General features: G+C 57.4%; 178 protein-coding genes (1 of these 178 running past the window's edge). 87 read left to right on the top strand and 91 right to left on the bottom strand.

The window, feature by feature from the left end:
• A protein-coding gene (locus tag FHL07_RS09470) for a thymidylate synthase (protein WP_095020616.1) crosses the window boundary here: on the top strand, nucleotides 1-413 show its end. The gene continues 559 nt to the left of window position 1, outside the view; 413 of the gene's 972 nt are visible here — the last part of the coding sequence; the start codon falls outside the window, past its left edge; the stop codon is at nucleotides 411-413.
• Nucleotides 414-464: 51 nt separating this feature from the next.
• Here the strand turns inward: FHL07_RS09470 and FHL07_RS09475 are convergent, their stop codons facing one another.
• Together FHL07_RS09475 and FHL07_RS09480 are read right to left on the bottom strand one after the other, a co-directional pair.
• Complete coding sequence (locus tag FHL07_RS09475) at nucleotides 465-1,130, bottom strand: fumarylacetoacetate hydrolase family protein (protein WP_138738409.1); 666 nt, start codon at nucleotides 1,128-1,130, stop codon at nucleotides 465-467.
• A gap of 31 nt (nucleotides 1,131-1,161) precedes the next feature.
• Entirely contained in the window at nucleotides 1,162-2,556 is a 1,395-nt protein-coding gene (locus FHL07_RS09480; protein ID WP_094999644.1) for an FAD-binding oxidoreductase, read from the bottom strand.
• A 206-nt stretch (nucleotides 2,557-2,762) separates the two neighbouring features.
• Here FHL07_RS09480 and serA point away from each other — a divergent pair, with 206 nt between their 5' ends.
• Complete coding sequence (gene serA, locus FHL07_RS09485; RefSeq protein WP_083369705.1) at nucleotides 2,763-3,992, top strand: phosphoglycerate dehydrogenase; 1,230 nt, start codon at nucleotides 2,763-2,765, stop codon at nucleotides 3,990-3,992.
• Between the two features lie 58 nt (nucleotides 3,993-4,050).
• Here the strand turns inward: serA and FHL07_RS09490 are convergent, their stop codons facing one another.
• Entirely contained in the window at nucleotides 4,051-4,488 is a 438-nt protein-coding gene (locus FHL07_RS09490) for a DUF4399 domain-containing protein (protein ID WP_094999643.1), read from the bottom strand.
• Nucleotides 4,489-4,627: 139 nt separating this feature from the next.
• Between FHL07_RS09490 and FHL07_RS09495 the strand changes: the two genes are divergently transcribed.
• The gene (locus FHL07_RS09495) at nucleotides 4,628-5,269 is read left to right on the top strand and encodes a transporter substrate-binding domain-containing protein (RefSeq protein WP_094999642.1); all 642 of its coding nucleotides are present in this window, start codon (nucleotides 4,628-4,630) and stop codon (nucleotides 5,267-5,269) included.
• A 107-nt stretch (nucleotides 5,270-5,376) separates the two neighbouring features.
• On the opposite strand, the gene FHL07_RS09500 is transcribed toward FHL07_RS09495, so the two are convergent.
• Genes FHL07_RS09500 through FHL07_RS09510 form a run of 3 tightly spaced genes read right to left on the bottom strand, consistent with a single transcriptional unit; the run spans nucleotide 5,377 to nucleotide 9,167 of the window.
• Nucleotides 5,377-6,627: a cytochrome c gene (locus FHL07_RS09500; protein ID WP_095026757.1), complete on the bottom strand. Its 1,251-nt coding sequence runs from the start codon at nucleotides 6,625-6,627 to the stop codon at nucleotides 5,377-5,379.
• A gap of 12 nt (nucleotides 6,628-6,639) precedes the next feature.
• Complete coding sequence (locus FHL07_RS09505; protein WP_094999640.1) at nucleotides 6,640-8,424, bottom strand: GMC family oxidoreductase; 1,785 nt, start codon at nucleotides 8,422-8,424, stop codon at nucleotides 6,640-6,642.
• A 2-nt stretch (nucleotides 8,425-8,426) separates the two neighbouring features.
• Nucleotides 8,427-9,167, bottom strand: coding sequence for a gluconate 2-dehydrogenase subunit 3 family protein (locus tag FHL07_RS09510; protein ID WP_094999975.1), 741 nt, complete (start codon nucleotides 9,165-9,167; stop codon nucleotides 8,427-8,429).
• Between the two features lie 300 nt (nucleotides 9,168-9,467).
• Here FHL07_RS09510 and FHL07_RS09515 point away from each other — a divergent pair, with 300 nt between their 5' ends.
• Entirely contained in the window at nucleotides 9,468-10,100 is a 633-nt protein-coding gene (locus FHL07_RS09515) for a dual specificity protein phosphatase family protein (RefSeq protein ID WP_095026758.1), read from the top strand.
• 6 nt (nucleotides 10,101-10,106) lie between these two features.
• Here FHL07_RS09515 and FHL07_RS09520 read toward each other — a convergent pair whose 3' ends face one another.
• Together FHL07_RS09520 and FHL07_RS09525 are read right to left on the bottom strand one after the other, a co-directional pair.
• Entirely contained in the window at nucleotides 10,107-12,113 is a 2,007-nt protein-coding gene (locus FHL07_RS09520; RefSeq protein WP_138738410.1) for a M3 family metallopeptidase, read from the bottom strand.
• A gap of 112 nt (nucleotides 12,114-12,225) precedes the next feature.
• Nucleotides 12,226-13,272 (bottom strand): aminopeptidase, encoded by a 1,047-nt coding sequence (locus FHL07_RS09525; protein WP_095026760.1) that lies wholly within the window; start codon nucleotides 13,270-13,272, stop codon nucleotides 12,226-12,228.
• A gap of 74 nt (nucleotides 13,273-13,346) precedes the next feature.
• On the opposite strand from FHL07_RS09525, the gene FHL07_RS09530 reads away from it, so the two are divergent.
• Nucleotides 13,347-13,763 carry a PA0061/PA0062 family lipoprotein gene (locus FHL07_RS09530; protein WP_095026761.1) on the top strand — a complete coding sequence of 139 codons (417 nt, stop codon included), beginning with the start codon at nucleotides 13,347-13,349 and terminating at the stop codon, nucleotides 13,761-13,763.
• On the opposite strand, the gene FHL07_RS09535 is transcribed toward FHL07_RS09530, so the two are convergent.
• Both FHL07_RS09535 and FHL07_RS09540 read right to left on the bottom strand, forming a co-directional pair.
• Nucleotides 13,755-14,000 (bottom strand): DUF1161 domain-containing protein, encoded by a 246-nt coding sequence (locus FHL07_RS09535; protein WP_094999635.1) that lies wholly within the window; start codon nucleotides 13,998-14,000, stop codon nucleotides 13,755-13,757. The two genes, FHL07_RS09530 and FHL07_RS09535, sit on opposite strands and share 9 nt — an antisense overlap.
• A gap of 147 nt (nucleotides 14,001-14,147) precedes the next feature.
• Complete coding sequence (locus tag FHL07_RS09540) at nucleotides 14,148-14,579, bottom strand: OsmC family protein (RefSeq protein WP_094999634.1); 432 nt, start codon at nucleotides 14,577-14,579, stop codon at nucleotides 14,148-14,150.
• A gap of 215 nt (nucleotides 14,580-14,794) precedes the next feature.
• Between FHL07_RS09540 and FHL07_RS09545 the strand changes: the two genes are divergently transcribed.
• The gene (locus FHL07_RS09545; protein WP_095020613.1) at nucleotides 14,795-15,799 is read left to right on the top strand and encodes an LLM class flavin-dependent oxidoreductase; all 1,005 of its coding nucleotides are present in this window, start codon (nucleotides 14,795-14,797) and stop codon (nucleotides 15,797-15,799) included.
• A gap of 120 nt (nucleotides 15,800-15,919) precedes the next feature.
• Here the strand turns inward: FHL07_RS09545 and FHL07_RS09555 are convergent, their stop codons facing one another.
• Nucleotides 15,920-16,144: a DUF1161 domain-containing protein gene (locus FHL07_RS09555; RefSeq protein WP_094999632.1), complete on the bottom strand. Its 225-nt coding sequence runs from the start codon at nucleotides 16,142-16,144 to the stop codon at nucleotides 15,920-15,922.
• A gap of 119 nt (nucleotides 16,145-16,263) precedes the next feature.
• Nucleotides 16,264-16,479: a dodecin gene (locus FHL07_RS09560; protein ID WP_094999631.1), complete on the bottom strand. Its 216-nt coding sequence runs from the start codon at nucleotides 16,477-16,479 to the stop codon at nucleotides 16,264-16,266.
• Nucleotides 16,480-16,633: 154 nt separating this feature from the next.
• Here FHL07_RS09560 and FHL07_RS09565 point away from each other — a divergent pair, with 154 nt between their 5' ends.
• The gene (locus tag FHL07_RS09565; RefSeq protein ID WP_016782799.1) at nucleotides 16,634-16,960 is read left to right on the top strand and encodes a DUF883 family protein; all 327 of its coding nucleotides are present in this window, start codon (nucleotides 16,634-16,636) and stop codon (nucleotides 16,958-16,960) included.
• Here FHL07_RS09565 and FHL07_RS09570 read toward each other — a convergent pair.
• Nucleotides 16,957-17,853: a LysR family transcriptional regulator gene (locus tag FHL07_RS09570; protein ID WP_095038472.1), complete on the bottom strand. Its 897-nt coding sequence runs from the start codon at nucleotides 17,851-17,853 to the stop codon at nucleotides 16,957-16,959. The genes FHL07_RS09565 and FHL07_RS09570 overlap by 4 nt on opposite strands.
• Before the next feature lie 113 nt (nucleotides 17,854-17,966).
• Between FHL07_RS09570 and trpB the strand changes: the two genes are divergently transcribed.
• Both trpB and trpA read left to right on the top strand, forming a co-directional pair.
• Nucleotides 17,967-19,187 (top strand): tryptophan synthase subunit beta, encoded by a 1,221-nt coding sequence (gene trpB, locus FHL07_RS09575; protein ID WP_094999629.1) that lies wholly within the window; start codon nucleotides 17,967-17,969, stop codon nucleotides 19,185-19,187.
• Entirely contained in the window at nucleotides 19,187-19,993 is an 807-nt protein-coding gene (trpA, locus tag FHL07_RS09580; protein WP_095020611.1) for a tryptophan synthase subunit alpha, read from the top strand. Before trpB ends, trpA begins: the two co-directional genes overlap by 1 nt.
• A gap of 113 nt (nucleotides 19,994-20,106) precedes the next feature.
• On the opposite strand, the gene epsC is transcribed toward trpA, so the two are convergent.
• From epsC to phoB, 7 genes are all read right to left on the bottom strand, one after another.
• Nucleotides 20,107-21,033, bottom strand: a complete 927-nt coding sequence (gene epsC, locus FHL07_RS09585) for a serine O-acetyltransferase EpsC (protein WP_094999627.1) — start codon at nucleotides 21,031-21,033, stop codon at nucleotides 20,107-20,109.
• Between the two features lie 95 nt (nucleotides 21,034-21,128).
• A complete protein-coding gene (locus FHL07_RS09590; RefSeq protein WP_138738411.1) occupies nucleotides 21,129-22,505 on the bottom strand; it encodes a M16 family metallopeptidase in 1,377 nt (458 codons plus the stop codon).
• Nucleotides 22,506-22,588: 83 nt separating this feature from the next.
• Nucleotides 22,589-24,247 (bottom strand): Na/Pi cotransporter family protein, encoded by a 1,659-nt coding sequence (locus tag FHL07_RS09595; protein ID WP_094999625.1) that lies wholly within the window; start codon nucleotides 24,245-24,247, stop codon nucleotides 22,589-22,591.
• 295 nt (nucleotides 24,248-24,542) lie between these two features.
• Nucleotides 24,543-25,850 (bottom strand): CitMHS family transporter, encoded by a 1,308-nt coding sequence (locus FHL07_RS09600; protein ID WP_138738412.1) that lies wholly within the window; start codon nucleotides 25,848-25,850, stop codon nucleotides 24,543-24,545.
• A gap of 207 nt (nucleotides 25,851-26,057) precedes the next feature.
• Nucleotides 26,058-27,398, bottom strand: coding sequence for a hemolysin family protein (locus FHL07_RS09605; RefSeq protein ID WP_094999623.1), 1,341 nt, complete (start codon nucleotides 27,396-27,398; stop codon nucleotides 26,058-26,060).
• 99 nt (nucleotides 27,399-27,497) lie between these two features.
• Nucleotides 27,498-28,820, bottom strand: a complete 1,323-nt coding sequence (gene phoR, locus FHL07_RS09610; RefSeq protein ID WP_138738413.1) for a phosphate regulon sensor histidine kinase PhoR — start codon at nucleotides 28,818-28,820, stop codon at nucleotides 27,498-27,500.
• A 44-nt stretch (nucleotides 28,821-28,864) separates the two neighbouring features.
• Nucleotides 28,865-29,557 (bottom strand): phosphate regulon transcriptional regulator PhoB, encoded by a 693-nt coding sequence (gene phoB / locus FHL07_RS09615; protein WP_138738414.1) that lies wholly within the window; start codon nucleotides 29,555-29,557, stop codon nucleotides 28,865-28,867.
• Nucleotides 29,558-29,708: 151 nt separating this feature from the next.
• On the opposite strand from phoB, the gene FHL07_RS09620 reads away from it, so the two are divergent.
• A complete protein-coding gene (locus tag FHL07_RS09620; protein ID WP_094999620.1) occupies nucleotides 29,709-30,089 on the top strand; it encodes a COG4315 family predicted lipoprotein in 381 nt (126 codons plus the stop codon).
• Between the two features lie 193 nt (nucleotides 30,090-30,282).
• On the opposite strand, the gene FHL07_RS09625 is transcribed toward FHL07_RS09620, so the two are convergent.
• The 8 genes from FHL07_RS09625 to FHL07_RS09660 all read right to left on the bottom strand — a co-directional run bounded on the left by FHL07_RS09625 (nucleotide 30,283) and on the right by FHL07_RS09660 (nucleotide 39,524).
• Nucleotides 30,283-31,173 carry an ABC transporter permease subunit gene (locus FHL07_RS09625; RefSeq protein ID WP_016782811.1) on the bottom strand — a complete coding sequence of 297 codons (891 nt, stop codon included), beginning with the start codon at nucleotides 31,171-31,173 and terminating at the stop codon, nucleotides 30,283-30,285.
• On the bottom strand, nucleotides 31,170-32,090 hold the full coding sequence (locus tag FHL07_RS09630; protein WP_029611643.1) for an ABC transporter permease subunit: 921 nt from the start codon (nucleotides 32,088-32,090) through the stop codon (nucleotides 31,170-31,172). The genes FHL07_RS09625 and FHL07_RS09630 overlap by 4 nt, the downstream gene beginning before the upstream one ends.
• Nucleotides 32,087-33,229, bottom strand: coding sequence for an ABC transporter ATP-binding protein (locus tag FHL07_RS09635; RefSeq protein WP_094999618.1), 1,143 nt, complete (start codon nucleotides 33,227-33,229; stop codon nucleotides 32,087-32,089). Before FHL07_RS09635 ends, FHL07_RS09630 begins: the two co-directional genes overlap by 4 nt.
• 69 nt (nucleotides 33,230-33,298) lie before the next feature.
• Complete coding sequence (locus FHL07_RS09640; protein WP_094999617.1) at nucleotides 33,299-34,393, bottom strand: polyamine ABC transporter substrate-binding protein; 1,095 nt, start codon at nucleotides 34,391-34,393, stop codon at nucleotides 33,299-33,301.
• A 236-nt stretch (nucleotides 34,394-34,629) separates the two neighbouring features.
• Nucleotides 34,630-35,742: a polyamine ABC transporter substrate-binding protein gene (locus FHL07_RS09645; RefSeq protein WP_095017910.1), complete on the bottom strand. Its 1,113-nt coding sequence runs from the start codon at nucleotides 35,740-35,742 to the stop codon at nucleotides 34,630-34,632.
• Between the two features lie 184 nt (nucleotides 35,743-35,926).
• Nucleotides 35,927-37,291 (bottom strand): aspartate aminotransferase family protein, encoded by a 1,365-nt coding sequence (locus FHL07_RS09650; protein ID WP_094999615.1) that lies wholly within the window; start codon nucleotides 37,289-37,291, stop codon nucleotides 35,927-35,929.
• Nucleotides 37,292-37,352: 61 nt separating this feature from the next.
• A complete protein-coding gene (locus FHL07_RS09655) occupies nucleotides 37,353-38,711 on the bottom strand; it encodes a glutamine synthetase family protein (RefSeq protein WP_094999614.1) in 1,359 nt (452 codons plus the stop codon).
• Between the two features lie 36 nt (nucleotides 38,712-38,747).
• Complete coding sequence (locus FHL07_RS09660) at nucleotides 38,748-39,524, bottom strand: gamma-glutamyl-gamma-aminobutyrate hydrolase family protein (RefSeq protein WP_095017911.1); 777 nt, start codon at nucleotides 39,522-39,524, stop codon at nucleotides 38,748-38,750.
• Between the two features lie 278 nt (nucleotides 39,525-39,802).
• Between FHL07_RS09660 and FHL07_RS09665 the strand changes: the two genes are divergently transcribed.
• Both FHL07_RS09665 and FHL07_RS09670 read left to right on the top strand, forming a co-directional pair.
• Entirely contained in the window at nucleotides 39,803-41,179 is a 1,377-nt protein-coding gene (locus FHL07_RS09665; RefSeq protein ID WP_094999612.1) for a glutamine synthetase family protein, read from the top strand.
• A gap of 98 nt (nucleotides 41,180-41,277) precedes the next feature.
• Nucleotides 41,278-41,925, top strand: coding sequence for a TetR/AcrR family transcriptional regulator (locus FHL07_RS09670; RefSeq protein ID WP_094999611.1), 648 nt, complete (start codon nucleotides 41,278-41,280; stop codon nucleotides 41,923-41,925).
• Nucleotides 41,926-42,059: 134 nt separating this feature from the next.
• Here the strand turns inward: FHL07_RS09670 and tauD are convergent, their stop codons facing one another.
• Genes tauD through tauA form a run of 4 tightly spaced genes read right to left on the bottom strand, consistent with a single transcriptional unit; the run spans nucleotide 42,060 to nucleotide 45,580 of the window.
• Nucleotides 42,060-42,893 (bottom strand): taurine dioxygenase, encoded by an 834-nt coding sequence (gene tauD / locus FHL07_RS09675; protein ID WP_138738415.1) that lies wholly within the window; start codon nucleotides 42,891-42,893, stop codon nucleotides 42,060-42,062.
• Nucleotides 42,894-42,942: 49 nt separating this feature from the next.
• On the bottom strand, nucleotides 42,943-43,779 hold the full coding sequence (gene tauC / locus FHL07_RS09680) for a taurine ABC transporter permease TauC (RefSeq protein ID WP_094999609.1): 837 nt from the start codon (nucleotides 43,777-43,779) through the stop codon (nucleotides 42,943-42,945).
• Nucleotides 43,776-44,570 (bottom strand): taurine ABC transporter ATP-binding subunit, encoded by a 795-nt coding sequence (gene tauB / locus FHL07_RS09685; RefSeq protein ID WP_094999608.1) that lies wholly within the window; start codon nucleotides 44,568-44,570, stop codon nucleotides 43,776-43,778. The genes tauC and tauB overlap by 4 nt, the downstream gene beginning before the upstream one ends.
• Nucleotides 44,571-44,596: 26 nt before the next feature.
• On the bottom strand, nucleotides 44,597-45,580 hold the full coding sequence (tauA, locus tag FHL07_RS09690) for a taurine ABC transporter substrate-binding protein (RefSeq protein ID WP_094999607.1): 984 nt from the start codon (nucleotides 45,578-45,580) through the stop codon (nucleotides 44,597-44,599).
• 499 nt (nucleotides 45,581-46,079) lie between these two features.
• On the opposite strand from tauA, the gene FHL07_RS09695 reads away from it, so the two are divergent.
• The 8 genes from FHL07_RS09695 (at nucleotide 46,080) to FHL07_RS09730 (ending at nucleotide 53,391) form a co-directional block, all read left to right on the top strand.
• On the top strand, nucleotides 46,080-47,441 hold the full coding sequence (locus tag FHL07_RS09695) for an OprD family porin (RefSeq protein WP_094999606.1): 1,362 nt from the start codon (nucleotides 46,080-46,082) through the stop codon (nucleotides 47,439-47,441).
• Nucleotides 47,442-47,734: 293 nt separating this feature from the next.
• A complete protein-coding gene (locus FHL07_RS09700) occupies nucleotides 47,735-48,373 on the top strand; it encodes a peroxiredoxin (RefSeq protein ID WP_083369699.1) in 639 nt (212 codons plus the stop codon).
• A 310-nt stretch (nucleotides 48,374-48,683) separates the two neighbouring features.
• Complete coding sequence (gene ssuE, locus FHL07_RS09705; RefSeq protein ID WP_094999605.1) at nucleotides 48,684-49,277, top strand: NADPH-dependent FMN reductase; 594 nt, start codon at nucleotides 48,684-48,686, stop codon at nucleotides 49,275-49,277.
• A 101-nt stretch (nucleotides 49,278-49,378) separates the two neighbouring features.
• Nucleotides 49,379-50,344, top strand: coding sequence for a sulfonate ABC transporter substrate-binding protein (locus FHL07_RS09710; RefSeq protein ID WP_095017915.1), 966 nt, complete (start codon nucleotides 49,379-49,381; stop codon nucleotides 50,342-50,344).
• A 31-nt stretch (nucleotides 50,345-50,375) separates the two neighbouring features.
• Nucleotides 50,376-51,524 (top strand): FMNH2-dependent alkanesulfonate monooxygenase, encoded by a 1,149-nt coding sequence (gene ssuD, locus FHL07_RS09715; protein WP_138738416.1) that lies wholly within the window; start codon nucleotides 50,376-50,378, stop codon nucleotides 51,522-51,524.
• A gap of 7 nt (nucleotides 51,525-51,531) precedes the next feature.
• A complete protein-coding gene (gene ssuC / locus FHL07_RS09720) occupies nucleotides 51,532-52,338 on the top strand; it encodes an aliphatic sulfonate ABC transporter permease SsuC (protein ID WP_016782831.1) in 807 nt (268 codons plus the stop codon).
• On the top strand, nucleotides 52,335-53,141 hold the full coding sequence (gene ssuB, locus FHL07_RS09725) for an aliphatic sulfonates ABC transporter ATP-binding protein (protein WP_095017916.1): 807 nt from the start codon (nucleotides 52,335-52,337) through the stop codon (nucleotides 53,139-53,141). The genes ssuC and ssuB overlap by 4 nt, the downstream gene beginning before the upstream one ends.
• Before the next feature lie 34 nt (nucleotides 53,142-53,175).
• Complete coding sequence (locus FHL07_RS09730; RefSeq protein WP_003444581.1) at nucleotides 53,176-53,391, top strand: TOBE domain-containing protein; 216 nt, start codon at nucleotides 53,176-53,178, stop codon at nucleotides 53,389-53,391.
• 722 nt (nucleotides 53,392-54,113) lie between these two features.
• Here the strand turns inward: FHL07_RS09730 and betT are convergent.
• The 6 genes from betT to hemF form a co-directional block, all read right to left on the bottom strand.
• Nucleotides 54,114-56,111 (bottom strand): choline transporter BetT, encoded by a 1,998-nt coding sequence (betT, locus tag FHL07_RS09740; RefSeq protein WP_094999601.1) that lies wholly within the window; start codon nucleotides 56,109-56,111, stop codon nucleotides 54,114-54,116.
• A gap of 382 nt (nucleotides 56,112-56,493) precedes the next feature.
• Nucleotides 56,494-57,333 (bottom strand): hypothetical protein, encoded by an 840-nt coding sequence (locus FHL07_RS09745; RefSeq protein WP_130872217.1) that lies wholly within the window; start codon nucleotides 57,331-57,333, stop codon nucleotides 56,494-56,496.
• Between the two features lie 60 nt (nucleotides 57,334-57,393).
• Nucleotides 57,394-58,131: a hypothetical protein gene (locus FHL07_RS09750; protein WP_138738417.1), complete on the bottom strand. Its 738-nt coding sequence runs from the start codon at nucleotides 58,129-58,131 to the stop codon at nucleotides 57,394-57,396.
• Nucleotides 58,132-58,323: 192 nt separating this feature from the next.
• Complete coding sequence (locus tag FHL07_RS09755; RefSeq protein ID WP_138738418.1) at nucleotides 58,324-58,650, bottom strand: DOPA 4,5-dioxygenase family protein; 327 nt, start codon at nucleotides 58,648-58,650, stop codon at nucleotides 58,324-58,326.
• Nucleotides 58,651-58,700: 50 nt separating this feature from the next.
• Entirely contained in the window at nucleotides 58,701-59,522 is an 822-nt protein-coding gene (gene aroE, locus FHL07_RS09760; RefSeq protein ID WP_138738419.1) for a shikimate dehydrogenase, read from the bottom strand.
• Between the two features lie 22 nt (nucleotides 59,523-59,544).
• On the bottom strand, nucleotides 59,545-60,459 hold the full coding sequence (gene hemF, locus FHL07_RS09765; protein WP_094999596.1) for an oxygen-dependent coproporphyrinogen oxidase: 915 nt from the start codon (nucleotides 60,457-60,459) through the stop codon (nucleotides 59,545-59,547).
• A 152-nt stretch (nucleotides 60,460-60,611) separates the two neighbouring features.
• On the opposite strand from hemF, the gene FHL07_RS09770 reads away from it, so the two are divergent.
• Nucleotides 60,612-61,589 carry a quinone oxidoreductase family protein gene (locus FHL07_RS09770; RefSeq protein ID WP_095038500.1) on the top strand — a complete coding sequence of 326 codons (978 nt, stop codon included), beginning with the start codon at nucleotides 60,612-60,614 and terminating at the stop codon, nucleotides 61,587-61,589.
• A gap of 177 nt (nucleotides 61,590-61,766) precedes the next feature.
• On the opposite strand, the gene FHL07_RS09775 is transcribed toward FHL07_RS09770, so the two are convergent.
• Together FHL07_RS09775 and dprA are read right to left on the bottom strand one after the other, a co-directional pair.
• Complete coding sequence (locus FHL07_RS09775; protein ID WP_094999595.1) at nucleotides 61,767-62,324, bottom strand: L-threonylcarbamoyladenylate synthase; 558 nt, start codon at nucleotides 62,322-62,324, stop codon at nucleotides 61,767-61,769.
• 35 nt (nucleotides 62,325-62,359) lie between these two features.
• A complete protein-coding gene (gene dprA / locus FHL07_RS09780) occupies nucleotides 62,360-63,457 on the bottom strand; it encodes a DNA-processing protein DprA (RefSeq protein WP_138738420.1) in 1,098 nt (365 codons plus the stop codon).
• A 381-nt stretch (nucleotides 63,458-63,838) separates the two neighbouring features.
• Between dprA and def the strand changes: the two genes are divergently transcribed.
• The 5 genes from def to FHL07_RS09805 all read left to right on the top strand — a co-directional run bounded on the left by def (nucleotide 63,839) and on the right by FHL07_RS09805 (nucleotide 68,529).
• A complete protein-coding gene (gene def / locus FHL07_RS09785; protein WP_016782844.1) occupies nucleotides 63,839-64,345 on the top strand; it encodes a peptide deformylase in 507 nt (168 codons plus the stop codon).
• Nucleotides 64,346-64,552: 207 nt separating this feature from the next.
• Nucleotides 64,553-65,503, top strand: coding sequence for a methionyl-tRNA formyltransferase (gene fmt, locus FHL07_RS09790; protein WP_095031562.1), 951 nt, complete (start codon nucleotides 64,553-64,555; stop codon nucleotides 65,501-65,503).
• Entirely contained in the window at nucleotides 65,500-66,810 is a 1,311-nt protein-coding gene (gene rsmB / locus FHL07_RS09795) for a 16S rRNA (cytosine(967)-C(5))-methyltransferase RsmB (RefSeq protein ID WP_095017920.1), read from the top strand. Before fmt ends, rsmB begins: the two co-directional genes overlap by 4 nt.
• A gap of 20 nt (nucleotides 66,811-66,830) precedes the next feature.
• The gene (gene trkA, locus FHL07_RS09800) at nucleotides 66,831-68,207 is read left to right on the top strand and encodes a Trk system potassium transporter TrkA (RefSeq protein ID WP_094999591.1); all 1,377 of its coding nucleotides are present in this window, start codon (nucleotides 66,831-66,833) and stop codon (nucleotides 68,205-68,207) included.
• A gap of 10 nt (nucleotides 68,208-68,217) precedes the next feature.
• Complete coding sequence (locus FHL07_RS09805) at nucleotides 68,218-68,529, top strand: tetratricopeptide repeat protein (protein WP_094999590.1); 312 nt, start codon at nucleotides 68,218-68,220, stop codon at nucleotides 68,527-68,529.
• A 122-nt stretch (nucleotides 68,530-68,651) separates the two neighbouring features.
• On the opposite strand, the gene FHL07_RS09810 is transcribed toward FHL07_RS09805, so the two are convergent.
• Entirely contained in the window at nucleotides 68,652-69,539 is an 888-nt protein-coding gene (locus FHL07_RS09810) for a lysophospholipid acyltransferase (protein WP_094999589.1), read from the bottom strand.
• 183 nt (nucleotides 69,540-69,722) lie between these two features.
• Nucleotides 69,723-70,280, bottom strand: a complete 558-nt coding sequence (locus FHL07_RS09815) for a DNA-3-methyladenine glycosylase I (protein WP_095020604.1) — start codon at nucleotides 70,278-70,280, stop codon at nucleotides 69,723-69,725.
• Between the two features lie 81 nt (nucleotides 70,281-70,361).
• Here FHL07_RS09815 and glyQ point away from each other — a divergent pair, with 81 nt between their 5' ends.
• The 4 genes from glyQ (at nucleotide 70,362) to FHL07_RS09835 (ending at nucleotide 74,758) form a co-directional block, all read left to right on the top strand.
• Nucleotides 70,362-71,315 carry a glycine--tRNA ligase subunit alpha gene (glyQ, locus tag FHL07_RS09820; protein ID WP_003437964.1) on the top strand — a complete coding sequence of 318 codons (954 nt, stop codon included), beginning with the start codon at nucleotides 70,362-70,364 and terminating at the stop codon, nucleotides 71,313-71,315.
• On the top strand, nucleotides 71,312-73,366 hold the full coding sequence (glyS, locus tag FHL07_RS09825) for a glycine--tRNA ligase subunit beta (RefSeq protein WP_094999587.1): 2,055 nt from the start codon (nucleotides 71,312-71,314) through the stop codon (nucleotides 73,364-73,366). The genes glyQ and glyS overlap by 4 nt, the downstream gene beginning before the upstream one ends.
• 4 nt (nucleotides 73,367-73,370) lie before the next feature.
• Nucleotides 73,371-73,910: a D-glycero-beta-D-manno-heptose 1,7-bisphosphate 7-phosphatase gene (gmhB, locus tag FHL07_RS09830; protein WP_165446529.1), complete on the top strand. Its 540-nt coding sequence runs from the start codon at nucleotides 73,371-73,373 to the stop codon at nucleotides 73,908-73,910.
• A 77-nt stretch (nucleotides 73,911-73,987) separates the two neighbouring features.
• The gene (locus tag FHL07_RS09835; protein ID WP_094999585.1) at nucleotides 73,988-74,758 is read left to right on the top strand and encodes a lysophospholipid acyltransferase family protein; all 771 of its coding nucleotides are present in this window, start codon (nucleotides 73,988-73,990) and stop codon (nucleotides 74,756-74,758) included.
• Between the two features lie 241 nt (nucleotides 74,759-74,999).
• Here FHL07_RS09835 and FHL07_RS09840 read toward each other — a convergent pair whose 3' ends face one another.
• The 3 genes from FHL07_RS09840 to FHL07_RS09850 form a co-directional block, all read right to left on the bottom strand.
• Entirely contained in the window at nucleotides 75,000-76,217 is a 1,218-nt protein-coding gene (locus FHL07_RS09840) for a class I SAM-dependent methyltransferase (RefSeq protein WP_095017923.1), read from the bottom strand.
• 232 nt (nucleotides 76,218-76,449) lie between these two features.
• Nucleotides 76,450-78,072: an MFS transporter gene (locus FHL07_RS09845; RefSeq protein ID WP_094999584.1), complete on the bottom strand. Its 1,623-nt coding sequence runs from the start codon at nucleotides 78,070-78,072 to the stop codon at nucleotides 76,450-76,452.
• Between the two features lie 90 nt (nucleotides 78,073-78,162).
• Entirely contained in the window at nucleotides 78,163-79,824 is a 1,662-nt protein-coding gene (locus FHL07_RS09850) for a GMC family oxidoreductase (protein ID WP_138738421.1), read from the bottom strand.
• Between the two features lie 152 nt (nucleotides 79,825-79,976).
• Here FHL07_RS09850 and FHL07_RS09855 point away from each other — a divergent pair, with 152 nt between their 5' ends.
• A complete protein-coding gene (locus tag FHL07_RS09855; RefSeq protein ID WP_094999582.1) occupies nucleotides 79,977-80,864 on the top strand; it encodes a LysR family transcriptional regulator in 888 nt (295 codons plus the stop codon).
• 71 nt (nucleotides 80,865-80,935) lie between these two features.
• Here FHL07_RS09855 and gyrB read toward each other — a convergent pair whose 3' ends face one another.
• From gyrB to dnaA, 4 genes are read right to left on the bottom strand one after another with little or no spacing between them, the layout of a single operon-like run.
• The gene (gene gyrB, locus FHL07_RS09860; protein WP_016782862.1) at nucleotides 80,936-83,353 is read right to left on the bottom strand and encodes a DNA topoisomerase (ATP-hydrolyzing) subunit B; all 2,418 of its coding nucleotides are present in this window, start codon (nucleotides 83,351-83,353) and stop codon (nucleotides 80,936-80,938) included.
• 5 nt (nucleotides 83,354-83,358) lie between these two features.
• Nucleotides 83,359-84,462, bottom strand: a complete 1,104-nt coding sequence (gene recF, locus FHL07_RS09865) for a DNA replication/repair protein RecF (RefSeq protein ID WP_094999581.1) — start codon at nucleotides 84,460-84,462, stop codon at nucleotides 83,359-83,361.
• Nucleotides 84,463-84,483: 21 nt separating this feature from the next.
• Entirely contained in the window at nucleotides 84,484-85,587 is a 1,104-nt protein-coding gene (dnaN, locus tag FHL07_RS09870; RefSeq protein ID WP_016782864.1) for a DNA polymerase III subunit beta, read from the bottom strand.
• A 38-nt stretch (nucleotides 85,588-85,625) separates the two neighbouring features.
• Nucleotides 85,626-87,125, bottom strand: a complete 1,500-nt coding sequence (gene dnaA / locus FHL07_RS09875) for a chromosomal replication initiator protein DnaA (RefSeq protein WP_094999580.1) — start codon at nucleotides 87,123-87,125, stop codon at nucleotides 85,626-85,628.
• A gap of 563 nt (nucleotides 87,126-87,688) precedes the next feature.
• Between dnaA and rpmH the strand changes: the two genes are divergently transcribed.
• The 22 genes from rpmH to glmS all read left to right on the top strand — a co-directional run bounded on the left by rpmH (nucleotide 87,689) and on the right by glmS (nucleotide 109,851).
• Nucleotides 87,689-87,823, top strand: a complete 135-nt coding sequence (rpmH, locus tag FHL07_RS09880) for a 50S ribosomal protein L34 (protein ID WP_003213577.1) — start codon at nucleotides 87,689-87,691, stop codon at nucleotides 87,821-87,823.
• 16 nt (nucleotides 87,824-87,839) lie between these two features.
• A complete protein-coding gene (gene rnpA / locus FHL07_RS09885) occupies nucleotides 87,840-88,241 on the top strand; it encodes a ribonuclease P protein component (RefSeq protein WP_019828646.1) in 402 nt (133 codons plus the stop codon).
• Complete coding sequence (gene yidD, locus FHL07_RS09890; RefSeq protein ID WP_019828647.1) at nucleotides 88,234-88,467, top strand: membrane protein insertion efficiency factor YidD; 234 nt, start codon at nucleotides 88,234-88,236, stop codon at nucleotides 88,465-88,467. Before rnpA ends, yidD begins: the two co-directional genes overlap by 8 nt.
• A 13-nt stretch (nucleotides 88,468-88,480) precedes the next feature.
• Nucleotides 88,481-90,163, top strand: coding sequence for a membrane protein insertase YidC (gene yidC, locus FHL07_RS09895; RefSeq protein WP_094999579.1), 1,683 nt, complete (start codon nucleotides 88,481-88,483; stop codon nucleotides 90,161-90,163).
• An 80-nt stretch (nucleotides 90,164-90,243) separates the two neighbouring features.
• Entirely contained in the window at nucleotides 90,244-91,611 is a 1,368-nt protein-coding gene (gene mnmE / locus FHL07_RS09900; RefSeq protein WP_094999578.1) for a tRNA uridine-5-carboxymethylaminomethyl(34) synthesis GTPase MnmE, read from the top strand.
• A gap of 269 nt (nucleotides 91,612-91,880) precedes the next feature.
• Complete coding sequence (locus FHL07_RS09905; protein WP_138738422.1) at nucleotides 91,881-93,497, top strand: ABC-F family ATP-binding cassette domain-containing protein; 1,617 nt, start codon at nucleotides 91,881-91,883, stop codon at nucleotides 93,495-93,497.
• Between the two features lie 504 nt (nucleotides 93,498-94,001).
• Nucleotides 94,002-95,894 carry a tRNA uridine-5-carboxymethylaminomethyl(34) synthesis enzyme MnmG gene (gene mnmG / locus FHL07_RS09910; RefSeq protein WP_016782869.1) on the top strand — a complete coding sequence of 631 codons (1,893 nt, stop codon included), beginning with the start codon at nucleotides 94,002-94,004 and terminating at the stop codon, nucleotides 95,892-95,894.
• Entirely contained in the window at nucleotides 95,891-96,535 is a 645-nt protein-coding gene (rsmG, locus tag FHL07_RS09915) for a 16S rRNA (guanine(527)-N(7))-methyltransferase RsmG (protein WP_094999576.1), read from the top strand. The genes mnmG and rsmG overlap by 4 nt, the downstream gene beginning before the upstream one ends.
• An 18-nt stretch (nucleotides 96,536-96,553) precedes the next feature.
• The gene (locus tag FHL07_RS09920; protein WP_094999575.1) at nucleotides 96,554-97,345 is read left to right on the top strand and encodes a ParA family protein; all 792 of its coding nucleotides are present in this window, start codon (nucleotides 96,554-96,556) and stop codon (nucleotides 97,343-97,345) included.
• Between the two features lie 9 nt (nucleotides 97,346-97,354).
• Nucleotides 97,355-98,227 (top strand): ParB/RepB/Spo0J family partition protein, encoded by an 873-nt coding sequence (locus tag FHL07_RS09925; RefSeq protein WP_094999574.1) that lies wholly within the window; start codon nucleotides 97,355-97,357, stop codon nucleotides 98,225-98,227.
• A 148-nt stretch (nucleotides 98,228-98,375) separates the two neighbouring features.
• Nucleotides 98,376-98,783, top strand: coding sequence for a F0F1 ATP synthase subunit I (locus FHL07_RS09930; RefSeq protein ID WP_003437994.1), 408 nt, complete (start codon nucleotides 98,376-98,378; stop codon nucleotides 98,781-98,783).
• A 16-nt stretch (nucleotides 98,784-98,799) separates the two neighbouring features.
• The gene (gene atpB / locus FHL07_RS09935; RefSeq protein ID WP_086799500.1) at nucleotides 98,800-99,669 is read left to right on the top strand and encodes a F0F1 ATP synthase subunit A; all 870 of its coding nucleotides are present in this window, start codon (nucleotides 98,800-98,802) and stop codon (nucleotides 99,667-99,669) included.
• 122 nt (nucleotides 99,670-99,791) lie between these two features.
• Nucleotides 99,792-100,049 carry a F0F1 ATP synthase subunit C gene (gene atpE / locus FHL07_RS09940; protein ID WP_002555987.1) on the top strand — a complete coding sequence of 86 codons (258 nt, stop codon included), beginning with the start codon at nucleotides 99,792-99,794 and terminating at the stop codon, nucleotides 100,047-100,049.
• A 57-nt stretch (nucleotides 100,050-100,106) separates the two neighbouring features.
• On the top strand, nucleotides 100,107-100,577 hold the full coding sequence (locus tag FHL07_RS09945) for a F0F1 ATP synthase subunit B (RefSeq protein WP_094999573.1): 471 nt from the start codon (nucleotides 100,107-100,109) through the stop codon (nucleotides 100,575-100,577).
• 12 nt (nucleotides 100,578-100,589) lie between these two features.
• The gene (locus FHL07_RS09950; RefSeq protein ID WP_016782875.1) at nucleotides 100,590-101,126 is read left to right on the top strand and encodes a F0F1 ATP synthase subunit delta; all 537 of its coding nucleotides are present in this window, start codon (nucleotides 100,590-100,592) and stop codon (nucleotides 101,124-101,126) included.
• Nucleotides 101,127-101,147: 21 nt separating this feature from the next.
• A complete protein-coding gene (atpA, locus tag FHL07_RS09955; RefSeq protein WP_086799496.1) occupies nucleotides 101,148-102,692 on the top strand; it encodes a F0F1 ATP synthase subunit alpha in 1,545 nt (514 codons plus the stop codon).
• A gap of 50 nt (nucleotides 102,693-102,742) precedes the next feature.
• Entirely contained in the window at nucleotides 102,743-103,603 is an 861-nt protein-coding gene (gene atpG / locus FHL07_RS09960) for a F0F1 ATP synthase subunit gamma (RefSeq protein ID WP_003438003.1), read from the top strand.
• 27 nt (nucleotides 103,604-103,630) lie between these two features.
• Nucleotides 103,631-105,010: a F0F1 ATP synthase subunit beta gene (gene atpD / locus FHL07_RS09965; RefSeq protein WP_016782877.1), complete on the top strand. Its 1,380-nt coding sequence runs from the start codon at nucleotides 103,631-103,633 to the stop codon at nucleotides 105,008-105,010.
• 56 nt (nucleotides 105,011-105,066) lie between these two features.
• Nucleotides 105,067-105,486 (top strand): F0F1 ATP synthase subunit epsilon, encoded by a 420-nt coding sequence (locus FHL07_RS09970; protein WP_029611653.1) that lies wholly within the window; start codon nucleotides 105,067-105,069, stop codon nucleotides 105,484-105,486.
• A 115-nt stretch (nucleotides 105,487-105,601) separates the two neighbouring features.
• A complete protein-coding gene (gene glmU / locus FHL07_RS09975; RefSeq protein WP_138738423.1) occupies nucleotides 105,602-106,969 on the top strand; it encodes a bifunctional UDP-N-acetylglucosamine diphosphorylase/glucosamine-1-phosphate N-acetyltransferase GlmU in 1,368 nt (455 codons plus the stop codon).
• A gap of 269 nt (nucleotides 106,970-107,238) precedes the next feature.
• Nucleotides 107,239-108,006, top strand: a complete 768-nt coding sequence (locus FHL07_RS09980; protein ID WP_088378585.1) for a DeoR/GlpR family DNA-binding transcription regulator — start codon at nucleotides 107,239-107,241, stop codon at nucleotides 108,004-108,006.
• 9 nt (nucleotides 108,007-108,015) lie between these two features.
• Nucleotides 108,016-109,851 carry a glutamine--fructose-6-phosphate transaminase (isomerizing) gene (gene glmS / locus FHL07_RS09985; protein ID WP_094999571.1) on the top strand — a complete coding sequence of 612 codons (1,836 nt, stop codon included), beginning with the start codon at nucleotides 108,016-108,018 and terminating at the stop codon, nucleotides 109,849-109,851.
• A 134-nt stretch (nucleotides 109,852-109,985) separates the two neighbouring features.
• Here the strand turns inward: glmS and FHL07_RS09990 are convergent, their stop codons facing one another.
• The gene (locus FHL07_RS09990; RefSeq protein WP_094999570.1) at nucleotides 109,986-110,948 is read right to left on the bottom strand and encodes a bifunctional GNAT family N-acetyltransferase/nucleoside diphosphate kinase regulator; all 963 of its coding nucleotides are present in this window, start codon (nucleotides 110,946-110,948) and stop codon (nucleotides 109,986-109,988) included.
• 186 nt (nucleotides 110,949-111,134) lie between these two features.
• On the opposite strand from FHL07_RS09990, the gene FHL07_RS09995 reads away from it, so the two are divergent.
• From FHL07_RS09995 to cfaB, 7 genes are all read left to right on the top strand, one after another.
• A complete protein-coding gene (locus FHL07_RS09995) occupies nucleotides 111,135-112,127 on the top strand; it encodes a LysR family transcriptional regulator (RefSeq protein WP_238705529.1) in 993 nt (330 codons plus the stop codon).
• An 18-nt stretch (nucleotides 112,128-112,145) separates the two neighbouring features.
• Nucleotides 112,146-113,480, top strand: coding sequence for a serine hydrolase domain-containing protein (locus FHL07_RS10000; RefSeq protein ID WP_095020597.1), 1,335 nt, complete (start codon nucleotides 112,146-112,148; stop codon nucleotides 113,478-113,480).
• 150 nt (nucleotides 113,481-113,630) lie between these two features.
• Nucleotides 113,631-115,565 carry a protease modulator HflK gene (gene hflK, locus FHL07_RS10005; protein WP_138738424.1) on the top strand — a complete coding sequence of 645 codons (1,935 nt, stop codon included), beginning with the start codon at nucleotides 113,631-113,633 and terminating at the stop codon, nucleotides 115,563-115,565.
• A gap of 11 nt (nucleotides 115,566-115,576) precedes the next feature.
• The gene (gene hflC / locus FHL07_RS10010; protein WP_094999566.1) at nucleotides 115,577-116,590 is read left to right on the top strand and encodes a protease modulator HflC; all 1,014 of its coding nucleotides are present in this window, start codon (nucleotides 115,577-115,579) and stop codon (nucleotides 116,588-116,590) included.
• Nucleotides 116,587-117,645: a protease modulator HflK gene (gene hflK, locus FHL07_RS10015; RefSeq protein WP_095017932.1), complete on the top strand. Its 1,059-nt coding sequence runs from the start codon at nucleotides 116,587-116,589 to the stop codon at nucleotides 117,643-117,645. Before hflC ends, hflK (FHL07_RS10015) begins: the two co-directional genes overlap by 4 nt.
• Nucleotides 117,642-119,552 (top strand): cation-translocating P-type ATPase, encoded by a 1,911-nt coding sequence (locus FHL07_RS10020; protein ID WP_094999564.1) that lies wholly within the window; start codon nucleotides 117,642-117,644, stop codon nucleotides 119,550-119,552. Before hflK (FHL07_RS10015) ends, FHL07_RS10020 begins: the two co-directional genes overlap by 4 nt.
• A gap of 119 nt (nucleotides 119,553-119,671) precedes the next feature.
• The gene (gene cfaB / locus FHL07_RS10025) at nucleotides 119,672-120,856 is read left to right on the top strand and encodes a C17 cyclopropane fatty acid synthase CfaB (protein WP_088378578.1); all 1,185 of its coding nucleotides are present in this window, start codon (nucleotides 119,672-119,674) and stop codon (nucleotides 120,854-120,856) included.
• Here the strand turns inward: cfaB and FHL07_RS10030 are convergent.
• Both FHL07_RS10030 and cls read right to left on the bottom strand, forming a co-directional pair.
• A complete protein-coding gene (locus tag FHL07_RS10030) occupies nucleotides 120,847-121,332 on the bottom strand; it encodes a hypothetical protein (RefSeq protein ID WP_095017933.1) in 486 nt (161 codons plus the stop codon). The genes cfaB and FHL07_RS10030 overlap by 10 nt on opposite strands.
• Before the next feature lie 110 nt (nucleotides 121,333-121,442).
• Nucleotides 121,443-122,882 carry a cardiolipin synthase gene (gene cls / locus FHL07_RS10035; protein WP_095023139.1) on the bottom strand — a complete coding sequence of 480 codons (1,440 nt, stop codon included), beginning with the start codon at nucleotides 122,880-122,882 and terminating at the stop codon, nucleotides 121,443-121,445.
• Nucleotides 122,883-123,016: 134 nt separating this feature from the next.
• Between cls and FHL07_RS10040 the strand changes: the two genes are divergently transcribed.
• Nucleotides 123,017-123,535 (top strand): DUF3617 domain-containing protein, encoded by a 519-nt coding sequence (locus tag FHL07_RS10040; RefSeq protein WP_138738425.1) that lies wholly within the window; start codon nucleotides 123,017-123,019, stop codon nucleotides 123,533-123,535.
• On the opposite strand, the gene FHL07_RS10045 is transcribed toward FHL07_RS10040, so the two are convergent.
• From FHL07_RS10045 to folE2, 5 genes are read right to left on the bottom strand one after another with little or no spacing between them, the layout of a single operon-like run.
• Nucleotides 123,536-124,096, bottom strand: coding sequence for a gamma carbonic anhydrase family protein (locus tag FHL07_RS10045; RefSeq protein WP_095020592.1), 561 nt, complete (start codon nucleotides 124,094-124,096; stop codon nucleotides 123,536-123,538).
• A complete protein-coding gene (locus FHL07_RS10050; protein ID WP_095026784.1) occupies nucleotides 124,093-124,983 on the bottom strand; it encodes a metal ABC transporter substrate-binding protein in 891 nt (296 codons plus the stop codon). The genes FHL07_RS10045 and FHL07_RS10050 overlap by 4 nt, the downstream gene beginning before the upstream one ends.
• Nucleotides 124,984-124,994: 11 nt before the next feature.
• Nucleotides 124,995-125,861: a metal ABC transporter permease gene (locus FHL07_RS10055; RefSeq protein WP_095026785.1), complete on the bottom strand. Its 867-nt coding sequence runs from the start codon at nucleotides 125,859-125,861 to the stop codon at nucleotides 124,995-124,997.
• A complete protein-coding gene (locus FHL07_RS10060) occupies nucleotides 125,861-126,520 on the bottom strand; it encodes a metal ABC transporter ATP-binding protein (RefSeq protein ID WP_138738426.1) in 660 nt (219 codons plus the stop codon). The genes FHL07_RS10055 and FHL07_RS10060 overlap by 1 nt, the downstream gene beginning before the upstream one ends.
• Complete coding sequence (folE2, locus tag FHL07_RS10065) at nucleotides 126,520-127,413, bottom strand: GTP cyclohydrolase FolE2 (protein ID WP_095024797.1); 894 nt, start codon at nucleotides 127,411-127,413, stop codon at nucleotides 126,520-126,522. The genes FHL07_RS10060 and folE2 overlap by 1 nt, the downstream gene beginning before the upstream one ends.
• A 127-nt stretch (nucleotides 127,414-127,540) precedes the next feature.
• Between folE2 and FHL07_RS10070 the strand changes: the two genes are divergently transcribed.
• The 4 genes from FHL07_RS10070 (at nucleotide 127,541) to FHL07_RS10085 (ending at nucleotide 131,718) form a co-directional block, all read left to right on the top strand.
• Nucleotides 127,541-128,752 (top strand): N-acetylmuramoyl-L-alanine amidase, encoded by a 1,212-nt coding sequence (locus tag FHL07_RS10070; protein WP_094999556.1) that lies wholly within the window; start codon nucleotides 127,541-127,543, stop codon nucleotides 128,750-128,752.
• Nucleotides 128,753-128,845: 93 nt separating this feature from the next.
• Nucleotides 128,846-130,054, top strand: coding sequence for a zinc metallochaperone GTPase ZigA (gene zigA, locus FHL07_RS10075; protein ID WP_138738427.1), 1,209 nt, complete (start codon nucleotides 128,846-128,848; stop codon nucleotides 130,052-130,054).
• A complete protein-coding gene (locus FHL07_RS10080; protein ID WP_095017938.1) occupies nucleotides 130,051-130,704 on the top strand; it encodes a DUF1826 domain-containing protein in 654 nt (217 codons plus the stop codon). Before zigA ends, FHL07_RS10080 begins: the two co-directional genes overlap by 4 nt.
• A 39-nt stretch (nucleotides 130,705-130,743) precedes the next feature.
• The gene (locus FHL07_RS10085) at nucleotides 130,744-131,718 is read left to right on the top strand and encodes a CobW family GTP-binding protein (protein ID WP_138738428.1); all 975 of its coding nucleotides are present in this window, start codon (nucleotides 130,744-130,746) and stop codon (nucleotides 131,716-131,718) included.
• A gap of 199 nt (nucleotides 131,719-131,917) precedes the next feature.
• Here the strand turns inward: FHL07_RS10085 and FHL07_RS10090 are convergent, their stop codons facing one another.
• Nucleotides 131,918-132,319, bottom strand: a complete 402-nt coding sequence (locus tag FHL07_RS10090; protein ID WP_138738429.1) for a DUF3301 domain-containing protein — start codon at nucleotides 132,317-132,319, stop codon at nucleotides 131,918-131,920.
• A gap of 113 nt (nucleotides 132,320-132,432) precedes the next feature.
• Here FHL07_RS10090 and pdxY point away from each other — a divergent pair, with 113 nt between their 5' ends.
• On the top strand, nucleotides 132,433-133,305 hold the full coding sequence (gene pdxY / locus FHL07_RS10095; protein ID WP_095020586.1) for a pyridoxal kinase PdxY: 873 nt from the start codon (nucleotides 132,433-132,435) through the stop codon (nucleotides 133,303-133,305).
• A gap of 30 nt (nucleotides 133,306-133,335) precedes the next feature.
• Here pdxY and FHL07_RS10100 read toward each other — a convergent pair whose 3' ends face one another.
• Nucleotides 133,336-133,821, bottom strand: coding sequence for an acyl-CoA thioesterase (locus tag FHL07_RS10100; RefSeq protein ID WP_094999550.1), 486 nt, complete (start codon nucleotides 133,819-133,821; stop codon nucleotides 133,336-133,338).
• A gap of 287 nt (nucleotides 133,822-134,108) precedes the next feature.
• On the opposite strand from FHL07_RS10100, the gene FHL07_RS10105 reads away from it, so the two are divergent.
• The gene (locus tag FHL07_RS10105) at nucleotides 134,109-135,869 is read left to right on the top strand and encodes a cation:proton antiporter (protein ID WP_094999549.1); all 1,761 of its coding nucleotides are present in this window, start codon (nucleotides 134,109-134,111) and stop codon (nucleotides 135,867-135,869) included.
• 95 nt (nucleotides 135,870-135,964) lie between these two features.
• On the opposite strand, the gene FHL07_RS10110 is transcribed toward FHL07_RS10105, so the two are convergent.
• The 3 genes from FHL07_RS10110 to uvrD all read right to left on the bottom strand — a co-directional run bounded on the left by FHL07_RS10110 (nucleotide 135,965) and on the right by uvrD (nucleotide 139,798).
• Nucleotides 135,965-136,372, bottom strand: a complete 408-nt coding sequence (locus FHL07_RS10110; RefSeq protein ID WP_016782918.1) for an SMI1/KNR4 family protein — start codon at nucleotides 136,370-136,372, stop codon at nucleotides 135,965-135,967.
• A 133-nt stretch (nucleotides 136,373-136,505) separates the two neighbouring features.
• The gene (locus FHL07_RS10115) at nucleotides 136,506-137,351 is read right to left on the bottom strand and encodes a Tim44 domain-containing protein (RefSeq protein WP_094999548.1); all 846 of its coding nucleotides are present in this window, start codon (nucleotides 137,349-137,351) and stop codon (nucleotides 136,506-136,508) included.
• 263 nt (nucleotides 137,352-137,614) lie between these two features.
• The gene (gene uvrD, locus FHL07_RS10120) at nucleotides 137,615-139,798 is read right to left on the bottom strand and encodes a DNA helicase II (protein WP_094999547.1); all 2,184 of its coding nucleotides are present in this window, start codon (nucleotides 139,796-139,798) and stop codon (nucleotides 137,615-137,617) included.
• A gap of 193 nt (nucleotides 139,799-139,991) precedes the next feature.
• Between uvrD and FHL07_RS10125 the strand changes: the two genes are divergently transcribed.
• From FHL07_RS10125 to FHL07_RS10135, 3 genes are all read left to right on the top strand, one after another.
• Complete coding sequence (locus FHL07_RS10125; RefSeq protein WP_095024793.1) at nucleotides 139,992-141,527, top strand: putative bifunctional diguanylate cyclase/phosphodiesterase; 1,536 nt, start codon at nucleotides 139,992-139,994, stop codon at nucleotides 141,525-141,527.
• Nucleotides 141,528-141,684: 157 nt separating this feature from the next.
• Nucleotides 141,685-142,551, top strand: coding sequence for a transcriptional regulator HexR (gene hexR / locus FHL07_RS10130; protein ID WP_094999545.1), 867 nt, complete (start codon nucleotides 141,685-141,687; stop codon nucleotides 142,549-142,551).
• Nucleotides 142,552-142,760: 209 nt separating this feature from the next.
• Nucleotides 142,761-142,973: a PA3496 family putative envelope integrity protein gene (locus FHL07_RS10135; RefSeq protein ID WP_094999544.1), complete on the top strand. Its 213-nt coding sequence runs from the start codon at nucleotides 142,761-142,763 to the stop codon at nucleotides 142,971-142,973.
• Here FHL07_RS10135 and FHL07_RS10140 read toward each other — a convergent pair.
• Nucleotides 142,915-143,877, bottom strand: a complete 963-nt coding sequence (locus tag FHL07_RS10140) for a LysR family transcriptional regulator (RefSeq protein WP_094999543.1) — start codon at nucleotides 143,875-143,877, stop codon at nucleotides 142,915-142,917. The two genes, FHL07_RS10135 and FHL07_RS10140, sit on opposite strands and share 59 nt — an antisense overlap.
• Nucleotides 143,878-144,067: 190 nt before the next feature.
• On the opposite strand from FHL07_RS10140, the gene FHL07_RS10145 reads away from it, so the two are divergent.
• On the top strand, nucleotides 144,068-145,483 hold the full coding sequence (locus tag FHL07_RS10145; protein WP_016782925.1) for an acetyl-CoA carboxylase biotin carboxylase subunit: 1,416 nt from the start codon (nucleotides 144,068-144,070) through the stop codon (nucleotides 145,481-145,483).
• An 11-nt stretch (nucleotides 145,484-145,494) separates the two neighbouring features.
• The gene (oadA, locus tag FHL07_RS10150) at nucleotides 145,495-147,303 is read left to right on the top strand and encodes a sodium-extruding oxaloacetate decarboxylase subunit alpha (protein ID WP_094999542.1); all 1,809 of its coding nucleotides are present in this window, start codon (nucleotides 145,495-145,497) and stop codon (nucleotides 147,301-147,303) included.
• Between the two features lie 342 nt (nucleotides 147,304-147,645).
• Here the strand turns inward: oadA and FHL07_RS10155 are convergent, their stop codons facing one another.
• From FHL07_RS10155 to FHL07_RS10165, 3 genes are read right to left on the bottom strand one after another with little or no spacing between them, the layout of a single operon-like run.
• Entirely contained in the window at nucleotides 147,646-148,326 is a 681-nt protein-coding gene (locus tag FHL07_RS10155; protein WP_095020584.1) for a GNAT family N-acetyltransferase, read from the bottom strand.
• 14 nt (nucleotides 148,327-148,340) lie between these two features.
• Nucleotides 148,341-148,790 carry a GNAT family N-acetyltransferase gene (locus FHL07_RS10160; RefSeq protein WP_094999540.1) on the bottom strand — a complete coding sequence of 150 codons (450 nt, stop codon included), beginning with the start codon at nucleotides 148,788-148,790 and terminating at the stop codon, nucleotides 148,341-148,343.
• Nucleotides 148,791-148,796: 6 nt separating this feature from the next.
• Complete coding sequence (locus tag FHL07_RS10165; protein ID WP_138738430.1) at nucleotides 148,797-149,426, bottom strand: FMN-binding negative transcriptional regulator; 630 nt, start codon at nucleotides 149,424-149,426, stop codon at nucleotides 148,797-148,799.
• An 89-nt stretch (nucleotides 149,427-149,515) separates the two neighbouring features.
• Here FHL07_RS10165 and pdxR point away from each other — a divergent pair, with 89 nt between their 5' ends.
• Entirely contained in the window at nucleotides 149,516-151,072 is a 1,557-nt protein-coding gene (pdxR, locus tag FHL07_RS10170; RefSeq protein WP_138738431.1) for a MocR-like pyridoxine biosynthesis transcription factor PdxR, read from the top strand.
• A gap of 102 nt (nucleotides 151,073-151,174) precedes the next feature.
• Here pdxR and FHL07_RS10175 read toward each other — a convergent pair whose 3' ends face one another.
• The 5 genes from FHL07_RS10175 to aspA all read right to left on the bottom strand — a co-directional run bounded on the left by FHL07_RS10175 (nucleotide 151,175) and on the right by aspA (nucleotide 157,923).
• A complete protein-coding gene (locus FHL07_RS10175) occupies nucleotides 151,175-152,206 on the bottom strand; it encodes a histone deacetylase family protein (protein ID WP_095020581.1) in 1,032 nt (343 codons plus the stop codon).
• Between the two features lie 140 nt (nucleotides 152,207-152,346).
• On the bottom strand, nucleotides 152,347-153,339 hold the full coding sequence (locus tag FHL07_RS10180) for an AraC family transcriptional regulator (protein WP_094999536.1): 993 nt from the start codon (nucleotides 153,337-153,339) through the stop codon (nucleotides 152,347-152,349).
• 180 nt (nucleotides 153,340-153,519) lie between these two features.
• On the bottom strand, nucleotides 153,520-154,524 hold the full coding sequence (locus FHL07_RS10185; RefSeq protein ID WP_094999535.1) for an asparaginase: 1,005 nt from the start codon (nucleotides 154,522-154,524) through the stop codon (nucleotides 153,520-153,522).
• A gap of 56 nt (nucleotides 154,525-154,580) precedes the next feature.
• A complete protein-coding gene (locus FHL07_RS10190) occupies nucleotides 154,581-156,002 on the bottom strand; it encodes an alanine/glycine:cation symporter family protein (protein WP_094999534.1) in 1,422 nt (473 codons plus the stop codon).
• A gap of 496 nt (nucleotides 156,003-156,498) precedes the next feature.
• Entirely contained in the window at nucleotides 156,499-157,923 is a 1,425-nt protein-coding gene (gene aspA / locus FHL07_RS10195; RefSeq protein ID WP_094999533.1) for an aspartate ammonia-lyase, read from the bottom strand.
• 180 nt (nucleotides 157,924-158,103) lie between these two features.
• Here aspA and FHL07_RS10200 point away from each other — a divergent pair, with 180 nt between their 5' ends.
• Nucleotides 158,104-159,009 carry a LysR substrate-binding domain-containing protein gene (locus FHL07_RS10200; RefSeq protein ID WP_095017945.1) on the top strand — a complete coding sequence of 302 codons (906 nt, stop codon included), beginning with the start codon at nucleotides 158,104-158,106 and terminating at the stop codon, nucleotides 159,007-159,009.
• A gap of 30 nt (nucleotides 159,010-159,039) precedes the next feature.
• Here FHL07_RS10200 and FHL07_RS10205 read toward each other — a convergent pair whose 3' ends face one another.
• A complete protein-coding gene (locus FHL07_RS10205; RefSeq protein ID WP_095017946.1) occupies nucleotides 159,040-159,636 on the bottom strand; it encodes a hypothetical protein in 597 nt (198 codons plus the stop codon).
• 51 nt (nucleotides 159,637-159,687) lie between these two features.
• Nucleotides 159,688-160,242 (bottom strand): reprolysin-like metallopeptidase, encoded by a 555-nt coding sequence (locus tag FHL07_RS10210; RefSeq protein WP_095017947.1) that lies wholly within the window; start codon nucleotides 160,240-160,242, stop codon nucleotides 159,688-159,690.
• A 415-nt stretch (nucleotides 160,243-160,657) separates the two neighbouring features.
• Between FHL07_RS10210 and purE the strand changes: the two genes are divergently transcribed.
• The 4 genes from purE to FHL07_RS10230 all read left to right on the top strand — a co-directional run bounded on the left by purE (nucleotide 160,658) and on the right by FHL07_RS10230 (nucleotide 163,219).
• Nucleotides 160,658-161,149: a 5-(carboxyamino)imidazole ribonucleotide mutase gene (gene purE, locus FHL07_RS10215; protein WP_016782937.1), complete on the top strand. Its 492-nt coding sequence runs from the start codon at nucleotides 160,658-160,660 to the stop codon at nucleotides 161,147-161,149.
• Between the two features lie 11 nt (nucleotides 161,150-161,160).
• Nucleotides 161,161-162,246: a 5-(carboxyamino)imidazole ribonucleotide synthase gene (locus FHL07_RS10220; protein WP_094999530.1), complete on the top strand. Its 1,086-nt coding sequence runs from the start codon at nucleotides 161,161-161,163 to the stop codon at nucleotides 162,244-162,246.
• Nucleotides 162,247-162,352: 106 nt separating this feature from the next.
• Nucleotides 162,353-162,601: a GlsB/YeaQ/YmgE family stress response membrane protein gene (locus FHL07_RS10225; RefSeq protein WP_016782939.1), complete on the top strand. Its 249-nt coding sequence runs from the start codon at nucleotides 162,353-162,355 to the stop codon at nucleotides 162,599-162,601.
• 81 nt (nucleotides 162,602-162,682) lie between these two features.
• The gene (locus FHL07_RS10230) at nucleotides 162,683-163,219 is read left to right on the top strand and encodes a DUF3299 domain-containing protein (RefSeq protein WP_138738432.1); all 537 of its coding nucleotides are present in this window, start codon (nucleotides 162,683-162,685) and stop codon (nucleotides 163,217-163,219) included.
• Nucleotides 163,220-163,300: 81 nt separating this feature from the next.
• On the opposite strand, the gene FHL07_RS10235 is transcribed toward FHL07_RS10230, so the two are convergent.
• Both FHL07_RS10235 and FHL07_RS10240 read right to left on the bottom strand, forming a co-directional pair.
• Nucleotides 163,301-164,200, bottom strand: a complete 900-nt coding sequence (locus FHL07_RS10235; RefSeq protein ID WP_095017948.1) for a D-hexose-6-phosphate mutarotase — start codon at nucleotides 164,198-164,200, stop codon at nucleotides 163,301-163,303.
• Between the two features lie 22 nt (nucleotides 164,201-164,222).
• Nucleotides 164,223-164,624, bottom strand: coding sequence for an acyl-CoA thioesterase (locus FHL07_RS10240; RefSeq protein ID WP_003438129.1), 402 nt, complete (start codon nucleotides 164,622-164,624; stop codon nucleotides 164,223-164,225).
• A gap of 373 nt (nucleotides 164,625-164,997) precedes the next feature.
• Between FHL07_RS10240 and FHL07_RS10245 the strand changes: the two genes are divergently transcribed.
• From FHL07_RS10245 to FHL07_RS10275, 7 genes are all read left to right on the top strand, one after another.
• Nucleotides 164,998-166,287 (top strand): MFS transporter, encoded by a 1,290-nt coding sequence (locus tag FHL07_RS10245; RefSeq protein WP_094999527.1) that lies wholly within the window; start codon nucleotides 164,998-165,000, stop codon nucleotides 166,285-166,287.
• 166 nt (nucleotides 166,288-166,453) lie between these two features.
• Nucleotides 166,454-167,440: a phosphate ABC transporter substrate-binding protein PstS gene (locus FHL07_RS10250; RefSeq protein ID WP_094999526.1), complete on the top strand. Its 987-nt coding sequence runs from the start codon at nucleotides 166,454-166,456 to the stop codon at nucleotides 167,438-167,440.
• Nucleotides 167,441-167,657: 217 nt separating this feature from the next.
• Entirely contained in the window at nucleotides 167,658-169,943 is a 2,286-nt protein-coding gene (locus tag FHL07_RS10255; RefSeq protein ID WP_138738433.1) for an ABC transporter permease subunit, read from the top strand.
• Between the two features lie 15 nt (nucleotides 169,944-169,958).
• Nucleotides 169,959-171,629, top strand: coding sequence for a phosphate ABC transporter permease PstA (pstA, locus tag FHL07_RS10260; protein ID WP_095017950.1), 1,671 nt, complete (start codon nucleotides 169,959-169,961; stop codon nucleotides 171,627-171,629).
• 155 nt (nucleotides 171,630-171,784) lie between these two features.
• Entirely contained in the window at nucleotides 171,785-172,618 is an 834-nt protein-coding gene (gene pstB / locus FHL07_RS10265) for a phosphate ABC transporter ATP-binding protein PstB (protein ID WP_094999523.1), read from the top strand.
• Between the two features lie 85 nt (nucleotides 172,619-172,703).
• Entirely contained in the window at nucleotides 172,704-173,465 is a 762-nt protein-coding gene (gene phoU, locus FHL07_RS10270) for a phosphate signaling complex protein PhoU (protein WP_094999522.1), read from the top strand.
• 77 nt (nucleotides 173,466-173,542) lie between these two features.
• The gene (locus tag FHL07_RS10275; RefSeq protein ID WP_094999521.1) at nucleotides 173,543-174,433 is read left to right on the top strand and encodes a response regulator; all 891 of its coding nucleotides are present in this window, start codon (nucleotides 173,543-173,545) and stop codon (nucleotides 174,431-174,433) included.
• Between the two features lie 69 nt (nucleotides 174,434-174,502).
• On the opposite strand, the gene FHL07_RS10280 is transcribed toward FHL07_RS10275, so the two are convergent.
• From FHL07_RS10280 to FHL07_RS10355, 16 genes are all read right to left on the bottom strand, one after another.
• Nucleotides 174,503-175,219: a hypothetical protein gene (locus FHL07_RS10280; protein ID WP_095017952.1), complete on the bottom strand. Its 717-nt coding sequence runs from the start codon at nucleotides 175,217-175,219 to the stop codon at nucleotides 174,503-174,505.
• Between the two features lie 43 nt (nucleotides 175,220-175,262).
• Nucleotides 175,263-175,838: a hypothetical protein gene (locus tag FHL07_RS23635; RefSeq protein ID WP_178084386.1), complete on the bottom strand. Its 576-nt coding sequence runs from the start codon at nucleotides 175,836-175,838 to the stop codon at nucleotides 175,263-175,265.
• A gap of 347 nt (nucleotides 175,839-176,185) precedes the next feature.
• Nucleotides 176,186-179,830 (bottom strand): tubulin-like doman-containing protein, encoded by a 3,645-nt coding sequence (locus FHL07_RS10290; RefSeq protein ID WP_094999518.1) that lies wholly within the window; start codon nucleotides 179,828-179,830, stop codon nucleotides 176,186-176,188.
• A gap of 104 nt (nucleotides 179,831-179,934) precedes the next feature.
• A complete protein-coding gene (locus FHL07_RS10295; RefSeq protein WP_095017955.1) occupies nucleotides 179,935-180,357 on the bottom strand; it encodes a hypothetical protein in 423 nt (140 codons plus the stop codon).
• A 30-nt stretch (nucleotides 180,358-180,387) separates the two neighbouring features.
• Complete coding sequence (locus tag FHL07_RS10300) at nucleotides 180,388-181,863, bottom strand: hypothetical protein (RefSeq protein WP_095017956.1); 1,476 nt, start codon at nucleotides 181,861-181,863, stop codon at nucleotides 180,388-180,390.
• On the bottom strand, nucleotides 181,851-183,317 hold the full coding sequence (locus FHL07_RS10305) for a hypothetical protein (RefSeq protein ID WP_130872239.1): 1,467 nt from the start codon (nucleotides 183,315-183,317) through the stop codon (nucleotides 181,851-181,853). The genes FHL07_RS10300 and FHL07_RS10305 overlap by 13 nt, the downstream gene beginning before the upstream one ends.
• A gap of 197 nt (nucleotides 183,318-183,514) precedes the next feature.
• Nucleotides 183,515-185,476, bottom strand: coding sequence for a DUF7844 domain-containing protein (locus tag FHL07_RS10310; RefSeq protein WP_095021415.1), 1,962 nt, complete (start codon nucleotides 185,474-185,476; stop codon nucleotides 183,515-183,517).
• A complete protein-coding gene (locus FHL07_RS10315) occupies nucleotides 185,473-185,793 on the bottom strand; it encodes a DUF2388 domain-containing protein (RefSeq protein ID WP_019826982.1) in 321 nt (106 codons plus the stop codon). Before FHL07_RS10315 ends, FHL07_RS10310 begins: the two co-directional genes overlap by 4 nt.
• A 26-nt stretch (nucleotides 185,794-185,819) precedes the next feature.
• A complete protein-coding gene (locus FHL07_RS10320) occupies nucleotides 185,820-186,113 on the bottom strand; it encodes a DUF2388 domain-containing protein (protein WP_094999513.1) in 294 nt (97 codons plus the stop codon).
• A 204-nt stretch (nucleotides 186,114-186,317) separates the two neighbouring features.
• A complete protein-coding gene (locus FHL07_RS10325) occupies nucleotides 186,318-186,635 on the bottom strand; it encodes a DUF2388 domain-containing protein (protein WP_094999512.1) in 318 nt (105 codons plus the stop codon).
• Nucleotides 186,636-186,935: 300 nt separating this feature from the next.
• Nucleotides 186,936-187,151: a DUF1127 domain-containing protein gene (locus FHL07_RS10330; RefSeq protein WP_095031303.1), complete on the bottom strand. Its 216-nt coding sequence runs from the start codon at nucleotides 187,149-187,151 to the stop codon at nucleotides 186,936-186,938.
• 318 nt (nucleotides 187,152-187,469) lie between these two features.
• On the bottom strand, nucleotides 187,470-188,960 hold the full coding sequence (locus FHL07_RS10335) for an acetyl-CoA hydrolase/transferase family protein (protein WP_094999510.1): 1,491 nt from the start codon (nucleotides 188,958-188,960) through the stop codon (nucleotides 187,470-187,472).
• 181 nt (nucleotides 188,961-189,141) lie between these two features.
• Nucleotides 189,142-190,578, bottom strand: a complete 1,437-nt coding sequence (locus tag FHL07_RS10340) for an NAD(P)(+) transhydrogenase (Re/Si-specific) subunit beta (protein WP_094999509.1) — start codon at nucleotides 190,576-190,578, stop codon at nucleotides 189,142-189,144.
• Entirely contained in the window at nucleotides 190,575-190,898 is a 324-nt protein-coding gene (locus FHL07_RS10345) for an NAD(P) transhydrogenase subunit alpha (protein ID WP_003438157.1), read from the bottom strand. The genes FHL07_RS10340 and FHL07_RS10345 overlap by 4 nt, the downstream gene beginning before the upstream one ends.
• Nucleotides 190,899-190,909: 11 nt before the next feature.
• Entirely contained in the window at nucleotides 190,910-192,031 is a 1,122-nt protein-coding gene (locus tag FHL07_RS10350; RefSeq protein WP_094999508.1) for a Re/Si-specific NAD(P)(+) transhydrogenase subunit alpha, read from the bottom strand.
• Nucleotides 192,032-192,468: 437 nt separating this feature from the next.
• On the bottom strand, nucleotides 192,469-193,365 hold the full coding sequence (locus FHL07_RS10355) for a LysR family transcriptional regulator (RefSeq protein ID WP_095017960.1): 897 nt from the start codon (nucleotides 193,363-193,365) through the stop codon (nucleotides 192,469-192,471).
• A 158-nt stretch (nucleotides 193,366-193,523) separates the two neighbouring features.
• On the opposite strand from FHL07_RS10355, the gene FHL07_RS10360 reads away from it, so the two are divergent.
• Entirely contained in the window at nucleotides 193,524-194,705 is a 1,182-nt protein-coding gene (locus tag FHL07_RS10360; RefSeq protein ID WP_094999506.1) for an acyl-CoA dehydrogenase, read from the top strand.
• Between the two features lie 14 nt (nucleotides 194,706-194,719).
• Complete coding sequence (locus tag FHL07_RS10365; RefSeq protein WP_095021413.1) at nucleotides 194,720-195,940, top strand: CaiB/BaiF CoA transferase family protein; 1,221 nt, start codon at nucleotides 194,720-194,722, stop codon at nucleotides 195,938-195,940.
• Nucleotides 195,941-196,191: the final 251 nt, after the last annotated feature.

Raw genomic sequence — 196,191 nt, forward strand, 5'->3', positions numbered from 1 at the left:
TGGCCCTGCCACCGTGCCACCTGCTGTACCAGTTCCACCCGAATGTCGAGACCAGGGAGATTTCCCTGACCCTCTACATCCGCTCCAACGACCTGGGCCTGGGGACACCGTTCAACCTGACCGAAGGCGCTGCGCTGCTGAGCCTGATCGGCCGCCTGACCGGCTATACACCACGCTGGTTCACCTACTTTATCGGCGATGCCCACGTGTACGAAAACCACCTGGACATGCTTAACGAGCAGCTCACCCGCGAGCCGTTCCCGATGCCCAAACTAGTAATCTCGGACCGCGTACCGGAATTCGCCAAGACCGGCGTGTACCAGCCAGAGTGGCTGGGGATGATCGAGCCGGGCGACTTCAGCCTCGAAGGCTACCAGCACCACGCGCCAATGACCGCGCCAATGGCGGTGTAATGCCAAAGCCTGTGGACGTTGCCACAGGCTGTTTCAATTGCCAGGCCCGGACTAACGAACGCGGCTCTCGAAGCGGCTAACGCCCGTCAGCTCCAGCACCAGCTCATCGCCCACATTCAGTGGGCCGACGCCCACCGGTGTGCCAGTCATGATCACATCACCGGCTTGTAGCGAGAAGCACGCAGCCATGTACTGGATCATCGGTACGATCGGGTTGAGCATCAGGGCGCTATTACCGTCCTGACGCACTTCGCCATTGATGGTCAAACGAATGCCGATATCGGCCAGGTCAGCAAAAGTGCTGCTCTGTACGAAAGGAGCCAGCACACAGGCGCCATCGAACGACTTGGCAATTTCCCACGGCAGGCCTTTGCCTTTGAGCTCGGCCTGTTTGTCGCGCAGGGTCAGGTCCAGGCCAGGGGCAAAACCGGAGATCGCATCCAGCACTTCTTCGGCGCTCGGGTTGTTCGACAGGGGCTTGCCGATCAGTACCGAAATTTCGGCTTCGTAATGCACCGAACCGCGCTCGGTGGGGATCGCAAAGCCGCCTTCCAGTGGCACGACACAACTGCCCGGTTTGATGAAGAGCAGGGGCTCGGTCGGGATCGGGTTGTCCAGCTCTTTGGCGTGCTCGGCATAGTTGCGGCCGATGCACACCACTTTACCGATCGGAAAGTGGATCCGGGTACCGTCGACATACTGGTGCTGATAGCTCATGGACAGACTCCGCTATTGAATACCGTTAACTTTAAACCGCAAAAATCTTGCCGGGGTTCATGATGCCTTTAGGGTCGAAAACGGCCTTGAGCGCTTTCATGTACTCGATCTCAACCGGCGAACGGCTGTAGGTCAGGTAGTCACGCTTGGTCATGCCCACGCCATGCTCGGCAGAGATCGAGCCGTTGTATTTCTCAACGGTTTCAAACACCCACTTGTTCACCGTCGCGCACTTGGCGAAGAACTCATCCTTGCTCAGGTTTTCGGGCTTGAGGATGTTTAGATGCAGGTTGCCGTCGCCAATGTGGCCGAACCAGACAATTTCGAAATCCGGGTAGTGTTCGCCGACGATCGCGTCAATTTCTTTCAAAAATGCCGGGACTTTCGACACGGTGACCGAAATGTCGTTTTTGTATGGCGTCCAGTGGGAAATGGTCTCCGAGATGTACTCGCGCAGTTTCCACAGGTTCTGCAGTTGGGTTTCGCTCTGGCTCATCACGCCATCAAGTACCCAGCCTTCTTCCATGCAGTGCTCGAAGGTTTCCAGTGCCGCATTGGCAACCTCTTCAGTGGTCGCCTCGAATTCCAGCAGCGCATAGAACGGACAGTCGGTTTCAAACGGGGAAGGCACGTCGCCACGACCCATGACCTTGGCCAGCGCCTTGTCGGAGAAGAACTCGAAAGCCGTCAGATCGAGCTTGTTCTGGAAGGCGTGCAGTACCGGCATGATCGAATCGAAATCTGCCGTGCCCAACACCATCGCCGTCAGATTTTTCGGCGCACGGTCCAGGCGCATGGTGGCTTCCACCACAAAGCCCAGGGTGCCTTCGGCACCGATAAACAGCTGGCGCATGTCATAGCCGGTGGCGTTCTTGATCAGGTCCTTGTTGAGCTCCAGCACATCGCCCTTGCCGGTGACCACTTTCATGCCGGCCACCCAGTTACGGGTCATGCCGTAGCGAATCACCTTGATGCCGCCGGCATTGGTGCCGATATTGCCGCCAATCTGGCTGGAGCCAGCCGAAGCGAAGTCCACCGGGTAGTACAGGCCGTTTTCTTCGGCCAGGTTCTGCAGATGCTCGGTGACCACCCCAGGCTGGCAGACCACGGTGCGGTCGGTCAGGTTGATGTCCAGCACCTGATTCATGTAGTCGAACGACACTACTACTTCGCCATTGGCGGCCACGGCAGCAGCGGACAGGCCGGTACGGCCACCCGACGGTACCAGTGCCACATCATGGGCGTTGGCCCACAGCACGATGGCCTGCACCTGCTCGGTGGTTTTCGGAAACACAATGGCCAACGGGGCGGGAGCGAAATGCTTGGTCCAGTCCTTGCCGTAAGCATTAAGGGAGTCGGCGTCGGTCAAAACCTTGCCAGGCTCTACCAGGGTCTTCAGCTCATCAATCAAGGCAGGATGGGTCATCAACAGAACTCTCGAACAATTCATGGTCATCCTGAGAACGCTTCACGTCGCAGGAATGGGTGTTTAGCGGGGCGCTTATGCTAGCATACGACCCCCCCGCAGAATCGAGCCACAGGACGATTCTCGGGGCCGGTTTTCACGCCGGCCAGGTCAGCTCGCGCTGTCCATTCCCTGCCATTTTTTCTCTGGGACACAGGTTTACGCAGATGAGCAAGACTTCTCTCGATAAGAGCAAGATCAAGTTCCTTCTTTTGGAAGGCGTCCACCAATCCGCTGTTGAAGTGCTCAAATCCGCCGGGTACACCAGCATTGAGTACATCACCAGTTCCTTGCCTGAAGCCCAGCTGAAGGAAAAGATCGCTGATGCCCACTTTATCGGCATCCGTTCTCGTACCCAGCTGACCGAAGAAGTGTTCGATTGCGCCAAGAAACTGGTCGCTGTTGGTTGTTTCTGCATCGGCACCAACCAGGTCGACCTCAACGCTGCTCGCGAACGCGGTATCGCTGTTTTCAACGCCCCTTACTCCAACACCCGTTCGGTGGCCGAGTTGGTGCTGGCTGAAGCGATCCTGTTGTTGCGTGGCATCCCTGAGAAAAACGCTTCCTGCCACCGTGGCGGCTGGATCAAAAGCGCAGCCAACTCCTTCGAAATCCGCGGCAAAAAGCTGGGTATCGTGGGTTACGGCTCGATCGGTACCCAGCTGTCGGTTCTGGCTGAAGGTCTGGGCATGCAGGTGTTCTTCTACGACACCGTGACCAAGCTGCCATTGGGCAACGCCACCCAGGTCGGCAATCTGCACGAACTGTTGGGCATGTCCGACATCGTCACCTTGCACGTACCGGAAACCGCAGCCACCCAGTGGATGATCGGCGAGAAAGAAATCCGTGCCATTAAAAAGGGCGGCATTCTGATCAACGCCGCTCGCGGCACCGTGGTTGAGCTGGACGCCCTGGCTGACGCAATCAAGGACAAGCACCTGATCGGCGCCGCCATCGACGTGTTCCCGGTTGAGCCGCGCTCCAACGACGACGTGTTCGAAAGCCCGCTGCGTGGCCTGGACAACGTGATCCTGACCCCGCACATCGGCGGTTCTACCGCTGAAGCGCAAGCCAACATTGGTCTGGAAGTGGCAGAAAAACTGGTCAAGTACAGCGACAACGGTACCTCGGTATCGTCCGTGAACTTCCCGGAAGTGGCCCTGCCGGCCCACCCTGGCAAGCACCGCCTGCTGCACATCCACCAGAACATCCCGGGCGTGATGAGCGAGATCAACAAGATCTTCGCCGAAAACGGGATCAACATCTCCGGCCAATTCCTGCAAACCAACGAGAAAGTTGGCTATGTAGTGATCGACGTCGACGCCGAGTCTTCGGACCTGGCGCAAGAGAAGCTGCAGACCATCAACGGCACTATTCGCTGCCGCGTGTTGTTCTAAACGCCTCTCACTAAAAAGGGAGACCCTCGGGTCTCCCTTTTTTATGCGTCGAAAAAGCTTATTTCACATTAACCGTGATTTTTTCCGACACGATGCTTGGCTTGAACGGCACATGAACCTGGTTACCCAGCACCAGTTGCAGGGTGTGCTTGCCAGGTGGCAGGGTGACCTGGGTTTCGGTCTGGGCCTTGCCGAAATGGATATGGTTGGCATCGGCCGGGATCGGTGCGTTCTCGGCCGGCAACTGGTCGACATCGATCAGCAGGTGGTGATGGCCCGCATGCGGCGTGGCCTCGGTGATAGGCGCCAGAGGCATGCCTTCAATACCGAATTTAACGGTGAAAGTTTGATCAACCGTGGCACCGTCTTTAGGTTCGACGATAAACACTTTGGCGCCTTTTGGTGCAGGCTCCGATTCCAGGCCAGCCGCTGTGGCCATGACCGAAGCGCCCATCAATACAGAAGCCAGCGCAACACGAGACAGTAGAGCTTTCATTTTTTTCTCCGGTTTTTTGCAAAATTCTTCGGTGCCTGACAACTTAGAGCCAAACCGTTGTCCAACCCCGCAAGTGACCAACATAAAGCAAAGCGAACGTTAAATGCGATTCGCTTGCATCCCAACCAAAGGAGTGACCATGCGTTTATTGCCGGGCCTGATGCTTTTACTGCCACTGGCGAGCCCTTTTGCTCAGGCCGAACTGATCGACGACATCAATGACCGTGGTGAACTGCGCATAGCCCTGGAAGCCGACATGGCACCGTTCAGCTTCAAGCAGGACGGGCGTCTGACCGGCTTTGACGTTGAACTGGCCGAGTTGCTGGCTCAGGAACTGGAAGTACATTCCTCCATTCTGGTCACCGATAACGCTGACTTGCTGTCAGGGGTTGAGAGCGGTAAATACGATGTCGCGATCAATCATGTGGCTTTGACCCAGGAACTCCAGGATCGGTTCGATTTCAGCGAACCTTACAGCCATCTGCCAGCGCAGACGATTGCCCGGCAAGAGCAGCCGCGCTCACTCAACAGCCTTGCAATGTTTCAAGGCCAGACTTTAGGCGTAGCTCAGGGCAATGGGTTTGTCGAACGTGGGCCATTGGTCACGGTGGCGCAGAAAACGCCGGTCACAGATGAGGAGGTTGCCCTGGTGATCCCCTTCCAGAAAGGCAACCCGGCGTTCCAGGCCAGCCTGGACAAGGCCTTGCAGCGGATCAAGGCAGACGGGAGGCTGGAGGCGTTGTCGCAGAAGTGGTTCGGGATGTCTGCAAGACAGCCCTGAATACCCAATGTGGGAGCAGGCTTGCCCGCGATGGGAGCGACTCGGTAAGTCAGGCATACCGAGTTGTCTGCATCGCGAGCAAGCCCGCTCCCACCGAATACTCAGGGTTAACGAATCGCCTTCACATCCCCGGCCTTCACCTCAGCCGCCTGGTTGCCCCAACTGGTGCGGATGAAATTGACCACATCGGCCACTTCCTGATCCGACAAACGCCAGTCGAAAGCGGGCATGGTGAACGTCGATGGCGCTGTATGCGTTGCAGGCAACGTCCCCCCCTTAAGCACGATATGTATCAACGACGTCGGGTCGGCCGACTGCAATACCGGATTGCCCGCCAGGGCAGGGAACACACGGGTATAGCCGTGACCGTCGGTACGATGGCAAGCCGCACAGTTGTCGATGTACACCGCAGCGCCACGCTTGCTGTCATCACCGTTCCACAGGGCATCCGCCACTGCCGGGTTGTACTGATGCGGTTTGTCAGCCGGATTCACCGCTGGCAACGACTTCAGGTAACGGGCAATGGCCGTCAGATCAGCGTCGGACATGTACTGCATGCTGTGTACGATCACATCGCTCATGCCGCCAAATACCGCACTGCGATCACTGCGACCGGTCTTGAGGAACTGCACCAGCTGGTCTTCGCTCCAGCTGCCCAGACCGTCCTTGTGATCACCGCGCAGGTTCTTCGCGATCCAGCCTTCCAGCGGTGCACTGCCTGACAGAAATGCCGGGCTATCACTGGCGCTCAAGGCTTTTTCCTGCATGGTCAGGGCCCGTGGCGTATGGCATGCACCGCAGTGGCCCAAGCCTTCCACCAGATACGCCCCACGACTAACTACCGCGTCCTGCCCGGCTTGCGGCTTGAAATCTTCAACCGCAGGGGCAAACAGCCAGCGCCAGATCGCCAGCGGCCAGCGCATGCTCAACGGCCACGGGATATCGGCTTCCTGGTTCGCTTGCTCGACAGGTTTAACGCCCTTCATGAAGTAGGCATACAACGCCCGCATATCGGCCTCGTTGACCCGTGCATAGGACGGATACGGCATGGCCGGATACAAGGTGCTGCCGTTCTGCGCAACACCGTGACGCACGGCTTTGTCGAAATCTTCAAAGCTGTAAGTGCCAATGCCGTTTTTGTCTGGCGTGATGTTAGTCGAATAAATGGTGCCGATCGGCGTCTCCATCGCCAGGCCACCGGCGAACGGCTTGCCGCCCTTGGCCGTATGGCACGCCACGCAGTCACCGGCACGGGCGAGATATTCACCTTGTTTGATCAACGCCTGCGGGTCGCTTTCAGCGGCCACCGCCGAAAAGCTGGCGAGCAGGCTCAGGGTTGCGATAACAAGTGCTTTCATGGTCATCGCTCCTTATGCCTGAACCAGTGGGCCGGGGTTCTTCAGATACTGCTCACGGATTGCCCGCGCCGACCAATAGGTCAATGCAGCCACCAGCCCCGTAGGGTTGTAGCCCAAACCTTGTGGGAAAGCCGATGCACCCGGCACAAACACGTTGTGCACGTCCCAGCTTTGCAGGTAACGGTTCAGTGCACTGGTTTTCGGGTTGGTCCCCATGATCGCTCCACCATTAAGGTGGGTGGTCTGGTACGACGACGTATTGAAGTGGTCACCCACTTGTTTGCCGATACGCGCAATGGCCTTGGGGTTCATCGCTTCGGCGATCTTGCCCATTTTTTCCATCATGAAACGGTTCATCTTGATGTCGTTTTCTTGCCAGTCGAACGTCATGCGTAGCAACGGCTGGCCGTAGGCATCGCGATACACCGGGTCCAGATCGAGGTAGTTGCCACGGTAGGACTGATGCGCACCGTGGGCGTCCATCGACACTTGGTGAGTGTAGTAATCGGCGGTTGCACGCTTCCACGCGCTGCCCCAGGCCGGCGTACCCGGCGGGTTGGACGTGCCTGCAATCGGCCGGCTACCGGCCTGGTTGACCCACATCGGCGAGCCGCCGACAAAACCGTGCGGCCCGTGGTCGAAGTTGTCGGCGTTGAAATCATCAATTGCCACGCCATTGCCGCCTGCACCGATAAAGTTATTGGTGTGCACGTCTTTGTCGAAGTAGGCCTTGATGGTGCCCATGTTCTGGTAAGCAAAGTTTTTACCGACAACACCTTCGCCGGTTTTCGGGTCATACGGCTTGCCAATGCCCGACAACAACATCAGACGCACATTGTGGAACTGGAACGCGCCCAGGATCACCAGATCGGCCTGCTGCTCGATTTCTCGGCCCAGGGCATCGATATAGGTCACGCCGGTAGCCTTGGTTTTGCTGCTGTCCAGGTTGACCCGGATCACATGGGCATTCGGGCGCAGCTCGAAGTTCGGCAACGGCTTCAGGGCAGGAAGAATGTTTACGTTGGGCGATGCCTTGGAATACATGTAGCAGACATAACCGCTGCAAAAACCGCAGAAGTTGCACGGACCCATCTGCGCGCCATAGGGGTTGGTGTATGGCCCGGAGGTGTTTGCCGACGGCAGGTTATAAGGCTTGTAGCCAACCTCATTGGCCGCTTTCTGAAACAGCTGTGCGGAGTAGGTGTTCTTCTGCGACACCAACGGAAAGTGGTCCGAACGGTCCGGCGCATAAGGGTTGCCGCCCTTGCCTTCACCGACCCGTTGGCCATTGACGGTCCAGGCCTGACCCGACGTACCAAAAACCTTTTCGGCATAGTCGAAGAACGGCTCCAGCTCTTCGTAGCTGACGCCGAAGTCCTGGATGGTCATGTCCTTGGGGATAAAGTTCTTGCCGTAACGCTCTTCGTAATGGCTGCGCATGCGCAGTTCGATCGGGTCGACCCGAAAGTGCACACCCGACCAGTGCAAGCCTGCACCGCCCACACCGTTACCCGGCAGGAAAGCGCCCAACTGGCGGTTGGGCAGGGCCACGTCATTGACGCTATGGCGAATGGTGACGGTTTCTTTGGAGACGTCCTGGAACAGCTTTTTGCGCACGCTGTAGGTAAGTTCGTCGATGACCTGTGGATAGTTGCCGTCTGGATAGGTGTCCTGCATCGGACCGCGCTCCAGGGCCACAACATTCAGGCCGGCTTCGGTCAGCTCTTTGGCCATGATCGCGCCGGTCCAACCGAAACCAACGATTACTGCATCAACTTTTTTCATAACGGTCGACATGCTCAAGCCCTCTCGCCGCGAATGGAAACTGCCGGGAAGGGGTATTGCTCGTTGCGTTCTACCCAGTCCATGAAATCAGCGCGCGCGCCGGGGAAGCCGATCATGGTCCAGCCGATCATGCCTTTGTTGCCACCGTGAATAGGGTCGCAAAAGAAGCCTTCCTTGGTGTTTTGCAGCAAAAAGCTGAAAAACATCTTGGCCGGGACGCTATCGAATTTAGGCGTGCCGGCTTCCAGCTGTTTGAGCACTTCGTCTCGGGTAGCGCTGTCTAGCCCAGCAAATGTTGAGTTATAGGCTTTTTTGCAGAGCTCCTCCGTGGCAGCAATGCCCAGGCGATAGATCTGTTTTGGCACCAGTTTGCTTTGCCAGCCCATTTCCGGCGCAGCGTCGGCATTGAACGGCCCCTGCATAAACCACAGCGCGCCGCTGGCGTAAGGCGTGTTCATCTGACGGTCGATATATTCCGGAACGCCAGCTTCGAGCGCCCCCGGGCCTTGCTCGTCAGCCGGGATCAGACGCGCGACGGCGGCGTTAACGAACGCCCACTCTTCAGCCGTGAAGTACGTTGGTTCATAGGCCGGGCCTGATGCGGCAACGGGCGGCGCAGCGACCGGTGCGGCTTGAGCGTCTGGCGTAGCCATCAGAACGGAACCACCCAGGCCCGTGCTCGCAACAGTGACCACTGGAATCAGGGTCAGGGTTTTGCGCAAAAACTCACGCCGGGGGTTGTCTTGCTCAGACATGCGGGGCACCTCATCAGGCATTCACGGATTACAGCCGCTCATGGGCAGCTTTTCGTTTTGGCAGCGATACGGGTCGAAATCGACCTGAGAAAAAAGACGCAGGCAAAGTTTGGTTACAAATACTAACAGGCCAGGCGACCAGATGAATCGTTTCATGCGTAAATTTGCCGCACCAATAGCATCAGGCCATCACTGGCTGCGCCCTCACGCTTTTTTGACAAATGCCTGACACAGTTTTGATAAGTCATCCCTCAATCTAGCGTTTCAACTTCCAAATTCTTTGTTAATGGTCGAACTGATATGCCCAAAGCCCGGTTTTTTCCTGCTCTGTGCCTGACCTTGCTGGCAGCGTTTTCTGTGCCTCAGGCCCTGGCCGACGAAACAGCCCAGGCCCGGCCTGTACAGTGGGCACAGCCCATTGCCACGCAATACAACCTCTATCAAATGTCCCCGACCCTGTACCGCAGCGCACTGCCTGACAGTGCCGCGCAGCCGCTGCTGGAAAAATTACAGATAACCACCGTCATCAACTTCTTGCCTGATGCCGACAGTTCCTGGCTCAAGACTCCAGGCGTCGCTAAAGTCCAACTGCCTTATCGCACCAACCATGTAGATGACACCGATGTGCTGGCCGCGCTGCGTGCCATCCAGACGGCACAAGCACAGGGCCCTGTATTGATGCACTGCAAGCACGGTTCGGACCGTACCGGGCTGATGGCGGCGATGTATCGCGTGGTCGTGCAGGACTGGAGCAAGGAAGACGCCCTGAAAGAAATGACCCAGGGCGGCTTTGGCGAAAACTCGCACCACAAAGATGGCGAGAGCTACATGATGAAGGCGGATATCCCACAGTTGCGCGCAGCCCTGAGCAGCGGCGCATGCAGTACCAGCCCTTTTGCTTCATGCGTGGTGAAGAACTGGCTCAAGTCCTGAAGATACCTATACGCTCGCGGGCGGCTGGCCCATAAACACCTCGAAAGACTCATGCAGCGGGCGTTCGATGCCCGGTGCATGGAAGGCTTCGCGATAGGCCAAGCCCGTTTGCGGGTCAAACACACCTTGCTGTTCAAACCTTGCAAAAACCTGCTCAGCCATCGCTTCGGCCCATTCATTGACGAAATAAGCGCCATCATGGCCCGAGACGATCGCATCGAAAGTGTTGGCAGATCGGTCGTTCTGCGCCAACGGTAACGGCTGGAGTTCATTGTGTGCACTGCGCCAGATCTCTTCCACGCTGCGGCCATCGCCCCAGGTGCGGTGCAGTTCAAAATCAAACAGCGCAAGCCCAAGCTCGCGGGCCATTTCAAGCCAACGCTCGACACTGCGCGCTTCAAGTACTTGGTCTATCTGCTCATAGGTCAGCTCACTGTCATGCTGGGCATGCCTGGCCAACCAGCGCAGACCGTCCCGTGACCAGCACCACTTTTCAGCGCATTTGCCTGAAAACCCGGACGCCTCAGCATTCAGTACATCCACGCGGGAAAATGCACCGTAGGGACTGCGGGTCAGCAGTTGCTTCATGCAACAACCCAACTCATGGAAAAGCAGGGTTAACTGCTGCGGCGTCAGCAGTGATGGGGAGCCAGGGGATTCGGGTGAGAAGTTGCCATAGAGAATGGCCACCGGGGTGGTCAGGTCCCCTTGCTGATTGATTCTGCGGTTACGTGCCGACTGCATCCAGCACATATTCGGCTTGGATTCACGAAGGTAAGGGTCGAGATAAAGATGCCCCACCCGAACACCTGACTCGATCACCTCAAACAAACGAACGTCCGGGTGCCAGGTATCAAACGATACTTGTTCGACCAGATCGACCGCGAAGAGGCGCTTGACGAGTAACACGATGCCTTCAAATACACGTGTGAACGCAAAATATGATTTCAATTGATCGCCCGCCAGCGGGCTTAGTTGCAGAGCGCGTTTTTGCGCCAGAAACAACAGATCCCATGGTTTGAGTCCGTCGTATTGCATAGCCGACGCCAGGGCATGCAGCTCTGCGGTTTGAGTTGAAAAAAATGCCGACTTGCGTTCAATTCGAGTGCGCAGAAAACTCAGCACCTCATCAACCGAGGTTGCCGTCTTGCCCTGCAGGCTCAGCTCGGCATGGCTGTCATACCCCAGCAGGCGCGCCTTCTGCTGACGCAGCCTGAGCAGATCATGGAGCACCGGGCCATTGCCATATTGCCCGCCTGCGGGGCCCTGCTCGGAAGCCCGCGTGTTGTAGGCCGTGAACAACTCCTCGCGCAGCGCCCTGTTTTCGCATGAGCGCATGATCGCGGTGTAGGTAGCGCGCTCCTGAAGAGTTATCAGCCAGCCTTGCAGGTCGGCGTCCGTGGCAATGTCTGCCAACTGCCCCTTGAGTTCACTCGCAAGCCCCGCAAGCAAGGACTCATCGGTAACCAGCTTGCTCCAGGATTTTCTGGATTGTCGTGCGTTTTCGTAAAAAACCCATTCCTGTCGGGATATCTCGTGGTTGAGCTCGATGAGTTCGCCTCTGCCAGAGGCTGACAGCTCACTCCCAGCCAACCGGTAGTCGCGCAGTATCTTGCCCAATAGGGCCTGCTGCGAGCGATCAAATTGCATGGCTTCAGGGCTTTCTGCCAAAGCCTTGCAGGCCAGATAAAGCTCGCGGTTTTGCAAGACTTGCGCCTTGTAATTGTAGGCAGCCAGAAAGCATTGGCCGATATCTGTTTCCCATGACACTTCTCTTGGTACCTGCCCCAGTGTCGTGATGACGGCAATGGCTTCATCCAGCCGCGCCGTCAGGGCTTCCATCGGCAACACCAGGCCCGACCATGTGGGTTGGGACTGGGCACTGACGATTCGGCTGATTGACTGCAGGTTGTCGGCAACAATGTGTTCGATTGCCGGCTTGAGATGTTCTAGACGTACCTTGCTGTAAAGGGGCAGAAGGGGCGCGCTCAACAGCGGGTTGGTTGGCTCCATGGCAGCATTCCTTGAAAGTTCTGCTTCATTTCGGGCTGAGTATCGGTGGGTTCTCAGCCTATTGAGACAGGGATTTCAGGGGGGCTATCTATGTAGTGCAGCCTCAAAAAGCTCAGCGTTCAGCCCATTTATACAAGGCAGCCTTACGCTGTTCGGGGGGCAATTTACCCAGCTGTTCAACTTCGGCATAAAAACTCGGCCAGTCGCCGCCCACGTGCTTGAACAGGGCTGCGAAGGCAGGCACCCATTGATCGTAAAGACCGAAGGGCAACAATTTGGCGTTATTGAGAGGGCCATTGACCCACGCGTCATAGCGCGGATTTCCCGCCCATTGCTCATCCCGTAACTGACGATAATCACGGCGCATTCGTTCGAATGCAGCGGTTTTACGCTGCTGCATTTCGGCTGCCGGCAACGGCTGTGCATAAAGGGTCTTCAAGCGCTGGCGAGTGTCGAGCACCAGGGTGATAAATTGTTCACGTTGCTGCACATGGCTGCCGTCGGAGGGTGGCAAGCCTTGTTCGACGCGCCATTGGCGGGTGCCTGCCTGTTCCACGAAACTGGCAAAAGACTCATTGAATTCAGTGTCGTCCTTCACATAAAACTGCTGATGGGCCAGCTCGTGAAAGATCAGTGTGGCCAAACGCTCATCACCCCAATTGAGCATGCCATTGAGGATCGGGTCATCAAACCATCCCAGGGTGGAATAGGCTTCAACGCCGCTGACAAACACGTCCATGCCCTGCTGGCGTTGCAGGGCCGCCTCACCTCGCGCCGCTCCCTGGCTGTAATAACCCCGGTAGGCCACGCACCCGGCTATGGGAAAGCAATGGGTGACGGGGTCGAGGGAATACGCCGGGGTGGCAAAGACATTCCACACCACGTACTGCCGTTTCAGGTCGGCATACAGACGATAGCTCTGGTTGTCCGGCAGGTGTAAATGCTCGCTGGCGAAGGAGCGCGCAGCCTGGGCTTTTGCCAATTGCTCACGCAACACTGTCGGGCGCCGGGGATCAACAATCACCTTGCTCACGGGTTCACGGGCCTGCAATAAATTCCATTGGCCGGTGGCCAATTGCGAGTAGTAGCCCGCACTGGAGCAACCGCTGAGCAGAAGCGGCAAGGCAAGGACCAACAAGCCGCGAACACGCGAGGTCATAAAGCGATCCAGTAGGCGAGTGATGTGACCATAATGCACGCTATGCTTGCGTAACACTTTTTTTGGACATCATCATGCGCACGCTTTTGTGGTTGCTGGCTGCTTGTCTGCTCAGCGCCTGTACCAGCACGCCAATCCCCCCGGCTGATCCCGCCATGGCCTGGGTCGAGCTTGAAACCCAAACCGGCAAGCTGGTAATGGCCGAGCGTCTGGATAACAAGCGACAGGCCGATGGCCGCTATTTTCAAGTAACGCCAGGTAGCCACGAGTTGATGGTGCGCTTCGATTTCGAGGTGTTTGTCGGCGGCATGGGTATGTTCAGTGACCCACAGGAGCGCCTGTGTTACGTCACCGTCGATTACGACAACTTCCAGCCCGGCCAGCGTTACCGGCTACAGGCCCGCTCACTGGGCTTCAACGCCTACGCCCGGCTGTACGACGCAACGGGCAAGGTGGTCGCCGAGGAGCGGCTGGTCAACTGCTTACCTTGAAGGCTGACGGTCGTTGTTCTGGTAGATGATTTTCTTGGTGCCGCTTTCACACGAACCAACCACCATGTTCTCGTCATGAACTTCTTCATTGCTCACGATTTCGAGGGTGTAGGACGACACATTGTTCGCCTGGATCTTGGCTTCGATTTCGGCTTTCAGTTCTTCGCACGGCTTGGGCGCCGCCAGAGCCGAGGTGGCCAAGGCGCAGCAAACTACAGCTAGAGCAAAACGTTTCATGGTGAGACTCCCTTGAGGCAGAACGCAAAGTCATGATCTGACGCGAGTAACGACCATTCGATCACATATCGCACAGCGCAGGACTGATCTGTCGCAGCCGGGTATCGATTGTGCCCCGCTAGCGGTTAGCGGGGCACACAGGTGGTGTCAGCTCACCAGCGTCGCGTCGAGGGTGATTTTGGCGTTCAGTACCTTGGACACCGGGCAGCCCTCTTTGGCTTTGGTGGTCAGTTCGTCGAATTGCGCCTGGGTGGCGCCGGGCACCTTGGCCTTGAGCACCAGATGCACGGCCGTAATTGCAAAACCGCCGTCCACTTGATCCAGGGTTACTTCAGCAGTGGTATCGATACTGTCGGCCTTGAGGCCGGCATCACCGAGAATCATCGACAAGGCCATCGAGAAACAGCCTGCATGGGCTGCGCCGATCAGCTCTTCGGGGTTGGTGCCCTTACCGCCTTCGAACCTCGCCTTGAAGCCATAAGGCGCTTCGCGCAGCACTCCGGTTTCTGTGGAGATGGAGCCAATGCCGGTTTTAAGGTCGCCTGCCCAATGAGCCGATGCTTTCTTTTTAATACTCATGCGTGCCTCCTGAAGAACGGCGCGAAGGTTTCACGCCTTGAATGAACTAGTGAGGGTAGTTCGCCCCACAAAGTTCACCCTGTCGGACCAATCTTCATTTTTAGTAGCTCAATTCCCAGTCGACCATTGAAACTCGGGTATATGCCCATATTGCTGTAAGTACTGGCAGGTTATGCGAGCACCCTGACCTGCATCCCACCTGGAGTAGCCGGCTGATGAAACGACTGTCTGACATCAAATTCTCGACCCTCGACCTGGTCCCTGTCCGCGAAAACGGCAGTGCAGCCCAATCGTTGCGTAATTCGCTGGATCTGGCACAGCATGTGGAAAAATTCGGCTACAACCGTTTCTGGGTAGCGGAACACCACAACATGGATGGGATTGCCAGTTCGGCGACCTCGGTGTTGATCGGTTATCTCGCCGGCGGTACGTCAACCATCCGTGTCGGCTCGGGCGGCGTGATGCTGCCCAACCATGCGCCGCTGGTTATCGCCGAGCAATTCGGCACCCTCGAAAGCCTGTACCCGGGACGCATTGACCTGGGCCTTGGCCGCGCGCCCGGCTCGGATCAGATGACCGCCCGCGCCCTGCGTCGTGAGCGTTCGGGCAGTGCCGATGATTTCCCGCAGGATGTGGCCGAGCTGATGCGCTATCTGGGCCCACGTACTCCCGACCAACGGATCATTGCCATGCCGGGCACTGGCACCAATGTGCCGGTCTGGCTGCTGGGCTCCAGTCTGTTCAGTGCACAATTGGCCGGTGAACTGGGTTTGCCTTACGCCTTTGCATCACATTTCGCACCACGGTTGATGCATGAAGCGATTCGCGTTTATCGCAACCACTTCAAGCCTTCTGCCGTGCTGGACAAGCCCTACGTGATGTTGGGCGTGCCGCTGGTGGCTGCTGATACCGACGAGCAGGCCGAGTACCTGGCCACCTCGGTGTACCAGCGAATCCTGGCGCTGATGCGCGGGCAGAGTCTGGTGCAGCGCGCGCCGGTGGCGACGATGGACGGTTTGTGGCTGCCCCACGAAAAAGAGGCGGTGATGAGTTTCCTGGGCCTGGCGATGGTCGGCAGCCCGCAGAAGATCAAGGCCAAGCTGGACGTGCTGGTCGAGCAGACCCAGGCCGATGAGTTGATTTTTACCTGTGATCTGTACGAACACGCAGACCGCATTCACTCGTATGAATTGCTGTCGCAGGTGATGAAAGGGGCCTGACACAAAGGGAAGTGTGGGAGCGGGCTTGCTCGCGATGGTATCGACGCGATTGATCTGAAACACCGCAGCGTGCGCATCGCGAGCAAGCCCGCTCCCACAAGATCTACTACTGCGCTGGACTTACCCGCGCTTGTAGACAATTTCTTTGGTGCCGGCTTCGCAAGAGCCCACTACCTTGCCGTCAGCGGCAGCACCTTTTTCCACAACCGTCAGCGAATAATGTCTGGCGCCGTTAGCTTCAATCTTCGCCGCGATTTCGCTTTTCAGTTCTTCGCACGGCTTGCCCGCCGCGAACGCCGTTCCTGCCAGACTCAGCAAACCTACAGCCAATAAAAGCTTTTTCATCGGTCACATTCCCCGGTCAAAACAAAAAGGGTGCAATGCGAACATGCCGCATTGCACCCAGACTGTGTAGCGGACTTTATGGCAAACGGCCAGTCCGCGGGGCAAAACCTTGCCTCAAATCAACTGCTGGCAATCCTGAAGCCGATTTTGAGCGTTACCTGATAGTGCGCCACCTTGCCGTCCTTGATATGGCCGCGGGTGTCGATCACCTCGAACCATTCCAGGTGCTTGATGCTTTTGTTGGCTTCGGCCAGTGCATTACCGATGGCGTCTTCTATGCTGGTCGGGGACGAGCCTACCAATTCGACTTTCTTGTAGGTGTGATGGTCAGACATAACGTTCTCCTTTGTCGTAAATCAAAGCCTAGCAGCGAATGTGCTAAATACTTTGTAGGCAATCTAAAAGGAAAAGTTCAGGTTAACTGCACTTTCTCACGCCCCTGTAGTCCGACTTAACAAGCACCTCACTCATCAATGCAGGAGAGCCCTAATGGCTAGCAACTCTTTACGTAAAGCCTCATTGCAAAGCATGGAAGCAGAGATCGAGAGCCTGCTCAAGTCTCTTGAAAGCCTCAAGCACGACGCTTCGGACGAGTCCAAAAAGACCCTTGGCATCCTCAAGAACAACGCCGAGAACGCGCTGAAGCATTCACGTCATCTGCTCAGCGATGCGCTGGAAGAAGTGAAGGACAAAACCCGCGAAACCGCGATCGCTACCCGTGAATACGCCCAAGAGCATCCGTATGCCACCGCTGGGGTTGCCATCGGCGCACTGGGTCTGCTGGCAGCCTTCCTGTTGTGCAAGCGCGGCAATTAATCTGCGCTGCGCGCAAGCTCTGCCTTGAGCCATTGCGCAAGTTGCCTGGCGCGTCCGTCTGCGGCGCGCTTGGGCAACCATAACGTCAGTTGCCCCGGGGTTTCATTGAAGCCCCAGGGCGCAGCCAGCCGTCCTGCTTGCAGGTCCTGGGCCACCAGCGGCTCGGGAGCAATCGCTACACCCAGCCCCGCAACGGCGGCTTCCAGCAAGTAATACAAGTGTTCAAACCCCTGCCCGTATTTTAAATCCTTCGTCTCAATTGCGTTTTTTTGCGCCCAGCTCGGCCATGCCTGCGGCCGCGAAGTGGTGTGCAGCAACGGTTCGTCGAGCAAGGCGCTGGCCGGGGCATGGCGCAGTTGTTCGTACCGCGCATAACGGGGACTGACCACCGGGCCAATGCGCTCGCTGGCTAATTCGTAAACCTGCATGTCTGCTGGCCAGGGTGGCTCGGCAAACACCAGCAAAGCATCCAGCCCGGGGCGACGCGGATCCAGATCGCCTTCACCGGCCGACAGGTGCAGGCGCAAGTCAGGCAAGTCGGCATTCAATCGGCCCAGGCGCGGAATAAACCAGCGCGCCAGCAAACTGCCTGAACAGCCGAGCACGAACGGAGCGTCAACCTGGCTTTGCGTGAGTTCAGCGCATACATTTCTCAAGCGCTCAAAGGCTTCGCTACTGGCATCCCGCAAGCGGATACCGGCTTCGGTCAGCTTTAGCCCGCGCCCTTCCTTGACGAACAGGCTCACCCCCAGGTGCTCTTCCAGCACTTTCAATTGCCGACTGACGGCACCGTGGGTGACGTGTAGCTGCTCAGCCGCCTGGCTGACGCTGCTCAGGCGGGCGGTGGCTTCAAAGGCACGCAGGGCATTAAGAGGGGGGAGATCGCGGCTCATGGTATCTGTGAGTTTTCCTGACAGGTTACGGCGATCTTATCGGTTTTCATCCCGGGCTGTCACGGGTACAGTCAGGCCCATAGACCTTCGCCATTTTTTATCTGGAGCGTCACATGACTCAATCCACTTTGCGTACCGGCCCTGATGCCAATGGCCTGTTTGGCTCATTTGGCGGCCGTTATGTGGCTGAAACCCTGATGCCGCTGATCCTTGACCTGGATCGCGAGTACGAGCTGGCGAAAAAAGACCCTGAGTTCATCAAGGAGCTGGCCTACTTCCAACGCGACTACGTGGGCCGCCCAAGCCCGCTGTACTTCGCCGAGCGGCTGACCGAGTTCTGTGGCGGCGCCAAGATCTACCTCAAGCGCGAAGAGCTGAACCACACCGGCGCCCACAAGATCAACAACTGCATCGGCCAGATCCTGCTGGCACGGCGCATGGGCAAAAAACGCATCATCGCCGAGACCGGCGCCGGCATGCACGGCGTGGCCACTGCCACCGTGGCTGCGCGCTTTGGCCTGCAGTGCGTGATCTACATGGGCACCACCGACATCGAGCGCCAGCAGGCCAACGTGTTCCGCATGAAGCTGCTGGGCGCCGAAGTGATCCCGGTGGTGGCCGGCACTGGCACCCTCAAAGATGCAATGAACGAAGCCTTGCGTGACTGGGTGACCAACGTTGACAGCACCTTTTACCTGATCGGCACCGTGGCTGGCCCGCATCCTTACCCGGCGATGGTGCGCGACTTCCAGGCCGTGATCGGCAAGGAAACCCGCGACCAGATGCAAGCCCAGGAAGGCCGCCTGCCGGACAGCCTGGTGGCATGCATCGGCGGTGGCTCCAACGCCATGGGCCTGTTCCACCCGTTCCTGGATGACACCGGCGTTGAAATCATCGGCGTAGAAGCCGCCGGCTACGGTATCGAAACCGGCAAGCATGCAGCCAGCCTCAATGGCGGCGAACCGGGCGTGTTGCACGGCAACCGCACCTTCCTGTTGCAGGACGACGATGGTCAGATCATCGACGCCCATTCGATTTCCGCAGGCCTGGACTACCCGGGCATCGGCCCTGAACACGCCTGGTTGCACGATATCGGTCGTGTCCAGTACACCTCGGTGACCGACGCTGAGGCGCTGGATGCCTTCCACAAATGCTGCCGCCTTGAAGGCATCATCCCGGCCCTGGAAAGCGCCCACGCGCTGGCCGAAGTGTTCAAGCGCGCACCGACGCTGCCGGCCGATCACCTGATGGTGGTCAACCTTTCGGGTCGCGGCGACAAAGACATGCAAACCGTGATGCACCACATGGAACAGTCTCAACAGGAGCAACACTGATGAGCCGCCTGCAAACGCGCTTTACCGCTCTCAAGGAACAAAACCGCGCGGCGCTGGTGACCTTTGTCACCGCCGGTGACCCGGATTACGACACCTCGCTGGCCATCCTCAAAGGCTTGCCGGCAGCAGGCGCCGATGTGATCGAACTGGGCATGCCCTTCACCGATCCGATGGCCGACGGCCCGGCGATTCAACTGGCCAACATCCGTGCGTTGGGTGCCAAGCAGAACCTGGCAAAAACCCTGCAGATGGTTCGTGAATTTCGTACCGGTAACAACGACACTCCGCTGGTGCTGATGGGCTATTTCAACCCGATCCACCACTATGGCGTGGCGCGTTTTATCGCCGAAGCCAAAGAGGCGGGCGTAGACGGCCTGATCGTGGTCGACATGCCACCCGAGCACAACAGCGAGCTGTGCGACCCGGCACAGGCTGCTGGCCTGGACTTTATCCGCCTGACCACGCCAACCACGGACGACGTACGCCTGCCGACCGTATTGGCCGGCAGCTCGGGCTTTGTGTACTACGTTTCGGTGGCGGGCGTGACCGGTGCCGGTTCGGCCACCACGGAACAGGTGAGCGCGGCTATCGAGCGTCTGCGTCGGCATACTGATTTGCCGATCAGCGTGGGCTTTGGTATCCGTACCCCTGAACAGGCTGCGGCAATTGCCCGCCTGGCCGATGGCGTGGTGGTGGGCTCGGCCCTGATCGACAAGATCGAGAATGCAGCGACGCCTGAACAGGCGGTGGATGGTGTGCTGAGTTTGTGTGCTGCGCTGGCTGAAGGTGTACGTAGCGCCCGCTAGATCAAGAGCCCCTCTCCCGGAGGGAGAGGGGACTGATTGGGGGATGTCACCACACATCGGCTCCCTCTCCCCCCGGGAGAGGGCTGGGGTGAGGGCAAGAGGCTTACACAGTATTACTTCTGCGTCCCGTCATCATGCAGCAGGTTAGCCTGGGTCAGGTTGCTGCCTGCCGGTACGCTGCGGGTCAACCATACGTTGCCACCAATGGTCGAACCCTGACCAATGGTGATACGCCCCAAAATCGTCGCCCCCGCATAAATCACCACATCATCCTCAACGATCGGATGGCGTGGATGGCCTTTTTGCAGCTGTCCCGACTCATCCGCCGGGAACCGCTTGGCACCCAACGTCACCGCCTGATAAATCCGCACACGCTCGCCAATAATCGCAGTTTCACCAATCACCACGCCCGTGCCGTGATCGATAAAGAAACTGCGGCCAATCTGCGCGCCGGGGTGAATGTCGATCCCCGTGGCCGAATGGGCGATTTCTGCGCTGATCCGCGCCAGCAACGGTAGCCCGGCACGGTACAGGTGGTGCGCCAACCGGTGATGAATCACCGCCAGAATTCCCGGGTAGCACAGCAGCACTTCATCGACGCTGCGCGCCGCCGGGTCACCGTGGTAAGCGGCCAGCACGTCAGTATCGAGAATGCTGCGCAAACCCGGCAAAGCCAGGGCAAAGTCCTGAATCAGCAAGGTCGCCGTCGCATCCACTCCCTCATCCGGCAACCCGCCCTGACGCGCGACATAACGCAACTCCAGCCGGGCCTGGGTCAGCAACGCATTGAGGGCTACGTCCAGGGTGTGGCCCACGTAGAAATCTTCGCTCTCTTCACGCAGGTCCACCGGGCCCAAACGCATCGGAAACAAAGCACCGCAAAGAGCTTCAAGAATATCGGCCATTGCAGCACGCGACGGCAGCTCGCGACCGCCCTGTTCGCCACTGACGCGGCCGTTTTGCGTACGCCACTGGTTTCGCGCCGCGCGCAGTTGGCAGACGATGGCCTGCAATTGCCAAGGATTGGAACGATCACTCACGATGAATACTCCGCACGCTGGCGGCTGGATCAACCAGCCGCGAATAGGCAATGATTTTACGGTATCAAAACGTTTGCGACTCCGGCAATCAAGCCTTAACGCCGGCGCCAGAGGCGCCAACCCACCGCGGCGCTGATCAACAGTAGCAACCCGCCCAAAATGGCAATGCTCAAGCCGTGATAGCTGAATAGCGGCTTTTCGATGCGAATGTACCCGGGCTCGGCAAATAACTCGCGCAGTGCGGCATTTGCCTGCTCCAGGTTAATGGCCTGCAACTGCCGGGCAGGGTCGGCAAAACGGCCTTCATCGTAGTCTCCCAGCGAGACCCAGTAGTAATCAGCCAGCGCACTGCTGCCTTGCACCGTCCACGCCTGACGGGAAATGGCCGTTTGCTTGAGTCGGGCAAACACCTGCGGATCCAGCCCGTCCTTGAGCAGCCGCGACGTGAGTTGCTGCATCACCTCACGGGCCCTGGGCACGTTCTCGCGTTCAAGATCCGCGTTCAGACTCAGAAAACTCACGCCGCCAAACACCTCGCGCTCAGCCCAGGGGCCGTAAGACAAGCCGTGCTTGAGCCGCAGTTCGCTGTACAGCGCCCACTCCAGATAATCGCGCAGCAGGGTCCAGGTTTCATCGGATTGCCCTTCGATAACCGGTTCGGGCAGCAACCAGTGCAGGGTTGCCGTGTCGCCCACCACACCGCGCACCAGCTCGCGCTCTGCGTCGGCCTTGGCATCGATGGCGGCGAGGGGACGGTGCTCGCTGGGGTCAACCGGCTCGAGGGCACCGTAGGCTCGCTCAAGATAAGCTGGCAAGAAACGGTCAAGGTCGCCGACGATAATCAGCGTCATGTTGTTGGGCGCGTACCACTTCTGGCGTACAGCCTCTAGCTGCTGGCGGGTAAGGTCATGCACTTCGGCCCGCTCGGCGCACTTCAGGCCCAATTCGACAGCCAGCTGGTTGCTGGCGCTGTGGCCCAGATCCTGACGGTCCAGCCAGCGCTGCAAGTGCGAATAATGGCCGCCGTCTTCGCGCTCGACCACCTGTTTGGCGTCGCTGATACGTTGTTCGGTCAGCTGGGTGCGGGTCAGCAACCCCAGCAGCAGGTCGAGAATCTTGCGCTGATTTTTTGCCGGGGCCTCGATCACAAAGGTGGTATCGGCGCTGCTGGTAAAAGCGTTCCATTCGCCCCCCAACGCTTGCATGCGCTCCTCCAGCCCCCCTTCACCGGTGTCGTCGATGCCGCTGAAGAGCAAATGTTCCAGCAGATGGGGCAATTGCTGATCGGCGCAGGAAAAGTCATCCATACCCACCCCCACCACCAGCCGAATAGCCACATGATCGCGATCGTTGTTGGGTTTGAGGATCAGTTGCAGACCATTGGGCAGTTGATAGCCCTCAACGCTGTAGCGATCCAGGGCAAAGCCTTGGGCAGCGCCAAGCAGCAAGCAGATAAACAGCAGGCAACGCATAAAAAATCCCTGAATTCTCGAATCCTTGAGCCCGTGCAGCTTAGTCGCTGCATAACGGCTGACAACAGCCCGACGTACAACGTTCAAGGCGAATGTTGCGTGTCGGCTGCGTCATCCAGCTCCAGGGCCCCGGTTTCAGAGGTCTCCAGCACCACGTAGGCGCTGCCGCAAAACAACGAGTTAAGGCGTTTCATGTCCGCGATCAGCTCCAGATGCATAGAACTGGTCTCGATACTTTGTGTGACTTTACGCTGCAAGCGACTTACGTGAGCGTGGGCCAAACGCCGCTCCTGGGCGCGAAAGCGGCGTTTTTCACGCAGCAATTGGCGGGCGTTCTGCGGGTCGGAATTGAGAAACACCGTCAGCCCAAGACGCAAATTATCGATCAACTGGGTTTGCAGGCCCACCAGCTCCTCCAGCCCTGTTTCTGAAAATGACCGGCGCTGGGAGGTTTTCTGCTGCTGGACTTTGCGCAGCATGCGTTCGATTACATCACTGGCAAGTTTGAGGTTGATCGCCAGTTCGATGATTTCAGCCCAGCGCCGACTGTCCTGCTCGCTTAAATCCTCCCGAGGCATTTGTGCCAGATAGAGTTTTACCGCGCTGTAGAGCACTTCGACTTCATCGCTCAACGTGCGCATTTCCGCGGTGATAGCCGTTTGCTTGCCGCGTAGAACGTCGAGCATATTGACCAACATGGTGTCGATCAGGTCGCCAATACGCAGGGTTTCGCGCACCGCATTGGCTAGCGCCAGGCTCGGTGTATCGAGGGCGGCGGGGTCCAGGTGGCGCGGTTTGGCGACACCGTTGGTTTGCTCGCGCTCAGGCAGCAGCCAGGCGCAAATGCGCGCCATCAGGCCTACTGTCGGCAACATCAAGAAACAGCGGGCGGTGTTGTAGAGCAGATGGAAGCCGATCACCAACTCCTGGGCGCTATAGCTCAGGCTGTCCATCCAGGCCACCAGCGGGTCGAGCACGGGCATGATCAACAACAGGCCGATCAGCTTGTACAGCAGGCTGCCCAATGCCACCTGCCGGCCCGCTGCGTTCTGCATATTGGTACTGAGAAACGCCAGTATGCCGCTGCCGATATTGGCGCCAATCACCAGGCCGATGGCCACATGCAGGCTGATAACCCCCGCGCCCGCCAATGTGGCGGTCAGCAGCACGGCTGCCAGGCTTGAGTAAGACACCATGGCGAACAGGGCGCCAACCAGGGCATCGAGCAGAATATCGCCGGTCAACGAAGCAAAAATCACCTTCACGCCCTGAGCATGGGTGATGGGTGTGGCGGCTTCGACAATCAATTGCAACGCCAGGATGATCAAGCCCAGGCCAATGCCCACCCGCCCCAGTTGCCCGGCACGGGTTTGCTTGCGGGTCAAAAAGAAAATCACACCCAGAAAAATCAACAGCGGCGACAGCCACGACAGGTCGAAGGTCAGCACCCGCGCCATCAAGGCCGTACCGACATCGGCACCGAGCATGGTGGCCAGCGCGGGAGTGAGCGCCATCAGCCCCTGGCCGACAAAGGAAGTGACCAGCATGGCCGTGGCGTTGCTGCTCTGCACCATGGCGGTAACCACGATCCCCGCGACAAAGGCAAACATGCGCCTGGAGACGTTTTGCCCGATGACATGGCGCAGGTTGGTACCGTAGACCCGCAAGATGCCGGTACGGACGATATGCGTGCCCCAGATGAGCAAGGCCACGGCGGAAAGCAGATTGAGCAGGGTCAGCATGCTGGCTCCCTGTGGTAGATGTGTCTAAGGATCAGATAGCTGCGGGCCGTTCCTACAGATGTTTCTTAAGATGTAGTCGGCAATTGAGCAGAGCGCCAGCATCGCATAGCAGGGGCAGGGTTGAAAGATTAATACCTCGTAGCAGCTGCCGAGGAACGAAGGCTGCGTCCGGCTGCGCAGCAGTCGTAAAATCGGCGTTTGCGGTGTGTCAGGCACACCATAGGCTCAGACTTTACGACCGCTTCGCGCTCGAACGCAGCCTTCGTTCCTCGGCAGCTGCTACGCGATTGCTGTGTTACAGCGTACTGAACAGCGGGAATGTGCCCAGCAGCAGCGCGGCGACCATGATGCACAGGCACACCAGAATCGCCCACTTGAGGGTGAAACGCTGGTGATCGCCAAACTCGATACCGGCCAGGGCTACCAGCAGGTAGGTCGAGGGCACCAGCGGACTGAGCAAATGCACTGGCTGGCCGACAATTGAGGCACGGGCCATTTCGGCGGCAGTGATGCCGTAGTGGCTGGCCGCTTCGGCCAATACAGGCAGTACCCCGTAGTAGAACGCATCGTTGGACATGAAGAAGGTGAAGGGCATGCTCACCAGCGCGGTGATCACCGCCAGATACGGCCCGAGCGCAGGCGGAATCACGGCCAACAGGCTTTTGGACATGGCATCGACCATCCCGGTGCCCGACAGGATGCCAGTGAAGATACCCGCGGCAAAAATCAGCCCAACCACTGCCAGGACACTGCCAGCATGGGCCGCTACACGGTCTTTTTGCTGTTGCAGGCAAGGATAGTTGACGATCATCGCGATACTGAACGCGACCATAAACAACACGGGCAGAGGCAGCAGGCCGGCAATCAGCGCGATCATCAGCGCCAGGGTCAATGCACCGTTGAACCAGATCAGTTTAGGTCGACGTGCATCTGGATACTGCGACACGCTGATTTCGCTGTGGTCGACTTCATCGCCGTGCAGGTGCAATTCGCCCAGACGCGCACGCTCGCGCTTGCCGTAGAACCAGGCGATGACCAGGATCGCTGCGCAGCCGGCGAGCATTGCCGGGATCATCGGTACAAAAATATCCGAAGGATCGACGTGCAGCGCACTGGCCGCCCGTGCTGTCGGGCCGCCCCAGGGCGTCATGTTCATCACGCCGCCGGCCAGGATGATCAGGCCGGCCATGATCCGCGGGCTCATCCCGATACGGCTGTAGAGCGGCAGCATGGCCGCCACGCAAATCATGTAGGTGGTCGCGCCGTCGCCATCCAGGGACACCACCAGCGCCAGCACCGCCGTGCCCACCGAGATTTTCAGCGGATCACCCTTGACCAGCTTGAGGATCTTGCGCACTGCCGGGTCAAACAGACCGGAGTCGATCATCAGGGCAAAGTAGAGGATGGCGAACATCAGCATCACCCCGGTAGGGGCCAGCTTGGTGATGCCTTCGAGCATCATCGGGCCGATTTTCGGGGCAAAACCGCCGAAAATGGCAAACAGGATGGGCACCAGAATCAGGGCGATCAGGGCGGAAAGACGCTTGGTCATGATCAGGTACATGAATGTAATGACCATGGCAAAGCCAAGGAAGGTCAGCATGAAAGTCACCCTTATTGTTGTAGTAAGGCGCTGACCGCGGGTTGTACGCGTGGCAGGCCAACCGGTCTGTTGCCGGTAATGACTCGATGCTAGAGAGGGAAGCTTTCAGCCAGCTTTCGCTGGCAAAAGTTCTTACAGAAGGGAGAGTTGCATAAATCCTTGCAGCAGCTGCCGAAGGTACGAGGCAGCTGCTACAAAGAGCGGGCTTTAATCCAGCTTGAGGACTTTGGCCAGGACGATTTTCGGACCTTTCATCTTTTTGATGATGATGCGCAGGCCTTCGACTTCCAGTTGTTCTTCTTCGGCCGGAACCCGCTTGAGGGTGTCGTAGATCAGGCCCGCGACGGTTTCGGCTTCAACGTGGTCAAGGTCCACACCCAGCAAGCGTTCAATCTTGAACAACGGCGTGTCGCCGCGCACCAGCAGCTTGCCAGGCTGATACGACAGAATGCCGCGCTCGGCCTTGCGGTGTTCGTCCTGGATATCACCTACCAGCACTTCCAGCACGTCCTCCATGGTCAGGTAGCCCACCACCTTGCCGTCAGCTTCTTCAACCAGGGCAAAGTGCGCGCCGCCCTTGCGGAACTGCTCAAGCAACTGACTCAGCGGCATATGCCGCGACACCCGCTCCAGCGGTCGGGTCAGTTCTTCAAGGTTGAAGGTTTCGGGCAAGTGGTCCAGGTCGGCCAGTTCCAGCAGCAGATCCTTGATGTGCAGCAAACCGACGAAGGTGTTGGTGTCGGCATCATAGACCGGGTAGCGGCTGAATTTGTGGCGACGGAACAGCGCCAGGATGTCCTTGAGCGGCGCCTTGGAATCCAGGGTCACCAGGTCTTCGCGGGAGTTGGCCCAGTCGACCACTTCCAGCTCGCCCATTTCCACGGCAGAAGCCAGCACGCGCATGCCCTGGTCGCTCGGATCCTGGCCACGGCTGGAGTGCAGGATCAGCTTGAGTTCTTCACGGCTGTAAGCGTGATCGTGATGGGCACCGGGCTCACCCTGGCCGGCAATACGCAAAATCGCGTTGGCACTGGCGTTGAGCAGGTAAATCGCCGGGTACATGGCCCAGTAGAACAGGTACAGCGGCACGGCGGTCCACAGCGACAGGGTCTCTGGCTTGCGGATGGCCCAGGACTTGGGCGCCAGCTCACCGACCACGATGTGCAGGTAGGAAATGATAAAGAAGGCGGTAAAGAACGATACGCCCTTGATCACTTCAGGCGACGAGACGCCGATGGCGCCCAGCAGCGGCTCCAGGATATGGGCGAACGCCGGCTCGCCGACCCAGCCCAGGCCCAGCGAGGCCAAGGTGATACCCAGCTGGCAGGCAGACAGGTAGGCGTCGAGCTGGTTATGCACGGTGCGCAGGATCTGCCCGCGCCAGCCGTTGTCTTCGGCTATCGCCTCAACCCGGGTGGAGCGCAATTTGACCATGGCAAATTCGGCCGCAACGAAAAAACCGTTGAGCAAAACCAGGATCAAAGCAAAAAGAATCATGCCGAAGTCGGCGAAGAGTGTCGCGAGGGTCAAGCCAGGGGAAGGGTCCATGATGGAGTTTTACGGGTTCCGTCGTTACAGATAGGGAGGTATGGCCAAACAATGTAACGGCTGATGTAGCCCTTGCCTAGTGGGAAAGGGCTACAGGGCCTAGTCAATAAGTGTCTTTGGCTGGGGTTTTGTCACCTGGCCCGGTGCGAAATGGCAGGTGAAGGTGCTGCCGTGTCCCAATACGCTGCTGATCTCCAGGCGCGCGCGGTGGCGCAGCAACACATGCTTGACGATCGCCAGGCCCAGCCCGGTGCCGCCGGTGCTGGCGTTGCGGCTGGAGTCGACACGGTAGAAGCGTTCCGTCAGGCGCGGCAAATGCTTGTTGTCGATACCCACGCCCGAGTCCTGCACGCTCAAGTGGGCGCCCGCGCTGTCTGCCCACCAGCGAATGCGTACGCTGCCGCCATCGGGGGTGTATTTGACGGCGTTGAACACCAGGTTGGAGAACGCGCTGCGCAATTCGGCTTCGCTGCCCTTGAGCGCGCAATCGGCTTCCACGTCCAGGGTGATCGTCTGGTTGCGCTGACCGGACAACGCCTGGGCGTCGCTCTTGATCGAACGCAGCAAGCTGTCGATGGCCACCGGCTGGTTATCCGAGGGGTAGTCCGTGGCCTCCAGCTTAGCCAGCAACAGCAGGTCGTTGAGCAGGGTCTGCATGCGTTCACCCTGTTGCTGCATTTGCGACAGGGGGCGCTTCCAGCGCGGGTTTACGTCGTCGACGTTATCGAGCAGGGTTTCAAGATAGCCACAGATCACCGTTAACGGCGTACGCAGTTCATGGGACACGTTGGCGATAAAGTCTTTGCGCATCTGCTCCAGTTGATGAATGCGCGTCACATCGCGCACCAGCATCAGGTGTTCGTTGTTGCCGTAGCGGGTGATATAGAGCTGGATGCGCAAGTGATCGTTGACCGGCGAGGGGATATCCAGCGGTTCGCCATAATTACCTTGCTCGAAGTATTCCTTGAAGCGCGGGTGGCGTACCAGGTTGGTCACTGGCTGGCCGCTGTCCTGTGGCGTCTTGAGACCCAGCAGGGTCTCTGCGGCGAGGTTCCACCACTCCAGGTTGCCGTCACTGTCGAGCATGATCACCGCGTCCTTGAGCGCCGCCGTGGACTCTTGCACGCGATCGATCACCGCTTGCAGTCGCCCGCGTACGCGCTGGTCACGGCGCTGCAGGTGGTAGATGCTGTCGAACACCTCGCCCCACAAACCGTAGCCATCGGGCGGTGCTTCGTCGGGTTTGTGCTGGCGCAGCCACTCGTGCAGGCGCAGCAACTGCTTGAGGGTCCAGCCCAGATAGAACGCCAGGCCAATGGCCAGGCTCCAGCCGTAAAAGCCACTGATCAGCCCGACCAGCAGGCAGCCAGTGACCAAAAGCAACAAATGACGGATCAGAGTGCCATGCCAGTTTTGATTCACGTCGCGCGAGTCCTTGCTTGCCGCTGGATCAGTGAGAGCCGGTATCAGGCCTTGGTGGAAAACCGGTAACCGGTACCACGCACGGTTTGTACCAGATTTTCGTAAGCCTCACCGAGGGCTTTGCGCAAGCGGCGGATATGCACGTCCACAGTGCGCTCCTCCACGTACACGTTGCCGCCCCAGACCTGGTCCAGCAACTGGCCCCGGGTGTAGGCGCGCTCCTGGTGGGTCATGAAAAATTGCAGCAGGCGGTATTCAGTGGGGCCCATTTCGGCAGGGGTGCCGTCGATGGTCACGCGGTGGCTGATGGGGTCGAGCAGCAGACCGCCAATCTCGATGGGCGATTCGGCATCGGCCGGGCCGGCGCGGCGCAGCACAGCCTTGAGGCGGGCGACCAGCTCACGGGGGGAGAATGGTTTGGTGATGTAGTCATCCGCGCCCACTTCCAGGCCCTGGATCTTGTTGTCCTCTTCACCCTTGGCCGTGAGCATGATGATGGGAATACCGCTGGTCAGCTCTTCGCGCTTGAGGCGTCGGGCCAGCTCAATGCCCGACGTGCCGCCGGGCAGCATCCAGTCGAGCAGGATCAGGTCCGGTTTACGGTCCACGATAATGGCATGGGCATCCTGGGCATTATCGGCTTCAAGGCAATCGTAGCCCGCCATTTCCAGGGCCACGGCGATCATCTCGCGGATCGGCGCCTCGTCATCAACGATCAAAATGCTCCTGCCAACCATGCCGTAATCCTCTCGTCATTAAACTGTCTTGTGGCGCATTAGATAACGCAATTATTGCAGTCGTGTGACAGCTTTGGGGATGGGCGCGCGCTAACGGTTAGTGAACTACGCTTTAGTCTCAAATCGTACAACCACAAAAAGGACGATTCCAATGACATCTAGCTCGTTTTCCCTAAAAACATTGCTGCTGGCCGTAGCCTTCACCTTGCCCGGGTTGGCGTATGCGGCTGAACCGGCGATGACCAAGGACGGCATGCTGGTTGACCACAAAGGCATGACCCTCTACACCTTCGCCAAGGATGCGGGCGGCAAATCGATGTGCAATGACAAGTGCGCCGCCAACTGGCCGCCGCTGGCAGCCGAGAGCACAGCCATGGACATGGGCAAATGGACGGCCATCAAACGCGATGACGGCCACATGCAATGGGCCTATGACGGCAAACCGCTGTACACCTTCGTGATGGACAAGAAAGCCGGTGACATGACCGGTGACGGTAAAATGGACGGGGCGTGGAAGGTGGCCAAGCCATAGGAAGATCAAAAAAACCCTCACCCTGACTCTCTCCCAATGGGAGAGGGGACTAAAAGCAAAAGCAGATGTACGCCTCACTGAAGATCGGCTCCCTCTCCCTCCGGGAGAGGGCTGGGGTGAGGGGCTCTTGATCTCAGGCAAAAAAAAACCTCGCCTCCCTGTCACAGGGGGCGAGGTTTTTTATGACGCTGTCTTAAACCGCGCTGGTCGACTGCGGACGACGCACGTCCGGCTGCTTCCACGATTCCGCCGCAGACTCATCGATAGCCTGCTGAATCGCCTTTTTGCGGTGCTCTTCAGCGCGGCGGCTGAAGAACCACACCATAAAGGTCACCAGTGACACTGCCAGCAAAATCAGGCTGGCCACGGCGTTGATCTCAGGTTTGACCCCCAGGCGCACCGCCGAAAACACTTCCATCGGCAAGGTCGTCGACCCCGGCCCCGACACAAAGCTGGCCAGTACCAGGTCGTCCAGCGACAGGGCAAAGGACATCATTGCGCCGGCCGCCAGGGAGGGCGCAATCATGGGAATGGTGATCAAAAAGAATACCTTCCACGGCTTGGCACCCAGGTCCATGGCCGCTTCTTCGATCGACAGATCCAGCTCACGCAAGCGCGACGACACCACCACCGCCACATAGGCCGAGCAGAACGTCGTGTGCGCGATCCAGATGGTCACCAGGCCACGTTCTTGCGGCCAGCCAATCATCTGCGCCATGGCCACGAACAGCAGCAACAGCGACAGACCGGTAATCACCTCTGGCATGACCAGCGGCGCCGTCACCAGGCCGCCAAACAGCGTGCGACCCTTGAAGCGGCTGATACGCGTCAGCACAAATGCCGCCAACGTACCCAGTGCCACCGCTGCAATCGCCGTGTACAGGGCGATTTCCAGCGAGCGCATCACCGAACCCATCAGTTGCGTGTTGTCCAGCAGGCCCACGTACCACTTCAACGACCAGCCGCCCCACACCGTCACCAGCTTGGAGGCGTTGAACGAGTAGATCACCAGAATCAGCATCGGCAGGTAGATGAACAACAACCCCGCGACCAACATAAAGCTAGAAAAACGGAAGCGATTCATATCTTGCCCTCCAGCTCTTTAGCCTGGCTGCGGTTGAAGAGAATGATGGGCACGATCAGGATCGCCAGCATGACCACGGCAAGCGCAGACGCCACCGGCCAGTCACGGTTGTTGAAGAACTCTTGCCACAGCACTTTACCGATCATCAGGGTTTCCGGGCCGCCCAGCAGTTCCGGGATCACGAACTCGCCCACCACCGGGATAAACACCAGCATGCAGCCGGCGATAATGCCGTTTTTGGACAGCGGCACGGTGATCTTCCAGAAGCTGTTGAAGGTGCTCGACCCCAGGTCTGACGCGGCTTCCAGCAAGCTGGTGTCGTGTTTCACCAGGTTGGCATACAGCGGCAGGATCATGAATGGCAGGTACGAATACACAATGCCGATATACACCGCGATATTGGTGTTGAGGATCTGCAGGGGTTCACTGATCCAGCCCATCGACATCAAGAAGCCATTGAGCAGGCCGTTGTTGCTGAGAATGCCCATCCACGCGTAGACGCGGATCAGGATCGCGGTCCAGGTCGGCATCATGATCAGCAGTACCAGCACGGTCTGCATCTCTTTACGGGCATTGGCGATGGCATAGGCCATCGGATAACCGATCAGCAGGCACAGCAGGGTGCTGAAGAAGGCCATCTTCAGGGAGCCCAGATACGCGGCGATATACAGTTCATCGTCGCCGAGCATGGCGTAGTTGCCCAGGTTCAGCAGTACCTGGATTTTCTGGTCAACGTAGCTATAGATCTCGGTATACGGCGGAATCGCGACGTCCGCTTCCGCGAAGCTGATCTTCAGGACGATAAAGAACGGCAGCATGAAGAACAAAAACAGCCACAGGAATGGAATCCCGATGACCATATGGCGGCCACCGGGGGTTATTCGTTGCAGTCGGCGTTTGAGTTTTCGCATGTTCATGAGCGCAATACCACGCCGCTGTCGTCTTCCCACCACACGTAGACTTCGTCGTCCCAGGTCGGGCGGGCGCCACGGCGTTCGGCGTTGGCCACAAACGACTGCACCAGCTTGCCGCTCGGCAGCTCGACGTAGAACACCGAGTGCCCGCCCAGGTAAGCGATGTCATGCACCTTACCGCGCGACCAGTTGTATTCGCAGGTCGGCTTTTCGGTGGTGACGAGCATTTTTTCCGGGCGAATCGCGTAGGTGGTGTGTTTGTCTTCCACCGAGGTGCTCACGCCGTGACCGACGTAAATGTCGTTCTCCAGCTCCGGGCACTTGATCCGCGCATAGCCTTCAGCGTCATCGACCACTTCACCGTCGAACAGGTTGACGTTGCCGATAAATTCGCACACCAGGCGGCTGACCGGGGTTTCGTAAATGTCGATAGGGCTGCCGATCTGGGCAATCCAGCCCAAATGCATGATCGCAATACGCTGGGCCATGGTCATGGCCTCTTCCTGGTCGTGGGTCACCATCACGCAGGTCACGCCCACGCGCTCGATGATCTCAACCAGTTCCAGCTGCATCTGCGAACGCAGTTTTTTGTCCAATGCGCCCATTGGCTCATCCAGCAGCAGCAACTTCGGGCGCTTGGCCAGCGAACGGGCCAGGGCAACACGCTGGCGCTGGCCACCGGACAACTGATGGGGCTTGCGCTTGGCGTACTGGCTCATGTGGACCAGCTTGAGCATCTCGCCCACGCGGGCATCGATCTCGGCGGTCGACATCTTGTCCTGCTTGAGGCCGAAGGCGATGTTCTGCGCCACGGTCATATGCGGGAACAGGGCATAGGACTGGAACATCATATTGATCGGCCGCTCATAGGGCGGCAGGTCGGTGATATCAACACCGTCAAGGAAGATACGACCCTCTGTTGGGCGCTCGAAACCGGCGAGCATGCGCAGCAAAGTGGATTTGCCCGATCCCGATCCGCCGAGCAGGGCGAAGATTTCGCCCTTGTTGATTTCCAGGGACACATCGTCCACGGCAATCGTCTCGTCGAATTTCTTCGTGACCCGGTCGATTTTGACCAGCACCTGCTTAGGTGTCTGGTCGCCCTCGAGGGCTTTCTTATAGGCGCCGGAGGCAACAGCCATTACGTAACTCCCAACAAATTTAGCAGCCCGGCCTTGATGGCCGGGCCTTGGATAGGTGGTCTGGCGAGATTACTTGCCCGTCTTGACCTTGGTCCACGTACGCGTCATCAGACGCTGTATTTTCGGGGGCAGCTCGGTTGAGACGTATGTCTTGTCCAGCACCGCCTGGGTTGGGTAAACCGCTTCGTCGGTACGAATGGACTCATCCATCACCTTGTCGGCCGCCGGGTTAGGGTTGGCATAACCGACATAGTCACTGACCTGAGCGATCACTTCAGGCTTGAGCAGGTAGTTGATGAATGTGTGGGCCTCCTTGACGTTGCTGGAATCCTTGGGGATGGCCAGCATGTCAAACCACAGGGCGCCGCCTTCCTTGGGCACGATATAGGCGATGTTCACGCCTTTTTTTGCATCCTCGGCACGCGCCTTGGCCTGGAATACATCACCGGAAAAACCAATCGCAACGCAGATGTTGCCGTTGGCCAGGTCGGAGATGTATTTGGAAGAGTGGAAGTAGGTGACGTATGGACGCACCGACATCAGGACTTCTTCAGCTTTCTTGTAGTCCTTGGGGTTGGTGCTGTTGGCATCCAGGCCCAGGTAGTTGAGTACGGTAGGCAGCATTTCATCCGCCGAATCCAGGAAAGCCACGCCGCACTTGGTGAGCTTCTTCATGTTCTCGGGTTTGAACACCGCATCCCAGGAGTCGATACTGTCGACGCCCAGCACTTCTTTGACTTTATCGACGTTGTAGCCAATGCCGTTGGTGCCCCACAGGTAAGGCACGGCATATTGATTGCCCGGGTCATTGGCCTGCAGGCGCTTGAGCAGGGCCGGGTCGAGGTTGGAATAATTCGGCAACTGCGCAAGGTCGAGCTTCTGGAACGCACCCGCCTTGATCTGCTTGCCCAGGAAGTGGTTAGACGGAACGACCACGTCATAACCGGTACGCCCGGCCAGCAGTTTGCCTTCCAGGGTTTCGTTGGAATCAAAGACATCATAAATCGGCTTGATGCCGGTCGCGGCTTCAAAATCAGCCAGCGTGTTCGGCGCGATATAGTCCGACCAGTTGTAAATGTGCACCGTGGGTGCCGCTTGTACGCTGACGGCAAGCGTCAAACCAGCTCCGACCAGCAAGGTCTTGCGAAACAGAGATATAGACACGTGATGGTCCTCTAAATAGTTGGGCCTGAGTTGCCCGCGTCATACGGCAGTCGAACCGCCAAAGACAAAACCGGCGCGCAACTTACCCTCGATAAACCTGCACAGCAAAGTTTTCCGCGAATAATTGCCCTAACACCTTGTTTTTCCGACCATTGCGCCGGTTTTTGTGAAACCGGAAGGCATCAGCCCTCCGGTCTCAATCGCAGCCTTCGGCAGCGGCTACAAGGGGCGAGGCGTTATTTACCGGACTTGATTTTGGTCCAGCTGCGCGTCAGCAACCGCAGGGTGGTCGGTGGCAAATCGCTGATGGCGTAGAGCTTGGCCTTCACTTCATCGGACGGGTAAATGCTCGGGTCGCCCGAGATATCTTTATTCACCAGCGGCGTTGCAGCCTTGTTACCGTTGGGGAAACGCACGCTGTTGGTGATTTCGGCCATCACTTCAGGCTGCATCAGATAATTCATCCAGGCATAGGCGGCGTCGACGTTCTCGGCATCCTTGGGAATGGCGACCATGTCATAGAAGCTGCCGGCACCTTCTTTAGGGATCGCGTACTTGAGCTTGACCTTGTCACCGGCCTCTTTGGCGCGGGAAATGGACTGCTCAAGGTCACCCGAGTAACCCACGGCCACGCAGATGTTGCCGTTGGCCAGGTCGGAGATGTACTTGGAGGAATGGAAGTAGCCGACCGAAGGGCGAATCTTCAGGAACAGCGCTTCGGCTTCAGCCAGTTGTTTCTTGTCTTGCGAATCGGTCGGGTAGCCCAGGTAGTGCAGGGCGGCCGGGATCATTTCGGTCGGCGAGTCGAGGAAGCTTATGCCGCAGCTTTTAAGCTTGGCAGCGTTCTCCGGCTTGAACAGCACGTCCCAGGAATCGATGGTGTCCACGCCCAGCGCGGCCTTGACCTTCTCCGGGTTGTAGCCGATGCCGATGGTGCCCCACATGTACGGGAACGCATGTTTGTTGTCTTTGTCGCTGGCATCGCCAACGGCCTTGAGCAACGCCGGGTCGAGGTTTTTCCAGTTGGGCAGCTTGGACTTGTCCAGCTCCTGGTAAACCCCGGCCTTGATCTGCTTGGCCAGGAAATTGTTGGAAGGCACGACGATGTCGTAGCCGGACTTGCCCGCCAGCAGCTTGGCCTCAAGGGTCTCGTTGCTGTCGAACACGTCGTAGACCACCTTGATACCGGTCTGATCTTCGAATTTTTTAACCGTATCCGGTGCGATGTAATCGGACCAGTTGTAGATGTGCAGAACCTTGTCTGCTGCTTGAGCTGCCCCGGCCATCACACCCATCAAGGAGAGGGCGAGAAGGGTCTTGCCAGCTTTTTTAAAACCTGATGCCTTCATCTGTAATGCTCCAATTGTTCTTTTAAACCACCGATTCAGCGACCTGATCTCAAGGTGACTAAAGCCGGCGGCTAGTCTGGCAAGATCCGGGGCAGGCTTTCAAGGGAAGAGCCTTGATTCTTAAGGCTCTGAGCGCAATTGCCTGCTTTAAAACAGCAGTTCTCCTGCGCTCAAAGCCTAGCAGTTAACCTTGCAAAGTTTCCAAGGTCAGATCCAGGCACTTACGCGCCTTGGTCACCAGCTCGTCGATCTCGTCCTTGCTGATCACCAATGGCGGCGAGATGATCATGGTGTCACCCACGGCACGCATGATCAGACCGTTATCAAAACAGAACTGCCGGCAGATCATGCCGACACCACGGCCTTCGTAACGCTTGCGTGTGGCTTTGTCCTGTACCAGCTCAATGGCACCCAGCATGCCCACACCACGCACTTCGCCCACCAACGGGTGATCGTTCAGTTCACGCAGACGCTTTTGCAAATACGGTGCCGTTTCGGCATGCACCTTCTCGACAATTTTTTCTTCGCGCAGGATGCGGATGTTTTCCAGTGCCACGGCAGCGGCTACCGGGTGACCCGAGTAGGTGAAGCCGTGGTTGAAATCGCCGCCCTCATTCAGCACCGCCACCACTTCGTCGCGCACGATCAGGCCGCCCATCGGGATGTAGCCCGAGGTCAGGCCCTTGGCGATGGTCATCATGTCCGGCTTGAGGTCGTAGAAATCACTGCCGAACCACTCGCCGGTGCGACCAAAACCACAAATCACTTCATCGGCCACGAACAGGATGTCGTACTTGGCCAGGATTTCCTTGATGCGTGGCCAGTAGGTGGCTGGCGGCACGATCACACCGCCCGCGCCCTGGATCGGCTCGGCAATAAAGGCACCGACAGTGTCGACGCCCAGTTCGAGGATTTTTTCTTCAAGCTGATTGGCCGCCCAGATACCGAACTCTTCCGGGGACATATCGCCACCTTCACCGAACCAGTACGGCTGCGGGATGTGGGTAATGCCCGGAATCGGCAAATCGCCCTGTTCGTGCATGTAGGTCATGCCGCCCAGGCTGGCACCGGCCACGGTAGAACCGTGGTAGCCGTTTTTGCGGCTGATGATGGTCTTTTTATTCGGCTGGCCCTTGATCGCCCAGTAATGGCGAACCATGCGCAGCATGGTGTCGTTGCCCTCAGAGCCTGAGCCGGTGAAGAACACATGGTTCATGCCTTCAGGTGCGATCTCGGCGATGGCTTTGGACAGTTCAAGGACCGGCGGGTGGGCGGTCATGAAAAACAGGTTGTAGTACGGCAGTTCACGCATTTGCTTGCTGGCCGCTTCAGCCAGCTCGTCACGGCCATAGCCGATGGCAACACACCACAGGCCGGCCATGCCGTCGAGAATCTTGTGGCCTTCGCTGTCCCACAGGTACACGCCCTTGGCGTGAGTGATGATGCGTGGGCCGACTTCTTTCAACTGTTTGAAGTCACTGAACGGTGCCAGGTGGTGATCGTTGCTCAGTTGTTGCCATTCGAGGGTTTGCGGGTTCTTGTTGGTCATACGGCTCTCCTTTAGTCAGTAGAGGAGGGGCGGCGCCTTCCTGGCTCGCCCCTCCAGCGTGTCAGACGGCGAACAGCAGGAATTCCCGCTCCCACGAACTGATGACGCGCTTGAAGTTTTCATGTTCGGCACGTTTGACTGCCACGTAGCCGGTGATGAACTTGGTGCCCAGATACTTCTCGACCGTCTTGCTGTTTTCCATACGCTCCAGGGCGTCTTCAATGGTCAACGGCAAGCGCAGGTTGCGGCGCTCGTACCCACGGCCCACTACCGGCGCACTCGGGTTGATGCCTTCGACCATGCCGATGTAGCCACACAGCAGGCTGGCGGCAATAGCCAGGTACGGGTTGGCATCGGCGCCCGGCAGGCGGTTTTCGACACGACGGTTCTGCGGCCCGGCATCCGGTACGCGCAAACCCACGGTACGGTTCTCCTCGCCCCACTCCACGTTTACCGGTGCCGAGGTATCAGGCAAGAAACGGCGGAACGAGTTCACATTCGGAGCAAACAGCGGCAACAGTTCTGGAATGAACTTCTGCAGCCCGCCGATGTGGTTCAGGAACAGGTCGCTCATGGTTCCATCTTCATTGGAGAAGATGTTTTTGCCGGTGTTGATATCGATGATGCTCTGGTGCAAATGCATGGCACTGCCAGGCTCGCCGGTCATGGGTTTGGCCATGAACGTGGCGGCGACATCGTGCTTGAGCGCGGCTTCGCGCATGGTGCGCTTGAACACCAGAATCTGGTCGGCCAGGGACAGTGCGTCGCCGTGACGGAAGTTGATTTCCATCTGCGCCGTGCCGTCTTCGTGGATCAACGTGTCCAGATCCAGCTTTTGCAGTTCGCACCAGTCGTATACGTCTTCGAACAACGGGTCGAATTCGTTGGCCGCTTCAATGGAGAAGGACTGACGACCGGTTTCCGGGCGGCCGGAGCGGCCCACAGGCGGCTGCAACGGGTAATCCGGGTCGTCACTGCGCTTGGTCAGGTAAAACTCCATCTCCGGCGCCACAATCGGCTGCCAGCCGTGGTCGGCGTAGAGCTTGAGCACCTTTTTAAGCACGTTGCGCGGCGACAGCTCGATCGGGTTGCCCTGCTTGTCGTAGGTATCGTGAATCACCTGAGCAGTTGGCTCAATTGCCCACGGCACCACAAAGACTGCGTTCTGATCGGGACGGCAGACCATGTCGATGTCGGCCGGATCGAGGAGTTCGTAATAGATGTCGTCTTCGACATAGTCGCCCGTTACGGTTTGCAGCAATACGCTCTCGGGCAGGCGCATGCCCTTTTCGGCAATGAACTTGTTGGTCGGCGAGATCTTGCCGCGAGTAATCCCGGTAAGGTCGGCGATCATGCATTCGACTTCTGTGATCTTGTGGTCTTTCAACCAATCGGTGAGCTGGTCGAGGTTGTTACTCATAAATGCCTCTGGGCTGAGTGTCCTGACTTGAATAAGTCAGGCGTTTACTGACGCATCTGCGTCGCGTTGTGTTGCGCGCCGTCTGCAGGCATCTCCAAATGCCTGGAAGATGGCGAGGTAAATCGGGTTGGAGCTTACCTGCCATTCGGGGTGCCACTGAACCGCCAAAGCAAAAGCCTTGCCGTCTTTGACCGACACGGCTTCGACCAGACCGTCCGGTGCAAGGGCTTCTGCGCGTAAACCGGGGGCCAGGCGATCGATACCCTGGGTATGAATCGAGTTGACCTCGAACTCCGTGGGCAAGCCCAAAGCTGCCAACACTCCGCCGGGCTGGACGTGCATGGCGTGGCTCGGTGCATATTGCACCTCAACAGGGGCACTGGGGTCTTCGCGATGTTCGATAAAACCTTCGACTTCATGCAATTTCTGGTGAAGTGAGCCACCCAGAGCTACATTCAACTCCTGAAAGCCGCGGCAAATGCCGAGCACCGGAACGCCCGCTGCCAATGCAGCACGAATCAGGGGAAGGGTGGTGCGATCACGCTCGGGATCATGCAGCGTGTCTGGTGCGCTGGCGGGGCCGTGATACAAGTGGGGTTCAATATTGGAAGGCGACCCGGTAAAGAGCAGGCCGTCCAGACCGTCAATAATATCGGTCGGATCAATCAGTTCCGCCAGTGACGGAATGATCAGGGGCAAGCCTTTGGCGGCCACTGCAACTGCTCGCACGTACTTATCGCCAGTGATGTGATAAGGATGCAAACCGATCTGCTTGGTGCAGGCGGTGACGCCGATTAACGGCAGGCGTGACATGTAACACCCCGGTATTATTGCTGTTATGGGTTTGAATCGAGCTTAGCCTTGTTCATTTTTTTACACAACACCCCCGTAAAAAATACAACACGGCCCGCTCAAGCCTGCGGGCGCCACCCGTCAAAACAGAACAAATACGCCCCAAAAAGCGTCAAAAATGGCCTTCCGGCGCTTTTTAAGGGCAAAAAAGAGGCTGCTTGACTTCGGTATGCCGTTCGGGTTGACTGAATCCCGTAGCGCTCAATGATTGATATTTTTAACAACAAAGGTGTTGCATCATGTCGGTACCCCCGCGTGCCGTTCAGCTTAACGAAGCGAACGCGTTCCTTAAGGATCATCCTGAGGTTCTGTACGTAGACCTTCTCATTGCGGATATGAATGGTGTGGTGCGCGGCAAGCGCATCGAACGCACCAGCCTGCACAAGGTTTACGAGAAAGGCATCAACCTGCCTGCCTCTCTGTTTGCACTGGATATCAATGGCTCAACGGTGGAAAGCACCGGCCTGGGTCTGGATATCGGTGACGCAGACAGAATCTGTTATCCCATCCCCGACACCCTGTGCAACGAACCCTGGCAAAAGCGCCCTACCGCGCAATTGCTGATGACGATGCACGAACTTGAAGGTGAACCTTTCTTCGCCGACCCTCGCGAAGTACTGCGTCAAGTTGTTACCAAATTTGACGAACTGGGCCTGACCATTTGCGCCGCTTTCGAGCTGGAGTTCTACCTGATCGACCAGGAGAACGTTAACGGTCGCCCGCAGCCACCCCGTTCGCCGATCTCCGGCAAACGCCCGCATTCGACTCAGGTTTACCTGATCGACGACCTCGATGAATACGTCGACTGCCTCCAGGACATTCTGGAAGGTGCCAAAGAGCAAGGCATCCCGGCTGACGCCATCGTTAAAGAAAGTGCCCCGGCGCAGTTCGAAGTGAACCTGCACCACGTTGCCGACCCCATCAAGGCCTGCGACTACGCGGTACTGCTCAAGCGTCTGATCAAAAACATCGCCTACGACCATGAGATGGACACCACATTCATGGCCAAGCCTTATCCGGGCCAGGCGGGCAACGGGCTACACGTTCATATTTCGATTCTGGACAAAGACGGCAAAAATATTTTTGCCAGCGAGGATCCCGAGCAGAACGCCGCATTGCGTCACGCGATCGGCGGTGTGCTCGAGACCCTACCGGCACAGATGGCGTTCCTTTGCCCCAACGTGAACTCCTACCGTCGTTTCGGCGCACAGTTCTATGTGCCCAACTCGCCGTGCTGGGGCCTGGACAACCGTACCGTGGCCATTCGCGTTCCGACCGGCTCGGCCGACTCGGTACGGATCGAACACCGGGTTGCCGGTGCCGATGCCAACCCGTATCTGTTGATGGCCTCTGTGCTGGCCGGTGTTCACCACGGTCTGACCAACAAGATCGAACCGGGCGCACCCGTCGAAGGCAACAGCTACGAGCAAAACGAGCAAAGCCTGCCGAACAACCTGCGCGATGCATTGCGTGAGCTGGATGACAGCGAAGTGATGGCCAAATATATCGACCCGAAATACATCGATATTTTTGTCGCCTGTAAAGAGAGCGAGCTGGAAGAGTTTGAACACTCCATCTCCGATCTCGAATACAACTGGTACTTGCATACCGTGTAAGCGATTGCAGTCCACGAAAAACGCCGCCGGCCTTACAGCCCGCGGCGTTTTTTCATGCTCACAGGTCTACAATGCCGGCTGCCCTTGAGGAGACGCTGATGTCCAGCCGCGCCACACCCCGAAAGCCACGCGCTCGCAGCCAGGGCCGCATCGACACGATACTTGACGCTGCCCGCACGCTGCTGACGGCGCAGGGCGTATCCAGCCTGTCGATTTACAACGTGGCAGAGCACGCACAAATCCCGCCATCGTCGGTCTATCACTTTTTCGCGGGCGTACCCGCGCTCCTTGAGGCGCTGACCGGTGATATTCACGCAGCCTTCCGCGCCTGTCTGCAGGCGCCGATCGAGCATGATGCGTTGAAAGACTGGCGTGATCTTTCGCACATTGTTGAACACCGAATGCTGACGATCTACAACGAAGATGCAGCCGCCCGGCAGTTAATTCTCGCCCAGCATGGCCTTACCGAAGTCACACAAGCCGACCGCCAGCACGACCTTGAGCTGGGGCAATTGATGCACGCGCTGTTTATGCGCCACTTTGAATTGCCAGCACTGCCACAGGACGTGGACGTGTTTGCCCTGGCGATGGAGCTGGGCGACCGCGTGTATGCACGCTCCATCCAGCTGCACGACAGCATCACCCCGCGTATGGCCGAAGAAGGCATGCGCGTGGTGGATGCTTATCTGGGGTTGTATTTGCCGCCGTTTTTGCCGAAACGCAAGAGCCCGACGGTAAACCTGTAGATACTCTGTTGCAGGTCAAGCCCTATTGTGGGAGCGAGCCTGCTCGCGAACGACCTTCGCGAGCAGGCTCGCTCCCACAGTTGCAGTGTTCATGCCGCTGCGCTCGTCAGCGGCTACACGTCATCCCGCGCCCATCAGAACGGAGCATCACCCAAAATCGTTGCACGGTGCATCACACGGCGGTTCGGACGGTAATCGTCCACGGCGTAATGCTGGGTTACGCGGTTATCCCAAAACGCCACATCGTTCTCCTGCCAGCGCCAGCGAATGGTGTATTCCGGGCGGGTGGCATGGGCAAACAGCAACTTCAGGATCGCTTCGCTCTCTGCTTCAGACAGTTCATTGATGCGCGTGGTGAAACCTTCGTTGACGAACAACGACTTGCGCCCGCTTACCGGGTGGGTGCGGATAACCGGGTGCGACAGCGGCGGGTTATTTTTTCGGGTCTGTTCCCAGCGTGCCAAATCTTCCGGGGTCGAACCAAAGCGCTCCAGCGGGAATGACTTGGTGAAATCGTGGGTTGCGGTCAGCCCATCGAGCAGCACCTGCAACGGTTTCGACAACCCTTCAAAAGCGGCAATACCGCCTGCCCACAAAGTGTCACCACCAAAAGCCGGCAGTTGCTTGGCACTCAATACCGCGCCCATGGCCGGGGTTGGCAAAAAGGTCACGTCGGTGTGCCATACCGCGTTGTCACGCACGTCGGTCACGGCGGTGTCCAGCACCAGCACTTCCGGCTGGCCAGGCACGTTGGGGTAGATCGGGTGAATATGCAGGTCGCCAAAATTGGCGGCAAAACGGGCCTGCTGCTGCGGTGTAATCGACTGGTTCTTGAAAAACACCACATGATGCTCAAGCAATGCTTGCTCGATGGCATCACGGTGCTCAAGGCTCAGCGGTTGAGTCAGGTCGACACCCTCAATCTGGGCGCCCAGGGCAGAGCTAATCGGGGTAATGGTCAGGCTCATGATCTCTCTCTTAATCAGCGCGCCGATTAATCAGCGTCGAGTTCTGTTGTTAGTGAGCCTGGCCGTGCCACGGCACCAGCTTGCGTTGCAGGGCGCGCAGGCCCATTTCCATGGCAAAGGCGATGATGGCTATCACCAGAATCCCCAGTACCACCACATCGGTCACCAGGAACTGCGCGGCGGACTGCACCATAAAACCCAGGCCACTGGTGGCGGCGATCAGTTCGGCGGCCACCAGCGTCGACCAGCCCACGCCCAGACCGATACGCACACCGGTCAAGATATCCGGCAAGGCGCTCGGCAAAATCACATGGCGAATCAACTGCCAGCGCGTCGCACCCAACGACTGCGCAGCACGGACCTTGGCCGGGTCAACGGTACGCACGCCGGTGGCGGTGGCAATCGCGATCGGGGCGAAAATCGCCAGGTAAATCAGCAGCACTTTCGACAGCTCGCCAATACCGCACCAGATCACGATCAGTGGCAAATAGGCCAATGGCGGGATTGGGCGATAGAACTCGATCAGCGGATCGAAAATCCCCCGCGCAATGCGGTTGTGGCCAATGGCGATGCCCACCGGCACTGCTGTCAGAATCGCAAAGCCCAGACCCAGGCCGATACGGCTCAAGCTCGCGCCCAGGTGCTGCCACAGGGTGGAATCCATATAGCCCGTGGTCGCCAGCAGCCAGCCTTTTTGCAACACGGCAGAGGGCGGCGGCAGAAACAGGGGTTCAATCAGCCCGGCAGCGGTAACGGCCCACCATACGGCGATCAGGGTGACGAGGGTCAGCACGCTGATCCAGCGTGTGCTCAGGCTGCGCTTGACCGGGCGTGGGGTGTGGGGCGCGGCAACCGGGTTGGCGGCGACTGCTTCATAACTGCTCATGCGCGCTCCTGCCGCTGGGCGGCACCGCGTTGTGAAAACACGCGATCAAGCACGTGCTCACGGGTTTCAATAAAGCGAGGGTCGGACTTGATCGAACGTGCCGATTCGCCAGCGTTGTAGCGCTGGCCAAAATCCAGGCTCAGACGCTCAACAATGCGGCCGGGGTTGGGCGCCAGCAAAATCAGGTCAGTGGCCAGAAACACCGCTTCTTCAATGTCGTGGGTAATCAGAAATACCGGCTTGTCGGTACGTCGGCACACTTGCAGCAACAGTTCCTGCATCTGCTCACGGGTGAACGCATCGAGGGCACCGAAGGGCTCATCCATCAGCAATACGCGAGGGTCGGCAGCCAGCGCGCGGGCCAGGCCCACCCGCTGTTTTTGACCGCCAGACAGCTCCCATACGCGGCGCTTTTCAAAGCCGGACAAATCCACCAGCGAAAGCATTTCACGGGCACGGGCTTCGCGCTTGTCCCGTGGCACACCGGCCAGCTCAAGGCCGAAAGCCACGTTGGCCAGTACGTCTTGCCAGGGCAGCAACACATCGTCCTGAAACACCACACCGCGCTCGGCACTCGGGCCGTGGACGGGTACGTTGTCGAGGGTAATTCGACCAGCGCTGGGCTCGACGAAGCCAGCGATCAGGTTCAACAAGGAGGTCTTGCCGCTGCCCGACGGGCCAAGTGCGACCAGCAGTTGCTGTGGCCCGAGGCTGACGGAAATATCCGACAGCACCGGCTCAGCGGCGCCCGGGTACTGTGCGCTGATGCGCTCCAGTGTTAACAAGGCCATGACGGTCGACTCCTCAGCGGCGTTGATTATTGAGTAACAAAAGTGGCGTTGACCGACGGCGCGTAGTCCGGCAGTACAGCGTCGACTTTTTTCTGCTCTTTCAGGAAGGCAGCAGTGTCGGCCAGGGCTTTGGTAGTCGGTGCGCCCAGCAATACCACCTGATCAGCCGCCAACGGGTAGACGTTGCCTTGCAGCAGCAGCGGGATATCGGCGGCCTTGGCGCCCGAGAGCTTCACAACCTTGTCGATATTGCCCTGATTGGCCAGCCAGGCTTTTGGGTCCTTGTGGTAGTCGGCGTAGGCATCCAGAGTCACTTTGGCGAACTGCTTAACGACTTCCGGGTGCTTGGCGGCGTAGTCCTTGCGCACGATCCAGGCATCAAAAGTCGGCGCACCGAGCTTGCCCAGCTCACCGGAAGTGATCAGCACTTTGCCGTTCTCTTTGGCAGTGCCCAAAGCCGGGTCCCATACGTAGGTGGCGTCAATATCGCCACGCTTCCAGGCCGCGACAATGGCAGGCGGTGCGAGATTCAGAATCTGTACTTTCGAAGGGTCGATGTTCCAGTGCTTCAATGCAGCCAACAGGCTGTAGTGACCGGTGGACACAAACGGCACGGCTACTTTTTTGCCGACCAGGTCCTGCGGGCCGTTGATACCGGAGCCGTTACGGGCGACCAGGGCTTCCGAACCGCCCAACTGAGTGGCGATCAAAAAGGTTTCGACCGGTACGTTACGGGTCACGGCGGCGGTGAGCGGGCTCGAACCCAGGTAGGCAATCTGCACATCACCCGAGGCAATGGCCGCAATGATGTCTGCGCCGTTATCGAATTTGCGCCAGTTGATCTTGGCGTCGGTGGCTTTTTCGTAAGCACCGTCGGCCTGGGCGACTTTGGCCGGGTCAACGGTGGTTTGGTAAGCCACGGTGACATCCGAGCTGGCAGCCTGCGCGAAGAAGCTGGCACCCGCCAGAGACAAAGCAGCCAAAAGGCGTAGGGGAGAGTGCAGTTTCATCAGGTAGCTCCTCGGCAGGTGGCCGGATATCGGCTGGATGCGAGGTTAAATGATCTAAGAATCAGTAAATAAATAACTTTTAAGCATTAGCTTATGTAGTTACGCAACATACAGGCGCGCACCCGCGCCCTAACTGCCAGGGCGTTTTAGCCAGCGGGTGATTAGGTCGAATGTTTAAGAACAAAAGGCTATTAAAAGATTCATGAAATTATGTTTAGAAATTAGACAAAAGACCGATAGCATTCCCACGCGCGCGTGTAGGAGAAACCCTGCTATATGCCTATTTGATCTGAAAAGATCAGAAACAATTCTTTTTAGGTTTATTAAATAGTCATTAATCTGCGCACAAACGACGAATGATTAGACAAAGGTCGTAGCCATGATGGGTTGCGATTGACTTGCCGGTCACCGTCTGGCGCTAATCGCGCATCTGCAGCACCCAGGCATCAGATCCGGGGCTGAGGAACTACAAAAATTAGAAACGCAAAGGAGCAACACAATGCACAAGTCCACCTTGGCCATCGCTGTGGCCGTAGGATTGTTGGCACAACAAGCCAGCGCTGCCGGCTTTATCGAAGACAGCAAGGCCACGCTGAAGCTGCGTAACTTCTATATCAATAACGATAACCGTGACTCGGGCACCAAAGCTGCCGGTGCGCAAAGCAAGACTGAAGAATGGGGCCAGGGCTTCCAGCTGGACTTCACTTCGGGCTTCACCCAGGGCACAGTCGGTTTCGGTATTGATGCCATTGGCCTGTTGGGCGTCAAGCTCGACTCCAGCGCTGGCAAACACGGCAACCCTACCGGCGCAAACTATGGCGGTTCGGTGTTCCCAAGCGATGGCAACCACGCTGTAGACGATTTCTCCAGCCTGGGCCTGACCGCAAAAGCCAAAGTGTCCCAGACCGAACTGCGCATCGGTACCCTGCAGCCTAAACTGCCGGTTATCGTTAGCAACGATGGTCGCATGCTGCCGCAAACCTTCCAGGGTGGCCAGATCACTTCCAGCGAGTTCAAGGACCTGACCTTCACCGGCGGCCAGATCGAGCACGCCAAGGGCCGTAACTCGAGCAACAACGAAGGCCTGTCGATTGCCGGCGCGAACAATTCCATTACGGGCAAGTTCGTTAACAAGTTCTACTACGGCGGTGTGGACTACAAGGTCAACAAAGACCTGTTGCTGCAGTACTACTACGGCAACCTGGAAGATTTCTACAAACAAAACTTCCTGGGCCTGGTTCACAACTGGTCCATCGGTCCGGGCGTGTTGAAATCTGACCTGCGCTACTTCAACAGCACCGACGACGGCAAGAACGGCCACGACTCTGCGTATTACACCACCGGTGATTACGCCAACAGCTCTGCAGGTAGCGGCAAGGGCAAGGTCGACAACAACCTGATCAGCGGCCTGTTCCTGTACACCGTTGAAGGTCACACCTTTGGTGGCGGTTATCAGGTGAGTAACGGCAGCAGCGACTTCCCGTTCCTGAACCAGGGCGACGGTGCATCGGCGTACATCCCTACCGATATGCAGATCTCGAAGTTCGCCCGTGCTGGCGAGCGTACCTGGCAGGCGCGTTACTCGTATGACTTCGCCAAAGTCGGCGTACCTGGCCTGACGGCGGGCGCGGTTTACCTGCGTGGCGACAATATCGACACCTACAACAGCAAAAATGTGCAAACCAGCAATGGCTCTTCCGAGTGGGAACGCGATATCACCGTGGCTTACGTGATCCAGGAAGGCACGCTGAAAAATCTGGGCTTCATGTGGAAAAACGCCATGTGGCGCAACGATATTGCTGGCCAGCGCGACCAGGACGAAAACCGTCTGATCGTGAGCTACTCGATCCCGTTGCTGTAAGCGTGATTTAGTACAAAGTAAGAAAAATCCTGCCCGGCGCAATGCCGGGCAGGGTGTTTACCGCAGACCTCAACGGTCAATTCGCAACACATTAATAGTCGCAGCTCCCTGCCGCTCCCCTTGCCTAAACCAGAACCCACAGTGGCCCCACGCCTGGGCTGCGTCCAATGAAACAGTTTTTAATATCTCTTTTGGTTCTAATCAAATCGATATTTATTCTTTTTAATTATCTCCTGATGCATGCAGAGTGACTCCATCACGCCCCGCCATTGCCAATAAAAAGGAGCTGCACCATGAGCCTCAGACTCGGCGACATCGCCCCCGATTTCGAACAGGATTCCAGCGCCGGCAAGATCCGTTTCCATGAATGGCTGGGCGACAGCTGGGGCGTGTTGTTTTCGCACCCGGCGGACTTCACCCCGGTGTGCACCACCGAACTGGGTTTTACCGCCAAGCTCAAGGACGAGTTTGCCAAGCGCGGCGTCAAAGCCATCGCACTGTCGGTAGACCCGGTGGACTCACACCACAAGTGGATCGAGGACATCAACGAAACCCAGAATACCGTGGTCAACTTCCCGATCCTGGCCGATGCCGATCGCAAGGTGTCTGACCTCTACGACCTGATTCACCCCAATGCCAGCGACACCCTGACCGTGCGCTCGTTGTTCGTGATTGATCCGAACAAAAAAATCCGCCTGACCATTACCTACCCGGCCAGCACCGGGCGCAACTTCAACGAAATTTTGCGGGTGATCGACTCGTTGCAACTGACCGACAGCCACAAAGTGGCCACCCCGGCCAACTGGCAGGACGGTGACGAGGTCGTGATCGTGCCGTCGCTCAAGGACGAAGACGAAATCAAGCGTCGCTTCCCCAAGGGCTACCGCGCCGTTAAGCCCTACCTGCGCCTGACGCCCCAGCCGAACAAGTAAAACCAACCTCATACCCTGTGGGAGCGGGCTTGCTCGCGATGATGGCGTCGCGGTTTTTTCTGATACACCGCGCCGATCCCATCGCGAGCAAGCCCGCTCCCACAAACATGCAACCGTGTCTTCAACAGGGTTTTTGGCCGTTTCGACGGCCTTTTTTTTGCTTTCGATTTAACAAAAAGGCATATGCATTTTAAGAATAAACAAATGAATAAATATGATTTATAGATATATAAATCACCTGTTATGGTCTGTTCACTCAAGCGAAAACGCTGACAGCGAATTGCACATATTCATTCAAGGAAACGTCTAGATGCTGGTCGTGACACTCGGAGGAAGCCCAAGCCAACGTTCCCGCTCAGGAGTGTTGCTGGACCACGCCAAACGCTGGCTCAACCAGCAAGGCGTTGAAGTGGTGAGCTATCAGGTACGCGACTTTCCGGCCGAGGACTTGCTGCACGCACGCTTCGACAGCCCGAAAATCATCGACCTGCTGCAACAGATCGAAAACGCCGATGGCCTGGTGATTGCCACCCCGGTGTACAAAGCCTCGTTCAGCGGCGCCCTGAAAACCGTGCTCGACCTGCTGCCCGAACGCGCCCTGAGCCACAAAGTGGTACTGCCTATCGCCACCGGTGGCAGCATCGCCCACATGCTGGCCGTGGACTACGCCCTCAAGCCAGTACTGTCGGCACTCAAGGCCCAGGAAATGCTTCAGGGCATTTTTGCCGAAGACAGCCAGATTGCTTACGGCGAAGGCGGCGCACAAGCGCAACTGGTGCCGATTCTGGAACAGCGCCTGCAAGAGTCACTCGAACAGTTCTACAGCGCCCTGGCGCGACGCCCCAAGCCTCTGGACCCGAGCATCCTCAACGAGCGCCTGGTGACGGCTCGCTGGAGTATCTGAAACAGCATTTTTCCCACCGATAAAAGCTCCACCACCTTACTGATCCGCTAACGGCCCAGCAGGTGCTACCCGAATCCCGAACAACAAAAAAGGAGAGCGCCATGCGCCCTGTCATTTTGCGTCGTGGTCTGGTCGCACTCTTAGCTGCGGCTGTGTCCTTCGGTGCTGTTACCCAGGCCCAAGCCGATACCCTGCGCATCGGTTATCAGAAATACGGCACGCTGATGCTGCTCAAGGCCAAAGGCACGCTGGACAAGCGCCTGGCCGAGCAGGGCGTTGACGTGCAATGGACCGAATTCCCCGGTGGCCCGCAATTGCTTGAAGGCCTGAACGTGGGCTCCATCGACTTCGGCGTGACCGGCGAAACCCCGCCCGTGTTCGCCCAGGCCGCCGGCGCCGACTTGCTCTACGTCGCCTACGAGCCACCAGCCCCCACCAGCGAAGCGATTCTGGTGCCCAAGGATTCGACCATCACCTCGGTCAAAGACCTCAAAGGCAAAAAAGTCGTCCTCAACAAAGGCTCCAACGTGCACTACCTGCTGGTGCGCGCCCTTGAAGACGCCGGCCTTAAATACACCGATATCCAGACCGTGTTCCTGCCCCCCGCCGATGCCCGTGCTGCCTTTGAACGCGGCAGTGTCGATGCCTGGGTAATCTGGGACCCGTACCAGGCAGCAGCCGAACAACAGCTGCAAGCGCGCACACTGCGTGACGCCAGTGGCATCGCTGACAACCATCAGTTCTATCTGGCTACCAAGCCTTATGCCGAACAGCACCCCAAGGTGATCGAAACCCTGGTCGATGAAGTACGCACTATTGGCGAATGGGCCAAGGCCCACCCCGAGGACGTGACAAAACAAGTCGCACCACTGCTGGGCCTGTCTCCTGAGATCACCCTCACGGCGGTCAAACGCCAGGGCTACGGCGCACAGTTTCTGACCCCGGAAGTGGTCAACGCGCAGCAAAAAATCGCCGACAGTTTTTACCAGCTCAAGCTGATCCCCAAGCCGCTGGTTGTGAAAGACGTGATCTGGACGCCCCCGGCCAATCTGGCCAAAGCCAACTAACGCTTGCTGCCCCTAATTAGGAGACCACTCCATGAGCCTCAATATTTTCTGGTTCCTGCCTACCCACGGTGATGGCCATTACCTTGGCACCTCCGAAGGCGCCCGCGCCGTTGACTACGGTTACCTGCAACAAGTCGCGCAGGCTGCTGACCGCCTGGGCTTTGGCGGTGTACTGATTCCTACAGGTCGTTCGTGCGAAGACTCATGGCTGGTGGCGGCCTCGCTGATTCCGGTAACCCAGCGCCTGAAATTTCTCGTAGCCCTGCGCCCGGGCATTGTGTCGCCCACCGTTGCAGCGCGTCAGGCCGCGACCCTGGACCGTTTGTCCGGTGGCCGCGCCCTGTTCAACCTGGTCACCGGCGGCGACCCGGAAGAGCTGGCCGGTGATGGTTTGTTCCTCAGCCACGAAGAGCGTTATCAGGCCTCGGTAGAGTTCACCCGCATCTGGCGCCGTGTGCTTGAAGGCGAAACCGTGGACTACGATGGTGAACACATCACCGTCAAAGGCGCCAAGCTGCTTTACCCGCCGATTCAGCAACCGCGGCCACCGCTGTATTTCGGCGGGTCTTCGGAAGCCGCACAGGATCTGGCCGCCGAACAAGTGGAAATGGTTCTGACCTGGGGCGAGCCACCGGCTGCCGTTGCAGAAAAAATCGAACAGGTGCGCGCCAAGGCCGCCAAATTGGGCCGCACCGTACGTTTCGGCATTCGTTTGCACGTAATTGTGCGTGAAACCAACGAGGAGGCTTGGAAGGCCGCCGACAAACTGATCTCGCATCTGGACGACGACACCATCGCCCGTGCCCAGGCCTCGCTGTCGCGCTTTGACTCGGTGGGCCAGCAGCGTATGGCCGCCCTGCACGGCGGCAGCCGCGACAACCTCGAAGTCAGCCCTAACCTGTGGGCAGGCGTGGGCCTGGTACGGGGCGGCGCTGGTACGGCGCTGGTCGGGGATGGCCCGACCGTGGCCGCACGGGTTCAGGAATACGCCGACCTGGGCATCGACACCTTTATTTTCTCCGGTTACCCGCACCTGGAAGAGTCCTACCGTGTGGCCGAGTTGTTGTTCCCGCACCTGGATATCGAACGCCCGGAACTGCCAAAAAGTGCAGTCTACGTGAGCCCGTTTGGCGAAATGGTCGCCAATGACATCCTCCCTAAAGCCGCGTCGCAGAGCTGAGGTCGCCATGAGTTCAGGCAAGGCCTCGGGCCTCAAAAACATCGGTCACACCCTGGCGCCCTGGGCCTTGCCGGTCTTGCTGCTGGCAGTGTGGCAGCTGTCCGTGTCAGCGGGCTGGCTGTCGACACGCATCCTGCCCGCCCCCAGTGCCGTGATCACGGCCGGCGTCGAGCTGGTGCGCAGTGGCGAAATCTGGAAACACCTGGCCATCAGCGGCTGGCGCGCCGGGCTCGGCTTTGTGATCGGTGGCAGCATCGGTCTGGCGCTGGGCTTTATCACCGGCCTGTCGAAATGGGGTGAACGCCTGCTCGACAGCTCGGTGCAAATGATCCGCAACGTGCCGCATCTGGCGCTGATTCCGCTGGTCATCCTGTGGTTCGGCATCGACGAGTCAGCGAAGATTTTTCTGGTGGCGCTGGGGACTTTATTCCCGATCTACCTCAACACTTACCACGGCATCCGCAACGTTGACCCGGCGCTGGTGGAAATGGCGCGCAACTATGGCCTGTCCGGTTTCAGCCTGTTCTGGCAGGTGATCTTGCCGGGCGCGCTGCCGTCGATCCTGGTGGGTGTGCGCTTTGCCCTGGGCTTTATGTGGCTGACCTTGATCGTGGCCGAAACCATCTCCGCCAGCTCCGGCATTGGCTACCTGGCGATGAACGCCCGGGAGTTCCTGCAAACCGACGTGGTGGTGCTGGCGATTGTTTTGTACGCAGTGCTCGGCAAACTGGCCGACACCGCAGCCCGGGGGCTGGAGCGCATCTGGTTGCGCTGGCACCCGGCGTATCAAGTGGTTAAAGGCGGTGCAGCATGACAGCTCAACAACCTCCACGTTTGCGCCAGGGCATACCGCTGGCCATCAACGGCTTGCAGAAGGCCTTCGGTGAGCGCCTGGTGCTACGTGATATCAACCTGCATATCCCGGCAGGGCAGTTTGTCGCCATCGTAGGCCGCAGCGGGTGCGGCAAAAGCACCCTGATGCGTTTGCTGGCCGGCCTGGATCAGCCCACTGCAGGCCAGTTGCTGGCCGGTAGTGCGCCCCTGCAAGAGGCCCGTGAAGATACGCGCCTGATGTTTCAGGAAGCGCGTTTACTGCCCTGGAAAAAAGTCATCGACAACGTGGGCCTGGGCCTTAAAGGCGACTGGCGGCCAAAGGCGCTCAAGGCACTGGAAGAAGTCGGCCTGGCCGAGCGCGCCAATGAATGGCCGGCAGCACTCTCGGGCGGTCAGAAGCAGCGCGTGGCCCTGGCCCGCGCCCTGATCCACCAACCGCGCCTGCTGCTGCTTGACGAGCCGCTGGGCGCGCTGGATGCCCTGACCCGCATCGAAATGCAGCAACTGATTGAACGCCTGTGGCGCCAGCATGGTTTTACCGTATTGCTGGTGACCCATGACGTGAGTGAAGCCGTCGCGATTGCCGACCGTGTCATTTTGATTGAAGAAGGCCAGGTAGGGCTGGACCTCACGGTCGACCTGCAACGCCCACGGCTACGCGGCTCGCATCGCCTGGCGGCACTGGAAACCGAAGTACTGAACCGTGTTCTTGCACTGCCTGGCTCGCCACCTGAGCCGGAACCCGTTGCACCGCTGCCTACGCAACTGCGCTGGGCGCAATAAACCCACTTTCTATCCCAAGACAGGAATCGACACCATGACCATTAAAGCCATCAACGTTCGCAACCAGTTCAAAGGCCACATCAAGGAAATCGTACTGGGCGACGTGCTGTCGGAAATCGACGTACAAACGGCGTCGGGCATCGTGACTTCGGTGATCACCACCCGCTCGGTCAAGGAGCTGGAGCTGGTGGTCGGTAGCGAAGTGATCGCGTTCGTAAAATCCACTGAAGTGTCCATCGCCAAGTTGTAAATCATGGGTGATTCACAGCCCCGAACGGTGTAAGCCCTTCGGGGTTTTTTGTGCCTGAAAATCGCCCTCAAATCCTGGGGGTCATGACTGTGGCCGCTCATCAGCGATAAACAGCGCAACAAATTCTTGGCCGCCTGAATGCGCTGCTCGGCACAGGCCAGCAGGGCAGATACAGAGGCGCGGGGATCGATCAATAAAACGTGGGAACCGACGGGATTGTCGGTTTGGGGAACGTACTGGGACATGCTTTAACTCCTAAGAAAAGGAGCCACCTCAATCAGCTTGCACGCAGAAAGAGGGTAGCAATTGTGCGCGGGTGTGCAAGACCGGTCCCAGATAACCCGGCAGACCCGAAGATCTCCCGCGCACAACCGCCATAACGCCGATTGCAGGCGCAGAGCCTACCAAGCGAAATGAAAAGTTGGAAATCTGAGAGTCAGGCTTGCACGCCTGATCGCTGATGTTCAGCGATGGAGCGGACTATAGGCAGCCCGCCTGGGCATCACAATGGGGTAACGCGGGTGAAAGCCCGATCCCACATAAGTGCGCGCAAGGTCTGTAGAAATCGCAGCGCCTGCATCGCGAGCAAGCCCGCTCCCACAGGTTTGACGAGCATCCACACATGGTGAGAACACCCAAAACCTGTGGGAGCGGGCTTGCTCGCGATGGCATCAGCCCGGTGACTCAGGCCGTCACAGCAGCCTGAATCACCACCAAACCAATCAGCGCACCAAATGCAAAAACTGCAGATGGCGTTCGTACTGGTCGAGGATGTCGTTGATGATCTGCTCTTTGGTGTAGCCCGTCAGGTCGTAGTCCTGGCTGCCTTCGGCCAGATGCACTTCAGCACGGTAGTAACGGCGATTACGCAGTTGCTCCTTTTTGCCGAAGCCACCCCGGGCGAAGGACGGCGTGAAGTAGCCACGCATCTGCACCTGGTAGATAAACGGATGTTCATCCCCATGACCGATTTCCAGGCTCACGTTGTCGTTGGCCGGGTCTGGCTGGGTGACAACGTTAAGGCCTTTCTCCCGGAACACAGCGCTCACTTCTTCAATCGCCGGGCGCACGGTGGTGTCCATAAAGCGGTACACCTCGTCCCGCGACGGGAAGTGCACGGCCTGGCTCAAACGCTGGCGCCAGCCACCACGACGCGAGTGAGAAACCGGCGCCAGGGAGTGGGTCTGCGCAATCTTCTTCTGCGACTCAAGGTAGAACGCCTTGTGCAGGCCCCACATCATCAGCAGCAAAATCAGCGAGAACGGCAACGAGGTCAGCACTACCGCTGACTTGAGCGCATCGATACTGCCCGAGAACAGCAGCGCACTGGTGACCAGCGCAGTCATCGCGCCCCAGAACACCCGCAGCCATTTCGGGCCGTCTTCGTCCGCGTTATTGCCACGGGCCGAGAGGGTGGACAGCACCACAGTACCGGAGTCAGCCGAGGTCACGAAGAACACGAAGCTGATAAACACCGTCACCGCGATAACGGTCTTGCTCCACGGGTAGGTCTCAAGCAGCAGGTACAGCGTACGCGACGGGTCATCGATAGCCGACTGGCCAAGGGCTACCATGCCGTGGTTGAGCACCTGGTCGATGGCGCTGTTGCCGAAAATAGACATCCACGCCAGGGTAAAGCCCAGCGGAATCAGCAGCACGCCGAACACGAACTCGCGGATGGTCCGGCCACGGGAAATACGCGCAATAAACAGGCCTACAAAGGGCGACCATGCGATCCACCAGGCCCAATAGAACACGGTCCAGCCGCCCAGCCAGTCACTTGGCTTGTCGTAGGCATACACATCGAAACTCTTGGTGGGCAGTGCACCCAGGTAGTCACCGATGTTCTGCACCAGAGTGTTGAGCAAGTGCTGGGTGGGGCCGGCGAACAACACAAACAGCAGCAGGGCACAGGCCAGCAGCATGTTGATGTCGGACATCACCCGCACGCCCTTGTCGACACCGGCAATGGCCACCAGAATCGCGGCGCCCATCATCAACGTGATCAGGCCCACTTGCACCCATTGGGTATGGGGCATGCCGAACAGGTAGTCGAGGCCGGAATTGAGATGCAGCACCCCAAAGCCCATGTCGGCGCCCAGACCGAATACCGTGGCAATGATACCGAAACCATCCACCGCATAACCGATGGGGCCGTTGATGCGCTTGCCGATCAGCGGGTAGAGCGCCGAGCGCAGCGCCAGCGGCAGGTTATGCCGGTAGGCGAAGTAGGCCAGTGCCATGCCGACGAACGCGAACACACCCCAGCCGTGCAGGCCCCAGTGCAGGAACAGCAGCTGCATGCCCTGGCGCGCAGCCTCGGCATTGCCGGCCGGGCCCTGCGGCGGGTTGAGCATATGGGTGAGGGGTTCGGACACACAGAAGAAAAATAGCGTGATGCTGATCCCGGCGGCGAACAACATGCCCGCCCAGGACAGGTAACTGAACTCGGGTTCGTCGTGGTCGGCACCGAGCTTGATCTTGCCGTAGCCGGACAAGGCGGTGACGACCACGAAGATCAGATACAGGGTCATCGCTAACATGTAGTACCAGCCGACCGTGTTGGCCGCCCAGTTTTGTGCGGCCAGCAGCCATTCGCCGGCAGCGGCAGGCATGGCGATGACCACCACACCGAAGATCAGGATAAACGCGGCGGCAAAGTAGAACACCGGCGGGTTCATGCGGATCGAGGACGTCTCGGACGTGATCGGTACACTCATTGGATGTGCACCTTATAGAGGTAAAACGGGATCAAAAAGAGCGGATTCGGCAAGGGTTAGCCTCCTGTTGTGAGCGGGCAGCGGACCACCGGTTTAACTTGAACAAGCATTCAAGTTAAACATGGATGGCCTTTCAGCACTAATCGCTGCCCGCAGCTGCACGCCTGATACGTTAGCTCATGGCAAGGTATGACACATGGCCATGATCATCGTTCAGCCGTTATAGCGTGGGGCTATCAGGGGAGGCGGGGGTGGTTGAAGGAGAAAGATTTTATGGCCGTGAAAAAAATTTCAAATCCAGGCAAATGCCGGATGACATCAAGCAAAACATCAGCAAAACCGCCGCCCCAACTCACGCATGCTCATTTCATATTTTCAGGGCTCAAGGATCAATCCTCAGTCGCCCCCCACCGCCACTGTAATGTCCGCCATTGTCGTACCCGGCGGCTGTAGTTGGTGGCCGTCCGCCACCTCCGCGGCGTCTTCGACGGCGGGCAGGTGGTTGTGTTGGCATCTGGACAGGAGGTAATGGCATTACAATCTTTGGAGGAGGAGAGGTGGGGGCAGGTGCGGGGTAATAGGGAACCACTGGCTTGCCAAAAATATACGCCTTAACTTGTGTTATCGAGCCGCCAAAAATCTTAACCAGTTTGGCTGATCCTAACTTAACGATGGCGCCAGAGTTTTCAATAGACTCAATGCGTCTGATCCAACGAGCAGCCATTTGTCGGCCCTCACTGGAAGCTGAAATAGACGCAATATGCATAAAAATATAAGTCTCTGCCGCAAGCTCCAACTCGGCCTGAGTATTACCGGCCGAGTCCAGCACCCGCTGCCAATATTCTTCGCGTTTACCCTCCGGTAAAATAGTAAATACGGAGTTAAGCGTCCATGCATCTGCTGTGTAGCCAGCAGAGATAAATACATCACTATGAAACTTCCAAACTTCTTGATAATTAATATCTCGAACTACTTCCAGCTGTTCGTCTTCAATTTGACTTTTCAACACCTTCAAATACTCACTCGCCATTTCGCGGAGTATTTCTTGAGTTTTACTTTCATCAACAGGCATACCTTGAGCGGCAGCAACCTCCTTCATATAGTTCATCGCCACTATCCCGGCAACTGTGTTTTGCTCTGCAACACCTAACGCCAAAGTCGCATAGGTATATCCTTTCCCACTCAGATAGTGATACAGAAAACCTGGATTTGTTTCACGCAAATAACCTTCAGCGAACTTTAAATTTCCTGAGTCTAGTTTCCCAACATAAATCAACCTTCATTATTTTTTGTGAACATCAATAAATTGATCAACATCTCTTTTTATAATTTTCCAATTTGAGACCATGTAAGCTTGATAATAAATACTCACCGTCGAGCCGATACCATCGTTAATCCACTTTTGATCACAGGTATAGGGTTCATCTTCACGCATGAACTTGCACTCTATAATGACCTGCTCCGCAGCCTTGGCATCAGTCCAATAGAGCGAGACTCTGCCTTGGCCTATATAGCCTGAGTCGGTTGCATTTAATTCATAAAACAACCCTAACGCTTCATCAAAGTTGTCTCGCTGATCATCGGAAACTTTACGCTGCCTAATTATGAAATCGATCATAGAGGCTGCATTGACCTCACGAGTTGGACCTGGGTACAGAGACACACTGATAAATCCAGGGCGGATCTCCATACTGTAAGCAGGCTCCATGCTAGGCCATAACAACTCGAACCCCAAACTAACTAAATTTGCATCACACCCCTTTTTATTATTTATAAACCCCTTTTCCCAGGAGCTTTTCCCTTCATATTCTGGCCAAAAAAACATATAAGCTCTGGAAATTTCAAATACTGTTCCTGATAATTTTCCACACGCCAGGGCATAGGTTCGTTCATGAGGTTGCTTACCGTCTATAATCCAGAACCAGTGAAAACTGGAAGCAATAACTACCAGCGACGACTTAACCAGTGCCGACCATACATAGAGATAAATAAGTGCTAAAAACGGCATAACAATAAACATGGCTTAATCTTCTCGCACCGCCAGCCCCGAACATGCGATATTAAAAACCTTATATATCGTGCATATTCAAACGTTAGACCCGGTATCAAAATATAACCACAGCGAAGCCGCCGTACTTAATGTCGGATATTTCCGTAACTAATAATTTTATGTAGGAGAGGGTTAAACCGGGCGTGAACTGCGCGCCCCCGTTTAAAAAACAGACAAGTCCAGCGGCCGAATCGCGCCCATCCAGATTGCATGGTCGGTGTGGTCCAGCAGGTCATTGCCGGTATCGGGATGCATAAACACCACCAAACCGTGCCGGTAGAGCGCCAGCCACGGCAGGACGACTCCGATCAGTTCAGGGCCGAAAGCCAGTTGGCAGCTCCAGTCCGGGTGCGGGCCCACCGGGCGCTCGTGGACGCGGCCCATGGTGACGCCAAACAGTTGCCTGGCCTCTTCGCACAAGGCGCGCGCCTGATCGATGGTCGAAGCGTCGAAGTAGACATGGGCGTGGTAGCCCTTGATTCGCTGCATAAGTACCTCTTGCCCTCACCCCGCCCTCTCCCGGAGGGAGAGGGGCTGCTTTAAAGCGCCAGCAACCGGCGCAATTCAGCCAGCGCCGGTGCAGTATCCGGACGCACCCCGCGCCACAGATAAAACGCCTCGGCGGCCTGTTCGGCCAGCATGCCCAAACCATCCATCACCTGACCCGCGCCATGCCCGCTGGCCCACACGCAAAACGGCGTCGGCTCCTTGCTATACATCATGTCGTAGCACAGGGTTTTACCCGGCTCGATCAGGCTGCTGGCAATGGGGGGCAGTTCGCCGCTCAGGCTGGCCGAGGTGGCATTGATAATCAGGTCGACCGGCTCGTGCAGCCAGTCAAAACCGCTTGCAGCCACCGGGCCCAGGTCGCTGAACAACTCGGCCAGCAACTCGGCTTTTTCAACGGTGCGGTTAGCGATGGTGACCGAGGCCGGCCCTTCAGCCAGCAGCGGCTCCAGCGCACCCCGCACCGCACCGCCCGCGCCCAGGATCAGGATGCGCTTACCCTTGAGGCTGAAACCGGCATTGACCGTCAGGTCGCGCACCAGCCCTGCACCATCGGTGTTGTCCCCCAGCAAAACGCCATCGGCCAATTTGCTCAGGGTGTTGACCGCTCCTGCTCGCTGGGCCCGAGCTGTCAGTTGATCCGCCAGGCGGTAGGCGTCTTCTTTGAAAGGCACTGTCACATTGGCGCCACGCCCCTGCAGGAAAAACTCCGTTGCGCAGCCAGCAAAATCATCCAGTGGTGCCAGCAAGGTGTCGTACTGCATGGCCTGGCCAGTTTGCTCGGCAAACAGGCGATGCAGCACCGGGGATTTGCTGTGGGCAATCGGGTTACCAAAAACAACGTAACGGTCCATCAGGCAAGCTCCTCGGGCAGTGTCAGGCGTTGGCCAACCAGTCGCGGTCTTGCAGGAAGTAATCCGTCAGGCGCGCTTCCGGGCTTTCCGGTTCCGCTTTCCAGTCATAAGCCCAGCGCACTTGCGGTGGCAGGGACATCAGGATCGACTCGGTGCGACCGCCCGATTGCAGGCCAAACAGGGTGCCACGGTCATAGACCAGGTTGAATTCCACATAGCGTCCACGGCGGAATTCCTGGAATTCACGCTGCTGGGCAGTGTATTCGTCGTTTTTGCGGCGCTGAACGATCGGCAGGTAGGCGTCGATATAGGCATCACCAATGGCGCGAATAAAAGCGAAACAGGTGTCGAAATCCCACTCGTTCAGGTCATCAAAAAACAGGCCGCCAATACCACGGGGCTCATTGCGATGCTTGATATGGAAGTAGGTGTCGCACCACGCCTTGTAGCGCGGGTACACATCGGCACCAAATGGCGCACAGGCCTGCTCGGCCACGCGGTGCCAGTGCACGCAGTCTTCTTCAACGCCATAGTAAGGGGTGAGGTCAAAGCCGCCACCGAACCACCAGACCGGTTCTTCGCCTTCTTTCTCTGCGATGAAAAAACGTACGTTGGCGTGGGAAGTTGGCACATGCGGGTTGTGCGGGTGGATCACCAGCGACACACCGAGGGCTTCAAAGCCACGGCCCGCAAGTTCAGGGCGATGAGCACTGGCCGACGGTGGCAGGCCGCTGCCAAAGACATGGGAAAAGTTGACCCCGCCTTTCTCGATGACGTGGCCGTTTTCGATTACACGGGTACGACCGCCACCACCCGCCGGGCGCTCCCAGGCGTCTTCAACGAACTGGGTGCCGCCGTCTTCCGTTTGCAATGCGTTGCAAATGCGGTCTTGAAGGTCGAGCAGGTAGGCTTTTACAGCCTCGGTGCGAGTAGTCATGACATCACCTTAAATCGGGCAAAGCGACGCGGCGTGCGGGGCCGGCGGCAAAGGGGGGCTAGCATAACACCGCACTCCGGCTCACCGCAGTTGACGAAGATCACGCTTCAGCGTTGGATGGTGGCTTCGTGAAATGAGCGAGGACAGTGCAGATGGCAAAGCGTATCCAGTTTCGGGCCCACGGCGGCCCTGAAGTGCTTGAGTATGTCGATTACCAACCCGCCGAGCCGGGCCCGCAGCAAGTTCGGGTGCGCAATCAGGCCATCGGTCTGAATTTCATCGATACCTATTACCGGGGTGGCTTGTACCCGCTGGCTGAACTACCGTCCGGGCTGGGCAATGAAGGGGCGGGGATCGTTGATGCGGTGGGCAGTGACGTGCGCAACGTGAACGTCGGCGATCGCGTCGCTTACGGCACCGGGCCGCTGGGGGCATACAGTGAACTGCACGTTTTGCCTGCAGCCAATGTGGTGAAACTGCCCGAGGATATTTCCTTTGAACAAGCCGCCGCCGTGATGCTCAAGGGCCTGACAACCCAGTACCTGCTGCGTCAGACCTACGAACTCAAAGGGGGTGAAACCATCCTGTTCCACGCTGCTGCAGGCGGGGTAGGTTCGATTGCCTGCCAATGGGCGAAAGCCTTGGGCGTGAAATTGATCGGCACGGTCAGCTCAGCCGAAAAAGCCGCCCACGCCAAAGCTCTGGGCGCGTGGGAAACCATCGACTACAGCCACGAGGATGTTGCCAAGCGTGTACTGGAATTGACCGACGGCAAGAAGTGCCCGGTGGTTTACGACGGTGTAGGCAAGGACACCTGGCTAACGTCACTGGACTGTGTAGCACCACGTGGGCTGATGGTCAGCTTTGGTAATGCTTCAGGCGCGGTAACGGGGGTCAACCTGGGGATCTTGTCGCAGAAGGGCTCGCTGTATGTCACTCGACCGACGTTGGCGACCTACGCCAATAGCGCCGAAAACCTGCAAGCGATGGCCGATGAGCTGTTTGCGATGATCCGCAGCGGTGCAATCAAGGTTGATATCAGCCAGCGCTTTGCGTTGGCTGATGCGGCCAAGGCGCAGACGGAACTGTCGGCGCGCCGAACCACGGGATCGACGATTTTGTTGCCTTAAAACAAATTCGTAGCAGCTGCCGTAGGAACGAGGCTGCGTTCGGCGGCGCAGCCGTCGTAAAACCAGACACTGTGGTCGTTCAGAAAAATCTCGGACTCAGGTTTTACGATTGCTTCGCAACCGGACGCAGCCTCGTTCCTTCGGCAGCTGCTACAAGATCGGTTGGGCTGCAACTCATTACGCCGGGCGTACGATCTTGCCGCTAGCCAGGTCGCGGATCAGGCTCGGGTTTTTACGTCCACCCAAGTTGCCACCCAACACATGGTCGATTTGCCCACGGAAATACTGCTCCACTTTCAAGCGAGTACGCGCTGCCGGCAAACCTGCCGGGTTGGCTGAGGTCGAGACAATCGGCCCCACCAGCGCGCACAGTTCGCGCACCAGCGGGTGATCGCTCACGCGCAGCGCCACCGTATCGTGTACCCCGGTGATCCACTCGGGCAGCAAGCCCTGATGCGGCACCAGCCAGGTGTTCGGCCCTGGCCAGGTACTGGCCATGCGGTCGATCCACTCCTGGGGGAAGTCTTCAAACAGGAAGTCGAACTGGTGAATGTTGTCTGCCACCACAATCAGACCTTTATCCACAGGCCGCGATTTGATCGCCAGCAGCCGCTCGACCGCGTCTTCATCCCATGGATCGCAGCCCAGGCCCCAGACCGCCTCGGTCGGATAGGCAATCACCGCGCCTGCGCGAATGGCTCTTGCAGCTTGTTGGACGCGCCAGGTGCTGATCATTGAATGTCTCCAGATATGTGCTGCGCGCAGTGTACTTAGCTGGCGCGAGCAAACCAACGCCCACCCTCGAGTACAACATGCCCCGCCAGTTCAAGCTCGGTCAGAGTAGCCAGCAATCGGGGCAAATCCCAACCGCTGATATTGGCCAATGCTTCGCTGGTATAGGGCGCTGCCTGCAACAATTGCACTAATGGATTACAGCTTTGAGTAAACATTTCTGTTGTGGGCAACGGCATCGAGCGCCAGCCACGCAGGCCTTCGAGAATGTGCTCAACGGTCTCGACAAGCGTAGCGCCATCACGGATCAACTGATGGCAGCCACGCGCCCCAGGGTGGTGGATGGAACCGGGCATGGCGTACACCTCGCGCCCCTGCTCTGCGGCGAGACGGGCAGTAATCAGCGAGCCGCTGGACACGCTGGCCTCGACCACCAGCACGCCAAGGGACAAACCGCTGATAATGCGGTTACGCCGCGGGAAGTTGGCGGCTTGGGGCCCGGCGTCCAGAGGAAACTCCGATACCACGGCGCTACCGTTGCAAATCATTGCGTCTGCCAATGCCCGATGGCGCTGTGGATAAAGTTTTTCCAGGCCCGTCCCCAAAACCCCCACTGTCTGCCCGCCAACGTCCAGAGCAGCCTGATGCGCTGCGCCATCAATCCCCAGCGCCAGCCCGCTGGTAATCACAAAACCGGCGCCAGCCAGGCTGCGGGAAAAGGCGGTCGCGGTGTCCAGCCCAGGCCTCGAAGCGCGTCGGCTACCGACCATCGCCAACTGCGGTTTTTCCAGAGTTGACGGCTCTCCCGCCACGAATAACAGCGGCGGGGCATCGCTCAATTCGCTTAACAGCGCCGGGTAATCGGCCTGATCATGCAGCAGCACATGGTGTCTGGAGCGCTCAAGCCAGCGCAATGCAGCGCTGGCACCCTCACGGACTTCAGGGCTGCGCCGCGCCTGGGCACACCCCTCGGGCAGCCCCAGGGCACGCCAGGCGCTGGCAGGTGCGCTGAGCGCTGAACTGGCCGAACCAAAGGCTCTGAACAGGCTGTAATAACGCCGAGGCCCAACGTCGGGCAAACGGTGCAAACGCAAGCGGGCCTCCAACTCTGCTGGGGATATTTCTGAGGGTGGCATAGGATCATCCTTGATCGGTTATTCCATCTGGCTGTAAGGAACAAGCTGTGGATAACTCTGTTGACAAGTTGTTTGGCTAACGATGAAAAGTACCGGGTTGAGCCCCTTGGCAGAACTTGAAACGCCAATGGGAAACCCAACATTAGTTGAACGTCGCCTGGAGGCCGGGCAGGTTGGTTTCAAATTGAGACATGCACACGTGCAGCCCGGCAGCTAGTCGTTTCATCCGTGGGTGAATCCCTTTATTATGTGCTCTCGCGTGAAACGCCTGAGCCCGAGCGGGCTCTCTCTGAAGGAGACGTTTTGCACAGGTTGCTCGAGTCCCCAGGACCCACCTGACAACCGTTTTTGAATCTTTCACACAGTGCACCAATCAAACTTATGGCTATTTTGAACATCCTCGAATTCCCAGACTCGCGTCTGCGTACCATCGCCAAACCCGTGGCGGTTGTGGACGACGAAGTCCGTCAGTTGATCGATGACATGTTTGAAACCATGTACGAGGCGCCAGGTATCGGCCTGGCCGCGACCCAGGTCAACGTGCACAAACGCATCGTGGTCATGGATCTGAGCGAAGACCGCAGCGAACCGATGGTGTTTATCAACCCCGAGTTCGAGATCCTGTCCGACGAGATGGGCCAATACCAGGAAGGCTGCCTGTCGGTACCGGGTTACTACGAGAACGTTGATCGCCCGCAGCGCGTCAAGATCAAGGCGCTGGACCGTGACGGCAAACCTTTCGAAATGATCGCCGAAGGCCTGTTGGCGGTGTGCATTCAGCATGAGTGCGACCACCTCAACGGCAAGCTCTTCGTCGATTACCTGTCTACGCTCAAGCGCGACCGGATCAAGAAGAAACTGGAAAAACTGCACCGCCAGAACGCTTGATCGGCATAAAACGCACAACACTCCCGAACTGGCAGGGACCCGATGTGGGAGCGGGCTTGCTCGCGATCGGGCCAACACGGTTCTGCTGTTACACCGGGTAGCCCTCATCGCGAGCAAGCCCGCTCCCACATGAAAATGAGCCAGCCGGTCCGTTCGCTGGCTCATTGCCGTCAGTTCCCGCGCCCCCCTATTCCAAGTGAGTATTCCATGACTGAGCCACTGCGCATCGTCTTTGCCGGCACCCCAGAATTCGCCGCCGAACACCTCAAGGCACTGCTAGACACGCCTTACGAGATCGTCGCGGTCTACACCCAGCCGGACCGTCCGGCAGGGCGCGGGCAAAAGCTGATGCCAAGCCCGGTCAAACAGCTGGCGCTGGAGCACAACATCACAGTGATGCAGCCACCCACCCTGCGTGCCCCTGAGGCCCAGGCCGAACTGGCTGCACTCAAGCCGGACCTGCTGGTGGTGGTGGCCTACGGCCTGATCCTGCCGCAAGTGGTGCTGGATATTCCGCGCCTGGGCTGCATCAACAGCCACGCCTCCTTGCTGCCACGCTGGCGCGGAGCAGCGCCGATCCAGCGCGCCATCGAAGCCGGCGACAGTGAAAGCGGAGTGACCGTAATGCGTATGGAGGCGGGTCTGGACACCGGCCCCATGCTGCTCAAGTCCGTGACCGCAATCACCGCCGATGACACCGGCGGCAGCCTGCACGACCGCCTGGCCGAACTGGGCCCACCGGCCGTGATCCAGGCCATTGCCGGTCTGGCGGCGGGGACGCTGCAAGGTGAAGTCCAGGCTGACAGCCTGGCGACCTACGCCCACAAGTTGAACAAGGACGAAGCGCGCATCGACTGGAGCCGCCCGGCCGTTGAGCTGGAGCGCCTGATCCGCGCCTTCAACCCGTGGCCGATCTGCCACAGCACGCTCAATGGCGAAGCCCTCAAAGTACTGGCCGCAAACCTGGCTGACGCTCAAGGTGCACCGGGACAGATTCTCGCCGCCAGCAAGGACGGCCTGATCGTGGGTTGCGGTGAAGGCGCCTTGTGCCTCACACGCCTGCAATTGCCTGGTGGCAAAGCGCTGAACTTCAGTGATTTTTTCAACAGCCGCCGTGAGAAATTCGCCGTCGGTACAGTTTTGGGTGCCGCACAATGAATCCTCGTCTGGCCGCCGCCAAAGCCCTGACTGCCGTGCTCAACGGCAAGGCATCGCTCAACAGTTCGTTGCCGCTGCAACTGGACAAGGTTGAGGTACGTGACCGCGGTCTGACCCAGGATCTGGCCTTCGGCACCGCGCGCTGGCAGCCACGCCTGTCGGCGCTGGCCAACAAGCTGCTGCAAAAACCGTTCAAGGCCGCCGACGCTGACGTCGAGGCATTGCTGCTGGTCGGTTTGTATCAACTGCTCTACACCCGCATTCCGGCCCACGCCGCCATCGGCGAAACCGTAGGTTGCGCCGACAAACTGAAAAAGCCGTGGGCCAAAGCCCTGCTTAACGCCGTACTGCGCAACGCACAGCGAGAAAGCGAAGCCTTACTGGCTGAGCTGGAACGTGACCCGGTGGTGCGTACTGCGCACCCACGCTGGCTGCAAAAATCCCTGAAGGCTTTTTGGCCTGAGCAATGGGAAGCCATCTGTGCAGCCAACAATGCGCACCCGCCGATGATCTTGCGGGTCAACCGTCGCCATCACAGTCGTGATGCGTATCTGCAGTTGCTGGTCGAGGCAGGGATCGAAGCTCAACCTTGCACCTTTAGCCAGGACGGCATCGTGCTGGCTGCGGCCTGCGATGTACGCAATCTGCCAGGCTTTGCCGAAGGCTGGATCAGTGTGCAGGACGAAGCCGCCCAGCTGGCTGCCGATTTGCTCGATCTGGCCCCGGGCCAGCGTGTACTCGACGCCTGCTGCGCCCCCGGCGGCAAGACCTGCCACATCCTGGAAGTCGAGCCCAAGCTCGCCGGCGTGGTAGCCGTGGACCTGGAAGCCAAGCGCCTGGTGCGCGTTCGCGAGAACCTTGAACGTCTGGGCCTGAGTGCCGAGTTGATTGCGGCTGACGGCCGCGATACCGCAACCTGGTGGGACGGCAAACCATTCCAGCGCATTTTGCTGGATGCGCCTTGCTCAGCAACGGGTGTTATCCGCCGTCATCCAGACATCAAGCTGACCCGCCAACCGGACGACATCGCCGCACTCGCCACCCTGCAAGGCGAACTGCTGGACGCGATGTGGCCAACCCTGGAAGTCGGTGGCATCTTGCTTTACGCCACCTGTTCGACGCTGCCGACCGAAAACACCGAGGTGATCGAAGCGTTTCTGGCCCGGACACCGGGTGCCCGCGAGCTGGATATCGCCGGTCAGTTCGGTATCAAACAACCCCACGGCCGCCAGTTGCTGGCGCAAGAAGGTGGGCATGACGGTTTCTATTACGCCAAACTGATCAAGATCGCTGCCGCACGCAGCTAACGGTTCCAGGAAATGACGGCATGAAAATCATCATCCTCGGCGCAGGCCAGGTCGGCGGTACGCTGGCAGAACATCTGGCCAGCGAAGCCAACGACATCACCGTGGTCGACACCGATGGCGAACGCCTGCGCGACCTGGGTGACCGCCTCGACATCCGCACCGTGCAGGGCCGCGCCTCGCTGCCCAATGTGCTGCGCCAGGCGGGTGCAGATGACGCCGACATGCTGGTGGCCGTGACCAACAGCGACGAGACCAATATGGTCGCGTGCCAGGTGGCCTACACGCTGTTTCACACCCCGACCAAAATCGCCCGTGTACGAGAAGCGGCTTATCTGACACGCGGCGAGGAGTTGTTTGATAACGACGCCATCCCGGTCGACGTGCTGATCAGCCCCGAGCAGGTGGTCACCAACTACATCAAGCGCCTGATCGAACACCCCGGTGCTTTGCAGGTGATCGACTTTGCCGAGGGCAAGGCGCAGTTGGTCGCGGTCAAGGCGTATTACGGTGGCCCGCTGATTGGCCAGCAATTGCGCCAGCTACGCGAGCACATGCCGAATGTGGATACACGAGTCGCGGCGATTTTCCGACGCGATCGGCCAATTACACCCCGTGGCGATACCATCATCGAGGCTGACGACGAAGTATTTTTCATCGCCGCCAGAGCCAATATTCGCGCAGTAATGAGCGAAATGCGCCGCCTTGACGAAAGCTACAAGCGTATTGTCATTGCTGGCGGCGGACAGATCGGCGAGCGCCTGGCCGAGGCCATTGAAAGCCGTTACCAGGTCAAAATCATAGAGATGAATCCTGCACGTTGCCGCTATTTGTCCGACACGCTCGACAGTACAGTTGTGCTGCAAGGTAGCGCCTCGGACCGCGACTTGATGCTCGAAGAGAACATCGCCGATGCCGACGTGTTCCTGGCCCTGACCAACGATGACGAGGCCAATATCATGTCCTCGCTGCTGGCCAAGCGCCTGGGCGCGAAGAAGGTGATGACCATCATCAACAACCCGGCCTATGTGGACCTGATCCAGGGTGGCGAAATCGATATCGCCATCAGTCCGCAGCTGGCCACCATCGGCACCTTGCTGGCCCACGTACGCCGTGGCGATATCGTCAGTGTGCACTCACTGCGCCGCGGTGCGGCGGAGGCCATCGAAGCCATCGCCCACGGTGACTCCAAGTCGAGCAAGGTGATTGGCCGCAGCATCGGTGAAATCAACTTGCCACCGGGGACCACGATTGGCGCGATCATTCGCGACGAAGAAGTGCTGATCGCCCACGACTCTACCGTCATCAATGCCGGCGACCATGTCATCCTGTTCCTTGTGGATAAAAAGCATATTCGCGACGTAGAGAAGCTGTTTCATGTGGGCTTGAGTTTTTTCTAAGGAGTCAGGGATGCTGGAATCACTGGAAAAGATGCTCGCCAAGGGTGTGGATAACTCATTGCTGCGCTTTGGCCTGGGCAAGGGCTATCTGGACCTTGGGGATAACTTGAAAGCGGCGGAGCATCTGCAGCGTTGCGTCGGCTTTGACCCCAAGTATTCGGCGGCCTGGAAGCTGCTGGGCAAGGCGCAGCTGGCGGCGGGGGATCGTGCGGCAGCGCGGGCGGCATGGGAGCAGGGGATTGCAGCGGCTCAGGCCCATGGCGACAAGCAGGCCGAGAAAGAAATGACGGTGTTTTTGAAGAAGCTGGATAAGTCGCAGTAATTCATCCAGCTTCATATTGGGAACTTGATGTGGGAGCGAGCCTGCTCGCGAAGATCGTTAGATAATCGCGGCGCTTGTGAAACCTTCGCGAGCAGGCTCGCTCCCACGGGATGCATGTCTGGTCAGTACCAGCGCGCCTCACCCGGCGGACGCTTCTTGAAGCGCTTCATGCTCCACATGTACTGGCTCGGGTACGCCCGCACATACTTCTCGACCACCTTGCTCATGGCCGCGCACGAGGTCGCCGTATCGGTGCTGTACATCTCTTCGGGCGCCGCTTCCAGAATCACTTTGAAACCCGAACCGTCGGGCAAGCGCAATGCGTGGAGGAACACGCCCACCGCTTTGCCGCCCGCCAGCATATTGGGCACAAACTTGCTGGTCAGGGCCATCGTGCCGAGGAACGGCACAAAAATTCCGGCTGACTCAGCGGGCTCCGGATCTGCCGGAATGCCCACCTGACCACCTTTGCGCACCTCCTTGATCACGCTCAGGATGCCTTCTTTGGTCGATGCCGCCACGCGGTTGCCCAGCTGAACGCGTTGCTTTTGCAGCAATTCATCCACAGCCTTGAGCTTGGGCGGGCGGTAAAAAATGATCGGCTTGCACTGGCTGCAATAGAAGTGGTTGAGCACTTCCCAGTTGCCCAGATGGCTGGTGATGCCTACCACGCCCTTGCCTGAGGCCAGGGCGTCCTTGAGCACGTCCAGACCTTCGACTTCACGCACCAGGTCAATCGAACGCTGGGCCGGCCAGATCCAGGCGCACGCGCTCTCGGTCAGGCTTTTACCGATGTCCTTGAGGCTCTGGCCCACGAGTTGCTCACGGGCGACCGGGTCCATTTCGGGGAAGCATTTGGCCAGGTTGATCCGCACCACATCGCGCGAACGATTAGGCAGTTTCCACATCAACCAGCCAATGGCCGAGCCCACGCGTTGCACCGCGCTCCACGGGAGCATGGCAAACAATCGCAAAGCCCCGACCAGCAAGGCGCCTTTAAACTTTTCCACAGAATAATCTCTCGAAAGCACTCGTAGCAGCTGCCGAAGGCTGCGTCCGATTGCGAAGCAATCGTAAATGCTGAGTGCTTGATTTTACTGACACATCGCAGGGCCTGACTTCACGACGGCTGCGCCGCCGGACGCAGCCTTCGGCAGCTGCTACGGGTTATGCGTGTGGCGAAAAAAGACATTCTAACCGCCGTTGGCCAGTTCCGCGTAACGGTCGCAATACGTGGCATGGTCCATAACCATGCCGCTGGCCTGCATAAAGGCGTAGCAAATGGTCGGGCCGACGAACGTAAAACCGGCTTTTTTCAGGCCTTTGCTCATGGCTTCGGCCTCTGGCGTCACCGCAGGGAATTCATGGCGTTCAGTAAAGTGGTTGATCTTCGGTTTACCACCCACAAACGACCATAAAAACTCCACCGGGTTGTCCAGAGCCAGCCAGGCCCGGGCATTGCGTCGTGCTCCGGCCACCTTGAGACGGTTGCGGATAATCCCCGGATCCTGCAACAAAACCTCGATTTCAGTGTCCGTCATAACTGCCAAACGCTGCACATCAAAGCCAAACATGACCTTGCGATAGTGCTCGCGCTTCTTCAAAACCGTGATCCATGACAAACCTGCCTGGAACCCTTCGAGCAATAACAACTCGAACAGCCCATGCGCATCGCGCAACGGCACGCCCCACTCTTGATCGTGATAAGCGGCATACAGCGGATCTTCTGAACACCAGAAGCAACGTGGCATATAGGCTCCAGGGGGTGGAGGGGCGACCGAATCGGGTATACTCCCGCTCTTTAAATCGCAGCCCAAGAAACAGGTGAATTTGTGAGCCAGCCTACGCCAGCAGTGCGTACCTTCCAAGACTTGATCCTCGCCCTCCAGCAATACTGGGCCGAGCAAGGTTGTGTGGTGCTTCAGCCCTACGATATGGAAGTGGGCGCCGGCACATTCCATACCGCCACGTTTTTGCGCTCTCTGGGCCCGGAAACCTGGAACGCCGCTTATGTGCAGCCCAGTCGTCGTCCGACTGACGGCCGCTACGGCGAAAACCCGAACCGTTTGCAGCACTACTACCAGTTCCAGGTGGTTTTGAAGCCAAACCCGCCAAACTTCCAGGAGCTGTACCTGGGTTCGCTGAAACATATCGGCCTGGACCCACTGGTCCACGATATCCGTTTCGTAGAAGACAACTGGGAATCGCCAACACTGGGCGCCTGGGGTCTGGGCTGGGAAATCTGGCTCAACGGTATGGAAGTCACCCAGTTCACCTACTTCCAGCAAGTAGGCGGCATTGAGTGCTACCCGGTTACCGGCGAAATCACCTACGGCCTTGAGCGTTTGGCTATGTACCTGCAGGGCGTGGATTCTGTCTACGACCTGGTATGGACTGACGGCCCGTTCGGCAAAGTGACCTACGGCGACGTGTTCCATCAGAACGAAGTCGAGCAGTCGACTTACAACTTCGAACACGCCAACGTCGACAAACTGTTCGAACTGTTCGATTTCTATGAAAGCGAAGCCAAGCGCCTGATCGAACTCGACCAGCCGCTGCCGTTGCCAAGCTACGAAATGGTGCTCAAGGCATCCCACACGTTCAACCTGCTGGATGCCCGCCGCGCCATTTCCGTGACCGCGCGTCAGCAATACATCCTGCGTGTGCGTACCCTGGCGCGTTCGGTGGCTCAGGCCTACCTTGAAGCTCGCGCCAAGCTGGGCTTCCCGATGGCTCCGCCGGATTTACGTGATGAAGTGTTGGCTAAGTTGGAGGCAGCACAATGAGTGCTCAAGATTTTCTGGTTGAACTGGGCACTGAAGAACTGCCACCAAAAGCCCTCAATACCCTGGCTGATGCATTTCTCGCCGGGATTGAAAAAGGCCTGCAAACAGCCGGTCTGAAATTCAGCGCGAAAAAAGTCTACGCCGCACCGCGCCGCCTGGCCGTTCTGCTGACCCAGCTGGAAACCCAGCAGCCTGACCGCAGCATCAATATCGACGGCCCGCCACGTCAAGCTGCTTTCGATGCCGAAGGCAACCCGACCCAGGCAGCCCTTGGCTTTGCCAAAAAATGCGGTGTTGAGCTGAGCGAAATCGACCAGAGCGGCCCGAAACTGCGTTTCAGCCAGGTGATCGTCGGCAAGCCGACCGCCAGCCTGCTGCCGACCATCGTTGAAGACTCGCTCAATGACCTGCCGATCCCCAAGCGTATGCGCTGGGGCGCGCGCAAGGTCGAGTTCGTACGTCCAACCCAGTGGCTGGTCATGCTGCTGGGCGACGAGGTCATCGATTGCACGATCCTTGCGCAAAAAGCCGGTCGTGAGTCCCGTGGCCACCGCTTCCATCACCCGGAAAACGTGCGCATCAGCGCCCCGGCCAACTACGCCGAAGACCTGCGCAAAGCCTACGTGCTGGCCGATTTCTTTGAGCGTCGCGAGCTGATTTCCAAGCGTGTGGCCGAGCTGGCGACGATGCAGGAAGGCAGCGCTATCGTGCCGCCGGCCCTGCTCGACGAAGTGACCGCGCTGGTTGAATGGCCGGTGCCGCTGGTGTGCTCGTTTGAAGAGCGCTTCCTGGACGTCCCGCAAGAAGCCCTGATCACCACCATGCAGGACAACCAGAAGTACTTCTGCCTGCTGGACGTCGATGGCAAATTGCTCCCGCGCTTTATTACCGTGGCCAACATCGAGAGCAAAGACCCGCAGCAGATCATCTCGGGTAACGAGAAAGTGGTTCGCCCGCGCCTGACCGATGCCGAGTTCTTCTTCAAGCAAGACAAGAAGCAAAAACTCGAGAGCTTCAACCTGCGTCTGCAAAACGTGGTATTCCAGGCCCAACTGGGCAGTGTTTACGACAAGGCTGAGCGTGTTTCGAAACTGGCGGCATTCATTGCCCCGCGCATTGGCGGTGACGCACCGCGTGCCGCCCGTGCCGGTTTGCTGTCCAAGTGCGACCTGGCCACGGAAATGGTCGGCGAGTTCCCGGAGATGCAAGGCATTGCCGGTTACTACTACGCGCTGAATGACGGCGAGCCTGAAGACGTCGCCCTGGCGTTGAACGAGCAGTACATGCCGCGTGGCGCGGGCGCGGAGTTGCCGAGCACCCTGACCGGTGCTGCAGTGGCCATCGCCGACAAGCTCGACACCCTGGTGGGTATTTTCGGCATTGGCATGTTGCCTACAGGCAGCAAAGACCCGTACGCACTGCGTCGTGCAGCGCTGGGTATCCTGCGCATCCTGATCGACAAGAAACTCGACCTCGACCTGACTGAAGCAGTGAAATTCGCTGTCAGCGCTTTCGGGGCCAAGATCAAGTCGGCCGGTCTGGCAGATCAGGTTCTGGAATTCATCTTCGACCGCCTGCGTGCGCGTTACGAAGACGAAGGCGTGGACGTGGCCACTTACCTGTCGGTACGTGCCCTCAACCCAACGTCGGCGCTGGACTTCGATCAGCGCGTGCAAGCCGTACAAGCGTTCCGCCAGTTGCCGGAAGCCGCTGCACTGGCCGCCGTGAACAAACGCGTTTCGAACCTGCTGAGCAAGGTTGAAGGCACGGTTTCGACCCACGTTGAAGCCCGCTATTTCGACAATGCTTGTGAGTTCTCGCTGTTCTCGGCCATCCAGAAGGCCGACGAGGCCGTACAGCCAATGGCTGCTGCCCGTCAGTACAACGAAGCCCTGACCCGTCTGGCCTCGTTGCGCGAGCCGGTGGATGCGTTCTTCGAAGCGGTGATGATCAACGCAGAAGACCCGAGCGTGCGGGCTAACCGCTACGCCTTGCTGGCCCGTCTGCGTGGCCTGTTCCTGGGTGTTGCCGATATTTCACTGCTGGGCTGAGGGGTTGCCGTTGAAACTGCTGATTCTCGATCGGGACGGAGTAATCAATTACGACTCCGACGCTTACATCAAGTCAGTCGAGGAGTGGCAACCACTGCCCGGCGCGATCGAGGCCATTGCGCAGTTGAGCAAGGCCGGCTGGACAGTCGCCATCGCGACCAACCAGTCCGGCATTGCCCGCGGCTACTATGATGTTGCCACGCTGGACGCCATGCACGCCCGCTTGCGGGCGCTGGTGGCAGAGCAGGGTGGCGAGGTCGGATTGATTGTCTATTGCCCACACGGACCTGACGCGGGTTGCGCTTGCCGTAAGCCCAAACCTGGCATGTTGCAAACGATTGCCAACCATTACGGCGTTGATTTGGCCCAATGTTGGTTCGTCGGTGACAGTTTGGGTGACTTGCAGGCTGCGCAAGCCGTCGATTCTCAGCCAGTTTTGGTAAAAACCGGAAAGGGCCTACAGACATTGGCCAAAGAGTTACCGGTTAATACTCTAGTATTTGACGATCTGGCGGCAGTCGCCGCAGAACTTATCCACAAATAAAGCATGTTCGAACACTGGCCTGCACGTTATGCACTGGCCTGTTCCCTTATGCTTTATCCGCAACGGTAAAAGCCGCTATGTCGATACTGCAGGCCATCAGAACCTTCTTCTTTTACCTGCTGCTGGGCACCAGCTCTCTGCTGTGGTGCTCGCTGAGCTTTTTTGTCGCTCCGTTTTTGCCATTCCGTGCGCGCTATCGGTTTATCAATGTTTACTGGTGCCGCTGCGCGCTGTGGCTGACACGGGTGTTCTTGAAAATTGACGTTCGGGTTACGGGCGCAGAAAACATCCCGCAACGACCGTGCGTGATTCTGGCCAACCACCAAAGTACCTGGGAGACGTTTTTTCTCTCGGCCTACTTTCAGCCGTTGAGCCAGGTACTCAAACGCGAATTGCTGTATGTGCCGTTTTTTGGCTGGGCGATGGCGATGCTGCGCCCGATTGCCATCGACCGTGACAACCCCAAGGCTGCGCTCAAGCACATTGCAAAAAAGGGTGATGAGCTGCTCAAGGACAACATTTGGGTGCTGATCTTCCCGGAAGGCACCCGCGTGCCGTTTGGCCAGGTGGGAAAATTTTCCCGGGGAGGCACGGCTCTGGCGGTCAACGCCGAACTACCGGTACTGCCAATTGCCCACAACGCGGGCAAGTTCTGGCCCAAGACGGGCTGGGCGAAAAAGGCTGGCACCATCGAACTTGTCATCGGTGAACCGATGTACGCCAACGGCAGCGGTCCACGGGCCATTGCCGAGCTGAACGACCGGGTACAGGCCTGGAACGAGCAGGCTCAGCGCGACATGGGTTCGTTGCCTCCTATAGCTAAACCTTCTGAAACGATTGTGAACTAAGCAAATTGTGGATAACTTGTGCACAAGTTTTCTTTTTTTGTTAAAAAACAGACGTAAGCCTATGATTTTAATGCTTATTTCAGACTGTAAGTTTTCACCTGAATACGTGCATAAGTTTTTCTAAGCACAAAAAAACCGGCTTATATCAGCCGGTTTTTTTGTGCCTGTCGATTCATTGCTTCTACCGCGCGGCCATCCTGCACCATGATAAATTCAAGATATCTGGGTTCATCCATCGCTGTCAGGAAAAGCTATTGCTGCGTGTCAGATGCGGGATGAACGTGGTCTGGTACTTCAACTGATCGGCCTTGAGGGTTGACGCCGGATACACCAGATTTTCCAGCTGTCTGGTTTTTTCGATCATCTTTTGATCACCTTTGACGAAGTTTATCGAATACGCATTGTCTGGGCCCGGACTCGTAGGGGTGACCGTCACCGGGGTAAATCCAGCATTGGTGGCCATGGCGATCAGTCTTTCTTGGGACATATAATTGGCAGGTGTTTCAGCTTCCATATATTGATTGTAGGTTCGCTCCAGTTGTGCGGGCGATATATCCGGGTTTTCATGGAGCTTCTTATACAACTCAATGACCACATGCATCAGGTCGATATCATCTCCGCTCAGGCGACTGGAGTGCTCGGTGATGCTCAGTACGCCCCCCTCCTTGAGCAGATCGGCGGCTTGTTTGATACTGTATTGTTGCACCCCGTCAGAGGGGAAGTGATGCAGTGAATGCTGATACATGACGCAATCAAACTTTCCACCTTCCACTAATGGGTTTGCACAATCGCTCCCTGCCACTTTGCCGCTGCTCATGCTAGTGCCGTCATAAATGATCTTTTTAACGGATGCACAATTCTTGCGACTCTCGAGTTGCACCGTTTTGCTGTTTTCGTCCCATCCTGTTTCAGTATCGACTTCCAGGACATAGGGCTCGACATATATGCCGCTGGCCTCGGCCAGACTGGCGGATACATAGGACGTCAGCTTGCCGTCATTTCCGCCGATATCCAAAACCTTGAGCTTGTTCGAACCGCGGCCCAAATCTGGATTCACCTCCATGATCATAGTGGCGATGTCATTACCCTTTCTGCTGAGGTGAGCAGTGACATCAGTCGCAACGGATTGTTTATTGATCGTTGTCGCGTTTCTATACCAATCGCACAGTTTTTCTATAAAAACGGCGTTGGGAAGCTTTCGTGAAACGTCCTTGGCGAGGCCCACCATATCGGCAATCAAGCGTTCCTTGTACTCATTGCTGATTGAAAAAGAATCCGAGTCGCAGTGATAGGTCAGTACTTTGGAAAGATCAGCATGTCGGCCAATATTCTCGCCGTGCAACTTTAAATAGTCATGGATAAAGTAATTACTCTTTGAGTCCAGTCGATGTTGGACAGGTTCGAAGCTTTCCAATGGACCGTCGAATGCCCTAGGAGAGAGTGAGATAAGTTGCAACATACAGAGTTCCTTATTCGCTGATGATCGTTCTAGGCTATAAGTAGGATTATCAGCAAAGCGGGTTCCAGAGACTTTGTATGAGCCCTTGTCCAAAGCTTTGGACGACCCGACCACAACAACAGAGGGGCAGGTAATTGAGTGGGTGGGGTTTTATTGCCACGTTCAAGTTCGGGAATGTGAAAGGCGGTGGTGCTCTTCGCAACACCGCTCGCTCAAAGGGAAGGCGGATTACTTAGACCTTGTCGATATTCACATTCCTTGTTTCCTTGAGGCACAGCATGCCCACCACCAGACTGACCCCGGTGATCACCACCGGGTACCACAGGCCATAGAAGATATCCCCGGTGTAGACCACCAGTGCAAACGACACGGTGGGCAGAAAACCACCGAACCAGCCGTTGCCGATATGGTAGGGCAGGGACATTGAGGTGTAGCGGATGCGAGTCGGGAACAGCTCTACCATCACGGCTGCCAGTGGGCCGTAGGTCATGGTGGCAATGAGTGTCAGTAGTACCATCACCAGTACAACCATTGGCTGGTTGACCGCGCCTGGATCAGCCTTGGCCGGGTAACCCGCTTCGGTTATCGCTGCGCGCATGGCCGCTTCGTCAAAACCGCTGATTTTCTGTTCACCTACCGACACTTGAACTTCAGCGCCCGGTGCAGCCGACTGTGAGGTATACGGCAAGCCCTGCTTCACCAGGAAGGTTTTAACCTTGTCGCACGGGCTGTCAAAACGTGCCTTGCCTACCGGGTCAAACTGGAAGGTGCAGGTGCCCGGGTCGGCCATGACCACAATCGGTGATTGACGGCTGGCGGTATCAATCTGCGGGTTGGCGTAATGGCTCAATGCTTTGAACAGCGGAAAGTACAGGACTGTGGCCAATAACAGGCCAAGCATCAGGATCGGCTTGCGCCCCACACGGTCAGACAGCCAGCCGAAGAATATAAAGAACGGTGCCCCGATTACTACGCTGATAATCAGTAAGAGATTGGCCTGGGCCGGGTCCATCTTGAGCATCTGTGTCAGGAAAAACAGCACATAGAACTGCGCGGTATAGAAGGTTACCGCCTGGCCAGCGTTGATACCGAACAGGGCAATCAGCACGATCTTGAGGTTTTCCCATTTACCGAACGATTCGCGGATCGGCGACTTGCTGGTTTTACCTTCGGCTTTCATTTTCACGAACGCTGGCGACTCGTGCATGCTCATGCGAATCCAGGTCGAGATGCCCAGCAGCACGATGGACAGCAGAAACGGCAGGCGCCAGCCCCAGACTTCAAACTGGTCACCGGTCAGGTACCGGCAACTCAGCACCACCAGCAGCGACAACAACAAACCCAAGGTGGCAGTCGATTGAATCCAGCTGGTGTTGAAGCCACGCTTGCCCGGTGCGGCGTGTTCAGCCACGTAAGTGGCTGCACCGCCGTATTCACCGCCCAGCGCCAGCCCCTGGAGCATGCGCAATACCACGAGCATGATCGGGGCAGCGATACCGATGCTGGCGTAGGTCGGCAACAGGCCGACAGCGAAGGTCGATAAACCCATCAAGATGATGGTCATGAGGAAGGTGTATTTACGCCCGATCATGTCACCCAATCGACCGAACACCAGTGCCCCGAAGGGCCTCACCAAAAAGCCTGCGGCAAAGGCCATCAAGGCAAAAATAAACGCCGTGGTGTCGTTGACCCCAGCAAAGAACTGCTTGCTGAGCACGGTGGCCAAAGCGCCATACAAGAAAAAGTCATACCACTCGAAAACGGTCCCGAGGGATGACGCAAAAATGATCTTGCGCTCTTCGCGCCCGGTCGTTCCTTTGACGGTAGCCGCCTGTTGTGCAAGTGCGTCTGACATGTGCAAAGTCCTCGGCCCTATGGGCCACAGTGATTATTGTTGTTGTCCACTGCCGGTTCCGGATGACTGCGCCCGAAACCACGATCGCATTCAGGCGACCGGTATAGCTGCCGTGCGGTTAACGCATGCTGTGTACTGCGGTGTTTCAAGCGAAGCCTGCAAAATCAGCTGCGCGGCTTTTTCACCAATCATCAGGGTCGGAGAACAGGTATTACCCGACACGATGCTGGGCATGATCGAAGCGTCTGCCACCCTCAAACCCGGTACCCCATGAACGCGCAATTGGGCATCGACCACTGCCTCGGCGTCCTGGCCCATGCGGCAAGTGCCCACGGGGTGAAATATCGTCGTACCAATACGGGCAGCTGCGTCGTACAGCTCTTGTTCGGTCTGCAAGTCCTTGCCTGGCAGATACTCCTCAGGTGTAAAGGCCTGCAGAGCTGCGCTGGCCACGATACGCCGAGTCAGGCGTATGGCATCGGCTGCTACCTTCAGATCATCAGGGTGGCTCAGGTAATTGGGGTCGATCAGCGGTGCGTCATCCGGGTTTGCCGAACGGATATCCACGCGCCCCCGGCTTTTTGGTCGCAAGTTGCACACCGAGGCGGTAAAGGCCGGGAAGGTGTGCAGCGGCTCGCCAAAACGCTCAAGGGACAGCGGCTGGACGTGGTATTGCAAGTTGGCAGATAACTGATCAGGGTCGGATTTGACGAACGCCCCCAGCTGACTGGGGGCCATCGCCAAAGGACCACTGCGGTCGTAGGCATATCGCAGGCCCATGCCGACTTTACCCCACACGCTATTGGCGACCTGGTTGAGGGTTCGGGCCTTGGTCAGTTTGAAGATCAAGCGTAACTGCAAGTGGTCCTGCAAATTCCCCCCCACCCCGGGCAGCTCATGCAGCACAGTTATCCCCAGGCTTTCGAGCAAAGGCCGCGGGCCAATACCCGAGCGCTGCAAAATGCCAGGAGAGCCAATCGAACCGGCGCAAAGGATAATCTCGCAACCGGCCGTGAAGGTATGCTGTGCGCCTTGCCAGCGCGCACTGACCTGGGTGGCCCGGCCGTTTTCAAGCTGCACTTTGTCGACTTGCACGTCGGTCAAAACCGTCAGGTTGGGGCGCTTGAGTATTGGCCGCAGAAAAGCCTTTGAGGCATTCCAGCGCACACCGGAGCGCTGGTTGACTTGAAAGTATCCACAGCCCTGGTTATCGCCACCGTTGAAATCGCTGACGCTGGCAATTCCGCTTTGCGCGGCGGCGTCACGAAACGCGTCGAGAATCGGCCATGAATAGCGCTGCTGCTCAACCCGCCACTCACCTTCACTGCCATGCAGCTCAGAATTGCCGGCAAAGTGCTTTTCGCTGCGTTTGAACAATGGCAATACGTCATCCCAGCCCCAGCCCGAATTGCCCAACTCGGCCCAGCGGTTGTAATCACCCGCCTGGCCGCGCATATAAATCATGCCGTTGATGGACGAGCTGCCGCCCAAGACCTTACCCCGTGGGTAGCTCAGGCTGCGACCTTGCAAACCGGCCTGGGTTTCGGTCTTGAAACACCAGTCGGTGCGCGGGTTACCGATGCAATACAGGTAACCCACAGGAATATGGATCCACGGGTAGTTATCTTGCCCGCCCGCTTCGAGCAGCAACACGTTGTGGCGAGGATCGGCAGACAGCCGATTGGCCAGCACTGAACCTGCAGGCCCGGCACCCACGATGATGTAGTCGTACACCTTGTTGGCTGATGGCATGTATCACCTCGCGCCTTTTATTTATTGTTCTTGTCCTACACCATCCTATTGATTATTTTCGTGTTGCAAACGCGAGATTTCACCCATGGCTTGTGCGTTTTTGCACAGTCATCCGTAAGCCACATCTGATGTAGCGCTCTGGGGGGTTGATCATGTTCGACTGGAATGACATGCGGTACTTCCTGGAGTTGCAGCGCAGCGGACGTTTACTCACCGCCGCCAAGCGCCTGAACACCACCCATAGCACCGTTGCACGGCATATTGAGAGCATCGAGCAACACTTGGGCGCGGCTTTATTTGTGCAATATGCCCAGGGGTACGAACTGACCCCGGCCGGGCAAGCCTTGCTCAAACATGCCGAAGCGATGGAAAACGTCGCACTGCTGGCCCAGGAAGAAATCAACCAGTCCCTCACCCCCTTGGGCAAAATCCGTCTGGGTGTCACCGAGGGCATTGGCATCATGTTTATCACCTCGCGACTGCGGGGTTTGTTTGAGCGTTATCCAGGTCTGGAGGTGGAACTGGTCGCAGTACCGCGCTTCGTCAGCATCCTCAACCGCGAAGCAGAAATCAGTATTCATCTGGACCGTCCCAACGCCGACCTGTTGATAACTCGCAAACTCACTGACTACCGGCTCGCGCTCTATGCCAGCCGCCTTTATCTGGACAAGGCGCCGCCTCTGAACAGCCGCGACGATCTGGCCAACCACTACTGGATCGGCTACGTCGACGACCTGTTGTTCAGTCAGGAGCTGCTGTTCCTCAATACTTTCTGCCGCACCCCGACCGTGACCTTTCGCAGCACCAGCGTCATTGCCCAGCAACAAGCCGCTCGCGCCGGGCTGGGTATCGCCGTATTGCCCAACTACATGGCCGCTGACGACCCCGACCTGGTGCGTGTATTGCCGGGCGAGTCTGTGCAACGCAGTTACTGGATCAGCACCCGCCGTGAACTGCACAAATCCGTAAGGTTGAGGGTGGTGTGGGATTTTTTACTGGAGTTGTGCCGCGAGGAGAGGGCGGTGCTGTTGGCGCCATAGTCATTTTTTAGCCATTAAAAAAGGCCAACGCTGAGCGTTGGCCTTTTTGGGTACTGCGGGTCAAAACAGGATCAGAAATCCAGGTTGGACACTGCCAGTGCGTTGCTCTCGATGAATTCACGACGTGGTTCTACAGCATCGCCCATCAAGGTGTTGAAGATCTGATCGGCGCCGATCGCGTCTTCGATGGTGACTTTCAGCATGCGACGCACGCTTGGGTCCATCGTGGTTTCCCAGAGCTGATCCGGGTTCATTTCACCCAGACCTTTGTAGCGCTGGATGGTGTGACGCTTGGTGCTTTCAGCCATCAACCAGTCCAGTGCTTCCTTGAACTCGGTCACTTGCTTGCGACGTTCGCCACGCTGGATATAGGCGCCTTCATCCAGCAGGGTGCTCAGTTGAGCGCCCAGGGTCACAACGGTTTTGTAATCGTTGCTGCCGAAGAAGTCGCGGTTGAAGGTGATGAACGTCGAGTGGCCGTGGGAGATCAGTTCGACCTCTGGCAACCAGACATTACGCTCACGGTCTTCACGCAGGCTGGCTTTGTAGACCAGGCCCGATTTCTCAACCAGACGCAGACGCTCTTCAAACTTGGCCATCCAGTCCTGCATGGCAGCGTGGTCACCCAACTGCTCAAGGCTTACAGCCGGCAGGTAGATGAAGTGCTCGGTCAGCTCCTGAGGGTACAGGCGCGACAAACGCTTGAGGGTCTTCATCACCATGCGGAAGTCGTACACCAGACGCTCCAGTGCCTCACCGGAGATGCCAGGGGCATCTTCGTTCAAGTGCAGGCTGGCATCTTCAAGAGCCGACTGGGTCATGTACTCTTCCATGGCCTCGTCGTCTTTAATGTACTGCTCTTGCTTGCCCTTTTTCACTTTGTACAACGGTGGCTGGGCGATGTAGATGTAGCCACGCTCGATCAGCTCCGGCAACTGACGGAAGAAGAAGGTCAGCAGCAGGGTACGGATGTGCGAACCGTCAACGTCAGCATCGGTCATGATGATGATGTTGTGATAGCGCAGTTTGTCGATGTTGTACTCTTCGCGGCCGATGCCACAGCCCAGCGCAGTGATCAAGGTGCCGACTTCTTGCGAAGAGATCATCTTGTCAAAACGGGCTTTCTCGACGTTGAGGATTTTACCTTTCAACGGCAGGATGGCTTGGGTACGACGGTTGCGACCCTGCTTGGCGGAGCCGCCAGCAGAGTCACCTTCCACCAGGTACAGTTCGGACAGAGCAGGGTCTTTTTCCTGGCAGTCAGCCAGCTTGCCCGGCAGGCCCGCGATGTCCAACGCGCCTTTACGACGGGTCATCTCACGGGCTTTACGTGCAGCTTCACGAGCACGGGCTGCGTCGATCATCTTGCCGACAATCAACTTGGCTTCGTTCGGGTGTTCCAGCAGGAAGTCGGAGAAGAACTTGCCCATTTCCTGTTCAACAGCGGTCTTCACTTCGGAAGACACCAGCTTGTCTTTAGTCTGCGAGCTGAACTTTGGATCCGGCACTTTCACCGAGATGATCGCGGTCAAGCCTTCACGGGCGTCATCACCGGTGGTGGCGACCTTGTGCTTCTTGGCCAGGCCTTCAGCTTCGATGTACGTGTTGAGGTTACGCGTCAGGGCAGAGCGGAAGCCCACCAAGTGCGTGCCACCATCGCGCTGTGGAATGTTGTTGGTGAAGCACAACAGGTTCTCGTTGAAGCTGTCGTTCCACTGCAGGGCGATTTCTACGCCGATGCCGTCTTCACGCTGAACATTGAAGTGGAACACCTGGTTCACAGGGTTCTTGTTGGTGTTCAGGTAATCAACGAATGCACGCAGGCCACCTTCGTACTTGAACAGCTCCTCCTTGCCGCTGCGCTCGTCCTTGAGGACGATACCCACACCGGAGTTCAGGAAGGACAGTTCACGAATCCGCTTGGCCAGGATGTCCCAGCTAAAGTGGATATTCTTGAAGGTTTCAGCCGAAGGCTTGAAGTGGATCTGCGTACCCGTGGTTTCGCTTTCACCCACAATAGCCATAGGCGCCTGAGGAACACCGTGGACGTAGGTCTGTTCCCAGATCTTGCCACTGCGGCGTACAGTCAGGACCAGCAGTTCGGACAGGGCGTTTACCACCGAAACACCTACACCGTGCAAGCCGCCGGATACTTTGTAGGAGTTGTCATCGAACTTACCGCCGGCGTGCAGCACGGTCATGATGACCTCGGCTGCAGATACGCCTTCTTCTTTATGCACGTCAACCGGAATACCGCGGCCGTTATCGCGCACGGTGATGGACTCGTCCGGGTGGATCGTGATGGTGATGTCGTCGCAATGGCCAGCCAGCGCTTCGTCGATGGAGTTGTCGACTACTTCGAACACCATGTGGTGCAGACCGCTGCCATCGTCAGTATCACCAATGTACATACCGGGACGTTTGCGTACGGCATCAAGGCCTTTCAGCACTTTAATGCTCGTTGAGTCGTACGTGTTTTCTTCGCTCAATGCCTTCACTCCCGATGGTCGTGGGTCTGGGTGATACAGCCCTGTTCCACGTGGAACAGGGCAACTGGCGTTTCCGTCTGCCAGCCTTCCCTCAATAATTCGTGGTCTACACAGGTAATGAATACCTGGCAGCGTAAGTCTTCCAACAAGCGACACAGTGCGTTGCGATGCTGCTCGTCCAGTTCGGACGGCAAGTCATCCACCAGATAAATACATTGGCCTCGCCGGGCCTGGCTGACCAAGTGCCCCTGAGCGATGCGCAGCGCGCAGACCACCAACTTCTGCTGCCCCCGCGACAAAATATCTGCGGCGTTATTTGCACCCAGCTTAAGGCGCAAATCAGCACGTTGTGGCCCCGCCTGGGTATGCCCCATTTGCTGGTCCCGGTGGACAGACGCGGCGAGTACAGCACTCAGCTCACGGTCTTTATCCCAACCACGGTAATAGCTCAGCGTTAACCCCTGGAGATCCAGCAGCTCGCTCAGGGTCTGCTCAAAGACTGGTTTCAAGGCTTTGATGTAGGCGCGGCGGTATTCATCAATTTCAGCACTGGCCAGGCACAGTTCCCGGTCCCAGGCCGCTTGTGAAACGGCGTCGAGTGTACCATGCCGCAGCCATGAGTTCCGCTGCCGCAGGGCCTTCTGTAGCCGCTGCCAGGTCGACATGAACCGCGGTTCAACATGGAACACGCCCCAGTCGAGAAATTGCCTGCGGATCTTTGGGGCCCCTTCAAGAAGTCGGAAGCTGTCCGGGTTGATCAATTGCAGCGGAAGTATCTCGGCCAATTGCGCAGCACTGCGCGCATTCTGGCCGTCGATACGAATCTGGAACTCCCCCTGACGATCCCGCGAGACACCCAGTGCACTGTGTCCGCCTTCTGCCAGTTCTACCTGACCAAAAACTGTACAGCTCTGCTGCTCATGCTGGATAACGGGGTTCAGCCGCACACTGCGAAACGACCGCGCCAACCCTAGCAGGTGGATAGCTTCCAGCACGCTGGTTTTGCCGCTGCCGTTGGCGCCGTACAGAATATTGATGCGGGGGGAGGGGGAGAAGGTCACCGGGTGCAGGTTACGCACCGCGGTGACTGTGACACGACTGAGGGACATCTAGCGTGGGCTGTGCATAAGTTACAGGCGCATCGGCATGACAACGTAGGCCGAGTCGTCGTTGTCCGACTCCTGGACCAGGGCGCTGCTGTTGGAGTCCGACAGGATCAGACGCACTTGTTCAGTGGTCATGACGCCCAGTACGTCCAGCAGGTAGCTCACATTGAAGCCGATCTCCAGGGAGCCGCCGTTGTAATCAACGCCAACTTCTTCTTCCGCTTCTTCCTGCTCCGGGTTATTGGCCTGGATTTTCAGCTGGCCATTGGCCAGTTGAAGGCGAATACCGCGGTACTTTTCGTTGGACAGGATCGCGGTACGGCTGAACGCTTCACGCAGTGCCTGACGGTCACCGATCACCACCTTGTCACCGCCTTTAGGCAGAACGCGCTCGTAGTCCGGGAACTTGCCGTCTACCAGCTTGGAGGTAAAGGTGAACTCGCCGGTGGTCGCTCGGATATGGTGTGCACCCAGAACGATGCTCACTTCGCCGTCTGGCTCGGTCAGCAGGCGCGCCAGCTCGAGGATACCCTTGCGCGGTACGATCACCTGGTGACGGTCTGGTTGGCCGATATCGGCTTTCATCGAGCACATGGCCAAACGGTGACCGTCGGTAGCTACGGCACGGATGATCCCGGCCGACACTTCCAACAGCATACCGTTGAGGTAGTAACGAACGTCCTGCTGGGCCATGGCAAAGCTGGTGCGCTCGATCAGACGACGCAACTTGCTCTGCTGCAGGCTGCAGGTCAGCGAACCCGGACCTTCTTCAACCGTCGGGAAATCGTTGGCCGGCAACGTCGACAGGGTAAAGCGGCTACGGCCTGCCTTGACCACCAGTTTGTTGTCATCAAGTTTGATGTCGATCAGTGCATCGTTGGGCAGGCTTTTGCAGATATCCATCAGCTTGCGCGCAGGCACGGTGATTTCGCCTGGCTCGGCCGGCTCTTCAAGTTGCACCCGACCGACCAGCTCGACTTCAAGGTCAGTACCGGTCAGCGACAGTTGCTGGCCTTCGACAACCAACAGCACGTTGGACAATACCGGCAAGGTCTGGCGGCGTTCTACTACGCCGGCGACCAGTTGCAGGGGTTTCAACAGGGCTTCGCGTTGAATGGTGAAATGCATGGTCTAGTCCCTTGCCTTAATAAGCTGCGCTGGTGTCATCAGGTTGTCAGAGTTCGCAGCAGGTTCTTGTAGTCCTCGCGGATGTCCGCGTCGGATTCCTTGAGTTCGTTGATCTTGCGGCATGCGTGCAAAACCGTGGTGTGATCGCGACCGCCAAACACATCGCCGATTTCCGGCAGGCTGTGGTTGGTCAGTTCCTTGGACAGTGCCATGGCGACCTGGCGTGGTCGCGCTACCGAGCGCGAACGGCGCTTGGACAATAAGTCCGAGATCTTGATCTTGTAGTACTCGGCCACGGTGCGCTGGATGTTATCCACAGAGACGAGTTTGTCTTGCAGCGCCAGCAAGTCTTTTAGGGACTCGCGAATCAGCTCGATGGTGATGTCGCGGCCCATAAAGTGCGAGTGAGCGATAACGCGCTTGAGCGCGCCTTCGAGCTCACGCACGTTGGAGCGAATGCGCTGGGCAATAAAGAAGGCTGCATCATGGGGCAGATCAACCTTGGCCTGATCGGCCTTCTTCATCAGGATCGCTACGCGGGTCTCTAGCTCCGGCGGCTCGACGGCAACCGTCAGTCCCCAGCCAAAGCGCGACTTCAGACGCTCTTCGAGGCCTTCGATTTCTTTCGGGTAACGGTCACTGGTCAGAATCACTTGCTGACCGCCTTCAAGCAGGGCGTTGAAGGTGTGGAAGAACTCTTCCTGGGACCGTTCCTTGCGCGCAAAGAATTGAATGTCATCGATAAGCAAAGCATCGACCGAACGGTAGAAGCGCTTGAACTCGTTGATGGCATTGAGCTGCAGGGCTTTAACCATATCAGCTACAAAACGCTCGGAATGCAGGTATACGACCTTGGCATTCGGGTTCTTCTTTAACAGGTGGTTACCCACCGCGTGCATCAAGTGAGTTTTACCCAGACCTACGCCGCCATAAAGGAAGAGCGGGTTGTATCCATGCTTGGGGTTATCCGCCACTTGCCACGCCGCAGCGCGGGCCAGTTGGTTGGACTTGCCCTCGACGAAGTTTTCAAAGGTAAAGGTGCGGTTCAGGTAGCTGGTGTGCTTCAGGGCACCTTCAACCTGAACGGTGCGCTGCTCGGCGCGTACGGGTGCTTGCTGCGAGCTGGCGCCAGCCATCGGGTCGAAGCTGGCACGCGAAGGCTCTTCGCTGGCGGGCTCGGACTGCTTGGGCGCGGGTGCAGAGACTGCAGGCGCAGGCGCGCTCGGCGCCGGGGCTTGTTGAGAAGCCGATGCAGCCAAGGGCGCATTGGGGGCAGCACGAGGCGCCGAGCTGCGTTTGCTGCCTATTAACAAGGACAACGCTGGCGCCATGCCATTGCTGTGCTCATTCAACAGTTCAAGCAAACGGCTCAGGTATTTTTCGTTAACCCAGTCGAGAACGAATCGGTTGGGTGCATACACACGCAACTCGTCGCCTTCGGCTTCGACCTGTAGTGGACGGATCCAGGTGTTGAATTGCTGGGCAGGCAGCTCATCGCGCAAAAGCTCCACGCACTGCTGCCAAAGTTCCACTGACACGGATATCCCCTAAGTTGAAAGCCGGTGAGGCAAAAACAGGCGCCATTGTAGCGACCGCCGCCCCACTTATCCACATGTAGCTGACCTGCATATAAGGCGTTGACAGGCTTTTTACTGTGAACAAAGCGACAAATGGTATGTGCATAAGGTCTGTGGATAAGCGGGCCTGAGCTCGTTGCACAAGTGGGGGTAAAACTCTGTGCATAACACGGCTGTGGATAAGTAGCCCTTTCATGCACAGCTTTTCCGAGGGTGCAGCACAGGCAAAGCACCGCTTGTGGACAACCTTTCTGTTCTCTGAAAACCTTGCTCTACAAGGGCTGCATAGAGTTATCCACAGCAGAACGGCTCTATAAGAGTAGTAAGTTCTTTAAAAGAGCTTTAAATACTTCGTTTTTTTATTTCTATAGTTGGCAGGCACAAGACTGGTGCAAAACGGCAAACATCTATTTAGCAGTAAACGTTGGTTGGAAATTGACCTATCGGCTTGCATTCTCTAGAATCGCCGGTCTCTTAAAACGGGGGCCATTCCGGCCCGTTGTGGACGAACCAGGTAGCACGACATGAAACGTACTTTCCAACCAAGCACTATCAAACGCGCCCGCACTCACGGTTTCCGTGCTCGCATGGCTACTAAAAACGGCCGTGCAGTCCTGTCGCGTCGCCGCGCCAAAGGCCGTGCACGTCTGGCAGTTTGATAATCAGACAATGGTGGTGAGTCAGGACTTCAGTCGGGAAAAGCGGTTACTCACTCCCCGACATTTCAAGGCAGTCTTTGACTCCCCCACCGGCAAGGTTCCGGGGAAAAATCTCCTGCTCCTTGCGCGTAGCAACGATCTTGATCACCCCCGCCTGGGGTTAGTGATCGGGAAAAAGAGCGTAAAGCTCTCCGTTGAGCGCAATCGCCTTAAGCGTTTGATGCGTGAATCGTTTCGTCTCCACCAGGATTTACTGGTTGGTTGGGATATCGTTATCGTCGCGCGCAAAGGTTTGGGTGACGTAGAGAACCCCGAATTGATTCAGCATTTCGGCAAACTCTGGAAGCGTCTGGCCCGTAACACGCCAGTTCCAGCGGTTAAAACCGAAACTGTAGGGGTAGGCAGTCCTGATGCGTAAACTGGCACTCGTTCCGATCCAGTTTTATCGTTATGCCATTAGTCCTTTGATGGCCAGCCACTGCCGTTTCTACCCCAGTTGTTCCTGCTACGCGTTGGAAGCCATCGAAAATCATGGCCTTCTGCGCGGCGGCTGGCTGACCTTTCGTCGTTTAGGTCGCTGTCACCCGTGGAATCCCGGTGGTTACGACCCGGTTCCACCTATCCCTACCTCCCGTTCTTCTTGATGGCCGAGTAATCATGGATATTAAACGCACGATCCTGATCGTCGCTCTCGCAGTCGTGTCCTACGTTATGGTTCTGAAATGGAACCAGGACTACGGCCAAGCTGCCCTGCCGACTCAGAATGTTGCCGCCAGCACCACCGCACCGGCTTTGCCCGATACGGTTTCAGGTAACAACGTTGCAAACAGTGCCGATGTACCCAGCGCCAATACCGATACCAGCACACCGACTGAAACCCCGGTGGCTGCAAGCAAAGACCTCATCCACGTAAAAACGGATGTTCTGGATATCGCGATTGATCCACAGGGTGGTGATATTGCCCAGCTGCGTCTGCCGCTTTATCCACGTCGCCAGGATCACCCGGATGTTCCTTTCCAGTTGTTCGATAACGGCAACGAACGCACCTATCTGGCCCAAAGTGGCCTGACAGGCGTTGATGGCCCGGACGCCCGTCCGTCAGGTCGTCCTGTTTTCAGCACCGAGAAAAAGACCTACGAACTGGCCCCAGGTCAGGATCAACTGGTTGTTGATCTGAAATTCAGCGAAAACGGCATCAACTACATCAAACGTTTCACGCTCAAGCGTGGTTTGTACGATGTACAAGTTAGCTATCTGATTGATAACGAGAGCGGCAAGCCGTGGAACGGCAACCTGTTCGCGCAATTGAAGCGTGATGCCAGCTCCGATCCTTCTTCCAGCACCGCCACCGGTACTGCGACTTACCTGGGCGCTGCCCTGTGGACAAGTGCAGAGCCGTACAAAAAAGTGTCGATGAAAGATATCGACAAGGCTCAGCTGAAAGAAACCGTACAAGGCGGCTGGGTTGCCTGGTTGCAGCACTACTTTGTGACCGCGTGGATCCCTCAGAAAGGCGATAACAACGTCGTTCAGACCCGCAAAGACAACCAAGGCAACTACATCATCGGTTTCACTGGCCCAACATTGACTGTTGAGCCGGGCAAAACCGCTGAAACCAGCGCTACGTTGTATGCCGGTCCGAAAAGCCAGGGTGTACTCAAAGAGTTGTCCCCAGGCCTGGAACTGACGGTTGACTACGGCATCCTGTGGTTCATTGCCCAGCCTATCTTCTGGCTGCTGCAACATATCCACAGCCTGGTCGGTAACTGGGGCTGGTCGATCATCTTCCTGACCATGCTGATCAAAGGGATCTTCTTCCCTCTGTCGGCCGCCAGCTACAAGTCGATGGCCCGCATGCGCGCTGTGGCACCAAAACTGGCCGCTCTGAAAGAGCAGTTCGGTGATGACCGCCAGAAAATGTCGCAAGCGATGATGGAGCTGTACAAGAAAGAGAAGATCAATCCACTGGGCGGCTGCTTGCCGATTCTGGTGCAGATGCCGGTCTTCCTGTCCTTGTACTGGGTACTTCTGGAAAGTGTTGAAATGCGCCAGGCGCCGTTCATGCTCTGGATTACCGACCTGTCGATCAAAGACCCGTTCTTCATTCTGCCGATCATCATGGGCGCAACCATGTTCATCCAGCAGCGTCTGAACCCGACTCCGCCGGATCCGATGCAGGCCAAGGTGATGAAGCTGATGCCAATCATCTTCACCTTCTTCTTCCTGTGGTTCCCGGCTGGTCTGGTGCTGTACTGGGTTGTGAACAACTGCCTGTCCATCGCTCAACAGTGGTACATCACGCGTAAAGTCGAAGCGGCTACCAAAAAAGTCGCTGAGTAACTTACTCTGATACGCACCACTCAAAACGCCCCCTAGTGGGGCGTTTTGCTATCCGTCACTTTTGTTTTGAGGCCTGTTTTATGAGTGTTCCGGCAGAGACTATTGCTGCAGTAGCGACCGCCCAAGGCCGAGGTGGTGTGGGGATCGTACGTATTTCCGGCCCACTCGCCCGTGTTGCGGCCAAAGCGTTCAGCGAACGCGAACTAAAACCGCGCTATGCCCATTACGGCCCTTTTTACGGCGACAACCGCGAAGTGCTGGATGAAGGCATAGCACTCTACTTCCCCGGGCCCAACTCCTTTACCGGCGAAGACGTCCTTGAACTGCAGGGCCACGGCGGTCCGATTGTTCTGGATATGCTGCTGCAGCGCTGCATCCAGTTGGGCTGCCGTTTGGCCCGTCCGGGGGAGTTCAGCGAGCGGGCCTTTTTGAATGACAAGCTCGACCTGGCCCAGGCCGAGGCGATTGCCGACCTGATCGAGGCAAGTTCTGCACAGGCTGCGCGTAACGCATTACGTTCCTTGCAGGGTGCTTTCTCTCAACGTGTGCATAACTTGACCGAGCAATTGATCGGTTTGCGTATCTATGTCGAAGCAGCGATTGATTTCCCGGAAGAAGAAATCGACTTCCTCGCCGATGGCCATGTGCTCGGTATGCTCGACAAGGTTCGTGAAGAGTTATCCACCGTACAGCGCGAAGCCGGCCAGGGTGCTTTGCTGCGCGACGGCATGACCGTGGTGATTGCCGGGCGGCCCAATGCTGGAAAATCGAGCCTGCTCAATGCCCTGGCCGGGCGTGAAGCGGCGATCGTGACCGAAATCGCGGGTACTACCCGTGATGTGTTACGCGAACACATCCACATCGATGGCATGCCATTGCACGTTGTCGACACCGCAGGTCTGCGCGACACCGATGACCAGGTTGAGAAAATTGGCGTGCAGCGCGCACTCAAGGCCATTGGTGAAGCTGATAGGGTATTGCTGGTGGTTGATGCCACGGCACCGGAAGCTGATGACCCGTTTGCCCTGTGGCCAGAGTTTCTTGAACAACGCCCGGATCCGGCGAAGGTGACCTTGATCCGCAACAAGGCGGATCTAAGCGGGGAGAATGTAGCCCTTGAAGTCAGTGAAGATGGCCATGTCACCATCAGCCTGAGCGCCAGATCTACAGAAGGCCTGGACCTGCTGCGGGAACACCTCAAGGCCTGCATGGGCTATGAGCAGACCTCGGAGAGCAGCTTCAGCGCACGCCGCCGCCATCTGGAGGCATTGCAGCACGCCAGCAAGGCACTTGAGCATGGCAGGGCACAACTGACTCTGGCGGGCGCCGGGGAGCTATTGGCCGAGGATTTGCGCCAGGCACAGCATTCCCTTGGCGAAATTACCGGGGCATTCAGTTCGGATGACCTGCTGGGACGGATCTTCTCCAGCTTCTGTATCGGTAAATGACCCTCGTAGCAGCTGCCGTAGGAACGAGGCTGCGTTCGGCGGCACAGCCGTCGTAAAATCAGACACTGTGGTGTGCCAGTTAAAACCGGAGTTCAGGATTTACGACGACTACGTCGCCGAACGCAGCCTCGTTCCTACGGCAGCTGCTACAGTTATCCACATTCACACGAGGTATTAGTCCGATGCGCCATTGATGCCGCCGCGATGCTTGCGGCCAGTTCTTGATTCCCCTGCAACAGGGGGTAGATCTGTGCATCTCTGGAGTGCGTATGGCTCACGTTACCTCTGTAACGCTGCAAGGCGTTTCTTATCATCTGCCCGATGGCAGTTCCCTGTTTTCAGATATTGATCTGCATCTCGACCAGCGCCGCACCGGCCTGGTAGGGCGCAATGGTGTGGGCAAGAGCATATTGGCGCGCATCATGGCAGGGGATCTCTTGCCCTCAACCGGCTACTGCATCCGTAATGGCACGGTGTATTACCTGACGCAGCAAGTCAGCCATGACCCCAATCACACCCTTGCCGAGCTTGCTGGCGTGCAACCAGTCATTAGCGCCCTTGAGCGAATAGAGCGGGGCAGCAGCGCCCAAGCGGACTTTGACTGTGTGGGCGAACGCTGGAATATCCGCCAGCAACTGCTCGATCAGCTAAGCCGCAACAAGCTTGCACACCTGACCCTTTCGACTCCTGCATCAGCACTCAGCGGTGGTGAAGCCATGCGCGTGGCTCTGCTGGGCGCCTTTTTGTCGAAAGCCGACCTGTTGATCCTGGATGAGCCCACCAATCATTTGGATTACCAGCATCGACTTGCCCTGCATGAACAGTTGCAGCAGTGGCCAGAAGGATTACTTGTTATCAGCCATGATCGCGCCTTGCTGGAAAATATGGAGCGCATCGTTGAGCTGTCACCACAGGGCCTCACCAGTTACGGCGGCGGTTACTCGTTTTATGCACAGGCCAAAGCCGGGCAACTGCAAGCGGCGCAACAACAGCTGGCGGCATACCGGCTGGAGCGCAAGCGTCAGGAACAGACCCTGCGTGAGCAAAGAGAAAGTCTTGAGCGCAAACAATCCCGTGGCCGGAAACAGGCCGCTGACGCCAATCAGGCGAAGATTTTGCTGGGCCGGCAAAAGGAGCGCAGCCAGGCCAGCAGCGGTAAGTTGCGGGTACAGCAGGATGCGGCTCGCGAGCAATTATCTGTGCAGGTCCGTCAGGCTGCGAATCAGGTAGAAGAGCAGCAGGCCATCTTTATCTCTGCGCCGCAGCCTTGCTCTGGCTCGCCGGCTCAAATTGCCGAGTTGATAGAGGCCCGCCTGCCTTATGGGGCGCAACAACTGCGCAGGATCAATCTTGCCGTTACGCGAGGCCAGCGCATTGCCTTGACCGGCCCGAACGGCTGCGGCAAGTCGACCTTGCTCAAGGTATTGGCCGGGCAACTAACGGTTGTTTCCGGTCAGGCCAGGACCCTGGTCACCAGCACTTACCTCGACCAGCACCTGGGCGTTTTGGAACCGGCTCGGTCAGTTCTTGAGCAGTTGCAGTCACTTAACCGGCAACTGAGTGAAGGAGAATTACGTACCCGGCTGGCGCAATTGGGCCTCAATGCCGATCGTATCAACCTGCCATCCCATCGGCTCAGTGGCGGTGAACGCTTGAAAGCGGCGATGGCCTGCGTGTTTTATACACAATCCCCACCACAGCTGTTACTGCTCGATGAACCGGCCAATCACCTGGATCTGCCTTCCGTTCAAGCCCTGGAGAGCATGCTCAAGCATTACCCGGGCACTCTGATCGTTACCTCACACGATGATGTGTTTCTGGCCGCAATCGGAATTACCCACAGGCTCATGGCCTCACCCACAGGCTGGCTGCTTTGCGCCGTCTAACGGGGCTGTTGGCTACCGTTTATCACATTAATCATTGACCGAACGTCCGACCGCTTGCCGGATTGCACCTTCAAGCGTTTTTCGGCTGCCTGTTTATTGGCTCGAAAGCACCCAAACACGGGAATAAGCCCTGTGCATAACTGGCCCTCAGGTCAGTGGGTAAGTAGGTCTGAAAACTGAAGATAACCACCCCTGTGGATAAGCACCTGTTTTACCCACAGGCTTAAAGCACTTATCCCAACCCCTCATTAGTGCATAACCACAGACTTTTGATCCTCTGTACAGTACGTAAAATATAGCCTGTAGCAATCTATCCACAGAAAGGTGCCTCAGTAGAAATAAACATAAAAACAAAGCTTTATAAATTTCTTCTCTATTTACTTATCTATCTTGCCCTTATCCACAGCTGGTTAAATTTTGTGCAAAGGGTTCTTTAAGAAGGGCGAAGTCCCTATACTTCGCGGTCTATCCAAAAAACCCCTAGTAACAGGCACGAGGTGCGTGGTGAATTTCCCTTCCCGTTTTGCAGTGATCGTCATCGGCGGCGGTCACGCCGGAACCGAGGCTGCACTTGCTTCAGCACGTATGGGTGTGAAAACCCTGCTGTTGACCCACAACGTGGAAACCCTCGGGCAAATGAGCTGCAATCCTGCAATTGGCGGGATTGGTAAAAGCCATCTGGTTAAAGAAATCGATGCCCTTGGCGGCGCGATGGCGATAGCCACCGATAAAGGCGGTATTCAGTTCCGCGTACTCAACGGACGCAAAGGCCCGGCAGTACGGGCCACCCGTGCACAGGCCGACCGCATCCTGTACAAGGCCGCCGTACGCGAAATCCTGGAAAACCAGCCCAACCTGTGGATATTTCAACAGGCCGCTGATGACCTGATCGTTGAACAGGATCAAGTCCGTGGCGTAGTGACCCAGATGGGCCTGCGTTTTATGGCTGATGCCGTGGTTCTGACCACAGGCACTTTCCTCGGTGGACTTATCCACATCGGCATGCAGAATTACTCGGGCGGTCGGGCCGGTGATCCACCTTCGATTGCCCTGGCACACCGTCTGCGTGAACTGCCCCTGCGAGTCGGTCGCCTGAAAACCGGGACGCCACCGCGTATCGATGGCCGTTCTGTGGATTTCTCGGTAATGACCGAGCAACCGGGTGATACACCGATTCCTGTCATGTCGTTCATGGGCAACAAGGAACAGCACCCGGCCCAGGTCAGCTGCTGGATTACCCATACCAACGCCCGCACTCACGAAATCATTGCCTCCAACCTTGATCGTTCGCCGATGTATTCAGGCGTGATCGAAGGTATTGGCCCGCGTTACTGCCCGTCGATCGAAGACAAGATCCATCGCTTTGCCGACAAGGAAAGCCACCAGGTCTTTATCGAGCCGGAAGGTTTGACCACCCACGAGCTGTACCCGAACGGGATTTCCACCTCCTTGCCGTTCGACGTGCAAATCCAGATCGTGCAATCGATTCGCGGTATGGAAAACGCCCATATCGTGCGCCCGGGCTATGCCATCGAGTACGATTACTTCGATCCACGCGACCTGAAGTACAGCCTCGAAACCAAGGTGATTGGCGGCTTGTTCTTTGCCGGGCAAATCAACGGCACCACCGGTTACGAAGAAGCCGGCGCCCAGGGTTTGCTGGCTGGCGCCAACGCGGCATTGCTCGCACAGGGCAAGGAAAGCTGGTGCCCGCGCCGGGATGAGGCGTACATCGGCGTATTGGTCGACGACCTGATTACCCTGGGTACTCAAGAACCGTACCGGATGTTCACTTCCCGCGCCGAATACCGCCTGATCCTGCGCGAAGACAACGCCGACATGCGCTTGACTGAAAAAGGCCGCGAACTGGGCCTGGTCGACGACGCTCGTTGGGCGGCTTTCTGCACCAAGCGCGAAAGCATCGCGCAGGAAGAACAACGCCTCAAAAGTACCTGGGTTCGTCCGGGTACCGAGCAGGGTGATGCCATTGCTGCCAAGTTCGGCACACCGCTGACCCATGAATACAATTTGCTCAACCTGCTGACCCGCCCCGAAATTGATTACGCCGGCCTGGTTGAAGTGACCGGGCAGGGGGCAGAAGACCCGCTGGTTGCCGAGCAGGTTGAGATCAAAACCAAGTACGCCGGTTATATCGATCGTCAACAAGACGAAATTGCCCGTCTGCGTGCCAGTGAAAATACCAAGCTGCCTGTGGATATCGATTACACGACCATCTCCGGTCTGTCGAAAGAGATTCAGAGCAAGTTGGGCGCAACACGTCCCGAGACCCTGGGCCAGGCTTCGCGTATCCCGGGTGTGACCCCTGCGGCAATTTCCCTGTTGATGATTCACCTGAAAAAGCGCGGCGCTGGCCGCACGTTGGAGCAAAACGCTTGAGTTCGCTGGTAACCGCACAACACGCCGAAGAGTTATCCACAGGTGCACGCCAGCTGGGCGTCGCACTGACCGAGCATCAGCATCAGCAATTGCTGGGTTATCTGGCCCTGTTGATCAAATGGAACAAGGCCTACAACCTCACGGCTGTGCGTAACCCGGACGAGATGGTGTCGCGTCATTTGCTCGACAGTCTAAGCGTGATGCCCTTCATCGAAAATGGCCGTTGGCTGGATGTGGGCAGTGGCGGCGGCATGCCGGGTATTCCCCTGGCGATCCTGTTTCCCGAGTCGCAAGTGACCTGCCTGGACAGCAACGGCAAGAAAACCCGTTTCCTGACCCAGGTAAAACTCGAGCTGAAGCTGGATAACCTGCAAGTTATCCACAGTCGCGTCGAAGAATTCCAGCCTGAGCAGCCTTTCAACGGAATTGTTTCCAGGGCTTTCAGCAGCATGGAGAACTTCAGCAACTGGACGCGCCACCTTGGCAACAGCGAAACCCGCTGGTTGGCAATGAAGGGCGTTCATCCGGCCGATGAGCTGGTAGCATTGCCGTCTGATTTTCGTCTCGATGGCGAACACGCCTTGACCGTTCCGGGTTGCCAAGGCCAACGCCATCTGCTGATACTGCGCCGCACGGCATGATTGGGAACGCAAGCAAGAATGGCTAAGGTATTCGCAATAGCGAACCAAAAAGGTGGTGTGGGTAAAACCACCACCTGTATCAACCTCGCAGCATCGCTGGTCGCGACCAAGCGCCGCGTGCTGCTCATTGACCTTGATCCACAGGGCAACGCCACCATGGGTAGCGGTGTGGATAAACACGGTCTTGAGAATTCGGTCTACGACCTGTTGATCGGTGAATGCGACCTGGCTCAGGCCATGCACATCTCCGAGCACGGTGGTTACCAGTTGCTTCCCGCCAACCGCGATTTGACCGCGGCTGAAGTCGTGCTGCTCGAAATGCAGATGAAGGAAAGCCGTCTGCGTACAGCGCTGGCCCCGGTTCGCGAAAGCTACGATTACATCCTGATCGATTGCCCGCCGTCGTTGTCGATGCTGACCTTGAATGCCCTGGTGGCGGCCGATGGGGTGATTATCCCCATGCAGTGCGAGTACTTTGCACTCGAAGGCCTGAGCGACCTTGTGGATAACATCAAGCGCATCGCCGAGCTGCTCAATCCGAACCTGAAGATCGAAGGCCTGCTGCGCACCATGTACGACCCGCGCCTGAGCCTGATGAACGATGTTTCGGCGCAGCTCAAGGAACACTTCGGCGAGCAGCTCTACGACACCGTGATTCCGCGCAACATCCGCCTGGCCGAAGCGCCAAGCTATGGCATGCCAGCGCTGGCGTATGACAAAAATTCCCGTGGCGCGATTGCTTACCTTGCCCTGGCGGGCGAGCTGGTTCGTCGTCAACGTCGTTCTACCCGCACGCCTCAGCCAACTTAAGGAATTTCCATGGCCGTCAAGAAACGAGGTCTCGGACGCGGACTGGATGCACTCCTGAGTGGTCCTACGGTCAGCTCGCTGGAAGAGCAAGCGGTCAAGGTTGATCAAAGCGAACTGCAGCACCTGCCCCTGGACCTGATCCAGCGCGGCAAGTACCAGCCTCGTCGCGACATGGATCCGCAGGCGCTTGAAGAACTGGCCAGCTCGATCCGCACCCAGGGCGTGATGCAACCGATCGTGGTGCGCCCGATCGAAGGTAACCGCTTTGAGATCATCGCCGGTGAACGTCGCTGGCGCGCCAGCCAACAGGCCGGCAAGGACACAATCCCGGCGATGGTCAAAGACGTGCCGGACGAAACCGCCATTGCGATGGCGTTGATCGAGAACATTCAGCGTGAAGACCTCAATCCGATCGAGGAAGCTGTCGCCTTGCAGCGTTTGCAGCAAGAGTTCCAGCTGACTCAACAGCAAGTCGCCGACGCTGTGGGTAAGTCCCGGGTGTCTGTGGCTAACTTGTTGCGATTGATTTCGTTGCCGGAAGTGATCAAGACCATGCTGTCCCACGGTGACCTGGAAATGGGTCATGCGCGGGCATTGCTCGGTTTGCCTGATGCTCAGCAGGTTGAAGGGGCGCGACACGTTGTCGCACGAGGCCTGACGGTACGTCAGACTGAAGCCCTGGTTCGCCAGTGGTTGAGTGGCAAACAGGAACCCGCGGAACCGGTTAAAACCGATCCGGACATTGCCAGACTCGAACAGCGTCTGGCTGAGCGGCTGGGCTCTGCGGTGCAGATCCGCCACGGAAAGAAGGGAAAAGGCCAGTTAGTGATTGGTTACAATTCCCTGGATGAGCTGCAAGGAGTGCTTGCTCACATCCGCTGAAACAATTCCTCATGTAGCGCGCAGTCGGAAATCACTACCTGACAGTTGAATAGGGGCTTCGTCGCCCCTATACTCTGCGCGCATTTTGTCGGCACAAATTATGCCAAGTTTTCTGTTTTTGGTAGCCGACCTTTGAGGAGCAGTTGTGATGGAAACCCGCACGCCAAACCGCTTGCCGTTCCATCGCTTGGCGGTTTTTCCGGTTTTGCTGGCTCAATTTGTCGTTTTATTGCTGGCTGCTCTGGGGCTCTGGCAATGGCATGGAGTCGTCGCCGGATATTCAGGACTCTGCGGAGGCCTGATAGCTTTGCTACCCAATGTGTATTTTGCTCACAGGGCTTTTCGGTTTTCCGGCGCCCGAGCAGCGCAAGCCATCGTCCGGTCGTTTTACGCCGGTGAGGCAGGCAAGTTAATTTTGACGGCAGTGCTGTTCGCGCTGACGTTTGCAGGTGTGAAGCCATTGGCGCCGTTAGCAGTATTCGGTGTCTTCGTGCTGACCCAACTGGTCAGTTGGTTCGCTCCCCTGCTAATGAGAACAACACTTTCGAGACCTTAGGGCGTTTGAGGCAACCATGGCAGAAACAACCGCTTCGGGCTATATCCAGCACCACTTACAGAACCTGACCTTTGGGCAGCTACCTGATGGCGGCTGGGGCTTTGCCCACACCGTTGCAGAAGCTAAAGCAATGGGCTTTTGGGCGTTCCACGTCGATACCCTCGGCTGGTCGCTGTTTGTTGGTCTGATTTTCATCCTCGTATTCCGCATGGCGGCCAAGAAGGCAACTTCCGGTCAGCCAGGCGCACTGCAGAACTTCGTTGAAGTACTGGTGGAATTCGTTGATGGCAGCGTAAAAGACAGTTTCCACGGTCGCAGTGCAGTAATCGCACCGCTGGCGCTGACCATTTTCGTGTGGGTGTTCCTGATGAACGCCATCGACTTGATCCCGGTTGACTGGATTCCTCAGTTGGCCATCTTGATCACTGGCGATGAACACTTCCCGTTCCGTGCCGTACCGACGACTGATCCAAACGCGACCATGGGCATGGCCCTGTCGGTGTTTGCACTGATCATCTTCTACAGCATCAAGATCAAGGGCATCGGTGGCTTTATCGGTGAACTGACCCTGCACCCATTCGGCAGCAAGAACATTTTTGTTCAGGCGCTGCTGATTCCGGTGAACTTCCTGCTCGAATTCGTGACGTTGATTGCCAAGCCTATTTCGTTGGCTCTGCGTCTGTTCGGCAACATGTACGCTGGCGAGCTGGTGTTTATCCTGATCGCCGTGATGTTCGGCAGCGGCCTGCTTTGGCTTAGCGGTCTGGGCGTGGTGCTGCAATGGGCGTGGGCTGTATTCCACATCCTGATCATCACCTTGCAAGCGTTCATCTTCATGATGTTGACCATCGTCTACCTGTCGATGGCACACGAAGATAATCACTAAGATCCGCTTCGGCGAATCTGGTGCTCCTCTCACCTTCGGGTGAGAGGGCGTCGCAAAATGATTTTGTTTTACCGCTTTAATCTAAAAACCTAAACCATACGACGTAAAAGTCGGGAGGAAAGATGGAAACTGTAGTTGGTCTAACCGCTATCGCTGTTGCACTGTTGATCGGCCTGGGCGCACTGGGTACCGCAATTGGTTTCGGCCTGTTGGGTGGCAAGTTCCTGGAAGGCGCAGCGCGTCAACCAGAAATGGTTCCAATGCTGCAAGTTAAAATGTTCATCGTTGCCGGTCTGCTCGACGCCGTAACCATGATCGGTGTTGGTATCGCACTGTTCTTCACCTTCGCTAATCCTTTCGTTGGTCAACTCGCTGGCTAATCACTCGAATTTTCGAGTTGATTAGAGTGATGGACAACGAACGAGCGAGGTGTTGGCGTGAACATTAATGCAACCCTGATTGGCCAGTCCGTTGCGTTCTTCATTTTTGTACTGTTTTGCATGAAGTTCGTGTGGCCTCCGGTCATCGCGGCATTGCAAGAACGTCAGAAGAAGATTGCGGCTGGACTGGACGCTGCTAACCGAGCAGCTCGCGACCTGGAGTTGGCCCAAGATAAAGCGGGTCAACAACTGCGCGAAGCTAAGGCTCAAGCAGCTGAAATCATTGAGCAAGCCAAGAAACGCGGTACTCAGATCGTAGACGAAGCCCGTGAACAGGCTCGCGTTGAAGCTGACCGTGTGAAGGCTCAGGCTCAGGCCGAGATCGAACAGGAACTGAACAGCGTCAAAGACGCCCTGCGTGCCCAACTGGGTACCCTGGCTGTTGAAGGCGCAGAGAAGATCCTGGGTGCCACAATCGATCAAAACGCGCACGCGGAGCTGGTTACTAAACTGGCTGCTGAAATTTAAGCGAGGGCGATCATGGCAGAATTGACCACGTTGGCCCGACCTTACGCTAAGGCAGCCTTCGAGCACGCCCAGGCCCACCAGCAACTGGCCTCTTGGTCAGCCATGCTCGGCCTGGCTGCAGCAGTGTCGCAAGACGACACTATGCAGCGCGTGCTCAAGGCCCCGCGACTGACGAGCGCAGAAAAGGCCGCCACGTTTATTGACGTGTGCGGCGACAAGTTCACTGTAGAAGCACAGAACTTCATCAACGTCGTTGCCGAAAACGACCGTCTCCCGCTGTTGCCGGAGATCGCCGCTCTGTTTGACCTGTACAAGGCCGAACAAGAGAAGTCGGTAGACGTTGAAGTCACCAGTGCTTTTGCATTGAACCAAGAACAGCAAGACAAACTCGCCAAGGTTCTCAGTGCACGACTCGACCGGGAAGTGCGCCTGCAAGTTGCGGAGGATGCCAGCCTTATAGGTGGTGTCATCATCCGCGCCGGCGACCTGGTTATCGATGGCTCGGTTCGCGGGAAACTCGCAAGCCTTGCCGAAGCATTGAAATCTTGAGTTTGAAGGGGCAGCAGAGCAATGCAGCAACTCAATCCTTCCGAAATAAGTGAAATTATCAAGGGCCGCATCGAAAAACTCGATGTGACCTCCCAAGCCCGTAACGAAGGCACTGTCGTCAGCGTATCTGACGGTATTGTGCGGATTCACGGTCTGGCCGACGTAATGTACGGCGAGATGATCGAGTTTCCGGGCAGCGTCTTCGGTATGGCTCTCAACCTCGAGCAAGACTCTGTAGGTGCCGTAGTACTGGGCGCATACACGACTCTGGCTGAAGGCATGAGCGCCAAGTGCACTGGCCGTATCCTGGAAGTTCCGGTTGGTAAGGAACTGCTGGGTCGCGTTGTCGACGCACTGGGTAACCCAGTTGATGGCAAAGGTCCACTGGGCAACACCGAGACTGATGCAGTCGAGAAAGTTGCTCCAGGCGTGATCTGGCGTAAGTCGGTAGACCAGCCTGTACAGACTGGCTACAAGGCTGTCGATGCCATGATCCCTGTCGGCCGTGGCCAGCGTGAGCTGATCATCGGTGACCGTCAGATCGGTAAAACCGCTCTGGCGATCGACGCGATCATCAACCAGAAGAACAGCGGCATTTTCTGTGTATACGTAGCGATCGGTCAGAAGCAATCGACCATCGCCAACGTGGTTCGCAAGCTGGAAGAAAACGGCGCGCTGGCTAACACCATCGTCGTTGCTGCCAGTGCTTCCGAATCCGCAGCGCTGCAGTTCCTGGCACCGTACTCCGGTTGCACCATGGGCGAATACTTCCGCGACCGCGGTGAAGACGCGCTGATCGTTTATGACGATCTGTCCAAGCAAGCAGTGGCTTACCGCCAGATTTCCCTGCTGCTGCGCCGTCCACCAGGCCGTGAAGCTTACCCAGGCGACGTGTTCTATCTCCACTCCCGTCTTCTGGAGCGCGCATCCCGCGTATCCGAAGAATACGTAGAGAAGTTCACCAACGGCGCAGTGACCGGCAAAACCGGTTCCCTGACCGCACTGCCGATCATCGAAACCCAGGCTGGCGACGTTTCCGCGTTCGTTCCGACCAACGTGATTTCCATCACCGACGGTCAGATCTTCCTGGAATCGGCCATGTTCAACTCCGGGATCCGTCCTGCAGTGAACGCCGGTGTTTCGGTATCCCGTGTGGGTGGTGCCGCTCAGACCAAGATCATCAAGAAGCTGTCCGGTGGTATCCGTACCGCTCTGGCTCAGTACCGTGAACTGGCAGCATTTGCCCAGTTCGCTTCTGACCTGGACGAAGCGACCCGTAAGCAACTTGAGCATGGTCAGCGCGTTACCGAGCTGATGAAGCAGAAGCAATACGCACCAATGTCGATCGCTGACATGGCGCTGTCGCTGTATGCCGCTGAGCGTGGGTTCCTGACTGACGTCGAAATCACCAAGGTCGGTAGCTTTGAACAAGCGCTGATTGCTTACTTCAACCGCGATCACGCCGAGCTAATGGCGAAGATCAACGTTAAAGGTGACTTCAATGACGAAATCGACGCTGGCATCAAAGCCGGTATCGAGAAGTTCAAGGCCACCCAAACCTGGTAAGCCGCAGCGGGAGCCGCAAGGCTCCCGCTTGCTAACCTGATAGGTGTTACATGGCAGGCGCAAAAGAGATTCGCAGTAAGATTGCGAGCATCAAAAGCACGCAAAAGATTACCAGCGCCATGGAAAAAGTGGCGGTCAGCAAAATGCGCAAGGCACAAATGCGCATGGCTGCTAGCCGTCCTTATGCGGAGCGTATCCGCCAGGTTATTGGGCATTTGGCCAACGCCAACCCGGAATACCGCCACCCGTTCATGATCGACCGCGAAGTTAAGCGTGTGGGTTATGTGGTTGTGAGCAGTGACCGTGGTTTGTGCGGTGGTTTGAATACCAACCTGTTCAAGGCTTTGGTCAAGGACATGGCGGTAAACCGTGAAAACGGCGTCGAGATTGATCTGTGCGTGGTCGGCAGCAAAGGTGCGGCATTTTTCCGTAACTTCGGCGGTAACGTCGTCGCTGCTATCAGCCATCTGGGTGAAGAACCGTCGATCAATGATTTGATCGGCAGCGTTAAGGTGATGCTGGATGCTTACCTGGAAGGCCGTATTGACCGCCTGTCCGTGGTATCCAACAAGTTCATCAACACCATGACGCAACAGCCTACTGTGGAGCAATTGATTCCACTGGTGGCGACCCCGGATCAAGAACTCAAGCACCACTGGGACTATCTCTACGAACCGGATGCCAAAGAGCTGCTAGACGGCTTGATGGTGCGTTACGTGGAGTCGCAGGTGTACCAGGCGGTGGTCGAGAACAGTGCAGCTGAACAAGCTGCGCGGATGATCGCAATGAAGAACGCCACTGATAACGCCGGTGACTTGATCAGCGATTTGCAGCTGATCTACAACAAGGCGCGTCAGGCTGCGATCACCCAAGAGATCTCGGAAATCGTCGGCGGCGCTGCCGCGGTTTAACGGTTCAAATATTCAGAGGATCCAGCTATGAGTAGCGGACGTATCGTTCAAATCATCGGCGCCGTGATCGACGTGGAATTTCCACGCGAAAACGTACCGAGCATCTACAACGCGCTGAAAGTACAAAGCGCGGCCGGAACCACTCTGGAAGTTCAGCAACAGCTGGGCGACGGCGTGGTTCGTACCATTGCGATGGGTTCCACCGAGGGCTTGAAGCGCGGTCTGGAAGTCACCGACTCTGGCGCAGCCATCTCCGTTCCAGTAGGTAAAGCTACCCTGGGCCGGATCATGGACGTTCTGGGCAACCCGATCGACGAAGCTGGCCCGATTGACACCGAAGAGCGTTGGGGCATTCACCGCCCAGCACCGTCCTTCGCTGAGCAAGCTGGCGGCAACGACCTGCTGGAAACCGGTATCAAGGTTATCGACCTGATCTGCCCGTTTGCAAAAGGCGGTAAGGTTGGTCTGTTCGGTGGTGCCGGTGTAGGCAAAACCGTAAACATGATGGAACTGATCCGTAACATCGCCATGGAACACAGCGGTTACTCTGTGTTTGCTGGTGTGGGCGAGCGTACCCGTGAGGGTAACGACTTCTACCACGAGATGAAGGATTCCAGCGTACTGGACAAAGTGGCACTGGTTTACGGTCAGATGAACGAGCCGCCGGGTAACCGTCTGCGCGTAGCACTGACCGGCCTGACCATGGCCGAGAAGTTCCGTGACGAAGGTAACGACGTACTGTTGTTCGTTGACAACATCTATCGTTACACCTTGGCCGGTACTGAAGTATCCGCACTGCTGGGCCGTATGCCTTCGGCAGTAGGTTACCAGCCGACTCTGGCTGAAGAGATGGGTACTCTGCAAGAGCGCATCACTTCGACCAAAAACGGTTCGATCACTTCGATCCAAGCGGTATACGTACCTGCGGATGACTTGACTGACCCGTCGCCTGCGACCACGTTTGCCCACTTGGACGCTACCGTCGTTCTGTCCCGTGACATCGCTTCCCTGGGTATCTACCCAGCAGTAGATCCACTGGATTCGACTTCGCGCCAGCTGGACCCGAACGTAATCGGCCAGGAACACTACGACACCGCTCGCGGCGTTCAGTACGTGTTGCAGCGTTACAAAGAACTGAAGGACATCATTGCGATCCTGGGTATGGACGAGCTGTCGGAAACCGACAAGCAGTTGGTATCCCGCGCTCGTAAGATCCAGCGTTTCTTGTCTCAGCCGTTCTTCGTGGCTGAAGTCTTCACTGGCGCTTCGGGTAAATACGTTTCCCTGAAAGACACCATTGCTGGCTTCAAAGGCATCCTCAACGGTGACTACGACCACCTGCCAGAACAAGCGTTCTACATGGTCGGCGGCATCGAAGAAGCGATCGAGAAAGCCAAGAAACTGTAATTCCAGCGCCCGGCAACGGGCGCTAATCAGGTTGAGGCAATCAGATGGCTAATATGATGACAGTCCATTGCGATATCGTCAGTGCGGAAGGAGAAATCTTTTCCGGTCAGGTCGAGATGGTGATTGCGCACGGCAGCCTGGGTGATCTTGGTATCGCTCTGGGTCACGCTCCGCTGATCACTGAACTCAAGCCAGGTCCGATCCGCCTGATCAAGCTGGGCGGGGAATCGGAGGTGTTTTACATCTCCGGTGGTTACCTCGAGGTTCAGCCGAACATGGTCAAGGTTCTTGCCGACACCGTGCAACGTGCTGCCGACCTGGATGAAGCCTCCGCTCAGGAAGCCGTAAAGGCTGCCGAGAAGGCACTGAACGAAAAAGGCGCAGATTTCGATTACGGATCTGCTGCTGCACGTCTGGCCGAAGCCGCAGCTCAGCTGCGCACCGTCCAGCAAATCCGCAAGAAGTTTGGCGGCTAAGCCTCCTGTCTTATTGTGTGATTGATTAAAAAGGGTAGCCTCGGCTACCCTTTTTCTTTTTCCGCGAAATACTTTTTGGTCGCAACCGCTGACCACCCAGGATTGGTAGCCAGTCATGTCTCTCGATATCGTTATTCTCGCCGCAGGTCAGGGCACCCGCATGCGTTCTGCCCTGCCCAAGGTTCTGCACCCCGTGGCAGGCAACTCCATGCTTGGCCATGTTATCCACAGCGCTCGTCAGCTTGAACCGACCCGCATCCACGTCGTCATTGGTCACGGAGCCGAACTGGTACGTGAACGCCTGGCTGCTGATGACCTGAACTTTGTGCTGCAAGACAAGCAACTGGGTACCGGCCATGCCGTGGCTCAGGCGCTACCATTTCTGACCGCAGAAAACGTGTTGATCCTGTACGGCGATGTACCGCTGATCGAGGTCGAGACCCTGCAACGTCTGCTCAAGCAAGTTGGCCCCGAGCAACTGGGCCTGCTGACTGTCAACCTGGCCGACCCGACTGGTTATGGTCGTATCGTGCGTGATGCGGATGGCAAGGTGTGTGCGATTGTTGAGCACAAGGACGCAACCGAAGCCGAACGTACAATTACCGAAGGCAACACCGGGATCCTCGCCTTGCCGACCCGTCGCCTGGCTGACTGGATGAGCCGTCTGTCGAACAACAACGCACAGGGCGAATACTATCTGACCGACGTTATCGCCATGGCGGTTAGCGATGGTTTGGTCGTGGCCACCGAGCATGCCCTTGACCCGATGGAAGTGCAGGGCGCCAACGATCGTAAACAACTCAGTGAGCTGGAACGTCATTACCAGTTGCGCGAAGCCCGTCGCCTGATGGCCTTGGGTGTGACCTTGCGTGACCCGGCGCGTTTCGATGTGCGCGGTGAAGTCACCGTGGGTCGTGATGTGCTGATCGATATCAACGTGATTCTTGAAGGTCGCGTGGTTATTGAGGACGACGTGGTCATCGGCCCGAATTGCGTAATCAAGGACAGCACCTTGCGCAAAGGTGTTGTGGTCAAGGCCAATAGCCATCTCGACGGTGCCGTGATGGGCGAGAACAGTGATGCCGGTCCGTTCGCTCGTCTGCGCCCGGGCAGTGTGCTGGATGCCCGTGCCCATGTGGGTAACTTTGTCGAATTGAAAAACGCCCACTTGGGTGAAGACGCCAAATGCGGTCACCTGACTTATCTGGGCGATGCCGAGGTCGGACCGCGCACCAATATCGGTGCTGGCACCATCACCTGCAACTACGATGGCGCCAACAAGTGGAAGACCGTGTTGGGCGCTGATGTATTTATTGGTTCGAACAACTCGTTGGTTGCACCTGTGGATATCTCCACCGGTGCTACCACTGCTGCAGGCTCGACCATCAATCAGGATGTTGCCGCGGAGCAACTGGCCGTTGGTCGTGCGCGCCAGCGCAACATTGATGGCTGGAAGCGTCCGGTCAAACAGCCAAAGCCTTGATTTAAAGTTATCCACAGAAAGGCGATGATGATTTAAGGTTATTAACAAGTCATCCTATAACTGTTTTAAATCAATGAGTTACCTAAAGCCTTATTCACGCCCTGTGGATAAGGCTTTGTTTTTTGCGGGCCTAAATAAGCGTTTTGGCCAATGAATACAGGCCCATATCGACTTATTCACAGAAAATAGCCCACAACATTTTCTTGACGAAGGTTTCGAGATACGGTTTCATTGCTTTCGTTATCTTTCGAAACGAAACTTAAGCCGTTATGTCCAAACGTAATACGCCACAACGCAGACACAACATCCTGGCCATGCTTGCCGAGCAGGGCGAAGTCAGTGTGGATGAACTGGCCAAGCGCTTCGAAACCTCTGAGGTTACGATTCGCAAGGATCTGGCTGCACTCGAAAGTAACGGGCTTTTATTGCGTCGTTATGGCGGCGCGATCACCATGCCGCAAGAACTGGTCAGTGATGTCCCTCAGCCAGTTTCTCTTTATAAGCAAGCCATTGCCCGTGCAGCGGTTGGTCTGATTAAAGAGCATGCGCGCATCATCATCGACAGCGGCAGCACCACGGCCTCGATGATTCCACAACTGGGCCTGCAACCTGGCCTGGTAGTGATGACCAACTCCCTGCACGTCGCCAATGCACTCAGTGAACTGGAACATGAGCCTGTATTGCTGATGACCGGGGGCACCTGGGATCCGCACTCCGAGTCCTTTCAGGGACAGGTTGCCGAACAGGTGTTGCGCTCATACGACTTCGATCAACTGTTCATCGGTGCTGACGGCATAGACCTGCAGCGCGGCACGACAACTTTTAACGAGTTGTTGGGTCTGAGCCGGGTCATGGCTGACGTCGCGCGTGAAGTGATCGTGATGGTCGAGTCGGACAAGATTGGTCGAAAAATACCCAACCTGGAACTGCCCTGGAGCAGCGTCCATACCCTTATTACCGATGATCGCCTGCCCCTTGAGGCACGCGAACAGATTCAGGCCCGGGGCATAACATTGTTATGCGCGGCCCTAAGCTAGGAGAACTTTATGTGTGGAATCGTTGGCGCAGTCGCTGAACGTAATATCACGGCCATTCTGCTGGAAGGCCTGAAACGTCTTGAATACCGTGGTTACGACAGCGCAGGTGTGGCTGTTTTCACCAACAACGGCACCCTGGAACGCATGCGCCGCAACGGCAAAGTGGCCGAGCTGGAACAAGCTCTGGCCGGTGAGCCATTGGCCGGTCGTCTGGGCATTGCCCATACCCGTTGGGCCACCCACGGTGCGCCGTGCGAGCGTAACGCTCACCCGCATTTCTCCGGTTCCGATCTGGCTGTAGTACATAACGGCATCATCGAAAACCATGAAGCCCTGCGTGAGCAGCTCAAAGGCTTGGGCTATGTGTTTACCTCGGACACTGACACCGAAGTCATTGCCCACCTGCTAAACCACAAACTCAAAGATCACAGCGACCTGACCGAGGCCCTCAAGGCCACCGTTAAAGAGTTGCACGGTGCCTACGGCCTGGCTGTGATCAGCGCCAAACAGCCGGATCGTCTGGTTGCTGCACGTAGCGGTAGCCCGCTGGTGATTGGCCTGGGCCTGGGTGAAAACTTCCTGGCCTCTGACCAATTGGCACTGCGTCAGGTCACTGACCGTTTCATGTACCTGGAAGAAGGCGATATCGCTGAAATTCGTCGTGACAGCGTGCAGATCTGGGACGTAAACGGTCAGAGCGTTCAACGCGAAGCCGTGCAATACAGCGATGGCGCCGAAGCGGCCGACAAGGGCGAGTATCGCCACTACATGCTCAAGGAAATCCACGAGCAACCAGCTGTAGTTCAACGCACCCTGGAAAACCGCCTGGGTGCTGACCATGTACTGGTTCAAGCTTTCGGTCCACAAGCGAAGGAATTGTTCGCCAAGGTTCGCAATGTTCAGATCGTCGCCTGTGGTACCAGCTACCACGCTGGCATGGTTGCCCGTTACTGGCTCGAAAGCCTGGCAGGCATTCCGTGCCAGGTTGAAGTGGCCAGCGAGTTCCGCTACCGCAAAGTTGTGGTGCAACCGGACACCCTGTTTGTTTCGATCTCGCAATCGGGCGAAACCGCTGACACCCTGGCAGCACTGCGCAATGCAAAAGAATTGGGCTTCCTCGGTAGCCTGGCGATTTGCAACGTAGGTATCAGCTCGCTGGTTCGTGAGTCGGATCTGACGCTGCTAACCCAAGCCGGTCGCGAAATCGGTGTGGCTTCCACCAAGGCATTTACCACCCAGCTTGTAGGCCTGTTGCTGCTGACCCTGTCTCTGGGCCAGGTGCGCGGCACCCTGGAAGAGGGCGTTGAAGCACAGCTGGTAGAAGAACTGCGTCGTTTGCCAGCGCGTCTGGGCGAAGCCCTGGCGATGGATTCGGTGGTTGAAAAAGTGGCTGAATTGTTTGCCGATAAACATCACACCCTGTTCCTGGGCCGTGGCGCTCAGTTCCCGGTGGCAATGGAAGGTGCACTCAAGCTCAAAGAAATTTCGTACATCCACGCTGAAGCGTACCCGGCGGGCGAGTTGAAGCACGGCCCTCTGGCACTTGTGGATAACGACATGCCGGTAGTGACCGTTGCTCCGAACAATGAGCTGTTGGAGAAACTTAAATCCAACCTGCAAGAAGTTCGTGCCCGCGGTGGCGAGCTGATTGTGTTTGCTGATGAACAAGCCGGTATGAGCAACGGCGAAGGCACCCATGTGATCAACATGCCGCATATCCACGATGTGCTGGCGCCGATCCTCTACACCATCCCGCTGCAATTGCTGTCGTACTACGTGGCCGTGCTTAAAGGCACTGACGTGGACCAGCCGCGTAACCTGGCTAAATCCGTGACTGTGGAATAAATCACAGCCGGGACTCTACTCAGTGGTTTAGAGAGTTAAAACTGTCGCGAATGAAGGGAGCCACTTACGGGCTCCCTTCTTCGACAGATCCCCTTCTTCCAGGTTGCTTGACCAACACTGAGGGAAAGAATCAATTACAGGTGGAAATGGCCCGCAGCCTCTGGCTGGTAAAGCACTTTCCTGATCTCAATTCGGCGGGTCCGATCAGAAATTCGCCAGTCTATGGCGTCCCCCTCCTGATAGCCCAGGATGGCAGCACCAATGTCGGAATACACAGAGTGCTTCCCGGCGTTACTGTCCGCGTCTTCCGGGTAGACCAAGGCCACTTCGATCTCTTCGTCGTCCAGTTGCACTAAAGCCCTGGAGTTCATCGTGACGACATTGCCCGCCACCTGCTGCGGCTTGACGACAATGGCTCGTTCAAGCTCATGTTCGAGCTCAACAACCGTCGGACCTTGCTCCAGAGCGATTAGACTCTCGAGCCTGGCCTTGTCGATTTCAGTGATGTAGATCCTGGTGGAGTCGCCAACGGTACCTTCGCGCAAGAGCTGGAGATAGCGCCCCGCTGCCATGGAAAATGACTTCAATGTGGGCGTTTCGCTTTCAAGCACAAAGCCGCTGCGCAGAAAGGCTTTTACCGAGCGCGTGTTGTCCGGGTGGATCTTGGCGATGAGCTTCTTGGCCCGCATGTCGAGGAAGGCCAGTTTCATGCCTTCGCGGATCGTGCGGGCGCCAAGGTTTCGGCCCCATTTGTCGCTGTCTCCGATGACCAGGACTATCTCGCAATTTGAGCCGGTCTTGATCAGACGGACAAAGCCTACCGGGGCGTCATGCCGGTCATAAGCCATGAAGAATCGGCCGCCCTGGTTGAACAGATGGGTCAGGATTGGCAATTGGGTTCTATCAATGGCTTGCTCGATGGAGCGGGAGACATGACGTGAATCGCTCAGATAACAGGTGACGCGCTCATCTTCCAACCAATCCATCAACGTCAACGCATGCGCCCGAGTAACTTCCGGGCACAGCGAAATGAAAGGCTTGTTCATCTTCACCACACTTATTTTCAAGGGATGAAAGCCCTTCATGGCTACGGCCATGACGGTTCTTTCGGCAACCGGCTATTTTAAGACATAACGCAAGTAATGCCGAATGGTCGGGAGAGTTCGGGGATATCTTCGTTTACCCTTTGGTCCGACCCAGAGCCTCGCCGCAAGCAGCGCCAGCAAATGTACGTGGATGTCTTGTGGCTTCTGGGTTGTGGATAACTTCAGCAAGGAGCTGGCATGCTTTACACCAATGCGCTGAAACAATTGGATATGCAGGATATTTCGATTGTCTTGCTGTTGATCGAAAATCGCAGCGCCAAGCGTGTGGCAGAAATGTTGAATCTCAGCCAATCAAGCATCAGTTACAGCCTGAAAAAACTCCGCCACTGTTTCGACGACAAACTCTTCGAGAACACCGACGGCGCCATGCAACCCACGGCACGGGTGCTGGCGATCAAGCCCTATCTGCAAAACATCCTGCAGTGCATCAATCAGTGCGCCAAGGAAGGAGCAGGGCAGGGCACCGCGCTGCGTCAGTGGAATATCACTGCCCCGGAATATTTTGAAATTCTCATGTTGCCTGCATTGTTGCAGCAGGTGCGTTCAACCGGGCGCAACTGGGCGTTGAGTGTGAGCCGCCTGGGCCAGGATTTGCCCATCAGTGAGTTATTGGCTTCTGACACCGACGTTTGCTTTGGCTTCGGCCCGGGCTATCACCAACGGCATCCGTTGCTGGGCTATCGCAGCCTTACTGAAGATTCTTTTGTGTGCCTGTCCAGCGTGGCAAAACATCAGGCTAAATCTTTTTTGGATATTGATGAATTTTGTGACACGCCGCACATATTTCCAACGCCGTGGCAGTCGGAAAAAAACATGGTGGATGGCTGGCTGGAAAAACAGTCGCGGCGTAGAAGTATTTTTACCCGGGCCAACTCCTATCACGCCGGGGTCAATGTTTTATTGGCGGTGCCGGCACTGATCGTGATCCCGAAAAAAATAGTGGCGACGTTGAATGTGCCGCCAAACATTAAAGTTCTCCAACCGCCGCCCGGTTTTCCGACTTTCACTCTGGACATGATCTGGAGCCGTGAACGAACCATCCACAGCGACTTTCATGAGCTGGAAGGGTTGATCGAAAAAATAAATTTCAGGTGCGCAAAATCGCCTGCGGGTGCTGGTGTGCGCTATACATTCCCACTGCTTATCCCGCAGGGTAGGGCACGGCCATGAACTGAAAAGGAATTTTCGATGATCAAGCAATTTATCAAACCCGCCCGCACCGGTGCGGTTTTTCTAGTGACTTGCCTGGCGGCTTCCATCGCCTGTGCCAGCGATAAAACCAGTTACCCGGACGCCGCTGCCAGCGACCCGGCGAAGCTGGGCTGGATGGTCGGTGCACCGCCCCCGCCGGATCGCATCGTGCGCTTTGCCGACGGCAGTTATTTCCAGTTTCCCGCCATGCGCTGGAGTGTTTCCAACTTCCGTCAATTGATGCCTACCACCAATGTCTCCCGTGGCCTGGGTGCGCCCGTGCCGCTGGCCAGAGCCTTGCGCACGGATATCGACGCCTTGACCTTCGTGCCACTGGGCAGCAAGGAGCCGATGACCTGGGAACAGTCGCTGGCGGCGAACTACACCGACGGCATTGTGGTGCTGCACCGCGGCAAAATTGTTTATGAGCGTTACTTTGGTGTGCTGACCCCCGAAGGCCAGCACGGCGCCATGTCGATGACCAAGTCCGTGGTGGGTACTATGGGCGCGATGCTGGTGGCTGATGGCACGTTGGATGCCAATAAAAAAATTGCTGAGTATGTCCCCGAGCTGGCCAAGTCGGCCTTTGGCAACGCCACCCTGCGCCAGGTGCTGGACATGACCACGGGGCTTAAATACAGCGAAGATTATGCCGACCCCAATGCTGAAGTCTGGAAGCATGCACAGGCCGGTAACCCGCTACCCAAACCCAAGGACTACACCGGCCCGCAAAGCTATATGGAATATTTGCAGACGGTCGAGCCGGAGGGGGAGCACGGCGAGGCCTTCGCTTATAAAACCGTGAACACCGATGTGCTGGGCTGGGTCATTGCACGAGTGACAGGGCGTAACGTTGCGCAATTGCTCTCGGAAAAAATCTGGCAGCGCATTGGCGCTGAACAATCGGCCTATTTCACCGTGGATTCAATCGGTACCCCGTTTGCGGGGGGTGGTTTGAATACAGGGCTACGGGACATGGCCCGCTTTGGAGAAATGATCCGTAACAATGGTCAGTATCTCGGCAAGCAAATCGTACCCAAGGCGGTTGTCGATGACATTCGTGGTGGCGGCGATAAAGCGGCCTTTGCCAAAGCCGGTTATGACTTGCTCAAGGGCGCCAGCTATCGCGACATGTGGTGGGTGACGCACAACGCGGATGGTGCCTTTATGGCACGCGGTGTTTACGGTCAGCGCACCTACATTGACCCGAAAGCCGAAATGGTTATTGTGCGTTATGCCTCCAACCCGGTTGCCAGCAACTCGGCTAACGATCCGGTGACTATTCCTGCATTTGAAGCCCTGGCCAAACAGTTGATGACTCACCCGGACTGATAGCGCCAAAAAACGCTGGGAGTCGTGCTTGACCGGCTCCCATAGCGGCGTTTCGCCGTTTTTAAACCAAGATGAAGAATCCGTAAGCTCGACAAAAGTTTCATCATTTCTGCGATATCGTAACTAGATATTTCATAAGTGAGTGTTTCCATGCGTGTCGATTTAGAGGCAGAGGAGGGCCGGCTCGAGTCTTTGCCTCGTTTCCAAAGCGCCAGCGCACAGGCTCGTCAGCTCTATCTACTGGGGGTAGTGCTGGCAGTCCTGGCGTTGCTGGCGTGGGTGCTGGCATTTTTTATAGGTCTGTTTTCATCGGAATCGCTGTGGCCGGTGCTGCTGGGCAATAACGCAGCAGCCATGCTGGTGCTGGCCGCAGGCGTTCAATCGGCTTACTGGGTGGCGGATTGGCGCAATGACGCACTCAACCCCGCACCACAGGTGGCTGAGGTCGCGCCCGACGAACAGTTGCGTGGCATTGAACGTTTTAACCAGCGGATTGATGCCGGGGCAAAACAGGTGCTGGCCACCATCGGCGCGCCCGTTTTGTGGCTGGCAGGCGTGAGCGGTGTCGCCTGGTGGAGCGTCCAGCACACCTGGAACCTGGCTTTACCCGGTTTGACTCTGGGAACCTGGGGCAGTGTCGCGGCTGGCATTGCGGTGCTGTGCGCGTTTGCACTGTTAGTGTTCGAACGTTTCCTGGCGCAGCAACACCCTGGCCAATGGCCGGAGGCGCGTTTGCTGGCACCGTTGGTTCGCGTGCCCATCCTCACTTTGCTCCTGAGCGCCGTGTGCCTGATTTTCAGCAGCGACGATGCGGTGTGGCCTGCCCGCCTCGCGGTGCTGACCGGGTTGCTACCTGCTGCCGTGGCTATTGAGCTGATTCTGAGGGCGCTGGCTGCACTGTTCATCCCGCGCCGCGACAAACTAGAACCGCGCATGATCGGGCAAAGCTTTGTCGCTGGTATGTTGCGTTGGCCGCCTCAGCCATTGCTGACGCTGCAGAGCGAATTGCATAACCGGTTCGGCATCGACCTGCGCCAAATCTGGGCTTTTACCTTTATGCGCAAAGCGTTTTTCCCGGTGCTGGCGGTGGTTGCTGCTGTCGGCTGGGTGCTGAGCGGTGTGAGTGAAATCCCGCTGCAAGGTCGAGGGATTTATGAGCGCTTTGGTGAGCCGGTTGAAGTGTTGGGCCCGGGTTTGCACGTGGGCCTGCCATGGCCTTTTGGGCGAGTCCTGGCGGTGGAAAACGGTGTGGTACATGAGTTGGCCACTAGCACAGAATCGACTGTCGATCCGCTACTCACGCCTGCCGATGGTTTACCACCGCTTACCGCCAATCGCCTGTGGGATGCCACCCATGTGAATGACAAGTCCCAGGTGATTGCCAGCGACAGTGGCGACAAACAGGGCTTTCAGATCGTCAATATGGACGTGCGTTTTGTCTATCGCATTGGCCTGAGCGACCACGCCGCCATTGCCGCCACTTATCACAGTGCTGATGTACCGACGCTGATTCGCACTACCGCCAGCCGCATTCTGGTACACGACTTTGCCTCTCGGACGCTTGATGGTGTGCTCGGTGAGCAGCGCAGTGCGCTGGCCGATGATATAGGCCACGCCGTGCAGGCTGATCTGGATGGCCTGGACAGCGGGGTGGAAATTCTTGCCACCGTGGTTGAAGCCATCCACCCACCTGCCGGGGCCGCCAATGCCTATCACGGTGTGCAGGCAGCACAGATCAGCGCGCAGGCCCTGATTGCCCGCGAACGGGGCGCGGCCAGTGAACAAGCCAATGTGGCGCAATTGCAGGCCAGCGTCGCCCTGGATCAAGCCCATGCGCTGGCGCGTGAAATAAATGCCACCGCACTGACAGCTGATCTGCGCTTTGGCGCCGAGCAAAAAGCCTACGCCAGTGCCGGTCATGCGTTCCTTTTGGAACAGTACCTGAGCCAGTTAAGCCAGGGGCTGAACAATGCCCGATTGCTGATCCTCGACCATCGCCTTGGGGGCAGCAGTGCGCCGACCCTCGACCTGCGTTCTTTCACGCTGCCGGCCGATCCTGTCGCGCCGCGTAAAGCTGCTCAGTAAGGAGTCTTCTCTTGTCTCAATCCCACGATCACAGCAGCCATCATCATGGCTGTTCCCACCACGGCCATCACCATCATGACGATACCCTTGAGCCAAGCCCCTTCCCGTGGCGACGCATGGGCTGGGCGGCATTGCTGGTGCTGTTTGCCATCGCCGCGGCGAGCCTGGTGCAAGTACGTTCCGGCGAAGCCACGGTAATTACCCGCTTTGGCAACCCGGCCCGGGTGCTGCTGGAGCCCGGTCTGGGCTGGCGCTGGCCGGCGCCATTTGAAGTCAGCGTGCCGGTGGATCTGCGTTTGCGCACCACCTCCAGCGGCCTGCAGGACGTGGGCACTCGCGATGGTCTGCGGATTATTGTGCAGGCCTATGTGGCCTGGCAGGTGCAGCCCGATGCCGAGAATGTGCAGCGCTTTATGCGCGCCGTACAAAATCAGCCTGACGAAGCGGCGCGGCAGATCCGTACATTTGTGGGGTCGGCACTGGAAACGACGGCTGCCAGTTTTGATCTTTCAAGCCTGGTGAACACCGATGCCAGCCAGGTCAAAATTGCCGACTTTGAAGCGCAATTGCGTCAGCAGATCGAACAGCAATTGCTCAACACCTATGGTGTGCGTGTGCTGCAAGTGGGCGTGGAGCGCCTGACTTTGCCATCGGTCACGCTCACGGCGACGGTTGACCGCATGCGTGCCGAGCGCGAAACCATCGCCACGGAGCGCACCGCCGCAGGCAAGCGCGAAGCGGCGCAAATCCGCTCCGCTGCCGAACGCGATGCGCGCATCCTGCAGGCCGATGCGAGCATCAAGGCCGCGGATATCGAAGCGCAGTCGCGGGTAGAAGCCGCGCAGATTTATGGTCGTGCCTATGCCAGTTCGCCCGCGCTGTACAACGAACTGCGCGCGCTCGATACGCTGGGAACAATGGTTAATCCCGGCACAAAAATTATTTTGCGCACCGATGCCGCACCCTTCCGGGTACTGGTCGATGGCCCGCCGAAGCTGGATGCCAAGGCTGGATCGCAGCCATGAGCCAGGCACCTGATGAAATCAAAGGTGTCAGCAGCCCATGGCAACAGGCGGGGCGACTGGCATTTTTGGGCCTGTACGCGGTGACTGTATTCGCGGCGGTTGCCTGGGGGTTTTCCAATGTGCGTCAGATCGATCCGCAAAATCGTGCCGTGGTATTGCGCATGGGCGCGTTGGACCGTATCCAGAATGCCGGCTTGTTGTGGGCGTGGCCAAAGCCTTTCGAGCAAGTGGTGATCGTCCCCGCAGCAGACCGCGTGAGTGAACGCCGGATTGAAAATCTGCTGCGCTCGGATGTGGCGTTGCAGGCCGATCGAAAAGCTTCGTTCGCCACGCCGGTCAGCGATGCGCTGGCCGGTTCCGGGTATTTGCTGACCGGTGATGCTGGCGTGGTGCAACTGGATGTACGGGTGTTTTACAACGTCACCGAGCCCTATGCGTTTGTGCTGCAAGGTGAGCATGTACTGCCTGCGCTGGACCGGTTGGTGACACGTAGCGCCGTTGCGCTGAGCGCCGCCCGCGATCTGGACACGATTCTGGTGGCGCGCCCGGAACTGATCGGCAGCGACAGCCAGGCAGCTGAACGCCGTGAGCGCCTGCGCGGTGATCTGGTGCAAGGCATCAACCAACAACTCGCATCCCTGAGTGCCACCGGGCAGGGTATTGGTTTGCAAGTGGTACGGGTGGATGTGCAATCGAGTTTGCCGGGCCCTGCGGTGAATGCCTTCAATGCGGTACTGACGGCCAGCCAGCATGCGGAGCAAGCGGTGGCTGCAGCGCGCAATGAAGCGGCCAAAGTCACCCAATCGGCCACCCAGCAGGCTGATCGCAGTGTCGAGCAGGCCCAGGCCCAGGCCAGCGAGCGTCTGGCCAAGGCTCAGGCAGATACGTCTACCATCATCAACCTGGCCAAGGTACAGCAGGCCGGCAATGATTCTGGCTTGATGTTGCGCCTGTACCGCGAACGCATGCCCAGGATTCTGGGGCAGGCCGGTTCTGTCACCAGCGTCGATCCCAACGATGATTCCCGCCTGATTATTCAGGGAGCCGAACAATGAATGCGTCTGCCACTCAACCCGCCGTGAGCCTGTTGACCGGTCCCGAACAACGTCGCGCAGCGCGCCAACTGACACTGGCCATGCTGGCGCTGGGGTTGTTGGGTTTGGGGCTGGTATGGCGCTGGCTGATGCCCGCGCAAATCGGCGTCAGTCAGTTGCTGCTGGGTTTTGCTTCAATATTGGTGGCCGTGCCGGTCATGCGTTCGGCCTGGTACAGCCTGCGCTACCCGAGCCTGCACGGGATTACCGACCAGTTAATTGCCTTGGCCATGCTCGGCGCCTGGGCCACCGGCGATTTGCTGACGGCGGCTTTGCTGCCGATCATCATGATTTTTGGCCATGTGCTGGAAGAGCGCAGTGTGATTGGCTCCCAGGAAGCGATCCATGCCCTGGGCAAACTGACCCGCAGCCAGGCGCGTTTATTTCAGGCTGACGGCAGTTTGCTGGAAGTCGACAACGCCACCCTTAAAAGCGGCGATCAGGTAGAGGTGCGCGCTGGAGATCGGGTGCCCGCCGATGGTCTGGTACTGGCAGGGCAGGCCAGCCTGGATACGGCCTCTATTACCGGTGAGTCAGTGCCGCTGGAAGTCGGTAGCGGCATGCCGGTCTTTGGTGGGGCCATCAACCTCGATGGTTTACTGCGGGTACAGGTTACCCGCACCGGTGAAGAATCGACATTAGGTAAAGTCATCGCCCTGATGCAAAGCGCCGAGCGCGCCAAGCCGCCGATCACCCGTTTGCTTGAACGCTATGCTGGCAGTTATATGGTGTTGGTGTTGATGATTGCAGCAGTGACCTGGTTTATCACCAACGATGCCCAGGCCATGCTGGCAGTGCTCGTGGCTGCGTGTCCTTGTGCGCTGGTGTTGTCGGCACCGGCGACGGCGATTGCCGGGATTGCCGTGGCGGCGCGCCACGGGATCTTGATCCGTAGTTCGGCGTTTCTGGAAGAGCTGGCAGACCTCAGCTCATTGGTTGTGGATAAAACCGGCACCCTGACCTACGGCACTTTGCGCCTGCAAGCGATCGAAACCGATGTGCTGCACGAGCAACCGCTGCTGCAACTGGCCGCCAGTTTGGGCGCCGCCAGCAGCCACCCGGTGAGCCGGGCGCTGGCCGGGTTGGTGAGCCACGAGCAGATGCTCACCCTCAATGATGTGCGCGAGCGACAAGGGTTGGGCATTGTGGCCAGCACCGGGCAGGGTGAAGCAGCGTTGGGCCGTCCTGAATTGTTCAGTCAATTGAACATCACCACCAGTGCCGTGCCTGACCACGATGGCCCCATTGCCGGGCTTTCCCTCAATGGCAATTTCCTGGGCTGGCTGTTGCTGGCAGATAGCGTAAAACCCGAAGCCCGACAGGCGTTAAGTGAATTACGTGAACTGGGGCTTGGGCGCCAGGTGCTGCTGACCGGCGACCGCCAGAGCGTGGCCGAGCATTTGGCGCACACTGTGGGCATCAACGAAGTTCAAGCGCAGGCACTGCCCGAAGACAAGCTCGAACGTGTGCTGAGTGAAATCGGCAACGGCTTTCGGCCTATGGTGGTGGGCGATGGTATCAACGATTCGCTGGCGCTCAAGGCCGGTGTGGTGGGGGTTGCCATGGGCGCCGGTGGCGCGGATATCGCGCTGGCGTCATCGGATATCGTGTTGATCGGCAGCGATTTGCGTCGGCTGGGCACCTGCGTGCGCCTGAGCCGTGAGTGCCGGCATACTTTGCAGGTCAATGTGATCATCGGCCTGGGCTGGACCCTGGCGATTGTCGCGGCGGCGGCGTTTGGCTGGCTGGGGGCCGCCGGCGCGATGATCGCCGCGGTGTTGCATAACCTCAGCACATTGCTGGTGCTGGGCAATGCCGGGCGTTTACTGCGGTTTCATGAACCCCTGCAGCCGTTGAAGTTGGCTTGAAAGTGATTCGGATAAACGGTCGCGCTCGCTCTAGCGTCGACCTCCTGTCCGCGAAGCTGACAGTTTTCGTTATTCGTCTAACCTATAGTTTTGATATCTGAAATGAAGGAGGATTACAGATGCTCGCGCAACTTCCACCGGCCTTACAGAAACTTCAACTTCCATTACGCCTGAGGCTGTGGGACGGGCACGAGTTCAATTTCGGCCCGACGCCCAGCGTCACGATCGTGGTCAAGGACCCGACCCTGGTGGCTCAATTTACCCACCCCAGCCTCGACTTGCTGGGCAGTGCCTTCGTTGAGGGTCGGCTTGAACTGGAAGGCTCTATCAGCGAAGCGATTCGGGTATGCGATGAGTTGAGCCAGGCGCTGGTAGATGATGATGACTACGCCCCGCCACCCCGGGTTTATCACGACAAGGCGACTGACGCCGAGTCCATCTCTTATCACTACGACCTGTCCAATGACTTCTACCAGCTGTGGCTTGATCGCGACATGGCGTATTCCTGTGGTTATTTTGAAACCGGGGAAGAGAGTCTGGACGAAGCCCAGCAAGCCAAGTTTCGTCTGTTATGCCGCAAGCTGCGACTCAAGCCCGGCGAATACTTGCTGGATGTAGGCTGCGGTTGGGGCGGGCTGGCGCGGTTTGCCGCACGCGAATATGGGGTCAAGGTATTCGGGATTACCCTAAGCAAGGAACAACTCAAACTTGCCCGTGAGCGCGTCAACGCTGAAGGTCTGCAAGACAAGGTTGATCTGCAACTGCTCGATTATCGCGATCTACCGCAGGATGGCCGGTTCGACAAAATCGTCAGCGTCGGGATGTTTGAACACGTCGGGCACGCCAACCTGCGCGAATACTGCGAAATTCTCTCCAGAGCGGTGCGCGAAGGCGGGTTGGTGATGAACCACGGGATCACTTCCAAGCACACCGATGGCCGCCAGGTTGGTCGGGGTGCAGGGGATTTTATCGATCGTTATGTGTTCCCCAATGGCGAGTTGCCGCATCTGTCGATGATGACTGCCGAAATCAGCGAGGCCGGGTTGGAAGTGGTCGATGTTGAAAGTTTGCGCCTGCATTACGCGCGTACGCTGGAGCATTGGAGCCAGCGCCTGGAGCAAAAACTGGATGCTGCCGCCAAGCAGGTACCGGAGCAGGCCCTGCGGATCTGGCGTTTGTATCTGGCCGGTTGTGCCTACGCCTTTGCCCATGGCTGGATCAACATCGACCAGATTCTGGCGACCAAGCCCCATGCCGATGGCTCGTTGGAGTTACCACCGACCAGGGCGGATATTTACCGCTGAGCGTGGGTTTCCCAGGTGATGGGTTGCGGGTCTTGTATCAGGTTTCTGTCCAGGACGAAGCGCCCATTCTGGAGCCCGATATTTTGATCAACCTTGGCCAGGGCTTTTTGCTCAAACGTCAGTGAGCTTTTGTTGAAAACAAGGTCGTGGCGGGCGACATTGCCGCCCCAGTCCGGTGAGGGGAGGGAGATGTAACTGATGCGGTACTGGTCGTCAGTAAAATCTCCCTCCACCACATACACGCCGTAATGGTTCTCTCCCGGGGAGATGATTTTGTAGAGGCCATTGTCGTAGTAGTACAACACCGCTTCTTCAAAGGGCTTTTCGCTATACATCTTCTTGTAGTGCAGCCGGTGGATAAACGTTGGCTGGCCCACTTCTACGTTGATTAGCGGCGGGGTGTGAGGGGTGTCTTTGGCCTGAGCTGAAGCAAGCGTGCTGATAGTGAAGAGCACACCCATTAACGAGAATCTCATTATTTTTATTCCTTAAACTGAACGGCCCGGGTTATTCCGGGCCATTCAGTTTATGGAATCCTGCTTGACGCTTTTGCCTGCCCTGAGTAATTCAGATCCGTCCTACACAGCTATAAAACCGGTGAAACCAGTCTGGCTATTCGCATGCCCAGTTGCTGCAAACGGTGTGTGGCTTTGATATCGGCATCAGTGATTTCACGGGCCAGTGCGAAGTCATCAAGCAGCATATGCTCGACTTGCCTGGCGAAGTCTTGGTCGACGGTCAGCAGCATGACTTCAAAGTTGAGACGGAACGAGCGGTTGTCCATATTGGCGCTGCCAATGGCGCTGATCTCGTCATCGACCAGTACTACTTTTTGATGCACAAAACCGGGCTGGTAACGGAAGATCCGTACGCCTGCGCGTACTGCCTCGAAGGCATACAGGCTGGATGCGGCGTACACGACTTTGTGGTCCGGGCGTGAAGGTATCAGGATGCGTACATCCACGCCGCGCAGCACGGCGAGCCTGAGCGCGGAAAACACCGCTTCGTCAGGTACAAAGTAAGGGCTGGTAATCCACACCCGTTGATTGGCGGCATGGATAGCTTCAACGAAAAACAGCGAACAGGTTTCGTATGGATCTGCCGGGCCGCTGGCCAGGAACTGGCAGAGCACGCCACCGTCCGGGTAGCTTTGTGGCAGGATCAGGGGCGGCAGTTTGCGTGCGGCCCAGAACCAGTCCTCGGCAAACGACTCCTGCAGGCAGGCCACAACAGGGCCGGTGACTTCCACATGGGTATCGCGCCACGGCGACAGCGGGGGCTTGGCACCCAGATACTCATCGCCAACGTTATGGCCGCCGACAAAACCGCGCACGCCATCCACGACCACCACTTTGCGATGGTTACGGAAGTTGACCTGGAAACGACTGATCCAGCCGCCACGGGTGGCAAACGCATAAGTTTGCACGCCACCTGCGCGCAGGGTCTCGGCATAAACTTTTGGCAAGGCATGGCTGCCGATACTGTCATACAGCAGATGCACCGCGACCCCTTGCGCGGCTTTTTCGAGCAGCAGTGCATGCAGTTTCATGCCCAGGTCATCGTCGTGGATGATAAAAAACTGCACCAGCACCACTTCTCTGGCTGAGCGAATGGCATCGAAAATGGCGTCAAATGTCGCCGTGCCATTGATCAACAGGCGCACGCTGTTGTTGGCCAGGCATGGCATGCGACCCAGTCTGGGCATTGCGCGCAGCGAGGCGTAGGCTTTTGAGCTGCGTGCGGCCAGTGCTTCTTCGACCCATGGGCGCCAGCTCAGATGGGTGATGGCTTCACGCATTTCCTGGTTGGCATCGCGTCGGGCTCGAATGTAATCGTCAAAAGTACTACGGCCAAAGATCAGATACGGGATCAGCGTGAAGTAAGGAATAAAGAACAGCGACATAGCCCAGGCAATCGAGCCCTGCGCAGTCCTGACCGTCAGCACTGCATGCACGGCGGCAATCAGGCCTAAGCTGTGGATTAATAAAATCAGATAACCAAGTACGTGCGGGCCTAGATAATCCATGCGTATCCTTACTCCAAAATGTCTAATGCCAGTACTAACAGACCATGATCTGTTATGAATGTCCTATTTGTTTGCGGGCGCAACACTTGCCCTTTTTTGACGTCTAACGCTGACAATCGCGTAGGAGTTGCTTGATGAATGTTCGTCTGCTTGGGTTGTTCATGGCCTGTGGTTTTTCGATTCCTGTGGCTCAGGCCCAGATGCTGCAACCGGGGCTTTGGGAACTCAGCTCCAGCAATATGCAGGTAGATGGCCAACAGCTGCCTGAACTGCAGGTAATGTTAGGCCAATTACAGAATATGCTGACCCCGGAACAAAAAGCCCAACTGGAAAGCCAGGGGCTGACCATGGCGGGCAAAGGTGTGCGGGTGTGCCTGACGCCCGAGCAAGTGAAGTCAGACAACATTCCGCTGACTGACCCCAAGTCTGGGTGTAACCAGCAGATCACTGAGCGTAGTGGAAATCAGTGGAAGTTTCGCTTTAGTTGTCCAAAAGCCCAGGGCGCAGGTGTGGCAACGTTTGCCAGTGATCGGGAGTTCACCACCCAAGTAAATGGCACCTTCAATGCGACCGGGATACAGCAGAAGGGCAGCATGGATACCCGTGCTGTCTGGTTGGGACAAAACTGTGGAACCGTCAAACCGCGTACTTGATCAGAACTCGTTTTGCAGCGCTTTATAGCCGCGCACCAAATCCACATTGGTGCGCGCTACATCTTCTGAAAACTCCGATGCGCTAACACTCACTGGCGCAAATTGGCTCAGGTCCGTGTTTGGTCCGATTCGGGTCGTGGACGGCACATAGAAGTTATCCGGCAGGTCGCGGCCATCCACGACCGAGTTATGCCGCACCACACAGCCATCACCCAACTCGCAATTGAACAGCACACTGTTGAAACCGATAAATACCCTATCGCCAACACGGCATGGCCCGTGAACGATGGAACGATGTGCTATCGAAGTGTTTTCACCAATGATGACCGCCGCGCCGGACTTTGAGTGAATGACCACGCCGTCCTGAATATTTGAATTAGCGCCGATGCTGATCGGTTGCATGCCGCCGTCCTTGTCGACTTCATCGGCGCGGATCACGGCGTACGGTCCGACAAATACGTTTTCGCCGATCACTACTTTGCCGCAAATGATGGCCGTTCTGTCGACATAGGCGGACTCGGCGATTTGTGGCAAGTCGCCTGATGGATTTTTTCGGATCATGGTGTGCTCAATGCGTTGTGCAGGGTGGTGAGGTTGTATTCGAAAAGGCCAAGAAAAGTGCTGGCCGGACCTTCACTGGCCAGGGCATCGGAGTACAGCGTGCCACCAATTTGTGCGCCACTTTCATCGGCAATCTGCTGCAACAGACGCGAGTCTTTAATGTTCTCCATAAATACGGCCCTCACCTTGTCGGCCCGTATCTGACGAATCAGCGAAGCGACTTCAGCGGCCGAAGGTTCGCGCTCAGTGGACAAGCCCTGAGGTGCCATAAAGTCGATGCCATAGGCCTGGCCCAGATAGCCGAAGGCATCATGGGAGGTCACGATACGGCGATTGCCGGCGGGCAGGTTGCCCAGATCTGTTATGGCCTCGGCTTGCAGTCGATCCAGCTTTTTCAGATAAGCCGCAAGGTTGCGGTTGTAGTACGCCTCATCGGCCGGGTCGGCCTTGATCAGCGCTTGAGTGATGTTGTTCACATACAGTTTTGCGTTTGTCAGGTTGTGCCAGGCGTGAGGGTCGGGGATGGTTTCGCCGTCTTCCTCCATCGTGTGAGCAGCCACTCCTTTGCTGGCAGTCACGATAGCCCCCGGGGTTTCGGTACTGCTCACCAGGCGATCAAGCCAGGGCTCGAACCCCAGGCCATTTTTGATAATGATCTTGGCATTGAGCAGTGCCTTGGCATCGTCCGGGGTGGGCTCATAGGTATGTGCATCCTCATCAGGGCCGACCAGCGCGCTGACGTGCACATGTTCGCCGCCGATTGCCCGGGTCATGTCGCCGAGAATGCTGAAGCTGGCAACGACAGGTATTTTCGGTGTCTGAGCCGCGACGCCAAGGGACAAGCCCATCGCCACGCACATACTGAATATCATGGGTAGAGCACGCATCGTGTTGCACCTCATCGGGATGACAGCAAAGGCGGTCGGCGCAGCAAACCGTGTACCGGACCAAAAATGACAGACAACGCATAGCTGCAACCCGCTATCAGCACGATGGCCGGGCCGCTGGGCAGTGAGTAATAAAACGACAGCAAAAGGCCCAGCCAAACCGAAACGCAGCCAATCGCAGCCGAGATCAGGATCAGCACAGGCAGTCGACGGCTCCAGAAGCGCGAGGCAATAGCCGGCAACATCATCAGGCCAACCACCATCAGTGCGCCGATAGCCTGAAAGCCGATCACCAGATTCAACACCACCAATGTCAGGAATAGCCCGTGAGCCAATGGCCCCAGCCGACTGACACTGCGAAGGAATAGAGGATCCAGGGTGTCGAGCAACAATGGGCGGTAGATGGCTGCCATCAGCAGCATGCTGAAGCCGGTTACCCAGAGCATGCCCGTGAGCGTCTGGCTGTCGACGGCCAAGGCTGAACCAAACAACAGATGGAGCAGATCAAGACGTTTACCGGCGATGCCAAGGATCAATATGCCGCTGGCCAATGAGATCGGGTAAATCGCCGCGAGGCTGGCATCTTCACGCAAGCCGGTGCGCCGAGTGATCCAGGCTGACACTCCGGCCATGCTCAAACCCGCCCCCAACCCCCCCAATGTCAAAGCAGGCAGGCTCAGCCCGGCAAACCAAAAACCCAGCGCAGCTCCGGGGAGAATGCCGTGTGCGACTGCATCACCAATCAAACTCATGCGCCGCAAGATCAAAAAAACGCCCAGGGGGGCCGTGCTACATGCCAGTACCAGACCGCCAAATAAGGCTCGGCGCATAAAGACAAATTCCTGGAACGGTTGCCATAACTGGCTGGCGATAACCATCAGGCGACCTGCGGCGGGTTGATCAGTTGCTCGGTCGGCGCCAGTAAGTTGCCGCTGCTTTTAATCAATAATGTTTGGGGGATATGTTTGCGAACGGCGTTAAGGTCATGGCACACAACCAGCAACGTTCGGCCTTCGGTTTGCCATCTCTGGATATGTTGCCAGAGCAGTTCTTGCCCCAGTTCATCGAGAGCTGCATGGGGTTCATCCAGTAGCAACACCGAGGCATCGGCAAGGCATAAGCGGGCCAGAAGCGAGCGTTGCAATTCACCGCCCGACAGGGCCATAAGCGGTCGGTGTTCCAGGCCGTCTAAATGCCAGTCTGCCAAGACAGCGTTCAACCGGTCGTTTCGTTGTTGGGCCGTTTGCTTCTTGCCCCAAAATCCCGCAGCCACCAACTCTTGCAAACTGATGGGGAATTGCCGATCCATAAATTGTTGTTGAGGCATAAAGGCCACGTTGCCTTGGCGTGGAACATCCAGCACAACTTTTCCCGAGAGCGGCTTTTGCAGCCCCGCAATCACTTTGAGCAAACTGCTTTTGCCGCAACCATTGGCGCCTATTACGGCTGTGAGGCTGCCTTTGACCAGGTTCATATTTAGCGCTGGAGTGAGGGGCTGACCCGGAACGCCCCAAGTCAGATGCTGACAAGCGATCATCACGCCTCCCAATTCCAAAAGCTTTCGGCCACGGCGTCATGGCTGTGCAAACTTTCTGCGTGAACAACTTTAAGTTTGAACGCCTCCACGCCAGAAGTTTTCTGCAACACCGTGTTGAGCCTTCGGGCCGCGTCTTCGCAGAACATCAAGTTTTGACCGTTGGCCAGTGCGAAGGCTTGTTCGTCGGCGCGTTTTACCGCTGTTTGAACGGCAGTCCCTAATGCGCCTTCGGCGTTATTGATGATTGTTTCCAGAGGCAGTTGTGGGAACTGATGTCCCAAACGAATCGTTAGATGTGCAGCGCTTCGCTGGCTGTGTGGTGTGGCCACGATACCTTTTGAACTACCGAGCCAAGCAAGAACATCTGCGTGTTGCAGTGATGTGTTGGCGAAATCATCGATGAATTGTCGCTGTATTAATTGCCGTGCGAGCGCCGCTGAGCAGGGGCATGTGGAGGAGTAACTCACGAGAATTTTTAGTTCCACGTGGAACATTCCGTTTTTCAAACTCGCTTCAATGCTTGTTGGATAGCTTTTCCAGCCTGCCAATGGGCTGACTAAGGCCGAGCGTTTGAGCAGTACATCGCTGTGAATTCGCACATAGGCTTTGTTCGATAAACCTTCGTGGCTGTCGAGAAAGCACTGCAATAGTTGCCTGAGCAGGGCAGGCGTAAGGTTTTCCGTTTCCAGCTGATCCAACGCCAGATACAGGCGAGACATGTGAATGCCCCGTGCAGTGGCATCTACGAGATTGACGCCGGCATCTATTTTCGCGCTGAGGCGTTGGCCGTTGATTAATACCGGGGAAGCAATGCCGCACATACCGACCCATTCAAGCGCTATTGCTTGCTGGGATGACTGCGCGGCGATATCTGGCAAAGTCAGCGCATTCATAAAGTGAGATCCGTCGCAGAGTGTTTTGACATGTTATATTATAACTATAAAGTCGACGATGCTTTTTTGCTGGGGCATACACACAGCAATCTTGAGTACGGATGCTCCCTTATCTGCGGTACAGGCCATGCACAGACGTCAACTGCTCAACTGGCTGCTTGCCAGTTCCGTATTCACATTGCCGCTGGGAATTTCAGCTGCCCAAATTCAGCACGCCAGGCTATGGCGCACCGGGAATACCTTGCGTCTGGTTCTGGATCTGAGTGGGCCGGTGCAGTACAAAACCTTCTCATTAACGGCTCCCGATCGGCTGATTATTGATGTGAGTGGTGCCAGCCTGAAGGGGGATTTCAGTGAGTTGGTACTGGCCAATACGGGCCTGCGTTCGATTCGCTCCGGGCATTACGGCCAGGGTGATACGCGCATCGTGCTGGACCTGGATGAGCCGGTTCAGCTCAGCAGTTTTCTGCTGCCACCCCAGGGCGGGCAAGGTCACAGGCTGGTGCTAGACCTGGCCAAAAGTGCGGTCGCCAAACTGGGTGTGGCAGCGGCAACGCCAAGCAACACACACCCCAAACGCGACATTATTGTGGTGATTGACCCCGGGCACGGGGGTAAGGATCCGGGTGCGACGAGCGCCAAAGGCCATCGTGAAAAGGATGTTGTTTTGTCCATCGCCCAGCTGCTGGCCAAGCGCCTCAAGCGTGAAAAAGGCTTTGATGCACGGCTGGTGCGCAATGATGATTTCTTTGTCCCCCTGCGCAAGCGGGTAGAAGTCGCTCACAAGCACAATGCAGACCTGTTTATTTCGGTGCATGCAGACGCCGCGCCGCGCCTTACGGCGTCTGGAGCATCGGTGTACGCGCTCTCGGAGGGTGGTGCCACATCGGCCACAGCGCGGTATATGGCACAGCGTGAAAATGGTGTGGATCTGCTCGGTGCCACCCGCCTTTTGAACCTTAAAGACAAAGACCCGATGCTCGCAGGCGTGATCCTCGATATGTCCATGAATGCCACCATCGCGGCCAGTTTGCAGTTGGGCAACACCATTCTGGGCAGCCTTTCGGGCATCACCTCACTGCATCAAAAACGCGTGGAACAGGCCGGTTTTGCCGTGCTCAAGTCGCCGGATATTCCGTCGATTCTGGTAGAGACGGGCTTTATGTCCAACCCCCGCGACAGCGAGCGCTTGATCACCGCGCGTCATCAACAGGCGGTAGCCGAGGGTTTATTTAACGGATTAATCGCTTATTTTCAGAAAAATCCGCCCGCCAGCAGCCATATGGCGTGGGTTAACGAACAGAAAAACAGTACGTTCGTCACTTCAGGGTTGTCTTAAATGTATTGTTATAATGTATCATTTATTGATCCGGTATCGGATTGACTGCCAAGCGGGCGTTTTGACCTGCAGCCCTGATGAGGAAATATCCAGATGTCGAATCGTCTTCCTGTAACTGTTCTCTCAGGCTTTTTAGGTGCAGGTAAAAGCACGCTGCTCAATTATATTTTGCGCAACCGCGACAACTTGCGCGTGGCCGTGATCGTTAACGATATGAGCGAAATAAATATTGATGGCGGTGAAGTACAGCGCGATGTGACCTTGAACCGGGCTGAAGAAAAACTGGTCGAAATGAGCAACGGCTGCATCTGTTGCACCCTGCGTGAAGACTTGCTTGAAGAGGTCAGCGCACTGGCCAGGGAGGGTCGATTTGATTATTTATTGATCGAGTCGACCGGTATTTCAGAACCGCTGCCTGTGGCAGAAACTTTTACGTTTCGTGATGAATCAGGACAAAGCCTGGCCGATATTGCCCGCCTGGATACAATGGTTACAGTGGTCGACGGGCTGAATTTTCTTCAGGATTATCAAGCCGCAGAGAGCCTGGATTCACGGGGTGAAACCCTTGGAGAATCAGACGAACGGTCAATTACTGATTTATTGATCGAACAAGTTGAGTTCGCTGACGTCATTTTAATCAGCAAAATTGATTTAATAAGTTCCGACGAACGGCAAGAATTAATGGCCATTCTGCAACGCCTCAACGCTCAGGCCGAAATAATGCCTATGGTCATGGGTGAAATTGCGCTGCATAAAATTCTCGATACCGGCCGGTTTGACTTTGACCGTGCGGCGCAGGCACCGGGCTGGTTGCAAGAGTTACGCGGTGAGCATGTGCCCGAAACCGAAGAGTACGGCATCGCCTCCAGTGCCTATCGTGCGCGCCGGCCTTTTCATCCCGAACGTTTTTTCAATTTTATCGAGCGGCCCTGGACTAATGGCAAACTGCTGCGCTCCAAAGGTTTTTTCTGGCTGGCCAGTAAATTTCAGGAGGCGGGCAGTTGGTCTCAGGCTGGCGGTCTGATGCGCTATGGGTTTGCCGGTCGCTGGTGGCGCTTTGTGCCCCGCGACCAATGGCCGCAGGAGCCGCAAGCCAAGGCAGAAATATTGCAAAAATGGCTGCCGGATACGGGAGATTGCCGCCAGGAATTGGTGTTTATCGGTCAGCACATCGACTTCGACCGGCTGACGGCTGAACTCGATGCCTGCTTGCTCAACGATGCTGAAATGGCCCTGGGCGAAGCGAGCTGGAAATTGCTGAGCGATCCTTTTGGCGACTGGTATGAAGAGGTGGCTGCATGAAGAATGCATTTGCCTTTACCGCTCAGCCGTTGATCGATCAGGTTCGTGGGCAGACGCCTGAAATCATGACCCGAATTCTGGATGAAGACGTCAACCTGGCGATCTGGCAGCGTCAGTTACCTGTGCATATCGTCGATTTCGGGGCTTTATTGCTTTCGCTGGACGAGCCATTGGCTGACGCCATCGTGATAGATATGCCCAACGAAAAGGCTCAGCCCAACCTGACAGGCTTGGCTGCCAGGTTTAATGATCTGGAAGGCTATGCAGGCTTTATTGCAGACGTTTCCTGGCTGGTGAGTGCCTACGCGTGCCTGTTGGGCGCAAAACGCATTGGGCTGCGTCTCAGAGCCCTGGATAAAGCCATGTGCCCCCGCTTTCATGTGGACCATGTACCTGTACGTCTTATTACCACTTATGCAGGGATTGGTAGCCAGTGGCTGCAGGAAGGCGTAATGGAGCGTCGTCAGTTAGGGCAGGTGCAGGCCGAACCCGCCCGTGCAGAGTTGATTCAGCAAATAAACGCCGGTGAAGTTGCCTTGCTCAAGGGGGAGAAGTGGCAGGGTAACGAGGGAGCGGGGTTGATCCATCGTTCGCCGGCACTGGCACCGGGCGAGCGCAGGCTGATTTTGACCCTCGATTGGCTGGCCTGAGGCATATTGCTTGCTTCAATCCGTACAGAAGCTGGCCTCATGTTGCAAAACATACCTACCCACGTGATTGCCGGGCCGCTTGGCGCCGGCAAAACCAGTCTGATTCAGCACCTGATGGCGCACAAACCGCCACACGAACGCTGGGCGGTGCTGGTCAATGAGTTCGGTCAGATCGGCCTGGATGCGGCCCTGATGAGCCAGGGAAGCGATGACATTGCTATCACCGAAGTGGCGGGTGGCTGTGTGTGCTGCGTCAATGGCGCGCCTTTTCAGATCGGTTTGAGTCGCCTTTTGCGCAAGTCCAGGCCCGATCGCCTGTTTATCGAGCCTTCCGGTTTAGGCCATCCCGCACAGATTCTAAAGCAGCTCGGTGAAGCGCCCTGGCTGGGGGTTTTGGCCCTCCAGCCGTGCGTCATGGTGCTCGATGCGCAAGCGATGGCTCAGGGCAAACCTTTGCCAAAAACCCAGCAAGAGGCCCTGAAAAGTGCCGGTTTACTGGTCATGAATAAATCTAATAGTGTCCCAAATGAGCAACGTGAGCAGATTGCATGCAGCCTGCCAAAGTGCCCTGTTTTATGGGTCGAGCATGGCCGCATCCCTTTAAATACGCTGCCTGTAGCCTATATGAATATCGCTCATGCTGTGGATAACTCATTGATTTATAGGGATTTTAATCATATTGGCAGTGTGTTTTCCGACCCGCGTACGCCGATGGTGATGACTCAACATCAGCCCGAAGGATGGAGCGCAGGTTGGCGCTGGCACCCCTCTCGGCAATTTGACCTGGATCTGTTGCAACAGTGGCTCGAAAGCCTGGATTGGCAGCGTGCAAAGCTGGTTATTCATGGTTCGGCGGGCTGGTTTTCGAACAATTCTGTGGATAACTCGATCGCGCAATGGAGATCGAGTGAGTGGCGCAAGGATTCACGCCTCGAATTGATTTTTGCTCAGCCCCAGGATCTGGATTTGCTTTGCTCGGGGCTGGAAAGTTGTCTACTCAAGGAGGTTTTTTAGGTAGCAGGCCCGTGTTGCGAGGCATAAAACCCAGGGTTTTAGCGGGTTCTGTGCTGGTAAAATTGTCCTACAACTTGAAGTGTGCGCAGGAGATTTGCACCGTTAAAACCTCACGGAGGTGTCTATCTCAATGGTTTTAGCGAGGTTGCGCGGAAAGTTATCCACAGGCGCCCGGCATGCAGGCGCTGAAAGGCAGGGCTCAGTGGCGGGTCTTGCTGTGTTCCTGGCGCCACTGGCTGAGTTCGATCACCTGAGCGCTGGGAATGACACTTGGCTCGGCTTCGGTCTTGAACGGGTAGGGCGGGAGCTCGATTTTTACGCTGTGGGCGCCGAACTGGGTGATGGTTCCGGTATGACGCTGATCACCGGTCACCGTGAATTCAAAGTTATACACACGGGCCAGGCGTTTATGGCCGTTGGCGTCGGGGATCAGACCGATTTTTTTAAGCGCCACGTTTTCATCGAGCAGTTCGATATCGAGGTTTTTGCAGTGTTGCTTGACCCGCTCCAGCGCCCGCTCGCGCAGCCCATGGTTGTGCCACAGCCAGGCAGCGCCTGCAGCCAGCAGCATGAGGACGAACATATTTCCCAGGGTCAGCATTACATGTGCTCCAACAGATTGTGCTCAGCTTAACTGCGTCTTCAACCTGTCGTACAGGCCGCGTTTGGTCGCATACTGCGTGGCTTGAATCCACCCGTAGTCTGGAATCCGGCATGAAACGTACACCTCATTTACTCGCCATCCAATCCCACGTGGTTTTCGGCCATGCCGGCAACAGCGCAGCGGTTTTTCCCATGCAGCGCGTCGGGGTGAATGTCTGGCCTCTGAACACGGTGCAATTCTCCAATCACACTCAGTATGGCCAGTGGACGGGGGAAGTGTTGGCTCCCGAGCAAATTCCTTCGCTGGTCGACGGAATCGCCGCCATCGGCGAGCTGGGCAGCTGTGATGCGGTCTTGTCCGGTTACCTGGGCAGTGCGGCGCAGGGGCGGGCCATTTTAAGCGGGGTGGCGCGTATCAAGGCTGTTAATCCCCATGCACTGTACCTGTGCGACCCGGTAATGGGGCACCCGGAGAAAGGTTGTATCGTGCCTCAGGAAGTCAGTGACTTTCTGCTTGAAGAAGCTGCCGCTATGGCCGATTTTTTGTGCCCCAACCAACTCGAACTGGACAGTTTTTGCGGCCGCCATCCGCAATCGTTGTTTGACTGCCTGGCCATGGCCCGCAGCTTGCTGGCCCGCGGCCCGAAAGCGGTGCTGGTGAAGCATTTGTCGTATCCGGGCAAACCGCCTGAAAGTTTCGAGATGCTGCTGGTCACGGCAGAGGGCAACTGGCACTTGCGTCGGCCGCTGCTTGCCTTCCCGCGCCAGCCAGTGGGCGTAGGCGACCTGACCTCAGGTTTGTTCCTGGCGAGAGTGCTGCTGGGCGACAGCCTGGTGGCTGCGTTTGAATTTACCGCTGCGGCGGTGCATGAGGTGTTGCTGGAAACCCAGGCCTGCACCAGCTATGAATTGCAGCTGGTACGGGCCCAGGACCGCATTGCCCATCCGCGTGTGCGGTTTGAGGCAGTGCCGATCAGTTTGTAAGCAAACTGAACAAAACCTGTGGGAGCGGGCTTACAGTGTTTCGTCTTTTAGCTCGCGGTAGCGCTGCTCCAGCTCCTGACGGATCTGGCGGCGTTGCTTGCCCTGGATAAAGCGGCGCTTGTCTTCGCTGTTCACTGGCTGCAACGGCGGAACAGCGGCCGGCTTACGGTCGTCGTCCACGGCTACCATGGTGAAGAAGCAGCTGTTGGTGTGGCGCACCGAGCGCTCGCGGATATTTTCGGTAACGACCTTGATGCCAACTTCCATCGAGGTGTTGCCGGTGTAGTTGACCGAGGCGAGGAAGGTCACCAGTTCACCGACATGAATCGGCTCGCGAAAAATCACCTGATCCACCGACAAGGTGACCACATACCGCCCCGCATAGCGGCTGGCGCAGGCATAGGCGACTTCATCGAGGTACTTGAGCAGGGTTCCGCCGTGAACATTGCCAGAAAAATTGGCCATGTCCGGGGTCATCAAGACCGTCATCGACAGTTGGGAGTTTCCGGGTTCCATAGCAGCAGGCTCGTGGTTGTGTTGCAGCAGTGAAATGGGTATCTCTGTGGATACTTGTCGATTTTTGAAACAGTGATTAACGGGACGCTGCCGTGTTGGCTGCCGTCACGCTTATCTCTATCTGTTTCCATATATTGCACCGCCTTTCTGTCGCAAGTCGCGGTGTTAACCTGCAAAAGTCCGTTAGTCGGATACTTCCTACATTTTAAACAGTCGATACGCGCGGCCTGACAGGCTGTGTCTGTCGTCATGTTGCCTGGTGAATATCAAACAAGGAGTGCCACGCCATGCATGCCATCAGTTTTATTCAGGATCTGGCAGTCATCATGCTGGTCGCAGGTGTGGTGACGATTCTTTTCCACAGGTTCAAACAGCCGGTGGTACTGGGCTATATCGTTGCAGGTTTTATTATCGGCCCGCACACCCCGCCGTTTGGCCTGATTCACGATGAAGAAACGATCAAGACCCTGGCTGAGCTGGGGGTGATCTTTTTGATGTTCTGTCTGGGGCTGGAGTTCAGCCTGCGCAAGTTGTTCAAGGTCGGGGCCACAGCCTTTATCGCAGCGTTTATGGAAATCACGCTGATGATCTGGATTGGTTATGAAATTGGCCGCTGGTTCGACTGGAACACCATGGATTCGCTGTTTCTGGGCGCCATCCTGGCCATTTCATCTACCACCATCATCGTCAAGGCCCTCAACGACCTCAAGATGAAAAACGAGCGCTTTGCCCAGCTGATTTTTGGCGTGCTGATCGTTGAAGACATTTTGGGTATCGGGATTATTGCGCTGCTGTCGAGCATTGCGGTCAGCGGCAGCGTCAGCCCCGAAGAGGTTTTTTCGACCGTCGGTAAATTGTCATTGTTTATGATCGTGGCGTTGGTTATCGGCATTTTGCTGGTGCCGCGTGTGCTGGCGTATGTAGCCCGATTCGAAAGCAATGAAATGCTGCTGATCACTGTGCTGGGCCTGTGTTTTGGCTTTTGCCTGCTGGTGGTCAAGCTGGAATACAGCATGGTGCTCGGGGCGTTTTTGATCGGTGCAATCATGGCCGAATCGCGTCAGTTACTGAAAATCGAGCGTCTGATTGAACCGGTGCGTGATTTGTTCAGTGCAATATTCTTTGTCGCCATCGGGTTGATGCTCGACCCGGCCATCCTGCTGGAGTACGCGCTGCCAATTGTGGTGATCACTATCGCCGTGGTGCTGGGCAAGATGCTCTCCTGCGGTTTGGGGGCCTTTATCGCAGGCAATGATGGACGTACCTCGCTGCGAGTCGGAATGGGGCTTTCGCAGATTGGGGAGTTTTCTTTCATTATCGCGGCGCTGGGTATGACATTGCAGGTCACCAGCAGCTTCCTGTACCCCGTAGCAGTGGCCGTCTCCGTATTGACCACCCTGATGACCCCTTACCTGATTCGCGCCGCAGACCCGCTCTCGCTCAAGCTGGCACAGGTGGTGCCTGGTCGCTTGTCACGGGTGTTGGGGTTATATGGCGAATGGCTGCGCAGTATTCAGCCACAGGGCGAAGGGGCGTTGTTGGCGGCCATGATTCGCAAGATCTTGCTGCAAGTTGGGGTCAATCTGGCCCTGGTCATCGCTATTTTCTTTGCCGGCGGTTATTTCGCACCGCGCATCGGCCGTTATTTGCAGGGCTGGATTCTGGAGCCGAGCTGGCAAAAAGGGATGATCTGGGGGGCTGCTTTGCTGCTGTCGTTGCCGTTCCTGATTGCGGCGTATCGCAAGCTCAAGGCGCTTTCGATGCTACTGGCCGAGATGGGGGTCAAGCCGGAAATGGCAGGGCGCCATACGCAGCGCGTGCGCCGGGTGATCTCGGAAGTCATCCCGATTCTGTCGTTGCTGGTGATTTTTCTGCTGCTGTCGGCCTTGTCGGCAAGCATCCTGCCCACCAACGAGTTGCTGATGGTGATTGCGGTGGTGGCGGCGGGGGTTGCGGCGCTGTTGTGGCGCTGGTTTATCCGGATTCACACGCGCATGCAGGTTGCACTGCTGGAAACGCTGGATAACCACAAGGAGGGGGGGCACTGACAGCCCGCTGACCAATGGCTGGAAAGCGGGGATGCCCGGGGGCTGTTGATGTTTCGTTGTGGCTCACAACGAAACGTCAACCAACCCTGGAGGTATCAGCTTTCCAGCCAGACGTCGCGCGCCCAGTGCCAGACCGATTCCCAGGTTTCTTCAGTGACGAGTTCTTCTTCGCCGGACCACAGCACCACGGTGCCGTCTTCTTCCACGCAGTAGTAGTCGTCGCCGTCCTGGCAAATAGGGATCAGGCTGCGATCAACGCCAGCATCCCAGGCATTTGCCGCCACTTCCGGCAGATAGGTGTGCGATTGTGGGTCGGTCACTGTGACCGGCTCCAGGCTGCCATACACCACGTCACTGACGGTCAGCAGAAATTCTCTGAAGACAAATGGAATATCGATGAACAGCTGCTCTTCGATTTCCACCAACTGGTCTTCTTCAGGCAGTTCCAGGGGAACCGGTACAGGCTCGTTTTTTTCGCGTAGCTCTTCAATAATCTCTTCCACGACCTCATCCTCATGCTCTATGGCGCGGTTTATATGACGCGCTTTATACAGTAGCTCGTTATAAGTGCAATCGTGAAATGCAAAGCCCCGGACAAGTCCGGGGCTTTGGTAAACGCATGTGTAACTCGCAGGGTTAGCCGTTCTGGCGGATACCTGCCACCAGCCAAGGCTGGTTGTCGCCTTGCTGACGTTCCATGTTCCAGCTTTCGCTGAAGGCTTCGCCCTGGTCAAAGCGCGAGTTTTTCGACACGCCGCTGAAGGTCAGGGTTGCAATGGTTTTGTCTGCGCGATCGTCCAGGCCGTCCAGTTGCACGGTCAGGTTGTCGATGTAGGTGGACTGGAAGCCATCACCCAGCTCAGCGCGTTCACGCTTGAGGAAGTCGAGCATCTGCGGGGTCACGAACTCGGCGATCTTGTCCATTTCGTTGGCATCCCAGTGCTGTTGCAGGGACTGGAAATGGTTGCGCGCGGCTTCCAGGAAGTTTTGCTCGTTAAACCAGGCTGGAGCGTTGATCACCGGACGTGCTGCAGGGGCAGCCGAACCACCGAAGATCGAAGCAGCAGGCTTGGCGTCGAACGCTTCGCGTTGCATGGGTGCGTGGCCAGCAGGGGCCATCATGTCAGCTTGTTTGCGACGACGGGCCGCGATAAAGCGGAAGATCAGGAAGGCGATAACCGCCATGATCAGGATGTCGAAGAACTGCATGCCCTGGAAGCCGCCGCCCATGAACATGGACGCCAGCAGGCCACCGGCAGCGAGGCCGGCCAGAGGGCCGAGCCAGCGCGAAGCACCGCCGGCCTTGGCTGCGGCGCCTGCGGCACCGGCAGCCGCCGGGGCTGCAGCTGGAGCAGCTTGACGCGTTTGGTGGCTAGGCGCTGCACCCGCGCTTTTGCCGCCACCGAAGCGCTTGGCGTTCGCGTCGATGCTCATCGTCAAGCCGATGCACAACGCCATGGCGATGCTAAGAAAACGTTTCATAAGGGGTTCCCATTTGTGGATATCACGCGCGCCATGTTGCACAGATGAGTTGTGACTGGCTAGCGGTGAAGTGTTTCGGGCTTTTGCTTATTTGTTTGTAGGGCTAGGATTTATTTTGCGTAGGAGAACATGTGGGAGCGAGCCTGCTCGCGAAAGCGGTGTATCAGCCAACAATAATATTGACTGATGTGCTCTCTTCGCGAGCAGGCTCGCTCCCACAGCGGTTTGTCTTACCTTATTCCCGCCAAGCTGTCGGGTTGCTGTCAGACCGCCTCAAGTTTGGCGTAGCCCATCATCAGCCATTTGCTGCCTTCGCTGAAGTTGACCTGTACCCGTGCCTGGGCACCTGCACCCTCGAAATTGAGGATGACGCCTTCGCCGAAGACCGCATGCTTGACCATCTGGCCGAGCTTGAATTCGGTTTCGGGAATCTCCGAACCACCAAACAGGGTGCTGGCGCTCTGCTTTTGACCGCCGCCGAAAGGACGACTGACACTGTTGGATAGTCGGACTTCCTGGATCAGACCCTTTGGTACTTCGCGTACGAAGCGTGAAACCTTATTGTAGGTTTCGCTGCCGTACAGGCGTCGGGTTTCTGCGTAGGTCATCACCAGGTTTTGCATGGCGCGGGTAATGCCTACGTAGGCCAGGCGTCGTTCCTCTTCGAGGCGACCGGGCTCTTCCAGGCTCATTTTGTGCGGGAACAGGCCTTCTTCCATGCCTACCAGGAACACGTACGGGAACTCCAGGCCTTTGGCGCTGTGCAGCGTCATCAGCTGAATACCGTCTTCATGCTCTTCGGCCTGGGTATCGCCAGCCTCCAGTGAGGCATGCCCGAGGAAGGCGGCCAATGGCGACAGCTCTTCGTCTTCGTCATTGTTCTCAAAGTTGCGTGCTGCGCTGACCAGCTCCTCAAGGTTTTCTACCCGGGCCTGGCCTTTTTCGCCTTTTTCCGCCTGATGGTAGGCAATCAGCCCGCTTTGCTCGATCACGGTTTGCGTCATCAGATGCAGAGGCATGTCCATGACTTTTGCCGCGAGGTTTTCGATCAGTTCCATAAAGCCGGCAATGGCACCCGAAGCACGGCCCGGCAGGGCTTTATTGGCGATCAGCTGGCGCATTGCTTCCCACATCGACACGTCGCTGTGACGTGCGTGTTCGCGAATGGCTTCGACGGTTTTTTCGCCAATGCCTCGGGCAGGTACGTTAATCACCCGCTCCAGCGCCGCATCATTGCCGCGACCTTCGAGCAGGCGCATATAGGCCATGGCATTTTTGATTTCCGCGCGTTCGAAGAAGCGCTGGCCGCCATAGATGCGGTAAGGGATGCGCTCGCGCAGCAAGGCTTCTTCAAGCACTCGCGACTGGGCGTTGGAACGGTACAAGATGGCGATATCGCTATGGGCGATGCCGGTTTTCAGAGCGCTTTCGATGGTTTCGACCACGTAGCGCGCTTCGTCATGTTCGTTGAACGCGGCGTACAGATTGATGGCTTCGCCTTCGCCGCCGTCAGTCCACAGCTCTTTGCCCATGCGCCCGGTGTTGTTGGCAATCAGGGCATTGGCCGCTTTGAGGATGCCCGCCGTGGAGCGGTAATTTTGCTCCAGACGAATGGTCTCGGCATCCGGGAAGTCGGTTGAGTACTGATAGATGTTTTCGATTTTTGCGCCGCGCCAGCCGTAGATCGACTGGTCGTCATCACCGACCACCATCAGGCTGTCGCCGCCCTGGGCCAGCAACCGCAGCCAGGCATATTGCACGGCGTTGGTATCCTGGAATTCGTCTACCAGGATGTGCCGGAAGCGTTTCTGGTAATGCGCCAGCAAGCCCGGGTTGTCGCGCCACAAATCAAGGGCACGCAGCAGCAGCTCGGAAAAATCGATCACACCGGCGCGTTGGCACGCGACCTCATAGGCCTCGTAAATATTGCGCATGGTGGCCAGGAACAAGTCGCCGCTGGCCTGGATATGTTTGGGGCGAAGGCCTTCGTCTTTTTGACCGTTGATAAACCACTGGGCCTGACGTACGGGCCAGCGCTGTTCATCCAGCCCCAGCTCACGGATCACACGCTTGACCAGGCGTTGCTGGTCGTCGCTGTCGAGGATCTGGAATGTCTGGCTAAGGCCGGCTTCTTGCCAGTGAGCCCGCAGCAGACGGTGAGCCAGGCCGTGGAAGGTGCCGACCCACATGCCTGCCGGGTTGATACCCATCAACTGCTCGATGCGGTGGCGCATCTCGGCAGCGGCCTTGTTGGTGAACGTCACCGACAGCACGGAGTGTGGGGACGCGTTTTCGACCTGGATCAGCCAGGCGATACGGTGCACCAGCACACGGGTTTTGCCGGAACCAGCGCCGGCCAGGACCAACTGACGCCCGACACTGGCCGTGACGGCCTGACGTTGGGCATCGTTGAGAGAATTTAACAAGAGAGAGAGATCATCGCGCATCGGGGCATTTTAGGGGCTGTTGGTGTTTCATTGCTAGCTGCGTGGCCGCCTTGGGCTGAGCGGTCTAAAAGCCGGACAATAAATGTGCCTGGCTGATTTCATCCATTTAATAGCGCCTGTGCGTTTGGTCACGGGCATTGCTTGTGTATGCTCGGGCGACTTTTTGGCTCATCTACTGATAAGAATTTCGCCGATGGTTCAGAGTTTAAATTCGCCGGGTATTTTTTTCGGCATAGGCATCGGTTTTTTCCTGCTGGCGGGCGGCCTAGGATGGCAGGTCAAGCGGATCAGGCAACGGCGCATGGTGCGCCGCTTGCGGCATCAAGGTTTGCGCGAAGATTTGCAGCAAGCGAATGTCCGTAGTGAGCAACTCAATACCGAGCTTGCCTATGAGGTCGAGCAGCGCCGTTTGAGCGAAGCTCGGGTGCGCCACCTGACCCGTTTTGATGAGCTGACCGGGCTGGCCAACCGCCTTCTGTTCAAGGAACGCCTGGAGGAGGCTAGCCAGCGTGTACGCCAGGGCTCGTGCAACCTGACGTTGCTGCACATCAATCTCGATCGTTTCAAATTGCTCAATGACAATTTCGGGCATGAGCTGGCGGACCATGTGCTGCAAAAAATGGCCGAACGCATCACCAAGGCCTTGCCTGAGGCCGACACCATTGCGCGCCTGTCGGGTGATGAATTTGCAGTGCTGTTTGATGCCTATAACAGCCTGACCAGCCTGGCGCGGGTCGCGACCCGGCTGCTGGACAAGCTCGGTCGGCCGCTGGTGGTGGATGGCCATGAGCTGGTCATCAGTGTGTCAATGGGCATCAGCATGTTGCCCGACAGCGCGCGCGATATTGCCAGCCTGGTCCATCAGGCCAACAAGGCCATGCAGCAGGCCAAGCACCTGGGCGGCGGCAGGTTTCAGTTCTACAGTGACAGCCTGCATGGCAGCTCCCTTGAACGGCTGCAGCTGGAAAACCAACTGCGCAAAGCCATTAGCGAACGCCAGCTCAACGTGTTCTATCAACCCAAGCTGTGCCTGGCCACAGGGCGTCTGCACGCCGCCGAAGCGTTGGTGCGCTGGGATCACCCGCAACTGGGTAATGTGCCGCCAGGCAACTTTATTGTCCTTGCCGAAGAGACCGGCCTGATCAGCGCCATCGGTGAATTTGTACTGCGCGAAGCCTGCCGGCAAGCGTGTGAATGGCAACGAGCAGGGCTGGCGCCAATACGGGTATCGGTGAACTTGTCGGGGCATCAGTTGCGCCAGGGCAAGCTGGTCAGCCTGGTGCGCCAGGTACTTGAAGAAACCGGGCTGGCGCCGCACTGCCTGGAACTGGAACTGACAGAAAGCCAGTTGCTCGACAATGTTGAATACGTCATCGCTACCTTCCAGCAATTGCATGAACTGGGGGTGAAGCTGGCAATCGATGATTTTGGCACCGGCTATTCATCGCTCAGTTACCTCAAGCGATTTGCGGTGGATTACGTAAAAATCGATAAAACGTTTATTCACGGCGTGGGCCGTTGCAGCGAAGACGAGGCCATCACCCTCGCAATTATTGCCATGGCCCACAGTCTGGGCCTTAAAGTGGTGGCAGAAGGCGTTGAAAACGAGGCGCAGCTGGCATTTCTCAAGACTCGCCAGTGCGACGAAGTGCAGGGCTATTTGATCAGTCGTCCGATAAACGCAGTGCAATTCAGCGATTTACTGCGTAACGGTGTAGTGGTCTTGTAGTGCCAAAAAGGGCTACATGGCCCTCAAGCGGCTTGAATCAAGGGAGATAACTGGATAGTTGATGGCGTATTGGCTGGGCAGAAAACGAATTCTTGTAGTATAACTACAAGATTGCTACATCCCCGGCGCCCGCCGCTTACAGACCGAGTCCTGCCCTTTGAACCTGCTGCAACATATTGCCCAGTCACGCCACCTGTTACGTAAATCGGAACTCAAGGTCGCCGATCACGTGCTGCTTGATCCTGCGGCTGTAATGCACAGTTCCATGGCCGACCTTGCCCACAGTGTCGGAATCAGCGAGCCGACCATCGTGCGTTTTTGCCGGGCGATAGGCTGTTCCGGGTTTCAGGACCTGAAGCTCAAGCTGGCGCAAAGCCTGGCGGCCGGTGCCAGTTTTGGTCAGTTCGCGATCCATGAAGACGATTCGGTAGCGGACTACAGCCTGAAAATTTTCGACACCACGCTGCATACCTTGATGGACGTGCGCGAGAAGCTCGATCCGATAGCGCTGCAGCGTGCCGTGACGGCCATGTCGCAAGCGCAGCGTGTCGAGTTTTATGGGTTTGGTGCCTCGGGCGCGGTTGCGGCGGATGCCCAGCACAAGTTTTTCCGTCTGTTGCTGACCGCGGCGGCCTATTCCGACCCGCATATGCAAGCGATGTCGGCCGTGACCTTGAAGCCTACCGACGTGGCGATCTGCATTTCCCAGTCGGGCCGTTCCAAAGACTTGCTGATCACCGCCAACCTGGTGCGTGAAAGCGGCGCGACCCTGATTACCTTGTGCCCGAGCCAGACGCCGCTGGCGGAGCTGGCAACCGTCAATCTGGCGATCGATGTGCATGAAGACACCGAAATCTATACCCCGCTGACCTCGCGTATTGCCCACCTGGTAGTGATTGACGTGTTGGCAATGGGTGTTGCCATGGCCCGAGGCCCGAGCCTGGTCAACCACCTCAAGAGCGTCAAGCGCAGCCTGCGCAGCTTGCGTCTGTCGCCTAAATCACTGAAAAGCCACGAAGATTAAAAGCGCACAACATCTTCTGTGGGAGCGGGCTTGCTCGCGATAGGGAATGCCGCCGTGTGACAGACACACCGCAGCGCCTGAATCGCGAGCAAGCCCGCTCCCACGCAGAGCTCACATTCAGCGTTCATCCCCCTGTCATCCCACCTTCGCCAAGTCGTCATAAACAACGTGCATCGTAAAGCTCCCGTACACGCCTTGGGAGACTCGAAATGGCTCAGCCTTACGAAGAACGCAATAGCGCCGTCAAAACCCGCCGTCAGCAAGAAGACCAGCGCCGCATGGCCTTCCGTCGCGCGATTGAAGACCATACGAGCCAGCGCCAACTGCGTCTGGAAACCTCTGACTACCCTGACCTGGGGTCGATCAACTACTGGCAGTCTGCGTCGGCAAGTGACCGTCGAAGCGCTCAACCAACGCGCTGATTTGCAGGCGCTCACTGCGAATAAACCCCAGAAATGCATGCGCCACCGGTGACAGGCGCTTGGCCTTGGCCTGCACCACGCACCAGCTGCGATACAGCGGCAACTCCTCGACCGGCAGTTCGCACAGCAGGCCGGTCGCCAGTTCCAGGCTGACGGCGTGGCGGGTCAATAACGCCACGCCCAACCCGGCTACCGCGCACTCGCGCTGCGACTCGTTGGACGACACTTCCAGCGTCTGATTGAAGTGCACGCGCTTTTCCTTGAAATACTCCTCACACGCCATGCGCGTGCCCGAACCCTGCTCGCGCATCAGCAAGGTATAAGGCTCCAGATCCTGCAAATGCAGCGGACCCCGGTTGCACAACGGATGATCAGCGGGAGCCACGGCCACAATCGGGTTGTTCAGAAACGGCAAGAATTCCAGGCCCATGTCCTGCGGCACCATCGACATGATCACCAGATCATCGCGGTTATCTGACAGCCGACGAACGGCCTGCGCCCGGTTGACCACCGTCAGTTGCAAATTGACTTCCGGATGCTGGCGCTTGAAGGCCGCAAACAGATGCGGCACAAAATATTTCGCGCTCGACTCTACGGCCAGTTTCAACTGGCCTTGCAATGACCCGAGCATGTCGGAAAGTTGCATGTCGAGGTTTTCCAGCCGGCCGAAAATATCCCGACTGGCCAACTGAAGCGCTTCAGCGGCTTCGGTCATGTACAGCTTTTTGCCGACGTACTCGAACAATGGTTGGCCAACCAGCTCTTCAAGCTGACGAATTTGTAGACTTACGGCGGGTTGCGTCAGCGACATTTCTTCTGCTGCGCGGCTGTAAGAACGCAAATCACAGACTTCGTTAAACACCTGTAATTGGCGAAAAGTGATACGCATCAATGACTTACGCATTTTTATAAAATTATCCGAAGCGACAAGTGATCTGACTATAAGTTGTTACTTATGCACGACCCAAGAATTATTGATTTTTGTTTATCACTGCGTGGGTCTAGTGTGACGACACAACGGTTCAGACACATTTGGACACGTGCCGACCTGGTCTAGCAGGTCGTTTGTTCCATAGGCTTTAGGGAAAATCCAAGTGATAAAAAAGATCCTGATCGCCAACCGCGGAGAAATCGCCGTCCGCATCGTGCGTGCCTGCGCCGAGATGGGGATTCGCTCTGTAGCGGTCTATTCCGAAGCTGATCGGCATGCCTTGCACGTCAAGCGCGCCGACGAAGCACACAATATCGGCGAAGACCCGCTGGCCGGTTATTTGAATCCGCGCAAGCTGGTGAACCTGGCGGTTGAAACCGGTTGTGATGCTCTGCATCCCGGTTACGGTTTTTTGTCAGAAAACGCTGAGTTGGCTGATATCTGCGCCGAGCGCGGGATCAAGTTCATCGGTCCGGCCGCTGAAGTCATTCGCCGTATGGGCGACAAGACTGAAGCGCGTCGCAGCATGATCAAGGCCGGTGTGCCAGTCACGCCGGGCACTGAAGGCAACGTTGCCGACATCCACGAAGCCTTGATTGAAGGCGAACGCATTGGCTACCCGGTGATGCTCAAGGCCACCTCGGGTGGTGGCGGTCGCGGCATTCGTCGCTGCAACAGCCGTGAAGAACTCGAGCAAGCCTTCCCGCGGGTGATCTCGGAAGCGACCAAGGCCTTTGGTTCGGCCGAAGTGTTCCTCGAAAAATGCATCGTCAACCCCAAGCATATCGAGGCGCAAATTCTCGGCGACAGCTTTGGCAACGTGGTGCATCTGTTTGAGCGCGACTGCTCGATCCAGCGTCGCAACCAAAAGCTGATCGAAATCGCCCCGAGCCCGCAGCTGACCCCGGAACAGCGTGCCTATATCGGCGACCTGTCTGTGCGCGCAGCCAAGGCCGTGGGTTACGAGAACGCCGGTACCGTGGAGTTCCTGCTCGCCGAGGGCGAGGTGTACTTCATGGAGATGAACACTCGGGTGCAGGTGGAGCACACCATCACCGAAGAAATTACCGGCATCGACATTGTTCGTGAACAGATTCGTATCGCCTCTGGCCTGCCGCTCTCGATCAAGCAGGAAGACGTGCAGCATCGCGGCTTTGCCCTGCAGTTCCGGATCAACGCCGAAGACCCGAAAAACAACTTCCTGCCCAGTTTCGGCAAGATCACCCGTTACTACGCGCCCGGCGGCCCCGGTGTACGTACCGACACGGCGATCTACACCGGCTATACCATCCCGCCGTATTACGACTCCATGTGTCTGAAACTGGTGGTGTGGGCCCTGACCTGGGAAGAAGCGATGGACCGTGGTTTGCGCGCCCTCGACGACATGCGTCTGCAAGGGGTCAAAACCACCGCCGCGTATTACCAGGAAATCCTGCGTAACCCGGAATTCCGTAGTGGCCAGTTCAACACCAGCTTCGTAGAAAGCCACCCTGAGCTGACCAACTACTCGATCAAGCGCAAACCCGAAGAGTTGGCCCTGGCCATCGCTGCCGCCATCGCCGCCCACGCAGGCCTGTGAGGAAAAGAATAATGAGCAAGAAGATTTTCGTAACTGACACCATCCTGCGTGACGCCCACCAGTCGCTGCTGGCCACCCGCATGCGCACTGAAGACATGCTGCCGATCTGCGACAAGCTCGACAAAGTCGGCTACTGGTCGCTTGAAGTCTGGGGCGGCGCGACCTTTGATGCCTGCGTGCGTTTCCTCAAGGAAGATCCGTGGGAGCGTCTGCGCCAACTGCGTGCCGCCTTGCCCAACACGCGTCTGCAAATGTTGCTGCGCGGCCAGAACCTGCTGGGCTATCGCCATTACAGCGACGACGTGGTCAAAGCCTTCGTCGCCAAAGCAGCAGTCAACGGTATCGACGTGTTCCGCATCTTCGACGCCATGAACGACGTGCGTAACCTGCGTGTGGCCATCGAGGCGGTCAAAGCTGCCGGCAAGCATGCCCAGGGCACCATCGCCTATACCACCAGTCCGGTACATACCACCGAGGCGTTTGTGGCGCAGGCCAAGCAGATGGAAGCCATGGGCTGCGACTCGGTCGCCATCAAAGACATGGCTGGCCTGCTGACGCCGTACGCCACGGGCGAACTGGTCAAGGCGCTGAAAGCCGAAATCACTCTGCCGATCTTTATTCACTCCCATGACACCGCCGGTCTGGCTGCCATGTGCCAGCTCAAGGCTATCGAGAATGGCGCAGACCACATTGATACCGCGATCTCCAGCTTTGCGTGGGGCACCAGCCACCCGGGCACCGAGTCGATGGTTGCCGCGCTCAAAGGCAGTGAATACGACACCGGTCTCGATCTGTCGCTGCTGCAGGAAATTGGTATGTACTTCTACGCAGTGCGTAAGAAGTATCACCAGTTTGAAAGCGAATTCACCGCTGTTGATACCCGTGTTCAGGTTAACCAGGTGCCGGGCGGGATGATTTCCAACCTTGCCAACCAGCTCAAAGAGCAGGGTGCGCTGAACCGCATGAGCGAAGTGCTGGCCGAAATCCCGCGTGTGCGTGAAGACCTCGGTTACCCGCCGCTGGTAACACCGACGTCGCAAATTGTGGGTACTCAGGCATTCTTCAACGTATTGGCGGGTGAGCGTTACAAAACCATCACCAACGAAGTGAAGCTCTACCTGCAAGGCGGCTACGGCAAGGCGCCGGGCGTGGTCAACGAGCAACTGCGTCGTCAGGCCATTGGCAACGAAGAGCTGATCGACGTACGCCCTGCGGACCTGCTAAAGCCCGAAATGGTCAAGCTGCGTGCTGAAATTGGTGCCCTGGCCCAGTCGGAAGAAGACGTACTGACCTTCGCCATGTTCCCGGATATCGGTCGCAAGTTCCTTGAGGAGCGCGCTGCAGGCACTCTGACCCCAGAAGTGCTGCTGCCTATCCCTGAGGCTGGCGGTGTCACCAAGGCGAGCGGTGAGGGCGTGCCGACCGAGTTCGTGATCGACGTGCACGGTGAGAGCTATCGCGTTGACATCACCGGTGTGGGCGTCAAGGCTGAAGGCAAGCGTCACTTCTACCTGTCCATCGATGGCATGCCGGAAGAGGTGGTGTTCGAACCCCTCAACGAATTTGTTGGTGGCACCTCAAGCAAGCGCAAGCAGGCCAGCGAGCCAGGCCATGTGAGCACGGCAATGCCAGGCAACATCGTTGATGTACTGGTCGCTGTAGGCGATGTGGTCAAGGCGGGTCAGTCGGTACTGATCACCGAAGCGATGAAAATGGAAACTGAAGTCCAGGCCGGCATCGCAGGCAAAATCGTCACCATCCATGTAATCAAGGGCGATCGCGTTAATCCGGGTGAAATTCTGATCGAAATCGAAGCCTGATACTGTCTTTGATGTAAACGCTTTAAACCTCGGGGGGGGCATGTGCTCCCCTTTTTTTTGCTCTTGAATTGAGGCTTTTTCGCAGGTTCGATTCAAGGAGTCTGGCGACGACAAGGCTGGAAAAGCGCCTGTAGCGCCTAGCAAGTAGGGCGAGGTGTGGTGTGCCCGTACGAGGCGTTAGACATAGGTCGCTGAGCCATGGTGTTTCAGGTGCATCGCGCTGCTACGAGTGTTTGCGCTTCTCCCTGTGCAACAGGGGTATCAAGCGGTCGCGTAGCGCAAATGTGTTTATTCCAAGCACAAAAACGCCCAGCAGTCCTTGCTGGGCGTATTGATCAAATTTTATACAGCTGTGGCTCTGCATTCTTCCAGGGTCTTTATTTGGCCGCTTTCTGGTTGGTTATCCAATGCCAGCCATTTTTCGAACCCTGCCGCTAGTGGGGGCCATTCCGTACTAATAATGCTGTACCACGTGGTATCACGGTTTTTGCCTTTAACCACCATATGCTGGCGGAAAACGCCTTCGTATGTGTACCCCAATCGTACGGCGGTACGCTTCGATCTTGCGTTATCGTTGTTGCACTTCCATTCCAGACGCCGGTTGCCCAGGGCGAAGGCTTCCTTGGCGAGCAGGTAGACCGCCTCCGTGCTTTTCGGTGAGCGTTGCATGGGTGCGCCAAAGGCGACGTGGCCGATCTCGATACGCCCGTGCTCCGGGACGATGCACATCAGGCTAAGCAAGCCTTGTGCCTCACCGCTGGGCTTGTCGATAACGGCATAGAAATGTGGATCACGGCTATCGGCATGCTTTTGCAGCCAAGCGTCAAAGGTCGGACGCTCGTTAAATGGACCGTAGGGCAGGTAGTCCCACAGCTTGGGATCGGCCTGCGGCCCTTGTAAGGCTAGCCATAGTTCATCGCCATGACGTTCGGGGTCGAGCTTTTCCAGACGAATGAATCGCCCTTCGAGGGTGCGGGTATCCGGGGTTTTAGCCGCCAGCCAACGTTCTAGAGAGTCGGGCATTGCGCGTTCCTTATTTATGACAAGGTTTTGCGAAACTGGATAAAGCCGGGGCGCTCGCCAATGCGCTCATACAACTGAATAGCCGTGGCGTTGGTTTCCTGGGTGAGCCAATGCACTTTGCAGCAGTCCTTGGCGCGGGCGGCTGCGTATACATGCTCGATTAACTGACGACCCACCCCCTTGCCGCGCACATCGGGACTGACAAACAGGTCTTGAAGATAGCAGGCGTCTTTGATGCTCCAGTTGGTGCGGTGATAAACGCACTGCACCATGCCCACCGCTTTGTCGTCTTGCCAGGCCAGGGCCAGGGTGGTCGGTTCTGCCGGGTCGAGAAAACGCGCCCAAGTGGATTGGCTGATTTCGTCGGATAGCTCGGTTTTGTAGAAGCGCAAGTAAGCTTGCCAAAGTGGTAGCCACTGTTCGCGATCGGTGGCGGTGGCAGTTTTGATCTGGATTTGAGCCATTTTCAGTTATTCCTTAACCATTAAATGAGCGAGTGCGTGGTCTTGCGGGTTGGGGTTGGCCAGCAGGCCCTGGCGCACACCAGCCTGGTCGCGGGCGTCGCGGTTCTGGCTGAGTTTGCGTTTGCCTTGCAGGCGGGTGATAGGCAGGCGAAAGCCCACAATGGCCTTGAGCATGCTGTCGACATAGTCGGCGGGGGCGTCGCTGACAGCCCAGGGCGCGGGGCGATTGGCTTCATGCCTGTCGCTCAGGCGGCTGACCAGTGCCAGCAAACGTTCGGCATCATCGAACACCTCGGCCATGCCATAAGCGTGTACGGCCAGGTAATTCCAGGTGGGTACGGCTTTTCCGTGGTCGGCCTTGCCTGGGTAAAAGGTCGGGCTGATATAGGTCTGTTCGCCGGCAAAGATCACCAGTGCTTCCGTGCCTTGGGCCAGGTCCTGCCAGTGTGGATTGGCCCGGGCCAGGTGCCCGTACAATGTGCCGCACGGGCCTTCGTCGGGGTTCAACAGCATAGGCACATGACTGGCGAGCAGGCCCTGGCTGGCATGTGTGACCAGTACGGGCAGGGGGGAGGCCTGCATCTGCTGGTGCAGGATTTTAATGTCGTCTACGGCGAAGGCGCGGGGTACGTACATGGAAATTATCCTTGGCGATTGGCTTTATCCTAGGCAGGCTATTGGTTGGTTGTAAGAGCCATTAATGGTCAATTTCATAGGTCCAATCCATGAAGGATTCAGTTCTTTCCATCGCCTTCAACCCCGCCGGGATCGAGCTTGATCCCAAAAAGGGTCTGAGCCGCCAGCTGTATCTGGCATTGCGCCAACGTGTGCTGGATGGTCGTTTGAATGGCGGCTCGCGCTTGCCCGCCAGCCGTGACATGGCCGGTGCCTTGGGGATTTCCCGCAATAGTGTGATGCGGGCCTATGACCAGTTGTATGCCGAAGGATTTATTGAGGGGAGAGTTGGGGGCGGTACTTATGTGGCCAAATTGCCAGAAAAAGCCCTGCCGCTAAAAAAGTTGTCCACCAACTTATCCACAGGCTTTTCAACAGGCTTATCCCCAGGGTTATCCACAAAACAGCCTGAAATACCTGTAATTACATCCAGTAAAGTTATCCACAGCACGGCTCTGAGCAGGGTTGCAACCCATGCATTGGACCTGCCACCCAGTGGTGTTCCCCGCGCATTTCGGGTGGGTGTTCCGGCGTTCGACTTATTCCCTTTCGAGGTATGGAGCAAGCTGCAGGCGGCTTTTTGGCGTAAGCCGGAGTTGCAGCATCTGTGCTACGGCGATCCTGCAGGTGATGAGCGTCTGCGTGCATTGATTGCGGCTTATTTGCGTACTTCACGAGGTTTATCGTGTACGGCTGAGCAAATTTTGATCACCAGTGGCGCGCAGCAAGGAATTAGCCTTTGTGCACAGCTGCTGGTGGAGCCGGGCGAAGGGGTGGCTGTGGAAAACCCCGGCTATCGCGCAGCTGCCTATGCCTTTGCGATTGCCGGGGCGAATGTGCAGGGCGTGGCGGTGGATCAGGACGGTATGGACTGTTCGGCGCTGGCGCATTTGAGCAACTGCCGGCTGGCCTATGTCACGCCCTCCCATCAATACCCCAGCGGGGTCACCATGAGCCTGGCCCGGCGCCTGGAACTGCTGGCCTGGGCCGAGCGTACAGAGGGCTGGATTGTCGAAGACGACTACGATGGCGAGTACCGCTATAGCGGTGCGCCGCTGGCCCCGCTGGCGGCATTGGACCGCAGCGGGCGGGTGATTTATGTCGGTACTTTCGGCAAGGTGGCGTTTCCGGCGTTGCGCCTGGGGTATCTGGTGCTGCCAAAGGGGCTGATCGAGCCGTTTGCCCGCCGGCGCTCGCTGGATATGCGCCATTCGGAGGTCGGCACTCAGGCGGTGATGGCCGAGTTTATGGCGGCGGGGCATTTTCAGCGGCATATACGGCGGATGCGTCGCGCGGCTTTGAGTCGCCGTGATGTATTGCTGGCCAACTGGCCACAGGGGTTGGCGGAGGTTGGGGCCATGCCGGGTATCGCGGCGGGCTTGCATGTGGCGGTGCCGGTGGCGAGTTTGGCTCGTGAGCAGCAACTGCTGGCGCAGGCCCGGGCAGTGGACGTGGAGATCAACGGGCTGAGCAGTTATTGGTTACAGGATTCGAGTGAGCCTGTGGATAACCGCGCGGGATTGGTGTTGGGGTTTGCAGCGGTACCCGAAGTGGAGATCAAGGCGGCGCTGGAGCGGCTGGGCAAGGTGTGGAATGGCAGCCGTTGAACCTGTGGGAGCGGGCTTGCTCGCGAGGGGGGCACCGCATTAATTCAGACAGACCGCACCGGCTGAATTGCGAGCAAGCCCGCTCCCACAGGAAGGGCTTGATCATTGCGCGCTTTCAAACCCCTCCAGCACATTCACCGCATTCACGCCGATTTCCTCTACGGCGTAACCACCTTCCATCACAAATAGTGTCGGTTTGCCCAGCCGCGCAATACGCTCACCCATGCGCAGGTAGTCCGGGCTGTCGAGTTTGAATTGGGAAATCGGGTCGTTCTTGAATGTATCCACACCCAGCGAAACCACGATTACGCCAGCGTCATAGCGCTCGATTTCAGCGCAGGCCAATTCCAGCGCCGCGCTCCAGCGATCCCAGGCCGAACCCGCAGCCAGCGGGTAGTTGAAGTTAAAGCCTTCCCCGGGCCCTTCGCCCAGTTCATCTTCATACCCTAAAAAGAACGGAAACTCGGCCTCAGGATGGCCGTGAATCGAGGTAAACAGCACGTCGTTACGTTCATAGAAAATCGACTGCGTACCATTACCGTGATGGTAATCAACGTCGAGGATAGCCACCTTGCTGTGGCCTTGATCGAGAAAGGCCTGGGCTGCTATGGCGGCGTTATTCAGGTAGCAGTAACCGCCCATCAAGTCGCTGGCGGCGTGATGCCCCGGTGGCCGGCAAAGTGCGAAAGCACTGTGGGCGCCGTTTTGAATTTCGGCTTGGGCAGTCAGGGCTACTTGCGCTGCACTGTAGGCCGCTTGCCATGTGCCCGCAGTAATCGGCGCTCCGCCGTCGAAGCTGTAATAGCCAAGTTGGCCATGCAGGCTGGTGGGCAGAACGGCACGTAAAGTACGGGCAGGCCAGGTATAAGGCAGCAAGTCACCGTCGCGGCCATGTTGGGCCCAGCGGTCCCAGGCACCCTGGAAAAAGTCCAGGTAGGCCGCACTGTGAATCCGCTCGATAGGCCCGCGGCCGAAGTCTTGCGGGGCGCTCACTGGGCCGAGTTCACGGGTTTGTACACGTTGCAAAATATGGTCGGCCCGTGATGGCATTTCAAAGCAGGGCAACAGTTGCCCGTCCATCAACTCACAACGGCCATGATGCAGGTGGTGATCGTCCGAATAGATCGTCAGCATTGTCTTGTTCTCCCAGGGCATGAGCGGTTGGCTACAGTCTTGCGGCGCCGGGGGTTTGAGAGAACGGCAGGAGCGGCCAAAAGGAGATGTATGTGGCCAAAATGGTTGACCGTAATTGGCCCCTGCCTATCCCCTCTGAATCAGGCCCGGAACTGGCTGGGTGCAACCCCGCTCCAGCGCACGAAGGCATGGCGGAAGCTCGCGGTTTCACTGAAACCCAGGGTCTCGGCAATCTTGTAAATGGGCCATTCGGTTTCGTTGAGCAGCAGCTTGGCGCGCTCAAAACGCAGGTCATCGAGCAGCGTCTGGTAGCTGCAACCCATATCGTGCAAGTGGCGGCGCAGGGTGCGCGGCGAGCAGTTCATGTGCTCGGCCAGCCCTTCGAGGCCGGGGGCTGCATGCAGTTGTGCGGCCAGCAACTGGCGGATGCGTTCCAGCCAGGTTTGTCTCCCGGTGAACTCCAGATTCTGTTTGCGGCAACGCTCGGCCATCGCTTGATGGGTCACCGCATCGGCCAGTGGCAAAGGCTGGTCGAGCCATCGCTTGGCGAAGGCGAAAGCATTGCTGTCGGCATCGAACTGACGCGGGCAATCGAAGCTTTGCCCGTAGCTGGCGTGGTAGTCGGGTGCGCTGTGGATAAAGCGTGCACCCAATAGCGGCAGCGATTGGCCTAGCAAGTCTTCGCATATAACCTTGAGCGAAACCAGGCATAGCTCGGTATTGAACACCGCCATTTGCGGGCTCTCGGCATAGCCATTGGCACAGAACCGGACCTGTTCGCCCTCGACCTCCAGGCTCAGCTCAAAAAGTGTTCCCAGCAGCGCCGGGTAGCGTAAAGCTAGACGCAATGCGTCACCTAAGGTGGCACTGGTGAGTAGGGCGTAACCGAGTATGCCGTAGGACGACACATGCATGCGTCGCCCTAGTTCAAGGCCGATTTCGCGGCGCAGAGCCACGGCATTGGCGCACACGCGCATTTCCTGATTGGTGGTGATGCGAGTGTCTGCACGGCTCAGGTCCGCCGCCCGAATGCCGCTGCCGGCCAGCAGCATCTCGCTGGGCAAGCCTTCTGCGTTGAAGGTGCTGAGCACCAGGGATACGGCGTTGAGCGTTGTGAGATGGGAGTGGAGCATGCTCGTTTCCTGCCTGGGAGGTGCAGGAAGCGAGCAAGTTGTGTGCCGGGGGATGTACACCGAACCTGTAGCCGCTGCCGCAGGCTGCGATAAGGGCCGCAGGACCTTCAATCAAGGCGGGTCTGGTGCACAGTCCATCACAGCCTGCTAGAGCGGCTACATAGGCCGGGTTATGGGCTTTTAGGCCAGCTCCCCGCACACATCCAGTTCGATCAGGCGGCGCACCTCGGCCAGCGGCAGGTCAGCGCCAAGCAAGGCATGCAGTTTGCCGAACACGGCCTCGCGGGTCATTCCGCCACCTGACAGCACACCCGCCTCACGCAAGCGGCTGCCAGCTTCGTACACGTCCAGTTCTACACCGCCTTCATGGCATTGGGTAATGGCCACGATCACAATGCCATTTTCCTGTGCCCGTTGCAGACTGGCGAGAAAGTCCGGGTTGTCGCCAGGGCCGGTGCCACTGCCGAAACACTCCAGTACCAGGGCTTCGATCCCGCTGTTGAGCAAGGCATCGAGCTGGGCGGCGCCAATCCCTGGCACCAGTGGCAGCACGCCTACGCTGGCCTGGTGTTTGGGGTAGCTGTAGGCCAGTTCTGCCGGGAGGGTGCTGGCCCTGGTCCCGCCGCCGTTGCGTGTCAGCGTCACAAACGGGTTACGGCCAAAGCTGCGCACTTTGGCGCAGCGAGTTGGAGCCATCAGCTTGCCGTGGAAGTACAACTGCACGCCGTTAGGCTGGCCCTGGCCCAGCGCCTGCAAGGCACCGCTGATGTTTTCCCAGGCATCGCTGTCAGGTACGCCCGCTGGCAGCATGGAGCCGGTGAAGAGTACCGGTGCAGGCAAGCCCAGCAGTTGAAAGCACATCGCCGCAGCGCTGTAGGCCAGCGTGTCAGTGCCATGTAGGACCAGTACAGCATCGCAGCCATCCTGCTCGACCGCTTCGATGATCGCGCTGCGCAGGCGTAGCCAGTAGGCAGGCGTCATGTTGGCGCTGTCGATCAGCGGGCTCATTTCGCGAAAGGCCCATTGCGGTACTTGCAGCTGCGGTTGGCTGGCCAGGTGCTCGCGCATGCGTGCCTCAAAACCCGAGGCTGGTGCCAGACCGCTGGCGCTGGCCTGCATGCCGATGGTGCCGCCGGTGTAGAGCACCATGACGTGTTGGCAGGTGTGATGAGTGGCTGCGGTCATTATTGAGTCTCCATAAGCAAAAACGCGGCGGTTCTGGAGAACCGCCGCGTCAAGTATCAGCGTTTTGTTTCGTCGACCTGGGCGGCCGGCTTTGGCGGCCAGGCCTTTAGATCGAGATCCAGATCCGGGAATTTACTGGAATCGAAGACAGGTGTCTTGATCCCCGCGCGGCGCTGGTCATCGTAGTCCTTGAGCACGCGCATGCAGATCTTGAACAGCATCGCCAGCGCAACCAGGTTAACGAAGGCGAGCATGGTCATGGCAATGTCGGCGAAAGCGAAAACCGTTTGCAGGTTTTCGATCGACCCCCAAAAGATCAGCACCAGTACCAGTGCGCGATAACCCATCAGTGCTTTGCGGCTCTCTCCAACCAAAAAGCGCAGGTTGTTCTCGCCCAGGTAGTAGTTGTAGAGCATCGAGGTGAATACGAACAGCGCCAGGGCCACGCTGATAAAGACACGACCCCATTCGCCGACCACGGCTGCCAGGGAGTTCTGGGTCAGGGCAATGCCGTCGCCTTCAAAACCTGGGGTGTAGAAGCCCGACAACAGAATCAGCAAAGCCGTACAGGTGCAGATCACAAAGGTGTCGAGGAATACGCTGAATGCCTGCACCACGCCTTGGGCGATCGGGTGCTCAACATCGGCCACGGCAGCCACGTTCGGGGCGCTGCCCAGACCGGCTTCGTTGGCGAAGACGCCACGTTTGACGCCCATCACGATTGCACTGCCGATCAGGCCACCGAACACAGGGTCCAGGCCGAAGGCGCTCTTGACGATATGGCCCAGCATGGCGGGTACGTGGTCGAACTGCAGTACGATCACATACAGGGTGACCGCAATATAGGCCAGGGTCTTGACCGGTACCAGCAGGTCGGCTACCGAAGCGATACGCTTGATCCCGCCGATAAACACCAGGCCCAGCAGGATGGCGATGGCCAGCCCCGAGTAGTTGACCTTGAAGCCGAAGGCGTCTTGCAGCGAGTGGGTCACGGCATGGGCTTGCAGGCCCATGAAGGCAAAACCGAAGGTGATCAGCAACAGCACGGCCATCAGTTTGCCCATCCACACTTTGCCCAGGCCGTACTTCATATAGAAGGACGGGCCGCCGCGCAGTTGGCCTTCCGAATCACGACGCTTGTACAGCTGGCCCAGGGAGCATTCGATCAGGCTGCTGGACATGCCGACCAGGGCGGTCACCCACATCCAGAACACGGCACCGGGGCCACCCAGGGTAACGGCAATACCGACACCGGCAATGTTGCCCGCGCCGACACGGCCGGCCAGGCTCAGCATCAATGCCTGAAATGAGCTCAGCTCACCGGCGCTGCTGCGCAGGCTGTCCTTGAAAACCGAAAACATGTGCAGAAAGTAACGAAACTGAACGAAACGCGAGCGGATCGTGAAGTAGCCACCGAGCCCGACCATGAGCACGATTAGCACTTTCCCTGAGAGGAAGTCATTGATGACTTCAAGCATGGATTATTCCTCGCTGTTTTTATCTGATGGCAACACGGCCGGATCGAAATATCGCGTTACACCTGCTTGAGCAAGGCATAAACGTAGGCGATCAATGTGACCCTGGCCATGTTGCTGCTTGGTTTACGATGCTGTTTCCGTGCTGACGATGGCCGCTGGTGCTGGGGCCGGGCACAGGAAGAGGGGCGGCACTATACCTAGGAGCGCAGGAAGCGTCTGCATAAGTGACTGAATTTTCATGTGTGAGTTGTCCGATATGGCTTTGTTTATTGTCAAATTGCCCTCACCCCAGCCCTCTCCCTGAGGGTGAAAGGGCTCGATTTGTGGCGTTAATCTGATCTGCTTTTGCCTTTAGTCTTCTCTCCCTCTGGGAGAGGGGGGAGGGGTTTCAAAATCCCAGGGCCAAAAAAAAGGGCCTGCAGACGTATCTGCAAGCCCTCAAAAGGTGAGAGGTGTCTAGTCCCTCGACCTGGTGAGCGTTGAGCGTGTTACAGCATCAGGCCTTGAGTGGCACCAGACGCGGAGCAATCATGTTTTCCGGGCGCAGGATGTCGTCGAGCATGGCGTCGTCGAGCAAGCCTTCTTCGCGCACCAGTTCCAGTACGCCGCGGCCGCTTTCAAGAGCGATACGGGCGATACGGGTGGCGTTTTCATAACCGATGTACGGGTTAAGTGCAGTCACCAGACCAATCGAGTGCTCGACCAGTTCACGGCAGCGCGCTTCGTTGGCCGTGATGCCGGTGATGCAGTGTTCGCGCAGCATGTCCATGGCGCGTTGCAGCAGACGAATCGAGTCGAAGATCTTGAACGCGATCAGCGGCTCCATAACGTTCAGTTGCAGCTGGCCACCTTCGGCAGCGATGGTCAGGGCCAGGTCGTTACCGATGATCTGGAATGCCACCTGGTTCACGGCTTCCGGGATAACCGGGTTGACCTTGCCTGGCATGATCGAACTGCCTGGCTGACGTGCTGGCAGGTTGATTTCGTTGATGCCGGTACGTGGGCCGCTGGACAGCAGGCGCAAGTCGTTGCAGATCTTCGACAGCTTGACCGCGGTACGCTTGAGCATGCCGGAGAACAGTACGAAGGCGCCCATGTCGGAGGTGGCTTCGATCAGGTCGGCCGCCGGTACCAGCGGGTGACCGCTGATGGTGGCCAGGCGGTTCACGGCCAGCATCTGGTAACGCGGGTCGGCGTTGATGCCGGTACCGATGGCGGTGCCACCCAGGTTCACTTCAGTCAGCAGCTCTGGCGCCAGGGTTTTCAGGCGAGCCAGGTCTTCACTCAATGTAGTGGCGAAAGCGCGGAACTCTTGACCCAGGGTCATTGGCACGGCGTCTTGCAGCTGGGTACGGCCCATTTTCAGGACGTGGCTGAACTCGGCGCCTTTGGCTGCGAACGACTGGATCAGGCTGTCGAGGCTGGCCAGCAGTGCGTCGTGACCCAACAACAAGCCCAGACGAATGGCCGTCGGGTAGGCGTCGTTGGTCGACTGCGCCATGTTGACGTCGTTGTTCGGGTGCAGGTATTGGTATTCGCCTTTCTGATGGCCCATGGCCTCCAGCGCGATGTTGGCGATCACTTCGTTGGCATTCATGTTGGTTGAAGTGCCAGCGCCGCCTTGAATCATGTCCACCACGAACTCTTCGTGGAAATCGCCGCGGATCAGGCGTGCACACGCTTCGCTGATGGCAGCGTGCTTGGCGTCGCTCAGATGACCCAACTCGCGGTTGGCGTCAGCAGCGGCCTGTTTAACCATGGCCAGGCCCACAACCAGCTTCGGGTAATGCGAGATCGGAACGCCGGAGAGACGGAAGTTGTTCACCGCTCGCAGGGTCTGGATGCCGTAATACGCTTGAGCGGGTACTTCGAGTACGCCAAGCAGGTCTTTTTCGGTACGGAAAGATGCAGCGGAGGACATGATAGAAATCATCTCGATATGAACCCGGTCTGGGCCGGAACGCTGCGAATCCTAGGCCTGCAGACTATTTTGGGCCAATGCCTTTAAACACTAACCTATGCATAAACGGCATAATAGCGACGTGACGCGGCAGGCGCGTCGAGCGTGTGACCCATTTTGGTGCGCGTCCGGGAGGACTCGATGAATCTCGAAAGTAAATGGTTAGAGGACTTCAGTGCCCTGGCTGCTACCCGCAGTTTTTCCCAGGCAGCAGAGCGCCGTTTCGTCACTCAGCCGGCCTTTAGTCGGCGAATTCGCAGCCTTGAAGCGGCGCTTGGGCTGACCTTGGTGAATCGTTCCCGCACCCCGGTGGAGTTGACTGCGGCCGGTCAACTGTTTTTGGTTACCGCACGTACGGTCGTCGAACAGTTGGGTGAGGTGCTGCGTCACCTTCATCACCTCGAAGGCGGGCAGGGTGAGGTCATGCAAGTGGCTGCCGCTCACTCCCTGGCCCTGGGTTTTTTCCCGCGCTGGATCGCCCAGTTGCGCAATGAAGGGCTGAACATCGCGACACGACTGGTTGCGACTAACGTCGGAGACGCGGTGCATGCTTTGCGCGAAGGTGGCTGCGATTTGATGCTGGCTTTTTACGATCCGGATGCGGCCTTGCAGATGGATCCGGAAATTTTCCCGTCCCTGCACCTGGGTAATACCGAAATGCTGCCGGTATGCGCGGCCGATGCCGACGGCAAGCCGTTGTTCGATCTGGAAGGCGATGTCAGCGTGCCGCTACTGGCCTATAGCGCTGGCGCATTTCTGGGCCGCTCGGTGAATTTGCTGCTGCGCCAGCGCAGCCTGCGCTTTACCACTATTTATGAGACCGCGATGGCCGACAGCCTTAAAAGCATGGCGCTTGAAGGGTTGGGCATCGCCTGGGTGCCGCATTTGAGCGTGCGTGCCGAGCTGGCGCGGGGCGAGCTGGTGGTGTGCGGTGGCCCGCAATGGCATGTGCCGCTGGAGATTCGCCTGTACCGCTGTGCCCTGGTGCGCAAGGCCAACGTACGGTTGTTGTGGCGAAAACTGGAAAGTGGAACTCAACCCGAGTGAATGCGTTTTTTGTTATTTTTGTTATGGGTTTTAAGGGGCTTTTTTTAGGTGCTGCTTTATGTTGGCGTAATTTTCACTGCTAAAGCTGAAGATAGAGCAAGCACCCTCCACGCGGCCCGTTGCCATAAAGGTTGCACAGTGAGAAGGATCATTACGTTCGGGCTCACGATACAAGGCAACATCTTCATGGGTAGCGCCGAGGCAGTGCCCTATTTCATGGGCCACCACCGTTCGTCCAAGTGTCGTGGCGATAGCGATGTTGGCCTCTGGAATAGCCATGCCCTCCACCCCCATTGAGGGCATGAGGAGTCCATCAATCAGGATCAGGTATAAATCGGCAGGTTTTCCGGCCCGCCGATGTTCAGCCATGTATGCAGCAAAGACGGCTTTAATGGCCGTGCTCAGTGCTTCAATAACCGGCTCAATATCCAGACGGTTATCTGAGAAGGACAGGTAGTCAAAATTTGTGATGTCGGGAATATCCCGCAGAAATACAACGTTAACCGAACGGCCAGTCATCGTTGATAGCTGGGGCGTAAAAATATCGAAAAATAAATATTTTAGGTGGCGATCGTTTTTCTGAAGAACAGTGTCATGAACAAATGTATATATATTGATCGGTCGCATTTTTAGCCTTCATTCAGGTGATGACTGATAAGTCTGTTAGAAATTCCGGTCTTAGGGGGCATCACTTAAGAATGCGCTTATGTTGTTTCTGTTTTCCGGCGTGAAACGGTAACAATTACTTCGAAAAGTTGAAGCGTTGGGAAACATGAACGTTTCACATACGCTTCCCCATGGATTGTGGCCGAGTGCTGCATTGTTGTGGGATGCATTGAAACTGTGGCCTACTTCATGGGCGATCACTTGATAGTGTTTAAGGCTGGCAATGACGGCGGGTTGCCCGGGGTAGGCGCAACCCAGGGTGGTTTCGTTGAGCGGGGAGTGCGTAACCAGAATGTAGCGTTCGGTTTTACCCCACTTTAACCCGTGTTGGTTTTTGTATCGGATGGCCGCCAATTCCCATCTATGAAGAACGTCGTCTATGGACTGGCTTTTATAGTTGAAGTCAGTCATGCCCTGCACGTTACGTATGTCCTTGAATATAAAAGATCGCTTTGTAATTGCCGTGATTTCGTCGGTAAACTCTTTGAAGTATGCACGCCCCAATGTGTTGATGGCACGGTGCGGGACATCGTTGTGGATAAAAATATAAAGTGTGATCGGTTGCATGGGAAATATCCTTTTAATAAAGAGCCTGCAATCCTTGCAGGACTGTTTACGTTTTTGCTGTTACCGGTTTGAATTTAAGTGAAGACGTTAATTCCAGGTTTCGCCGTGGCTGGAATTCGTCGAGTTATGTCGTTTCTATCTCTGTGCAATGTAGGCGTGGCACCTGATGATCAGAGGCCGTAGCCGAGGAGGCGTGTTTTGACCTGAAGGTCAATAAAACCGGGGTATTCGGGATTGTCCGATGTGCAAGACAGATGGTCGTCAAAGGTGCTTTCAAGGCACATGTTTGGGGTATACTGCGCGGCCTTCGGCTGGCTTGACCGGCCTTAATTCCTATAACAAGCCACGTCGGATCCTCCACGTGGCTTGTTGTTTTTTGACGCGCCTGCGGGCGCCCAAGAGAAGAGGCGCGACGATGAGTGCACTGGTAGGCGTGATCATGGGCTCCAAGTCCGATTGGTCCACCCTCAGCCACACCGCCGATATGCTGGAAAAACTCGGCATTCCTTACGAAGTGAAAGTGGTCTCTGCCCACCGCACTCCGGATCTGCTGTTCCAGTATGCCGAAGAGGCCGAAGGCCGCGGGATCGAGGTCATCATCGCGGGTGCCGGTGGCGCAGCCCACCTGCCAGGCATGTGTGCAGCCAAAACCCATTTGCCAGTACTCGGTGTACCGGTCCAGTCGGCCATGCTGTCGGGCGTAGACTCGCTGCTGTCGATCGTGCAAATGCCGGCGGGCATCCCGGTTGCAACCCTGGCCATCGGCAAAGCGGGCGCGATCAACGCTGCCCTGTTGTCGGCGAGCATCCTGGGCGCCAAGCATCCGCAGTTCCATACCGTTTTGAAAGCATTCCGTGCTGAACAGACAGACAGCGTGCTGGACAATCCAGACCCGCGCGTAGCCTGAGGTTTCTGACGATGAAAATCGGTGTAATCGGTGGCGGTCAATTGGGCCGCATGCTGGCTCTGGCGGGCACTCCGCTGGGGATGAACTTCGCTTTCCTGGATCCGGCTCCTGATGCCTGTGCCGCCTCGCTGGGTGAGCACCTGCGTGCGGACTACAGCGACCCGGACCATTTGCGCCAGTTGGCTGACGAAGTCGACCTGGTGACGTTCGAGTTCGAAAGCGTTCCCGCTGAAACCGTGGCTTTCCTGTCGCAATTCGTCCCGGTATACCCGAGCGCCGAAGCGTTGCGCATTGCCCGCGATCGCTGGTTCGAAAAGAGCATGTTCAAGGATCTGGGCATTCCGACGCCGGCATTTGCCGACATCCAGTCCCAGGCTGATCTGGACGCAGCAGTGGCCACCATTGGCCTGCCTGCCGTGCTCAAGACCCGCACCCTGGGTTATGACGGCAAGGGCCAGAAAGTGCTGCGCACCCCTGCCGATGTCGTGGATACGTTTGCTGAACTGGGCAGTGTGGCGTGCCTGCTGGAAGGGTTTGTGCCGTTCACCGGCGAAGTGTCGCTGATTGCCGTACGCGGCCGTGATGGCGAAACGAAGTTCTACCCATTGGTACACAACACTCACGACAGCGGCATTCTCAAGCTGTCGGTTGCCAGTACCGATCACCCGTTGCAAGCCCTGGCTGAAGACTACTCCAGCCGTGTGCTCAAGCAGCTGGATTACGTTGGGGTGATGGCATTCGAATTCTTTGAAGTCGACGGTGGCCTCAAGGCCAACGAAATCGCCCCGCGTGTCCATAACTCCGGGCATTGGACCACCGAAGGTGCCGAGTGCAGCCAGTTCGAAAACCACTTGCGCGCCATCGCCGGCCTGCCGCTGGGTTCGACAGCCAAAGTGGGTGAAAGCGCCATGCTCAACTTCATCGGCAGCGTGCCGCCGGTTGAGAAGGTGATTGCGATTGCTGATTGCCATCTGCATCACTATGGCAAGGCGTTCAAGGTCGGCCGCAAAGTCGGTCACGCCAACCTGCGCTGCGCTGACATGGCGACGTTGCAAGCGCAAATCCTCAAGGTTGAAGCCCTGATCGACGAAGCGTAAATCGCTTTGTACGGAACCATTGGGTTGTCGCTGCTCTCTGATGGCGTGATGCCAAAGTGCTGACTAGGCTTTGGTTGTAACGCCATTTAATTTTGAGGGAGCGTCCATGGGCATCATCGGAACCATTTTTATCGGCTTGATCGTTGGCCTGCTGGCTCGTTTCCTGAAACCGGGTGACGACAGCATGGGCTGGATCATGACCATCCTGCTGGGTATCGGCGGCTCGCTGGCGGCTACCTATGGTGGTCAGGCGATTGGTATCTACAAGGCAGGCGAGGGTGCCGGCTTTATAGGTGCCGTGGTGGGTGCCGTGATCTTGCTGGTGATCTACGGCCTGGTGTCGAAAAAGTCCTGATTAAACGCTTTGGCTCTCTCTGCGCCAGCCGCAGAGAGGGTTAAACTGCGCGCGTTCAATCCTTCTTTTATCGAGCCTTGCATGCGCCGTCTTCTACTGACTTTTCTTTTGCTGGGTTCAGGCCTGCCACATGCGGCAGAGTTGCCCGAAACCGACTGGCTTGAACTGATGCCCAAGTCGGATCAAATAGCCCTTGAGCAAATGCCCGAAATTGACCATGACTCGCCCGAGGCCAATGGTACGTTTACCGACAAGGGTGGTTTGAAGCAGAGCAAGGGCCTGCCCGCGGTGATGTACTCCAGCAAGACAGTGGCCAGCATGAACGGCAAAAATATCCGTTTGGGTGGCTACCCCGTGCCTCTGGAAACAGACGCCAAGGGTCGCAGCACGCTGTTTTTCCTGGTGCCGTACCCGGGCGCCTGCATTCATGTGCCGCCTCCGCCGCCCAATCAGTTGGTATTGGTGCGCTATCCAAAAGGCTTGAAGCTGGATGATATCTACACGCCGCTGTGGGTGATGGGCTCGCTGAAGGTCGAGAAGGTCAGCAATGACCTGGCCGATGCGGCCTATGCGCTGGATGCGAGCAAGGTGCGGGTAGTGGTTGAGGAAGACTTGTAGGGATCAGACCAATTGTGGGAGCGAGCCTGCTCGCGAAAACACACTTCGCGAGCAGGCTCGCTCCCACAGGTTTTGGTTGTATCAGGTTTTCAGGCGCTCGCTGCCAATACTCACACTCAGCGTATGGCTGGCGCCCGGCTCCAGGGTGATGATGTCATCCATCACATTGGCGGTTTCGATGCACAGCATGCGCTGCCAGCCATCTGCGGCCATATCGCCGAGCGTGGCGGTCTTGTCGATCCAGGGATTCCAGATTACCGCCGAGCGCGAGCCGCGGCTGGTCAGCTCGAGCGTGCGCGACCAGTCCGGGTCGACGATGCTCAACTGCTGCGGGGTATCGAGGTAGATACGATCGGTTTCGCCGCTGAAGGTCAAATCGCCCGCTTGCGCAACACGTTTCCAGTCGTCGAGTGTGTCGATGTAGGTCAGGCCGTCGACTCCTTTGACCTCAACCTTGCGCACGTCGCTGACCGCAAAGTAGCTGTGCAGGGCCTGGCTGATGCTCACCGGGATGCTGCTGCGGTTATGGCTGGTGAGGCTGATATGCAGTTGGCTGTCGAGGCGGATGTTCAGGGTCAGCGCCACGTCGTGGGGCCAGCCGGGCAGGCCGCCTTCGATGTGGGGCAAGCCCAGCGCTATATGCAGCGCCTCACCGGCGTCATCGATCTCCAGCACTTCCCATTCGCGCGTACGTACCAGGCCGTGGGCCGTGGCGGGTTCATCGCTGTGGCGCATGGCCTGCACGCTTTGCGGGTTGAGTGCCAGGTTGCCAAACCAGGGCCAGCACACCGGCACGCCCGTGCGGATGCCATGGCCTTGCTTGAATTGGGCTTTTTCGTTGAGCCAGATGATCGGCGGCTCATCACCTACCTGATAACTGAGAACCTGCGCGCCCTGTTTGGCGACCAGCAGTTGGGCCTGGCCATGCTGGAAGTGCCAGCACTCCAGTTCATCCAGGGTGACTGACTCAATGTGGTGCATGGCAGGTTCTCTATTTATAGGTTTAACGACGTGGCGGAACGGAGCGGGTGCGGCCGCTGCCATCGATGGCGACAAAGACAAAGACCGCTTCGGTCACTTTACGCCATTCGCTGGACAACGGGTCGTCACTCCACACTTCAACCATCATCTGGATCGAGCTGCGGCCGATCTCAAGTGCCTGGGTGTAGAACGACAATTGTGCGCCCACGGCCACGGGTACCAGAAATGCCATACGATCAATAGCGACAGTGGCTACACGGCCACCGGCAACCTTGCTGGCCATTGCGGTACCGGCCAGGTCCATTTGAGAGACCAGCCAGCCGCCAAAAATATCGCCGAAACCATTGGTCTCGCGCGGCAGGGCGGTGATTTGCAAGGCCAGATCGCCTTGCGGAATTGGATCTTCTTGTTCGAGCTCTAGCATGCCTAAGGGCCTCTGACCCGTGATTCATCATAAGTACTGCGGGTGAAAAAGCGTCTTTAGAAAAACGATTCAGCCCGAACATACTACGTTCGTCACGTTCTTCATAAGCCGCACCAAGGGGAAACTCTGCGAAATCGGCTGAAGTGGCCAGCGGACGTTTTCGCACAGCAACCTCAGAAGTTACCAAGTGTTTCTTACAGCATGAGTATATCGGGGGACAGCCTGGCCGACGACCTCCTGATTCTGCTTTTTGGGTGCGCTGCACGTCTAGCTCTGTGCTTTTGTAAACAATTTGTTATCTTTCAAAACCTGCCCAGCCCCTGCCGGCGAAGTTGCAGCTTTTTGCCGTGCCTAATAAGAGAAGCAATACCCCATGATCACAGAGCCTTCCAGTGCTGCACCGCCTTCGCGGCCGTTAACCCGTAATGACTATAAAACCTTGTCGCTGTCTGCCTTGGGTGGTGCGCTGGAGTTTTACGATTTCATTATTTTTGTATTTTTTGCCACCGTGGTCGGGAAACTGTTCTTTCCGGCGGACATGCCCGAGTGGCTACGTCTGATGCAAACCTTCGGTATTTTCGCTGCGGGTTATCTGGCGCGTCCTTTGGGCGGCATTGTCATGGCGCACTTTGGTGATTTGCTGGGGCGCAAAAAGATGTTCACGTTGAGCATCTTCATGATGGCTGTACCGACTTTGATCATGGGCTTGCTGCCGACCTATGCGCAGATTGGCATGTGGGCACCGATTCTGTTGCTGCTGATGCGCGTGATCCAGGGCGCGGCCATTGGTGGTGAAGTGCCCGGGGCCTGGGTGTTCGTGGCCGAGCATGTGCCGCCACGGCATGTGGGCTACGCCTGCGGCACCCTGACCTGCGGGTTGACCGCGGGCATCTTGCTGGGTTCCCTGATGGCCACGGCGATCAATACGATCTATACGCCGGCTGAAGTGTCTGACTTTGCCTGGCGGATTCCATTCCTGATGGGCGGCGTGTTCGGCCTGTTCTCGGTGTACCTGCGTCGCTGGTTGCACGAGACACCGGTATTTGCCGAGTTGCAGCTGCGCAAGGCGCTGGCTGCGGAAGTCCCGCTCAAGACCGTGCTGCGCGACCATCGCGGGGCGATTGTGGTCTCGATGCTGCTGACCTGGTTACTGTCTGCCGGGATCATCGTGGTCATTCTGATGACGCCCACGGTGCTGCAAACCATTTATGGTTTTTCAGCGACCACCTCGTTGCAAGCCAATAGCCTGGCGATCGTCTTTTTGAGTTTGGGCTGTATCGCCTCGGGCGCCCTGGCCGACCGCTTTGGTGCGGGCAAGGTGTTTGTGGTGGGTTGCGCCGGGTTGCTGATCACGTCGTGGACCTTCTATCACAGCCTGCTGCAGCATCCGGACTGGCTGTTCCCGCTGTATTCCCTGAGCGGTCTGTTTGTCGGCACCATCGGTGCCGTCCCTTATGTGATGGTTAAAGCTTTTCCGCCAGTGGTGCGTTTCAGTGGCCTGTCGTTTTCCTACAACCTGGCCTACGCCATCTTTGGCGGTCTGACCCCAATGGCCGTGACCCTGTTGCTCAAGGAAAGCCCGATGGGGCCGGCGTATTACGTGGCCATTATCTGCACGATGGGCCTGGTGGTCGGTGCTTATTTGTGGAAAAAGGGCCGCTGAGACATCGCTCAGTGGCCATGACACTTCGCTAGCCTCTCCCCGAAGGCCATCATTTGTAACGAATGATGGCCTTTCATCTAATTGTCACAATCGGTTCATAGAGTAGTCACATGGCCTGCAGATACTGGCCCCCGATTCATCTAACCCCGTTTGCTAGGAGTAAGGCATGAAACTGAAGCGTGTGATGGCGGCCCTGACTTTTGTCGCCGCAGGCGTTGCAACTGCCAATGCGGTTGCCGCTGGTGTTGACCCGGCTATTCAGCCCTACGTGAAGACCACTGGTGTGTCGGGCAACCTGTCCAGCGTTGGTTCCGACACCCTGGCGAACTTGATGACCTTGTGGGCTGAGGCGTACAAAAAAGAATACCCGAACGTAAACATCCAGATTCAAGCTGCCGGTTCTTCGACCGCGCCGCCTGCGATTACTGAAGGCACCGCTAACCTGGGCCCGATGAGCCGCAAAATGAAAGACAACGAACTGGCTGCCTTCGAGCAGAAGTACGGCTACAAGCCTACCGCCATCCCGGTGGCAGTGGATGCCCTGGCCGTGTTCGTGCACAAGGACAACCCGATCAAGCACCTGACCATGGAACAGGTTGATGCGATCTTCTCTTCGACCCGCCTGTGCGGCGCCAAAGCCGACGTTAAAACCTGGGGCGACCTGGGTGTGACCGGCGACCTGGCCAACAAGCCGGTTCAACTGTTTGGTCGTAACTCGGTATCCGGCACTTACGGCTACTTCAAGGAAGAAGCCCTGTGCAAAGGCGACTACAAGCCTAACGTGAACGAACAGCCGGGCTCGGCTTCGGTTGTGCAGTCGATCAGCAGCTCGCTGAACGGCGTCGGTTACTCGGGCATCGGTTACAAAACCGCCAGCGTGAAGACCGTGCCTTTGGCTAAAAAAGGCAGCACCGAGTTTGTCGAAGACACCGAAGAAAACGCACTGAACGGCAAATACCCGCTGTCGCGTTTCCTCTACGTGTACGTGAACAAGGCGCCGAACAAGCCGCTGAACCCGCTGGAAGCCGAGTTCATCAAGCTGGTCCTGTCCAAGCAAGGTCAGGAAGTGGTCGTGAAGGATGGCTATATCCCTCTGCCAGCCAAAGTCGCTGCCAAAGCATTGGCTGACCTGGGCCTGAAAGAAGGCGCATAAGCAGACGCCATGTGGGAGCGGGCTTGCTCGCGATGCAGGCAACTTGGTACATCAGACCTATTGAGTTGACGCCATCGCGAGCGAGCCCGCTCCTGCAGGTCTGCCTCGCAACCGCTTCACCAAATTTTCCATTCCGCTGCCAGCACCGTTGGGCGGCGGATTTTTTGCGTCACTGCTTTGTCATCTTTCTGTCATACAGGACCGCTAGGGTGTGCGCATGAATGATCTGGCCAATTCCCCAATGACTACGACATCCGCTCCCAAGCGCATTGATTTCAATACGCCTGAACTGCAACGCAAGCGCCGTATCCGCGCGTTTAAAGATCACCTGACCCGCTGGTATGTATTTATCGGCGGTCTTGCCGTGCTTGGCGCAATCACTCTGATCTTCTTCTTCCTGGGCTATGTGGTTTATCCACTGTTCCAGGGTGCCGACCTGAACGCCAAACAGGCGATTACGCCGGTGTGGATGCAGGACGCCGGCAAGCCGCTGATGATCTCCATCGAAGAGCAGAATCAGGTCGGTATGCGGGTGTCCGACAAGGGCATGGTGTTGTTCTTCAATGCGAAGAACGGCGAAGAGCTGTCGCGGGTCAACCTGCCGTTGCCGGCCGGCACTCAAGTGACTTCTCTGGGTGAAGACCAGCCGGGTAATCCGGTGGCGGTGCTGGGCCTGTCCAACGGTCAGGCGCTGGTGTTCCGTCACAGCTATAAAGTCAGCTACCCGGATGGCAAGAAGACCATCACCCCGGCAATCGAATACCCGTATGGCGAAACGCCAATCGTCCTCGACCCGCAGGGTGGTGCACTGGATCACGTCAACCTCAGCGTCAACGATTCAACGCTGGTGCTGGCCGGTTCCTCGGGCGCGCAACTGAACGTGCTGTCACTGGCCCGCGAAGAAAACATGATGACCGACGAGGTCACCAACACCGAGACCCGTATCGACCTGCCGCAGATGACCGCGAAGGTCAAAGCGCTGTATATCGACCCGCGTCAGCAGTGGTTGTATGTGATCAATGATCGCGCCCAGGCCGATGTCTTCAGCCTGCGCGACAAAAGCCTCAACGGTCGCTACAAGCTGGTGGATGACGCAGCCACCGAGATCACCGCCAGCACACAACTGGTGGGCGGTATTTCGCTGATTTTTGGTGATTCCAAGGGTGGCCTGAGCCAGTGGTTCATGGCCCGAGACCCGGATGGCGAGCAGCGCTTCAAGCATATCCGCAGCTTCCAGATGGGCACGTCGCCGATTGTTGAAATCACTGCCGAGCAACGCCGCAAGGGCTTCCTGGCTCTGGACGCGGCCGGCGAGATCGGTGTGTTCCACAGCACCGCGCATCGCACCCTGCTGGTCGAGAAAGTGGCAGAAGGTCCGGGCGTCATGGCGTTGTCGCCGCGTGCCAACCGCATCATCGTGGAAGAGGGCGGCAAGCTGCTGCCACTGACCCTGAAGAACCCGCACCCGGAAGTGTCCTGGAGCGCGCTGTGGAGCAAGGTCTGGTACGAGAACTACGACGAGCCTAAATACGTCTGGCAATCGACAGCCGCCAACACTGACTTCGAACCGAAAATGAGCCTGGCGCCATTGACCTTCGGTACCTTGAAAGCAGCGTTCTACGCGATGTTGCTGGCGGCACCTCTGGCCGTTGCCGCAGCCATCTACACCGCTTACTTCATGGCTCCAAGCCTGCGCCGCAAGGTCAAGCCGGTGATCGAGCTGATGGAGGCGATGCCGACGGTAATCCTCGGTTTCTTTGCCGGTCTGTTCCTGGCGCCGTATGTGGAAGGCCACTTGCCGGGGATTTTCAGCCTGCTGGTGCTGATGCCGATCGGCATTCTGGTGGCGGGCTTCACCTGGAGCCGCCTGCCCGAGTCGATCCGCCTGCGTGTGCCTGACGGTTGGGAAAGCCTGATCCTGATCCCGGTGATTCTGTTTGTATGCGGCCTGTCGCTGTATATGAGCCCGTTCATGGAAGCCTGGTTCTTCGGTGGCGATATGCGCCTGTGGATCTCCCACGACCTGGGCATTACTTACGACCAGCGCAATGCTCTGGTTGTGGGTCTGGCAATGGGCTTCGCGGTGATCCCCAACATCTACTCGATTGCTGAAGATGCCGTGTTCAGTGTGCCTCGCGGTCTGACCCTGGGTTCGCTGGCGCTGGGTGCCACACCGTGGCAAACCATGACCCGCGTGGTCATCCTGACGGCCAGCCCGGGGATCTTCTCGGCACTGATGATCGGTATGGGCCGTGCGGTCGGCGAGACGATGATTGTGTTGATGGCCACCGGTAACACCCCGGTCATGGAAATGAACCTGTTCGAAGGCCTGCGTACCCTGGCGGCGAACGTGGCGGTGGAAATGCCGGAGTCGGAAGTGGGCGGTAGCCATTACCGCGTCCTGTTCCTCTCGGCGCTGGTGCTGCTGTTGTTCACCTTCATCATGAACACTCTTGCCGAACTGATTCGTCAGCGTCTGCGCAAGAAATATTCGTCGCTTTAAGGAAGGTAGAAGTCTGTGAAACAGAACTCCCTCAAAGGCTGGTTCAAGAGCGGCGCTCCAGGCGTCTGGATCAGCGGTGGCGCAGTGTCCATCGCCGTCATCATGACCATCGGGCTGCTCTCGGTGATTGCCGTGCGTGGCCTGGGCCACTTCTGGCCGGCCGACCTGATCCACGCTGAATACAACGTGCCGGGTGATGCCAATCACCTGGTGATCGGCGAAGTGGTGCAAAAGGAAGAAGTGCCCCGCGAGCGCCTGAAAAGTGCGGGCCTGCCGGTGCCGGAACAAGGCCCGGAGTTCATGACCCGGGAGCTGATCAAGGTCGGCAACCGTGACCTGAACGGTAATGATTTTACCTGGGTGGTCGGCGAGTGGTTGACCAACCAGAGCACGCCGCCCGAGTTGATGGCCATTGAGCGTCGCGAGTGGGGCAACTTCTACGGCTACCTGGTTAACGTCAAGGAAAACGGCAAGGTGGTGGCAGAAGGTGCCGCGGCCTGGCCGGAGCTGCAAGCCCGGGTCAAGCGTGTCAATGACCTGGCCGCGCAACTGAGCCAGCTTGAGAAGAAAGACATCGGCGCGATCAACTACGGTCTGGAGCGCATCCGCCTGCACGGTCGCAAGCTGGAGCTGGAAGGCAAGCTGACCCCGCAAGCACAGGCTGACATGGAAACCGAGCGCGCCGAGCTGAATGCCCGCTACAAGGCCATCGAGGACCGCCTGGGCGAACTGCATGCACAGTTTAACCGTGACAGCCTCACGGCCCGGGATGCCAACGGCAAAGAGCTGGAAATCGGCATCGGCAAGGTGGTCAAGGTGTACCAGCCGAATGCGATGAACAGCTGGCAGAAACTGGCCATGTACTTCAGCAATATCTGGGAATTCCTGAGCCAGGATCCACGTGAAGCCAATACCGAGGGCGGGATCTTCCCGGCCATTTTCGGCACGGTAATGATGACCCTGATAATGGCGGTGATCGTGACGCCGTTTGGCGTACTGGCGGCGGTTTACCTGCGTGAATATGCCAAGCAAAACACCTTGACCCGGATCATCCGTATCGCGGTGAACAACCTGGCAGGCGTACCGGCCATCGTTTACGGCGTATTCGGCCTGGGCTTCTTTGTGTATGTGCTGGGCGGCTCGGTTGACCGCCTGTTCTTCGCAGAAGCATTGCCTGCGCCGACTTTTGGTACACCTGGCCTGATGTGGGCTTCGCTGACCCTGGCGCTGCTGGCCGTGCCGGTAGTGATCGTGGCCACCGAAGAAGGGCTGGCGCGGATTCCGCGTACAGTGCGCGAAGGCTCGCTGGCGCTGGGTGCAACCAAATCGGAAACCCTGTGGAAAATCGTGCTGCCAATGGCCAGCCCGGCCATGATGACCGGCATGATCCTCGCCGTGGCCCGTGCCGCCGGTGAAGTGGCACCGCTGATGCTGGTGGGCGTGGTCAAACTGGCGCCGTCGCTGCCGCTGGACGGCAACTACCCGTACCTGCACCTTGACCAGAAGATCATGCACCTGGGCTTCCATATTTATGACGTCGGCTTCCAGAGCCCGAACGTCGAAGCCGCCCGACCGCTGGTATACGCCACGGCGCTGCTGCTGGTGCTGGTGATCGCGACCCTGAACCTGTCCGCAGTGTGGATTCGTAACCACCTGCGCGAGAAGTACAAGGCGCTGGATAGCTGATAGACACATGACCTGTGGGAGCGGGCTTGCCCGCGATGGTATCGGTAAGGTTTCAGCGTGAAACCGAGGTGCCTGAATCGCGAGCAAGCCCGCTCCCCCAGAAGAAACCCGGTTACTGAAAAACCGAAACGAATTTTTAGCGTATGGAGCAACCCATGCAGCATGAATCCTCAACCCACGGCATCAACATGTCCGCCTTGGGTCGCACCAAACAAAGCTTGAACCTGGCGAACGAAGAAGTCGCTATTGAAGTCCCGGGCCTGAATCTTTACTACGGTGAAAAACAGGCCCTGTACGACGTCAGCCTGAATATCCCGAAACAACGGGTCACGGCGTTTATCGGCCCGTCCGGCTGTGGCAAGTCGACGCTGCTGCGTACCTTCAATCGCATGAACGACCTGGTGGACGGTTGCCGCGTAGAAGGCGAGATCAACCTGTACGGCAACAACATCTACCGCAAGGGCGAGGATGTAGCCGAACTGCGTCGCCGCGTCGGCATGGTATTCCAGAAGCCCAATCCGTTCCCCAAAACCATTTACGAGAACGTGGTTTACGGCCTGCGCATCCAGGGCATCAATAAAAAGCGTGTGCTCGATGAAGCCGTCGAATGGGCGCTCAAGGGCGCGGCGTTGTGGGACGAAGTCAAAGACCGCCTGCACGACTCGGCACTGGGTTTGTCCGGTGGTCAGCAACAGCGTCTGGTGATTGCCCGTACCATCGCGGTAGAGCCCGAAGTGTTGCTGCTCGATGAGCCATGCTCGGCACTCGACCCGATCTCGACGTTGAAAGTCGAAGAACTGATCTACGAGCTCAAGTCCAAGTTCACCATCGTGATCGTAACCCACAACATGCAACAGGCAGCCCGTGTCTCGGATTACACGGCGTTCATGTACATGGGCAAGATGGTTGAATATGGTGACACTGACACGCTGTTCACCAACCCGGCCAAAAAGCAGACCGAAGACTACATTACCGGGCGCTATGGCTAGTTTGAGCGGCGTTGCCCGTTCTATGTCACGATAATTCGGCTGGCCGCTAACCGCGTGCAGCTCACAGCTTTTGCGGAGCAGAACCATGATTTCAAAGGATGGCCTCACCCATCACATTTCCGCGCAGTTCAACGCGGAACTCGAAGACGTGCGCAGCCACCTGCTGGCGATGGGCGGCCTGGTCGAGAAGCAGGTCAACGATGCGGTGACCGCACTGATCGAGGCCGACTCGGGCCTGGCGCAACAGGTGCGTGAGATCGATGAACAGATCAACCAGATGGAGCGCAATATCGACGAGGAGTGCCTGCGCATTCTGGCCCGTCGTCAGCCTGCGGCGTCTGACTTGCGATTGATCATCAGCATTTCCAAGTCGGTGATCGACCTGGAACGCATTGGTGACGAAGCGACCAAGATCGCCCGTCGGGCCATTCAGTTGTGCGAAGAAGGTGAGGCGCCGCGCGGATACGTTGAAGTGCGCCATATCGGTGACCAGGTGCGCAATATGGTGCGTGATGCACTGGATGCGTTTGCCCGCTTTGACGCCGATCTTGCCCTGTCTGTGGCGCAGTACGACAAAATCATCGACCGTGAGTACAAGACCGCGCTACGTGAGCTGGCCACTTACATGATGGAAGATCCGCGTTCGATCACGCGTGTGTTGAGCATCATCTGGGTGCTGCGCTCACTGGAACGTATCGGCGACCACGCCCGCAATATCTCGGAGCTGGTGATTTATCTGGTACGCGGTACAGACGTGCGGCACATGGGTCTCAAGCGCATGCGCGAAGAAGTTCAGGGCACGGGTGCTGATAACGCTAATGTTGCGTCGTCGCCTGACGATAAATAAGGCAGCCCGATCTAAAAAACGCCCGGCTCAATGCCGGGCGTTTTGGTTTTCGGGCGTTCATATCCAAGGAGCAGTCGATGAGCAAGGTTAGTGTGCTGGTGGTAGATGACGCGTCGTTTATTCGTGATCTGGTTAAAAATTGCCTGCGTAACTACTTCCCGGGCATCAGGATCGAAGACGCGGTCAACGGCCGCAAAGCCCAGGCCTTGCTGTCCCGTGAAGCCTTCGATCTGGTGCTGTGCGACTGGGAAATGCCGGAGATGTCCGGCCTTGAGCTGTTGACCTGGTGCCGCGAGCAAGACCGTCTGAAAACGCTGCCCTTTATCATGGTCACCAGCCGTGGTGACAAAGAGAACGTGATCCAGGCCATTCAGGCCGGAGTTTCGGATTTCGTCAGCAAACCCTTCACCAATGAGCAGTTACTGTCGAAGGTGAAGAAGGCGTTCACCAAGGCGGGATTGCTGAGCGCCGTGATGGCCAGCACCCCGACGCGGGTTAATTCGGCCTTTGGCAATGACTCGCTGAATGCATTGACCGGTGGCAAGGCGCAGGTCGTGACCCCGACGTCGGTGACATCTGCCCCGGTTGCCCCGGCACCACGGCCGGCACCTGTCGCGGCACCGGCGCTGACCAGCCGTGGTCAGGGGCAACTGCGTTTGCCCAGCGGTACCCAAACCTGCGTGATCAAGGCGTTGAGCCTCAAGGAGGCGCTGCTGGTGGTGCGTCGTGGCGAAGTGCTGCCTCAGGTACTGGACAGTGCCGTACTCGACCTTGAGCAGGGCGAGAACGCCGAGGTGGCGCGTTTGAACGGTTATCTGCATGCCATCGTGGCATTCGAGCCAAAACCGGACAGTGCGTGGTTGCAACTGACCTTTCGCTTTGTCGATCAGGACGCCGACAAAATGAACTATCTCTCGCGGCTGATCGCCCACGGCACGGCGCAGAAGCATTTTGTGCCGGGTGCGTGATGACAGGAGCCTGTGTAGCCGCGGCCTCGTTCCTTCAGCAGCGGCTACAGGGCGAATGCAACCCGCCAGCTATCGATCCAGAAATGCCAGCTGATAGGTCTCGCGATCAATCATCACCAACTGCACATTGTTGATTCGGGTGTTGGCCGGCTTGCCGTTGACGGCCACCGATGTTTCGATCCGGTAGATCCCCTGCGGCGCACGCTCATCGAGGGTGATGGTGAAGGTGTTCTCGTAACCGCCACTGCCGCCTTTGGTGTTCGCGATCTTGCTGCCTTCTTTCAACGGCTTGGCCTCGTTGGGGGCAAACAGGCGGATCTCTTCCTTGATTTCGCTGATCGGCTGGGTCGCACCGTTGATCGCAACAATATTGGAAACCACGGTAATCGGTTGACCCCGTTTGATGGTCATACCGGGCTGGATACTGGTGTCGTAGCTAACCAGTTCTGGCTGGGCCGGTTGTTTCTTGCCCGAGGTTTTATATTGTTGTTCAACTTCTTGAGCGGTTTTGGTCTGTACCGACTTGGCATTGATCGCGAAACAGGCGGCCATGCCGGCAACCCCGCCAATCAATACGCCTGCGCCTTTATCGTTGGCACCGCTCACAGCAGCACCCGCTGCCGCACCTGCTGCAATTGCCAGCCCGCACTTCATCCAGTCGCTGCCACTCCAGTTGGTCGGGTTGATGCTGGCAGAGTCGATATTGGCGCAGCCTTGCAGACCCAGTAGCGAAGCCAGGCCCAAGGCCAGCAAGCGTTTATCCAAAGAGTTGGAGGGCAATTTCATCAGTAACTTCCAAGTAAGAGAGGGGAAAACTCATACACCCTGATTATTCGATCCGGGTTCGATTCAGTGCTTCTTTGAGTTGTTGTTCAGCCTGGCGGATGATGTTGCGCGCCCGACTATTGTTTGGGTCCATACCTAGCACGACCCTGGCCACGGCAATTGCAGACTGGTACTCCCCGGCATTGAGCGCGTTTTGCGCTTGTTGCAGGGAGGCATTAACAGCTTTGGCAGCCTGTTGCTGCTGTTGGTCACGCACCTGGCGATCGGCCGCTTCCTGGCGCTGGCGCTCAAGAGCTTGCTGTTCGCGCAGGGCATCGGCTTGTCGCGTCGCCTCGGCGGCCTGGGCTTTGAGCAACTGTTGTTTCTGCTGCGCCTCCTGCAATTGTTGCTGGCGCGCCTGGGCGGCCTGCGCACGCTGCAGCAGACTCAAGGCCCGAGGGTCATTGCTGTCCTGTTGCAAGGCGAGCCCGGCATTGTCCAGCGCGCAAGCAAAGTCCCTGGTGTCAAAACAGCTTTGACCGGTTTGCAAAAAGGCATCGAGCTTTTGCTGGCTTTGCCCGGCCATCATCTTGATTGCAACGTAGCCGCCCACCACCACTGCCAGAGTTACAACTGCCATTATCAGGGCCGGTTTTCTGTTGGTGGGCGCTGGTGTTGCGGCAGGCGGCGCAGGTGGGGGAGCCGCCGGACCTGGTACAGGTGTTGGCGCTGCAGCAGGTATGTCCCGGGCTGGTGGAGCACTGGCAGGTGTGACGGTTGCTTTGGGGGCAGGGGTGGCTGGCCGAGCCTTGGGTTCAGGTGCAGGTACCGGGGTAACCGCTGCGGGCGCCTGCTGAAGCGGGGCGCCGCAGAACGGGCAGTATTTAACTGGGCCGCAGAGCCCCTGACCGCAGGCGCTGTTGGCGCATGAGGTCGGGAATGCAGAGGCTTTGGCTGACGATGCGGACATGGTCTTCTCGTGTGCGCTCAAGGTGCTGGCGGTGGAGCCGGGGCTGTCAGAGGAGGGCCGCCCACGGCTGGCGCAAACAGGTGCGCAAGCTCCATGATTTGCCCGGCCGTCTGCCAGGCAGGCATGCCTTCACGCCACAGCAGGCTGTCGCGGGTGATTTGCCCGGACTGCACATATTGCTGCAATTGCTGGGTGTTGTAAGGGCCGTAATTGGTCCCGCTGACACTCAGGTGGTAGCTGTGCTGTGGTGCGGCGAACGGTGGTGGTGCGCCGTTACCTGCTGCTGGCGGTGGTGGAGCCATACCTGCTGGCGGGGCTGCACTGGCTTGGTTGAACAGATTTTCCAGCCAGCCTTCGTTAAAGAACTCTTTAACCACGGTGAGTTTTTCGCCGTGGAGGGCATCCACTTCTTCTTTGTACACATCAGCCAGGGAGCCTTCGATATGACGGCCCCATTGCCCTTTGTATTGCTCGGCAAGCGTACGCAGCTTTTTCGCGTCAGCTGGAGCCTGACGGTTCAGTCGAGCCAGATATTCGTTCTTCAACAACTCGGCGATCTTGAACGGAAATGCTTCAAAATTGCTGGATACACCTTTCTCGTTCGTGCGTTTCTGCGCTTTGTAGGCGCTGGTACTTAAATCTTCGAACACTTCTACCAGCGCCGCCACTTGAGCGTTATCCAGGCGCAAGGACTTCTCCTTGACCTGCGCAGTAATGTCGGTGCGATGAATACTGTGGAAGCCGCTTTGACGAATGGAGAACTCATCACCAATGGTGAAGTTGTCCTTGGCGATGAGGAACTCGTACAAGCCGTTGTTCAGACGCTCCAGGATGCCCAGTGCAATAGCGTGCAGAAAGAGTTTGAAGTCTTCGGCAAACTGGCGGTATTGCTCCTGGTTGAACTGGATGGGCTGCACGAACTGGCTGATGCGTTTGTGCACATGCAACGGGATGATTGCACTTTCTTTGCGATAGCTGGCCAGGTAAGTCGACAGCTGGGTCAACGCCGGGATCGGGAAACCGCTTAACTCGGTGTAGCAAATCAGTTTGCCGGGCATACCGGACTCCACAAACTGAATTTGCCCGGCGGTCATCCCCGTGCCTTGCGGCAGACACTGGGCCAGTTGGGCGCCATAAGTGCGGCTGAACTCACTGGCGTTTTGTACGCCAATCAGACAGGTGTAAAGGTCTTTGTGAATATCAAAGTCGCCATTGAGGTTCAGTGGCACCCAGGGCATGGCCCGCTGCAGCAGCAGGCGGAATTTCTCGCGCTGTTCATCCGGGGTCAGCGCAGCCAGGGCCGTCATCAACGGGTCGACGCCCGGCAGATTCTTCGGCAACTGCTGTACGGCCTTGTTGCGTAGCTTGAGCAGCAACTCTTCCTGGCCTTCTTGAGTCTGCAGTTTGCCAAACAAGGTTTTCGAGCCGCCGAAGTCCTTGAATGCATCCTTGGCCCACTCACGTACTTGCTGGCTGTCGACGGGTTGTTCGTCGTCGTTTTTCACCAGTTGCAGCGGGATCAGCGTGGCGTGTTGGGTGTGGATGCTCGCCTTGATTTTGGCGATATTGGCATCGATACCTTTGAGCAAGTTATCGACTGCGTTGCGGCCATCCTGCAGGCGGCCGACAAAGCCACTCCAGAGTGGGCGGCCGTTGTTGTCGACCGATTCCTTGCGCCCCAACCATTCGGAAATGTCGCGCAGCAATTGTGCAGCCTCGCGGGCAGCGACCGAGCGCACATAGAACAGCAGGCTGTCGCGCAGTGTGTCTTTGACTTGGCTGATCACGGTGTCGGCTTGTTTTTCTTTACCGCTCAGGCGGGCCAGCAGGCCTTTGCCCGTGGTTTCTTTCAGACGCTCGAATTCCCGGGCAAGCTCTGACGACTCGAGCTTTTCAGACAGTTCCTTGAAACGCCCGGCGTTTTTTTCCAGTGCGGGAATGATGCCGTTATCGTTTTCAAGACGGTCCTTGATCATTTCGACCAGCGCCAGGGTGTAATCCAGCCCACCGCGCTCGTCGTCGTCGAGACGACGGAACAGCTGCTCGGGCAAGCTGTCTTCACGTGTCCATTGAGCGAAACGCTTGAGCCGGTTTTCCTTGATGCGCACCTCATGGTTGCGCTCGGCGCTGTCGATGGAACTGCCTTTGGTATCACGTTCCAGTTGCTGCTGAATTTCGCGTACCAGTGTCAGCCATTGATCCTTATCGGCGCCGCCGTTCTGCAGGCGCTCGAACAAGACCTCGACCTTTTGTTCGATCTGGGCAATGACGCTGTTGTCACCCTCGACCTGCAGCAGGTCATCGGCAATCTGGTAGTGAGTGAACTCACCCGTAGCCTGGGTCAGCTCTACGCGAGACAGAAACTCGGGTAGATCTGTGAACGTGCGCGCAGTGATTGTCAGCTGTTCCTTGAGGAACTCGTCGCGCTCTTTATCGGTCGGGCGATTGCCCGTGACTTCCGCGTTGGCCACACCAAAGAATGCCTTGAGCATGTGTTGCACTTGCTGGTTAAGGCGTACGTTCTGGCGGGCATCGATCTGGGTGTCGAGCACCGCCTGCCCTACGGAGGAGTAAGCGCGCGGGAAGCGCAGCTTGGTGTCGCTGCCGTAATCTTGCGGCAGGCTGACGTCAAAGCTACGGATCTTGAACTGGTTCTGGTTGACGGCCACCGAGCGCTTTTTGTTCGCGAAGTCTTGCGAGGTGAAGTCGGTGAACAACACATCGGAGACCATCTCGTAGATGTCTTCCTGGTTTTCGGTTCTGGCTTGCGCGACATTGCCGTTGTCGAGGATGAACACATCATCGTAGGGACGTGATTCGATAAACAGGTTGTCGGTGGCGTCCCAGTGCTTGAGCAACGGGTTGCCGCGCATGCAGGTTTCCAGTTCCATCAAGGCGGCGTAGCCGTTTGCCTGTACCCGCTCGGTATTGAAGGCATTGAAGCCGCCTGGCAAAACAAAAAACAGGTCGACCTTGCCGGAGATATTGTTTTCTTTAAGGATTGCCTTGGCCAGGTAGCCCATGTCCAGAAATGACCCTGAACCTGTGCCGCCCGCTGCAGACCCGGTGATGACGATGCGGATTTTGCCGGGGTCAATTTCCAGGCCGAGTTTTTTCAGCTTGTCAGCCTGAGTGCCGATGTTGTTGAGCAAGCGCCCGACCTTGTCGCGCAATTTGTCGCGAATGGTGGGGTATTTGTCGAAAAAATACAGGCGGGACAACGCGCGAATCTGTCCGGCCCCTTTGGAAGGGTCAATCCCCAGGGATTTGATCTTGTCCGGTGTCAACGGGAACCACTCGGCCACCTCACGGTGACGATTGAGCTCATCAATGGAGTGGGTGTACTTGCTCAGGTGCAGAGGTTCAATGACTTTTTCTTCGGAGGTGAAGGCCACCTGCTCGGCAAGTACGTCAGTTTTGACCGATTTGCCATCCTGGGTCACTTCGCCGGAGTCGAGGTCGAAGTTGATGAACTGCACCAGCGGAAAATCCGAAATGTGCTGTACCTGATTGTTTCCTCCCCAAATGGCATTGAGGATGCGCCGGCGCAGGCGGATGTTGACCTTCATGCCGGTGCCGCCCAGGGCGATAAACAAGGTGGGGTGAATCTTTTCACTGACCGGAGGGGTTGCCGGGCCGGAAGGTTGTGCACTCTTGTCCATCTAAAACTCCATGAGCCCTTGGGGCTAACCGATGATCTCGGCGTGTTGATCCACAAATCAGGTAAAGCGGGCCAGGGGCGGGTTGTTCCCCCCGGCGTTAGGGTTTAGCGTTTGGCCGAAAACGTCATCAGCCATGCCACCAGCGAGATGGCAGCTACGCCACCCAACGGTGCGATGTAGAGCGGCGCAAGGAACTGCCCCGAGTTGAGTACGGCGAGCACGGCCATGATGGCGATCATCAACAGGCCCAGAAACAGGAACCAGCCCGAGGCGTTTGCCCGGCTCGGTGCGACACGCTCACGTACGCGCCAGTTGGCATAGGCGTTTTTGATCACGAAAAACAGGATGGCCAGTACCACCAGCACGGCGACGCCAATCAGGGCATCGCGGCTGTCGACTTTCTTCGCCCCGAGGTCAAGACCCAGCGGTTGCGGCGCGGCCAGAGTGGTGGTCGTGGTCGTGGGCGACGGCGCAGGTGCAGGGCTTTCGCTTTCGATAGGTGCTGGCAATGTGCTGGTCTGTGCCATGTATAAAACTTCCTTGCTATGCGTGTGGGGTTACTTGAGTCGTACGGCGGTATCGGGCTGGATATTTTCCAGGCGGGCACCAAACAGACCGCGCTTGAGGGTCGCGACCCTGTTCTGGTTTGAATCGTATACGCCGGCACTGCTGAAGGGCTTGAGCGGATAAGACTGGGGCACACCTTCGACGATCACGGTCAGGGTCTTTTTGCCTGCAATCAGCAAGGCAGCCAGCAGGGCGCCAATCAAGAGCAGAACAAACAGCCCCAGCAGCATGAGTACCGGACCGAGCGGGTAGCTGATTTTCAGCACAACCGGCAGACGGGTCTCGGAAGTAGTGGCTTCACCGGAGGGGATAAATACGTCAGGCAGGGCGTCACCGGGGAACAGTTCATTCATGCGCGCAATGAACCCCTGGGAGATACGCAGTTGTTGCTCGCTGAGGTTGATGCTGATGCTGCCGGCGCGTTGGTAACCGCTGGAAAAGATCACATCGCTGGACCATTGCGATGGCAGGGGCGGCAGTTGCAGGCTGATCTTCAGCTCGTCGGAGCGGGCGCCGGGCTCGAGGTCTGTCAGGCGGTCCAGCGATATATTCGAGTTCAGGGCTTCGCCCGGCATGTCCAGGGTCATGCCTATTTTCGCGTCATGAATCTGGTAAGGATTGAACTGGTTTTCGAATTTGCCCAGCAGCACTGCCGTTTTCGGCGAGCTGTCGACGTTGATATTGAGGATGACCGTTTGCTGGTCGGGGGCCAGTTCGGCACTCACGTCCTGAGTGTCTTCAACACCGGTAGGAATAAAGCGCACGGCAGCCTGGGTCAACGGCTTTAGCCGTACCCGGTCATCTTTAAGCAAGCTGGCGAGGGCAGGCTGATTGAGCACCTGCTCCAGTGCGACACCGGCTTTTTGACCATAGGCCAGAGCGTAGATCATCAACCCGTTGGCTTCGTAGTTGGGGCCTTTGACCGGCATTTTCTGCGGGAAGGCGGCAATCCGGGTGATAGCTGCTTCGCTATGCAACAGGTCGTAGAATTCGCGGTTTTTGGCCTGGGTTTCGCTGCTGTTGTTCGGGCTGTTTTTATTGTTGGTGATGATCCAGACAATACCCTCGCGACCTTCCAGCCCGGTGGTGATTGAGGCCAGCAAAGCCTCTTTGAAGTCCGTGTCGGCATAGGCACCGCTGGCTTTGCGCTCCAGCTTCAAGCCATTGACGTAGTTGGGCAGTGCAGCGTGGTTGGCCGGGCCGCGATAGATCCACTCGGGCGAAGGGTGCTGACTGTCAGCCTGGTTGAACCCGCCAATGACGACTTCTGCGCTGCCGGCAGCAGTGCCCACCAGTTGGGTGACCATCGACTTGAACGGCGATGACGGGTCGCTGTAGAACGGCTCCATCCAACCTGAATTTTGTACCAGGAATACCTGGCGCAGAGGCTCTGCGCTGGCCACGCTGCTGGCAAGTACGAGGGAGAGCAACAGGCAGCGGCGCAGCCAGAAGGTCAAGCATTCCATCGGTAAAGCGCTCCGCATGAGTCGATATACAGCCACATTGCGTTATCAAAAAAGAACCACTGGGCATTCCAGGGTTCGCTGGCGCGGGCACTGATCGAAAAGCGCTGATCACCAATCTGCTCGAAGCAATAATCAACGTCCATTGGCTGGCGGCTGTCGAAAAAGGTTTCCAGCGTACTGGACTGCTGGGCCCGCATTGAGAGAAGTCGCTTTTGCGTGGCGAATTCGATGAAGGGCTGCACCACTTCACGGGTGGTGGGCTCGATATTCTCGTCGTGTTCGCCCCAGGGCAACTCAAGCCGGATGTTGTATTTAAAGCTCAAATGCCCGGTGCTCAGGCGATACCCCTTGATGGGCATCGGCAGGTCGGTAGCACCCGGATCCAGTTGCAGGTAATGCTGACCGTCGGCATCGAAGATCAGCTGCCACAGGCCCCTGCCGTCCAGAAACGGTGGCCCTTGCTCGGGATGGGCGGTGGCGTTGTTGGGCCACGGATGCCATTGGGCCTTGAGTTCGCTGCCTTGGGTCAGGCTGAGGTAGCCGTGTTCACCGATCCACAACAGGCGGCGGGAGGCTGCGTCGAGAATCGGCGCCGAGAGCCGGGTCATGCGCTCATGGTCAGCGCCTTCAACCAGGCAACGGTCCCACCCGTAGAGGCTGGCAGGGTTGACGATGCAAACGTGGCCGCTCTTGAGCTGAGGCAAATAAGACTGGCCTTCCAGTGTGCCAGGGCCGGCCAGCGGGCTGCCGTCGTCGCGCAAGGTTTGGTAACGCAGTGTGAGTGGGTCGACACTGACTAACGTCGCTCCGCTATCGCTGGAGAGCAACAGGTGCTGCTGGTTTTCGTCCACGTGAAGGGCGACCGACCAGGCCCAGCTTTCCAGGCGAGAGCGACCGATGGGTTCGCTCTTTGGCAGTAACTCAAGCCACTTGCCCGAGCCTCTTTGCCACAGGAACAAGCTGCCTTCGCGGCTTAGTGCGTACAGGGCTTCGCGATGCCCGCCGAGGTTGGCGGCGAGGAAGTTGAGGCCGTTCTTGCGAGGCAACTCAATAATCAGCTTGCGACTGTTCAGGTCACCCTGGCGGGTATCGAGCAACTGGCTGTACAAGCGCGAGCTGATCTCCTCGGCCGAGGACAGTTTGCAGCGCTCATTGATCACGCGAGAGCCACTGCCATCGCCATAAGGCGGTAGCCAGCGGGTAGTTGTCTGGTAGGCGACCTTCGGCAGTTCTTTGCCTGTGCTGGGGCAAAACGCGAATGCAGCAGGCAGGTAGTTGCCGGGAGAGGTATCAGGCGCGGGTGTTGCCCCGACCAGATAATCCAGATCAACCAGCTCGGCCGGGGGCTTGGTACCAGCGACCTGGTGCAGAGAGAATGTACCGTCATCTGCTTGCAGCCACTCCTGGTCGCCTAGCGTCCAGACAGAGGTGCGGTCGTTTCTGGCTATCTCCATATAATCCTGCCGATACCTGTAAACGGTGCATGCCAGTCCCTGCCGGGGTTATGGCAAGCACTTCACAAATGAGAGGGTGTGACTCAAACGATGGTGTGGCCAACGGCATTGATCAGTGCCGAATAATGGCGCGGTGCCACTTTCCATCGCGGAATAGTGGCAGAATGATAGGGCTTGTCAACCGAACTTTAGTTCGGTCAGGGCAGCTGCAAACCGCCGGATGCCTTGTGGATTGTCCGTAGATGTTCGCCGATCAGTTTGACGTTGGCTTCGGTGGCTGCAATTTCGGCTGCACGGGCAGGCTCCAGCAGGCTGCGCACCTCCTTGTCCAGATCAGTGGTCAGACGCAGTAGCTGCTGCTGGCGCTGGCTGCTTTCTGATTCGAGCTTTTCCCACTCTCTGGTTTGCGGCAAGCCGTAGCCGTCGCTGCCGAGCAACTCTGCCGGGCGACTGAGAAAACCGCTGCTGGCAAGAATTTCCTGCAGGGTCTTGTTGGCTTTGTCCATACCGCCATCCTTGAGCTGGCGTGCGCCCAGGTACTTTTGCTTGACCTCATCCTGTGCCAACAGCAGTTGCCGACGAAAGCTGGCTTGTTCCAGCAGCAACAATGCCGCACTGGCGCGCAGATCGGCTTGCTCAAGCCATGGGCGGCGTTCTGCTGCATCAAGGGCCAGCCAGTCTTCGACTGTGGTTTGCTTGATCGGCAAGCGGGTTTTGAGAACATCAAACATCGCCTGGTAGCGATCACGGTAGGAGTCGAAGCGATAACCCAGGCGCAACGCCTCTTTGGGATCCTCCAGCACGCTGGTATCGGCCAGCCCGCGAGCCTTGAGCACTTCGAGCAAACCATTGGGCACAATGCTGTCCAGGCCTTTGAGCCGGGCATTGTCGCTGCCGCTGCGCAGCAGTTTGAGGGTTTCAACCGCACAGTTATTGGAGATGAAGTAGTAGTCGCCGTCATAGCTCCAGTGCATCTCGGCGGCGTGTTCAACCACTTCTTCGATTTCAGGGCGGCTCAGTTTGAGCGGCACGGAAGCCAGGCTGCGCAGTTCGGTTTTAGTGTATTCGTCAATTACCTGGGCCAGCGGCAATACGAAAAGGCGCGATGGGTAAGCGCCTGTCAGGCCGTCCCAGCTTGAGAGCTGTACGTCATTGACGAATGCCCGGTAGGACAACACTAAGTGTTCTTGCAGGTCGAGTCGGCAGTCCGGCCCGCGTGGGCGGCCCGGGGCACAGATCACCAGGCGCAACATGCTATGGCCCCAGCGGCTGGCCCATTCCTGATTGGCCTCAGCCAGCAGGTAGTCGACGGCGTAGACCCGCTCGGGATCGACGGTACCCAGTGGCTGTTTGGCGAAATCGTTGCCGGCATTGAGGAAGGCAAAACCCTTCGGGCATTCGTCTCTGGCGGCAGGCGCCCAGCCGAAATGCTGCTGGTAGTAGCGATACAGTGCCGGGCGGCGGCAGGCGTAAGCCGGGTCGAGGAGGAAATACTCCATGTTGACTGCGACAAACTCCTTGGGGCTGCTGACTTCGTACAGGTCCGGGCTGCGCACCACCTGATGATTATCTTGCTCGCGCTCGCCCCGGCGCCCCACGTATTGCTGCCAGCCGGCCAGATCAAGCAGACGCGGGTCATCGCTGAGGGTGAAGCGGCGTCCGGCTTGCCCGCGGCATTGGTCGGGCAGGCCAATCAGCCCCGTGTTGCTGTTTTGGCGGGTGCAGCGGCGTATCAGCGTGCGCTCGTCCGCGGGCCAGAGACGGGCACGGTCATATAGGTGTGTCAGCTCGTGCAAGACGGTAGCGAGCATCTCCCGACGCACAGTGCCGTGGGGGCGGTTGGTCTGCAGGCGGGCAGCGGAACCATCGGTCAGCCCGGCCAGCAGCTTGCGATTAAGGTCCAGCTCGGAGGTCAGCGAAGCCTGGCCGTAAGCGTTGGCGGGCATGTCATCGGTCCACCCCACCAGGACTTGCCGATCCAGTTGTTCGATAAAACGCGGTGGCAGTCTCTGCATGGCTTCATCAAGCAGGGCTTGGCTGGCCTGTTGCTCGGCCGGGCTCAGGCCCTCGGTCTTGAGTTGCAGATGCAGCGCGGCCTGGGCGCTGCTGGCAATCAGCAGCAGGCCACAGGCGGCGAACCAGCGCGTTAACGGCCTCACAGTGCGAGTATGGCTTCGGCGAGGTCTTGATCGCTGGCGTTACGGGCTTCAGGCACGCGGTCGCGCAAGGTGCTGAAGGCCGCTTCCAGTTGTACGCCGCGAATATCGCCTTGGCTGGCAACGAAAGTGGCGGCGTCGTCGTGGGCTTCGCGCACTACTTTAGAGTCACGGATGGAGGTAGTTGTATCGGACGTAAAATCGATGGTGCGGCCAAAAGCACGCACGATGATGTTACTGGTCTGCACGACGGTCTGTGCCTGTGCCACATCGGCAAGCAGCAAAAGGCCAAGAGTGGCGACAATCAAAGGGCTACGCATGAATTTTCTCCAGAAAAAGCGGGTATTTATTGGACGAGAATTGTCTGTGCCAGTTCAAGGTCGCTGGCACTCAATTTTGGCTGGTTCTGGCGCAGATAACGCAGGGCAGACTCCAGCTGTGCGCCTCGCGTCTGGCCATCACTGGCAATAAAGACGGCGGCATCATCCTGGGCGGCACGTATCAGTTTGTGATCAAAAGGCGCGGACGTCACTTTACTGGTGACATAACCACTGAGCACCACATTTTGCGTGGTCAGGTCGAAGGCGTTGGCTGATTGAGTCCAGCAGAGTGCAAGCAGAGCTAATAAGGAAAAACGCATGGGTCTCGAGGCTGTTTGAATGAGCGCCAAGGCTAGCGTAATGGCCGGGGCAGGGCCAGCGTGGGGGCGTTGTTGAAATTTTTTTCATGCCTGCACGGTATATGTGGGAGCGGGCTTGCTCGCGATTGTATCGGCGCGGTTTACCTGAGAAATCAGGGCGCCTGAATCGTGAGCCAGCCCGCTCTCACAGAGTGCTGACCCCGATCAGATCGTCAGGATCGCCTGGGCCAGCTGTGCATCGGTGGCCTGCAGCTGTGGTGCTTGCTGGCGGATGGCATCGAAGGCGCTTTCCAGTTTCACGCCACGGATGGCGCCTTCGCTGGCCACAAAGCTGGCAGCGTCGTCACGGGCTGCGCGCACGATCTTGTTGTCACGAAACGAGCCGGTAGCATCCGATGTCAGGTCGGTGGTGGCTTTGAGCGTACCCACGATGCCATCGGTGGTGGCGATGAAGCTCGTGGCGTTGGCGCTTGCAGCAACAGCCAGCAGAACTGCGGCACTAAGTAGGCGAAGAGTGGGCATGGTAATACTCCTGAACATGAACTAATGAAAATAGACGGTTATGGGCCGAATAGTAGGCTCAGGGTTGCTTCAGGCAAAGGTTGTTTTGTCCGAAGCGCGTATCAGGGTGCTCTGAATCAGGTATCAGGCAAACTGTACCTGTGGTATTTCAATTAATTTAAAACTGTACTTGTCACTTTGCAAGTGGGCAAAACTCGGCCCTAAAACGACAAAACCCGTCAGCGGTAATCCGCGACGGGCTTTGTTTTTTCAATTCAGGTTGCTGGCGGTGGACCGGTGGTCAGGGCCAGCGAGCGCTAATCAGCGCCAGAACGGCTTGCTCAGCTCTTCGTAACGCTGTGCTTCGCTAATCCCGGCATCAGCCAGAAGACGCGAGTCCAGGCGAGCCAGTTGATGGCGGCTGGAGATACGGCGCTGCCACAACATCAGGTTGGCAAGTACGCGCAAAGGCATGGAAGCCTGGGAGTTTACAGTGTTGCTTTCGCTGAACAGTTCGGAACTGAGTGTACGTTCCATGGTGACATCCTTCCGCTTGTGGCGGCATTGGCTAGTGGTTTAACTGATGCCAATGATCCTCCTCTTTGTCCAGCCTCTCTAGATACAGTTCATCTGTATTGCGATGGGCCAGTTAACTGTTTATGCACGCTGTACGGGCACAAATAGACTCAACTGTACCTGTCCGCACCTAAGTGGTGCGAAATTGGCCCGAAGGTGAGTCAAAGGGAGTGTTACGGGTGGGAAATGACCAGTACAGCAGTACAGTTTTTGAAATATAAAGCATAAAAAAGCCGCTGACGTAACAGTATTTACGTCAGCGGCTGTCTAGCTCGCGGGTTACGGCAGCATTTTCCCGGTTTCTTCCAGGTTGATATGCCAGCTCAGGGCTTCGCGCAGGATGTGCGGGGTGTGGCCGCCAATCGCACAGGCCTTGGCGAAGTAGTCATTGAGAGCTTCACGGAAGTCCGGGTGCACACAGTTGTCGATAATGACCCGTGCGCGCTCACGCGGCGCCAGGCCACGCAGGTCGGCCAGACCCTGTTCGGTAACCAGGATGTCGACGTCATGTTCGGTGTGGTCAACGTGGCTGACCATTGGCACCACGCTGGAGATCGCACCCGCCTTGGCAATGGATTTGGTCACGAAGATCGCCAGGTGCGCGTTGCGGGCAAAGTCACCCGAACCGCCAATGCCGTTCATCATCCGCGTGCCGCACACGTGAGTGGAGTTGACGTTGCCGTAGATGTCGAACTCCAGGGCGGTGTTGATGCCTATGATACCCAGGCGACGAACCACTTCAGGGTGGTTGGAAATCTCCTGCGGGCGCAGGACCAGTTTGTCCTTGTAGCGCTCCAGATTGCCAAATACGTCCGAGTTGCGACGCTCCGACAGGGTGATGGAGCTGCCCGAAGCGAAGCTCATCTTGCCCGCGTCGATCAGGTCGAAGGTCGAATCCTGCAGTACTTCGGAGTACATGGTCAGGTCTTCGAACGGCGAGTCGATCAGGCCGCACATCACCGCGTTGGCGATGTTGCCGATACCGGCTTGCAGCGGGCCGAGCTTGTTGGTCATGCGCCCGGCTTCAACTTCGGCTTTAAGGAAGTTGATCAGATGAAAGGCGATACCGTCGGTTTCGCTGTCCGGCTCGGACACGGTGGATGGCGAGTCCGGCTTGTTGGTGATCACGATGGCGACGATTTTTTCCGCCGGGATCGGGATTGCGGTGCTGCCGATACGATCGTCGACCTTCACCAGCGGGATCGGTGTACGCGTCGGACGGTAGGTCGGAATATAGATGTCGTGCAGACCTTCCAGGTTCGGGTTATGCGCCAGGTTGATCTCGACGATCACTTGCTTGGCGAAAATCGCGAAGCTGGCGGAGTTGCCCACGGATGTGGTCGGAACAATATGACCTTGTTCGGTAATGGCCACTGCTTCAATAACTGCAATGTCCGGCAGCTTGAGCTGATTGTTGCGCAACTGCTCAACGGTTTCGGACAAATGCTGGTCGATAAACATCACTTCACCGGCGTTGATCGCCTTGCGCAGAGTGCTGTCTACCTGGAACGGCATGCGACGGGCCAATACGCCGGCTTCCGTCAGTTGCTTGTCGAGGTCGTTGCCCAGGCTGGCGCCGGTCATCAGGGTGATTTTTAGCGGCGACTTCTTGGCCCGCTCGGCCAGGGCCTGGGGGACGGCTTTGGCTTCGCCGGCACGGGTAAAACCGCTCATGCCGACAGTCATGCCGTCTTGGATAAGGGCGGCGGCTTCTTCGGCGCTCATGACCTTATCGTGCAGGGAGTTCAGGCGAATACGTTCACGGTACATGGATTGTTATCTCGGGCAACGGAAGCAAGAGGCGCAGTCTATTCATTTTCAGAGCCTTGCGTCCCGCTACCATGGTCGAATGCCAGCGGCCGATTTAGAGCCTTTGGTCGGGTTCCTTGGAAAAAGAAAAACCCCGGCCAATAGAGCGCCGGGGTTCTCGATGTTGCGTTGGTGCGCGATGTTACTCGACAGCTTTAACCATATCTTCAATAACTTTCTTGGCGTCACCGAAGACCATCATGGTTTTATCCAGGTAAAACAACTCGTTATCCAGACCGGCATAGCCGCTGGCCATTGAGCGCTTGTTCACGATGACAGTCTTGGCTTTATAGGCTTCGAGGATCGGCATGCCGGCAATCGGCGATTTTGGATCGTTCTTGGCCGCCGGGTTGACCACGTCGTTGGCGCCCAGTACGAGCACCACGTCGGCCTGGCCGAACTCGGAGTTGATATCTTCCATCTCGAACACCTGGTCGTAAGGCACTTCGGCCTCGGCCAGCAGTACGTTCATATGGCCTGGCATGCGGCCCGCAACCGGGTGAATCGCGTACTTCACGGTCACGCCGCGGTGAGTCAGCTTTTCCGTCAGCTCTTTAAGTGCGTGTTGTGCCCGTGCCACGGCCAGGCCGTAACCCGGGACGATGATTACGGTGTCGGCGTTGGTCAACAGGAAGGTGGCGTCGTCCGCCGAGCCGGATTTCACCGGACGGGCCTCTTGCGCACCGGCCGGGCCACCGACGTCGGTTGCACCGCCAAAGCCGCCGAGGATCACGTTGAAGAACGAACGGTTCATCGCCTTGCACATGATGTACGACAGGATCGCGCCCGAAGAACCTACCAGCGAGCCTGCAATGATCAGCATCGAGTTGTTCAGCGAGAAACCGATACCGGCAGCCGCCCACCCCGAGTAGCTATTAAGCATCGACACCACCACCGGCATGTCGGCGCCGCCAATCGGGATAATGATCAGCACACCCAGCACGAACGCCAGAGCCAGCATCAGCGCGAAAGCATTGAGGTTGCCGGTCAGCATAAACGTGATGCCCAGGCCCAGCGTGGCCAGGCCCAGTACCAGATTGAGCTTGTGCTGGCCGCCGAATTGTACCGGTGCACCCTGGAACAGGCGGAACTTGTACTTGCCCGAGAGTTTGCCGAAAGCGATCACCGAACCGGAGAAGGTGATTGCACCAATGGCCGCGCCCAGGAACAGCTCCAGACGGTTGCCCGCCGGGATGGCGTCGCCCAGGTGTTTGACGATGCCCAGCGATTGCGGTTCGACCACGGCTGCAATGGCAATAAATACCGCCGCGAGGCCGATCATGCTGTGCATGAAGGCAACCAGCTCAGGCATTTTGGTCATCTCGACACGCTTGGCCATGATCGAGCCTGCTGTACCGCCGACCAACAGGCCAACAATGACGTAGCCGATACCAGCGGTGGCAATCTCGGCGCCCAGCTTGTAGATCAGGCCAACCGTGGTAATGATCGCCAGACCCATGCCGAGCATGCCGAACAGGTTCCCGCGACGAGAGGTGGTGGGGTGCGACAGGCCTTTGAGGGCCTGAATGAAGCAGATCGACGCAACCAGATACAGAACAGTAACCAGGTTCATGCTCATGGCTTGCGCACCTCTTCTTTGGCTTTAGGTGCTTTCTTCTTGAACATTTCCAGCATGCGCCGGGTGACCAAAAATCCACCGAATACGTTTACGGCAGCCAGCGCGACTGCCAGGGTGCCCATGGTTTTACCCAGGGGGGTAACGGTCAGCGCGGCGGCGAGCATGGCGCCTACAATCACGATCGCCGAGATGGCGTTGGTAACGGCCATCAGCGGGGTGTGCAGCGCAGGTGTAACGTTCCAGACAACGTGATAGCCCACATAGATGGCCAGCACGAAGATGATCAGGTTGTAGATACCGGGGGAGATGAGCTCTTCCATTATTATTGTCCTCAGCCGTTTTTGCGCACGACTTGACCGTCGCGGCACATCAGGCACGCGGCGACGATGTCGTCTTCAAGGTTGATCTGGAACTGCCCTTCGGAGGTGAAGACCAGCTTGAGGAAGTCCAGCAGGTTGCGGGCGTAGAGTGCCGAGGCGTCCGCAGCAACCATGGCGGGCAGGTTGGTGTGGCCGACGATGGTTACGCCGTGTTCAACCACGACCTGATCGGCGACGGTCAGCGGGCAGTTACCGCCCTGGGCTGCAGCCAGATCGATGACCACTGAGCCCGGCTTCATCTGGGCTACGGTTTCTGCGCTTAGCAGCACCGGGGCTTTACGGCCCGGGATCAGGGCTGTGGTGATCACGATGTCAGCCTGCTTGGCGCGCTCATGCACGGCCAGTGCCTGGCGCTGCATCCAGCTGGCAGGCATCGGGCGGGCGTAGCCGCCTACGCCAACGGCGCACTCGCGTTCTTCGTCGGTCTCATAAGGCACGTCGACAAACTTGGCTCCAAGCGATTCGATCTGCTCTTTAACCGCAGGTCGCACATCGCTGGCTTCGATTACGGCACCCAGGCGCTTGGCGGTGGCAATGGCCTGCAAACCTGCAACACCGGCACCCAAAATAAGCACGCGAGCGGCTTTGACGGTACCGGCGGCGGTCATCAGCATCGGCATAAATCGCGGATAGTGGTGAGCGGCGATCAGGACGGCTTTATAGCCGGCGATATTGGCTTGGGATGACAGCACATCAAGACTTTGCGCACGAGAGGTTCGTGGAGCAGCTTCGAGAGAGAAGGCGGTGATCCCGCGCTCGGCCAGTTTGGCAATGGTTTCATTGCTGAACGGGTTAAGCATGCCAATCAGCACGGTGCCGGTTTTGATCAGGGCCAGTTCGCTGTCGCTGGGGGCGACAACCTTGAGAATCAGCTCTGCGCCGAAAGCATCTGTAGCGTTGCCAATAGTTGCGCCGGCGGCTTCATAAGCACTGTCGATAACGCTGGCATTAACGCCGGCGCCGCTTTGAACAGTCACTTTATGGCCTTGGCCGATCAGCTTCTTGATGGTTTCCGGGGTTGCAGCAACCCGCGTTTCACCCGTATGGGTTTCGAGAGGAACACCAATGTGCACGTCATATCTCCTGCGTGATCTTTTATAAGAAAGCCAGCGCACTACGGATGGTGCGACTGGGGCGGCCGATCAGCACGATCCCACCAAAAGTATGGGTGGGGCGGGGCATTCTGCTGGCAATTTTTTTACCCTTCAAGGACTTATGGAGGATGACGAGATACAAACTACAAGTCATGCAGTGACCGAATGTCGCAATGGTCGGCTGCATGCCTTTAAATACGTGGCTTACAGAAGCTTTGACGTTTTTTTGAGTTTTTTTCAGATTTCTTTTGGTTATCGCTGCATAACTTTGAGAAATACCCTGTAGGCCGCGTGGTTACTGGCCTGCAGGTTTGTCCAGTTAGACCAAAGTCCCGAATGTCAAAACGCGACATTTACTTATATATGTAGTGACTTTTTATGCTGCGCTACATAGTTCGTGCGGACGATGCGATCCTTTAAATCAGGCTGTAGCCCTCGGCCTGCTTGATCAGCCAGTCTCGAAAGGCCTGCAATGAAGCCGACTCAATTTTGCGTTCGGGGATCATCAGGTAGTAAGCCCTGGTGCTGGGCAGGCTGCTGTCATTGGCAATCACCAGGCGTTTTTCGGCCAATTCGCGCTGAATCAAAAAGGGCGGAATCAGGGCGACCCCCATTTCATGCATGGCCGCCTGAGCCAGCATTGAAAAGAGCTCATAACGTGGGCCGCTCATGTCGCGTGGCACATTTATGTCCTGGGCGTTGAACCATTGGCGCCAGGCGTAGGGGCGGGTGGTTTGCTGCAGTAGGGGGAGTTCGGCGAGGGTGTGCGGGGAGAGGCTCTTATGCGGGCCCAGCAGGTTAGGACTACACACGGGTACCGGGTTTTCTCCCATCAGGCGGTAGGACGAAGTGCCGGACCAGTCAGCATCACCGAAGTAGATGGCAGCATCGAAGTCGGTATCTGCGAACAGAAAAGGGCGTGTGCGGTTGGTCAGGTTGACCGTGACATCCGGGTGCTGTTGCTGGAAGTCCTTGAGCCGGGGCAGCAGCCATTGCGTGCCGAAGGTGGGCACCACGGCCAGTTCGATCACGTTGGCGCCTTGTTGGCCCATGACGGACAGCGTGTCCCGTTCTACAGCATCCAGTTGGATTGCAATGCGCCTACTGTAGGAGATGCCGGCTTCTGTCAGTTTTACGCCACGCTTGGAGCGTCGGAACAGTTCTACACTCAGAAACTCTTCCAGGCTGGCGATCTGTCGGCAAATAGCCCCTTGAGTGATGGAAAGCTCTTGTGCGGCCTTGGTAAAGCTTTCATGGCGCGCAGCCGCTTCGAAGCTGATCAGGGCGGTTGTGCTGGGGATCTTGCGGCGCATGTACGGCTTCCTCACTAAATACAGTCAGAAATGGCTTTCATGTGGTTCACGGAGTGAGAAATTATCACAGCATCGTGTCGAATCCTCGTTTGTCCTTCTATATAGAGGGAGCCTAGGATCAGTGCACGATATTTGATCTATTACGCGAGGGTTCTCTCATGGCGGGTAAAGCAAGCTTCAACTGGATTGATCCACTGTTGCTGGATCAGCAGCTCACTGAAGAAGAGCGCATGGTGCGCGACAGTGCCGAGCAGTTTGCTCGGGACAAACTGGCGCCGCGTGTACTTGAGGCTTTCCGCAATGAGAAGACCGACCCTGCAATTTTCCGTGAGATGGGTGAGACCGGTTTGCTGGGCGCGATGATCCCTGAGCAGTACGGCGGCAGTGGCCTTAACTACGTCAGCTACGGCCTGATTGCCCGCGAAGTGGAGCGTGTCGACTCGGGCTACCGTTCAATGATGAGCGTGCAGTCCTCCCTGGTAATGGTGCCGATCAATGAGTTCGGTACCGAAGCGCAGAAGCAGAAGTACCTGCCCAAGCTGGCATCTGGCGAGTGGATTGGCTGCTTCGGTCTGACTGAGCCAAACCACGGCTCTGACCCTGGTGCGATGATTACCCGTGCGCGTTCGGTAGAGGGTGGCTACAGCCTGACGGGCAGCAAGATGTGGATCACCAACAGCCCTATCGCCGATGTGTTTGTAGTGTGGGCGAAGGACGATGAAGGCGACATTCGTGGCTTTGTTCTTGAAAAAGGCTGGAAGGGTCTGACTACACCTGCGATTCACGGCAAGGTCGGTTTGCGTGCGTCCATTACCGGCGAAATCGTCATGGACAACGTATTTGTGCCGCAAGAGAACATCTTTCCGGATGTGCGCGGCCTGAAAGGTCCTTTTACTTGTCTTAATTCGGCTCGTTACGGCATCTCCTGGGGGGCGCTGGGCGCAGCCGAGTTCTGCTGGCACACCGCGCGCCAGTACACCCTTGACCGTCATCAGTTTGGCCGGCCTTTGGCTGCGACCCAGCTGATCCAGAAAAAACTGGCTGACATGCAGACCGAGATTACGCTGGCCCTGCAGGGTTGCCTGCGTCTGGGGCGGATGAAGGATGAAGGTACCGCGGCGGTTGAGATCACTTCGATCATGAAGCGCAACTCGTGTGGCAAATCCCTGGATATCGCACGCATGGCTCGCGACATGCTGGGTGGCAACGGAATCTCCGATGAGTTCGGCGTGGCGCGCCATCTGGTCAACCTGGAAGTCGTGAACACCTATGAAGGTACGCATGATGTGCATGCCTTGATCCTTGGGCGTGCGCAGACCGGTCTTCAGGCGTTCTATTAACAGGAGCTCGGCTCATGGGTGCTTTATCGCATTTGCGGGTGTTGGATTTGTCTCGTGTGCTGGCGGGGCCGTGGGCGGGGCAGATACTGGCTGACCTGGGGGCTGAGGTAATCAAGGTTGAGCGCCCGGGCAATGGTGATGACACCCGGGCCTGGGGCCCCCCCTTCCTTAAAGATGCTTATGGTGAGAGTACGGGGGAGGCTGCCTATTACTTGTCAGCCAACCGCAACAAGCAATCGGTAACTATTGACTTCACCAAGCCGCAAGGCCAGCAACTGGTTCGCGAGCTGGCAGCCAAATCCGACATCCTGATCGAGAACTTCAAGGTGGGTGGCCTGGAGGCGTATGGCTTGGACTACGCGTCGCTCAAGGTATTGAATCCGGACTTGATCTACTGCTCGATTACGGGGTTCGGCCAGACTGGCCCTTATGCCAAGCGGGCCGGCTATGACTTTATGGTTCAGGGGCTGGGTGGGTTGATGAGCCTGACCGGGCGGCCTGAGGGTGATGAGGGTGCGGGGCCGGTGAAGGTGGGTGTTGCGCTGACAGATATCTTGACCGGGCTCTACTCGACGGTTGCGATCCTGGCAGCCCTTGCCCATCGTCAGCATGATGGTGGCGGGCAGCATATAGATATGGCGTTGCTGGACGTGCAGGTCGCTTGTTTGGCTAATCAGGCGATGAACTATTTGACTACAGGTGTGGCTCCGCAACGCCTGGGTAATGCCCATCCAAACATCGTGCCTTATCAGGATTTTCCGACGGCAGATGGTGACTTCATTCTTACTGTGGGAAATGACAGTCAATTCCGCAAGTTTGCTGAAGTAGCTGGCCGACCGGAGTGGGTCGATGATCCGCGTTTTGCTACCAACAAGTTGCGTGTGGCGAACCGGTCGGAGCTGGTACCGCTCATCAGGCAGGCAACGGTGTTTAAAACCACCGCTCAGTGGGTTGCACAGTTGGAGGCTGTCGGCGTGCCTTGTGGGCCCATCAATGACCTGGCGCAGGTGTTTGCTGATCCTCAGGTTCAGGCCAGAGGGTTGGCGATGCAGTTGCCCCATGCGCTGGCGGGGCTGGTACCCCAAGTGGCGAGCCCTATCCGGTTGTCCAAAACCCCGGTGGAGTATCGCAATGCTCCTCCTTTGCTGGGTGAGCATACCCGGCAGGTCCTGGAGCAGGTACTGGGGTTGAAGGCAGCAACGGTGGAGGCTTTAAGGCGGTCGGGTGTTGTGTAGCTATATAGAGGGGGCGTTAGCCCCCTCTATATAGCTGTATTACGGGTGTTTCTGGATTAAGTGATAGAGTCGCTCAATTAGTCCTTGACTCAGTTTTGTAACTGTCTATAATTCGCCCCACTTCCGGCGCAGTCGAAACGGAAAACTCCTTGAGTTTCAATGAGTTGGATGGTTTTCGGCGGTGTCAGCTTCAAGTCATCGAAGCAGGAAATGAGGTGTTGACAGCAGCGTGTAACGCTGTAGAATTCGCC

Origin of the sequence: Pseudomonas sp. FSL W7-0098, assembly GCF_005930585.1 — a bacterium.
GTDB classification, from domain to species: domain Bacteria; phylum Pseudomonadota; class Gammaproteobacteria; order Pseudomonadales; family Pseudomonadaceae; genus Aquipseudomonas; species Aquipseudomonas bubulae.

Excerpts from the sequence above, each read along its gene's own strand:
- FHL07_RS09475 (WP_138738409.1), bottom strand. The coding sequence starts at position 1,130 with ATGAGCTATCAGCACCAGTATGTCGACGGTACCCGGATCCACTTTCCG.
- FHL07_RS09480 (WP_094999644.1), bottom strand. The coding sequence starts at position 2,556 with ATGACCCATCCTGCCTTGATTGATGAGCTGAAGACCCTGGTAGAGCCT.
- serA (WP_083369705.1), top strand. The coding sequence starts at position 2,763 with ATGAGCAAGACTTCTCTCGATAAGAGCAAGATCAAGTTCCTTCTTTTG.
- FHL07_RS09490 (WP_094999643.1), bottom strand. The coding sequence starts at position 4,488 with ATGAAAGCTCTACTGTCTCGTGTTGCGCTGGCTTCTGTATTGATGGGC.
- FHL07_RS09495 (WP_094999642.1), top strand. The coding sequence starts at position 4,628 with ATGCGTTTATTGCCGGGCCTGATGCTTTTACTGCCACTGGCGAGCCCT.
- FHL07_RS09500 (WP_095026757.1), bottom strand. The coding sequence starts at position 6,627 with ATGAAAGCACTTGTTATCGCAACCCTGAGCCTGCTCGCCAGCTTTTCG.
- FHL07_RS09505 (WP_094999640.1), bottom strand. The coding sequence starts at position 8,424 with ATGTCGACCGTTATGAAAAAAGTTGATGCAGTAATCGTTGGTTTCGGT.
- FHL07_RS09510 (WP_094999975.1), bottom strand. The coding sequence starts at position 9,167 with ATGTCTGAGCAAGACAACCCCCGGCGTGAGTTTTTGCGCAAAACCCTG.
- FHL07_RS09515 (WP_095026758.1), top strand. The coding sequence starts at position 9,468 with ATGCCCAAAGCCCGGTTTTTTCCTGCTCTGTGCCTGACCTTGCTGGCA.
- FHL07_RS09520 (WP_138738410.1), bottom strand. The coding sequence starts at position 12,113 with ATGGAGCCAACCAACCCGCTGTTGAGCGCGCCCCTTCTGCCCCTTTAC.
- FHL07_RS09525 (WP_095026760.1), bottom strand. The coding sequence starts at position 13,272 with ATGACCTCGCGTGTTCGCGGCTTGTTGGTCCTTGCCTTGCCGCTTCTG.
- FHL07_RS09530 (WP_095026761.1), top strand. The coding sequence starts at position 13,347 with ATGCGCACGCTTTTGTGGTTGCTGGCTGCTTGTCTGCTCAGCGCCTGT.
- FHL07_RS09535 (WP_094999635.1), bottom strand. The coding sequence starts at position 14,000 with ATGAAACGTTTTGCTCTAGCTGTAGTTTGCTGCGCCTTGGCCACCTCG.
- FHL07_RS09540 (WP_094999634.1), bottom strand. The coding sequence starts at position 14,579 with ATGAGTATTAAAAAGAAAGCATCGGCTCATTGGGCAGGCGACCTTAAA.
- FHL07_RS09545 (WP_095020613.1), top strand. The coding sequence starts at position 14,795 with ATGAAACGACTGTCTGACATCAAATTCTCGACCCTCGACCTGGTCCCT.
- FHL07_RS09555 (WP_094999632.1), bottom strand. The coding sequence starts at position 16,144 with ATGAAAAAGCTTTTATTGGCTGTAGGTTTGCTGAGTCTGGCAGGAACG.
- FHL07_RS09560 (WP_094999631.1), bottom strand. The coding sequence starts at position 16,479 with ATGTCTGACCATCACACCTACAAGAAAGTCGAATTGGTAGGCTCGTCC.
- FHL07_RS09565 (WP_016782799.1), top strand. The coding sequence starts at position 16,634 with ATGGCTAGCAACTCTTTACGTAAAGCCTCATTGCAAAGCATGGAAGCA.
- FHL07_RS09570 (WP_095038472.1), bottom strand. The coding sequence starts at position 17,853 with ATGAGCCGCGATCTCCCCCCTCTTAATGCCCTGCGTGCCTTTGAAGCC.
- trpB (WP_094999629.1), top strand. The coding sequence starts at position 17,967 with ATGACTCAATCCACTTTGCGTACCGGCCCTGATGCCAATGGCCTGTTT.
- trpA (WP_095020611.1), top strand. The coding sequence starts at position 19,187 with ATGAGCCGCCTGCAAACGCGCTTTACCGCTCTCAAGGAACAAAACCGC.
- FHL07_RS09590 (WP_138738411.1), bottom strand. The coding sequence starts at position 22,505 with ATGCGTTGCCTGCTGTTTATCTGCTTGCTGCTTGGCGCTGCCCAAGGC.
- FHL07_RS09595 (WP_094999625.1), bottom strand. The coding sequence starts at position 24,247 with ATGCTGACCCTGCTCAATCTGCTTTCCGCCGTGGCCTTGCTCATCTGG.
- FHL07_RS09600 (WP_138738412.1), bottom strand. The coding sequence starts at position 25,850 with ATGCTGACCTTCCTTGGCTTTGCCATGGTCATTACATTCATGTACCTG.
- FHL07_RS09605 (WP_094999623.1), bottom strand. The coding sequence starts at position 27,398 with ATGGACCCTTCCCCTGGCTTGACCCTCGCGACACTCTTCGCCGACTTC.
- phoB (WP_138738414.1), bottom strand. The coding sequence starts at position 29,557 with ATGGTTGGCAGGAGCATTTTGATCGTTGATGACGAGGCGCCGATCCGC.
- FHL07_RS09620 (WP_094999620.1), top strand. The coding sequence starts at position 29,709 with ATGACATCTAGCTCGTTTTCCCTAAAAACATTGCTGCTGGCCGTAGCC.
- FHL07_RS09625 (WP_016782811.1), bottom strand. The coding sequence starts at position 31,173 with ATGAATCGCTTCCGTTTTTCTAGCTTTATGTTGGTCGCGGGGTTGTTG.
- FHL07_RS09630 (WP_029611643.1), bottom strand. The coding sequence starts at position 32,090 with ATGAACATGCGAAAACTCAAACGCCGACTGCAACGAATAACCCCCGGT.
- FHL07_RS09635 (WP_094999618.1), bottom strand. The coding sequence starts at position 33,229 with ATGGCTGTTGCCTCCGGCGCCTATAAGAAAGCCCTCGAGGGCGACCAG.
- FHL07_RS09645 (WP_095017910.1), bottom strand. The coding sequence starts at position 35,742 with ATGAAGGCATCAGGTTTTAAAAAAGCTGGCAAGACCCTTCTCGCCCTC.
- FHL07_RS09650 (WP_094999615.1), bottom strand. The coding sequence starts at position 37,291 with ATGACCAACAAGAACCCGCAAACCCTCGAATGGCAACAACTGAGCAAC.
- FHL07_RS09655 (WP_094999614.1), bottom strand. The coding sequence starts at position 38,711 with ATGAGTAACAACCTCGACCAGCTCACCGATTGGTTGAAAGACCACAAG.
- FHL07_RS09660 (WP_095017911.1), bottom strand. The coding sequence starts at position 39,524 with ATGTCACGCCTGCCGTTAATCGGCGTCACCGCCTGCACCAAGCAGATC.
- FHL07_RS09665 (WP_094999612.1), top strand. The coding sequence starts at position 39,803 with ATGTCGGTACCCCCGCGTGCCGTTCAGCTTAACGAAGCGAACGCGTTC.
- FHL07_RS09670 (WP_094999611.1), top strand. The coding sequence starts at position 41,278 with ATGTCCAGCCGCGCCACACCCCGAAAGCCACGCGCTCGCAGCCAGGGC.
- tauD (WP_138738415.1), bottom strand. The coding sequence starts at position 42,893 with ATGAGCCTGACCATTACCCCGATTAGCTCTGCCCTGGGCGCCCAGATT.
- tauC (WP_094999609.1), bottom strand. The coding sequence starts at position 43,779 with ATGAGCAGTTATGAAGCAGTCGCCGCCAACCCGGTTGCCGCGCCCCAC.
- tauB (WP_094999608.1), bottom strand. The coding sequence starts at position 44,570 with ATGGCCTTGTTAACACTGGAGCGCATCAGCGCACAGTACCCGGGCGCC.
- tauA (WP_094999607.1), bottom strand. The coding sequence starts at position 45,580 with ATGAAACTGCACTCTCCCCTACGCCTTTTGGCTGCTTTGTCTCTGGCG.
- FHL07_RS09695 (WP_094999606.1), top strand. The coding sequence starts at position 46,080 with ATGCACAAGTCCACCTTGGCCATCGCTGTGGCCGTAGGATTGTTGGCA.
- FHL07_RS09700 (WP_083369699.1), top strand. The coding sequence starts at position 47,735 with ATGAGCCTCAGACTCGGCGACATCGCCCCCGATTTCGAACAGGATTCC.
- ssuE (WP_094999605.1), top strand. The coding sequence starts at position 48,684 with ATGCTGGTCGTGACACTCGGAGGAAGCCCAAGCCAACGTTCCCGCTCA.
- FHL07_RS09710 (WP_095017915.1), top strand. The coding sequence starts at position 49,379 with ATGCGCCCTGTCATTTTGCGTCGTGGTCTGGTCGCACTCTTAGCTGCG.
- ssuD (WP_138738416.1), top strand. The coding sequence starts at position 50,376 with ATGAGCCTCAATATTTTCTGGTTCCTGCCTACCCACGGTGATGGCCAT.
- ssuC (WP_016782831.1), top strand. The coding sequence starts at position 51,532 with ATGAGTTCAGGCAAGGCCTCGGGCCTCAAAAACATCGGTCACACCCTG.
- ssuB (WP_095017916.1), top strand. The coding sequence starts at position 52,335 with ATGACAGCTCAACAACCTCCACGTTTGCGCCAGGGCATACCGCTGGCC.
- FHL07_RS09730 (WP_003444581.1), top strand. The coding sequence starts at position 53,176 with ATGACCATTAAAGCCATCAACGTTCGCAACCAGTTCAAAGGCCACATC.
- betT (WP_094999601.1), bottom strand. The coding sequence starts at position 56,111 with ATGAGTGTACCGATCACGTCCGAGACGTCCTCGATCCGCATGAACCCG.
- FHL07_RS09750 (WP_138738417.1), bottom strand. The coding sequence starts at position 58,131 with ATGTTTATTGTTATGCCGTTTTTAGCACTTATTTATCTCTATGTATGG.
- FHL07_RS09755 (WP_138738418.1), bottom strand. The coding sequence starts at position 58,650 with ATGCAGCGAATCAAGGGCTACCACGCCCATGTCTACTTCGACGCTTCG.
- aroE (WP_138738419.1), bottom strand. The coding sequence starts at position 59,522 with ATGGACCGTTACGTTGTTTTTGGTAACCCGATTGCCCACAGCAAATCC.
- hemF (WP_094999596.1), bottom strand. The coding sequence starts at position 60,459 with ATGACTACTCGCACCGAGGCTGTAAAAGCCTACCTGCTCGACCTTCAA.
- FHL07_RS09770 (WP_095038500.1), top strand. The coding sequence starts at position 60,612 with ATGGCAAAGCGTATCCAGTTTCGGGCCCACGGCGGCCCTGAAGTGCTT.
- FHL07_RS09775 (WP_094999595.1), bottom strand. The coding sequence starts at position 62,324 with ATGATCAGCACCTGGCGCGTCCAACAAGCTGCAAGAGCCATTCGCGCA.
- dprA (WP_138738420.1), bottom strand. The coding sequence starts at position 63,457 with ATGCCACCCTCAGAAATATCCCCAGCAGAGTTGGAGGCCCGCTTGCGT.
- def (WP_016782844.1), top strand. The coding sequence starts at position 63,839 with ATGGCTATTTTGAACATCCTCGAATTCCCAGACTCGCGTCTGCGTACC.
- fmt (WP_095031562.1), top strand. The coding sequence starts at position 64,553 with ATGACTGAGCCACTGCGCATCGTCTTTGCCGGCACCCCAGAATTCGCC.
- rsmB (WP_095017920.1), top strand. The coding sequence starts at position 65,500 with ATGAATCCTCGTCTGGCCGCCGCCAAAGCCCTGACTGCCGTGCTCAAC.
- trkA (WP_094999591.1), top strand. The coding sequence starts at position 66,831 with ATGAAAATCATCATCCTCGGCGCAGGCCAGGTCGGCGGTACGCTGGCA.
- FHL07_RS09805 (WP_094999590.1), top strand. The coding sequence starts at position 68,218 with ATGCTGGAATCACTGGAAAAGATGCTCGCCAAGGGTGTGGATAACTCA.
- FHL07_RS09815 (WP_095020604.1), bottom strand. The coding sequence starts at position 70,280 with ATGCCACGTTGCTTCTGGTGTTCAGAAGATCCGCTGTATGCCGCTTAT.
- glyS (WP_094999587.1), top strand. The coding sequence starts at position 71,312 with ATGAGTGCTCAAGATTTTCTGGTTGAACTGGGCACTGAAGAACTGCCA.
- FHL07_RS09835 (WP_094999585.1), top strand. The coding sequence starts at position 73,988 with ATGTCGATACTGCAGGCCATCAGAACCTTCTTCTTTTACCTGCTGCTG.
- FHL07_RS09840 (WP_095017923.1), bottom strand. The coding sequence starts at position 76,217 with ATGTTGCAACTTATCTCACTCTCTCCTAGGGCATTCGACGGTCCATTG.
- FHL07_RS09845 (WP_094999584.1), bottom strand. The coding sequence starts at position 78,072 with ATGTCAGACGCACTTGCACAACAGGCGGCTACCGTCAAAGGAACGACC.
- FHL07_RS09850 (WP_138738421.1), bottom strand. The coding sequence starts at position 79,824 with ATGCCATCAGCCAACAAGGTGTACGACTACATCATCGTGGGTGCCGGG.
- FHL07_RS09855 (WP_094999582.1), top strand. The coding sequence starts at position 79,977 with ATGTTCGACTGGAATGACATGCGGTACTTCCTGGAGTTGCAGCGCAGC.
- recF (WP_094999581.1), bottom strand. The coding sequence starts at position 84,462 with ATGTCCCTCAGTCGTGTCACAGTCACCGCGGTGCGTAACCTGCACCCG.
- dnaN (WP_016782864.1), bottom strand. The coding sequence starts at position 85,587 with ATGCATTTCACCATTCAACGCGAAGCCCTGTTGAAACCCCTGCAACTG.
- rpmH (WP_003213577.1), top strand. The coding sequence starts at position 87,689 with ATGAAACGTACTTTCCAACCAAGCACTATCAAACGCGCCCGCACTCAC.
- yidD (WP_019828647.1), top strand. The coding sequence starts at position 88,234 with ATGCGTAAACTGGCACTCGTTCCGATCCAGTTTTATCGTTATGCCATT.
- yidC (WP_094999579.1), top strand. The coding sequence starts at position 88,481 with ATGGATATTAAACGCACGATCCTGATCGTCGCTCTCGCAGTCGTGTCC.
- mnmE (WP_094999578.1), top strand. The coding sequence starts at position 90,244 with ATGAGTGTTCCGGCAGAGACTATTGCTGCAGTAGCGACCGCCCAAGGC.
- FHL07_RS09905 (WP_138738422.1), top strand. The coding sequence starts at position 91,881 with ATGGCTCACGTTACCTCTGTAACGCTGCAAGGCGTTTCTTATCATCTG.
- FHL07_RS09920 (WP_094999575.1), top strand. The coding sequence starts at position 96,554 with ATGGCTAAGGTATTCGCAATAGCGAACCAAAAAGGTGGTGTGGGTAAA.
- FHL07_RS09925 (WP_094999574.1), top strand. The coding sequence starts at position 97,355 with ATGGCCGTCAAGAAACGAGGTCTCGGACGCGGACTGGATGCACTCCTG.
- FHL07_RS09930 (WP_003437994.1), top strand. The coding sequence starts at position 98,376 with ATGGAAACCCGCACGCCAAACCGCTTGCCGTTCCATCGCTTGGCGGTT.
- atpB (WP_086799500.1), top strand. The coding sequence starts at position 98,800 with ATGGCAGAAACAACCGCTTCGGGCTATATCCAGCACCACTTACAGAAC.
- atpE (WP_002555987.1), top strand. The coding sequence starts at position 99,792 with ATGGAAACTGTAGTTGGTCTAACCGCTATCGCTGTTGCACTGTTGATC.
- FHL07_RS09950 (WP_016782875.1), top strand. The coding sequence starts at position 100,590 with ATGGCAGAATTGACCACGTTGGCCCGACCTTACGCTAAGGCAGCCTTC.
- atpA (WP_086799496.1), top strand. The coding sequence starts at position 101,148 with ATGCAGCAACTCAATCCTTCCGAAATAAGTGAAATTATCAAGGGCCGC.
- atpG (WP_003438003.1), top strand. The coding sequence starts at position 102,743 with ATGGCAGGCGCAAAAGAGATTCGCAGTAAGATTGCGAGCATCAAAAGC.
- atpD (WP_016782877.1), top strand. The coding sequence starts at position 103,631 with ATGAGTAGCGGACGTATCGTTCAAATCATCGGCGCCGTGATCGACGTG.
- FHL07_RS09970 (WP_029611653.1), top strand. The coding sequence starts at position 105,067 with ATGACAGTCCATTGCGATATCGTCAGTGCGGAAGGAGAAATCTTTTCC.
- glmU (WP_138738423.1), top strand. The coding sequence starts at position 105,602 with ATGTCTCTCGATATCGTTATTCTCGCCGCAGGTCAGGGCACCCGCATG.
- FHL07_RS09980 (WP_088378585.1), top strand. The coding sequence starts at position 107,239 with ATGTCCAAACGTAATACGCCACAACGCAGACACAACATCCTGGCCATG.
- glmS (WP_094999571.1), top strand. The coding sequence starts at position 108,016 with ATGTGTGGAATCGTTGGCGCAGTCGCTGAACGTAATATCACGGCCATT.
- FHL07_RS09990 (WP_094999570.1), bottom strand. The coding sequence starts at position 110,948 with ATGGCCGTAGCCATGAAGGGCTTTCATCCCTTGAAAATAAGTGTGGTG.
- FHL07_RS09995 (WP_238705529.1), top strand. The coding sequence starts at position 111,135 with ATGCTTTACACCAATGCGCTGAAACAATTGGATATGCAGGATATTTCG.
- FHL07_RS10000 (WP_095020597.1), top strand. The coding sequence starts at position 112,146 with ATGATCAAGCAATTTATCAAACCCGCCCGCACCGGTGCGGTTTTTCTA.
- hflK (WP_138738424.1), top strand. The coding sequence starts at position 113,631 with ATGCGTGTCGATTTAGAGGCAGAGGAGGGCCGGCTCGAGTCTTTGCCT.
- hflK (WP_095017932.1), top strand. The coding sequence starts at position 116,587 with ATGAGCCAGGCACCTGATGAAATCAAAGGTGTCAGCAGCCCATGGCAA.
- FHL07_RS10020 (WP_094999564.1), top strand. The coding sequence starts at position 117,642 with ATGAATGCGTCTGCCACTCAACCCGCCGTGAGCCTGTTGACCGGTCCC.
- cfaB (WP_088378578.1), top strand. The coding sequence starts at position 119,672 with ATGCTCGCGCAACTTCCACCGGCCTTACAGAAACTTCAACTTCCATTA.
- FHL07_RS10030 (WP_095017933.1), bottom strand. The coding sequence starts at position 121,332 with ATGAGATTCTCGTTAATGGGTGTGCTCTTCACTATCAGCACGCTTGCT.
- cls (WP_095023139.1), bottom strand. The coding sequence starts at position 122,882 with ATGGATTATCTAGGCCCGCACGTACTTGGTTATCTGATTTTATTAATC.
- FHL07_RS10040 (WP_138738425.1), top strand. The coding sequence starts at position 123,017 with ATGAATGTTCGTCTGCTTGGGTTGTTCATGGCCTGTGGTTTTTCGATT.
- FHL07_RS10045 (WP_095020592.1), bottom strand. The coding sequence starts at position 124,096 with ATGATCCGAAAAAATCCATCAGGCGACTTGCCACAAATCGCCGAGTCC.
- FHL07_RS10050 (WP_095026784.1), bottom strand. The coding sequence starts at position 124,983 with ATGCGTGCTCTACCCATGATATTCAGTATGTGCGTGGCGATGGGCTTG.
- FHL07_RS10055 (WP_095026785.1), bottom strand. The coding sequence starts at position 125,861 with ATGGTTATCGCCAGCCAGTTATGGCAACCGTTCCAGGAATTTGTCTTT.
- FHL07_RS10060 (WP_138738426.1), bottom strand. The coding sequence starts at position 126,520 with ATGATCGCTTGTCAGCATCTGACTTGGGGCGTTCCGGGTCAGCCCCTC.
- folE2 (WP_095024797.1), bottom strand. The coding sequence starts at position 127,413 with ATGAATGCGCTGACTTTGCCAGATATCGCCGCGCAGTCATCCCAGCAA.
- FHL07_RS10070 (WP_094999556.1), top strand. The coding sequence starts at position 127,541 with ATGCACAGACGTCAACTGCTCAACTGGCTGCTTGCCAGTTCCGTATTC.
- zigA (WP_138738427.1), top strand. The coding sequence starts at position 128,846 with ATGTCGAATCGTCTTCCTGTAACTGTTCTCTCAGGCTTTTTAGGTGCA.
- FHL07_RS10080 (WP_095017938.1), top strand. The coding sequence starts at position 130,051 with ATGAAGAATGCATTTGCCTTTACCGCTCAGCCGTTGATCGATCAGGTT.
- FHL07_RS10085 (WP_138738428.1), top strand. The coding sequence starts at position 130,744 with ATGTTGCAAAACATACCTACCCACGTGATTGCCGGGCCGCTTGGCGCC.
- FHL07_RS10090 (WP_138738429.1), bottom strand. The coding sequence starts at position 132,319 with ATGCTGACCCTGGGAAATATGTTCGTCCTCATGCTGCTGGCTGCAGGC.
- pdxY (WP_095020586.1), top strand. The coding sequence starts at position 132,433 with ATGAAACGTACACCTCATTTACTCGCCATCCAATCCCACGTGGTTTTC.
- FHL07_RS10100 (WP_094999550.1), bottom strand. The coding sequence starts at position 133,821 with ATGGAACCCGGAAACTCCCAACTGTCGATGACGGTCTTGATGACCCCG.
- FHL07_RS10105 (WP_094999549.1), top strand. The coding sequence starts at position 134,109 with ATGCATGCCATCAGTTTTATTCAGGATCTGGCAGTCATCATGCTGGTC.
- FHL07_RS10115 (WP_094999548.1), bottom strand. The coding sequence starts at position 137,351 with ATGAAACGTTTTCTTAGCATCGCCATGGCGTTGTGCATCGGCTTGACG.
- uvrD (WP_094999547.1), bottom strand. The coding sequence starts at position 139,798 with ATGCGCGATGATCTCTCTCTCTTGTTAAATTCTCTCAACGATGCCCAA.
- FHL07_RS10125 (WP_095024793.1), top strand. The coding sequence starts at position 139,992 with ATGGTTCAGAGTTTAAATTCGCCGGGTATTTTTTTCGGCATAGGCATC.
- FHL07_RS10135 (WP_094999544.1), top strand. The coding sequence starts at position 142,761 with ATGGCTCAGCCTTACGAAGAACGCAATAGCGCCGTCAAAACCCGCCGT.
- FHL07_RS10140 (WP_094999543.1), bottom strand. The coding sequence starts at position 143,877 with ATGCGTAAGTCATTGATGCGTATCACTTTTCGCCAATTACAGGTGTTT.
- oadA (WP_094999542.1), top strand. The coding sequence starts at position 145,495 with ATGAGCAAGAAGATTTTCGTAACTGACACCATCCTGCGTGACGCCCAC.
- FHL07_RS10155 (WP_095020584.1), bottom strand. The coding sequence starts at position 148,326 with ATGCCCGACTCTCTAGAACGTTGGCTGGCGGCTAAAACCCCGGATACC.
- FHL07_RS10160 (WP_094999540.1), bottom strand. The coding sequence starts at position 148,790 with ATGGCTCAAATCCAGATCAAAACTGCCACCGCCACCGATCGCGAACAG.
- FHL07_RS10165 (WP_138738430.1), bottom strand. The coding sequence starts at position 149,426 with ATGTACGTACCCCGCGCCTTCGCCGTAGACGACATTAAAATCCTGCAC.
- pdxR (WP_138738431.1), top strand. The coding sequence starts at position 149,516 with ATGAAGGATTCAGTTCTTTCCATCGCCTTCAACCCCGCCGGGATCGAG.
- FHL07_RS10175 (WP_095020581.1), bottom strand. The coding sequence starts at position 152,206 with ATGCTGACGATCTATTCGGACGATCACCACCTGCATCATGGCCGTTGT.
- FHL07_RS10180 (WP_094999536.1), bottom strand. The coding sequence starts at position 153,339 with ATGCTCCACTCCCATCTCACAACGCTCAACGCCGTATCCCTGGTGCTC.
- FHL07_RS10185 (WP_094999535.1), bottom strand. The coding sequence starts at position 154,524 with ATGACCGCAGCCACTCATCACACCTGCCAACACGTCATGGTGCTCTAC.
- FHL07_RS10190 (WP_094999534.1), bottom strand. The coding sequence starts at position 156,002 with ATGCTTGAAGTCATCAATGACTTCCTCTCAGGGAAAGTGCTAATCGTG.
- aspA (WP_094999533.1), bottom strand. The coding sequence starts at position 157,923 with ATGTCCTCCGCTGCATCTTTCCGTACCGAAAAAGACCTGCTTGGCGTA.
- FHL07_RS10200 (WP_095017945.1), top strand. The coding sequence starts at position 158,104 with ATGAATCTCGAAAGTAAATGGTTAGAGGACTTCAGTGCCCTGGCTGCT.
- FHL07_RS10205 (WP_095017946.1), bottom strand. The coding sequence starts at position 159,636 with ATGCGACCGATCAATATATATACATTTGTTCATGACACTGTTCTTCAG.
- FHL07_RS10210 (WP_095017947.1), bottom strand. The coding sequence starts at position 160,242 with ATGCAACCGATCACACTTTATATTTTTATCCACAACGATGTCCCGCAC.
- purE (WP_016782937.1), top strand. The coding sequence starts at position 160,658 with ATGAGTGCACTGGTAGGCGTGATCATGGGCTCCAAGTCCGATTGGTCC.
- FHL07_RS10220 (WP_094999530.1), top strand. The coding sequence starts at position 161,161 with ATGAAAATCGGTGTAATCGGTGGCGGTCAATTGGGCCGCATGCTGGCT.
- FHL07_RS10225 (WP_016782939.1), top strand. The coding sequence starts at position 162,353 with ATGGGCATCATCGGAACCATTTTTATCGGCTTGATCGTTGGCCTGCTG.
- FHL07_RS10230 (WP_138738432.1), top strand. The coding sequence starts at position 162,683 with ATGCGCCGTCTTCTACTGACTTTTCTTTTGCTGGGTTCAGGCCTGCCA.
- FHL07_RS10235 (WP_095017948.1), bottom strand. The coding sequence starts at position 164,200 with ATGCACCACATTGAGTCAGTCACCCTGGATGAACTGGAGTGCTGGCAC.
- FHL07_RS10240 (WP_003438129.1), bottom strand. The coding sequence starts at position 164,624 with ATGCTAGAGCTCGAACAAGAAGATCCAATTCCGCAAGGCGATCTGGCC.
- FHL07_RS10245 (WP_094999527.1), top strand. The coding sequence starts at position 164,998 with ATGATCACAGAGCCTTCCAGTGCTGCACCGCCTTCGCGGCCGTTAACC.
- FHL07_RS10250 (WP_094999526.1), top strand. The coding sequence starts at position 166,454 with ATGAAACTGAAGCGTGTGATGGCGGCCCTGACTTTTGTCGCCGCAGGC.
- FHL07_RS10255 (WP_138738433.1), top strand. The coding sequence starts at position 167,658 with ATGAATGATCTGGCCAATTCCCCAATGACTACGACATCCGCTCCCAAG.
- pstB (WP_094999523.1), top strand. The coding sequence starts at position 171,785 with ATGCAGCATGAATCCTCAACCCACGGCATCAACATGTCCGCCTTGGGT.
- phoU (WP_094999522.1), top strand. The coding sequence starts at position 172,704 with ATGATTTCAAAGGATGGCCTCACCCATCACATTTCCGCGCAGTTCAAC.
- FHL07_RS10275 (WP_094999521.1), top strand. The coding sequence starts at position 173,543 with ATGAGCAAGGTTAGTGTGCTGGTGGTAGATGACGCGTCGTTTATTCGT.
- FHL07_RS10280 (WP_095017952.1), bottom strand. The coding sequence starts at position 175,219 with ATGAAATTGCCCTCCAACTCTTTGGATAAACGCTTGCTGGCCTTGGGC.
- FHL07_RS23635 (WP_178084386.1), bottom strand. The coding sequence starts at position 175,838 with ATGGCAGTTGTAACTCTGGCAGTGGTGGTGGGCGGCTACGTTGCAATC.
- FHL07_RS10290 (WP_094999518.1), bottom strand. The coding sequence starts at position 179,830 with ATGGACAAGAGTGCACAACCTTCCGGCCCGGCAACCCCTCCGGTCAGT.
- FHL07_RS10295 (WP_095017955.1), bottom strand. The coding sequence starts at position 180,357 with ATGGCACAGACCAGCACATTGCCAGCACCTATCGAAAGCGAAAGCCCT.
- FHL07_RS10300 (WP_095017956.1), bottom strand. The coding sequence starts at position 181,863 with ATGGAATGCTTGACCTTCTGGCTGCGCCGCTGCCTGTTGCTCTCCCTC.
- FHL07_RS10305 (WP_130872239.1), bottom strand. The coding sequence starts at position 183,317 with ATGGAGATAGCCAGAAACGACCGCACCTCTGTCTGGACGCTAGGCGAC.
- FHL07_RS10315 (WP_019826982.1), bottom strand. The coding sequence starts at position 185,793 with ATGCGTAGCCCTTTGATTGTCGCCACTCTTGGCCTTTTGCTGCTTGCC.
- FHL07_RS10320 (WP_094999513.1), bottom strand. The coding sequence starts at position 186,113 with ATGCGTTTTTCCTTATTAGCTCTGCTTGCACTCTGCTGGACTCAATCA.
- FHL07_RS10325 (WP_094999512.1), bottom strand. The coding sequence starts at position 186,635 with ATGCCCACTCTTCGCCTACTTAGTGCCGCAGTTCTGCTGGCTGTTGCT.
- FHL07_RS10330 (WP_095031303.1), bottom strand. The coding sequence starts at position 187,151 with ATGGAACGTACACTCAGTTCCGAACTGTTCAGCGAAAGCAACACTGTA.
- FHL07_RS10335 (WP_094999510.1), bottom strand. The coding sequence starts at position 188,960 with ATGTACCGTGAACGTATTCGCCTGAACTCCCTGCACGATAAGGTCATG.
- FHL07_RS10340 (WP_094999509.1), bottom strand. The coding sequence starts at position 190,578 with ATGAGCATGAACCTGGTTACTGTTCTGTATCTGGTTGCGTCGATCTGC.
- FHL07_RS10345 (WP_003438157.1), bottom strand. The coding sequence starts at position 190,898 with ATGGAAGAGCTCATCTCCCCCGGTATCTACAACCTGATCATCTTCGTG.
- FHL07_RS10355 (WP_095017960.1), bottom strand. The coding sequence starts at position 193,365 with ATGCGCCGCAAGATCCCCAGCACAACCGCCCTGATCAGCTTCGAAGCG.
- FHL07_RS10360 (WP_094999506.1), top strand. The coding sequence starts at position 193,524 with ATGGCGGGTAAAGCAAGCTTCAACTGGATTGATCCACTGTTGCTGGAT.
- FHL07_RS10365 (WP_095021413.1), top strand. The coding sequence starts at position 194,720 with ATGGGTGCTTTATCGCATTTGCGGGTGTTGGATTTGTCTCGTGTGCTG.